Annotated in this window: 218 protein-coding genes, 4 tRNA genes, 2 pseudogenes and 1 riboswitch (2 of these 225 only partly in view); of the genes and pseudogenes, 93 read left to right on the top strand and 131 right to left on the bottom strand. The window is 73.2% G+C overall.

Annotation, left to right across the window (positions count from 1 at the left end; genetic code table 11):
- Positions 1 to 711, top strand: partial view of an ROK family transcriptional regulator gene (locus AC3CCI_RS11650; protein WP_488627296.1) — the 3' portion only. It extends 480 nt beyond the left edge of the window; the window shows 711 of its 1,191 coding nt (coding positions 481-1,191); its start codon lies off the left edge, out of view; it ends in the stop codon at positions 709 to 711.
- A gap of 88 nt (positions 712 to 799) precedes the next feature.
- Complete coding sequence (locus AC3CCI_RS11645) at positions 800 to 1,537, top strand: YqaJ viral recombinase family protein (protein WP_488627295.1); 738 nt, start codon at positions 800 to 802, stop codon at positions 1,535 to 1,537.
- On the opposite strand, the gene AC3CCI_RS11640 is transcribed toward AC3CCI_RS11645, so the two are convergent.
- Positions 1,519 to 2,205: a Pr6Pr family membrane protein gene (locus AC3CCI_RS11640; RefSeq protein WP_488627294.1), complete on the bottom strand. Its 687-nt coding sequence runs from the start codon at positions 2,203 to 2,205 to the stop codon at positions 1,519 to 1,521. The genes AC3CCI_RS11645 and AC3CCI_RS11640 overlap by 19 nt on opposite strands.
- Positions 2,206 to 2,364: 159 nt before the next feature.
- On the opposite strand from AC3CCI_RS11640, the gene AC3CCI_RS11635 reads away from it, so the two are divergent.
- Complete coding sequence (locus tag AC3CCI_RS11635) at positions 2,365 to 3,318, top strand: NADP-dependent oxidoreductase (RefSeq protein ID WP_488627293.1); 954 nt, start codon at positions 2,365 to 2,367, stop codon at positions 3,316 to 3,318.
- A gap of 37 nt (positions 3,319 to 3,355) precedes the next feature.
- On the opposite strand, the gene AC3CCI_RS11630 is transcribed toward AC3CCI_RS11635, so the two are convergent.
- From AC3CCI_RS11630 to AC3CCI_RS11605, 6 genes are all read right to left on the bottom strand, one after another.
- On the bottom strand, positions 3,356 to 3,895 hold the full coding sequence (locus AC3CCI_RS11630; RefSeq protein WP_488627292.1) for a GNAT family N-acetyltransferase: 540 nt from the start codon (positions 3,893 to 3,895) through the stop codon (positions 3,356 to 3,358).
- 135 nt (positions 3,896 to 4,030) lie between these two features.
- A complete protein-coding gene (gene rplA, locus AC3CCI_RS11625; protein ID WP_354593215.1) occupies positions 4,031 to 4,720 on the bottom strand; it encodes a 50S ribosomal protein L1 in 690 nt (229 codons plus the stop codon).
- Between the two features lie 100 nt (positions 4,721 to 4,820).
- On the bottom strand, positions 4,821 to 5,252 hold the full coding sequence (rplK, locus tag AC3CCI_RS11620) for a 50S ribosomal protein L11 (protein WP_354593216.1): 432 nt from the start codon (positions 5,250 to 5,252) through the stop codon (positions 4,821 to 4,823).
- Positions 5,253 to 5,366: 114 nt separating this feature from the next.
- Entirely contained in the window at positions 5,367 to 6,461 is a 1,095-nt protein-coding gene (nusG, locus tag AC3CCI_RS11615) for a transcription termination/antitermination protein NusG (RefSeq protein WP_354593217.1), read from the bottom strand.
- Positions 6,462 to 6,559: 98 nt separating this feature from the next.
- Positions 6,560 to 6,841, bottom strand: a complete 282-nt coding sequence (gene secE / locus AC3CCI_RS11610; protein WP_194594379.1) for a preprotein translocase subunit SecE — start codon at positions 6,839 to 6,841, stop codon at positions 6,560 to 6,562.
- Positions 6,842 to 6,925: 84 nt separating this feature from the next.
- A tRNA-Trp gene (locus tag AC3CCI_RS11605) sits at positions 6,926 to 6,998 on the bottom strand.
- A gap of 246 nt (positions 6,999 to 7,244) precedes the next feature.
- Here AC3CCI_RS11605 and AC3CCI_RS11600 point away from each other — a divergent pair.
- From AC3CCI_RS11600 to AC3CCI_RS11580, 5 genes are all read left to right on the top strand, one after another.
- Entirely contained in the window at positions 7,245 to 8,447 is a 1,203-nt protein-coding gene (locus AC3CCI_RS11600; RefSeq protein ID WP_488627291.1) for a pyridoxal phosphate-dependent aminotransferase, read from the top strand.
- 119 nt (positions 8,448 to 8,566) lie between these two features.
- Positions 8,567 to 9,487, top strand: a complete 921-nt coding sequence (locus AC3CCI_RS11595) for an ABC transporter ATP-binding protein (RefSeq protein ID WP_354593219.1) — start codon at positions 8,567 to 8,569, stop codon at positions 9,485 to 9,487.
- Positions 9,484 to 10,293, top strand: coding sequence for an ABC transporter permease (locus tag AC3CCI_RS11590; protein WP_354593220.1), 810 nt, complete (start codon positions 9,484 to 9,486; stop codon positions 10,291 to 10,293). Before AC3CCI_RS11595 ends, AC3CCI_RS11590 begins: the two co-directional genes overlap by 4 nt.
- A gap of 41 nt (positions 10,294 to 10,334) precedes the next feature.
- Positions 10,335 to 11,570, top strand: a complete 1,236-nt coding sequence (locus AC3CCI_RS11585) for a sensor histidine kinase (RefSeq protein ID WP_488627290.1) — start codon at positions 10,335 to 10,337, stop codon at positions 11,568 to 11,570.
- Between the two features lie 128 nt (positions 11,571 to 11,698).
- Positions 11,699 to 12,328: a response regulator gene (locus AC3CCI_RS11580; protein WP_488628685.1), complete on the top strand. Its 630-nt coding sequence runs from the start codon at positions 11,699 to 11,701 to the stop codon at positions 12,326 to 12,328.
- Between the two features lie 33 nt (positions 12,329 to 12,361).
- Here AC3CCI_RS11580 and AC3CCI_RS11575 read toward each other — a convergent pair whose 3' ends face one another.
- From AC3CCI_RS11575 to AC3CCI_RS11565, 3 genes are read right to left on the bottom strand one after another with little or no spacing between them, the layout of a single operon-like run.
- The gene (locus AC3CCI_RS11575; protein WP_488627289.1) at positions 12,362 to 13,453 is read right to left on the bottom strand and encodes a UDP-N-acetylmuramate dehydrogenase; all 1,092 of its coding nucleotides are present in this window, start codon (positions 13,451 to 13,453) and stop codon (positions 12,362 to 12,364) included.
- Positions 13,450 to 13,881, bottom strand: a complete 432-nt coding sequence (locus AC3CCI_RS11570; RefSeq protein WP_354593224.1) for a MaoC/PaaZ C-terminal domain-containing protein — start codon at positions 13,879 to 13,881, stop codon at positions 13,450 to 13,452. The genes AC3CCI_RS11575 and AC3CCI_RS11570 overlap by 4 nt, the downstream gene beginning before the upstream one ends.
- On the bottom strand, positions 13,878 to 14,336 hold the full coding sequence (locus AC3CCI_RS11565) for an FAS1-like dehydratase domain-containing protein (RefSeq protein ID WP_488627288.1): 459 nt from the start codon (positions 14,334 to 14,336) through the stop codon (positions 13,878 to 13,880). Before AC3CCI_RS11565 ends, AC3CCI_RS11570 begins: the two co-directional genes overlap by 4 nt.
- Positions 14,337 to 14,551: 215 nt before the next feature.
- Here AC3CCI_RS11565 and AC3CCI_RS11560 point away from each other — a divergent pair.
- Together AC3CCI_RS11560 and AC3CCI_RS11555 are read left to right on the top strand one after the other, a co-directional pair.
- A pseudogene (locus AC3CCI_RS11560) lies at positions 14,552 to 14,767 on the top strand (DUF3072 domain-containing protein); the annotation flags it as partial.
- A 310-nt stretch (positions 14,768 to 15,077) separates the two neighbouring features.
- Positions 15,078 to 15,980 carry a UbiA family prenyltransferase gene (locus AC3CCI_RS11555; protein ID WP_488627287.1) on the top strand — a complete coding sequence of 301 codons (903 nt, stop codon included), beginning with the start codon at positions 15,078 to 15,080 and terminating at the stop codon, positions 15,978 to 15,980.
- Between the two features lie 33 nt (positions 15,981 to 16,013).
- Here the strand turns inward: AC3CCI_RS11555 and AC3CCI_RS11550 are convergent, their stop codons facing one another.
- The 5 genes from AC3CCI_RS11550 to AC3CCI_RS11530 all read right to left on the bottom strand — a co-directional run bounded on the left by AC3CCI_RS11550 (position 16,014) and on the right by AC3CCI_RS11530 (position 19,524).
- On the bottom strand, positions 16,014 to 17,228 hold the full coding sequence (locus AC3CCI_RS11550) for an FAD-dependent oxidoreductase (RefSeq protein ID WP_488627286.1): 1,215 nt from the start codon (positions 17,226 to 17,228) through the stop codon (positions 16,014 to 16,016).
- Positions 17,215 to 18,012 carry a methyltransferase domain-containing protein gene (locus tag AC3CCI_RS11545; protein WP_488627285.1) on the bottom strand — a complete coding sequence of 266 codons (798 nt, stop codon included), beginning with the start codon at positions 18,010 to 18,012 and terminating at the stop codon, positions 17,215 to 17,217. Before AC3CCI_RS11545 ends, AC3CCI_RS11550 begins: the two co-directional genes overlap by 14 nt.
- Positions 18,009 to 19,181, bottom strand: coding sequence for a type III polyketide synthase (locus AC3CCI_RS11540; protein ID WP_488627284.1), 1,173 nt, complete (start codon positions 19,179 to 19,181; stop codon positions 18,009 to 18,011). The genes AC3CCI_RS11545 and AC3CCI_RS11540 overlap by 4 nt, the downstream gene beginning before the upstream one ends.
- 145 nt (positions 19,182 to 19,326) lie before the next feature.
- Positions 19,327 to 19,400: transfer RNA gene (locus AC3CCI_RS11535), tRNA-Met, on the bottom strand.
- A 52-nt stretch (positions 19,401 to 19,452) separates the two neighbouring features.
- A tRNA-Thr gene (locus tag AC3CCI_RS11530) sits at positions 19,453 to 19,524 on the bottom strand.
- Positions 19,525 to 19,650: 126 nt separating this feature from the next.
- On the opposite strand from AC3CCI_RS11530, the gene AC3CCI_RS11525 reads away from it, so the two are divergent.
- The gene (locus AC3CCI_RS11525) at positions 19,651 to 20,187 is read left to right on the top strand and encodes a 2'-5' RNA ligase family protein (RefSeq protein WP_488627283.1); all 537 of its coding nucleotides are present in this window, start codon (positions 19,651 to 19,653) and stop codon (positions 20,185 to 20,187) included.
- Positions 20,188 to 20,224: 37 nt separating this feature from the next.
- Here AC3CCI_RS11525 and AC3CCI_RS11520 read toward each other — a convergent pair whose 3' ends face one another.
- Positions 20,225 to 21,223: an aldo/keto reductase gene (locus AC3CCI_RS11520; RefSeq protein ID WP_354593231.1), complete on the bottom strand. Its 999-nt coding sequence runs from the start codon at positions 21,221 to 21,223 to the stop codon at positions 20,225 to 20,227.
- A gap of 75 nt (positions 21,224 to 21,298) precedes the next feature.
- On the opposite strand from AC3CCI_RS11520, the gene AC3CCI_RS11515 reads away from it, so the two are divergent.
- Complete coding sequence (locus tag AC3CCI_RS11515) at positions 21,299 to 23,023, top strand: glycoside hydrolase family 13 protein (RefSeq protein WP_488627282.1); 1,725 nt, start codon at positions 21,299 to 21,301, stop codon at positions 23,021 to 23,023.
- 104 nt (positions 23,024 to 23,127) lie between these two features.
- Here the strand turns inward: AC3CCI_RS11515 and AC3CCI_RS11510 are convergent, their stop codons facing one another.
- The 8 genes from AC3CCI_RS11510 to ubiE form a co-directional block, all read right to left on the bottom strand.
- Positions 23,128 to 24,273 carry a M23 family metallopeptidase gene (locus AC3CCI_RS11510; RefSeq protein ID WP_488627281.1) on the bottom strand — a complete coding sequence of 382 codons (1,146 nt, stop codon included), beginning with the start codon at positions 24,271 to 24,273 and terminating at the stop codon, positions 23,128 to 23,130.
- A 279-nt stretch (positions 24,274 to 24,552) separates the two neighbouring features.
- A complete protein-coding gene (locus tag AC3CCI_RS11505) occupies positions 24,553 to 25,365 on the bottom strand; it encodes an inositol monophosphatase family protein (protein ID WP_354593234.1) in 813 nt (270 codons plus the stop codon).
- Positions 25,366 to 25,442: 77 nt separating this feature from the next.
- Positions 25,443 to 25,524: transfer RNA gene (locus AC3CCI_RS11500), tRNA-Tyr, on the bottom strand.
- A gap of 121 nt (positions 25,525 to 25,645) precedes the next feature.
- Positions 25,646 to 27,112 carry a cardiolipin synthase gene (gene cls, locus AC3CCI_RS11495; protein WP_354593235.1) on the bottom strand — a complete coding sequence of 489 codons (1,467 nt, stop codon included), beginning with the start codon at positions 27,110 to 27,112 and terminating at the stop codon, positions 25,646 to 25,648.
- Positions 27,113 to 27,145: 33 nt separating this feature from the next.
- Positions 27,146 to 27,634, bottom strand: coding sequence for a YajQ family cyclic di-GMP-binding protein (locus AC3CCI_RS11490; RefSeq protein WP_354593236.1), 489 nt, complete (start codon positions 27,632 to 27,634; stop codon positions 27,146 to 27,148).
- A gap of 111 nt (positions 27,635 to 27,745) precedes the next feature.
- Positions 27,746 to 29,128: an FAD-dependent oxidoreductase gene (locus AC3CCI_RS11485; protein ID WP_354593237.1), complete on the bottom strand. Its 1,383-nt coding sequence runs from the start codon at positions 29,126 to 29,128 to the stop codon at positions 27,746 to 27,748.
- Between the two features lie 91 nt (positions 29,129 to 29,219).
- Positions 29,220 to 30,359 carry a polyprenyl synthetase family protein gene (locus tag AC3CCI_RS11480; RefSeq protein ID WP_354593238.1) on the bottom strand — a complete coding sequence of 380 codons (1,140 nt, stop codon included), beginning with the start codon at positions 30,357 to 30,359 and terminating at the stop codon, positions 29,220 to 29,222.
- The gene (gene ubiE, locus AC3CCI_RS11475) at positions 30,356 to 31,096 is read right to left on the bottom strand and encodes a bifunctional demethylmenaquinone methyltransferase/2-methoxy-6-polyprenyl-1,4-benzoquinol methylase UbiE (RefSeq protein WP_488627280.1); all 741 of its coding nucleotides are present in this window, start codon (positions 31,094 to 31,096) and stop codon (positions 30,356 to 30,358) included. Before ubiE ends, AC3CCI_RS11480 begins: the two co-directional genes overlap by 4 nt.
- Before the next feature lie 52 nt (positions 31,097 to 31,148).
- Between ubiE and AC3CCI_RS11470 the strand changes: the two genes are divergently transcribed.
- Positions 31,149 to 32,381, top strand: coding sequence for an isochorismate synthase (locus AC3CCI_RS11470; RefSeq protein ID WP_488627279.1), 1,233 nt, complete (start codon positions 31,149 to 31,151; stop codon positions 32,379 to 32,381).
- Positions 32,378 to 33,781 carry an MFS transporter gene (locus tag AC3CCI_RS11465; RefSeq protein WP_488627278.1) on the top strand — a complete coding sequence of 468 codons (1,404 nt, stop codon included), beginning with the start codon at positions 32,378 to 32,380 and terminating at the stop codon, positions 33,779 to 33,781. Before AC3CCI_RS11470 ends, AC3CCI_RS11465 begins: the two co-directional genes overlap by 4 nt.
- Before the next feature lie 24 nt (positions 33,782 to 33,805).
- Here AC3CCI_RS11465 and AC3CCI_RS11460 read toward each other — a convergent pair whose 3' ends face one another.
- From AC3CCI_RS11460 to AC3CCI_RS11450, 3 genes are read right to left on the bottom strand one after another with little or no spacing between them, the layout of a single operon-like run.
- Positions 33,806 to 34,657 carry a PPK2 family polyphosphate kinase gene (locus AC3CCI_RS11460; RefSeq protein WP_488627277.1) on the bottom strand — a complete coding sequence of 284 codons (852 nt, stop codon included), beginning with the start codon at positions 34,655 to 34,657 and terminating at the stop codon, positions 33,806 to 33,808.
- A 53-nt stretch (positions 34,658 to 34,710) separates the two neighbouring features.
- Positions 34,711 to 36,465: a 2-succinyl-5-enolpyruvyl-6-hydroxy-3-cyclohexene-1-carboxylic-acid synthase gene (gene menD / locus AC3CCI_RS11455; RefSeq protein WP_488627276.1), complete on the bottom strand. Its 1,755-nt coding sequence runs from the start codon at positions 36,463 to 36,465 to the stop codon at positions 34,711 to 34,713.
- On the bottom strand, positions 36,466 to 36,825 hold the full coding sequence (locus AC3CCI_RS11450) for a PLD nuclease N-terminal domain-containing protein (protein WP_354593244.1): 360 nt from the start codon (positions 36,823 to 36,825) through the stop codon (positions 36,466 to 36,468). It abuts the gene before it with no gap.
- A gap of 177 nt (positions 36,826 to 37,002) precedes the next feature.
- Between AC3CCI_RS11450 and AC3CCI_RS11445 the strand changes: the two genes are divergently transcribed.
- Positions 37,003 to 37,278 (top strand): DUF4229 domain-containing protein, encoded by a 276-nt coding sequence (locus AC3CCI_RS11445; RefSeq protein WP_354593245.1) that lies wholly within the window; start codon positions 37,003 to 37,005, stop codon positions 37,276 to 37,278.
- A gap of 18 nt (positions 37,279 to 37,296) precedes the next feature.
- Here AC3CCI_RS11445 and AC3CCI_RS11440 read toward each other — a convergent pair whose 3' ends face one another.
- From AC3CCI_RS11440 to AC3CCI_RS11425, 4 genes are read right to left on the bottom strand one after another with little or no spacing between them, the layout of a single operon-like run.
- The gene (locus AC3CCI_RS11440; protein WP_488627275.1) at positions 37,297 to 38,253 is read right to left on the bottom strand and encodes a 1,4-dihydroxy-2-naphthoate polyprenyltransferase; all 957 of its coding nucleotides are present in this window, start codon (positions 38,251 to 38,253) and stop codon (positions 37,297 to 37,299) included.
- Positions 38,254 to 38,280: 27 nt separating this feature from the next.
- Positions 38,281 to 39,453: an AMP-binding protein gene (locus tag AC3CCI_RS11435; protein WP_488627274.1), complete on the bottom strand. Its 1,173-nt coding sequence runs from the start codon at positions 39,451 to 39,453 to the stop codon at positions 38,281 to 38,283.
- Between the two features lie 14 nt (positions 39,454 to 39,467).
- Entirely contained in the window at positions 39,468 to 40,376 is a 909-nt protein-coding gene (locus AC3CCI_RS11430; RefSeq protein ID WP_488627273.1) for a 1,4-dihydroxy-2-naphthoyl-CoA synthase, read from the bottom strand.
- Between the two features lie 27 nt (positions 40,377 to 40,403).
- On the bottom strand, positions 40,404 to 40,814 hold the full coding sequence (locus AC3CCI_RS11425) for a hypothetical protein (protein WP_488627272.1): 411 nt from the start codon (positions 40,812 to 40,814) through the stop codon (positions 40,404 to 40,406).
- Positions 40,815 to 40,856: 42 nt separating this feature from the next.
- On the opposite strand from AC3CCI_RS11425, the gene AC3CCI_RS11420 reads away from it, so the two are divergent.
- Complete coding sequence (locus tag AC3CCI_RS11420) at positions 40,857 to 41,882, top strand: o-succinylbenzoate synthase (RefSeq protein WP_354593249.1); 1,026 nt, start codon at positions 40,857 to 40,859, stop codon at positions 41,880 to 41,882.
- Positions 41,883 to 41,918: 36 nt separating this feature from the next.
- On the opposite strand, the gene ccsB is transcribed toward AC3CCI_RS11420, so the two are convergent.
- From ccsB to AC3CCI_RS11395, 5 genes are read right to left on the bottom strand one after another with little or no spacing between them, the layout of a single operon-like run.
- Positions 41,919 to 42,929 carry a c-type cytochrome biogenesis protein CcsB gene (gene ccsB / locus AC3CCI_RS11415; RefSeq protein ID WP_488627271.1) on the bottom strand — a complete coding sequence of 337 codons (1,011 nt, stop codon included), beginning with the start codon at positions 42,927 to 42,929 and terminating at the stop codon, positions 41,919 to 41,921.
- A 2-nt stretch (positions 42,930 to 42,931) separates the two neighbouring features.
- Entirely contained in the window at positions 42,932 to 44,749 is a 1,818-nt protein-coding gene (gene resB, locus AC3CCI_RS11410) for a cytochrome c biogenesis protein ResB (protein WP_488627270.1), read from the bottom strand.
- The gene (locus tag AC3CCI_RS11405) at positions 44,733 to 45,497 is read right to left on the bottom strand and encodes a cytochrome c biogenesis CcdA family protein (RefSeq protein WP_488627269.1); all 765 of its coding nucleotides are present in this window, start codon (positions 45,495 to 45,497) and stop codon (positions 44,733 to 44,735) included. Before AC3CCI_RS11405 ends, resB begins: the two co-directional genes overlap by 17 nt.
- Positions 45,498 to 46,124, bottom strand: a complete 627-nt coding sequence (locus AC3CCI_RS11400; protein WP_354593253.1) for a TlpA disulfide reductase family protein — start codon at positions 46,122 to 46,124, stop codon at positions 45,498 to 45,500.
- Positions 46,121 to 46,768, bottom strand: a complete 648-nt coding sequence (locus tag AC3CCI_RS11395; protein WP_354593254.1) for a histidine phosphatase family protein — start codon at positions 46,766 to 46,768, stop codon at positions 46,121 to 46,123. Before AC3CCI_RS11395 ends, AC3CCI_RS11400 begins: the two co-directional genes overlap by 4 nt.
- A gap of 108 nt (positions 46,769 to 46,876) precedes the next feature.
- Here AC3CCI_RS11395 and aspS point away from each other — a divergent pair, with 108 nt between their 5' ends.
- Entirely contained in the window at positions 46,877 to 48,211 is a 1,335-nt protein-coding gene (gene aspS, locus AC3CCI_RS11390) for an aspartate--tRNA(Asn) ligase (protein WP_354593255.1), read from the top strand.
- 85 nt (positions 48,212 to 48,296) lie between these two features.
- Here the strand turns inward: aspS and AC3CCI_RS11385 are convergent, their stop codons facing one another.
- The 4 genes from AC3CCI_RS11385 to AC3CCI_RS11370 form a co-directional block, all read right to left on the bottom strand.
- Entirely contained in the window at positions 48,297 to 48,563 is a 267-nt protein-coding gene (locus AC3CCI_RS11385) for a glutaredoxin family protein (RefSeq protein WP_488627268.1), read from the bottom strand.
- Positions 48,564 to 48,653: 90 nt separating this feature from the next.
- Entirely contained in the window at positions 48,654 to 48,752 is a 99-nt protein-coding gene (locus AC3CCI_RS11380; protein WP_003792170.1) for a 30S ribosomal protein bS22, read from the bottom strand.
- Between the two features lie 106 nt (positions 48,753 to 48,858).
- Complete coding sequence (locus AC3CCI_RS11375; protein ID WP_354593257.1) at positions 48,859 to 49,053, bottom strand: helix-turn-helix domain-containing protein; 195 nt, start codon at positions 49,051 to 49,053, stop codon at positions 48,859 to 48,861.
- A gap of 115 nt (positions 49,054 to 49,168) precedes the next feature.
- Positions 49,169 to 49,705, bottom strand: coding sequence for an ArsR/SmtB family transcription factor (locus AC3CCI_RS11370; RefSeq protein WP_354593258.1), 537 nt, complete (start codon positions 49,703 to 49,705; stop codon positions 49,169 to 49,171).
- Positions 49,706 to 49,759: 54 nt separating this feature from the next.
- Here AC3CCI_RS11370 and AC3CCI_RS11365 point away from each other — a divergent pair, with 54 nt between their 5' ends.
- Both AC3CCI_RS11365 and AC3CCI_RS11360 read left to right on the top strand, forming a co-directional pair.
- Entirely contained in the window at positions 49,760 to 51,217 is a 1,458-nt protein-coding gene (locus tag AC3CCI_RS11365; protein WP_488627267.1) for a TrkH family potassium uptake protein, read from the top strand.
- A complete protein-coding gene (locus AC3CCI_RS11360; protein ID WP_488627266.1) occupies positions 51,210 to 51,881 on the top strand; it encodes a potassium channel family protein in 672 nt (223 codons plus the stop codon). The genes AC3CCI_RS11365 and AC3CCI_RS11360 overlap by 8 nt, the downstream gene beginning before the upstream one ends.
- 59 nt (positions 51,882 to 51,940) lie before the next feature.
- Here the strand turns inward: AC3CCI_RS11360 and proC are convergent, their stop codons facing one another.
- Positions 51,941 to 52,792: a pyrroline-5-carboxylate reductase gene (gene proC, locus AC3CCI_RS11355; RefSeq protein ID WP_488627265.1), complete on the bottom strand. Its 852-nt coding sequence runs from the start codon at positions 52,790 to 52,792 to the stop codon at positions 51,941 to 51,943.
- 46 nt (positions 52,793 to 52,838) lie between these two features.
- Between proC and AC3CCI_RS11350 the strand changes: the two genes are divergently transcribed.
- The gene (locus AC3CCI_RS11350) at positions 52,839 to 53,801 is read left to right on the top strand and encodes a cation diffusion facilitator family transporter (RefSeq protein ID WP_488627264.1); all 963 of its coding nucleotides are present in this window, start codon (positions 52,839 to 52,841) and stop codon (positions 53,799 to 53,801) included.
- A 91-nt stretch (positions 53,802 to 53,892) separates the two neighbouring features.
- Here AC3CCI_RS11350 and AC3CCI_RS11345 read toward each other — a convergent pair whose 3' ends face one another.
- On the bottom strand, positions 53,893 to 54,324 hold the full coding sequence (locus AC3CCI_RS11345) for a nucleoside deaminase (RefSeq protein WP_354593319.1): 432 nt from the start codon (positions 54,322 to 54,324) through the stop codon (positions 53,893 to 53,895).
- Between the two features lie 93 nt (positions 54,325 to 54,417).
- Between AC3CCI_RS11345 and upp the strand changes: the two genes are divergently transcribed.
- The 5 genes from upp (at position 54,418) to AC3CCI_RS11320 (ending at position 59,982) form a co-directional block, all read left to right on the top strand.
- A complete protein-coding gene (gene upp / locus AC3CCI_RS11340) occupies positions 54,418 to 55,050 on the top strand; it encodes a uracil phosphoribosyltransferase (RefSeq protein ID WP_354593262.1) in 633 nt (210 codons plus the stop codon).
- 500 nt (positions 55,051 to 55,550) lie between these two features.
- On the top strand, positions 55,551 to 56,312 hold the full coding sequence (locus tag AC3CCI_RS11335; protein WP_488627263.1) for a winged helix-turn-helix domain-containing protein: 762 nt from the start codon (positions 55,551 to 55,553) through the stop codon (positions 56,310 to 56,312).
- A gap of 345 nt (positions 56,313 to 56,657) precedes the next feature.
- Positions 56,658 to 57,110, top strand: a complete 453-nt coding sequence (locus AC3CCI_RS11330) for a MarR family winged helix-turn-helix transcriptional regulator (RefSeq protein ID WP_354593264.1) — start codon at positions 56,658 to 56,660, stop codon at positions 57,108 to 57,110.
- The gene (locus tag AC3CCI_RS11325; RefSeq protein ID WP_488627262.1) at positions 57,107 to 58,480 is read left to right on the top strand and encodes a cryptochrome/photolyase family protein; all 1,374 of its coding nucleotides are present in this window, start codon (positions 57,107 to 57,109) and stop codon (positions 58,478 to 58,480) included. Before AC3CCI_RS11330 ends, AC3CCI_RS11325 begins: the two co-directional genes overlap by 4 nt.
- A gap of 71 nt (positions 58,481 to 58,551) precedes the next feature.
- On the top strand, positions 58,552 to 59,982 hold the full coding sequence (locus AC3CCI_RS11320) for a serine hydrolase domain-containing protein (protein WP_488627261.1): 1,431 nt from the start codon (positions 58,552 to 58,554) through the stop codon (positions 59,980 to 59,982).
- Positions 59,983 to 60,044: 62 nt separating this feature from the next.
- Here the strand turns inward: AC3CCI_RS11320 and AC3CCI_RS11315 are convergent, their stop codons facing one another.
- Positions 60,045 to 60,977, bottom strand: coding sequence for a carbohydrate kinase family protein (locus AC3CCI_RS11315; protein ID WP_488627260.1), 933 nt, complete (start codon positions 60,975 to 60,977; stop codon positions 60,045 to 60,047).
- A gap of 103 nt (positions 60,978 to 61,080) precedes the next feature.
- The gene (locus AC3CCI_RS11310; RefSeq protein WP_488627259.1) at positions 61,081 to 61,530 is read right to left on the bottom strand and encodes a DoxX family protein; all 450 of its coding nucleotides are present in this window, start codon (positions 61,528 to 61,530) and stop codon (positions 61,081 to 61,083) included.
- A gap of 276 nt (positions 61,531 to 61,806) precedes the next feature.
- Between AC3CCI_RS11310 and AC3CCI_RS11305 the strand changes: the two genes are divergently transcribed.
- Complete coding sequence (locus AC3CCI_RS11305; RefSeq protein ID WP_354593269.1) at positions 61,807 to 62,592, top strand: NAD-dependent epimerase/dehydratase family protein; 786 nt, start codon at positions 61,807 to 61,809, stop codon at positions 62,590 to 62,592.
- 52 nt (positions 62,593 to 62,644) lie between these two features.
- A complete protein-coding gene (locus AC3CCI_RS11300) occupies positions 62,645 to 63,088 on the top strand; it encodes a GNAT family N-acetyltransferase (RefSeq protein ID WP_488627258.1) in 444 nt (147 codons plus the stop codon).
- A gap of 31 nt (positions 63,089 to 63,119) precedes the next feature.
- Here the strand turns inward: AC3CCI_RS11300 and AC3CCI_RS11295 are convergent, their stop codons facing one another.
- The gene (locus tag AC3CCI_RS11295) at positions 63,120 to 63,590 is read right to left on the bottom strand and encodes an Lrp/AsnC family transcriptional regulator (protein ID WP_488627257.1); all 471 of its coding nucleotides are present in this window, start codon (positions 63,588 to 63,590) and stop codon (positions 63,120 to 63,122) included.
- 167 nt (positions 63,591 to 63,757) lie between these two features.
- Between AC3CCI_RS11295 and ald the strand changes: the two genes are divergently transcribed.
- From ald to AC3CCI_RS11280, 3 genes are all read left to right on the top strand, one after another.
- Positions 63,758 to 64,867, top strand: a complete 1,110-nt coding sequence (gene ald / locus AC3CCI_RS11290) for an alanine dehydrogenase (protein ID WP_488627256.1) — start codon at positions 63,758 to 63,760, stop codon at positions 64,865 to 64,867.
- Between the two features lie 110 nt (positions 64,868 to 64,977).
- The gene (locus AC3CCI_RS11285; RefSeq protein ID WP_354593273.1) at positions 64,978 to 65,541 is read left to right on the top strand and encodes a TetR/AcrR family transcriptional regulator; all 564 of its coding nucleotides are present in this window, start codon (positions 64,978 to 64,980) and stop codon (positions 65,539 to 65,541) included.
- 97 nt (positions 65,542 to 65,638) lie between these two features.
- Positions 65,639 to 66,436 (top strand): dienelactone hydrolase family protein, encoded by a 798-nt coding sequence (locus tag AC3CCI_RS11280; protein ID WP_488627255.1) that lies wholly within the window; start codon positions 65,639 to 65,641, stop codon positions 66,434 to 66,436.
- Between the two features lie 230 nt (positions 66,437 to 66,666).
- Here AC3CCI_RS11280 and ribH read toward each other — a convergent pair whose 3' ends face one another.
- From ribH to AC3CCI_RS11240, 8 genes and pseudogenes are all read right to left on the bottom strand, one after another.
- Positions 66,667 to 67,167, bottom strand: a complete 501-nt coding sequence (gene ribH, locus AC3CCI_RS11275) for a 6,7-dimethyl-8-ribityllumazine synthase (RefSeq protein WP_354593275.1) — start codon at positions 67,165 to 67,167, stop codon at positions 66,667 to 66,669.
- Positions 67,168 to 67,217: 50 nt separating this feature from the next.
- Positions 67,218 to 67,871: pseudogene (gene ribB / locus AC3CCI_RS11270) on the bottom strand (3,4-dihydroxy-2-butanone-4-phosphate synthase); the annotation flags it as partial.
- 2 nt (positions 67,872 to 67,873) lie between these two features.
- Entirely contained in the window at positions 67,874 to 68,584 is a 711-nt protein-coding gene (locus AC3CCI_RS11265; RefSeq protein WP_488627254.1) for a riboflavin synthase, read from the bottom strand.
- Positions 68,585 to 68,766: 182 nt separating this feature from the next.
- Positions 68,767 to 68,903: riboswitch (FMN riboswitch) on the bottom strand.
- A gap of 226 nt (positions 68,904 to 69,129) precedes the next feature.
- Positions 69,130 to 69,822 carry a pentapeptide repeat-containing protein gene (locus AC3CCI_RS11260; RefSeq protein ID WP_488627253.1) on the bottom strand — a complete coding sequence of 231 codons (693 nt, stop codon included), beginning with the start codon at positions 69,820 to 69,822 and terminating at the stop codon, positions 69,130 to 69,132.
- A gap of 75 nt (positions 69,823 to 69,897) precedes the next feature.
- The gene (locus tag AC3CCI_RS11255; protein ID WP_488627252.1) at positions 69,898 to 71,322 is read right to left on the bottom strand and encodes an L-serine ammonia-lyase; all 1,425 of its coding nucleotides are present in this window, start codon (positions 71,320 to 71,322) and stop codon (positions 69,898 to 69,900) included.
- A gap of 70 nt (positions 71,323 to 71,392) precedes the next feature.
- Positions 71,393 to 71,908 (bottom strand): MarR family winged helix-turn-helix transcriptional regulator, encoded by a 516-nt coding sequence (locus tag AC3CCI_RS11250; RefSeq protein ID WP_488627251.1) that lies wholly within the window; start codon positions 71,906 to 71,908, stop codon positions 71,393 to 71,395.
- A 71-nt stretch (positions 71,909 to 71,979) separates the two neighbouring features.
- The gene (locus AC3CCI_RS11245; protein ID WP_488627250.1) at positions 71,980 to 72,594 is read right to left on the bottom strand and encodes a thermonuclease family protein; all 615 of its coding nucleotides are present in this window, start codon (positions 72,592 to 72,594) and stop codon (positions 71,980 to 71,982) included.
- On the bottom strand, positions 72,591 to 73,958 hold the full coding sequence (locus AC3CCI_RS11240) for an MFS transporter (protein WP_488627249.1): 1,368 nt from the start codon (positions 73,956 to 73,958) through the stop codon (positions 72,591 to 72,593). The genes AC3CCI_RS11245 and AC3CCI_RS11240 overlap by 4 nt, the downstream gene beginning before the upstream one ends.
- Positions 73,959 to 74,127: 169 nt before the next feature.
- On the opposite strand from AC3CCI_RS11240, the gene AC3CCI_RS11235 reads away from it, so the two are divergent.
- The 12 genes from AC3CCI_RS11235 (at position 74,128) to AC3CCI_RS11180 (ending at position 84,108) form a co-directional block, all read left to right on the top strand.
- Positions 74,128 to 74,265 (top strand): hypothetical protein, encoded by a 138-nt coding sequence (locus AC3CCI_RS11235; RefSeq protein ID WP_199738651.1) that lies wholly within the window; start codon positions 74,128 to 74,130, stop codon positions 74,263 to 74,265.
- A 162-nt stretch (positions 74,266 to 74,427) separates the two neighbouring features.
- Positions 74,428 to 76,440, top strand: a complete 2,013-nt coding sequence (locus AC3CCI_RS11230) for a carboxypeptidase regulatory-like domain-containing protein (RefSeq protein WP_488627248.1) — start codon at positions 74,428 to 74,430, stop codon at positions 76,438 to 76,440.
- 168 nt (positions 76,441 to 76,608) lie between these two features.
- Complete coding sequence (locus tag AC3CCI_RS11225; protein WP_488627247.1) at positions 76,609 to 77,595, top strand: aldo/keto reductase; 987 nt, start codon at positions 76,609 to 76,611, stop codon at positions 77,593 to 77,595.
- Between the two features lie 134 nt (positions 77,596 to 77,729).
- Positions 77,730 to 78,008, top strand: coding sequence for an acylphosphatase (locus AC3CCI_RS11220; RefSeq protein ID WP_488627246.1), 279 nt, complete (start codon positions 77,730 to 77,732; stop codon positions 78,006 to 78,008).
- Positions 78,009 to 78,232: 224 nt separating this feature from the next.
- Positions 78,233 to 78,751: a methylated-DNA--[protein]-cysteine S-methyltransferase gene (locus AC3CCI_RS11215; RefSeq protein WP_488627245.1), complete on the top strand. Its 519-nt coding sequence runs from the start codon at positions 78,233 to 78,235 to the stop codon at positions 78,749 to 78,751.
- A gap of 1 nt (position 78,752) precedes the next feature.
- Positions 78,753 to 79,328, top strand: coding sequence for an RNA polymerase sigma factor (locus AC3CCI_RS11210; RefSeq protein ID WP_488627244.1), 576 nt, complete (start codon positions 78,753 to 78,755; stop codon positions 79,326 to 79,328).
- Positions 79,325 to 79,948, top strand: coding sequence for a methylated-DNA--[protein]-cysteine S-methyltransferase (locus AC3CCI_RS11205; RefSeq protein WP_354593287.1), 624 nt, complete (start codon positions 79,325 to 79,327; stop codon positions 79,946 to 79,948). The genes AC3CCI_RS11210 and AC3CCI_RS11205 overlap by 4 nt, the downstream gene beginning before the upstream one ends.
- Before the next feature lie 71 nt (positions 79,949 to 80,019).
- The gene (locus tag AC3CCI_RS11200; RefSeq protein WP_354593320.1) at positions 80,020 to 80,664 is read left to right on the top strand and encodes a DNA-3-methyladenine glycosylase I; all 645 of its coding nucleotides are present in this window, start codon (positions 80,020 to 80,022) and stop codon (positions 80,662 to 80,664) included.
- Between the two features lie 23 nt (positions 80,665 to 80,687).
- A complete protein-coding gene (locus AC3CCI_RS11195; protein WP_488627243.1) occupies positions 80,688 to 81,593 on the top strand; it encodes a DNA-3-methyladenine glycosylase family protein in 906 nt (301 codons plus the stop codon).
- A 44-nt stretch (positions 81,594 to 81,637) separates the two neighbouring features.
- Positions 81,638 to 82,315 (top strand): hypothetical protein, encoded by a 678-nt coding sequence (locus AC3CCI_RS11190; RefSeq protein ID WP_488627242.1) that lies wholly within the window; start codon positions 81,638 to 81,640, stop codon positions 82,313 to 82,315.
- Between the two features lie 72 nt (positions 82,316 to 82,387).
- Positions 82,388 to 82,717: a hypothetical protein gene (locus AC3CCI_RS11185; RefSeq protein WP_488627241.1), complete on the top strand. Its 330-nt coding sequence runs from the start codon at positions 82,388 to 82,390 to the stop codon at positions 82,715 to 82,717.
- Positions 82,718 to 82,821: 104 nt separating this feature from the next.
- Entirely contained in the window at positions 82,822 to 84,108 is a 1,287-nt protein-coding gene (locus tag AC3CCI_RS11180; protein WP_488627240.1) for a M18 family aminopeptidase, read from the top strand.
- Positions 84,109 to 84,223: 115 nt separating this feature from the next.
- On the opposite strand, the gene AC3CCI_RS11175 is transcribed toward AC3CCI_RS11180, so the two are convergent.
- Positions 84,224 to 84,841: an RBBP9/YdeN family alpha/beta hydrolase gene (locus AC3CCI_RS11175; protein ID WP_488627239.1), complete on the bottom strand. Its 618-nt coding sequence runs from the start codon at positions 84,839 to 84,841 to the stop codon at positions 84,224 to 84,226.
- 48 nt (positions 84,842 to 84,889) lie between these two features.
- Here AC3CCI_RS11175 and AC3CCI_RS11170 point away from each other — a divergent pair, with 48 nt between their 5' ends.
- Positions 84,890 to 85,450 (top strand): DUF1990 domain-containing protein, encoded by a 561-nt coding sequence (locus tag AC3CCI_RS11170; protein ID WP_488627238.1) that lies wholly within the window; start codon positions 84,890 to 84,892, stop codon positions 85,448 to 85,450.
- Between the two features lie 85 nt (positions 85,451 to 85,535).
- On the opposite strand, the gene AC3CCI_RS11165 is transcribed toward AC3CCI_RS11170, so the two are convergent.
- Positions 85,536 to 86,246 carry an SRPBCC family protein gene (locus tag AC3CCI_RS11165; RefSeq protein ID WP_488627237.1) on the bottom strand — a complete coding sequence of 237 codons (711 nt, stop codon included), beginning with the start codon at positions 86,244 to 86,246 and terminating at the stop codon, positions 85,536 to 85,538.
- 181 nt (positions 86,247 to 86,427) lie between these two features.
- On the opposite strand from AC3CCI_RS11165, the gene AC3CCI_RS11160 reads away from it, so the two are divergent.
- Entirely contained in the window at positions 86,428 to 87,537 is a 1,110-nt protein-coding gene (locus AC3CCI_RS11160) for an alpha/beta fold hydrolase (RefSeq protein ID WP_488627236.1), read from the top strand.
- Between the two features lie 76 nt (positions 87,538 to 87,613).
- Here AC3CCI_RS11160 and AC3CCI_RS11155 read toward each other — a convergent pair whose 3' ends face one another.
- The 3 genes from AC3CCI_RS11155 to AC3CCI_RS11145 form a co-directional block, all read right to left on the bottom strand.
- Positions 87,614 to 88,909: an Nramp family divalent metal transporter gene (locus AC3CCI_RS11155; RefSeq protein ID WP_488627235.1), complete on the bottom strand. Its 1,296-nt coding sequence runs from the start codon at positions 88,907 to 88,909 to the stop codon at positions 87,614 to 87,616.
- Between the two features lie 175 nt (positions 88,910 to 89,084).
- Positions 89,085 to 89,801: a hypothetical protein gene (locus AC3CCI_RS11150; RefSeq protein ID WP_488627234.1), complete on the bottom strand. Its 717-nt coding sequence runs from the start codon at positions 89,799 to 89,801 to the stop codon at positions 89,085 to 89,087.
- A gap of 111 nt (positions 89,802 to 89,912) precedes the next feature.
- Positions 89,913 to 91,526 carry a CvpA family protein gene (locus AC3CCI_RS11145; RefSeq protein ID WP_488627233.1) on the bottom strand — a complete coding sequence of 538 codons (1,614 nt, stop codon included), beginning with the start codon at positions 91,524 to 91,526 and terminating at the stop codon, positions 89,913 to 89,915.
- Between the two features lie 167 nt (positions 91,527 to 91,693).
- Here AC3CCI_RS11145 and AC3CCI_RS11140 point away from each other — a divergent pair, with 167 nt between their 5' ends.
- From AC3CCI_RS11140 to AC3CCI_RS11125, 4 genes are all read left to right on the top strand, one after another.
- On the top strand, positions 91,694 to 92,617 hold the full coding sequence (locus AC3CCI_RS11140; protein ID WP_488627232.1) for an HpcH/HpaI aldolase/citrate lyase family protein: 924 nt from the start codon (positions 91,694 to 91,696) through the stop codon (positions 92,615 to 92,617).
- A 163-nt stretch (positions 92,618 to 92,780) separates the two neighbouring features.
- Positions 92,781 to 93,455, top strand: a complete 675-nt coding sequence (locus AC3CCI_RS11135) for a PadR family transcriptional regulator (RefSeq protein ID WP_488627231.1) — start codon at positions 92,781 to 92,783, stop codon at positions 93,453 to 93,455.
- 176 nt (positions 93,456 to 93,631) lie between these two features.
- Positions 93,632 to 94,507, top strand: coding sequence for a DNA/RNA non-specific endonuclease (locus tag AC3CCI_RS11130; protein ID WP_488627230.1), 876 nt, complete (start codon positions 93,632 to 93,634; stop codon positions 94,505 to 94,507).
- Positions 94,508 to 94,563: 56 nt separating this feature from the next.
- Positions 94,564 to 95,604, top strand: a complete 1,041-nt coding sequence (locus AC3CCI_RS11125; protein WP_488627229.1) for a hypothetical protein — start codon at positions 94,564 to 94,566, stop codon at positions 95,602 to 95,604.
- A 67-nt stretch (positions 95,605 to 95,671) separates the two neighbouring features.
- Here AC3CCI_RS11125 and AC3CCI_RS11120 read toward each other — a convergent pair whose 3' ends face one another.
- Positions 95,672 to 96,031: a hypothetical protein gene (locus AC3CCI_RS11120; RefSeq protein WP_056046678.1), complete on the bottom strand. Its 360-nt coding sequence runs from the start codon at positions 96,029 to 96,031 to the stop codon at positions 95,672 to 95,674.
- Between the two features lie 251 nt (positions 96,032 to 96,282).
- Here AC3CCI_RS11120 and AC3CCI_RS11115 point away from each other — a divergent pair, with 251 nt between their 5' ends.
- Positions 96,283 to 97,020: a S1 family peptidase gene (locus AC3CCI_RS11115; RefSeq protein WP_354594725.1), complete on the top strand. Its 738-nt coding sequence runs from the start codon at positions 96,283 to 96,285 to the stop codon at positions 97,018 to 97,020.
- Positions 97,021 to 97,240: 220 nt separating this feature from the next.
- Here AC3CCI_RS11115 and AC3CCI_RS11110 read toward each other — a convergent pair whose 3' ends face one another.
- From AC3CCI_RS11110 to AC3CCI_RS11100, 3 genes are all read right to left on the bottom strand, one after another.
- On the bottom strand, positions 97,241 to 97,762 hold the full coding sequence (locus tag AC3CCI_RS11110) for a GNAT family N-acetyltransferase (protein ID WP_488627228.1): 522 nt from the start codon (positions 97,760 to 97,762) through the stop codon (positions 97,241 to 97,243).
- 52 nt (positions 97,763 to 97,814) lie between these two features.
- Positions 97,815 to 99,170 carry a M23 family metallopeptidase gene (locus AC3CCI_RS11105; RefSeq protein ID WP_488627227.1) on the bottom strand — a complete coding sequence of 452 codons (1,356 nt, stop codon included), beginning with the start codon at positions 99,168 to 99,170 and terminating at the stop codon, positions 97,815 to 97,817.
- 313 nt (positions 99,171 to 99,483) lie between these two features.
- Positions 99,484 to 99,924, bottom strand: coding sequence for a MarR family winged helix-turn-helix transcriptional regulator (locus AC3CCI_RS11100; RefSeq protein ID WP_488627226.1), 441 nt, complete (start codon positions 99,922 to 99,924; stop codon positions 99,484 to 99,486).
- Between the two features lie 111 nt (positions 99,925 to 100,035).
- Between AC3CCI_RS11100 and AC3CCI_RS11095 the strand changes: the two genes are divergently transcribed.
- Positions 100,036 to 101,196 carry a hypothetical protein gene (locus tag AC3CCI_RS11095; protein ID WP_488627225.1) on the top strand — a complete coding sequence of 387 codons (1,161 nt, stop codon included), beginning with the start codon at positions 100,036 to 100,038 and terminating at the stop codon, positions 101,194 to 101,196.
- A 115-nt stretch (positions 101,197 to 101,311) separates the two neighbouring features.
- Positions 101,312 to 102,589 carry an FAD-binding protein gene (locus AC3CCI_RS11090; RefSeq protein WP_488627224.1) on the top strand — a complete coding sequence of 426 codons (1,278 nt, stop codon included), beginning with the start codon at positions 101,312 to 101,314 and terminating at the stop codon, positions 102,587 to 102,589.
- A gap of 61 nt (positions 102,590 to 102,650) precedes the next feature.
- Here the strand turns inward: AC3CCI_RS11090 and AC3CCI_RS11085 are convergent, their stop codons facing one another.
- The 3 genes from AC3CCI_RS11085 to AC3CCI_RS11075 form a co-directional block, all read right to left on the bottom strand.
- Positions 102,651 to 103,319 carry a histidine phosphatase family protein gene (locus AC3CCI_RS11085; protein ID WP_488627223.1) on the bottom strand — a complete coding sequence of 223 codons (669 nt, stop codon included), beginning with the start codon at positions 103,317 to 103,319 and terminating at the stop codon, positions 102,651 to 102,653.
- Between the two features lie 112 nt (positions 103,320 to 103,431).
- Positions 103,432 to 104,151 carry a nucleoside/nucleotide kinase family protein gene (locus AC3CCI_RS11080; protein WP_488627222.1) on the bottom strand — a complete coding sequence of 240 codons (720 nt, stop codon included), beginning with the start codon at positions 104,149 to 104,151 and terminating at the stop codon, positions 103,432 to 103,434.
- Positions 104,148 to 104,882: a DedA family protein gene (locus AC3CCI_RS11075; RefSeq protein ID WP_354594733.1), complete on the bottom strand. Its 735-nt coding sequence runs from the start codon at positions 104,880 to 104,882 to the stop codon at positions 104,148 to 104,150. The genes AC3CCI_RS11080 and AC3CCI_RS11075 overlap by 4 nt, the downstream gene beginning before the upstream one ends.
- A 164-nt stretch (positions 104,883 to 105,046) precedes the next feature.
- Between AC3CCI_RS11075 and AC3CCI_RS11070 the strand changes: the two genes are divergently transcribed.
- The 4 genes from AC3CCI_RS11070 (at position 105,047) to AC3CCI_RS11055 (ending at position 110,561) form a co-directional block, all read left to right on the top strand.
- Positions 105,047 to 106,009 carry an ABC transporter ATP-binding protein gene (locus AC3CCI_RS11070; RefSeq protein WP_488627221.1) on the top strand — a complete coding sequence of 321 codons (963 nt, stop codon included), beginning with the start codon at positions 105,047 to 105,049 and terminating at the stop codon, positions 106,007 to 106,009.
- Entirely contained in the window at positions 106,006 to 106,884 is an 879-nt protein-coding gene (locus AC3CCI_RS11065) for an ABC transporter permease subunit (RefSeq protein ID WP_354594735.1), read from the top strand. Before AC3CCI_RS11070 ends, AC3CCI_RS11065 begins: the two co-directional genes overlap by 4 nt.
- A 122-nt stretch (positions 106,885 to 107,006) precedes the next feature.
- Entirely contained in the window at positions 107,007 to 108,536 is a 1,530-nt protein-coding gene (locus AC3CCI_RS11060) for an MDR family MFS transporter (RefSeq protein WP_488627220.1), read from the top strand.
- A 555-nt stretch (positions 108,537 to 109,091) separates the two neighbouring features.
- Positions 109,092 to 110,561, top strand: coding sequence for an MFS transporter (locus tag AC3CCI_RS11055; protein ID WP_488627219.1), 1,470 nt, complete (start codon positions 109,092 to 109,094; stop codon positions 110,559 to 110,561).
- Positions 110,562 to 110,760: 199 nt separating this feature from the next.
- Here the strand turns inward: AC3CCI_RS11055 and AC3CCI_RS11050 are convergent, their stop codons facing one another.
- Both AC3CCI_RS11050 and AC3CCI_RS11045 read right to left on the bottom strand, forming a co-directional pair.
- Positions 110,761 to 111,726, bottom strand: a complete 966-nt coding sequence (locus AC3CCI_RS11050; RefSeq protein WP_488627218.1) for a hypothetical protein — start codon at positions 111,724 to 111,726, stop codon at positions 110,761 to 110,763.
- A 257-nt stretch (positions 111,727 to 111,983) separates the two neighbouring features.
- Positions 111,984 to 112,736, bottom strand: a complete 753-nt coding sequence (locus AC3CCI_RS11045; protein WP_488627217.1) for an NAD(P)H-hydrate epimerase — start codon at positions 112,734 to 112,736, stop codon at positions 111,984 to 111,986.
- 716 nt (positions 112,737 to 113,452) lie between these two features.
- On the opposite strand from AC3CCI_RS11045, the gene AC3CCI_RS11040 reads away from it, so the two are divergent.
- A complete protein-coding gene (locus tag AC3CCI_RS11040; RefSeq protein WP_488627216.1) occupies positions 113,453 to 114,250 on the top strand; it encodes an alpha/beta fold hydrolase in 798 nt (265 codons plus the stop codon).
- A gap of 229 nt (positions 114,251 to 114,479) precedes the next feature.
- Positions 114,480 to 116,036: an FAD-dependent oxidoreductase gene (locus AC3CCI_RS11035; RefSeq protein ID WP_488627215.1), complete on the top strand. Its 1,557-nt coding sequence runs from the start codon at positions 114,480 to 114,482 to the stop codon at positions 116,034 to 116,036.
- Here the strand turns inward: AC3CCI_RS11035 and AC3CCI_RS11030 are convergent.
- Positions 115,967 to 116,731, bottom strand: a complete 765-nt coding sequence (locus AC3CCI_RS11030) for a Pr6Pr family membrane protein (protein WP_488627214.1) — start codon at positions 116,729 to 116,731, stop codon at positions 115,967 to 115,969. The two genes, AC3CCI_RS11035 and AC3CCI_RS11030, sit on opposite strands and share 70 nt — an antisense overlap.
- 166 nt (positions 116,732 to 116,897) lie before the next feature.
- A complete protein-coding gene (locus AC3CCI_RS11025; protein ID WP_354594743.1) occupies positions 116,898 to 117,737 on the bottom strand; it encodes an aldo/keto reductase in 840 nt (279 codons plus the stop codon).
- 332 nt (positions 117,738 to 118,069) lie between these two features.
- Between AC3CCI_RS11025 and AC3CCI_RS11020 the strand changes: the two genes are divergently transcribed.
- Complete coding sequence (locus AC3CCI_RS11020; RefSeq protein WP_354594744.1) at positions 118,070 to 118,348, top strand: hypothetical protein; 279 nt, start codon at positions 118,070 to 118,072, stop codon at positions 118,346 to 118,348.
- Positions 118,349 to 118,532: 184 nt separating this feature from the next.
- On the opposite strand, the gene AC3CCI_RS11015 is transcribed toward AC3CCI_RS11020, so the two are convergent.
- The 4 genes from AC3CCI_RS11015 to AC3CCI_RS11000 form a co-directional block, all read right to left on the bottom strand.
- Positions 118,533 to 119,201: an endonuclease/exonuclease/phosphatase family protein gene (locus AC3CCI_RS11015; protein WP_488628684.1), complete on the bottom strand. Its 669-nt coding sequence runs from the start codon at positions 119,199 to 119,201 to the stop codon at positions 118,533 to 118,535.
- Positions 119,202 to 119,336: 135 nt separating this feature from the next.
- Positions 119,337 to 121,031 (bottom strand): Ig-like domain-containing protein, encoded by a 1,695-nt coding sequence (locus AC3CCI_RS11010; RefSeq protein WP_488627213.1) that lies wholly within the window; start codon positions 121,029 to 121,031, stop codon positions 119,337 to 119,339.
- Positions 121,032 to 121,608: 577 nt separating this feature from the next.
- Complete coding sequence (locus AC3CCI_RS11005) at positions 121,609 to 124,791, bottom strand: S8 family serine peptidase (protein WP_488627212.1); 3,183 nt, start codon at positions 124,789 to 124,791, stop codon at positions 121,609 to 121,611.
- A gap of 250 nt (positions 124,792 to 125,041) precedes the next feature.
- Positions 125,042 to 126,166, bottom strand: coding sequence for a helix-turn-helix transcriptional regulator (locus AC3CCI_RS11000; RefSeq protein WP_488627211.1), 1,125 nt, complete (start codon positions 126,164 to 126,166; stop codon positions 125,042 to 125,044).
- Positions 126,167 to 126,236: 70 nt separating this feature from the next.
- Here AC3CCI_RS11000 and AC3CCI_RS10995 point away from each other — a divergent pair, with 70 nt between their 5' ends.
- The gene (locus AC3CCI_RS10995) at positions 126,237 to 127,649 is read left to right on the top strand and encodes a mannosyltransferase family protein (protein WP_488627210.1); all 1,413 of its coding nucleotides are present in this window, start codon (positions 126,237 to 126,239) and stop codon (positions 127,647 to 127,649) included.
- A gap of 140 nt (positions 127,650 to 127,789) precedes the next feature.
- Here AC3CCI_RS10995 and AC3CCI_RS10990 read toward each other — a convergent pair whose 3' ends face one another.
- The 8 genes from AC3CCI_RS10990 to chvE all read right to left on the bottom strand — a co-directional run bounded on the left by AC3CCI_RS10990 (position 127,790) and on the right by chvE (position 138,795).
- Positions 127,790 to 128,803: an LLM class flavin-dependent oxidoreductase gene (locus tag AC3CCI_RS10990; RefSeq protein ID WP_354594750.1), complete on the bottom strand. Its 1,014-nt coding sequence runs from the start codon at positions 128,801 to 128,803 to the stop codon at positions 127,790 to 127,792.
- 130 nt (positions 128,804 to 128,933) lie between these two features.
- Positions 128,934 to 130,463: an L-arabinose isomerase gene (araA, locus tag AC3CCI_RS10985; RefSeq protein ID WP_354594751.1), complete on the bottom strand. Its 1,530-nt coding sequence runs from the start codon at positions 130,461 to 130,463 to the stop codon at positions 128,934 to 128,936.
- Positions 130,460 to 131,173, bottom strand: coding sequence for an L-ribulose-5-phosphate 4-epimerase (locus tag AC3CCI_RS10980; RefSeq protein ID WP_354594752.1), 714 nt, complete (start codon positions 131,171 to 131,173; stop codon positions 130,460 to 130,462). Before AC3CCI_RS10980 ends, araA begins: the two co-directional genes overlap by 4 nt.
- On the bottom strand, positions 131,170 to 132,978 hold the full coding sequence (araB, locus tag AC3CCI_RS10975) for a ribulokinase (protein ID WP_488627209.1): 1,809 nt from the start codon (positions 132,976 to 132,978) through the stop codon (positions 131,170 to 131,172). The genes AC3CCI_RS10980 and araB overlap by 4 nt, the downstream gene beginning before the upstream one ends.
- A gap of 605 nt (positions 132,979 to 133,583) precedes the next feature.
- A complete protein-coding gene (locus AC3CCI_RS10970; RefSeq protein WP_488627208.1) occupies positions 133,584 to 134,573 on the bottom strand; it encodes a LacI family DNA-binding transcriptional regulator in 990 nt (329 codons plus the stop codon).
- Positions 134,574 to 134,732: 159 nt separating this feature from the next.
- On the bottom strand, positions 134,733 to 136,001 hold the full coding sequence (gene mmsB / locus AC3CCI_RS10965; protein ID WP_354594755.1) for a multiple monosaccharide ABC transporter permease: 1,269 nt from the start codon (positions 135,999 to 136,001) through the stop codon (positions 134,733 to 134,735).
- A complete protein-coding gene (gene mmsA, locus AC3CCI_RS10960) occupies positions 135,988 to 137,538 on the bottom strand; it encodes a multiple monosaccharide ABC transporter ATP-binding protein (RefSeq protein WP_488627207.1) in 1,551 nt (516 codons plus the stop codon). The genes mmsB and mmsA overlap by 14 nt, the downstream gene beginning before the upstream one ends.
- 102 nt (positions 137,539 to 137,640) lie before the next feature.
- The gene (chvE, locus tag AC3CCI_RS10955; RefSeq protein ID WP_488627206.1) at positions 137,641 to 138,795 is read right to left on the bottom strand and encodes a multiple monosaccharide ABC transporter substrate-binding protein; all 1,155 of its coding nucleotides are present in this window, start codon (positions 138,793 to 138,795) and stop codon (positions 137,641 to 137,643) included.
- A 466-nt stretch (positions 138,796 to 139,261) separates the two neighbouring features.
- On the opposite strand from chvE, the gene AC3CCI_RS10950 reads away from it, so the two are divergent.
- Positions 139,262 to 139,579, top strand: a complete 318-nt coding sequence (locus AC3CCI_RS10950) for a hypothetical protein (RefSeq protein ID WP_488627205.1) — start codon at positions 139,262 to 139,264, stop codon at positions 139,577 to 139,579.
- Positions 139,580 to 139,676: 97 nt separating this feature from the next.
- On the opposite strand, the gene AC3CCI_RS10945 is transcribed toward AC3CCI_RS10950, so the two are convergent.
- From AC3CCI_RS10945 to AC3CCI_RS10935, 3 genes are all read right to left on the bottom strand, one after another.
- Positions 139,677 to 140,723, bottom strand: coding sequence for an aldose 1-epimerase family protein (locus tag AC3CCI_RS10945; protein ID WP_488627204.1), 1,047 nt, complete (start codon positions 140,721 to 140,723; stop codon positions 139,677 to 139,679).
- Positions 140,716 to 141,972, bottom strand: a complete 1,257-nt coding sequence (locus AC3CCI_RS10940; RefSeq protein WP_488627203.1) for an FAD-binding protein — start codon at positions 141,970 to 141,972, stop codon at positions 140,716 to 140,718. The genes AC3CCI_RS10945 and AC3CCI_RS10940 overlap by 8 nt, the downstream gene beginning before the upstream one ends.
- A 66-nt stretch (positions 141,973 to 142,038) precedes the next feature.
- Positions 142,039 to 143,100 (bottom strand): LLM class flavin-dependent oxidoreductase, encoded by a 1,062-nt coding sequence (locus AC3CCI_RS10935; protein ID WP_488627202.1) that lies wholly within the window; start codon positions 143,098 to 143,100, stop codon positions 142,039 to 142,041.
- Positions 143,101 to 143,319: 219 nt separating this feature from the next.
- Here AC3CCI_RS10935 and AC3CCI_RS10930 point away from each other — a divergent pair, with 219 nt between their 5' ends.
- Positions 143,320 to 143,799 (top strand): hypothetical protein, encoded by a 480-nt coding sequence (locus tag AC3CCI_RS10930; RefSeq protein ID WP_488627201.1) that lies wholly within the window; start codon positions 143,320 to 143,322, stop codon positions 143,797 to 143,799.
- Positions 143,800 to 143,860: 61 nt separating this feature from the next.
- Here the strand turns inward: AC3CCI_RS10930 and AC3CCI_RS10925 are convergent, their stop codons facing one another.
- The 4 genes from AC3CCI_RS10925 to AC3CCI_RS10910 all read right to left on the bottom strand — a co-directional run bounded on the left by AC3CCI_RS10925 (position 143,861) and on the right by AC3CCI_RS10910 (position 148,397).
- The gene (locus tag AC3CCI_RS10925) at positions 143,861 to 145,363 is read right to left on the bottom strand and encodes an NtaA/DmoA family FMN-dependent monooxygenase (RefSeq protein WP_488627200.1); all 1,503 of its coding nucleotides are present in this window, start codon (positions 145,361 to 145,363) and stop codon (positions 143,861 to 143,863) included.
- Between the two features lie 177 nt (positions 145,364 to 145,540).
- Positions 145,541 to 146,176: a hypothetical protein gene (locus AC3CCI_RS10920; protein WP_354594763.1), complete on the bottom strand. Its 636-nt coding sequence runs from the start codon at positions 146,174 to 146,176 to the stop codon at positions 145,541 to 145,543.
- Positions 146,177 to 146,300: 124 nt separating this feature from the next.
- Positions 146,301 to 147,248: an aldo/keto reductase gene (locus AC3CCI_RS10915; protein WP_354594764.1), complete on the bottom strand. Its 948-nt coding sequence runs from the start codon at positions 147,246 to 147,248 to the stop codon at positions 146,301 to 146,303.
- A 174-nt stretch (positions 147,249 to 147,422) separates the two neighbouring features.
- Positions 147,423 to 148,397: a D-isomer specific 2-hydroxyacid dehydrogenase family protein gene (locus AC3CCI_RS10910; RefSeq protein WP_488627199.1), complete on the bottom strand. Its 975-nt coding sequence runs from the start codon at positions 148,395 to 148,397 to the stop codon at positions 147,423 to 147,425.
- 560 nt (positions 148,398 to 148,957) lie between these two features.
- On the opposite strand from AC3CCI_RS10910, the gene AC3CCI_RS10905 reads away from it, so the two are divergent.
- Positions 148,958 to 150,016 carry a magnesium and cobalt transport protein CorA gene (locus AC3CCI_RS10905; RefSeq protein ID WP_354594865.1) on the top strand — a complete coding sequence of 353 codons (1,059 nt, stop codon included), beginning with the start codon at positions 148,958 to 148,960 and terminating at the stop codon, positions 150,014 to 150,016.
- A 111-nt stretch (positions 150,017 to 150,127) separates the two neighbouring features.
- Here the strand turns inward: AC3CCI_RS10905 and AC3CCI_RS10900 are convergent, their stop codons facing one another.
- The 3 genes from AC3CCI_RS10900 to AC3CCI_RS10890 form a co-directional block, all read right to left on the bottom strand.
- Positions 150,128 to 150,568: an OsmC family peroxiredoxin gene (locus AC3CCI_RS10900; protein ID WP_354594766.1), complete on the bottom strand. Its 441-nt coding sequence runs from the start codon at positions 150,566 to 150,568 to the stop codon at positions 150,128 to 150,130.
- A gap of 66 nt (positions 150,569 to 150,634) precedes the next feature.
- Positions 150,635 to 151,159, bottom strand: a complete 525-nt coding sequence (locus AC3CCI_RS10895; protein ID WP_354594767.1) for a MarR family winged helix-turn-helix transcriptional regulator — start codon at positions 151,157 to 151,159, stop codon at positions 150,635 to 150,637.
- An 85-nt stretch (positions 151,160 to 151,244) separates the two neighbouring features.
- Positions 151,245 to 151,799 carry a CGNR zinc finger domain-containing protein gene (locus tag AC3CCI_RS10890; protein ID WP_488627198.1) on the bottom strand — a complete coding sequence of 185 codons (555 nt, stop codon included), beginning with the start codon at positions 151,797 to 151,799 and terminating at the stop codon, positions 151,245 to 151,247.
- A 92-nt stretch (positions 151,800 to 151,891) separates the two neighbouring features.
- Here AC3CCI_RS10890 and AC3CCI_RS10885 point away from each other — a divergent pair, with 92 nt between their 5' ends.
- The 3 genes from AC3CCI_RS10885 (at position 151,892) to AC3CCI_RS10875 (ending at position 155,228) form a co-directional block, all read left to right on the top strand.
- Positions 151,892 to 152,923 carry an EamA family transporter gene (locus AC3CCI_RS10885; RefSeq protein WP_488627197.1) on the top strand — a complete coding sequence of 344 codons (1,032 nt, stop codon included), beginning with the start codon at positions 151,892 to 151,894 and terminating at the stop codon, positions 152,921 to 152,923.
- Positions 152,923 to 153,606, top strand: coding sequence for a hypothetical protein (locus AC3CCI_RS10880; protein ID WP_488627196.1), 684 nt, complete (start codon positions 152,923 to 152,925; stop codon positions 153,604 to 153,606). Before AC3CCI_RS10885 ends, AC3CCI_RS10880 begins: the two co-directional genes overlap by 1 nt.
- 68 nt (positions 153,607 to 153,674) lie before the next feature.
- The gene (locus AC3CCI_RS10875; RefSeq protein WP_488627195.1) at positions 153,675 to 155,228 is read left to right on the top strand and encodes a serine hydrolase domain-containing protein; all 1,554 of its coding nucleotides are present in this window, start codon (positions 153,675 to 153,677) and stop codon (positions 155,226 to 155,228) included.
- 207 nt (positions 155,229 to 155,435) lie between these two features.
- Here AC3CCI_RS10875 and AC3CCI_RS10870 read toward each other — a convergent pair whose 3' ends face one another.
- Positions 155,436 to 156,005, bottom strand: coding sequence for a manganese efflux pump MntP (locus AC3CCI_RS10870; RefSeq protein ID WP_354594772.1), 570 nt, complete (start codon positions 156,003 to 156,005; stop codon positions 155,436 to 155,438).
- Positions 156,006 to 156,617: 612 nt separating this feature from the next.
- Entirely contained in the window at positions 156,618 to 157,547 is a 930-nt protein-coding gene (locus AC3CCI_RS10865) for an acetamidase/formamidase family protein (protein WP_354594773.1), read from the bottom strand.
- A gap of 345 nt (positions 157,548 to 157,892) precedes the next feature.
- Here AC3CCI_RS10865 and AC3CCI_RS10860 point away from each other — a divergent pair, with 345 nt between their 5' ends.
- Both AC3CCI_RS10860 and AC3CCI_RS10855 read left to right on the top strand, forming a co-directional pair.
- A complete protein-coding gene (locus AC3CCI_RS10860; RefSeq protein WP_488627194.1) occupies positions 157,893 to 158,447 on the top strand; it encodes an ArsR/SmtB family transcription factor in 555 nt (184 codons plus the stop codon).
- Positions 158,444 to 159,733, top strand: coding sequence for an MFS transporter (locus AC3CCI_RS10855; RefSeq protein ID WP_488627193.1), 1,290 nt, complete (start codon positions 158,444 to 158,446; stop codon positions 159,731 to 159,733). The genes AC3CCI_RS10860 and AC3CCI_RS10855 overlap by 4 nt, the downstream gene beginning before the upstream one ends.
- 75 nt (positions 159,734 to 159,808) lie before the next feature.
- Here AC3CCI_RS10855 and AC3CCI_RS10850 read toward each other — a convergent pair whose 3' ends face one another.
- From AC3CCI_RS10850 to AC3CCI_RS10825, 6 genes are all read right to left on the bottom strand, one after another.
- Positions 159,809 to 161,110: a Y-family DNA polymerase gene (locus AC3CCI_RS10850; RefSeq protein ID WP_488627192.1), complete on the bottom strand. Its 1,302-nt coding sequence runs from the start codon at positions 161,108 to 161,110 to the stop codon at positions 159,809 to 159,811.
- On the bottom strand, positions 161,103 to 161,534 hold the full coding sequence (locus tag AC3CCI_RS10845; protein ID WP_194594501.1) for a LexA family protein: 432 nt from the start codon (positions 161,532 to 161,534) through the stop codon (positions 161,103 to 161,105). The genes AC3CCI_RS10850 and AC3CCI_RS10845 overlap by 8 nt, the downstream gene beginning before the upstream one ends.
- A gap of 156 nt (positions 161,535 to 161,690) precedes the next feature.
- Entirely contained in the window at positions 161,691 to 162,158 is a 468-nt protein-coding gene (locus tag AC3CCI_RS10840; protein WP_354594777.1) for a MarR family winged helix-turn-helix transcriptional regulator, read from the bottom strand.
- A gap of 47 nt (positions 162,159 to 162,205) precedes the next feature.
- Complete coding sequence (locus AC3CCI_RS10835) at positions 162,206 to 163,447, bottom strand: FAD-dependent monooxygenase (protein WP_354594778.1); 1,242 nt, start codon at positions 163,445 to 163,447, stop codon at positions 162,206 to 162,208.
- Positions 163,448 to 163,599: 152 nt separating this feature from the next.
- Complete coding sequence (locus AC3CCI_RS10830; RefSeq protein ID WP_488627191.1) at positions 163,600 to 164,832, bottom strand: DUF2254 domain-containing protein; 1,233 nt, start codon at positions 164,830 to 164,832, stop codon at positions 163,600 to 163,602.
- A 98-nt stretch (positions 164,833 to 164,930) separates the two neighbouring features.
- Complete coding sequence (locus tag AC3CCI_RS10825) at positions 164,931 to 165,533, bottom strand: TetR/AcrR family transcriptional regulator (protein ID WP_488627190.1); 603 nt, start codon at positions 165,531 to 165,533, stop codon at positions 164,931 to 164,933.
- Positions 165,534 to 165,594: 61 nt separating this feature from the next.
- On the opposite strand from AC3CCI_RS10825, the gene AC3CCI_RS10820 reads away from it, so the two are divergent.
- The 4 genes from AC3CCI_RS10820 to sigK all read left to right on the top strand — a co-directional run bounded on the left by AC3CCI_RS10820 (position 165,595) and on the right by sigK (position 168,693).
- Complete coding sequence (locus tag AC3CCI_RS10820) at positions 165,595 to 166,245, top strand: NAD(P)-dependent oxidoreductase (protein WP_488627189.1); 651 nt, start codon at positions 165,595 to 165,597, stop codon at positions 166,243 to 166,245.
- Between the two features lie 122 nt (positions 166,246 to 166,367).
- Positions 166,368 to 166,604, top strand: a complete 237-nt coding sequence (locus tag AC3CCI_RS10815) for a hypothetical protein (RefSeq protein WP_354594782.1) — start codon at positions 166,368 to 166,370, stop codon at positions 166,602 to 166,604.
- A gap of 213 nt (positions 166,605 to 166,817) precedes the next feature.
- Positions 166,818 to 167,528 (top strand): hypothetical protein, encoded by a 711-nt coding sequence (locus tag AC3CCI_RS10810; RefSeq protein WP_354594783.1) that lies wholly within the window; start codon positions 166,818 to 166,820, stop codon positions 167,526 to 167,528.
- A 574-nt stretch (positions 167,529 to 168,102) separates the two neighbouring features.
- Positions 168,103 to 168,693 (top strand): ECF RNA polymerase sigma factor SigK, encoded by a 591-nt coding sequence (gene sigK, locus AC3CCI_RS10805; RefSeq protein WP_488627188.1) that lies wholly within the window; start codon positions 168,103 to 168,105, stop codon positions 168,691 to 168,693.
- Between the two features lie 58 nt (positions 168,694 to 168,751).
- Here the strand turns inward: sigK and AC3CCI_RS10800 are convergent, their stop codons facing one another.
- The 8 genes from AC3CCI_RS10800 to AC3CCI_RS10765 all read right to left on the bottom strand — a co-directional run bounded on the left by AC3CCI_RS10800 (position 168,752) and on the right by AC3CCI_RS10765 (position 178,599).
- Positions 168,752 to 169,441: a response regulator transcription factor gene (locus tag AC3CCI_RS10800; protein WP_488627187.1), complete on the bottom strand. Its 690-nt coding sequence runs from the start codon at positions 169,439 to 169,441 to the stop codon at positions 168,752 to 168,754.
- Complete coding sequence (locus tag AC3CCI_RS10795) at positions 169,438 to 171,951, bottom strand: DUF4118 domain-containing protein (protein WP_488627186.1); 2,514 nt, start codon at positions 171,949 to 171,951, stop codon at positions 169,438 to 169,440. The genes AC3CCI_RS10800 and AC3CCI_RS10795 overlap by 4 nt, the downstream gene beginning before the upstream one ends.
- A 4-nt stretch (positions 171,952 to 171,955) precedes the next feature.
- Positions 171,956 to 172,561 carry a potassium-transporting ATPase subunit KdpC gene (gene kdpC, locus AC3CCI_RS10790; RefSeq protein WP_354594787.1) on the bottom strand — a complete coding sequence of 202 codons (606 nt, stop codon included), beginning with the start codon at positions 172,559 to 172,561 and terminating at the stop codon, positions 171,956 to 171,958.
- Between the two features lie 30 nt (positions 172,562 to 172,591).
- Positions 172,592 to 174,745, bottom strand: a complete 2,154-nt coding sequence (kdpB, locus tag AC3CCI_RS10785; RefSeq protein ID WP_488627185.1) for a potassium-transporting ATPase subunit KdpB — start codon at positions 174,743 to 174,745, stop codon at positions 172,592 to 172,594.
- Positions 174,746 to 174,747: 2 nt separating this feature from the next.
- Positions 174,748 to 176,421: a potassium-transporting ATPase subunit KdpA gene (kdpA, locus tag AC3CCI_RS10780; protein WP_488627184.1), complete on the bottom strand. Its 1,674-nt coding sequence runs from the start codon at positions 176,419 to 176,421 to the stop codon at positions 174,748 to 174,750.
- Positions 176,421 to 176,510, bottom strand: coding sequence for a potassium-transporting ATPase subunit F (locus tag AC3CCI_RS10775; RefSeq protein WP_354594790.1), 90 nt, complete (start codon positions 176,508 to 176,510; stop codon positions 176,421 to 176,423). Before AC3CCI_RS10775 ends, kdpA begins: the two co-directional genes overlap by 1 nt.
- A 275-nt stretch (positions 176,511 to 176,785) precedes the next feature.
- A complete protein-coding gene (locus tag AC3CCI_RS10770; protein WP_488627183.1) occupies positions 176,786 to 178,156 on the bottom strand; it encodes an LCP family protein in 1,371 nt (456 codons plus the stop codon).
- Between the two features lie 113 nt (positions 178,157 to 178,269).
- Entirely contained in the window at positions 178,270 to 178,599 is a 330-nt protein-coding gene (locus AC3CCI_RS10765; RefSeq protein ID WP_488627182.1) for a hypothetical protein, read from the bottom strand.
- 154 nt (positions 178,600 to 178,753) lie between these two features.
- Here AC3CCI_RS10765 and AC3CCI_RS10760 point away from each other — a divergent pair, with 154 nt between their 5' ends.
- Positions 178,754 to 179,038 carry a hypothetical protein gene (locus tag AC3CCI_RS10760; protein WP_194594512.1) on the top strand — a complete coding sequence of 95 codons (285 nt, stop codon included), beginning with the start codon at positions 178,754 to 178,756 and terminating at the stop codon, positions 179,036 to 179,038.
- 57 nt (positions 179,039 to 179,095) lie between these two features.
- Here the strand turns inward: AC3CCI_RS10760 and AC3CCI_RS10755 are convergent, their stop codons facing one another.
- From AC3CCI_RS10755 to AC3CCI_RS10740, 4 genes are read right to left on the bottom strand one after another with little or no spacing between them, the layout of a single operon-like run.
- On the bottom strand, positions 179,096 to 179,932 hold the full coding sequence (locus AC3CCI_RS10755) for a glycosyltransferase family 2 protein (RefSeq protein ID WP_488627181.1): 837 nt from the start codon (positions 179,930 to 179,932) through the stop codon (positions 179,096 to 179,098).
- A complete protein-coding gene (locus AC3CCI_RS10750) occupies positions 179,929 to 181,050 on the bottom strand; it encodes a glycosyltransferase (protein ID WP_488627180.1) in 1,122 nt (373 codons plus the stop codon). Before AC3CCI_RS10750 ends, AC3CCI_RS10755 begins: the two co-directional genes overlap by 4 nt.
- Positions 181,047 to 182,300 carry a glycosyltransferase gene (locus tag AC3CCI_RS10745; protein ID WP_488627179.1) on the bottom strand — a complete coding sequence of 418 codons (1,254 nt, stop codon included), beginning with the start codon at positions 182,298 to 182,300 and terminating at the stop codon, positions 181,047 to 181,049. The genes AC3CCI_RS10750 and AC3CCI_RS10745 overlap by 4 nt, the downstream gene beginning before the upstream one ends.
- Positions 182,297 to 183,547 (bottom strand): glycosyltransferase, encoded by a 1,251-nt coding sequence (locus AC3CCI_RS10740; RefSeq protein WP_488627178.1) that lies wholly within the window; start codon positions 183,545 to 183,547, stop codon positions 182,297 to 182,299. The genes AC3CCI_RS10745 and AC3CCI_RS10740 overlap by 4 nt, the downstream gene beginning before the upstream one ends.
- A 213-nt stretch (positions 183,548 to 183,760) precedes the next feature.
- Here AC3CCI_RS10740 and AC3CCI_RS10735 point away from each other — a divergent pair, with 213 nt between their 5' ends.
- The 6 genes from AC3CCI_RS10735 (at position 183,761) to AC3CCI_RS10710 (ending at position 189,525) form a co-directional block, all read left to right on the top strand.
- Positions 183,761 to 184,723 (top strand): WcbI family polysaccharide biosynthesis putative acetyltransferase, encoded by a 963-nt coding sequence (locus tag AC3CCI_RS10735; RefSeq protein ID WP_488627177.1) that lies wholly within the window; start codon positions 183,761 to 183,763, stop codon positions 184,721 to 184,723.
- Complete coding sequence (locus AC3CCI_RS10730) at positions 184,720 to 186,030, top strand: hypothetical protein (RefSeq protein ID WP_488627176.1); 1,311 nt, start codon at positions 184,720 to 184,722, stop codon at positions 186,028 to 186,030. Before AC3CCI_RS10735 ends, AC3CCI_RS10730 begins: the two co-directional genes overlap by 4 nt.
- Positions 186,027 to 187,601 carry a glycosyltransferase family 2 protein gene (locus AC3CCI_RS10725; protein ID WP_488627175.1) on the top strand — a complete coding sequence of 525 codons (1,575 nt, stop codon included), beginning with the start codon at positions 186,027 to 186,029 and terminating at the stop codon, positions 187,599 to 187,601. The genes AC3CCI_RS10730 and AC3CCI_RS10725 overlap by 4 nt, the downstream gene beginning before the upstream one ends.
- Before the next feature lie 170 nt (positions 187,602 to 187,771).
- Positions 187,772 to 188,437 carry a DUF805 domain-containing protein gene (locus tag AC3CCI_RS10720; RefSeq protein WP_488627174.1) on the top strand — a complete coding sequence of 222 codons (666 nt, stop codon included), beginning with the start codon at positions 187,772 to 187,774 and terminating at the stop codon, positions 188,435 to 188,437.
- Between the two features lie 156 nt (positions 188,438 to 188,593).
- Positions 188,594 to 189,190, top strand: a complete 597-nt coding sequence (locus tag AC3CCI_RS10715) for a hypothetical protein (RefSeq protein ID WP_488627173.1) — start codon at positions 188,594 to 188,596, stop codon at positions 189,188 to 189,190.
- Positions 189,187 to 189,525 (top strand): hypothetical protein, encoded by a 339-nt coding sequence (locus tag AC3CCI_RS10710; protein WP_488627172.1) that lies wholly within the window; start codon positions 189,187 to 189,189, stop codon positions 189,523 to 189,525. The genes AC3CCI_RS10715 and AC3CCI_RS10710 overlap by 4 nt, the downstream gene beginning before the upstream one ends.
- 75 nt (positions 189,526 to 189,600) lie before the next feature.
- Here the strand turns inward: AC3CCI_RS10710 and AC3CCI_RS10705 are convergent, their stop codons facing one another.
- The 8 genes from AC3CCI_RS10705 to AC3CCI_RS10670 form a co-directional block, all read right to left on the bottom strand.
- A complete protein-coding gene (locus AC3CCI_RS10705) occupies positions 189,601 to 190,419 on the bottom strand; it encodes an acyl-CoA thioester hydrolase/BAAT C-terminal domain-containing protein (protein ID WP_488627171.1) in 819 nt (272 codons plus the stop codon).
- Positions 190,420 to 190,457: 38 nt separating this feature from the next.
- Complete coding sequence (locus AC3CCI_RS10700; RefSeq protein ID WP_488627170.1) at positions 190,458 to 191,408, bottom strand: alpha/beta fold hydrolase; 951 nt, start codon at positions 191,406 to 191,408, stop codon at positions 190,458 to 190,460.
- An 812-nt stretch (positions 191,409 to 192,220) separates the two neighbouring features.
- A complete protein-coding gene (locus AC3CCI_RS10695) occupies positions 192,221 to 192,913 on the bottom strand; it encodes a DUF6518 family protein (RefSeq protein WP_488627169.1) in 693 nt (230 codons plus the stop codon).
- A gap of 139 nt (positions 192,914 to 193,052) precedes the next feature.
- Positions 193,053 to 193,721: an ATP-binding cassette domain-containing protein gene (locus AC3CCI_RS10690; RefSeq protein WP_488627168.1), complete on the bottom strand. Its 669-nt coding sequence runs from the start codon at positions 193,719 to 193,721 to the stop codon at positions 193,053 to 193,055.
- The gene (locus AC3CCI_RS10685; protein ID WP_488627167.1) at positions 193,714 to 194,553 is read right to left on the bottom strand and encodes an ABC transporter ATP-binding protein; all 840 of its coding nucleotides are present in this window, start codon (positions 194,551 to 194,553) and stop codon (positions 193,714 to 193,716) included. Before AC3CCI_RS10685 ends, AC3CCI_RS10690 begins: the two co-directional genes overlap by 8 nt.
- Positions 194,550 to 197,720: an FtsX-like permease family protein gene (locus tag AC3CCI_RS10680; RefSeq protein ID WP_488627166.1), complete on the bottom strand. Its 3,171-nt coding sequence runs from the start codon at positions 197,718 to 197,720 to the stop codon at positions 194,550 to 194,552. The genes AC3CCI_RS10685 and AC3CCI_RS10680 overlap by 4 nt, the downstream gene beginning before the upstream one ends.
- A gap of 184 nt (positions 197,721 to 197,904) precedes the next feature.
- On the bottom strand, positions 197,905 to 198,564 hold the full coding sequence (locus tag AC3CCI_RS10675; RefSeq protein ID WP_488627165.1) for a DUF4232 domain-containing protein: 660 nt from the start codon (positions 198,562 to 198,564) through the stop codon (positions 197,905 to 197,907).
- Positions 198,565 to 198,705: 141 nt separating this feature from the next.
- Positions 198,706 to 198,882, bottom strand: coding sequence for a CsbD family protein (locus AC3CCI_RS10670; RefSeq protein ID WP_354594812.1), 177 nt, complete (start codon positions 198,880 to 198,882; stop codon positions 198,706 to 198,708).
- Between the two features lie 160 nt (positions 198,883 to 199,042).
- Between AC3CCI_RS10670 and AC3CCI_RS10665 the strand changes: the two genes are divergently transcribed.
- The 3 genes from AC3CCI_RS10665 to AC3CCI_RS10655 all read left to right on the top strand — a co-directional run bounded on the left by AC3CCI_RS10665 (position 199,043) and on the right by AC3CCI_RS10655 (position 201,310).
- The gene (locus AC3CCI_RS10665) at positions 199,043 to 199,270 is read left to right on the top strand and encodes a hypothetical protein (RefSeq protein ID WP_488627164.1); all 228 of its coding nucleotides are present in this window, start codon (positions 199,043 to 199,045) and stop codon (positions 199,268 to 199,270) included.
- Positions 199,271 to 199,379: 109 nt separating this feature from the next.
- The gene (locus AC3CCI_RS10660; protein ID WP_488627163.1) at positions 199,380 to 200,546 is read left to right on the top strand and encodes a LysM peptidoglycan-binding domain-containing protein; all 1,167 of its coding nucleotides are present in this window, start codon (positions 199,380 to 199,382) and stop codon (positions 200,544 to 200,546) included.
- A 38-nt stretch (positions 200,547 to 200,584) separates the two neighbouring features.
- A complete protein-coding gene (locus AC3CCI_RS10655; protein ID WP_354594815.1) occupies positions 200,585 to 201,310 on the top strand; it encodes an esterase/lipase family protein in 726 nt (241 codons plus the stop codon).
- Positions 201,311 to 201,404: 94 nt separating this feature from the next.
- Here AC3CCI_RS10655 and AC3CCI_RS10650 read toward each other — a convergent pair whose 3' ends face one another.
- Complete coding sequence (locus AC3CCI_RS10650) at positions 201,405 to 203,111, bottom strand: RecQ family ATP-dependent DNA helicase (protein WP_488627162.1); 1,707 nt, start codon at positions 203,109 to 203,111, stop codon at positions 201,405 to 201,407.
- Positions 203,112 to 203,318: 207 nt separating this feature from the next.
- Here AC3CCI_RS10650 and AC3CCI_RS10645 point away from each other — a divergent pair, with 207 nt between their 5' ends.
- Together AC3CCI_RS10645 and AC3CCI_RS10640 are read left to right on the top strand one after the other, a co-directional pair.
- Positions 203,319 to 203,516: a hypothetical protein gene (locus tag AC3CCI_RS10645; RefSeq protein ID WP_354594817.1), complete on the top strand. Its 198-nt coding sequence runs from the start codon at positions 203,319 to 203,321 to the stop codon at positions 203,514 to 203,516.
- Between the two features lie 61 nt (positions 203,517 to 203,577).
- Positions 203,578 to 203,844, top strand: a complete 267-nt coding sequence (locus AC3CCI_RS10640) for a hypothetical protein (protein ID WP_488627161.1) — start codon at positions 203,578 to 203,580, stop codon at positions 203,842 to 203,844.
- 199 nt (positions 203,845 to 204,043) lie between these two features.
- Here AC3CCI_RS10640 and AC3CCI_RS10635 read toward each other — a convergent pair whose 3' ends face one another.
- On the bottom strand, positions 204,044 to 205,168 hold the full coding sequence (locus AC3CCI_RS10635; protein WP_354594819.1) for an AI-2E family transporter: 1,125 nt from the start codon (positions 205,166 to 205,168) through the stop codon (positions 204,044 to 204,046).
- A 172-nt stretch (positions 205,169 to 205,340) separates the two neighbouring features.
- On the opposite strand from AC3CCI_RS10635, the gene AC3CCI_RS10630 reads away from it, so the two are divergent.
- A complete protein-coding gene (locus AC3CCI_RS10630) occupies positions 205,341 to 206,294 on the top strand; it encodes a manganese catalase family protein (protein WP_488627160.1) in 954 nt (317 codons plus the stop codon).
- A 78-nt stretch (positions 206,295 to 206,372) separates the two neighbouring features.
- Here the strand turns inward: AC3CCI_RS10630 and AC3CCI_RS10625 are convergent, their stop codons facing one another.
- From AC3CCI_RS10625 to AC3CCI_RS10615, 3 genes are read right to left on the bottom strand one after another with little or no spacing between them, the layout of a single operon-like run.
- Positions 206,373 to 206,972: a DUF3618 domain-containing protein gene (locus AC3CCI_RS10625; protein ID WP_354594821.1), complete on the bottom strand. Its 600-nt coding sequence runs from the start codon at positions 206,970 to 206,972 to the stop codon at positions 206,373 to 206,375.
- Positions 206,969 to 207,403, bottom strand: coding sequence for a phage holin family protein (locus AC3CCI_RS10620; RefSeq protein WP_488627159.1), 435 nt, complete (start codon positions 207,401 to 207,403; stop codon positions 206,969 to 206,971). The genes AC3CCI_RS10625 and AC3CCI_RS10620 overlap by 4 nt, the downstream gene beginning before the upstream one ends.
- Positions 207,400 to 208,362 (bottom strand): hypothetical protein, encoded by a 963-nt coding sequence (locus tag AC3CCI_RS10615; RefSeq protein WP_488627158.1) that lies wholly within the window; start codon positions 208,360 to 208,362, stop codon positions 207,400 to 207,402. Before AC3CCI_RS10615 ends, AC3CCI_RS10620 begins: the two co-directional genes overlap by 4 nt.
- A gap of 468 nt (positions 208,363 to 208,830) precedes the next feature.
- Between AC3CCI_RS10615 and AC3CCI_RS10610 the strand changes: the two genes are divergently transcribed.
- The 3 genes from AC3CCI_RS10610 to AC3CCI_RS10600 are packed head-to-tail and all read left to right on the top strand — an operon-like array spanning position 208,831 to position 210,704.
- A complete protein-coding gene (locus tag AC3CCI_RS10610; protein ID WP_488627157.1) occupies positions 208,831 to 209,691 on the top strand; it encodes a DUF2382 domain-containing protein in 861 nt (286 codons plus the stop codon).
- On the top strand, positions 209,688 to 210,140 hold the full coding sequence (locus AC3CCI_RS10605; RefSeq protein ID WP_488627156.1) for a DUF2382 domain-containing protein: 453 nt from the start codon (positions 209,688 to 209,690) through the stop codon (positions 210,138 to 210,140). The genes AC3CCI_RS10610 and AC3CCI_RS10605 overlap by 4 nt, the downstream gene beginning before the upstream one ends.
- A 27-nt stretch (positions 210,141 to 210,167) precedes the next feature.
- Positions 210,168 to 210,704 (top strand): hypothetical protein, encoded by a 537-nt coding sequence (locus tag AC3CCI_RS10600; RefSeq protein ID WP_488627155.1) that lies wholly within the window; start codon positions 210,168 to 210,170, stop codon positions 210,702 to 210,704.
- Between the two features lie 250 nt (positions 210,705 to 210,954).
- Here the strand turns inward: AC3CCI_RS10600 and AC3CCI_RS10595 are convergent, their stop codons facing one another.
- Together AC3CCI_RS10595 and AC3CCI_RS10590 are read right to left on the bottom strand one after the other, a co-directional pair.
- Positions 210,955 to 211,110 carry a hypothetical protein gene (locus AC3CCI_RS10595; RefSeq protein ID WP_354594827.1) on the bottom strand — a complete coding sequence of 52 codons (156 nt, stop codon included), beginning with the start codon at positions 211,108 to 211,110 and terminating at the stop codon, positions 210,955 to 210,957.
- Positions 211,111 to 211,119: 9 nt separating this feature from the next.
- Positions 211,120 to 211,572: a VOC family protein gene (locus AC3CCI_RS10590; protein ID WP_354594828.1), complete on the bottom strand. Its 453-nt coding sequence runs from the start codon at positions 211,570 to 211,572 to the stop codon at positions 211,120 to 211,122.
- Between the two features lie 138 nt (positions 211,573 to 211,710).
- On the opposite strand from AC3CCI_RS10590, the gene AC3CCI_RS10585 reads away from it, so the two are divergent.
- Together AC3CCI_RS10585 and AC3CCI_RS10580 are read left to right on the top strand one after the other, a co-directional pair.
- Entirely contained in the window at positions 211,711 to 212,394 is a 684-nt protein-coding gene (locus AC3CCI_RS10585) for a GAF and ANTAR domain-containing protein (protein WP_354594829.1), read from the top strand.
- Between the two features lie 43 nt (positions 212,395 to 212,437).
- Positions 212,438 to 213,151 (top strand): ANTAR domain-containing protein, encoded by a 714-nt coding sequence (locus tag AC3CCI_RS10580; RefSeq protein WP_354594830.1) that lies wholly within the window; start codon positions 212,438 to 212,440, stop codon positions 213,149 to 213,151.
- Between the two features lie 344 nt (positions 213,152 to 213,495).
- On the opposite strand, the gene AC3CCI_RS10575 is transcribed toward AC3CCI_RS10580, so the two are convergent.
- Positions 213,496 to 215,091, bottom strand: a complete 1,596-nt coding sequence (locus tag AC3CCI_RS10575) for an exonuclease domain-containing protein (RefSeq protein WP_354594831.1) — start codon at positions 215,089 to 215,091, stop codon at positions 213,496 to 213,498.
- Positions 215,092 to 215,293: 202 nt separating this feature from the next.
- On the opposite strand from AC3CCI_RS10575, the gene AC3CCI_RS10570 reads away from it, so the two are divergent.
- The 4 genes from AC3CCI_RS10570 to AC3CCI_RS10555 all read left to right on the top strand — a co-directional run bounded on the left by AC3CCI_RS10570 (position 215,294) and on the right by AC3CCI_RS10555 (position 219,363).
- The gene (locus AC3CCI_RS10570) at positions 215,294 to 215,854 is read left to right on the top strand and encodes an MOSC domain-containing protein (protein WP_488627154.1); all 561 of its coding nucleotides are present in this window, start codon (positions 215,294 to 215,296) and stop codon (positions 215,852 to 215,854) included.
- Between the two features lie 98 nt (positions 215,855 to 215,952).
- A complete protein-coding gene (locus AC3CCI_RS10565; protein ID WP_056259078.1) occupies positions 215,953 to 216,309 on the top strand; it encodes a PRC-barrel domain-containing protein in 357 nt (118 codons plus the stop codon).
- Between the two features lie 324 nt (positions 216,310 to 216,633).
- Complete coding sequence (locus AC3CCI_RS10560; RefSeq protein WP_488627153.1) at positions 216,634 to 218,142, top strand: MFS transporter; 1,509 nt, start codon at positions 216,634 to 216,636, stop codon at positions 218,140 to 218,142.
- Positions 218,143 to 218,184: 42 nt separating this feature from the next.
- Positions 218,185 to 219,363, top strand: coding sequence for an acyltransferase family protein (locus tag AC3CCI_RS10555; RefSeq protein WP_354594834.1), 1,179 nt, complete (start codon positions 218,185 to 218,187; stop codon positions 219,361 to 219,363).
- Between the two features lie 77 nt (positions 219,364 to 219,440).
- Here the strand turns inward: AC3CCI_RS10555 and epsC are convergent, their stop codons facing one another.
- The 4 genes from epsC to AC3CCI_RS10535 all read right to left on the bottom strand — a co-directional run.
- Entirely contained in the window at positions 219,441 to 219,992 is a 552-nt protein-coding gene (epsC, locus tag AC3CCI_RS10550) for a serine O-acetyltransferase EpsC (protein ID WP_354594835.1), read from the bottom strand.
- A gap of 1 nt (position 219,993) precedes the next feature.
- The gene (gene cysK / locus AC3CCI_RS10545; protein WP_488627152.1) at positions 219,994 to 220,932 is read right to left on the bottom strand and encodes a cysteine synthase A; all 939 of its coding nucleotides are present in this window, start codon (positions 220,930 to 220,932) and stop codon (positions 219,994 to 219,996) included.
- A 255-nt stretch (positions 220,933 to 221,187) separates the two neighbouring features.
- Positions 221,188 to 222,084, bottom strand: coding sequence for a hypothetical protein (locus tag AC3CCI_RS10540; RefSeq protein ID WP_488627151.1), 897 nt, complete (start codon positions 222,082 to 222,084; stop codon positions 221,188 to 221,190).
- A gap of 346 nt (positions 222,085 to 222,430) precedes the next feature.
- A protein-coding gene (locus tag AC3CCI_RS10535; RefSeq protein WP_488627150.1) for an FAD-binding oxidoreductase crosses the window boundary here: on the bottom strand, positions 222,431 to 222,690 show its 3' portion. Its footprint extends 1,438 nt past the window's final position; only the last 260 of its 1,698 coding nucleotides appear in the window; its start codon lies off the right edge, out of view; its stop codon occupies positions 222,431 to 222,433.

Raw genomic sequence — 222,690 nt, 5'->3', positions numbered from 1 at the left:
CCCGTCAACCCGCCGATCATGCCCGGCTGGGACGGCTTCGACGTGCCGGGCTGGGTGCGCCGCCACCTCGACGTGCCGGTCCTCGTCGACAACGACGTCAACATCATGGCCCTCGGCGAACGCAGCCACGCGTGGCCCGGCACCGACCACTTCCTCTTCGTGAAGGTCGCGACCGGCATCGGCTCGGGCATCATCTCGGGCGGGCGCCTGCAGCGCGGGGCGCAGGGCATCGCGGGTGACATCGGCCACGTGCAGATCCCCCGCGGGGCCGGGGTCGTCTGCCACTGCGGCAACGTCGGCTGCCTCGAGGCCGTCGCCTCCGGCCCGGCCCTCGCCGCGTCGCTGCGGGCCCTGGGCCACGACTGCGAGGGCGGCCGCCAGGTCGTCGAGCTCGTCCGGGCGGGCAACCTCGACGCCGTGCAGGCCGTGCGTCAGGCCGGTCGCGACCTCGGCGAGGTGCTGACCGCCTGCGTCAACATGATCAACCCGTCGGTCATCGCGATCGGCGGCTCGATGGCCCAGGCCGGCGAGCACCTCCTGGCCGGCGTCCGCGAGGTCGTCTACCAGCGGTCGATGCCGCTGGCGACCGAGCACCTGAGCATCGTCCCGTCGCGGGCGGGCGACCGGGCCGGCCTCATGGGGGCGAGCATGCTCGCCATCCACCACGCGCTCTCCCCCGCCGCCATCGACGAGCTCGCCGCCGCCGTCTGACCGGCCGCGCCCGGCTCGTGCCCCTCGTCCGCGACACGGGGAGGCGCGGGTGTCGTCCTCGCGCCCGTCACGAGGGACAATGGTCACCATGACCGTCGTCCAACCCATGCTCGCCCTGTGGGACGACGACGAGCCGACGACCCCCGCCGCGCCTCCTGCCCACCTGTCGCGCGTGCTGGCCGACTCGTCCGATCGCATCGCCTGGCTGCGGGCCCGCAGCCAGGGCATCACGGCGACCGACGTCGCCCGACTGTCGAGCCCCCGGGCCGTGCAGGCCGTCGTGCTCGACAAGCTCTACGGCAACGGCTTCGGCGGCAACGCCTACACCGACCACGGCCGGGCCCGCGAGCCCGAGATCGCGCGGTGGGTGCTGCAGCGACACGGCATCGAGGCGAGCCAGAAGCTGTTCCACGCGTCCGGCGAGCGACGGCACCTGGCCACGCCCGACGGCGTGACCGTCCGCGCCGACGGCACCGTCGAGCTGTGCGAGATCAAGACCACGAAGAAGGCCTGGTCGTCGATCCCCCGGTCGTACCTGCGCCAGGTCGCCTGGCAGCAGTACGTGCTGGGGGCCGAGCGCACGCTCGTGGTGTGGGAGCAACACGCGGACTTCGTGCCCGTCCACGGCGACCCGCAGTGCCGCTGGGTCGAACGCGACGAGGACGAGATCCACCGCCTGGTGGCCCTTGCCGACCAAGTGCTCGACACGCTCGCCCGGCAGGCCCCCGTCGACCCGTTCGCCCCGGGCGGCCGGTCGTCGGCACCGCCGCCGCCGTTCGACGCCTACGAGGCGTACGAACCGCCGCCCTACGACCCGCTGCGCTGAGGACCGCTGCGCCGAGGGCCGCTGCGCTGAGGATCGGCGCGACGGGGCGCCTGCCGGTCGGGGTCGAGCAGGCGGAGCCGTGAGGCCGCGACGACGAGGGCGCCGATCGCACCGACCGCGACGGTGATGCCGACGCACCAGAGGGCGACGCCGCCGCCGCCGAGCGTCGCGACGTCGAGGAACGGGTACGGGACGAAATCGGCGCCGCGCGCGAGCACGACCACCACCCAGACCAGCGGGAACGCCAGGAACTGCCACACCCGCCGCCACGGCTGGCGGTCGCGGTCGGCGAAGACGATCCAGTCGAGCACGGCGTAGAGCGGGATCACCCGGTGGTAGACGTCGCTCACCCAGGGCACCGTGTACGGGTCGGTCGAGGGGAGCCCGGCGAGCACCAGGTTGAAGACCAGGCCGGTCAGGGCGATGTACGTCGTGGCCCCGGCCCGCAGGGCGACCGTCCAGCGCGGTGGCCTCGCCCGCCGCAGCACCGTGAAGGCCCCGACGAGCAGGGCGACCAGCACGATCAGGTTGCTCTGCACGGTGAAGTAGCCGAAGAAGTCGACGAACCGGTACCCGGGGTCGCGCAGGCTGCTCTCCCACTGGGTGACGACCGCCACCAGGACGGCCACGGCCGCCGCGACGCGCAGGACGGCGACCGATGCTCTCATGAGCACACCGTACCCATCGTTTCCCGGTCGGTGACACCCGCGAAACACGGGTGACTCATGCGTCCCGTTGACTGGCGTCACCACAGCGCCGGAGCCACGGCGCACACGAGCCGACAGGGGCCCCCGATGGACAGGACGATGCACACGACGATGCGTGCCATGGTGATCGAACGGACCGGCGGCCCCGAGCAGCTCGTCGCCGCCGACGTGCCCTACCCGCAGCGCGTGAACGCCGAGGTGCTCGTGCGCGTCGTCGCGGCCGGCGTCAACCGGTTCGACCTCGAGACCCGCGCCGGCCGCGGCGACAGCGGCGCCATCCCGACCTTCCCGGCCGTGCTCGGCCACGACTTCAGCGGCGTCGTCGTCGAGACGCCGTACGCGGCCCATCCGCTCCGCCCCGGCGACGCCGTCTACGGCATGGCCCCGTGCCCGAGGTCCGGCGGCAGCTACGCCGAGTACATCAGCGTCCCGTCGCTGTCGGTGGCCCGGAAGCCCACGACGTTGTCGCACGTCGAGGCGGCGGCCGTGCCCCTCGCGGCGTTGACGGCGTGGGGCATGGTCGTCGACGTCGCCAAGGCCCACGAGGGGCAGCGCCTGCTGATCAACGCCGGGGCCGGCGGCGTCGGGCACTTCGCCGTGCAGTTCGCCTCGTACTTCGGCGCGCACGTCGTCGCGACGGGCTCACAGGCGAACTCGGCCTGGTTGCGAGAGCTCGGGGCGGCCGAGGTGGTCGACTACGGCGCCGCCGACGTCGACCGGAGCATCCGCCAGGTCGACGCCGTCATCGACCTGCTCGACGACGACGCCGAGGCCGACCGTGCCCTGCGGCTGCTGCGGCCCGGTGGTCTCGCCGTCCACGCCCCGCTGGCCTCCGGCGCCGCCTTCGCCGAGAAGGCGGCCCGAGCCGGCATACGCTCGACCGGCTTCGCGGTCTCACCGGACGGCGCGACGCTGGCGATCATCTCCCGCCTGCTCGACTCGGGAGACGTGCGCGTCTACGTCGACGAGGTCTACGACCTGGCCGACGCGTGCGAGGCCCACACGCGCCTCGAGCGGTCGCACACCCGCGGCAAGCTCGTCCTGCGCGTCGCCGACGACACCGAGGCCGCCTGACCCGCCTCGTCGACGCCGGCGGGCGCGGGCGGTGCGCCTAGAGACGCCGTTCGAGGACGAAGTCCTGCTGCAGGTCGTCACCGAGGGCGAAGGTCTTCGTGCCGACGCGCCCGAGCCCGTGCTTGGCGTAGAAGCGCAGCGCCCGCTCGTTCTGCTGGTTGACGCCGAGCCACACCGAGGAGGCGCCGGTCGCGCGGGCTGCCTCGATGGTCGCGGCCATCAGCGTCGACGCCGTTCCCGTGCCGTGACCCTGCGGCATGACGTAGAACTTGCTCAGCTCCACCGTGGGCCGCGACGCGACGACGGCCGAGACGTCGGCGTCGTCGGGGTCGCCCGTGACCATCATGCTGTAGCCGAGGGCGGCACCCCTGGCCGTCGGGTCCACGGCGAGCAGGACGATCCGCGAGTCGTCGGCGAGGTAGCGCGTGAACGCGTCCTCGGACAGCACGGTGGTGACCACCCTCGCGATGTCGGCGAGGTCGGACCCGGGCGGGCAGGCCAGGGGGAACGTCACCGCGGCGACCTCGGCGAGCAGGGCGGCGTCGGACGGGGTGGCGGGGCGCACGGTGACGGTCATCTGCCCATGGTGCCCCACCCGCGCCTCCTCACCCGACCGCATGGCGCCGCCTCGCCGCACGGTGGCACGACGAAGGCCGCCCCACCCGAGGGTGGGACGGCCTGCGTGCGACGGTTCGTCGAGGGTCGGTGCGACCTAGAAGACGTTGATGTCGAGGGGGATGCCGGGACCGAAGGTCGTCGACAGCGTGCCCTTGGTGATGTAGCGGCCCTTGGACGAGGACGGCTTGAGGCGGACGACCTCGTCGAGCGCGGCGTCGAGGTTCGAGTTCAGCTGCTCTTCGGTGAAGCCGGCCTTGCCGATCACGAAGTGGACGTTCGCGTGCTTGTCGACACGGAACTCGATCTTGCCGCCCTTGATGTCGTTGACGGCCTGGGCGACGTTGGGGGTCACGGTGCCGGTCTTGGGGTTGGGCATGAGGCCACGGGGGCCGAGCACCTTGCCGAGACGACCGACCTTGCCCATGAGCTCGGGGGTCGAGACGGCCGAGTCGAACGACGTGTAGCCGCCGGCGACCTTCTCGATGAGCTCGTCGCCACCGACCTCGTCGGCACCGGCCGCGATGGCGGCCTCGGCCGCGGCACCCGTCGCGAAGACGATGACGCGGGCGGTCTTGCCCGTGCCGTGCGGCAGGATGACGGTGCCGCGCACCATCTGGTCGGCCTTGCGGGGGTCGACGCCGAGCTTCAGCGCGACCTCGACGGTCGAGTCGAACTTCTTCGAACCGGTCTCACGAGCGACGGCGACGGCCTCGCTGGTGCTGTAGAACTTGCCTGCCTCGATCTTCTCGGCAGCGGCGCGGTACGCCTTGGACTTCTGAGCCATGTTGGACCTCTTCGTACTGGGGACGTGGTAGCGAGCCTGGCCGGCTCTCCCACTGGTGTCAGGGGCGTGCAGGCGGGTCGCCTGCACGGAGGGGTGCTGCTTAGGCGTCGACCGTGATGCCCATGGAGCGGGCGGTCCCGGCGATGATCTTCGCCGCGGCGTCGATGTCGTTGGCGTTCAGGTCGGCCTGCTTGGTCGTGGCGATCTCGCGGACCTGGTCCATGGTCAGCTTGCCGACCTTGGCGGTGTGCGGGGTCGACGAGCCCTTGGCGACGCCGGCTGCCTTCTTGATGAGCTCGGCGGCGGGCGGGGTCTTGAGGACGAACGTGAACGAACGGTCTTCGTACACGGTGATCTCGACGGGCACGACGTTGCCGCGCTGCGACTCGGTGGCCGCGTTGTACGCCTTGCAGAACTCCATGATGTTCACGCCGTGCTGACCCAGGGCCGGGCCGATGGGCGGGGCGGGGTTCGCGGCGCCGGCGTTGATCTGAAGCTTGATCAGACCCGTGACCTTCTTTTTCGGTGCCATTGTTCTTTTCCTTCTTCTGGGGTTCGAGCCGGTCGCGGTCGCGACCTGCTCTCCCGGTGGCCCGCGGCGCGGACTCCGGTGATCTGATGACCTGGGGGTGCTGGCGTCTGCCTGCTAGAGCTTCGTGACCTGGTCGAAGCTGAGTTCGACCGGCGTCTCGCGCTCGAACAGCGAGACCAGCACGGTGAGCTTGCCGCTCTCGGGCTTGATCTCGTTGATCGTACCGGGAAGTCCGGCGAACGACCCCTCTTTGATCGTGATCGTCTCGCCGATCTCGAAGTCGACCTCGGCGGGGATGACGCGCTGGGCCTGCTTGCCGCCCTTGGCGCCACCCTTGGCCGGGGCCGGGGTGGTGTCGACCTGGACGAGGCTCTTAAGCATGTTGAAGGCCTCTTCGAAGCGCAACGGCGTGGGGTTGTGGGCGTTGCCCACGAAGCCCGTGACGCCGGGGGTGTGACGGACGACCGACCAGCTGTCCTCGTTGAGGTCGAGGCGGACGAGCACGTAGCCCGGGATGCGCACGCGGGTGACGAGCTTGCGCTGACCGTTCTTGATCTCGACGACGTCCTCCATCGGGACCTCGACCTGGTAGATGTAGTCCTCCATGGTCATGGAGACCATGCGGTTCTCGATGTTCTGCTTCACGCGTCGCTCGAAGCCGGCGTACGAGTGGATGACGTACCACTTGCCGGGCTTGCCGCGCAGTTCGTAGCGGAAGGCCTCGTACGGGTCGACCTCGGCCGGCTCGTCGTCCTCGACCTCGGTGGCCGACACGTCGACGTCGACGTCGTCGTGCGCGATCTCGGCGTCGGCGTCCTGGACGGACTGCTCGGCCTCGGCGACGACGGCGTTCGCCGCGGTGGCGTCGCCCTCGTCGGCGGCCTGCTCGGCCTCGGAGTCGGCCTCGTCGTCGGTCGCCTCGACGGCGGCCTCGGCCTCGGCCGCGTCGTCGATGTCGAGCGCGTCGTCGACGATCGCGTCGGCCTCGGGGTCGCGCGCCTCGGCGAGCGTGTCGAGCAGGCCGTCGAGGTCGCTCGTGTCGGTCGAGCCGGCGTCGCCCTCGTCGACGATCGACAGGGCCTCGGTCTCGGCGGGCTCGACGGCGTCCTCGTCGGCGGCCAGCGTGCCGCCCTCTTGGGCCTCTTCGACCTCGGAGGACTGCTCGGCAGCGGTGGCGAGGTCGATGTCGTCGCGCTCGTTGTCAGGCAATGGTTCTTCTTTCGATCGGGGTTGTCGGGTGCTCGTGCCCGGTGGCACGGGCCCCGGGTCGCACGTGGTGCTCGGGATGTCGCGACGGCGGCTCGACGTCAGCTGCCGGTCGGACCGTTGCCGAAGACGTACCCGACGCCGGTGCCGAACACCAGGTCGAGCAGCGAGACGAGGGCCATCATGATGACCACGAAGACCAGCACGACGCCCGTGTAGCTGAACAGCTCTTTGCGGGTCGGGGTGACGACCTTCTTGAGCTCGGCGATCACCTGGCGGATGAACAGCGCGATGCGGGCGAACGGGCTGCGACGCGTCGCGCTGTCGCTCTTCGCCTTGTCGACGACGTCCTCACTGGGGACGTCAACGTCTTTTCTCGCCACTGTTCCGACCTTCCGAGCTCGACCCGTGGGCCTGTGTCCGTATCTGCGTGTGATCACCGTGTCATGAGGAACACAGCCGGGCTGCAGGGCGGACAGGACTCGAACCTGCAACCTGCGGTTTTGGAGACCGCTGCTCTACCAATTGAGCCACCGCCCTATGGGATCGACGCCCTCCAGATGACCTCTCGGTCGGCCCCCCGGGGAGCCTGCCCCTCACCGCCCGGTCGTTGGTGAACCGGATTGCAGAGGCGCGCTGAAGCTTGGCGCATTCGATCGCCTCGTCAAGTGTAGGCGAAGCGACGGGCGGGTGCAAAGCCGGTCCGGCCCACGACGGTCCGACCCGGTCGGTCACGGCCCCTCGCGACCTGTCCCGCGCGGACCCTCCCCCGCTAGGCTTGCCCGCGTGACCCCGACCGTGCGCCGCCTCTCGTCCCGTATCTCGTCGATCGCCGAATCGGCCACGCTGGCCGTCGACGCGAAGGCCAAGTCGCTGTTGGCCGAGGGCCGCCCGATCATCAGCTACGGCCCCGGCGAACCGAACTTCCCCACCCCCGACCACATCGTCGAGGCGGCCGTCGTCGCCGCCCGCGACCCGCGCAACCACCGGTACTCGGCCGCGGCCGGTCTGCTCGAGCTGCGCGAGGCGATCGTCGAGAAGACCCTGCGCGACAGCGGCACGACGGTCACGACCTCGCAGGTCGTCGTCACCAACGGCGGCAAGCAGGCCGTCTACCAGGCCTTCCAGGCCCTGCTCGACGACGGCGACGAGGTGCTGCTGCCCGCGCCGTACTGGACGACCTACCCCGAGGCCGTCGCCCTCGCCGGCGGCGTGACGGTCGAGGTCTTCGCCGGTGCCGACCAGGGCTACAAGGTCACGGTCGAGCAGCTCGAGTCCGCGCGCACCGAACGCACCAAGGTGTTGCTCTTCTGCTCGCCGTCGAACCCGACCGGTGCCGTCTACTCCCCCGACGAGGTCGAGGCGATCGGCCGGTGGGCCCTCGAGGCCGGCGTCTGGGTGATCACCGACGAGATCTACCAGGACCTCACCTACGACGGAGTCACGGCGACGTCGATCACCGCGGCCGTGCCCGAGCTGGCCGACCAGGCGATCCTCGTGAACGGCGTCGCGAAGACCTACGCCATGACCGGCTGGCGCGTCGGGTGGATGGTCGGCCCCGCCGACGTGATCAAGGGTGCCGCGAACCTGCAGTCGCACCTCACCTCGAACGTCTCGAACGTGTCGCAGCGCGCCGCCCTGGCCGCCCTCACGGGCCCGCAGGACGACGTCGAGGCGATGCGCGTCGCCTTCGACGCCCGCCGCGGCACGATCGTGCGCGAGCTCAACCGCATCGAGGGCGTCGTCACGCCGACCCCCGAAGGAGCGTTCTACGTCTACCCCGACGTGCAGGGGCTGCTCGGCCGCGAGTGGGGCGGCGTCACGCCGACCACGTCCCTCGAGCTCGCCGACCTCATCCTCGAGCAGGCCGACGTCGCGACCGTGCCGGGCGAGGCCTTCGGCCCGAGCGGTTACCTCCGCCTGTCGTACGCGCTGGGTGACGACGAACTCCTCGAGGGCGTGCAGCGCCTCCAGCGCCTGTTCTCGTGACCGCGAGCCGCCCGCTCGTCCGCTCCCGCGCCTCCTGAGGGCCGGGTCCACCGATCGGTGGACCCCGCGTCGACCGGTCGGGCCTGGTGCGCGGCGCCCCCGCGGCGCACGCTGGTCCCATGACACCGGAGCCCGTCGTGCGAGTGCGCGACCTCACCAAGTCCTACGGCACCGCCAGGGCCCTGCACGGCCTCTCGTTCGACGTCGCCCCGGGCGAGACGCTCGGGTTGCTCGGGCCGAACGGCGCCGGCAAGTCGACCACGATCGAGATCCTCGAGGGCTACCGCGACCGGTCCGGCGGCGAGGTGTCGGTGCTGGGCGTCGACCCGCGGCACGGCGGCCTCGACTGGAAGGCACGGCTCGGCATCGTGCTGCAGACCTCCGGCGAGCAGGGCACGGCCACGGTGCGCGAGCAGGTCGCCCACTTCGCCGGCTTCTACCCGGCCCCGCGCGACGTCGACGAGGTGATCGCGGCCGTCGGCCTCGAGGCGCAGGCGGGTGCGCGCATCCGCTCGTTGTCCGGCGGGCAGCGGCGTCGCGTCGACGTCGCGCTGGGCGTCGTCGGCGGCCCCGAGCTGCTCTTCCTCGACGAGCCGACCACGGGCTTCGACCCCGAGGCGAGGCGTCGGTTCTGGCAGCTGATCCGGTCGCTCTCGGCCGACGGCACGAGCATCGTCCTCACCACGCACTACCTCGACGAGGCCGCCCAGCTGAGCGACCGCGTCGCCGTCGTCGCCCGGGGCCGGCTCGTCGCCGAGGGGCGACCCGACGAGCTCGGGGACGAGGAGGCGCGCACGCCCCGCGTCACCTGGGTCGACGAGCACGGACGACACGACGTCCGCACCTCCGAACCGGGCGCCGTCGTCGCCCGCCTGCACGCCGAGCTCGGCGAGCCCCGCTCGCTCGAGGTGATCAGGCCGTCGCTCGAGGACGTGTACCTGGGGCTCGTCGCCGCCGCCGAGCGGGAGGCGGACGGGGCGCCGGGCGCGACCGCCGCCGATGACGGGCACCGCGCCTCCTCGTCCGAGGTGACCTCGTGAGGACGCTGGCGCTCGGGTTGAGCCGGACCCGCTACGAGGTGCGGGGGTACTTCCGCGCCGGAGACACGGTCTTCTTCACGTTCTTGTTCCCCGTGGTCATGCTGGCGATCTTCTCGACGGCGTTCAGCGCGTCGGGCTCGTTCGGCACGCGGCCGGACGGCACCGAGGTGGGGGCCGCCGCGTTCTACCTGCCGGGCATGATCGCCGCGGGCATCCTCTTGTCGGGCGTGCAGAACCTGGCCGTCGACATCGCCCTCGAGCGGGGTGACGGCACCCTGAAGCGGCTCGCGGGCACCCCGCTGCCGGTCGGGTCGTACTTCGTCGGCAAGTTCGGGCAGGTGCTCGTGACGAGCCTGCTGCAGGTGGGCCTGCTCGTGCTGGTGGCCCGCGTCCTGTTCGGGGTGCCGCTGCCGACCCAGGCGGGCTCGTGGCTGACGCTCGCCTGGGTGTACCTGCTCGGCATCGCGACGTCGGCCCTGGTCGGCATCGCCCTGTCCCGCCTCCCCCGCAGCGGCAAGAGCGCCACGGCCGTCATCGTGCCGATCACCCTGGTGCTGCAGTTCGTCTCGGGGGTGTACCTGCCCTTCACCCAGCTGCCGGACTGGCTGCAGGCCGTGGCCTCGGTCTTCCCGCTCAAGTGGCTCGCCCAGGGCATGCGCAGCGTCTTCCTGCCCGACACCTTCTCGGCCGCCGAGGCCGGCGGCTCGTGGGACCTGCCGGGCGTGGCCCTGTGGCTGGCGGTCTGGCTCGTCGCCGGGGCCGTCGCGTCGCTGCTGACCTTCCGCTGGATCAGGAAGGACTCGTGAGCCGTCCGGCACGACCGGTGCCGGCCGCTAACGTGGGCGACATGAGCGGCATGAGCGGTGTCGGCGCGTCCCGCGACCGGGCCGAGGCGGAGTGGTCGGCCTCGTCGGGCACCGCGATCTCGATGCGCTGGTGGGACGCCGGACTGACGGCCACGGTCGTCGTGTCGGCGGTCCTGGCCACGACGTCGTCGACCGGCCGGACCACGGCGTCGTTCGTCGGCATCGGGTTGCTGCTGCTCGCCTGGTTCGGGCTCGCCCGACCGGTGGTGCGTCGCAACGACGGCCTGCTCTCGGTGCCGGCCGTGTCCGCCGCGGCGGCCCTCGTCGTGGTCGGCGGCGTCGCCGTCGCGGCCACGCCGGAGCTCGCGGTCGTCCAGGCCTTCCTCATGCCGCTGCTCTGGACCCTGTTGCCCGCTCCACGGTCGGCGATCGTGGCCAACGTGGCCCTCTGCCTCGCGATCTCGGTCGGCTTCGTCGTGAGCATCGGGTGGTCGACCGAGGCCGTCTCGACGGCCGCCACCAGCGAGGGCCTCTCGCTCGTCTTCAGCATCGCGCTCGGGCTCTGGATCACGACGATCGCCCGCGTCGGCGCCGTGCGCGGTCGTCTGCTCGACGAGCTGCGCGAGGCCCAGGCCGAGCTCGCGGTCCGGCACCGCGACGCCGGCACGAGCGCGGAGCGCGAGCGCCTGGCCCGCGAGATCCACGACACGATCGCCCAGAGCCTGACCGGGGTCGTGATGCTCGCCCAGCAGACCCGGGGCACGCTGGCCGCCGGCGACGTCGCGACGACCCTCGACCGGCTCGACGTCATCGAGACGGCCGCGCGCGAGGCGCTCACCGAGGCCCGGACCCTCGTCGCCGCGACCGCGTCGTCGGGCCCGGCCGCCACGGACGTCTCGGCGGCCCTGCAGCGCCTCGGCGAGCGGTTCGGACGCGAGAGCGGCATCGTCGTGACGGTCGACGCCGACGAGGTCGAGCTGCCGCGCGACCTGCAGGTCGTCGTCGTCCGCTGCGCCCAGGAGGCGCTGGCCAACGTGCGCAAGCACAGTGCGTCCCCGACGGCGCGGGTGACCCTCACGGCCGCGGGCCGGACGGCCGTGCTGGTCGTGGCCGACGACGGCGCCGGGTTCGACCCCGCGACACCGTCGACCGGCTTCGGCCTCGACGGGCTGCGCGAGCGACTGGGCCTGTCGGGAGGTCGGCTCGAGATCGCATCGGGCGACGACGGCACGGTCGTCACCGCCCGCGTCCCCCTGGCCGGGGCGGCGGCCGCGTGAGCGGGCCGACCCCGGACGACGGAACCGGCGGGACCGCCGCGACCGCAGGGACCGCCGGGACCGCCGCCGAGGGCACGCGGGCGGCCGTTGCCGGGCCGTCACGGGACGGGGCGACCGTCCACCGCACCCTGGTCGCCGACGACCACCCGATCGTGCGGCAGGGCATCGCCGCCCTGCTCGCGTCGACCGACGACTTCGTCGTCGTCGGCCAGGCGAGCGACGGACACGAGGCCGTCGCCCTGGCGGACTCCCTCGGACCCGACCTGATCGTGATGGACCTCCGCATGCCCGGGCTCGACGGGGTGGGTGCGACCGAGGCCGTCCTGGCACGACACCCGTCGACCCGCGTCGTGGTGCTCACCACCTACGAGTCGGACGACGGCATCCTCCGGGCGATCGAGGTCGGGGCCAGCGGCTACCTGCTCAAGGCCTCACCGGAGGACGAGCTGCTGGCCGGCCTCCGGGCCGTCGCCGCCGGGCAGGTCGCCCTGGCTCCCGCGATGGCGACCCGACTCGTGGGCCGGGCACGGGCCGGCGTCGACGCCCTGCCTCGCACCAGCCCGCTGAGCCCGCGCGAGACCGAGGTGCTCGCCCTCGTGGCCGAGGGGTGCTCGAACCGCGAGATCGGGCGACGACTGTTCGTGGGCGAGGCGACCGTCAAGACGCACCTGCTGCACGTCTTCGAGAAGCTCGGCGTGCGCGACCGGACGCGCGCGGTCACGCTGGCGCTCGAGCGCGGCCTCCTGCCGCGGGGCTGACCGCGCCGAGCCCGACGGACCGGCTCGGCCGACCTAGAGGGAGAGCCCGAGCAGGACGGGCTCGGGGTGCAACAGCACGCCGAACTCGGACTGCACCCGTTGCTGCACGTAGCGCGCGAGCTCGGCGACCTCGTCACCCGTCGCACCGCCCCGGTTGGTCAGCGCCAGCGTGTGCTTGCTCGAGATCGCGGCCCGCGAGCCGGGCAGGCGGAAGCCCTTCGCGACGCCCGCGTGCTCGATCAGCCAGGCGGCGCTGAGCTTGACCTCGGCCGGGGCCCGCGGGGCGGGGGCGGCCGGTTCTTCGCCGAGGGGCACGACGCGTCGCTCGGGCTCGGGGCCGGTCGGCCACCGCGGGGCGTCCGGCGGCAGGCTCGACGCGTCGGCGCGCGAGACGACCGGGTTGGTGAAGAACGAACCGCTGGACGCGGTGTCGCGGTCGTCGGGGTCGAGGACCATGCCCTTGGCGGCGCGCAGGGCGAGGACGCTCGAGCGCACGTCGCCGACCGAGACCCGAGCCCCGAGCTCGACGCCGAGGGCCTTCGCGAGCTGCGGGTACGCGACCTGCTCGCTCGCGCCTCCGTCGTCGACCAGCGCGAACTCGACCGCGGTCACGACGCCGCGGCGACCCTTCTTGAACACGCTCGTCCGGTAGCCGAGGTCGAGGTTCGCGGCGGGGATGCGGACGAAGTCGCCCGAGTCGTCGTCGAGGAAGTCCACCGCGACGAGGGTCGACGCCACCTCTTGCCCGTAGGCGCCGATGTTCTGGATCGGCGAGGCCCCGGTCGAGCCCGGGATGCCGCTGAGGGCCTCGAGCCCCGACCAGCCCTGGTCGACCGTGTGGGCCACGAGGTCGTCCCACGGTTCGCCGGCGGCGACCCGGAGGTGCACGCGGTCGTCATCCGAGTCGACGCGCTCGACGCCGCGCGTGGCGACGCGCACGACCGTGCCCTCGAAGGGCTCGTCGGAGGCGACGGTGTTCGACCCGCCGCCCAGCACGAACCAGGGGTCGTCGCCCAGTGACGCCTCGCGGAAGGCGGCCAGCAGGTCGTCGGTCGTCGTCGCCTCGACCAGGCGGGCGGGTTCACCACCCACCTGCATCGTCGTGAGCTCGGCGAAGGTCGTCACGCCAGGGTCACCACGACCTGCGCCTTGCCGAGCACCGCCCGGCCGGCGGATGTGACGGTCAGGTCGACGCGGGCCGTGCCGGCCTCGTCGTCGACCACGCCGACCTTCGCGGTGACGACGATCTCGGCACCGGCGGCCGGGTCGACCACCACGGGCCGCGTGAAGCGCACCTGGTAGTCGGACACCCAGCCGAGCACGCCGGCGTCGTCCCCGGCGCCCTCGAGCCACTCGACGACCGGTTGCACGGCCGTGCCCATCGTCAGCATGCCGTGGGCGAGCACGCCCGGCAGGCCGACGTCGGCCGCGACGTCGTCGCGGTAGTGGATGGGGTTGAAGTCGCCCGACGCACCCGCGTACCGCACGAGCGAGTCGCGCGTCAGGGGGTAGGTCTTCTCGGCGACGACCTGGCCGACCTCGAGCGCGCTCACGCGGCGGCCCCCTCGTCGCCACGGACGACGAGCGTCGAGACGGCCGTGACGACGTGCCGCCCGTCGGCGTCGCGCATCTCGGACGACGCGGTCACCATCGCGTTGCCGCCGAGCGTCTTGACGCCGGTGACCGTCAGGGTCGCGGTGAGCTCGTCGCCCGCCACGATCGGACGGCTCAGCGAGAAGCGCTGTTCGCCGTGCACGACACGGGAGAAGTCGATGCCCGCGTCGGGCTCGGCGAGCAGCTGCGCGAGCGTCGCCTCCTGCACCACGACGGCGAAGGTCGGCGGCGCCACGACGTCGGCGTGGCCTGCCGCGCGGGCGGCATCGACGTCGAACGACAGCGGGCTCGTCGAGCCGGTCGCGCGCGCGAATTCGCGCACCTTCTCTCGACCCACCAGGTAGGGCGGGACCGGCGGGAAGACCCGCCCTTGCAGCTCTGGGTTCACGGACACGCCGTCGAGTCTAACCAGCGGGGTACGCCCCCCGGCCCGGTGTCGGGGGCACGGCGTACGGTCACGGCATGAGCGACGCGAACATCGACCCCGACATCACGCCCGTCGACCCGGCAGCGGCCGAGTCCCACCAGACGACCACCACCGAGCAGACCGAGACCGAGACCGACCAGGCCGCCACGGCGCGCGACGAGAACGCGCACCCGGCACACGGCGAGACCCTCGGCGGCGCCCGCCCCGACGCCGGCAGCACGGCCTCGAAAGACCCCGACGACTGGGTGACCGGCGACGAGCCGATCACCGGCCCGCAGAAGAGCTACCTCGACACGCTGGCCCGCGAGGCCGGCGAAGAGCTGCCCGCCGACATGACCAAGGCCGAGGCCAGCGAGCACATCGACCGCCTGCAGCAGAAGACGGGCCGCGGGGCCTGACCCCGCCCGCCCCGAGGGCGCCCGGGCCGATCTGCGAAGAACGGGCCGGGCGCCCTTCCCCTGCCCCGCCGTCGGACGTACACTCCAGGCACGTCTGGGATGGTAACTCGACGTGGGCACCCTCCTCCGGCGCGTGCCGGTACTGATCCACCTGCACCTCGAGCGCCGAGGGTGCGACGGGGTGCATCCGAGTCCTCCCCCGACTCGGGTGCACCTCTTCACGTCGGGCGACGTGCCACGCACCGCACGCTCCGTCCAGGTCCGCCCCCCTCGCGCCCTCCGCCGGGCGACGCCCGTCTAGGGTGAGCGGATGACCTCTGCCGGGCACCGCGGCCACCCTCCCGCCGCGGGCCGGCGCGGCGGGGCCGTCTCGACGGCACTCGCCCTGCTCGGGTCGACCCACCCCGGGCCGACGATCGTGGTGACCCTCCTCGCCGTCGTGCTGGGCGCCTCCTCGGGGTTGCCGCTCGGACGGCTCGTGCTGCTCGCCCTGGCCGTGCTGCTCGGGCAGGCGTCGATCGGCTTCGCGAACGACTGGCTCGACGCCGGACGCGACCGGGCCGTCGGCCGCACCGACAAGCCGGTCGCCCAGGGACGCGTGAGCGTGTCGGCCGTGCGGGCCGCCGCCGTCGTCTGCGGGCTGTCGATGCTCGTGCCCTCGTACGCCCTGGGCTCCGCGGCGGGCACGGCACACCTCGTGCTCGTGGCCTCGGGTTGGGCGTACGACCTCGGCCTCAAGCGCACGGCGCTCTCGGTGGCGCCGTTCGTCGTCAGCTTCGGCCTGTTGCCCGCCGTCGCGACCCTCGCCGCCGCCCCGCCGGCCGCACCCGCCGCGTGGGCCGTGGCGGTCGGCGCCGTGTTCGGCGTCGCCATCCACTTCACGAACGTGCTGCCCGATCTCGACGACGACGCCCGCACCGGCATCTCGGGCCTGCCCCACCGACTGGGGCGCACCGTCTCGGGCGTCGTCGCCTTCGTCGCCCTCGCCGTCGCCGCCGTCCTGCTGCTAGGCGGCCAGCTCGCGGGCGACTCCTCGACGCCCGGGCTCGTGGCCGCGGTCGTCGGCACCGGCGTGACCCTGGCGATCGCGGTCGCCGGGGTGCGCCTCGTGCGGGCGGGGCGCGTCGACCGCACCCTGTTCCGCCTGATCATGGCGGCGGCGGTCCTGCTCGTCGTGCAGCTCGCGCTGAGCGGCGGGACGATCGTCACCTGAGGCCCGATCGGCCGGGACGCGGGGCGACGGGCGTCAGGCCCAGCGCATCGCGTAGACCGAGGCGAGAACGTGCCGCGTGGGGGCGCGGAGGACCGCTCCGAGCGCCAGGTCGCGGGCCCGGGCGGCTCCCGCACCGACCGGACGACCGAGCGCGGTGTTCCACTCGGCCTGACGGGCGGCGCGGAGGGCGGCCCTCGCCCGCCCGGCCTCGAACCGACCGAACGCCGCCGGGTCGAGCACCCGACCGCCCCGTCGACGCAGCGCCGCCGCGAGCACGGTCTCGAGGGCCGCGCCGTCGAGCCAGCCGAGGTTCATCCCCTGCCCGCCGATCGGGCTGATCTCGTGGGCGGCGTCGCCGATCAGCACCACGCGGCCGACGACGGTGCGCGTCGCCAGGCGCCTCCGCACGCCGAACGCGCTGGTCATCGTCGTGGTCGCCGGATCGACGTCGGCCCCCGTGCGGTGCGAGACCAGGGCGGCGAGGTGCTCGGCGGTCGGGGCGGTCGGGTTCGGGGCGGTCGCGGTCGGTGCCGCCTGCGTCGGCGCCCGTCGCCCGACCGCCTCGGGCACCGTGCCGACGTGGACGACGAACCGTCGACGACCACCCGGCAACGGGAACGACTCGACGACGCCGGCCCGCTCGAGGTGGACGACGGCGTCGGGTCCGTGCCCCGTCGAGTCGGCGACGTCGCCCATGACGTACCGATCGGGCAGGTCGCGCGCCCGGCTGTCGACCCCGACCGCCGCGCGGACCGCGCTGCGCGTGCCGTCGGCACCGACGACGAACCGGGCGGCGGCGACCACGGGGCCCGCGTCGTCGACACCGTGGACCACCACGTCGTCGTCCCGCTGCTCGAGCCCGACGAACCGGACGCCACGGCGGAGGGCGTCGTCGCGGCGATCGGCCAACCCCCGACGCAGCACGGCCTCGGTCGCGTCCTGGGGCACCGCCGCGACGAACGGCCACCGCCCGGAGGCCCGGTCGAAGGGCACGGCACCGATCGTCCGCGGCCCGCTGGTCGCGATGCCCCTCCGGATGCGGACGGCCCGGGCGAGCAGGTCGTCCGCGAGGCCGAGTCGGTCGAAGAGGTCGATCGAGGGCGGATGCACCCCGAGGGCGCGCGACCGGGCAGGGTCCTCGACCCGCGCCTCCCAGACGACGGCGTCGAGGCCACGGTCCGCCAGGGCCGCGGCGAGCATCACCCCGACCGGGCCACCACCCACGATCAGGACGTCATGCGTCCGCACGGCCACCTCCTCGGGCCGGCGTCGGGGTGCCGCGGCCCGCACCCGGCTCGTGGACGAGCATCAGCCGGTAGGGCCGCTGTCGGACGACCCGCCAACCGTCGGGCGCGACGGCCGCGAGCTCGAGTGCGGTGAAGCTGCGGCGGATCGAGAGCAACCCGTCGACGTGCACGAACGACCGACGGCGCCACGGGCGGGTCGCGGCCCGGTACGCGAGGTAGGCCCCGCGTGCGCGCTCGATGTCGGCGTGCACCACGAGGCGGGTCGCCAGGCGCGTGCTGTCGGTCAGCACGGCGGTGCGGGCCTCGTCGTCGAGGTGGTGCAGCACGTGGTTCGACACCACGACGTCGAAGGTCTCGCCGTCGGCGACCAGCTCGCCGCTCGCCGCCCGTCGGAACTCGACCCCGGGGGGCGTGGGGCGCGACACCGAGAACGCGTGGGCGCGGGCGTCGGGGTCGACGGCGACGACCTCGAGGGCGAGGCCGTCTCGTCGTGCCCACCCGGCCAGGGCGCGCGCGAGGTCGCCGCCGCCCGCTCCGAGGTCGAGCAGACGGGTGGTCCGGTCGGTCGTCAGCATCGGACGCAGGCGGCGACGGTAGACCCGCCGCCACCCGGCGACGAGCCCGTTGACGACCGGGAACGCCCGGTACGTCGCGGTCAGCAGCGCCGGGTCGCAGTCCGGGTCGTCCATCAGTTCGACGAGGTCGACTCCGCGCCGCGACAGGTCGGGCCACCGGGGAGGCCGGTCGTCGAGTGCCGGGACCGAGGAGGCGCGGGTCGGGCTCACGAGACCGTGCGTCGCGTCATCAGCGCGGTCTCGACGGTCAGCCCGGGGCCGAACGCCATGGCGCCGACCCGCTGCGCCGAGGGGGACGACGCGTCGACGCCCATGAGGGCCGGGTCCGGGCCGTCCGTCGCCGTGGTGCCCGGGCCGGCCAGGAGGTCGCGCAGGATGAACAGCACGGTGGCGCTCGACATGTTGCCGTAGTCGCGCAGGACGTCGCGTGAGGGGGCGAGCTGGCGGTCGCTGAGGCCGAGCTGCTGCTGCACGCGGTCGAGGATGCTGCGGCCGCCCGGGTGCACCGCCCAGAGGTCGACGTCGCCGACGCCGACGCCCCCGGCCGTGAACAGCGGCGCCAGGGCGGAGTCGATGTGCAGCTCGATGATCTGCGGCACGTAGCTGCTCAGCACCATGTCGAACCCGAGGTCGCCGATGGTCCAGGCCATGTCGGTCTCGCCCACGGGCGTCAGGACCGTCTCGAGCACGTCGAGGTCGAGCACGACGCTGCCCGCCGGTGCGGGGCGCGCCGTGACGACGGCCGCGGCGGCTCCGTCGGCGAACACGGACGAGGCGACGATCGAGTCGGGGTCGTCCGAGCTGCGCAGGTGCAGCGTGCAGAGCTCTGCGCAGACGACGAGCACGACCGCGTCCGGGTCGGCCAGGCAGAAGTCCCGGGCCGCGGCGAGGGCCGGGAAGGCTCCGTAGCAGCCCATGAAGCCGAGGTGGTGGCGACGCGTCGACGGTGAGAGCCCCAACCCCCGCACCAGCAGGTAGTCCGGACCGGGTGCGAAGAACCCGGTGCACGAGACGCTGACGACGTGCGTCACGTCGTCGGGCCCGAGGTCGGGGGCACCGGCGAGCGCGGCACGGGCGGCACCGAGGAAGAGGTCGGGCGACCGGTCGACGTAGACCTGGTTGCGCGTGCCCGTGCCGGGGCGGAGGATCTCGTTCGTCGCCGCGTCGTAGAACGTCGCCTCGCCCTCGCGGGGTCGCCGGTCGAGCTCGTCGACCACGGTGTGCCGCGTCTCGATGGCCGAGGCCCCGAACGCCGCCCCCACGATCCGCTGCCCGAGGCGCCCGAGCCCCGGCTGCGTCGCGAAGATCTCGCGGACGTCGTCCTGACGGATGATGGTCGGGGGCACGGCGGTGCCGATGCTGCGGATGCTCACGGCCATGCCTCATCGTAGGCCCGGCGGCGCGGCCGCGGGCACCGCGGGCGGAGTCGACGGCGGGGCGGACGCCGAGACCGTGGACGCCGCCAGACGGGATCGGGGCCGGGGACGACGAAGGCCCGAACTCGTGAGAGATCCGGGCCTGCGGTAGCGAGGGCGGGACTTGAACCCGCGACACCACGATTATGAGCCGTGTGCTCTAACCAACTGAGCTACCCCGCCGCAAGCTGCGGGCCCTGCCGGCATCACACCGGGACGGGACCGAGACAGCCAGAGCCCCGAGTCAGGATTGAACTGACGACCCCTTCCTTACCATGGAAGTGCTCTACCACTGAGCTATCGGGGCGTGACCACCGGGCGAGCGACCGGGGTCGCTGCCGATTGGCACCAGACAAGGGTAGCAGAGCGAAAGGGGTGCTGACGCCACGTGACGCCCCGGCCCGTCGCCCCCCGTCCGGGCCAGGATCGACGGGTGCACAGCATCGAACTCCTGCTCGACCGGGCCTCGGACGCGGCCGTCCGCGACGAGTGGCGCATCCTGTCCGAGGCGGGTCTCCCGTCGCAGGGCGACCACGCCGGCACGTCGAACGCGCCGCACGTCACGCTGGTGGCCCGACCCGGCCTCGACCCCGCCGCCGACCCGCGCCTCCTGCCCCTGACGGCGGCGCTGCCGCTGCCCGCCGAACTCGGCGGGCTCCTGCTGTTCGGCGGTCCTCCGCGCGGACTCGTGCTGGTGCGCCAGGTCGTCGTGACGCGCGAACTGCTCCTGCTGCACGCCGACGTGCACGAGACCCTGGGAGGCGCGGGTGACGTCCCGCACACCACCCCCGGCCGGTGGACGCCCCACGTCACGCTCGCCTCGCGCCTGACGCCCGACCAGGTGGCGCGGGCCGTCGACGCGCTGGCCGCGGCGGACGTGCCCCCGACCCGCTCGGTGGGCCTGTCGTCGCTGCGTCGGTGGGACCCCGGCACGAAGACCGTCGTGCCGCTCGGCCCCCCGCCCGCCTAGTCGGGCGGACCAGGCCGCGCCGGCGTCGGGACCGGCGTCAGGCGACGGGGCGCGAGGCCGCCTCGAGCGACGCCAGGTCGCCCTCGGTCAGCTCGATCCGGGCCGCGTCGAGCAGGCCCTCGAGCTGACGCGGGGTGCGGGCGCTGCCCAGCGCCCCGACGACGTTGTCGCGCGAGGCCAACCAGGCCACCGCCACGGCGCCGGGCTCGACCTCGAGCCGCTCGGCGATCTCGACGACGACCTCGAGGGTGCCCTGGTTCTGCGGCGTCACGTAGCTCAGCGCCCTGCTGCCCCGGGGGGAGTCGCCCCGGCCCGCCTCGTGACGGTACTTGCCCGTCAGGAACCCGCTGGCGAGCGAGGAGTGCGGCAGCACGGCGAGGCCGTAGTGGTCGACGATGGCCGCCACGTCGCCCTCGTACTCTCCGCGGCGCACGAGGTTGTAGGCCACCTGGACCACCCGGAACGGGTGCAGGCCGTCGCGGGCGGCGATCTCGAGGGCCTGCCGGAGGCGCGCCCCGGTGTAGTTGGACGCGCCGGCACAGAGGATCTTGCCCTCGTCGACGAGCTCGCTGAGCGCACCGACCGTCTCGTCGAGCGGGGTCTCGTCGTCGTCGAAGTGCGTGAAGTAGAAGTCGACGTGGTCGGTGCGCAGCCGCCGGAGCGAGGCCTCGACCGCGGCGCGGATGCTGGTGCGCGACAGACCGGGCGCGTCGGGGTGCTGTCCGCACTTCGTGCTCAGCACGACCCGGTCGCGGTTGCCCGGACGGGCGAGCCAGCGACCGATGATCGCCTCGGACTCGCCCCCCGAGTTGCCCGGCAGCCAGGCCGAGTAGACGTCGGCCGTGTCGACGACCCGCCCGCCGTCGTCGGCGAACAGGTCGAGCACCTCGAGCGCGGTGGGGGCCCCGACCGTCCAACCGAAGACGTTCGTCCCGAGCGCGAGCGGGAACGGCCGGGTGCCGGCGGGCAGGTCGGCCGTCACGAGGTCGGTCGCAGGGTTCAGGGTCGTGCCAATCGTGTTCGCGGGTGCTCGCACGCGTGGTGCGCGCGCGTGGGCTCTGAGCAGAACCGTAGCCGATGGCACACCGGGGGCCTGCCGTATCGTGGCCACATGTCCTCACGAGAACCGGCCGAGACCGACACGCTGACCCCGACCGCCCCGCTCGAGGGCACCTCGACGACCTCCGGCCCGGGCGCGGAGTGGTGGCGCACCGCCGTCATCTACCAGGTCTACCCCCGGTCCTTCGCCGACGACGACGGCGACGGCGTCGGCGACCTGCCCGGCATCACCTCGCGTCTCGACGCCCTCGCCGACCTCGGCGTCGACGCCGTCTGGCTCTCGCCCTTCTACACGTCCCCCCAACGCGACGCGGGCTACGACGTGGCCGACTACCGCGACGTCGACCCGCTCTTCGGCACGCTGGCGGACTTCGACGCCCTCCGGGCACGGGCGACCGAGCTGGGGCTCCGGGTCATCGTCGACGTCGTGCCGAACCACACCTCGAGCGACCACGCCTGGTTCCGCGAGGCCCTGGCCGCCGCCCCCGGCTCCCCCGCCCGCGGTCGCTACCTCTTCCGCGACGGCCGCGGACCCGACGGCGAGCTGCCGCCGAACAACTGGCAGTCGATCTTCGGCGGCCCCGCCTGGTCGCGCGTGACCGAGGCCGACGGGCAGCCGGGCCAGTGGTACCTGCACCTGTTCGACTCGTCGCAGCCCGACCTCGACTGGACGAACCGCGTCGTCCGCGACGAGTTCGTCGACGTCCTCCGCTTCTGGCTCGACCGCGGCGTCGACGGGTTCCGGGTCGACGTCGCCCACGGCATGATCAAGGCCGAGGGCCTGCCCGACTACACCCCGCCCGCGGACTCGGGCAGCATGGGCGGCGGCCAGGGCGACACCGCCCCGCCGCCCTACTGGGGACAGGAGGGCGTGCACGAGATCTACCGCGAGTGGAACACCGTGCTCGCCGAGTACCCGGGCGACCGGGTGCTCGTGGCCGAGGCCTGGGTGGAACCCCTCTCACGCCTCGCGGACTGGGTCCGCCCCGACGAGATGCAGCAGGCCTTCAACTTCGCCTACCTCGAGACCGGCTGGTCGGCCCCCGCGGTCCGAGAGGTCGTCGACGCGTCCCTCGCCACGTTCTCGAGCGTCGGCGCACCCAGCACGTGGGTGCTGAGCAACCACGACGTCGTCCGGCACGCCAGTCGGCTGGCACTCACCGCCGAGAACCCCCAGGGGCACGGCATCGGGCCGAAGAGCGAGGGGCTGCCCGTCCCCGAGCTCGGGCTGGCCCGGGCGCGGGCCGCGTCGGCGCTCATGCTGGCGCTGCCCGGCAGCGCCTACCTCTACCAGGGCGAGGAACTCGGCCTGCCCGAGGCCGTCGACCTGCCCGACGAGTCCCGACAGGACCCCACCTGGTTCCGCACCGGCGGCGAGCGCTACGGTCGCGACGGCTGCCGCGTGCCGCTGCCCTGGTCGGCCGACGAGCCGGCCTTCGGGTTCAACGCGACCGGCGCCTCCTGGTTGCCCCAGCCCGCCGACTGGTCGACCTACGCCCGCGACGAACAGCGCGGCGTCGCCGGGTCGACGCTCGAGCTCTACACGCGGGCCCTGCGACTGCGGGCCGAACACGACCTCGGGGCCGGGTCGATGACCTGGCTCGACGGCTTCGGGCCCGACGTCGTGGCGTTCCGCAGCCAGGGCGTCACCGTCATCGCGAACATGGGTGACGTCGCGGTCGAGCTGCCCGTCGCGGACGTGCTGCTGGCGACCGTCGTCGTCGACGGCCCCGCCCTGCCGCCCAACGCCACCGTCTGGCTCGCGACGTCGTCGTAGCCCCCGGCCGCCGCGACGTCGACTCGCGCCGAGACGAGGAGAGCCCCACCGGTCGTGCCGGTGGGGCTCTCCTCGTGGCGTCGGCGCCGGACGGCGACGACGGGTCAGTTCGTGTTGGCCTGCAGCCAGGGGTACGGGTCGACGGGGACGCCACCGATGACGATCTCGAAGTGCAGGTGGGCCCCGGTGCTGTTGCCCGTGCTGCCGACCTTGCCGATGATGGTGCCGACCGTGACGGTCTGGCCCTCGGTGACCTCGACCGAGCCCGTCTGCATGTGCGCGTAGACGCTCGTGACCTTCTGGCCGTTGACGACGTGCTCGATCCAGACGTTGTTGCCCAGGGCGCCGGAGGGGCCGCCGACCTTGCTGACGACGCCGTCGGCGATCGACTGGATCGGCGAACCGGCACCGGGGACGAAGTCGAGCCCCTGGTGGAAGGTCGAGCAGAAGCCGCAGTTCGCGACCTGGCGGGCACCGAAGCCGCTGCTGATCGGCACGCCGGTCTGGAAGGGCCACTGGACGGTGCCGTCGACGTCGTTCGAGAAGGTGCTGGCACTGGTCGACGCGTACTCGGTGACGGCCTTCATCTCGGTGACCGAGTACCCGTCGCGCGAGACGCCGGCGTCGGCGTCGGCGGCCGTCGAGGCGGTCGCCGTGTAGCTCTGCGAGTCGGTGGCCTTCTTGGCGGCCGTCTGGGTCGGGGTGTCGACGAAGAACGCATTGGCGGGCACGGAGGTGGCCACCAGCATCGACCCCGCGAAGAGCATGGCGCCCACGACGGTGACGCGCTTCGTGGTCTTCCGGAAGGTCGCTCCGGCGGTGCGGGGTGCACGGCCGGCGGAGCCAGGGCCCGGGGTCGGGCGGACGGCCCGGGCGGCACGCGGACGCCGCGTGGCGGTCGGGCGTGCGGTGGACTCGGCGGCCCGGCGGGCGGCACGACGCGGCGAGAGGGGCTCGGAGGTGGCAGCCCCGCCGGTGGTGACAGCGACGGGCTCCGCCTCGACGACGGACTCGGTCGCGACCGACGGCGCGACGGACTCGGCGACGACCGTCGGGGCGGCGGGCACGGCGGCCGCGGCACGGCGCTCGGCCTCGCGGGCCTCCCGACGGGTCAGGTACACGGGAGCGGCGGGCACGGGGGTCTCGGTCGGAACGGCACGCGTCGACACGGCGGCCACGAGGTCGTCGGTGGCGCGACGCGACGGGGTTCCGTCGCCGTCGGGCTCGGCGATCTGCTGGTACTTCGTCACGGGTGATGGGTCCTCGGGGTGCTCGGGATCAGACGGTGGGTGCACCGTCGTCTTCACGGCCGTTGCCGGTGATCTGCGGCTGCCACGCGACGCTCGTCATCGGGAGGACGGGCGCCGACAGGCTCATCACGCGATGATCACGGATCAGTAACGACCTCACAAGGGTAGCCGGTCGGTGAACGGATGGCTACCCGCGTTCGGGTACCAGGGTGGCGACTGCCAGGTGGTACTCAGTATTTCACTCGGGTCACGGGCGCCGACGGGCGTCTCGCTCCGGGGTCAGATGCCCGCCTCGACGACCAGGGCGGCGAGCTCGACGGCGATGGACGGGGCCGCGACGAAGGTCAGCGACTCGCTGGGTGCCTGGCCGACCTCGCCGCGGACGACCGCCCCTGCCTCGGCTGCCACGAGCGCCCCGGCGGCGTGGTCCCAGGGCTTCAGCCCGCGCTCGACGTAGGCGTCGACCCGGCCGGCCGCCACGGCGCACAGGTCGAGCGAGGCCGCCCCGAGGCGCCTCAGGTCGCGGACGCGCCCGACGACCCGGACCAGCGCCTCCGCGTGCTCCACCCGACGGGCCGCGTCGTACGAGAAGCCCGTGGCGAGCATCGTCTGCTCGAGCGACGCCGGCTCGGCCACCGCGAGGCGCCTGCCGTCGAGCCACGCGCCTCCGTCGACCGACGCCGTGAACGTCTCGCCCGACGTCGGGTTGACGACGACCCCGGCGAGCGCGCGCCAGGTGAGCGGGTCGGGGCCGCCCTCGACGACCGCGATGCTGACGGCCCACTGCGGGATGCCGTAGACGAAGTTGACGGTGCCGTCGATCGGGTCGACGACCCAGGTGAGACCGGTGGTCGACGCGTCGGGGGCCCCTTCTTCGCCGAAGAAGCCGTCGCCGGGCCGCAGGACGGCCAGGCGGTCTCGTACGAAGGACTCGACCTCACGGTCGGTGTGGGTGACGACGTCGACCGTGCTGCTCTTGGTCTCGGCGACCTCGACTCCCTCGGCTCGACGACGGGCCGCGAGGTCGGCGGCGTCACGGGCGACCGAGACCGCGATCTCGAGCAACTCGGCGGGGGACGGGACGACGGGCACGGGGCCTCCTGGAGGGTCAGGTGCCCGGAAACGCAAGAACGGACTCGACGAGCGAGTCCGTTCTTGAGGGGCAACCGTGGCAAGTGAGGGATTCGAACCCCCGAAGGCTACGCCGGCTGATTTACAGTCAGATCCCTTTGGCCGCTTGGGTAACTTGCCATGCACGCCCAGCCCGTGTGATCACCGACCGGAGGCGCCAGACAAATATACAGCCTCTCGGGCCTCCGCTCGACCACACCCACCCGCCCGCCCCGCAGGACGGTTCGCGACGGCCGGTCGGCTACTGCACGGCGGAGGTGAGGCGGGCGACGTTGTCGAGCACCTTCGAGCGGAAGGGGCGGGCGAGCCAGTCGTCGAGGAAGAGCTCGCGGCTCGACTCGCGGTAGGACTGCTCGACCTCGCGCAGCCGCGAGACGAACTCGCGCCCCCGCACCATGATCGAGATCTCGAGGTTGAGGCTGAACGACCGCATGTCCATGTTGCTCGAGCCGATGACGGCGACCTCGTCGTCGATCGAGAAGTGCTTGGCGTGCAGCACGGTCGGCGAGCGGTAGAGGAAGATGCGGACCCCCGAGCGCAGCAGTGCCTCGTAGTACGAGCGCTGAGCGTGGTAGACGACGGGTTGGTCGCCGATCTCGCTGACGAAGAGCTGCACCTCGAGGCCACGCTGGGCCGCCGTCGTGATCGCGTAGAGCATGGACTCGTCGGGCACGAAGTACGGGCTGGTGACGATGATGCGTTCTTGGGCGCTGTAGAGCAACGAGTTGAAGAGCCTCAGGTTGTTCTCGCCGTCGAAGCCCGGCCCGCTCGGCACCACCTGGCAGTCGATCGTGTCGAGCCGGTCGGCGGTGTGGACGGGGTCGGTCTCACGCAGCAGCAGCTCGTCGGTCTCGCTGTACCAGTCCGTGACGAACAGCGCGTTGATGCCGGCGACGATCGGCCCCTCGAACCGGACCATGAAGTCCTTCCATTCGAGACCACGTCGCTTGTTCTTGCGCTTCTGGTAGCTCTTGTCGACCATGTTCTGCGACCCGGTGAACGCGACGCGCCCGTCGATGACGAGCAGCTTGCGGTGGTTGCGCAGGTCGGGCCGCTGATACTTGCCGCGCAGGGGCAGCACGGGCAGCATGAGCTGCCACTCGACGCCCATCGCGTCCAGCCTCCGCCGCGCCTTGCGGTACCCCGGGTACCCCCGGCTGGCGATGTGGTCCATCAGCAGGCGCACCGTGACGCCCCGGCGTCGGGCGTTCTCGAGCGCCAGGAAGAACGGCTCGGTCGTGCGGTCGAGGCTCGTGATGTAGAACTCGGCGTGGACGTAGCGGTGCGCCCCGTCGACCGCCTCGACCATGGCCGCCATCGACTCGTCGTAGTCGGTGTGCATCCGGCCGGTGTTGCCGCCCACGAGTGGCATCGCGCCGAGGGTGCGGTTGAGTTCGACCACCGAGTCGAGCCAGGCCGGCCACGGGTGGTCGCGCTTGACGCGCTCCATGCCCTCGGTGGTCTCGATGATGTACTTGTTGATCTCGCTCTGCTTCTCGCGGCGCCGTGCGGGCAGCTTGGTGCTGCCGATCAGCAGGAACAGCACGAAGCCGACGTAGGGGATCAAGAAGATCGCGAGCAGCCACGCGGTCGCCGTCTGCGGCCGACGGTTGATCGGCACGTAGACGATGGCGAACACGCGGATCGCGATGTCGAGGACGATGCCGAGCACGGCGATCGTCGGCGCCACCCAGGTGGGTTCGACCATGGAGGGTACCTCGGCCCCGCTCTCGCCGCGCGGCTAGCGGAAGTTCACGAACTGGAGGTCGACGTCGAGGTCGGCCGCCTTCAGCAGTGCCATGGTCGCCTGCAGGTCGTCGCGGCTCTTCGACTGGACGCGCAACTCGTCGCCCTGGATCTGGCTCTTGACGCTCTTGGGCCCCTCGTCGCGGATGATCTTGCCGATCTTCTTGGCGGCGTCCTGCTCGATGCCCTGCTTGAGCGAGGCCTCGATGCGGTACTCCTTGCCGCTGGGGAAGGGCTCGCCCACGTCGAGGTGCTTCAGGCTGATGCTGCGCTTGATGAACTTCGACTCGAGCACGTCGAGCACGGCCTTGACGCGCTCTTCGGTGCTGGCCTTGAGCAGCAGCTTCTCGCCGCTCCAGTCGACCGAGGCGCCCACGCCCTTGAAGTCGTAGCGCTGCTCGATCTCTTTCTGGGCCTGGTGGAGGGCGTTGTCGGCCTCCATCTTGTCGACCTTGCTGACCACGTCGAAGGAACTGTCTGCCATGCCGACCAGCTTACCGACGACCACCGAGCTCGGTGACGCCAGCGCGCCTCCTCGGTCTCGTCGTCGGGAGGACGACCGGCCGAGGAGGCGCGCCGACGGTGGTCGAGGACGTCAGGCCGGCGTCGACTCCGCCTCGACGGCCCGCGACACGCGGACCATCTCGTCGCGCTCGACGACCTTGACCCGCGCCCGCTCGTGTTCGTGCGACGCGCCGAGGCCGATCTCGTGCTCGTCGAGCCGGTGCCAGCCCTCGAGGTCGGTGTACTCGACGCCCCGCGACTCGAGCAGGGCCGGGACGGCCTCGTCGGACGGGTCCTCGGGCTGCCACCAGCTGGCCTGGTCGTTGATGAGGTGCTTGACGGTCTCCATCGCGTCGCTCTTGGTGTGCCCGATGAGGCCCACCGGCCCGCGCTTGATCCACCCCGTGGCGTAGACGCCGGGGACGATCTGGTTGTCGTCGTCCATGACCTGGCCCTCGTGGTTCGGGATCACGCCTCGACGCTCGTCGAACGGGATGCCGTCGAGCGGCGAGCCGAAGTAGCCGACGGCCCGGTAGATCGCCTGGATCGGCACGTCGCGCAGCTCGCCGGTGCCCTCGACGCCGCCCTGCCCGTCGGGACGGGTGCGTTCGTAGCGGAAGGCCGCCACGCGTCCCTCGGCGTCGCCGACGACCTCGACGGGCTTGGCGTAGAAGTGCAGGTGGAGGCGGCGGGAGGCCGTGCCGACCTCGCGCTGACGCCACTGGTTCAGCACCTTGTCGATGACGAAGACCTGCTTGTTCGTCGCGATGGCGGTCTTCGAGGCCTCGTCGTGGTCGAAGTCCTCGTCGTAGACGATCATGTCGACGTCGCGCACCTCGCCGAGCTCGCGCAGCTCGAGCGGGGTGAACTTCACCTGGGCCGGACCGCGGCGGCCGAAGACGTGGACGTCGGTGATCGACGACTGCTTGAGCCCCTCGTAGACGTTGTCCGGGATCTCGGTCGGCAGCAGGTCGTCCGCGTGCTTGGCGAGGATGCGCGAGACGTCGAGGGCGACGTTGCCGACGCCGACGACGGCGACCGAGGTCGCGTCGAGCGGCCAGGTGCGGGGGAAGTCGGGGTGGCCGTCGAACCAGCTGACGAAGTCGGCGGCACCGTAGCTGCCCTCGAGGTCGATGCCCGGGATGTCGAGGTCGGCGTCCTTGATCGCACCCGTCGAGAAGATCACCGCGTTGTAGTGCTTGCGCAGGTCGTCGAGGCCGATGTCGACGCCGTAGCGGACGTTGCCGAAGACGCGGATGTCGCCGCTGTCGAGCACGTCGCGGAGGGCGTTGACGATGCCCTTGATGCGCGGGTGGTCGGGCGCCACGCCGTAGCGCACCAGGCCGTAGGGGGCCGGCAGCTGCTCGAACAGGTCGATGGAGACGTCGAAGGCCTTCTCGGCCTTGGCCAGGATGTCGGCGGCGTAGATGCCGGCCGGGCCGGCGCCGACGATGGCCAGTCGCAAGGTGGTCACGGTTGCTCCCTAGGTCTGGGGTGGCTCGGCGGGGCCGGCCGGTTGGACGATGGTGCTCGGGGTCGAGCGGGACGAGGAGGCGCGGCGCCGGTCAGGCCGACCGCTCGACCACGCGGTCGGCGAAGCGGGTGAGCGCCTTCTTGACCGGGCCGTCGGGCAGGGGCGAGAGCGCCTCGAGCGCCTCGCGGGCCCACCGGTGCGCCTCGACGCGGGTGCGTTCGGTGACGTCGTGCTCTCGGACGCGCCGCACGAGGTCGGCGAAGTCGGCGTCGAGGTGTGACGTCTCGTGGGCGAGGTCTGCCGCCGGCACCCCGTCGGCCGTCGGCTCGCGGTCGGACCGCTGGGCCGCCGCCCGCGTCGCGTCGACGATGCGGTCGATCTCGTTCAGCAGCGACGACGCCTCGAGGTCGGTCCTGGCCAGCTCGCGGAGGTACAGGACGGGCAGGGTGACGACGCCCGCGCGCAGGTCGGTGCCGGCCTTCTTGCCGGTCTCGGCGGGCTGGTCGGAGAGGTCGATGACGTCGTCGATCAACTGGAACGCGATGCCGATCTTCTCGCCGAACTCGGCGACGGGGGCCAGGTACTCGCGCGGGGCCCCGCTGAACATCACGCCGGCACGGGCGGCCGTCGAGATCAGCGACCCCGTCTTGTCGGCGAGCACGTCGAGGTAGTGCACGATCGGGTCGTCGCCGTCGCGGGGACCGACGGTCTCGTGCAGCTGACCGAGGCACAGGCGCTCGAAGGTCTCGGCCTGCAGCAGGATCGCCTCTTGGCCGAGCCCCGAGACGATCGTGCTGGCCCGGGCGAACAGCAGGTCGCCCGCCAGGATGGCGACGTTGTTGCCCCACACGGTCTGGGCGCTGGGGACGCCACGACGCATCTGCGCCTCGTCCATGACGTCGTCGTGGTAGAGCGAGGCGAGATGGGTGATCTCGGTGGCCTGGGCCGAGGCCACGATGCCCGGCGTCGCCCCGTCGCCCAACTGGGCGATGAGCAGCGTCAGCGTGGGCCGGACGCGCTTGCCGCCCGCCGCGAGCAGGTACCGCGTGGTGGCGTCGGCGATGTCGTCGGCGAAGGCGATCTCGCGCAGCAGTCCTTCTTCGACGAGCTCGAGCCCGTCGTCGACGGCCGCCACGAAGCGGCGCTCGGTCGGCGTGGCGAACAGCTTCTCGCCGAGGCCGAGCGACCGGCCCAACGAGTTGCGCTGCGCGGGAGGCGCCCCCGCGTTCACGAGGTGGCCCGCTTCGAACGCGAGGAGGCGCGCACGGCACCCTGCGCCGGCTTGCGTCCGCGGTGCAGGGCGACGATGCCCAGGCTGAGGTCGCGGTGGGCGACCCGGGTGAAGCCCGCGCCGCGGATCCACTGGCTGAGCACCTGCTGCTCCGGCCACTGCTCGATCGACTCGGCGAGGTACGAGTAGGCCGGGCCGTTGCTGCTGGTGAGCTTGGCGATGAGCGGCATGCCGTACTTGAGGTACGCGCGGTAGGCCACCCGCAGCAGACCGAACGGGGGCGTCGAGAACTCGCAGACGACGAGTCGGCCGCCGGGCTTGAGCACCCGGTTCATCTCGGCGAGGGCCACCTTCGGCCGGTTGACGTTGCGCAGGCCGAACGAGATGGTGACGGCGTCGAAGGTGTCGTCGTCGAACGGCAGCGACTCGGCGTTGCCCTCGACGAACTCGAGCTCGGGGTGGCGTTCGCGGCCGACCTCGACCATGCCCTTCGAGAAGTCGAGCGCGACGACCTCGGCGCCGCGCTGGGCGATGGCCGCCGAGCTCGTGCCGGTGCCCGCCGCGATGTCGAGCACCTTGTCGGCCGGGCCCGCGCCGATCGCCTTGACGGTGGCGATGCGCCACAGCACCGCGTTGCCCGCCGAGAGCACGTCGTTCGTGCGGTCGTAGTGGCGCGCGACGCCGTCGAACATCGAGGCGACCTCGTCGGGTTGCTTGTTCATGTCGGCCTTGGTCACGATGGTCGATCCTACCGTCTAGCACTGGGGGTGTCCCGAGTAGGGTCGACGGGTGAACTCCCCCGCGTTCAGCGCTCCGTCCCTCGCCGTCCGCACCACCAGCATCGACCACATCAGCCCCCTCCTCGACGTCGTCGACCGGGCCCGTCCCTTGGTCTTCGTCCGCGGCGGCGCGGGCATGGCGGGCATCGGCGAGGCCCTGCGACTCGAGTTCTCCGGCCCCCACCGCATGACCGAGGCGGCCGACGCCTGGCGTGCCGTCGCCGCCGCGGCCACCGTCGACGACGAGGTGGGCGTCCCGGGCTCCGGGCTGGTCGCCTTCGGCTCGTTCGCCTTCGACGACGAATCCGCCGAGAAGAGCGTCCTGATCGTCCCCCGCATCGTGATCGGGCGTCGTGACGGCGTCGCGTGGATCACGCGGGTCGACGGGGCCGAGCTGCCCGCCGGGAAGCCGGTCGGCGCCTCCGTCCGGCTCTCCCTGGTCGACGGGGCCCTCGGCGCCGACGACTACGCACGGGCCGTGGCCGGGGCGGTGCGCGCCATCGACGACGGTCGCGTCAGCAAGGTCGTCCTCGCACGCGACCTCGTCGGCACCCTCCCGGCCGAGGCCGACCTCCGCCTCGTCGCGGCCACCCTGTTGACCGCCTACCCCGACTGCTACGCCTTCGCGGTCGACGGCTTGATCGGAGCCAGCCCCGAGACGCTCGTCAAGTCCGAACGCGGCGTGGTGTCGGCCCGCGTGCTCGCGGGCAGCGCCGCCCGGGGCGTCGACGCGGTGACCGACGAGCACGCCGCGCTGGCCCTCGCGACGTCGCCCAAAGACCTGGACGAGCACGCGTTCGCGCTCCGCAGCCTGCTGCTGTCGCTCGGGCCCCACGCCCGCGACGTGGTGACCGGCGAACAGCCGTTCACCCTGCGGCTGCCCAACCTCTGGCACCTCGCCAGCGACGTGCGCGGCCGCCTCACCGACGGCTCGAGCTCGCTCGACCTCATCGCGTCGCTGCACCCGACGGCGGCCGTGGCCGGCACCCCGACGACGGAGGCGCTGGCCCTGATCCGAGAACTCGAACCGTTCGACCGCGGTCGCTACGCCGGGCCGGTCGGCTGGGTGGGCGCCGACGGCGACGGCGAGTGGGCGATCGCCCTCCGCTGCGCGCAGGTCGACCCGGACGGCTCCGTGCGGGCGTTCGCCGGCGCCGGCGTCGTCGCCGAGTCGGTGCCCGAGCGCGAGGTGGCCGAGACCGCCATGAAGTTCCGCCCCGTGGTCGACGCCTTCAGCCGATGACCGCCCCGGCGACGTCGTGGTCGCGCCCGGTCGCCCTCGTCGTGGCGGCGGCCTTCTTCATGGAGAACCTCGACGCGACGATCCTGTCGACGGCCACCGCGACGATCGCCGACGACTTCGGCGTGCAGCCCGCGCAGCTCGGGCTGGCCGTCACGGGCTACCTCGTCGCGGTCGCGGCGTTCATCCCGTTGGGGGCCTGGCTCGCCGAGCGCTGGGGTGCCCGCCCGGTGTTCCTCGGCGCGGTCGTGCTCTTCACGCTCGCCTCGGTGGCCTGTGCGGCGAGCACCGACCTCGTCACCCTGACCACGTCGCGTGTGGTGCAGGGCTTCGCCGGCAGCATGATGGTGCCCATCGGGCGGCTGATCGTGCTGCGCAGCACCGAGAAGTCCGAACTGATCCGGGCCATCGCGTACCTCACCTGGCCCGCGCTCGTCGCCCCGGTCGTCGCCCCGCTGATCGGCGGCCTGCTGACCGAGCACCTCGGCTGGCAGTGGGTGTTCCTCGTCAACGTGCCGGTCGGCGTGGCCCTGCTCGTGGCGGCCTGGCGGGTCGTCCCCTCCCCCGAGGTCGGCGACCGCCAACCGCTCGACCTGGTCGGCCTGACGCTCGTCGCCGGGTCGATCGTGTCGCTCGTGCTCGCCTTCGAGCTGCTCGGCGAACCCACGACGCTCGTGCCCGGCGCGCTGCTCGCCGCCGCCGCGGTCGTGCTCGGCGCCGGCGCGGTGCGGTGGTTCCGTCGGGCGGCGCACCCCCTGCTCGACCTCGCGGCGTTCCGCATCGGGTCGTTCCGCGTGACGAACCTCAGCGGCTCGCTCTACCGGGCCGTGGTCAACGGCATCCCGTTCGTCGTGCCGCTGCTGCTGCAGGACGGCTTCGGCTGGTCGCCCGTCGAGGCCGGCCTGATGCTCATGTGGGTCTTCGTCGGCAACCTCGCGGTCAAGCCCTTCACGACCCCGCTGCTGCACCGTTTCCGCATCGTGCCGATCGTCGTCGTCGCGACCGTCGCCCTCGCGGCGACCTTCGTCGCGACCGCCCTGGTCCGGCCCGACACGTCACCGGTGGTCGTGGCGGGCGTGCTGCTGCTGAGCGGCGTCTTCCGGTCGGTCGGCTTCACGGCCTACAACACGTTGCAGTTCGCCGACGTCCCGGCACCGATGATCGGCCCCGCCAACGCGATCGCCTCGATCACGAGCCAGCTCGCCGTCGGGCTCGGCGTCGCCGCCACCGCCCTCGCCGTCCGCGTGGCCGACGTCGTCGCCTCGGCCGACGGACGGGCGTCCGCGGCGACCGGGTACCAGGCCGCGCTGATCGTGCTGGCCGCGCTGGCCCTGCTCAGCGTCGTCGAGGGGCTCCGGCTGCCCAGGGGGACGGGCGACGCGGTGCGGACCCGCGCCTCCTAGGCCCGCCCGCGGTCGGGCGTCGCCCTACGACGTCGCGAGCTTGGTCTTCTCGAGCTCGACGTCGAACTGCGCGGCCGGCCACTCGAGGCCGCGCGACGAGAGCGCGTCGACGAGCAGCTTCTGGACGGCCACCCGGGCGTACCACTTGCGGTCGGCGGGGACGACGAACCACGGCGCGGTCTCGGTCGAGGTCCGGCGGATCGCCGTCTCGTAGGCCTCCTGGTAGTCGTCCCAGACGAGGCGCTCCTCGAGGTCGCCGGGGTTGTACTTCCAGTGCTTCTCGGGGCGGTCGAGGCGGTCGCCGAGGCGCTCCTTCTGCTCGGCGGACGAGATGTGCAGCATGACCTTGACCAGCGTCGTGCCGTTCGCGACGAGCTCGTCCTCGAAGGCCACGATGTCGAGGTAGCGCTGCTCGATCTCCTCCGGCGGGGCGAGGCGCCGCACCTTGCCGATCAGGACGTCCTCGTAGTGCGACCGGTCGAAGACGCCGATCATGCCGGGGCCGGGCAGCTCGCGTCGCACCCGCCAGAGGAAGTCGTGCGCGAGCTCGTCGGGCGTCGGCGCCTTGAACGCGTGGTGCGCCACTCCCTGCGGGTCGACCGCCCCGACGACGTGCCGCACGATGCCCCCCTTGCCGGCCGTGTCGGTCGCCTGGAGGACGAGCAGGACGTTGCCCGTGCTGCCTCCGCTGCGGCTCTGGGCGAACAGCTTCTCCTGCAGCTCGCCGAGGGTCTCGCGCCCCGACTCGAGCACCTGCTGCGAATACGACTTGTCGCCCGTGAAGCCGGGGGTCGACGAGGTGTCGACGTCGGCGAGGACGAAGCCCTCGCCTGCTCGGAGGGACTGGGAGGGCGGGGTCGTCCACGTCTTGGCCATGCCCCCGACCCTACGACCGGGCACGGAGAACCGCCCCGTCGTGGGGCGGACGGTCAGCGAGCGAGCGGCACCTCGACCAGCACCGGGCCGTCGTACCGGGCCACGAGCGCGCGGTCGAGTTCAGCCCGGGTGGCCGCCTCGACGTGCCGCCAGCCGTACGCGCGGGCGAGCGAGGGCAGGTCGACGTCGTGCGGGGTGAACTGCACGCGCGTCATGGCCTCGGCCGAGGCCGTCGACGCCACCTCGAGCCCGTCGAAGATCGTGCCGCCGCCGTCGTTGCCGACGACCACCTGCAGCCGCGGCCGCGTCTCGCCGAGGCCCGCCAGCAACGAACCGACGTCGTGCAGCAGGGTCAGGTCTCCGACGAGGACGCGCGTCGTGCCCGCGGCGGGATCGTCGCGCTGACTGGCGAGGGCGATGCCGGTCGCGGTGGCGATCGTGCCGTCGATGCCCGCCAGGCCCCGGTTGGCGTGGACGGGGATCTTCTTGCCCGGCACGACCTGGTCGAGTTCGCGGATCAGCCGCGACGCCCCGAGCACGAGCCGGTCGTGCGGCCAGCTCACCCGCCAGAGGGCCTCGGCCAGGGCGCGACGCGTGACCGGCCTCCGCAGCAGCTGCACCTCTCGACGGAGGAACTCCGCGCGCTCGGCGGCCTCGGTGCGGTCGACCGACCCGTCGTCGTCGGCGCCGACCTCGGCCCGCCCGCCGTCGGCCCCGTCCGCGACCTCGGCCGCGGCCTCGAGCAGTCGGCGTCCCGTGTGCACCCAGCGACCGACCCAGGCCCGGTGGGCGGGGTCGTCCGCCGAACCGGCCGCCGAGGAGGCGCGGGTCACCTCGACGGCCTCGACGACGCGTGCCGAGCGACTCGGGTCGTAGGCCTCGGCCCCGGCTGCGCGGACGACGACGACCTCGACGCCGTCACGCGTGAGCAGGGCGGGGACCTGACGACTGAGCGTCGGGTGCCCGAACACGACCACGCGGCGGACGCGACCGCCGAAGTCGGGGTCGTCGAGGAGCGCGCGGTAGGACGACACGAGGTGTGGGCCGAACCGTGCGCCGCTGGACACCTCGGCCACGAGCGGGGCACCGAGCGACCGTGCCAGCGACTCGGCGTCCGGGCCGGCCGCGTGGCCGGCGACGACCAGGGTCGCGGGCTCGACGTCGACCTCGACCGGGGTCGGCGCCGCCGGCGGCGGAGGCCGGACGGGCTCGGGCCGGGCGGGAGGCAGGGTCTGCTCGCCCGACGAGAGGGGCTCGCGGAACGCCACGTTGACCTGGACGGGCCCCCGTGACCGCGCGAGCGCGCCGTGCGAGTCGCCGCCCAGGGCCTCGGCCACCGCGTCGCGGGCCAGGGCCCGGACGGCCTCGTGGTCGACCGGACCGGTGCGGGGCGCCTCGACGTCCCGCACCCAGCCGACGGCCGTCGCGAACAGGCCCGGCTGGACGGTGGTCTGGTTCGACCCGATGCCGCGCATCTCGACCGGACGGTCGGCACTGAGCACGATCAACGGCACGCCAGAGTGGTGGGCCTCGAGGACGGCGGGGTGGAGGTTGGCCACGGCGGTGCCCGACGTGGTGACGACGACGCTCGGCACACCCGTCTCGGCGGCGAGGCCGAGGGCGAGGAATCCACCCGACCGCTCGTCGATGCGGACGTGGAGCGTCAGGCGTCCCGCAGCCTCGAACTCGGCCGCCGCCAGGGCGAGCGCCTGGCTGCGCGACCCGGGGCTGAGGACGACGTCGCGGACGCCCGCGTCGACCAGGGCCCCGAGCAGCGACAGGGCGTACTCGGTCGAGGGGCTGGCCACTTACTGCTTGCCGGTCTTGTCGTCGTTGTCGAGGTCGAGCAGCTCTTGCTCGAGTCGACGGATGCGCTCGTCGGTCGTCTCGCGGTCGAGATCGCTCGTCGTGCGCCAGGTGGTGCCCGAGAACTCGGGGTCGTCGTCGGGTGCGACGGTGCGCTGCGCCGCCGGACGACCGCTCTTGCGGGCCCGGCCGAGCACGAACCACAGCACGGCCCCGATGACGGGCAGCACGACGATGATGACGGCCCAGAGGGGCTTGTTCAGAGCCCGGAACCGCGAGGCGTCGGCGAACAGGCAGTCGATGAGCGCGAAGATGACGAACGCCGCCGCGGCGACGATGCCCACGATGAAGAGCCTGACCATGAGCTGATCCTAGGTCTCGATCCGGTGCAACGCCTGATGGTGGCGCGGCCGTTGCCGAGCTGTGACGTGGGGTGCGCAGCGACGCCGCACCGCGCCTCCCGGGCGGGGGACGCCGGGCCGGTGCCGGGTGCCCGCCGCGCGGCGGGCGCACACCCGACGGACCGTAGACTCCTCGTCGTGAAACCCTGGCTCAAGTACTCGATCGTCCGCCTCGGCCTGTTCGCGGTCGTGCTGGGCGTCCTGCTCGTGCTGCGGTTCGACCCGTTGTGGGCGACGCTGATCGCCGCGGTGGTCGGCTTCTGCGTCTCGTACCTGTTCTTCGCCCCGCTGCGGCGACGCGTCGCACTCGACCTCGCCGAGCGTCGATCGCGCCCGGCCCGTCTCGACGACGACTCGGCCGCCGAGGACGAGGCCATCGCCGACGACGAGGCCGACACGGGACGCAACCGCTAGGACGACCCGGCGCGGGCGCTAGAAGAAGAGCGCGGCCGACAGCGCCAGGGCCCAGACCAGGGCCGACAGCGACGACAGCTGCAGGGCGAGGATCAGTTCACGGGGCGTCCTGCCCGTGACGCCGATGACCGCTGCCGGCACGGCGACGATCAACGTGAAGTAGACGTAGGGCGCGTGCAGGTAGAGGAACGCGAAGTACACCAGGATGATGAACGGCAGCAGCAGGAACAGCGCGTACAGCGCCCGGGCCACCGGGTCGCCCACGACGACCGCGAGGGTGCGCTTGCCGGCCGCCGTGTCTTGCGGGATGTCGCGCACGTTGTTGATCATCAGCACGGCGCAGGCGAAGAGTCCGGCCGCGATGCTCGCCACCCAGGCGTCGAAGGGGAACTCGCGCAGCTGCACGAAGGTCGTGCCCACGGTGGCGACGAGCCCGAAGAAGACGAAGACGAACAGCTCGCCGAGGGCGTTGTAGCCGTAGGGCCGCTTGCCCCCCGTGTAGAACCACGCGGCGACCACGGCCGCGGCACCCACCGCGAGCAGCCACCAGATCTGCGTGATCACGACGACGACGACGCCGGCCACGGCCGCGAGTGCGAAGAAGGCCAGGGCGACCCGCAGCACGGTCTTCGGCCGGACGCTGCCCGACCCGGTCAGGCGCGACGGACCCACGCGGAAGTCGTCGGTGCCCCGGATGCCGTCGGAATAGTCGTTCGAGTAGTTGACGCCGATCTGCAAGAAGACGGCGACCGCCAGGCAGAGCAGCGCGAGGGTGAGGTCCCAGCCTCCGTTCGCTCGGGCGACGCCGGTGCCGAGGGCGACCGGCGCGATGCCGAGGGGCAGGGTGCGCAGCCGGGCGCCACCGATCCAGTCGCGGGCGGTCACCCGGCGCACCGGCTGCCTGCCGGGTCGTCCACCGGGTCGGCCGCCGGGACGGCCCTTGCGCTGGGGGGTCGAGGTCTTCGTCTTCGCCACGACCCGAGTCTAGTTCGCAGCGGGCTATCAGCTTGCCGCGAGGCCGGCCACCAACCGCGTCAGCCCGACGCGGTCCGGCTTGCCGCTGGCCAACGAGGGCAGCGTCTCGACGCGCACGATGCGGTCGGGTGCCGCGGCACGACCCGCGACGGACGCCACGATCGCGCGCAGCGCCGACAGCTCGTCGTCCGCCGGCGGCCCGAGGGGGGACGACGCAGGAGGCGCGGCGTCGGTCACCACGACGGGCACCTCGCCCCACCGGGCGTGCGTCGCACGGACGACGACGGCGTCGCTCCACCCCGGCTGCTCGCGCACGACCCGCTCGACCACGCCCAGCGACACCTTCTCGCCCCCCGAGACGATCACGTCGTCCAACCGTCCGGTCACGGTGAGGACGCCGTCGGAGACCGTGCCCGCGTCGCCCGTGCGGTACCAGCGACGGCCGTCACGGGTGACGAAGGCGGACGCGGTCCGCTCGGGGTCGTCGAGGTACCCCTCGGCGAGCGACGGTCCGCCCAGTTCGACCTGCCCGTCGACGACCTCGACGTGCGTCCGACCGACCGGCACGCCGTCGTAGACGCACCCCCCGCTCGTCTCGCTCGACCCGTACGTGCGCACGACCGTCACGCCGACCCGACGGGCCCGTTCGACGAGGGCGACCGGCGTGGCCTGCCCGCCGACGAGCACGGCGTCGAACCGGCGCAGCACGTCGGCGACGGCCGGGTCGGCCTCGGCCGCGTCGAGGGCGACCGCGAGCTGTGCGGGCACGAGCGACGAGTACCGCACGGGGTGCTCGAGACCGGCAGCGGCCTCGACGAAGGCCCGGACGTCGAAGTGCCCGGGGGCGAGCAGGGCGGGTTCGGTGCCCGCGGTGATCGACCGGACCAGCACGTTGAGGCCTGCGACGTAGTGCGCCGGGAGGGCCAGCACCCACCGGCCCGGCCCGGCCAGCGCGCCGTCGGCCGCGGCGGCTCCCGCGAGCACCGCGTCGGACGACAGGGCGACGCGCTTCGGGCGACCACTCGACCCGCTGGTCTCGACGACGAGCGACACGGCCTGCGGCACCACGCGCGGCAGGTCGGCGGGCACGTGGTCGTCGATCCGGGGAGCGACGGCCGGGCCGCCCTCGAGCGCGACCCGGAGCGCGTCGAGCACGGCACCGGGGTCACGGGCGTCGACGGCGACCAGGGGGCGGGTCACGAGCCGCGCCTCCGTCAGTACTGCCAGGGGAAGGGCGACCAGTCGGGCGCGCGCTTCTCGAGGAACGAGTCACGACCCTCGACGGCCTCGTCGGTGCCGTAGGCGAGACGGGTCGCCTCGCCCGCGAACACCTGCTGGCCGACGATGCCGTCGTCGGTGGCGTTGAAGGCGAACTTCAGCATGCGGATGGCCGTCGGCGACTTCGTGAGGACGGTGCGCGCCATGCCGAGCGCCTCGCGTTCGAGGTCGGCGTGCGGCACGACGCGGTTGACGGCGCCCATCTCGTAGGCGCGGTCGGCGCTGTACTCCTCGGCGAGGAAGAACACCTCGCGCGCGAACTTCTGGCCGATCTGCTTCGCGAAGTAGGCGCTGCCGTAGCCGGCGTCGAACGAGCCGACGTCGGCGTCGGTCTGCTTGAAGCGGCCGTGCTCGCGGCTGGCGATCGTCAGGTCGCAGACGACGTGCAACGAGTGCCCGCCCCCGGCCGCCCAACCGGGCACCACGGCGATGACGACCTTGGGCATGAAGCGGATCAGCCTCTGCACCTCGAGGATGTGCAGACGACCCGCGGACGCCGGGTCGGGCACGTTCGCCCGGTCGCCCTCGGCCTTGTAACCGTCGCGACCCCGGATGCGCTGGTCGCCCCCGCTGCAGAAGGCCCAGCCGCCGTCCTTCTCGCTGGGGCCGTTGCCGGTCATCAGGACGACGCCGATGCGGCTGTCCATGCGGGCGTGGTCGAGCACGCGGTACAACTCGTCGACGGTGTGCGGCCGGAAGGCGTTGCGCACCTCGGGTCGGTCGAAGGCCACCCGGGCCACCCGGCCGTCGAGGCTGTGGTGGTACGTGACGTCGGTCAGGGCGTCGAAGCCGTCGACCCCCCGCCACTCGGTCGGATCGAACAGGTCGGACACCTCGGAAGCCATGCCGCCAGCCTACCGACGGGGGTCGGGTCAGACCGTCGAGACGAACTGCCCGATCAGCCGGACGAGCACGAACGGGTTGGCCAGCACGCTGAGCAGCAGCGCCGCCACGCCCCACCAGCGACCGCGGCGCATGGCGACGGCGATCAGCGCCACGACGCCGACGACGATCGAGGCCAGCAGCGTGACGAGCGCGAGCACGGCCGCCGGCCCGACGACGTCGACCGCGAGCAGGCCCAGCGCGAGGCCGTCGAGGGCGAGCAGCACGAGGGCGAGCACGAAGGTGACGACGCCCAACCGGCGGCTGCGGGGCGGCGTGGCCGCCTCGTCGTGACCGGGGCCGTCGAACACCCCGAGGCCGTCGACGTCGGGCCCGGCGGCGGCGACGCCGTCGGCTGGGCGCACGGGCTCTCGGGCGGGCTCGGGTTCGCGGTCGACCATGACGCACGACCTTACCGGGGCCGCCGGTGCGACACTGAGCGGATGCCGACCGCCGACCACCCCCCGCTCGCCGCAGCCACGCCGTCCGCCCTGCCTCCCCTGGCCGAACTGGTCGACGGGGCCCACGTCGTGCGCCTGCCCCTGCGCACGCGCTTCCGCGGGCTCGACGAGCGCGAGGCCCTGCTGGTCGAGGGCCCGTCCGGCTGGACCGAGTTCAGCCCCTTCGTCGAGTACGGCCCTGGCGAGGCCGCCGCCTGGCTCGCGGCCACGATCGACTTCGGCTGGGGTCGGCTGCCGTCGACGGGCACCCACCGGGTGGCCGTCAACGCGACCCTGCCCGCCGTCGAGGCCGACCGCGTGCCCGAGGTGCTCTCGCGGTACCGCGGCTGCCGCACGGTGAAGGTGAAGGTGGCCGAACGCGGTCAGACGCTCGCCGACGACGTCGCCCGCGTCGCCGCGGCACGCGAATGGGTCGGGCCCGACGGCCGCGTGCGTGTCGACGCCAACGGCGGCTGGACGGTCCGAGAGGCCGAGGAGGCGCTGGTCGGCCTGGCCCCGTTCGACCTGGAGTACGCGGAACAGCCCTGCGCCACCGTCCCCGAGCTCGCCGAGCTGCGACGTCGCGTCGCCGGCCTCGGCATCCCCGTCGCCGCGGACGAGAGCGTCCGGAAGGCCGACGACCCGCTGGCCGTGGCCCGGGCCGGTGCCGCGGACCTGCTCGTCGTCAAGGCCCAGCCCCTCGGCGGGATCACCGCCGCCCTGGCGATCGTCGCCGCGGCGGGACTGCCGGTCGTCGTCTCGAGCGCCATCGACACGTCGGTCGGACTCAGCATGGGGGCACACCTCGCCGCCTCCGTGCCCCACCTGCACCACGACTGCGGTCTGGGGACGGCCGCGCTGCTCGGGGCGGACGTCACCCGCGAACCGCTGCTGCCGGTCGACGGTGCCGTCGAGGTGCGCCGGGTCGACGTCGACGTCGACCTGCTGCGCCGTCACGCCGTGGACGACGACCGACGCGAGGCGTGGCTGGGTCGGCTGCGCGCCTCCTACGCCGTCCTCGCCGGCTGACGCCGGGTCAGGACGCGAGCCCGCCGCGCGGGCCGGTCACAGGCCCGAGTAGGCGTGCAGGCCCTTGAAGAAGACGTTGACGACCGAGAAGTTGAACATCACTGCGGCGAAGCCGATGATCGACAACCACGACGAGCGCGCTCCTCGCCACCCGCGGGTCGCCCGCGCGTGGATGTACCCGGCGTAGAGCACCCAGATGATGAAGGTCCAGACCTCTTTGGTGTCCCAGCCCCAGTAACGACCCCAGGCCCGCTCGGCCCAGATGGCGCCAGCGATGAGGGTGAAGGTCCAGAGGACGAAGCCGACCAGGGCGATGCGGTAGGCGAGGTCCTCGAGTCGCTCGGCCCCGGGCAGGGTGTCCATGAAGCGCAGGCCCGCGAGCTTGGCCTGTTCGCGCTTCGTCTGCACGAGCTGGGCGGCCGACAGCCCGGCGGCGATGGCGAAGAACGCCGTGCCGAGGATGGCGACGAAGACGTGGATGACCAACCAGGCCGACTGCAGCGCCGGCGGCAGCGGCGAGACGGCCACGTAGTAGTTCACCGTGCCGATCGCCAGGAGCACGAGGTTCAGGCCCATGACGTACGCGCCGAGGAACCGCAGGTTCACCACGAACTGCACGGCGAGGTAGACCCCGACGATGATGGCCGTGCCGGTGAGCGAGAATTCGAACATGTTGGCCCACGGCACGCGGCCGGCGGCGAGTCCGCGCAGGACGACCGAGGCGACGTGCACGACGAAGCCGAGCAGCATCATCGCGATGGCGACGCGTTCGAAGCTCGAGGCCTTGGCCGGGGCGCCCGTCGGAGCCGCGGTCGACGCACCCGATCCGCCGGAGGGACGGTCCAGGACGACGGTGCTGCCGCCGGCGGCCGATCGCGAGACGGTGGCCGTCGCGAGTGCCTCGGCCTTCGCGGCACGGGCCGCCGCCTGCTGGGCGTCACCGGACCGCTTCGCCAGGTCGAGGGCGAAGGCCACGAACGAGATCGTGTAGATGGCCATCGCCGAGTAGACGGCGACGAGCGAGTAGTAGGCGAGGTCGGCGGTCACGATCAGATCTTACGTCCGCGGTCGCCCGCGCCGGGGCCGGGTTTCTCGACGTCGTGACGGGCCGGGTCGTCGGCCACCTCGCGGGCGACGTCGGCCGGGACGCCGAGGCCGCCGAGGTGCGCCTTCGCGATCTCGCCGACGGCACGTCCGAGCGTGGGGTCCTCGCCGCGGGCGAGGCCGGCGTACTCGAGGCGGACGCCCCCGTCGGTCTCGGTCGCCTTGACCCAGACCCGCCGGCGGGGCACGAAGAGGGCGGTCAGCAGGCCCGCGAACGACAGGCCCGCGAAGAGCAGCACCCAGACCTGCGACGGGTCGTGGTGGATGTCGAACGAGGCGAAGCGCTTGACGCCGTCGAACGTGATGGTGCCGAGGCCGTCGGGGATCGTCGCGGTCTCGCCGGGCGTCAGCTGGATCGCCTTCTCCTGCGCGTCGTCGTCGGTGCCGGCCAGGGGCGTGAGCCCGTCGGTGGTCAGCGTGTAGACCGAGGTCGGCACGCCCTGGTCGAGGCCGAGGTCGCCCGAGTAGACGTTGAGGCTGAGCACGGGGTTGGTCGTGTCGGGGTCGTCCGACGACAGGGCTCCCGTGCCGAGGTCGACGGCCGAGGGGTAGAAAAACCCGATCATGCCGAGCTGCTCGGGCAGGGCGTCGGGCACCTTGATGACCCCGAGCGACGTCAGGTTGGTGTCCTGCGGCAGGAAGGGCACGGTGTCGCGGAAGGCGACGTTGCCCTCTCCGTCGCGGACGGTGACGTCGACCGCGTAGCCGTTGCCCAGCAGGTAGACGTTCGAACCGCCTATCGAGAGCGGCGAGTTGACCTTGATCTGCGTCTTCTCGGCGTCACCGCCCCGGGTCTCGGCGGTGACGTCGGCCGTGAAGTCGGTGGCCATTCCGGCCGCGCCGTCGGTGTCGGGCGCGTACTCCGTCGAGAACCGGTCGAGCGCGATGGAGAACGGCGACAGCTGCGACTCGTCGAACCAGCGCCCCGGGTTGAACGAGTCGTACGAGCCGAGCACGTTCGAGAAGGTCTGGCCCTCGACGACGACGCGCTGACCCGAGTAGCCGAAGCCGCCGCCGATGCCGACGGTCAGCAGCACGCCCACCAGCGCCGAGTGGAACACCAGGTTGCCGGTCTCGCGCAGGTAACCGCGCTCGGCGCTGACCGAGTCGCCGAAGACCTGGGTGCGGTAGCCGGCGCGCCTCAGCTGTGCACGGGCGGCCTCGACCGCACGGGCGGCCGTGATCGAGGCGTCACCCGCGCCTCCTGCGCCCTCGAGGGTGACCGAGCGGTAGCCGGCCAGGCGCGACAGGCGTGCCGGGGTCTTCGGCGGACGCGCGCGGAGCGCCTCGAAGTGGTGCCGGGTCCGGGGGATGATGCAGCCGATCAGCGAGATGAACAGCAGCAGGTAGACGGCCGAGAACCACGGCGACGAGTACGTGTCGAACACCCCGAGCTTGTCGAGCACCGGGAAGAGGTCGGGGTGGTCGGTGCGGTACTGCACGACGCCGTTGGGGTCGGAGGTGCGCTGGGGCACGAGCGACCCGGGGATCGCCGCGACGGCCAGCAGCATGAGCAGGAACAGCGCGGTCTTCATGCTGGTCAGCTGACGCCAGAAGAAGCGCAGGTAGCCGATCGGGCCGAGCTTGGGCTGCGTGATGCCCGACCCCTCGGTCGACGCGGGCCGGACCGAGTCGATGTGGTCGCTCGGACGCAGCGGGTCGCCGGCGACGTCGGTCGTGTCGACGTCGACCGGGTCGGCGTCGGCCGCGGACGAGGAGGCGCGGGTCGCGTCGCCCGCGCCACGGTCAGACGATCGTGCCATAGCTCGCGATCACCGCCCCGACGTGCGACATGAGGCTGGACCAGAGGCCCGTGACCATGAGCAGACCGATGAGCACGAGCAGTGACCCTCCGACGATGTTGACGACGCGGATGTGCCGCTTGACGAACGAGATGGACCGTGAGGCCCAGCCGAAGCCGAGCGCGACGAGCAGGAAGGGCACGCCGAGGCCGATGCAGTAGAACGCACCGAGCAGGACGCCCTGCCAGGCCGAGCCCGAGCCGAGCGCCAGCACCTGGACGGCCGCGAGGGTCGGACCGATGCAGGGCGTCCAGCCGATGCCGAAGACGACGCCGAGCAGCGGTGCCCCCGCCAGGCCCGTCCGCGGCAGGAACCCGGGCTTCAGGGTGCGCTGCAGGAACGTGAACTGCCCGATGAACACGAGACCGAGCAGGACGACCACGACGCCCATGGCCCGGGTGACGATCTCACGCCACTGGATGAGCCAGAACCCCGCCGAGGCGAAGGCCAGCGACGTGCCGACGAAGACGACCGAGAACCCCAGGACGAACAGGACGACGCCGAGCACGAGCCGTCGGCGGTCTCGCCGCTTGGCCCGCGCCTCCGTCGCCCCCGTCGTCAGACCGCCGACGTAGCCGAGGTAGCCGGGGACGAGCGGCAGCACGCAGGGCGACAGGAACGAGATGAGACCCGCCAACAACGCCACCGGCAGGCCGACCGCGAGCTGACCGCCCACGACCGCGTCGAAGAAGGGATTGCCCTGGTACACCTAGGACGTCTCGGCGAGGGTGTCGGAGATCAGGGTGTCGAGGATGCCCGGCCCGTCGAGGCCGCCGAGGATGCGGGCGGCGATCCGCCCCTGCCGGTCGAGGACGATCGTCGTCGGGACGGCGTTGGGGGCGATCGTGCCGGCCAGGGCGAGTTGGACGGCGCCGTCGTTGGCGTCGACGACCGAGGGGTAGGTGACGTCGAACGTGCGGGCGAAGGCGAGGGAGGTGTCCGCCTGGTCGCGCACGTTGACGCCGAGGAACTCGACGCCCTTGTCGGCGTAGGCCTGGTTCAGCTTCTCGAGCTCGGGGGCCTCGAGGCGGCAGGGCGGGCAGGCGGCGTACCAGAAGTTGAGGACGACGACCTCGCCCTCGTGGTCGGACCGCGAGACGGTCTCGCCCGCGTCGGTCTCGGCGGTGAACTCGACCGGGTCGGCGCGGTCGTCGGGGGCGATCTCGGTGACGGTGCCGTTGCCCGAGATGTAGTTCTCGGTCGTGCCGTTGCCGTACTGCTTCGCGAGGTCGTCGGCCGTGCTCGAGCAGCCCGTGGCGACGAGGGCCACGACGGCCGTCAGGGCGGCCGCGCGGGCGACGAGTCGGGCGCGGGTCGGGCGGATGGTCTGGCTCACACTGCTCCCAGGTCGACGGCGGACGCGTTCAAGTGTGCAGCGGGTTCCTGGTAGCCGACCTCGACGAAGCCCCCGGCGCGACGCTCGAGCGTGGTGACGCTCGACAGGGTGCACCGACGGCGTCGCGGGTCGTGGAACAACCGGGCGCCGGTGACGCTGCGGTGGACCATCCAGATCGGCAGCTGGTGGCTGACCAGGACGACGTCGCCGTCGTCGACGCTCGACCAGGCCTCGTCGACGGCCGACAGCATGCGGGCGGCGATGCTGACGTAGGCCTCGCCCCAGCTGGGCTTCAGGGGGTTGACGATCCAGGGCCACTCGGCGGGCACCTTGAGCTGCCTGGCGATGCTGAAGTCGCTGCGCCGGCCCTCGTACTTGTTGGTCGGCTCGACGAGTCGCTCGTCGACCTGCACCTCGAGGCCGAAGGCCGACGCCCAGGGGGCCGCGCTCTCTCGGGTGCGTTGCAGCGGAGAGGCGAAGAGGGCCCGGACCGGGACGCCCTGCTCTCGGAAGGCCTCGGCGGACGCGGCCGCCATCCGGTGGCCGAGGTCGCTGAGACCGAACCCGTCGAGCCGGCCGTAGAGCACGTGCTCGGGGTTGTGCACCTCACCGTGCCGGACGAGGTGGATCTGCTGCGCGGGCATGGAGACGAGTCTAGGTCGGCCGTCGCTGCACAACTCCCCCACGGAAACCTCCAAGCTCCGGCGCCCCGGGGCCGCTGACGCGGGGCGCGGCCTGTAAACTCGGGCCTCGTGATCGAACGCACCCTCATCAAAGACCTGTCCGCGCTGCCCGACGGACCCGTGACCGTGACCGGCTGGGTCGAGACGGTGCGCGATCAGAAGAAGGTGCAGTTCGTCGTCCTGCGGGACGAGACCGGTGCCCTGCAGCTGGTCCGACCCCGCACCGCCGCCGACGTGCTCGCCGCCGCGGGCGAGACGGACGACGTCGCCGACGCCATCTCGTCCCTCTCGCAGGGCAGCTTCGTCACGGTCACCGGCGAGCTGAAGCACGACGAGCGCGTCAAGCTCGGTGGCATAGAGGTCAAGGTCGAGACCCTCGTCATCGACTCCCTGGCCGACCCCGAGACCCCCATCGCCGCCGACAGCGGCATCGACAAGCGCCTCGACTGGCGCTTCCTCGACCTGCGCGTGCCCCGCAACGCCTTGATCTTCCGGGTGCAGACGACCTTCGAGCACGCCCTGCGCACTTGGTGGATCGAGCGCGACTACGTCGAGATCCACACCCCGAAGCTGATGGCGACCCCGAGCGAGTCGAACGCCGAACTGTTCAAGGTCGACTACTTCGACGGTGTCGCCTACCTGGCGCAGAGCCCGCAGTTCTTCAAGCAGATGGCCCAGTCGGCCGGCTTCGGCAAGATCTTCGAGATCGCCCCGGTGTTCCGTGCCGACCCGTCGTTCACCTCACGGCACGCGACCGAGTTCACGGGCGTCGACGCCGAGATCAGCTACGTCGAGAGCCACGAGGACGTCATGCAGATGCAAGAGCAGCTGTTGGCCTTCGCGTTCCAGGCCGTGGCCGACAAGCACGGCGCCGAGATCAAGGAGCTCTTCGACGTCGACGTCGTCGTGCCGACCGTGCCCTTCCCGCGCATCCCGCTGGCCGAGGCCAAGCGCATCGTGGCCGAGCGCGGCTACGAGGTGCCCCGTGCCGACGCCGACATGGACCCCGAGGGCGAGCGCCGGATCGCCGAGTACGTCGCCGAGGAGTACGGCCACGACTTCGTGTACCTGACCGACTACGACGCGTCGATCCGCCCGTTCTACCACATGCGTCACGACGACGACCCGCAGCTCACCAAGAGCTACGACCTGATCTACCGCGGCACCGAGATCACCACGGGCGCCCAGCGCGAGCACCGCATCGAGGTGCTCGAGCAGCAGATCCGCGAGAAGGGCATGAAGCCCGAAGAGCTCTCGAGCTACCTCGACTTCTTCCGCTTCGGCGCCCCGTCGCACGGTGGCTTCGGCATGGGTCTCGCCCGCGTGCTGATGCTCATGCTGCACCAGGCGAACCTGCGCGAGGTGACCTTCCTCTTCCGTGGCCCCACGCGCCTCCAGCCGTAGCGAAGACCCCACGGCGACGCCCCGACGAGTCCGGCTCGTCGGGGCGTCGCCGTGTCCACCGGGGGCCCGCCGCCGGGGATGCCCGTCAGAGGAAGGCGCTGCGGAGTGCCGTCCGCAGGCGGTCGGGCTCGACTCGCCAGATGGTGTGCACCCGGCCGTCGAGCAGGACGACGGGGATCTCTTCGGCGTACTCGGCGGTGAGCGCGGCGTCATCGAGGATGTTCTTCTCGTCGACGGGAAGCGCAGCATCGGCGAACTCGGCCTCGGCCAGCACCTCGGCGAGCGCGGACCGGGCGTCGTCGCAGAGGTGGCAGCCCGGCTTGGTCAACAGGGTGATTCGCGGTTCGGCCATGCCCACAAGGGTAGCGACGGCCGCGGCTGCCCCGGGCACGACGAAGGCCCCCGGCGACCGGTGGTCGGCGGGGGCCTTCGTGTACAGCGGCTACTTCTTGTTGCGACGCTGGTGACGAGTCTTGCGAAGCAGCTTGCGGTGCTTCTTCTTCGCCATGCGCTTGCGACGCTTCTTGATGACAGAACCCATAGAGGACCTCACTGATTTCTGGATTGGACCGACCGGGTCCGAAACAGAACCGCGGAAAAATGCCTCGGGTCAGTCTACTAGGACGGCCCGAGAAAGTCGAAGTGGGTCAGCCGACGTCGGCGACGCCGGTCCGCAGCACGGCCACGACGGCCGATTCGGGCACGCGGAAGGACCGTCCGAAACGGATGGCCGGCAGCTCGCCCGAGTGCACCATGCGGTACACCGTCATCTTCGACACGCGCATCATGTCGGCCACCTCGGCGACCGTCAGGAACCGCACATCCGAGAGATCCTGCGACATGACCCTGCCTCGACTCGGGCCCCGTGCCGGGGCTGTGGGGCAGACGGGTGTTTCCCGTGTGCCTGGGGGCAACTCTAGGGGCGCGTGTGACTCGGTGTAAAGGAACGGTCGGGCTCTACGGCCCCGTGCGCCCGAGGCGCTTGCGCACCGGGTCGATCACGCGCTCGTCGAGGGCACCGAGTGCGCTCTGTGCGTCGTGCAGGGCCGAGGAGGCGCGGTGCTGGGCCCCGGCCACGTAGCGGCCCAGCGTGCTGCCGACGTCTTCGGCGTCGGGCAGGCTCTCGGCCGCCCTCCGCAGCGGGGCGGGCACGGTGGCCCCGGCCCACGCCGCGAACGGCGTGCTGGTCAGCGCGTCCGAGACCAGGGAGTCGACGCTGACGAACGGGATCAGCCAGTCCTCGACGGCCTCGAGCGGCCCCGGCTCGACCGAGTAGTACCGGTGCTGACCTTCTTCGCGGACGGTGACCAGGCCGGCCTCGCGCAGCACGCGGAGGTGCTTCGAGACCGTGGGCTGGCTGATGCCGAGCGAGGTGACCATCTCGCCCACGCTGATGTCGGCGTTGGCGGAGTCGGTCGACGTCGAGGCGTCGAGCAGCACCTTCAGGAGGTCTCGGCGGGTGGCGTCGGCGATCACGGCGAAGATGTCCGGCATGCAGCCAGCGTAGTGACCCGGCGCGGGCACGGCCTCGGGCACCGCCGGGATAGCATGACCGGCGTGACTCGCGCCCCCGTCGCCGGTCGACGCCGCCCCTCGGACCCCGGCCGCTCGCCCTGGCGCAGACTCAGCGACGCGATCGACGACATCGGTCGCAAGTCGCCCGCGCGCTTCGCCATCCTCATCTTCACCGGCCTGATCGTCGTCTTCACGCTGGTGTTCTCGCTGCCCGTCTCGTCCGCCGACCGGACGGTGACGCCCCTGGCCGACTCCGTCTTCACGGCCGTCTCGGTGATCTGCGTCACCGGCCTCGCGACCGTCGACATGGCGACGCACTGGTCCCTGTTCGGCCACGTCGTCATCTTCGTCGGCGTGCAGATCGGCGCGATCGGGGTGCTCACCCTGGCCTCGATCATGGGTCTCGTGGTGTCCCGCAAGCTCGGCCTGCGGGCGCGGCTCATGGCGGCCGGAGACCAGAACCCCCTGCGGGTGCACGCGGGCCCGGTGCCCGAGGGGCAGGCCGTCCGGCTCGGCGAGATCGGCGGGTTGCTGACCACCGTGGCGCTCAGCTCGTTCGTCATCCAGCTGGCCATCGCCCTGCTGATGATCCCCCGCATGCTGATCGACGGCATCCCCGTCGGCGACGCCGTGCTCGACAGCTTCTACTACTCGGCGATGGCCTTCACCAACACCGGGTTCACCCCCAACGCCGACGGCCTGGCCGCGTTCGAGAACGACTACTGGTTCCTCAGCCTGATCATGATCGGGGTGTTCCTCGGCAGCATCGGGTTCCCCGTGATCTACGCACTGGCCCGGAACCCCCGCAACCCCCGCCGCTGGTCGGTGCACGTGAAGCTGACCCTGCTGACGACGGCGATCCTGATCGTGTTCGGCATGGTGCTGTACATCGTCCTCGAGTTCGACAACCCGAAGACGTTCGGCGGCATCGAAGCCGGCCCGACGGTGTTCCAGTCGCTGTTCCTCAGCATGATGACGAGGTCGGGCGGCTTCTCGACGATCCAGATCTCCGACCTCAACGGGTCGTCGCTGCTCGTCACCGACATGCTCATGTTCATCGGCGGCGGCTCCGCCTCGACGGCCGGTGGCATCAAGGTGACCACGCTCGCCGTGCTGTTCCTCGCGGCGTTCGCCGAGGCGCGCGGTCAGCGGTCGATGGAGGCCTTCGGCCGCCGCATCCCCAGCGACGTGCTGCGCCTGGCCGTCAGCGTCGTGCTCTGGGGTGCCACGATCGTGGCCGTGTCGAGCATCCTGATCATGCACATCACGAAAGAGCCCCTCGACCACGTCCTGTTCGAGTCCATCTCGGCGTTCGCCACCTCGGGCCTCAGCACGGGCCTCACCGAACGCCTCCCCGACTCGGCGAAGTACATCCTGGCCGTCACGATGTGGATGGGCCGCGTTGGTACAGTGACACTCTCCGTCGCCCTGGCCGCCAGCCAGCGACGCCAGCTGTTCACGAGAGCCGAGGAGCGACCGATCGTTGGTTGACAAGATCAAGCACGACGCCCCCGTGCTCGTCATCGGCCTCGGGCGCTTCGGCGCCGCGACCGCCGGGCAGCTCGAGCGTCAGGACCGCGACGTCCTGGCCGTCGACACCGACGCCGGCCTCGTGCAGAAGTGGGCCGACCGCGTGACGCACGCGGTCCAGGCCGACGCCCGCAGCATCGACGCCCTCAAGCAGATCGGCGCACAGGACTTCTCGATCGCCGTCGTCGCGGTCGGCTCGTCCATCGAGGCGAGCGTCCTGATCACCGCGAACCTCGTCGACCTGAAGGTGCCCCAGATCTGGGCGAAGGCCATCAGCCAGTCGCACGGCAAGATCCTGGCCCGCATCGGCGCCAACCACGTCATCTACCCCGAGCGCGAGGCCGGCGAGCGCGTCGCGCACCTCGTCTCGGGCCGGATGCTCGACTACATCGAGTTCGACGACGCCTTCGCCATCGTCAAGATGTACCCGCCGAAGCCCTTCCGCGGCGCCTCGTTGGCCGCCTCGAACATCCGGACGAAGTACGGCATCACGATCGTCGGCGTCAAGAGCCCCGGAGGCGCGTTCGTCGAGGCCACGCCCGAGACCGTCATCAGCAACCACGACCTGATCATCGTGTCGGGCGACAGCCGCGCGATCGAGCGCTTCGCCGCCCTCGAGGGCTGACCGCGGCCCGACGAGCGGCGGTGCCGACGGGTCGGCGGCCCCGGGCGGTGCCCGGCGGGTCAGCGCCCTTCGGCGATCTCGCGGTTGCGGGCGAGGGCGGCCTGCGTGGCCCGCTCGAACAGCTCGAGCAGGCCACCGTCGGCGAGCTCGGCGACGGCGCGCTCGGTCGTGCCGCCGGGGCTCGTCACGCGGCGGCGCAGTTCGGCCGGCGCGGTCTCGGCCGGGAGGACGTCGCTCGCGGCGAGCAGCTCGCTCGCGCCGCGGAACGTGCCCTGGACCATCGTGGCAGCCTGCGCGCGGGTGAAGCCCAACGCGACCGCCGCCTCCTGCAGTCGCTCGATCAGGTAGAAGACGTAGGCGGGGCCCGAACCCGAGATCGTGCTGAGCGCGTCGATCTGCGACTCGGGGACGACCACGACGTCGCCGACGACGGCGAAGAGCGACCGGGCGAGCTCGAGGTCGGCGTCGGTCGACCGTGACCCGGCGCTGAGCCCGGTGACGCCGAGCCCGACGTGCGACGGGGTGTTCGGCATGGAGCGCAGCACCGAGACGGAGTCGGGCAGGGCGGCCTCCATGGTGGCGGTCGTGACGCCCGCGGCGAGGCTCACCACGACGGTGCCCGCGTCGAGCACCGGGCCGATCTCGCGCAGCAGGTCGACCACCATGTGCGGCTTGACGCCGATCAGCACGAGCCGGGCACCCACGACGGCCGAGGCGTTCGCGCTCGGGTCGGTCTCGGTCGCGAGCGAGGTGACGGCACCGTGCCGCAGGGCCCGGGCCTTGACCTCGGTGCGGTTCGTCACCCGCACGCCCCCGTCGACGGTGACCTCGGGGCGCAGCAACCCCTGCAGGATGGCGCCGCCCATCGAGCCGGCTCCGAGAATCGCTGTGGTGGGGAGGGTGGTGACCATCCGGCCATCCTAGGATCGACCAGGACCACACGAGGGGATCGAACCGATGAGCAGTCACGGCGGCAACAAGGCGATCATCGCCGCACTCAGCGCGAACCTGGGCATCGCGGTGACGAAGTTCATCGCGTGGGCCTTCTCGGGCTCGTCGTCGATGCTCGCCGAGGGCGTCCACTCGCTCGCCGACTCGGGCAACCAGTTGCTGCTGTTGCTCGGCGGCCGGAAGGCGAAGAAGGCGGCGGACGCCGAACACCCCTTCGGCCACGGCCGGGAGCGCTACGTCTACGCGTTCGTCGTGTCGATCATCCTGTTCAGCGTCGGCGGGGTCTTCTCCCTCTACGAGGGCGTCGAGAAGCTGCGCGAGCCGCACCCGCTCGACGTGCCGTGGCTGCCCGTGCTCGTGGTGGCGATCTCGCTCACGCTCGAGGGCTTCTCGTTGCGCACGGCGATCCGCGAGTCGCGTCCGAGCAAGGGCCAGCAGAGCTGGGCGTCGTTCATCCGCCGGGCCAAGGCGCCCGAGCTGCCCGTCGTGCTGCTCGAGGACGCCGCGGCGCTGCTCGGCCTGTCGTTCGCCATGATCGGCGTCGTCCTGACCTGGATCACCGGCGACGGCGTGTACGACGCGATCGGCACGATCGCCATCGGCCTGCTGCTCGTGGCGGTGGCGGTGGTCCTCGGCATCGAGACCAAGAGCCTGCTCGTCGGCGAGGGCGCCTCGGCCGACGACGTGCGGAAGATCCGCGACGCGATCACGGGCGGCCCCGAGGTCGAGTCGATCATCCACATGAAGACGCTGTACCTCGGCCCTGACGAGCTGCTCGTCGGCGTCAAGGTCGCGATGCCCGGCCGGACCGTGCTCGCCGACGTGGCGAGCGGCATCAACGCCATCGAGGCGCGCATCCGCGAGGCCGTGCCGATCGCCCGCGTCATCTACGTCGAGCCCGACGTGTGGGTCAAGCCCGGCCAGGTCGACCCGCCCACCGACGCGATCGTCATCCGCGCCGCCGACTGAGGACCGAGGAGGCGCGGGTCACCCACCAGGGTCAGCGCGGTACGGCGCGGCGCGGTGCGGTGCGGTGCGGCGCGGCGCGGCGCGGCGCTCTTCAGCGACGCTCGGCGAAGAACGCGTCGAGCTGCGCCCGGCACTCGGCCTCGCGCACCCCGGCGTAGACCTCGGCGCGGTGCGGCAGCCTGCGGTCGCGGACGATGTCGTAGACGCTGCCCGCGCCTCCTGCCTTCTCGTCCCAGGCGCCGTAGACGAGCCGCGGCACGCGCGCGGCGAGCAGCGCGCCGGCGCACATCGGGCACGGTTCGAGCGTGACCACCAGGGTCGTGCCGGTGAGGTGCCAGTCGCCCGTGTGCCGGGCCGCGGCCCGCAGGGCGATCACCTCGGCGTGGGCCGTCGGGTCCTGACGCAGTTCGCGCTCGTTGCGTCCGGTGGCGATCACCACGCCGTCGACGTCGACGACCACGGCACCGACCGGGACGTCGGCCGAGACCCGACAGGCGTCGGCCTCGGCGAGGGCGAGCGACATCCAGTCGTCGAACTCGGGCGGGACGGCGATCACGGGGCCTCGGCGGGGTCTCGGCGGCTCGCGGAACCGGTCGACTCCGCTACCGTTGAGCCTATGCGAGTGCACGTAGCGGACCACCCCCTCATCACCCACAAGCTGACCGTGCTCCGCGACAAGAGCACGCCCTCACCCACCTTCCGGGCGCTGACCGAAGAGCTCGTCACGCTGCTGGCCTACGAGGCCACGCGCGACGTGCGCACCAGCCCCGTCGACATCGAGACCCCGGTCGGCCCGACCACCGGGCTCGAGATCAGCCAGCCGCGGCCGCTCGTCGTGCCCATCCTGCGGGCGGGGCTCGGCATGCTCGAGGGAATGACCAAGCTCGTCCCCACGGCCGAGGTGGGGTTCCTCGGCATGGTGCGTGACGAAGAGACCCTGCAGCCGACGACGTACGCCGAGCGCCTGCCCGACGACCTCTCGAACCGCCAGTGCTTCGTGCTCGACCCCATGCTCGCCACCGGCGGGTCGCTCATCGCGGCCATCGACTACCTGCTCGACCGCGGGGCCGTCGACGTCACGGCGGTCTGCATCCTCGCCGCCCCCGAGGGCCTCGCGGCCGTCGAAGAGGCCATGGCGGGTCGTGACGTCCACGTCGTGCTCGGCGCCGTCGACGAGAGGCTCAACGAGCAGGGCTACATCGTGCCCGGGCTCGGCGACGCGGGCGACCGCCTGTACGGTCTCGCCTGACGCGACCCGCCTGCACGACCCGCACCGCGCCTCCTGGACGTCAGGAGGCGCGGTTCGTCGTCCCGGGGCTCGTCACGACACCCGGGGGCGGGCCTCGCTTGACATCGGGACGCGCGGTGTAACAAGATCGACCCCATGACCAACAGTGTGCTCACCCCGACCTCTCGTGAGGCCCTCGGGAGCGCCGGCATGATGATGCCGATGCACGCTGTCATGTGTCGAATGTGTGCCTGATCCGGCCACACACCTCGCCGAGTCGAAGCTGCTGACACCGCCAGCTGAGCTCGCGGCCCCACCCGGTCGCTGAGCCACCGACTCCCGGATGCTCCGCGTCGTCACCCCCGACGCGCATCCCGAACGGTGCACCGCACCGACTGCTCGTGACGTACGGCACCATCGCCGGCGGGATCGAGCACCGACACACATCGAGCAGCCCCTCGGCATCCCGGCGACCCGTCGGCCCGAGCGGCGGCCGCCGTCACGCTAGGACCCCGCCTGTCATGTCCCTCATCCTCGACCGCCCCGTCACCGCCACCCGAACCGTCTCCGCCGCGCGACCCGCCACGCCGGCTCCCGTCCGCGAGGTGGCCCCGATCCGGTCCGCCGCCGTTCCGACCGCCACCGCCGCCTCCCCGGCACCTCGGCCCCGCGCCGTGCCCGAGGGCACCGAGGCCCGCGGCTTCGTCCTCTACGTGGGGCTCGACGAGCTCAAGGCCGCGGCCGACGGCACGTCGCTCGGCGACGTGGTCTCGCAGATCAAGGAACTCGTCGCCCGCATCGCCCCGGCCGCCGAGACCCACGCCGCCGTCGCCCTGGCACCCGAGGGCGCCGGCGGACGCGACGTCGAGGTCGTGCGCCTCGCCCTGCAGGACCCTGCCGCCCTCGCGAAGCGCCGGCAGGTCACCGAGGACGACGAACCCGGCGCACGCGGCGGCGTGGTGGTCGACATCTCGCGCAAGCGCCTGCTGCTCGACGGCGACGTGGCCCCCCTGACCTACAAGGAGTTCGAGCTGCTGCAGTACCTCGTCCTGCGCGAGGGCCGCACCATCGAGCGCGCCGAACTGATCGCGAGCCTGTGGGCCGACGGCGACGACGAGGTGCCGAACGAGCGCACCATCGACGTGCACGTCCGCCGCCTCCGGTCGAAGCTCGGCACCTTCGAGGACATCGTCCGCACCGTCCGCGGCGTCGGCTACCGGTTCGACCGGCACGCCGACGTGTCGATCCGGCACGCGTCCACGCCGTCGCCCGACGTCTTCTGAGCCACCCACGCCCGCCGGAACCCGGTCGGTGCCCGGGGCGTCCGGGCGGGTGCGGTGGCGGGACCCGGTCGTCCCCCGGAGTTCTCAGGAATTGCTCGGGTTCGACCCTGGACCGCCGTTACCGATCCGTTATAGATTGTGTCCCGCCGACGTCGTTTGCTGTGGCGGCCGAGGCGGAATGTGATTGCAGGACACTCTTGGTGCAAGGGAAGAGGGCCGGTCGCCGTCGGGCGACCGGCCCTCTGTCGTCCGCCCCGACGCCCGACCCGGGCGTGGTGGCGTCCGGTGTCGGCCCGACGTCGGTGGCCTTTCGTAGACTCGTCCTCGACGAACGTGAGGGACGACATGAGTGAGACATCGATGGCCGTGGGTGCCTGGGAGGCCCTCTTCAGGGCCCAGGTCAGCGTCATGCGCGAACTGACCGACTGCTTCCCGACCAGCGAGATCTCGTTCAACGAGTACGACGTGCTGTTCAACCTCTCGAACCAGCCCGACCGACGCGCCCGCATCCGCGACCTGACGCGCCACCTGCTCCTCACACAGCCGAGCATCAGCCGCCTCGTCGACCGGCTCGCGTCGAAGGGCATCGTCGAGAAGGCCTCCGACCCGGGCGACGGGCGCGGCATCATCGTGGCCATGACCGACGAGGGCTACGACCTCTACCGTCGCACGGCCGTCAGTCACGCCGCGGCGATCCGACGCCGCGTGGGCGGCGCCCTCGACGACGACGAACTCGCGTCCCTCGCCGACCTCTGCACGAAGCTGCGGCTCGGCACCCCGATCGAGGCGAGCGCATGACGTCACCCTCGATCGTCTGGCTGCGCGACGACCTCCGCCTCGCCGACAACCCGGCCCTGACCGCTGCCGTCGAGCGCGGCGAGCCCGTCGTCGTGCTCTTCCTGCTCGACGACGAGACCGAGGGCATCCGCCCCCTGGGCGCGGCGTCGCGGTGGTGGCTGCACCACAGCCTCTCCGCCCTCGCCGCCTCGCTGGGCGAGATCGGCGGCCGGCTCACGCTGCGCCGCGGCCCGCAGGCCCGCGAGCTGCCCCGCCTCGTCGACGAGGTCGGCGCCGGTGCCGTCTTCTGGAACCGCCGCTACGGCCTGGCCGCACGCGACGCCGACGCCGACCTCAAGTCGTCGTTGCGTGACCGCGGCCTCGACGTCCGCAGCTTCCAGGCCAACCTGATGTTCGAACCGTGGACGATCCAGACCGGGCAGGGCCAGCCCTTCAAGGTCTTCACGCCGTTCTGGCGAGCCTGCCTCGACCGCCCGGAGCCTCGCCACCCCGAGGCCGCGCCCGACGAGCTGCGCGGGCCTCGCACGGCACCCGACAGCGACGACCTCGACTCGTGGGGCCTGCTGCCCACGACGCCCGACTGGGCCGGCGGCCTGCGCGAGGCGTGGACCCCGGGTGAGGCGTCCGCCCTCGACACCCTCGAGCGCTTCGCGACGGGCCACCTCGCCGACTACGGCCTGCGTGACGAACCGGCCCAAGAGGCCACCAGCCACCTCTCGCCGCACCTCCGCTTCGGCGAGGTCAGTCCTTTCCAGGTGTGGCACCGCATGCGCGGCGACCTCGCACCCGACGCCCGCGAACAGGCCTCCGGGTTCTTGCGCGAGCTGGTCTGGCGCGAGTTCAACCACACCGTCCTCTTCGCGAACCCGCACCTGGCCACCGAGAACTACCGGCCCGAGTTCGACGAGTTCCCGTGGCACGAGCTCGAGCCGGGCGAGCTCGAGGCCTGGCAGCAGGGCACGACGGGCATCCCCCTGGTCGACGCCGGCATGCGCGAGCTCTGGACGACCGGCTACATGCACAACCGCGTCCGCATGGTCACGGCGAGCTTCCTCGTGAAGAACCTGCTGGCCGACTGGCGCGTCGGTGAGCAGTGGTTCTGGGACACCCTGGTCGACGCCGACGAGGCCAACAACCCCGCCAACTGGCAGTGGACGGCGGGCTCGGGAGCCGACGCCGCGCCGTACTTCCGGGTGTTCAACCCCGTGCTGCAGGCCGACAAGTTCGACAAGCACCGCGACTACGTGCGGCGCTGGGTGCCCGAGGTCGACGACGACTCGTACCCCGAGCCCATGGTCGACCTCAAGGCCTCCCGACGTGCCGCGCTCGACGCCTACGAGTCGATGCGACGACGCACGCGGTCCGACTGACGGCCGCCCCGGCCCGTTCCACCCTGCTCTGCTCCGCCCTGCTCTGCTCTGCCCCCGAGAGGACCACCCCCGTGACGACGACCCTCGAGCCCACCGGCTCCGCGTCCCCGACGGGGATCGACGCCGTGTTCGCCGCCCGCCCGTCCGACCGCCGGGGGCCGAGCGCCGTCTGGGCGACCTTCGACCGCACGGGCACCACGCACCAGGGCTCTCAGGGCGAGATCGCCCCGGGCACCGCACCCGGCGTCGACACCGCCTACCGCATCGCCTCGTGCACGAAGAGCTTCACGGCCACGGCCCTGCTCGCCCTCCGCGACGCCGGGCTCGTCTCGCTCGACGCGCCGATCACCGACTTCGTGCCGGCCTTCGCCGAGGTGAGCCTGCCCACGTCGGACTCGCCGGTGCCGACGTTGCGCATGCTGCTGACCATGTCGGCCGGCTTCCCCACCGACGACCCGTGGGGTGACCGGCAAGAATCCCTCACCGACGACGAGCTCGACGCGGTCCTGCGGGCCGGGTTGACCTTCGACAGCGTGCCCGGCACGACCTTCGCGTACTCGAACCTCGGCTTCGCCCTGGTCGGGCGGGCGATCGCCGTCGTCGCCGGGCGCCCGTACCGCGAGGTCGTCGAGTCGACGATCCTCGAGCCCCTCGGGCTGTCCGCCACGGGATTCGAGGCGACCGTGCCGGCGCCCGGTGGCGTCGCGACCGGCCATCGCCGCGCCTCCGACGGGGGCGAGCCCCTGCCGTTCTCGGGCCCCGGTGCCTTCTCGCCCATCGGCGGGCTCTTCAGCACGGTCACCGACCTCACCCGCTGGGCGCGGTGGCTCGGCTCGGCCTTCGACCCCGAGGGCCGGGGCGACCTCGACGGCATCCTGTCACGCGCCTCCCGTCGCGAGATGCAGCAGGTCCAGCGGTTCGTGCCCGCGCGGGCCGGGCACCCGGGCGGCTACGGCTTCGGACTGTTCGTCGAGCACTACCCCGACCACGGCCCCGTGGTGTCGCACAGCGGGGGCTACCCCGGCTTCTCGGCCCACATGCGCTGGCAGACGGCGACCGGCCTCGGCGCCGTCGGCTTCGAGAACGCGACCTACTCGAGGGTCTCGGAGCCGATCGGCCTCGCCCTCGACGGGATCATGGCCGACCGGCCGGAGGCCCGGGTCGTCGTGCGCCCCTGGCCCGAGACGACGGCCGCCCGCGACGCGGTCGAAGCCGTCGTCCGTGGCGGAGCCGTGCCCGAGGGGCTCTTCAGCGAGAACGTCGACCTCGACGTCCCGCTCGACCGTCGACGCGCCTCCTGGGCCGCCCTCGTCGAGTCCGTGGGCGGCTGGGACGACTCGGGCGAGGGCGACCCGCTGCCGCCCGACGAGTCGACGACACCGTCGCACCTCGTGTGGCGTCGACGCGGGGCCCGGGGCACCGTGCGGTTCGAGATCCGGCTGACGCCCGAGCGTCCGCCCCGGGTGCAGACCGTCTCCGTCACGGGCGAGAGCCCGCGCTAGGCGGGCGTCGCACCGAACGGGTGGGGTCGCCCGGGGTCACGCGGGCGGCCTGCCGCCCGGGGTCACGCGGGCGGCCTGCCCCCCGCGACGCCCGCCGCCCTCGCCGCCGCCCGTGCTCCGCTGCGACCGGCGACGCCGAGGCTGCGCGACGTCGACCACGCGGCGATGAACCCGGCCGAGAAGGCGTCGACCAGGCCGACGGAGTCCACCCAGCGCGTGGCCACCCCGTCGATCGTGACGGGCGGCAGCCCCTGCGTCGCCACCGTCGCTCCCCCGTCGTCGGCGACGACGGCGACCACGCCGAACCGTGCGGCCAACGCCTCGGCCGACCCGGCCGGCTGGTCGAGGCCCGTGAGCTCGCGGGCGGTCTCACGGGACGGGAAGAACAGGTCGGCCCCCTCGACCGCGGCGAGGAACGCGGGTGGCCCGAACCGGTGGACCACGGAGGCGCTCCCCGGCGAGACCGAGACGAGCGCGCCGACCTCGCGTGCCCGACCCAACAGCCGACGCAGGGCGACCGGGCTGCGCGACTGGGCGACCGTGTACCCGGTGAAGTGCACGAGGCCGGCCGCGGCCACGAGGTCGTCCGGCACGTCGTCCGGGCCGAACGAGGCGCCGGCGCCCCGGTCGGTGAACATGGTGCGCGACGACCCGTCGACCGTGATGACGACCGTGCCGGTGGGGTCGTGAGCGTCGTACGTCAACCGGGCCGAGACCCCGGCGTTCGCGAGCGACTGGGCGTGTCGTTGCAGGTCGGCGGTGCCCACCCGGCCGACGAACGACACGTCGACGCCCAACGAGCCGAGCCACGCGGCCGTGTTGGCGGCCGAGCCCCCCGCCCGGTGGCGGATCGTCGCGGCGGTCTCGGTCCCCGCCGGGTCGGCCGTGCGCGGCGTGACGATGATGTCGTCGAGCACGTCACCGAAGACCAGGACGGGCGAACCGGGGCGGGGTCGTGGGTCGGGGGGACGGCGGCGGTCGTGGGCGAGGGGCATCGCCGTCCAGCCGACCACGGATCACGTGCCCGGTCGGGACGAGGAGGCGCAAATCACCCCCGCGAGCACGTCACGATCACCCGTCCCGCCCGGGTGGACCCCGTCAGGCGGGGACGGGCTGCGAGGTCGGGGCCTCGCGCCGAGCGCGCCGACCGCGGACGACCAGCGCGTCGAGGGCGACTCGACCGGGGCCGGTCAGCACGATCGCGACCGAGGCCACGGCGAGGACGAGCACGTACTCGATGCCGCCCGTCGTCGACAGGAAGCCGTTCGGCAGGTGGACGGCGACGAGGGCGACGACCGCCGTGACCGCCAGGAGGGCCGCGGCGACCCGGGTGGCGAAGCCGACGACGAGGGCGACCCCGGCGGCGAGCTCGGTGACGGCCGCGACCGGCGCGGCGACGTCGGCGAACGGGATGCCCATGCCGCCGAAGGCACCCTGTGTCGCGGCGAGGCCGTCGACCGCGAGCTTCTGCCACCCGTGCACGACGAAGACCACCCCCAGGACGACGCGCAACAGGAGGATCGCGAGGGACGAGAGGGCTGACGACACGGTGTGCCTTTCGATCGGGGGCAGGGTCGGGGCACGTCGTCGGGCCTGGGGTCACGGTACGAGGTGACGCGTCACCGACCCCGGCCGTGGAGCGCCCTGCCAGGGCATCGCCAGAGCCCTGCCAGGCTCGGGTGGGGCATCCGGGGGACGCGGGGACGAGTCGCGAGGGCCCATCGGCGGACCCGGCACGTGCCCCGGTCGCCCGCGTCGGTGGCCACCGGCAGGATGGGGGCACGAGGTGCCCGGCGGACGGGCCGACGACGAGAGGCGGCACACATGGCGACCATCGCGATCACGGGGGGCTCGGGGCGCATCGCGACCTGGGTCCGCCCCCTGCTGCTCGAGGCCGGCCACGACCTGAGGCTGCTCGACGTGGTGCCGCCCCCTGACGACCTCCGCGGGCACGAGACCTTCGAGCACGTCGGCGTGACCGACCTCGAGTCGCTCACGGTGGCCTTCGACGGCGTCGACCTCGTGGTCCACCTCGCCTCGCACGCCGCCGAGCGCACCTGGCACGAGATCCGCGACCTCAACGTCGAGAGCGCCTACGTCGTCCACGAGGCCGCCCGACGTGCCGGCGTGACCCGCGTCTTCGCGGCCAGCTCGGTGCACGCCGTCGGGTTCGAACCGGGTTCGAGGGCCGCCGACCACGACGTGCCGGCTCCCCGCCCGGACTCGTTCTACGGCGTCAGCAAGGTGCTGCTCGAGGCCGTCGGCAGCCTCTACGCCGACCGCTTCGGCTCGACCGTCGTCTCGGCCCGCATCATGACGTGCGAGGTCGAGCCGCACGACGTCCGCAGCCTCGGCACGTGGTTGTCGCCGGCCGACGCGGCCCGCCTGATGCTCGCCACCCTGACGACCGCCCCGGTCGGGCACCACGTCGTCTGGGGCGTCAGCCGCAACACCCGACGCGTCGTGTCGCTCGCGGCCGGCGAGGCCGTCGGATTCCACCCCGAGGACGACGCCGAGGCCTTCGCCGACCGCTTCGCGGGCCAGGTGCAGCCACCCGACGCGCCGGTGGGTGGTGTGTTCACGACCCTGCCGCTCGGTGAGTCCTCGTGACGACGGCAGGGCAGGGCCGGGGCCGCACCGGCGGGGCCGGTAGCGTGGCACCGTGACCGCCAGCCTGCACTCGTCGTCCGTCGCCGAGATCGACCCCGTCGTCCTCTACGCGATCCTGCGCCTCCGGGTCGACGTCTTCGTGGTCGAACAGGACTGCCCGTACCCCGAGCTCGACGGGCGCGACCTCGAACCGACCACGCGCCTCCTCTGGTCCGCCGACGACGACGGCCTCGTCACGGCGACGCTGCGCGTGCTGCACGACGGCGACGACCGACGCATCGGACGCGTCGCGACCGCGGCGGCGGCCCGGGGACGCGGTCTCGCCGCCGACCTCATGCGCGCGGCCGTCGCCTCGTGCGAGGGGCGGCTCGTGCGCCTCGACGCTCAGGCCCACCTCTCGGGCTGGTACGCCCGCTTCGGCTTCGTGGTCGACGGCGACGAGTTCGTCGAGGACGGCATCCCGCACCTGCCGATGACGCTCGCCGGCACGCACTGACCACCTGACGGGGCGTCCCTTCGACGACCGCTCAGACGGACGGGCCGGGGTGGTGGTGCTCGAAGACCAGACTCGTGCGGGTCGAGGCGACCGCAGGGTGCGCCGACAGGTGGTCGAGCACGAACTCGCGGACGTCGTTCGTGTCGCGCACGGCCAGGTGGATGATGAAGTCCTCCGAGCCGCCGAGGAAGAACAGCTGCACCACCTGGGGCAGCGCCCGGATCTCCGCCGAGAAGGCGGCGATCCGCTGACGGGCCGACGAGAGGATCGTCACGCTGATGAGGGCCTGCAGGTCGAGGCCCAGCGCGGACAGGTCGATCTCGGCCCCGAAGCCCGTGACGACCCCGCGCTCGACGAGCGACCGGACGCGTGCCAGGCAGGTCGACGGTGCGATGCCCACCCGCGCGGCGAGGGTGGCGTTCGGGGTGCGGCTGTCGGCGACCAGCAGGCGCACGAGCTGCCGGTCCACCTCGTCGAGCCGAAGGTCGTTCGTCGGAGCCATCTGTTCTCCCGTCATCGACGTCGATCGTGCGGCTGGATGCCGTCCGTACAGAATATCGTGCGGAATGCTTGGCAGCCGACGACGTGGAACAGCACACTGACGTCAGTTCGGCGAACACAGGCGTGCACCGGCCGCCGTCGTCGAGGTCACCGTCGAGAGGACGAACCATGCGCGTCGGCATCCCCACCGAGATCAAGAACAACGAGAACCGCGTCGCGGCGACCCCTGCCGGGGTCCACGAGTTCTCCCGCCGGGGGCACGACGTGCTCGTGCAGTCGGGGGCGGGCCTCGGCTCGGGCTTCTCGGACGACGCCTTCGCGGCGGCGGGTGCGACCGTCGTCGACGACGCCGCCACGGTCTGGGGCGAGGCGGACCTGCTGATGAAGGTCAAGGAGCCGATCGCGGTCGAGTACCCCCTCCTGCGCGCCGACCAGACCCTCTTCACGTACCTGCACCTCGCGGCGTCGCCCGACTGCACCGAGGCGGTGCTCGCGTCGGGCACCACGGCGATCGCGTACGAGACGGTGCAGCGGGACGACCGCAGCCTGCCGCTGCTGTCACCGATGAGCGAGGTCGCCGGCCGGCTCTCGACGATGGTCGGCGCCTACCACCTCATGCGGCCCGTCGGCGGCACGGGCGTGCTGCTCGGCGGCGTGCCCGGCACCCCCAAGGCGAAGGTCGTCGTGATCGGCGGCGGGGTCGCCGGCGAGCACGCCGCCGCGAACGCGCTCGGCCTCGGCGCCGACGTGACCGTCGTCGACGTGTCGCTGCCGCGCCTCCGCGCCCTCGAGGTGCAGTTCGGCGGACGCCTGCAGACCCGGGCCTCGACGGCCTACGAGATCGGGGCCCAGGTCGCGGACGCCGACCTCGTCGTCGGGTCGGTGCTGATCCCGGGGGCCCAGGCCCCCAAGCTCGTCACCGACGAGATGGTGGCCTCGATGCGCCCCGGGTCGGTGCTCGTCGACATCGCCATCGACCAGGGCGGCTGCTTCGAGGGCTCGCACGCGACCACGCACGACGACCCGACCTTCGCCGTCCACGACAGCGTGTACTACTGCGTCGCGAACATGCCGGGGGCCGTGCCGCAGACCTCGACCCGGGCCCTGACCAACGCGACCATGCCGTACGCCCTCGCGCTGGCCGATCGCGGATGGCGCGACGCCGTCGCGGCCGACGTGTCGCTCGAGCGGGGCGTCAACGCCGTCGCGGGTCGCATCACGAACGCCGGCGTCGCCGCCGCGGCGGGTGTCGAGGTCGCGGACGCGCGAGCGCTCTGAGCGGGCCGTCCCCGCCCCCGGGGGACGTCGAGCGAACCGGACGGTCCGGTAAGCGAAGTCCTCGCGACGAACCAGGTGGTTCGGTGGACACCTGCCCCTATGCTCTGGGCATGGCTCGACGACCCACCCCGCCGCGGGAACGACTGCTCGAAGCGGCACGTGCGGAGTTCGCGGCCCGAGGCCTCGCCGGAGCCAGGGTCGACACGATCGCGCGCGACGCCGAGGCGAGCAAGGAGCGGCTGTACGCCCACTTCTCGACCAAGCGCGACCTCTTCGACGCGGCCCTCGGCGAGAGCATCGGTCGCTGGGTCGCGGTGGTCCCGTTCGACGCCCACGACCTGCCGGGGTGGGCGAGCGCCCTCTACGACCACCTGGCTTCGAACCCCGACGACGCCCGGTTGCTGCTCTGGGGGCAGATCGAAGGCGTCGCCCTGCCGAGCCCCGGCGTGCTCGACCACGGCCAGCTCGAGGCGCGCCGCGACTCGGTGAAGGCCGCCCAGGACGCGGGTGACATCTCGTCGGGCTGGGACGCCGACGAGCTGCTGACCATGGTCTTCGGCGTGGTCCTCGCGTGGTTCGTCACCCCCGAGGCGACGAACCTGCACACCGGCCCGCAGCAGCGCCGGTGCGACGTCGTCCGCCAGGCCGTCGCCCGCATCGTCGACCCGGGCTGAGGACGACGGGTGCCGTCCGGCGCCGTGCGACCCGGCGTCGTCAGGCGCCGTGCGACCGGCCCGGCGTCGTCCGACCCGTCGGGAGTAGCGTCCCGGTGTGACCACGACCGAACCCAGCCCCGAGCTCTCCCCCGACCTGCAGCGCGTCCTCGACAGCGTGCCCGACCCGGGCGGCGTCACGACGTCGGACGAGGTGTACGCGGCGACCGACGTCGACCTCGAGGGGTTCCTCGCGAAGCCCGCCCGCGCCTCCTCGTCCGACCTCGTGCCCGGCGTCCTCGTCCTGCACGACTGGATGGGCGTCATCGACCACGTCGAGGTGCGCGCGCAGATGCTCGCACGACTCGGCTACGTCGCCCTCGCCGGTGACGTCTACGGCCAGGGCGTGCGGCCCTCCCCCGAGGAGGCCGCCGGTGAGGCTGGCAAGTACTACGGGGACGTGCCGCTCTTCCGTTCGCGGTTGCTCGCGAACCTCGAGCGGCTTCGGGCCGAGCCCGGGGTCGACCCGTCGCGGATCGCCGTGATGGGCTACTGCTTCGGCGGTTCGGGGGCCCTCGAGTTGGCCCGCGCGGGTGCCGACGTCGCCGGGGTCGTGTCGTTCCACGGCGGACTCGGCACCGGCATGCCGGCCGAGAAGGGGGCCGTCACGGCGCCGTTGCTCGTCATGACGGGCGCGGCCGACCCGGTCGTCCCCGACGAGGCGGTGGTCGCGTTCGAGGACGAGATGCGGGCCGCCGAGGCACCCGACTGGCAGGTGCTCAGCTACAGCGGCGTCATGCACGCCTTCGCGGTGCCGGGCACCGACGCACCCGACCACGGCGCCCGGTACGACGCCCGCGCCGACCGGCGCTCGTGGCAGCAGCTCGAGGCGTTCCTCGCCGAGGTCTTCGCCTAGCCGCTCGCCTCGCCGCGCCCCGCCTCGCCTGCGGATCGTCCCGGGCGGGCACGACGCGACACGAAGGCATTCGCGCGCCGCTCACCTCCGCTGGTGAGCGGAGCGTCGTCGTCCGTTCGACCGCTCCGGCCCGCTCAGAGCGGTCGCGGGGGTCGCGGAAGGCACACGAGGAGGCGCGGCCCGGCGCACCCGAGGAGGCGCGGCTCGAGGGGACCCGCGCCTCGCAGGACCTAGAAGCCGGCGACCCGCGCGGTGCCGGCGCGCTCGACCTCGCGCAGCCGGACGGCCGTGGTGATCGCCGCGTGGGCGGCCTCGGCTCCCTTGTCCTCCTTCGAGCCGGGCAGGCCGGCCCGGTCGAGGCCCTGCTGCTCGTCGTCGAGGGTGAGCACGCCGAAGCCGACCGGCTTGCCGGTGTCGAGGGTGACCCGCAGCAGGCCCGAGGTGGCCGCGTCGGACACGTACTCGAAGTGGGGCGTGCCGCCGCGGATGATCACGCCGAGCGCCACCACGGCGTCGGCCCCGGCCTCGAGGGCGGCCTTCGCCACCACGGGCAGCTCGAAGCTGCCGGGGACACGGACGACCGTGGCCGTGGCGCCGAGGCGCTCGACGGTCGCCAGTGCACCGGCCAGCAGGCCGTCGGTGATGGTCTCGTGCCAGGTGCCGGCGACGATCGTCACGCGGACTCCCGTGCCGTCGACGTCGGGTTCGGTGGGGGCTCCTGCTCCGCTCATGCGGGGTCTCCTTCGAGGGTGGTGTGGGTGTGGTCGTGGGGTCCGGCGGTCGGCGCGTCCAGGTCGCGGTCGCCCAGCCAGGTGACGAGGTCGGCGATGGTGACGACGGGCACGCCCTCGCGGGCTCCGAAGTCGAGCAGGGCCGGCAGGCGCATCATCTCGCCGTCGTCGCCGACGATCTCGCTGATGACGGCGACCGGTCGCAGACCCGCGGCCTTCATCAGGTCGACGGACGCCTCGGTGTGTCCGTCACGTTCGCGGACGCCGCCGGCCCGGGCCCGCAACGGGAGGATGTGCCCCGGGCGGTGCAGGTCGTCACGGACGCTGGTCGCGGACGCGAGGGTGCGCAGCGTCGTCGCCCGGTCGGAGGCGCTGATGCCGGTCGTCACGCCGACCGCCGCGTCGACGCTCACCGTGTAGGCCGTGCCGCGGGCGTCCTCGTTGCGGGCGACCATGGGCGGCAGGTCGAGCCGGTCGGCGATCTCGTCCGTCATCGGCGCACAGACGAACCCCGACGACACCCGCACCGTCCAGGCGAGCCACTCGGGCGAGGCGAGCTCGGCCGACAGCACGACGTCGCCCTCGTTCTCGCGGGACTCGTCGTCGACCACCACGACCGGTCGGCCGCGTCGGAGGTGCTCCAGGGCCAGCTCGATCGGTGCGGGGCGCGAGGCGGGCCGCGCCTCCTCGGAGGGCGTCGTCACCGTCACGGCCGGTCCGCCGCCGCGGCGGACGCGTCGGGTTCGTCGACCCCGTCGCTCCGGTCGTCCGCCGGGCTCGAGGCGACGTCGCCCGGGTCGGCCGAGCCCAGGGCGTCGAGCCGCAGCATCCGTCGCACGTGCCGGGCGAGGACGTCGGTCTCGACGTTGACCCGGTCGCCGACGGCCTTGCCGCCGAGGGTCGTCACGGCGAGGGTCTCGGGGATCAGGCTGACCTCGAACCACCCCGGGGCCTCACCGGGCTCGCTGATCGCGCTGACCGTGAGGCTGACGCCGTCCAGGGTGACCGACCCCTTGTCGACCAGCAGGGGCGCGAGGTCGTCGGCGAGGTCGAACCGCACGCGTCGCCACGCGTCGCCCTGCTCGATCTCGACGACCGTGGCCGTGCCGTCGACGTGGCCCTGCACGATGTGGCCACCGAGCCGGTCACCGACGCGGGCGGCACGCTCGAGGTTGACGGGCGTGCCCGGTCCGAACGAGCCCACGGTGCTCATGGCGAGGGTCTGACGCATCACGTCCGCCGTGAACGCGTCGCCCTGCTGAGCGACCACGGTCAGGCAGACCCCGCTGACCGAGATCGAGTCGCCGTGCGCGGCGTCCACCAGGACGGCCGGGCCGTGCACGGTCAGGCGGACGCTGTCGCCCTGGTCGTCGACCCGCTCGACGCGTCCGAGTTCTTCGACGAGGCCGGTGAACATCAGCGCACCGCCGTGGCCGTCGTGCCGTGCGGGCGTCGTGCCCCCACGGGTCGCGTGCGGGGCGCGGTCGCTGCCTGCGTCGTCATGTCGTCCTCCGGTCTGCCTGGCTCTGCCGAGGGCTCTCCGGGGGTGCGCGACGCGAGGGTCGGCATCGGCCAGGGGTCCGCGGACGGACGACCGGGCCCGCGCACCTCTCATCCGGACTATGACCGTCGGTACCGGAGTTCCACCGGTTCAACCGGGCCCCCACCTCTCGGTGACGACACGGGTCGCGGACTGTGACCGCCGGCTCAGATTTTCACTGACCCCGGAGCGCGTTGCTCTGTCGGCGACGATAGCACCGCCGCGCGGGCCGCCGCCGTCGTGTTCGGCGACGGCGTAGCGCGGCGGGACGCGGACGACGCCACGAGATGGGCACGCCGCCACGAGATGACGTGGCGCTGTGCCCACATCGTGGCGTCGTGCCCACATCGTGGTGCTGTGCCCACATCGTGGCGCGGTGCCCACCCCGCGCGACGGTTCCCACCCGAAGGCACGGCACCGGCTCAGCCGACGACGAGCCCGAGGTGCGCCGCCATCGTCGGGGCGAACGCGGCCAGCTGCAGGTCGTCGATGGTCGCGCCCCGCAACCCCTCGAAGCCGTCGATGCGCGAGAAGTCGCTCGTGCGCAGGTCGGTGTGCGACAGGGAGGCGCGGGTCACGTCGAGCGTGCCGACGCGGCAGTCGACGAGCGCGACCCGCAGGGCCTGCACCCCGCCGAGGTCGAGCTCGCCGATCGTGCACCCCTCGATCACGACGTCGGTGAGTCGTGCCGACCGCAGGTTGAGGTAGTCGATCTTGCCGCCGACCACGAGCACCGAGCGCAGCTCGGCGTCGAACAGCTCGGCCGACCCCCACCGCGGCCGTTCGACCCGGACGTCTCGCCAGGTGCTGCGCGACGCGGCGAGCTCGGGCGCGAACGAGTCGGTGAGCACCGACTCGACGAACCGGGCGCCACGGAGGCGGGCCGACCCCAACCGGGGCGACTCGAAGACGCACTCGGTGAACTCGGCCCCCTCGAAGTCGCGGTCCGTGAGGTCGGCGTCGACGTACCGCTCGAGCTCTCGACCGTCGTGCGGCCCGAGCAGGTCGGTGCCGAGGTCGACGAGGCCCTGCGGGTCGACGGGGTCGAGCCGCGGGGCGTCGGTGCCACCCGGGGTCGCGGGGCGGGACGACGAGGGGCGGCGCGGCGGGGTCATGCGACGAGGCTAGCGGCGGCCCCCGACACGACCCGCGCCTCCTCGGACGGGCCCCGGCCCCTCAGCCGCCCGCCCTCAGCACTCGATGACGTTGACGGCGAGGCCGGCGCGGCTGGTCTCTTTGTAGCTGTCCTTCATGTCGCGGCCGGTCTGGCGCATGGTCTCGATGACGGTGTCGAGGCTGACCACGTGGCTGCCGTCGCCCAGCAGGGCCATGCGGGTCGCGGCGACCGCCGTGCCCGCCGCGATGGCGTTGCGCTCGATGCAGGGCACCTGCACGAACCCGCCGACGGGGTCGCAGGTGAGGCCGAGGTGGTGCTCCATGGCGATCTCGGCGGCGTTCTCGACCTGGCGCGGCGTGCCGCCGAGCAGGGCCGTCAGGGCGCCGGCCGCCATCGACGCCGCCGAGCCGACCTCGCCCTGGCAGCCGGCCTCGGCGCCCGAGATCGACGCGTTGCGCTTGTAGAGCGATCCGATCGCCGAGGCGGTCAGCAGGTAGGTGCGGGCGAGCTCGTCGTCGGTGGCGCCGTGGAACCTCATCGCGTAGTAGGCCACGGCCGGGATGATGCCCGCGGCGCCGTTGGTCGGTGCCGTGACGACGCGTCCGCCGCCGGCGTTCTCTTCGTTCACGGCCATGGCGTAGGCCTGCAGCCACTGCGCGGGCAGGTCGGAGGCCAGCAGCGAGGAGGCGCGGCCCCGGTCGAGCGCGGAGCCCCCGAGCGCGAAGGCGGTCGCCCGTTCGTCTTGCTGGCGCAGCATGGTGGCGAACTGGCGGGCGCGTCGCGGCACCTTCATCCAGCCCGGCAGGACGCCCGTGGCCTCGAGCCCCGCGTCGACGCAGGCGCGCATGGCCGACCAGCGGTCGTCGAGGCCCGCCGCGGCCGCGGCCTCGCCGTGCAGGGCGACCTCGTTGCGCCAGGCGAGCTCGGCTATCGAGACGCCCTCGGCGTCGCAGAGGCGCAGCAGGTCGTCGGCGTCGGTGAAGGCGAAGGGCGCCTCGGCGGTGGGCACGGCCTGCTCGTCGTCGCCGTCGCGCACGACGAAGCCGCCGCCGACCGAGAAGTAGACCTCGCGGGCGAGGCTCGCACCGGCGACGTCGAAGGCCTCGACGCTCATCGCGTTGGGGTGCCGGGGCATCCGGGTCAGCGGCGCCATGCGCAGGTCGTTGGGTGCGAAGGCGATCTGGTGCCGCCCGAGCAGCCGCAGGCCGCCGCCCTGCTCGACCGCCTGCTGCATGCCCGAGACGACCTGCGGGTCGCAGGTCTCGGGCTGCATGCCCGCGAGCCCGGCGAGCACGGCCGAGGGGGTGCCGTGGCCGAGGCCGGTCGCGGCGAGCGAGCCGTAGAGCACGGCCTCGACCCGGACCACGTCGTCGAGGCGGCCCGCGGAGTCGACGCCGAGCAGGAACTCACGGGCGGCCCGCATGGGCCCGACCGTGTGCGAGCTCGACGGGCCGATGCCGATCGAGAAGAGATCGAGAGCCGAGACGTGGTCGGTCACGTGCCACCTGCCTTCCGGGTACGCGACCACGGTACCCGCTGCCCCCGACGGTCAGGAGGCGCGGGCCGCCTCAGTTGGGACGCCCCACCTCGCGTGCCCGCTCGGCCATCGCGGTCGACATGCCCTCGAGGAACCGCCGCACGGTCTCGAGCTCGGCCTCGTCGAACCCGGACATCACGCGGTCGCTCATCACCCCGAGCGGCCCGAAGAAGGCCCCGGCGACCTCGCGGGCGCGGTCGGAGTACCGCACGAGCACCCGGCGGCGGTCGGCGTCGTCGCGGTCGCGCTGCACGTGGCCGACCCTCTCGAGCCGGTCGATCACGCCGGTGGCCGCACCCGAGGTGACGCCGAGCAGTTCGCCGAGCCCCCCGGCCGTCACGGGGTCGCCGTCGCGTTCGGCCTGCATGACGTGCAGCAGCGCCTCGAGGTCGATGTGGCCGAGGCCGTGCTGCGCGGCGAACGCCTGGGCGACCTTCTGCGACTCGGTGGTCAGGCGCTGCATGTGGGTGACGATCTCGTCGGCCTGCGGCGAGCGCGTCGGACGGTCGGTCTCGGCCGTGGCAGCCGGTTCGGTCGGGGTGGGCATGGGACCTCCTGCCCGACGATTCTGGTCGACGCGCCTGTGATCCGCCGTGATCCGCCGTGATCCGCGCCGTGTCAGCCGCAGGCGCCCCAGAGCCCGGCGCGCGACGCCTCGGCCGACGCCTCGGCTCCGACGAACCGGTCGCGGTAGCGGTACGCGTCGTCGTAGGTGTCCTCGCGGCCGTACCCGCCGGCGACGAGTCGCTCGTTGAGCATCGTCCCGTCGGGCGACCAGACGTACCGCAGCAGGCGGTCGTAGCGGTCGGCGTCGCCCTGCGAGGCGTCGGCCTCGAGCCAGACGGTCGACCCCTCGGGCAGGGCCGACGTCGTGAACGAACTCGCCTCGGGGCCGAAGCAGTCGACCGGGGCGTCGGGCTTCACCGTCTCGGGGGTGTCGACGCCGATCAGGCGGATGCGCTCGCGCTCCCCCGCCACCGTGACCACGACCGTGTCGCCGTCGACGACCCGGTCGACCACGGCCTCCACGCTGCCGACCGGGACGCTCGTGGGCACGGGGGCCGCACCCGCGCCTCCTGCGCCTCCGTCACCGGCGCCGCCCCCCGACCCACCGCCGAGGAGGCGCGGGAACGCCACGAGGACGGCCCCCGCCACCAGCACCACGACGAGCCAGGCCAGCCGCCTCGGGGTGAGGCGGCGACGGGCCGGACGTCCGGGTCGACGCGCGCTCACTCGGCGAGCCGCGTGCCGCGGAGCTCGGGCAGCAGGGTCGCGGCCACGGCCCCCACGACGAAGACCGCACCGAACACGACGAACAGGGTGGGCGGGCCGCCGAGGGCGATCAGCGGCGGCACCGACAGCGGGGCCGCGATCGAGGCGATCCGGCCCACCCCCGCGGCCCAGCCCGCCCCCGTGCCCCGCAACGCCGTCGGGTAGAGCTCGGGCGTCACGGCGTAGAGCGCGCCCCACGCGCCGAGGTTGAAGAACGACAGGGCCATCCCCGCGACGAGGATCTGCGCGACGCTGCCGCTGACCGCCCCGAAACCGAAGAACGAGGCCGCCACGGCCGATCCGAGCAGGAACGTCGCGAGGGTGCCCCGACGGCCCCAGCGCTCGATCAGCCAGGCCGAGGCCACGTAGCCCGGCAGCTGCGCCAGCGTGATGACCAGGACGTACTCGAACGACCGCACGAGCGGGAACCCGGCGGCCACGAGCAGCGAGGGCAGCCAGACGAAGGCTCCGTAGTACGAGAAGTTGGTCATGAACCAGACCACCCAGATCGCGACCGTTCGACGCGTCATGCCGGCACCGAACAGCCGACCGACGGAGGCGCGGGCCGGCTCGTCGACGACCCGCGCCTCCTCGGCGGTGGCGGTCGGGGCGGTCGGGGCGGCGACGCCGGCGGCCTCCTCGAAGGCGCGGACGGTGCGCTCGGCCTCGTCGTGGCGCCCCTGCGACTCGAGGAACCGGACGGACTCGGGCATCCTGAGCCGCACGAAGACGGCGTAGAGCGCCGGCGCCGCGCCGATCAGCAGCGCCCAGCGCCAGCCGTCGTCGCTCGTCGGGATCACGAGGTAGCCGACGAGCGCGGCGGCGATCGACCCCACGGCCCAGAACGCCTCGAGCAGCACGACCACGCGGCCGCGGATGCGCCGCGGCGAGAACTCGCTGACCAGGGTCGACGCCACCGGCAGCTCGGACCCGAGCCCGAGGCCGACCACGAACCGCAGCACGAGCAGCACGGCGACCGACCACGACAGGGCCGAGAGGCCCGTGGCGAGGCCGTAGAGCAGCAGGGTCAGGGCGAAGACCGTCTTGCGACCCAGCCGGTCGGCCAACGAGCCGCCGAGTGCCGCACCGATCGCCATGCCCGCGAAGCCGGCCGAGGCGACCCACGCGAGCTGACCGGCCTGGTCGCTCCACACGGTCATGAGCTGGGCGATGACGAACGAGAGCAGTCCGACGTCGAGCGCGTCGAGTGCCCAGCCGATGCCCGAGCCGGCGAGCAGGCGGCGGTGCTTCGAGGTGAACGGCAGCTCGTCGAGGCGCTCGCTGCGCGTCGGGGCGACCGGGGTCGAGGTGGGGACGGGGGTCATCGGGGGCCTGTCGTCTCGGCGGGTCGTCGGGGTCGGGCGGGGGTGGGGGCCGTGCGGGCCCCAGGGCAGTGTAGGAGCCGTGAAGATCGACGCCGCTACAGACACCGGGCCCGCCGCACCGTAGCCTCGGACGGACCGGATCATCTCGGTCCGCGACGGAGGCACCACCATGGCAGAGAAATCAGCGAAAAAAGGCACCGCGAAGGTGGCCGTGCGCTCCTTGAAGGAGAAGCGCGCCGACAAGAAGGCCAAGGGAGCGACGGGCAGCCACTCGGAAGACATCGTCTCGAACGTCAAGAAGCGCTGACGCACGACGTCCCCGAAGGGGCGCCGCCCTCGACGCCGGTCCGACCGGTCGCGAGGCGGCGCCCCTTCGTCGTCTGACGGACGGGGTGTGACAGCAGGCCTACAGCTGACATAACCTCGGAGTCGTGGCCCGCGTCAGGGGCGGGCCCGGAGGGACGACGACATGGTCAACGAGCGCATCAGGGCGTGGGCGGCGACGGGGGTGACGGTCGTCGTGGCCGGCGCCCTGGCACTCGGAGGCGCGACGAGCGCGTCCGCCGCCGGTCCGGGAACGGTCGGCTGGGCCGACTTCACCGTCGACGGGACGGCTCGTGCCTACGCCGGCACCATGACCCTGCCGGGCGACTTCCCGCAGGCGACCTTCACGTCGACCTCGCGCCAGGCGACGATCCCCAGCGGGTCGAGCACCTGGCAGGGCACGGGCACGCCCGTCGGTGCGGAGTACGACTCGAGCCGCGGCCGCCCGTACCTCAACCTGCGCCCCGCGCAGGACTCCCCCACAGCCGCCGCCGCGTCGGTCACGACCTACACCTTCGACCGGGCCACCCCCGCGAGCGACTGGTCGTTCGTCCTGGGCGACGTCGACGCCGACCAGGTGACCGTGTCGGCCACCGGGGCCGACGGTGCGGCCGTGCCGGCGAGCGCCCTCGGGTTCCAGAGCACCTACAACTACTGCCGCACCGCCGGTGGCCCCTCGTGCGACGCGGCGAACCTGCGCGACGTGCCCTCGTGGAACGCCTCCACGGGCGTCCTGACCGGCAACGCGGCCTCGGCCGACACCGAGGGCGCCGCCGCCTGGTTCAGCCCGACCGTGCCGCTGACGACGCTGACCTTCACCTACCAGCAGCGGGCCGGGTTCCCGGTGTACCAGACCTGGTTCGTCACCAAGACGTTCACGGCGAGCGGGGCCGTGACCGACGACGGTGCGCCCGTCGCGGGCGCCCTCGTCACCGTCACGGACTCCGACACGGGCGAGGTCGTCGGGTTGCCGGTCCGCACCGACGCCGACGGGGGCTACGACGTCCCCGGCCTCGTCAGCGGCACGCCGTACGAGGTCTCGGTCGAGACGCCGGACGGGGCCGACCCGCTCGACGCCCTGCCTGCGACCATCGCCGGCGACGACCTCCCCGGGCTCGACTTCGCCTTCACGGGCGCGACCGCGATCCCGGCCACCGCACCGTTGGCCGTGAGCGTCGTCGAGGCCGACGGGACCACCCCGGTCGCGGGGCGCGAGGTCGGCCTGCGGGTGAACGGCACGGGCGACCTGATCGCCGTCGCCACCACGGCCGCCGACGGCACCCTGGCCTTCCCCGGTCTCGACCCCGCCCTGACGTACGACGTCGTCGACCTCGTCCGCGGCATCGCGTTCGGACCCGTGACGACCGCCACGGGCGCCGTCATCACCCTGCCGGCGACGGTCGAGATCACCACGAGCATCGTCGAGCCCGACGGCTCGGCCCCGGCCGAGGGCTCGATCGTCGACATCGTGCCGGTCGGCGAGACCACGCCCGTCGCCAGCGTCGAGACCGACGCGGCCGGTGGCTTCACCGCCGGCGGCCTCGTCCCCGGCGAGGAGTACGACGTCGTCCTGAACGAGGACGTCGACTCGGCCGTCACCATCACCGCCCCCGAGACGAGCGGCACCATCCCGCCGCTGCAGATCGAGGCCCCGGCGTCCGTGTCGGTCGAGGGCACCGTCGTGGCCTCGGACGGGACGCCCGCCGCCGGGCTCGAGCTGTCGTTGGTCGAGGCCGACGCCACCGACCCCGAGCCCGTCGCCACCCCGACGACCGACGCCGCGGGCGTGTACCGGGCCGACGACCTCGTCCCCGGCACGACCTACGACGTCGTCGCGGACGGCGAGACCATCGGGTCGTTCACGGCGCCGTTCGCGGACGGGACCGTCCCGACGATCACCCTCGCCGCGCCTCCCGTGGTGACGCCGGTCCCCGACCCCGAGCCGACCCCGGACCCGACCGTCACGCCGGCTCCCGTCGTGCCGGCGGCCGGTGACCCGGGCACGGGCGGCACGGGCACCGGCGGTTCGGGCCGACCGCTCGCCTACACGGGCAGCGAGCCGGGCCTGCCGCTCCGCATCGCGGCAGCCGCCCTGGCCCTCGGCCTCGCGCTCGTCACCGGCTCGGCCGTCACCCGTCGCCGGGCGGGGCGCCGCTGACCGCGGCGGCCCCCGGGGCCTGACCCCGTGAGGCAGAGGAGGCGCGGTGTCCGTTCGACGGGCACCGCGCCTCCTGCGATCCGTGGGCCCGTCGACCCGGGGCGGGCGGTCGTGGTCGCCTCGACGCGGCCTGGGTCGTCGGCCGACGCGAGGGAGTTGGCTCGGGCCATGAAGAACACCACACTCGGCCAGGTCGACGGCGGACTCGACGTCGGCCGCCTCGGCCTCGGCCTCATGGGCATGTCCGCCTTCTACATCGGCAACAGCACCGACGACGACGAGTCGGTGCGCGTCATCCACCGCGCGCTCGACGTGGGCGTCACCCTGCTCGACACCGCCGACATGTACGGCCCGCACACGAACGAGCAGCTGCTCGGCCGGGCGCTCAAGGGGCGACGCGACCAGGCCGTCGTCGCCACGAAGTTCGGCAACGTCACCGACCCCGAGGCCCGCGCGGAGCGTGCCGTCGACGGCCGACCCGAGTACGTGCGCCGCTCGGTCGACGGCTCCCTGCAGCGCCTCGGCATCGACCACATCGACCTCTACTACCAGCACCGGGTCGACCCGCAGGTGCCGATCGAGGAGACCGTCGGCGCGATGGGCGAGCTCGTCACCGCCGGCAAGGTGCGGTACCTCGGGCTGTCCGAGGCCGCACCCGAGACGATCCGCCGCGCTCACGCCACGCACCCGATCACCGCCCTGCAGACCGAGTGGTCGCTGTGGAGCCGCGAGCCCGAGGGCGAGATCCTGCCGACCGTCCGCGAACTCGGCATCGGCTTCGTGCCCTACTCGCCGCTCGGCCGGGGGTTCCTCACCGGCACCATCCGCTCGGTCGACGAACTCGCCGAGGACGACTTCCGTCGGTTCGCGCCGCGGTTCTCGGGTGACAACCTGCAGGCCAACGTCCGCATCGTGCAGCAGGTCGACGAGGTCGCCCGGGCCGTCGGTGCCACGCCCGGCCAGGTCGCGCTCGCCTGGCTGCTCGCCAAGGGCGAGGGCATCGTCCCGATCCCCGGCACCAAGCGCCGCGCCTACCTCGACGAGAACGTCGCGGCCGACGACGTCGTGCTCGACGCCGAGCAGGTGCACCAGCTCGACGACGTGACGGCACCCCAGGGTGCCCGCTACGCCGACATGTCGACGGTCGACAAGTAGGTCGCCGGCACCACACCGTCGAGTGGACGGGACACCGCGGCAGGTCGTGGCGTCCCGTCCACTCGGCGGTCCGGGGGCGATCTCGGGACGGAACGGGTGGGGCCGGACCGAGGAGGCGCGGGTACGGTCGAGCGATGGACGACGTGATCAGACGCCGGGCCCTCGTGCACGGCTCGGTGCAGGGCGTGGGTTTCCGCTTCTCGACCGAGGGCGAGGCGGACCGGCTCGAGGTCGGCGGGTTCGTCCGCAACCGGCCCGACGGGACCGTCGAGGTGGAGGTCGAGGGGCGACCCGACCGCGTGGCGCTGCTGCTCGAGTGGCTGCGCGAGGGACCCCGCGGGGCGCGGGTCGACCGCGTCGACGTGAGCGAGGTCGAGCCGGTGGGCGAGAGCGCGTTCGAGACGCGTCGCTGAAGCCGTGACGCCGCGCGGGGCGGTCGGCGACACCGGGGACGGACGAGACCCGGCCCGGACGCTCGCACACACCCGACAGTGTGGAGTGCCCGGACCGGGCGTTCCAGGGTAACCGCTCGACGGGCCGGTCGGATCACCCGGACCGGTTCGGTCGGTCACCTCACATCTGCCTGGCTGGTGGCGTCTACGGGGTGGGTACCATCGCCGAGAGCCAGGAGGGCACCGTGAGCGTCCACACCACCGTCGACACCCCCGTCGGCTCGCTGACCGTCGTGGGCGGCGAGACGGGGCTCGTCGGCGTCTACTTCGCCGAGCACCGCCACCTGCCCGACCCGTCGGGTTTCGGACCGGTCTCGCACCGTGGCGTCGGGCTGAGCGACTTCGCCGAGGTCCGTCGCCAGCTGGGCGAGTACTTCGCCGGCGCACGCCGCACGTTCGACCTGCCGCTGGCCCCTCGCGGCAACGACTTCCAGCGGCGGGTCTGGGCGCTGCTGCGGGACATCCCGTACGGAGCGACCCGCAGCTACGGGCAGCTCGCCACCTCGCTCGGCAGCGTGGGGCTGGCCCGGGCGGTCGGCGCCGCCAACGGGCTGAACCCGCTGAGCATCGTCGTGCCCTGCCACCGCGTGGTCGGGTCGGGCGGGGAGCTCGTCGGCTACGCCGGCGGCCTCGACCGCAAGCGGTTCCTGCTCGGGCTCGAGGCCGAGCAGCCGTCGGGCCCCGAGACCGGTCGGCTGTTCTGACGTGGAACCCTTCGAGCGCGTCGTCGCCCGGCACGATCGCACCGTGTGGCGCGTCTGCCGGGCCGTCCTCGACGAGCACGACGCCGACGACGCCTGGAGCGAGACGTTCGTCGCGGCGCTCGTCGCCTACCCGTCGCTGCCCCCGACGACGAACCTCGAGGCGTGGCTGGTGACCGTCGCGCACCGCAAGGCGATCGACGTGCTGCGGGCGCGGGAGCGGCACCCGAGACCGGTCGGGACGGTGCCCGAACCGCCGCCCGCGCCTCCTCACGACGAGGCGTTCGCGCGGACGGACGAACTCGACGCGGCGCTCCGCGGCCTGCCGCCGGGGCAGCGACGCGCGGTCGTCTACCACCACCTCGTGGGGCTCTCGCACCGCGAGGTCGCCGAGGTGGCCGGCATCAGCGCCGACGCGGCGCGCCGCGCCTCCGCGGACGGGATCGCCGCCCTGCGACGCCTGCTCCGCGACCCGGACGCGGCGCCGCCCGCCGGAGCGTCGCCCGCCGCAGGTCGGGGTCGTGTCGCGACCCGCACCTCCACCCCGACCCCGACCCCCGAGCCGAAGGGCGTCCGATGACCGCCACCCCTGCCGACGCCGACGCGACGCGCGACCTGCTCGCCGGCCTCGACCCGGCCGACGGCCACCTCGCCGCCCTGCACGCACGCTTCGCGGCGTCCGCGCTCGACGCCGGGGCGGTCGACGTCGCCTACCGGACCCTCGACTCGCCGGTGGGGCGGCTGCTCGTCTGCGCGACCGACGTCGGGGTGCTGCGGGTGGCCTTCGAGCTCGAGGGCCACGACGCGGTGCTCGACCGCCTGGCCGCGACCGTCAGCCCGCGGGTCGTCGAGGCGCCGTCCCGGCTCGACGACGCGGCACGAGAGCTCGACGAGTACTTCCGCGGCGAGCGCCGATCCTTCGACCTGCCGCTCGACCGCCGGCTGTCGAAGGGGTTCCAGCTGACCGTGCTCGAGCACCTGCCCGACATCGGCTACGGCTCGACGGCGAGCTACGCCGCCGTGGCCCTCGCGTCGGGCAGCCCCCGGGCGGTGCGGGCCGTCGGCACGGCCTGCGCGACCAACCCTCTCCCCGTCGTGGTGCCCTGCCACCGGGTGGTGCGGAGCGACGGGACGGCGGGCAACTACCGTGGGGGCATGGCGGCGAAGCAGACCCTGATCGACCTCGAGGCGCACGCGTGAGCGACGTCGCGGGCCGGAGCGCCCCGGACGCCGGCACCGGCACCGCTCCCGGCCTCGCGGGCACCGGGGTCGTGGTCGGCGACGACGGCCTGGCCCGCCCGGTCTGGGCCTCGACCGACCCGCTGCTCCGCGACTACTACGACACCGAGTGGGGCCTGCCGGTCCGGGACGAGCGGGGACTGTTCGAGCGACTGAGCCTCGAGGCGTTCCAGTCGGGGTTGTCGTGGGCGACGATCCTGCGCAAGCGTCCGGCGTTCCGCGCGGCCTTCGCCGACTTCGACCCCGAGGTCGTCGCGCGCTTCGACGACGACGACCGGGCCCGGCTGATGGCCGACGCAGGCATCGTGCGCAACCGTCTCAAGGTCGACGCGACGATCCGCAACGCGCGGGCGACGCTCGACCTGCGGGCGGAGGGCGGTCTCGTCGACCTCGTCTGGTCGTTCCGGCCCGCCGAGACGCCCCGGCCCCGCACGATGGCCGAGGTGCCGACGACCTCCGCCGAGTCGATCGCGCTGTCGAAGGCGCTCAAGGCGAAGGGGTTCACCTTCGTGGGGCCGACCACCATGCACGCCCTCATGGAAGCCGCCGGCATCGTCGACACCCACCTCGTCGACAGCCACCGCCGCGGGTCGTCCGGGGTGTGGGGTGACGACGGTCGGCCCGTGGCGGCCGGCGGCGCTGCGGTGGCCGGCGGCGGCCGGGCGGCCGGGTCGTGACGGACTCACCCGAGGCGGTTCCGGTGCGCGGCGCGACGGCCTCGCGGTTCACCCTCGAACCCGTCGGCGCCTGGGACCACCGGCACGCCGTGGGGTTGCTGGCCGCGCACAGCGTGCCGGGGGCCGAGGCCACCGACGTCGGTGCGGCGACGCACGCGCGACTGGTCGAGCTGGGCTCGGGGGCCGAGCGCGCCTCCCACCGGCTGGACCTGTCGCTCGCGTCGACCGGGGTCGACGTCGCGGTGACCGGGCCCGACGGCGTGGTGCCGACGGAGGCGACGGTCGCCGAGGCCGGACGCGTCGTCCGCGCCTGGCTCGACCTCGACACCGACCTCGACGACGTCGAACGGGGCTTCGCCGGTGACCCGGTGCTCGGGCCGCTCGTCGCGGGGCGGCCGGGCATCCGCGTGACGGGCAACCCCGACGGGTTCGAGACGGCCGTGATGACCGTGCTCGGGCAGCAGGTCTCGCTCGCCGCGGCCCGCACCTTCACCGGCAGGCTCGTCGCGGCCCACGGCGATCCGGTCGCGGGGACGGGCCTCACGCGGTTCCCCCGGGCCGACCGGCTGGCGGCCGTCGACGTCGACGAGCTGCGGGCCGCGGTCGGGGTGACGAACAGCCGGGCGCGGACGATCCACGCCCTGGCCGAGGTCGTCGCCGACGGGCTCGTGATCGCGCCCGACGTCGACCACGCCGACGCCCGTCGACGCCTGCTCGCCGTGCCCGGCATAGGCCCGTGGACGGTCGAGTACCTCGCGGTGCGCGCCCTCGGCGACCGCGACGCCTGGCCCGCGGGCGACCTCGTGCTGCGTCGCGTGATGGGCGGACTCACGACGAAGCAGGCCGAGGCCGCCGGAGCGGCGTGGTCGCCCTGGCGCGCCTACGCGCTGTTCCACCTCTGGGCCGCGGTGCTGCCGACCGCGTCGTGAGGCGCCCAGCGCCGCCGATGCGACGGATCGTCGATGCTTGCCCCGTGGACGTCGACGGCACCCTCGAGCGCGTCACCGCGCATCGCGACGCGGAGGAGTTCGAGGAGGCGCGGGTCCTGTTGCGAGCGCTGGCCGAGCAGGCGCCGAGGGACCTGGTCGTCCGCATGGCCCTGGCCGACTTCGCCCGCGCCGAGGGCCACGTGGACCGGGCGGCCCGCTGGGGCATCGTGATCGACGGGTACACGACGGCGCACGAACGTCGGGTGTTCTGGCGGGTGCTGACCGGGATCACCACCGTCGACCGTCTCCGCACGTACCTGAGGCTCCGACCCGGCAGCGACCTGCCGCGGGACCTCACAGCGATCCTGCCCCCGCACCTCGGGGGCACCCACGTCGACGGGTCCTACCGAAAGCGCTGGGACGACGACGGATGGCAGTTGTCGGGACCCGTCGACGAGATGCTCCTGCCGCTCTGGACGACGTCCGTCCTGCCAGGTGTGTCGGCCGTGCTCTGGAGGGGGCGGCTGGACGCCCCGTCGACGCTGACGGCCGTGGTGTCGACGATCGTCGTGGTCGCGAGCATCGTGGCCCTCGTCGCCTGGATCGTCCACGGCGTCCGCTCGCGGACGATCGTCTTCCCGTCGATCGCCTCGCTCCTGCTCGTGGCCGGTCTCGTCTTCGCGGTGGGCGCGGTGTCGGGATGGGACGGTCGCCCTGCATGACGCGGGCGTCGGAGGGGCGACGCGCCTAGCGTCGGAGGCCCCGTCACGATCCCGGCCAGGAGAGGCACGACCATGACCAGCGACAGCACCCCCGACGACCAGGCCGCGGTCGAGGCCGCAGCCGTCGAGACGCACCGAGCGACCCACGGCACGGGCCCGACCGACACCCAGGGCGAGCCCGCCGGCGCTGGCGACGCGACGCCCGACGGTGACGTCACCCAGCCGCTCGGTGGCAGCCACTCGGGCGAGGACGGCTACGTCGCCGTCAGCCCCGGGGGCGTCTCGGGCGAGCAGGACGCCGCCCTCACGCTCGACGACGAGGACCCGCACTCGGCCGACCCCGAGGCGAACGCCCACCGGGGCGACATCGGGGCGAACCGCGGCGGCAGCGGCGGCCGCTGACCTCGCCGAGACCCCGGGAAGTCGCCGAGACCCCCGGGCGCGCGCCGGGGTCTCGGCGACCTCGTGGGGTCTCGGCAGCCACGGGGTGGTGCATGCTGGTGGGGATGACCGACACGCGCCCCCACCTCGACGACTTCGCCCGCTTCATCCAGGCCTCGCCCTCGTCCTTCCACGCCGCGGCCGAGGCCGCCCGTCGGCTCGACGAGGCCGGGTTCACCGCCCTCGACGAGACCGCCGAGTGGCCCGACGGCCCGGGTCGCCGCTACGTCGTGCGCGACGGCGCGGTCATCGCCTGGATCGAACCGGCCACGGCGACGGCCACGACGCCGTTCCGCGTGGTCGGGGCGCACACCGACTCCCCCGGCTTCAAGCTGAAGCCCAAGCCGACCACCGGCACCCGGGGCTGGCTGCAGGCAGGCGTCGAGGTCTACGGCGGGCCGCTGTTCAACTCGTGGCTCGACCGCGACCTCGAGTTCGCGGGTCGGCTGATCACCCGCGGGGGCGAGACGCATCTCGTGCGCACCGGTCCGCTGCTGCGCTTCCCGCAGCTGGCCGTCCACCTCGACCGCGGGGTCAACGCCGAGGGCTTGAAGCTCGACCCCCAGCGCCACCTGGACCCCGTGGTCGGGGCGGGGCCGCTCGACGAGGCCGACGTCCTCGGCCACCTCGCCGGCCTGGCCGGGCTGACGGGAGCCGACGTGACCGGGTACGACGTGGTCGTGGCCGACACCGCGCCTCCTGCCGTCCTCGGGTTGAACGGCGAGCTGTTCGCCGCCGGTCGCATGGACAACCTGTCGTCCACCCACGCGGGTCTCGTCGCCCTGATCGAGACGGCGACGTCGGGCGTCGAGCTCGACCACGTCGCCGTGTTCGCGGCGTTCGACCACGAGGAGGTCGGTTCGGCCACGCCGTCGGGTGCCGCCGGGCCGCTGCTCGAGGACGTGCTCGCGCGGGTCTCGGCCGGTCTCGGCGCGACGACCACCGACCACCGCCGCGCCCTCGCCGGCTCGTGGTGCCTGAGTGCCGACGCCGGGCACGCGGTCCACCCGAACTACCCCGAGCGCCACGACCCGGTCAACCAGCCGGTGGTCAACCGCGGGCCGCTGCTCAAGATCAACGCGAACCAGCGCTACGCGACCGACGGTCTCGGGGCGGCCGAGTGGTCACGAGCCTGCGCGCAGGCCGGCGTGCCGTTCCAGGAGTTCGTGTCGAACAACTCGGTGCCCTGCGGCTCGACGATCGGGCCGATCACGGCGACGCGGCTCGGCATCCGCACGATCGACGTCGGCATCCCGCTGCTCGGCATGCACTCGGCCCGCGAGCTCTGCGGCGCCGACGACCCGGCCTACCTGTCGCGCGCCGCCGCGGCGTTCCTCGCGCCGGACGCGTAGCCCGGCGCCCGGCGCCCGCCGCCCGGCGCCCGGCGCCCGGCGCCCGGCGCCCGGCGCCCGGCGCCCGGCGCGTAGCCGCAGCGCCCGGACGCGCCGCGGACGACGCGGCGCGGCCTCAGCCGAACGCCTCCGCCGCAGATGACCCGAGCGCCCAGGCCAGCACGGCCGGCCACTCGCCGTAGCCCGAGTCGGGGGTGAGGTGACCGCCCCGGGGCACGACGACGACCGGGGCGTCGACCCGCGCCTCCCAGGTGTCCACCGGGCCGAGGGGCAGCCACTCGTCGTCGTCCCCGGCGACGACGACCGACTCGGCGGCCCCGCCCGGTGAGAGCAGGCGCCCGTCGAAGAGGTCGCCGGCCACGAACGCGTGGATCGGCTGCCCGGCGATCAGCTCGGGCGACGGAGGCGCGACGAGCGCGACCCGGTCGGCCCGCGGAGGCGCGTCCCCGGCCTGCAGCCTCAACCAGAGCAGGCACGACAGGCTGTGGCACAGCACCGTCACCGGTCGGCCCGCCGGCAGGGCGGCGAGTTCGCGCCGCACCGCGGCCTCCCACGCGGCGGGCGTGGGCTCGTCGGCGTCGGGCAGCTGCGGGTAGCGCACCGCGTGCCCACGGGCCTCGAGCTCGGCGGCGAGTCGGTGCTGCCAGTGGTCCTCGGGCCGGTGGTTCTGCCAGCCGTGCAGGATCAGGTAGGCCGCGGGAGGGGTGGGCGTCGGGGCGGTCGCGTCGGTCACGCTCCGATCATGCCCCGACGGCTGCCCCTCACATGGCAGGGTCGACCCATGACGTCACAGCCGCACGGGTCACGATCGAGCCGCTCGCCCCGGGCGCGGTTCGGCGACGGCTACGCGTTCGACGGTGAGCCGACCCTCGACGGTCCGCCGCCCCCCGGGTTCCACGTCACGACCCGCAGCCGGGTGATCGGCCACGGCCGGGCCACCTTCGAGGCCGCGGGGGACGCCGTGCTGCTCTGGCAGGTGCACCGCGGCTCGGGCTTCGTGCCCCTCGAGGTGCCCGACCGCGTGACCGTCGGCGCGACGAGCGTGTGGGGCGTCACCTTCGGCCCGCTGCACCCGACCGTCGCGTGCCGGGTGTTCGCCGTCGTGCGGTCCGAGACCGAGATCGGCTTCGGCCACGCCGCCCTGGTCGGCCACCCGCAGCGCGGCTGGGAGAGCTACCGCGTGCGCCACCACGACGACGACCGCGTCACGCTCGACATCCGCGTCGTCTGGCGACCCGCCGCCTGGTGGATGCGGGCCGCCGGGCCTGCGTCGACCCTCGCCCTGTCGCTCGTCCTGCGCCGAAACCTGCGCGCCCTCGACGACGTGCTGGCGTCCGCCTGACGACGGCGCCCCTGCCGCCCGGCCGCCCGGCCGCCCGGCCGTTCGACCGCCCTGCGTCCCGGCCGCCCGGCCGAGGAGGCGCGGCTCACCCGAACAGGCCGTCGAGCCACCCCTGCCAGGCCCGTTCCGTCGCCGCACCGTCGGCTGCCTCGGCGAGGTCGTGGACGCTGACGCTCACCCCGGCACCCCAGGCCCCACGCCCGAAGACGCGGACCAGCGCGGTGCCCGTCCGGAGGCCCGCGAAGGACGCCGTGCGGTACGACAGGCCGGCGGCGACGGGTCCCACACCGGGCAGGTCGACGACGACGGCGTCCCCGACCTCGACGTCGTCGGCCAGGTCGAGCGCCCGCAGCACCCGCTCGAACGAGCCCGGCCCGGCCGACGATCCGGGGGCGTCGACGCTCGTGAACGTCGCCGCGCGACCCGGGAACCACGCGACGTACTCGGCGAGGGTGTGCAGGTAGAAGTCGGTGTGGGCCTCGACCCCCGGCAGCTGTCCGACGTCGAAGACGCTCGAGTGCCGGTAGGTCAGGTGGGTGGAGCCGCCGGTCTCGTCGGCGTCCGAGAGGGCGAAGTCGAGCTCGTTGAACCATCCGCCCTCGCCCTCGGTGCGGTTGGCGTAGTGGCGACCCGGCTGCCAGGCCGTGACGACGGCACCCGGCCCCGCCGCGCCTCCTTCTCGGGGTTCCACCTCGCCGGGCCAGAGCCACCCGGCGGTGCCGGTGGTGACGGCCTCGAAGACCACGGCGGGAGGCGCGGCGAGGGTGACGGTGCGGACGACGTCGGCTGCGGGCACGGTGACTCTTCTCTCGTCGAGGGTGGCAGGTCGAGGGTGGCAGGTCGAGGGTGGCAGGTCGAGGGTGGCGGGTCGCCGGACGCGAAGGCGTCGCGCGCGACCTGCTCCGGTCAGCCTGGCACCGACGGACGACACCACGCCACCGCTCCGGGCGAAGGGCGCGCCGTGCCAGACTGATCCGATGAGCCCTCGACGTCGCCCCACCGGCTCCGCCCGCCGCGCGGCCGCCCGCGACGCCGCCCGGGCCTCCGACGTCGACACCAGGGTCACCGTCCGTCGGGTCGAGCGAGGCGACCTCTACGTGCGGGTCAACACCATCGGCGAGACCGGTGAACGGCCGTTCGTCCTGGTGCCGGGCATCGGCGTCTCGTCCGACTACTTCGAGCGCCTCGCCCCGAACCTCAACGAGTTCGGCCCCGTGCACGCCCTCGACCTGCCGGGCTTCGCCGGGGTGCCGCACCCGGGTCACGCCCTGACCATCCGCGAGTACGCCGACCTGGTCGGCACCGCCGTCGACGAGCTGGGGCTCGACGACCCGGTCGTCGTCGGGCACTCGATGGGCACCCAGATCGTGGTCGACCTCGCCTCTCGCCGGCCCGACCTCACGACCGTCGTGCTCATCGGCCCCGTCATCGACCCGGCCCACCGCAACGTCCTCTCACAGGGCGTGCGGTTCGCGCGGGCGGCCTGGCACGAACCCGGGCGCGTCAAGTTCCTGGCCCTCAGCGCCTACGTCCTCTGCGGGGTGCGGTGGTTCTCGCGCATCCTGCCGAAGATGATGACGTACCCGATCGAGCAGCACCTGCCGGCGATCACCGCCGACACCCTGGTGATCCGCGGCGAGCACGACGCCGTCGCCCCGCGGGAGTGGGTGCGCCGGGTCGGCGAGCTGCTGCCGTCGTCGCGCCTGTGGGAGATGCCCGGCGCCGCCCACTCGGTCATGCACGCCCACGCCGAAGAGGTCGCCAAGCTCTGCGTCGAGCACGCCCAGCAGCCGATCCGCCACGACGAGAGCGACGAGCTCCACCACTACGTCGACGCGGGCGACGGTGACGAGAGCGACGACTTCAGCCCGAGTCCGGCCGATCTCGTCAAGGCCGTCGGGGCCCGGTTGCGCTCGACCATCGCGACCATGCGCGGCGACGACGAGGCCCTCGCGAAGGCGAAGACCGACCACGCCGAGTCGATGCAGGCGGCGTTCGACCGTCGGCAGGCCGAGAAGGCCGCCGCCGGCGACGACCCCGACGACGGTCCGCACATCGAACCCACCACCGACGACGCCCGAGGCTGAGCGGGCCGCCGGACGAGACCGGGGCGCGCCCCGCAGCCGACGGCGCAGGAGGCGCGGGTCGCGGCGACCGCGCCCGTCACGCCCCCGAGACGGTCAGCCCGATCAGCACGAGGTTGAGCGCGACGACGACCACCACGGCCGCCCACCCCGCGACCCGCGTGCCGACCGCGTTCACGCCCGTGCCCATGAGCGCGCGGTCGCTGGTCGCGACGACGAGCGGCACGAGGGCGAAGGCGATGCCGAAGCTCAGCACGACCTGGCTCAGCACGAGCAGCCAGGTCGGGCTGATGCCCGTCGCGAGCAGCACGAGTGCGGGGATCAGCGTGACGACCCGGCGCACCGTGAGCGGCACCTGCACGTGCAGCAGGCCCTTCATGATCTCGGCACCGGCCATCGCCCCGATCGACGTCGACGCCAGGCCGGAGGCGAGCAGACCGACCGCGAACAGGACGCCGACGACCGGCCCGAGCGCGGCGGCGATGGCCCGTTGCGCCCCCGGGATCGTGTCGGTGCCGTCCTGCCCGGCCAGGGTCGACGCCGCGAGCACGAGCATGGCGACGTTGACGCCACCGGCGACCAGCAGGGCCAGGACGACGTCCCACCGCGTGGCCCTCAGCACGCGCGCCCGGTCGGCCCCCTCGGCGACCACGCCGTGGTGGTCGCGCGTGAGGGCGGAGTGCAGGTAGACCGCGTGCGGCATGACCGTCGCGCCGAGCATCGAGGCGGCGAGCAGCACGGCGGTGCTGTCCTCGAAGCGGGGGACGAGACCGGCGAGCATGCCCCCGGCCGAGGGCGGGGCGAAGAGCAATCCGGCGCAGAAGCCGAGCGTCAGCACGGCGAGCAGGCCGATGACGACGGTCTGGAACACCCGTCCGCCGCGGTACCTCGTCAGCATGAGCAGGCCCAACGAGACCAGCCCGGTGAGGAGGCCGCCGACGACGAGGGGCACGCCGAAGAGCAGCTGCAGGGCGAGGGCCCCGCCGATGATCTCGGCGACGTCGGTCGCGGCCGCCACGAGCTCTGCCTGCCCCCAGTAGGCGAGGCGGAGGGGCCGACGACGGAGGCGCGTGCCCATCACTTCGGGCAGCGAGCGCCCCGTGACGATGCCGAGCTTGGCCGACAGGTACTGGACGAGCACGGCGATGGCGTTGGCCAGCACGAGCACCCAGAGCAGCGTGTACTGGTACGCGGCGCCCGCGGTGAGGTTGGCCGCGACGTTGCCGGGGTCGACGTAGGCGATGGCCGCCACGAACGCCGGCCCGAGCAGGGTGCCCCGCGGCCGGGCGTGCACCACCGGCTGGTGGTCACCGTCGATCGCCCGGTCGATGCGCGGCCGGTCGGGGTCGGCACGGTGGGCGTCGGTCGAGCTCATGCCTCGACCCTAGCAAGGTTTCGGTTGACCGAAACTTGCTTGTGGACGAGGCTCAATCCTGGCTGGTGCCGAAAAACCCGGTTTCGAACCATGAACCCAGAAGGAATTGGGTTCATGGTTCGAAACCGGGTTCGAGGCCGATCCGTCAGGTAGCGGATCGAGCCGCGGAGGAGCGCTACTCCGTGGCGGCGGTGATCTTCGCGACGCCGACGAGCATCTCGTCCTGGACGGCGTCCGTGTCGAAGGTCTGGTTCAGCAGCTCGGCGGCGTCGGGGCTGACGTGCACCGTCGTGCCCTCGAGCACGGCGTCGCCGTCGACGACCTCGAGGGGCTTGAGCGTGCCGCCCCAGAGGTTGAACAGGTAGGCGTCCTCGGCCACGACCTCGCCGTTCGCCGTCACGGTGCCGAACAGCTTCGACTCACCCGGGTCGATGCGGAAGTCGGTCAGCTGGACGACGGTGTCGCCGGCGGTCAGCGACAGGCCCGAGCCGTCGTGGTCGATCTCGCCCTGGACGTACGGGCGCACCGAACTGTCGGGGCCGTAGTAGTCGACGTGGCCGCCCGTGATCGGGAACGAGAACGTCCCGTCGGTGAAGGTCGCCGTGCCGACGACGCCGGGGGTGAGGCCGAGCGAGGTGAGCGCGGCGACGAACGACGAGTCGACCGCGACCTGGGTGTCGACGCCGTTCGACAGGTCGGCGATGGAGGCCGCGGGCAGCAGGCTCTCGCCCGGGCCGGGCTCGCGGGTCTGGTTGACGGGGTGGGTCGGGGCGGTGTTGTTGCTCTCGGAGTCCGAGGTCGAGGCGCAGGCCGCGAGCGAGAACGCCAGGGCTCCGGTGGCGATGACGCCGAGGACGCCTCGGCCGAGGGACGAACGGGTGGGGGTGCGCATGAGTGGTCCTTGTCTGTGCTGCCCGGTGGGGTTGATCGGTGTTCGACGCCCGGGCGGCGTCGGATGGGGCGAGGGCGAGGGGTGGGCCGACCGGCCCGCCCCTCGCGGGGCTCACTCGTCTTCTGCGTAGAAGCGGTCGACCTTGCGGTGGTAACGCTGCCCCAGCACGCCACCGAGGACGGCGCCGCCGAAGCTCAGCACGACGACCGCCCCGAGGCCGATCAGGCCGGCGACGGACGAGGACTGCAGGTCGTCCATCGAGGGGACGAACGGGTTCGGCGACGACGAGTCGCCGCTCTGCGTGCCGACGACGCCCACGACCACGGCGAGGACGATCGTGATCACGACGCCCCAGAGCCAGGTCGTGAGCCCTTGCTTGAAGCCGCTGAAGCGGGCGATGCGCGAGGCCGTGTACCCGCCGATCAGGTAGCCGAAGAAGATGATCGCGAGCACGACGATGCCCGAGGTCAGCGCCAGGGCGTCCGCGTTGTCGGTGGTGAAGGTGCGCAGGTCGGCCATGGCGGTCGACCCCGACGCGACGCCACCCCAGGCCGCGAGGACGCCGCCGAAGATGGTGATCATGACGAGGCCGAAGCCGGTCGCGGCGAACCAGCCGAGCAGGCCGGCGCCGAAGCGGATGCCGCCGAACTCCTCCTTCTGCTGCGCGAGGAGCTCGCGGCGCACCGACACGTGGTCGATGCCGGAGTCCTTGACGAGGGGGTAGGCGTGGGAGCCGGTGTCGCGACCGGCGGCGGCACCCGCGGCCGCGCCTCCTGCAGCGGCGGCGGTGGGGGCCACGACCGTCGGGGCGTCCTGTCCGAACGAGGGCTGACGGTCGGCTGCGGCCCGGTCGACGGCGTCGCGCTCGGCGTCCGAGCGGTCGTCGACCCAGGGCTCGTGCCCGGACGAGGAGGCGCCGGTCGCCGCGGTCGCGGACGCCGCGGTGGCCGTGTCGTCGCCCCGGTCGCCCGTGGCGGGGTCTCCGGCGCGTGCGGCCTCGGCGGCCCGCAGCGCCTCGTCGTCGTGCAACGGACGGCGGTTGCCGTCGGACGACGCGGACCAGGCACGCGGCGCGGGCTCGGACGGTGCCACCATCGGGATCGCCTCGGTGGGGCGGTCGGTCGACGACGCGTCCCGGTCGGTCGACGACGCGTCCCGGTCGGTCGACGACGCGTCCCGGTCGGACTCCGAGAGGACCTCGGTGTCGACCCGGTCGGAGTCGCGACGATCGGTGTCGTCGGACGGCGCGGCACCGTCCGAGGGCCCGGTGCGGTCGGGGGCCGTGTCGCCGGGGACGTACTCGGCCGGGACCGAGTCGGGCAGCGCCTCCTCGTCCGACGTCGTCCGGGTGTCGTGCGCCTCCGCGACCACGGGGCGGTCGTCGGCGTCGGCGACGGACGCCTGCTGCGTCGGGGCGTCGGAACCGAAGTCGACGGCGGGCTGCTGCTGCGTCGGGGCGTCCGAGCCGAAGTCGACGGCGGGCTGCTGCTGCGTCGGGGCGTCCGAGCCGAAGTCGACGGCGGGCTGCTGCTGCGTCGGGGCGTCCGAGCCGAAGTCGACGGCCGGGGGCTGCTGGGTGGGCACCTGCGAGCCGTAGGGCGCCTCGCCCTGGTCGGCCCGGTCGGCCTCGTCGGGGCGTCCGGCGTCGTTCGAGTCGTCGTCGTGCCGGGGATCGCGTCCCTCGTGGTCGGGGCGGTCGCGCCGCGGATCGTTCGCGTCGGTCATGGCTCACTCCTGTCGGTGGGGTCGTTCCCTGGATCTGTGATCCTCCTGAACGTTACGCCCGAACGGCACCGCGGGCCGGGAGCCCCCGCCCGGGCCGGGAGGACTCGCAGGCCCGGGCGAGCCGGTAGCGTGGACGGGACCGCCGAGCGACGAAGGACGACGACGTCATGACCGACACCAGCCAGACCCCCTCCGACCCGACCTCGACCGACGCCGGATCGGCCGGGGCCGCCTCGACCACGCGCCGGGCCCCGGGGGCCGGCCGCACCCGACCGAACCCCGACATCGCCCGGTCGTGGCTGCTCGTGCCCGGCACGGCACCCGACCGTTTCGACTCGGCCCGGACCTCGCGTGCCGACCAGATCGTGCTCGACATCGAGGACGCGGTCGACCCCGCCCGCAAGCCCGCCGCCCGCGACGACGTCGTCTCCTGGCTCACCGGCGGTGGCGAGGCGTGGGTGCGCATCAACGACCGGTCGACCGACTTCTGGTCCGACGACGTCGACGCCCTCATGGGCCTGCCCGGGTTGCACGGCGTCATGCTCGCGAAGACCGAGGCACCGGAGCACGTGACCGAGACCTTCGACCGCCTCGGAGGCGCGGTGCCGGTGCTCGCGCTGGTCGAGTCGGCCCTCGGCATCGAAGAGAGCCCCGCCATCGCCAAGGCCCGCGGCGCCTTCCGCCTCGCGTTCGGCAGCGGCGACTACCGCCGCGACACCGGCACGAGCGCCGACGACCTGGCCATGGCCTACCCCCGCTCGCGCCTCGTCGTGGCCAGCCGCATCGGCGGCCTGCCCGGCCCGATCGACGGCCCGACGGTCGGCAGCAGCCACCCCGTGCTGCGCGAACAGTCGTCGGTGGCCGTCGCCCTCGGCCTCACCGGCAAGCTCTGCCTCGACGTCGAGCAGCTGCCGGTGATCAACGAGGTCATCAGCCCCACGCCGTCCGACGTCGCCTGGGCACAGGACTTCCTCGCCGACTTCGAGGGCCGCGGCCGCGTCATCCGCGACGGCAGCGACCTGCCGCGCCTGGGCCGTGCCCAGAAGATCGAGAAGCTCGCGTCGGCGTTCGGGGTGCAGCCCGCGAGCTGACCCGCACGAGGACGACAGGAGGCGCACCCCACCAGGGGTGCGCCTCCTTTTTTGTCGAGATCTCCCGTCAGGGGTTGACTCGCGATAGTCAACGACATATCTTTGACACATCGCGACAGGACGTCGCGATCTCGACTTCTCCCCGACCCGAAAGGAGTACCCCATGGGTACCGACTTCACCCCCGAGAACCACGGCGACCCCCGTCGCCACCACCACGACTCCCCCGACGCCCGTCGCGATCCCTTCGGCCGCGGCGAGGGTCACGGCCGCTTCGGCCGCCCGTTCGGCCGCGGCTTCCGCCCGGGCCCCGGCTTCGGCGGCTTCGGCCCCGGTTTCGGCCCCGGGGGCCCGGGCTTCGGCCCCGGCGGATTCGGCCCGGGCCGCGGCGGACGCGGACGCGCCCGACGCGGCGACGTGCGACTGGCGATCCTGTCGCTGCTCGCCGACGCCCCCTCGAACGGCTACGGCCTGATCAAGGCGATCGCCGAACGCACCGACGGCACGTGGAAGCCCAGCCCCGGCTCGGTCTACCCCACGCTGCAGCAACTCGTCGACGAAGAGCTCATCTCGAGCGACGAGGCCGCCACGAAGAGCGTCTTCACGTTGACCGAGGCGGGTCGCGCCTACGTGGCCGAGCACGCCGACGAGATCGAGAAGGCGTGGGCCGCCACAGCCGACGACGCCAGCGACACCGACCGCGAGTTCCAGACCAGCCTCATGAAGCTGATGGGCGTCGTCAAGCAGTTCCACCACGACGGCAGCGAGGCCCAGCGGGCCGCCGCCACCGCCAAGCTCGACGAGACCCGACGCGCGCTGTACGCGATCCTGGCCGACTGAGGCCCGGCCAGCCTCGGCTCGGTCGCCGACTCGGGCACCCCGGGAGGCGCGGTGCGGGAATCCCCCGCGCCGCGCCTCCTGCGCGTGTTCGCGCCGGCGCCTCGCCGACCGGGCCGGATGTCGGAGGCCGTGGGCATGATGGCCCCACGAGCACGACGACCCCGCCGGAGGCGCCCATGAGCACCGCAGACGACCCCACCACCGCGACCACTCCCGACCGCTCGGGCTACGACCCGTCGTTCCTCACGGTCGACGTGCCCCTGCCGGCCGTCCACACGACCGTGCGCGAGCTGCCGTACGTCCACTTCACGGTGCTGCTCGACCCGGCCCGGCGCCTGGCCGCCCTGACGGCGGTCAACATCGACGGGGCGAGCCTGCTCGATCTCGGCCGCGGCGACGACTGGCACGTCGACGACCGCGTGCCCGACGACGAGCAGACCGGCCCCGACGTCTACGCCTCGAACGACCTCGACCGGGGGCACCTGGTGCGTCGTCGCGACCCGGTCTGGGGCGACCCGTCCGTCGCCGCGGCGGCGAACGTCGACACCTTCAGCTTCACGAACGCCGCCCCGCAGGCCGCCGAGTTCAACCAGTCGAAAGAGCTCTGGCTCGGGCTCGAAGACCAGGTGCTGCAGTACGCCTCGACGCACCGGCAGCGTCTGACCGTCTTCACGGCGCCCGTGCTGCTCGACGACGACGCTCCGTACCGCGGGGTCAGGCTGCCCCGCCGGTTCTTCAAGGTCGCGGCGTGGACGACGTCCGACGGTGGGTCGCTGCGCACGGCGGCCTACCTGCTCGACCAGTCGCCCGAACTCGAGGGCGTCGACCTCGAGGCGGCGTTCGCCCGGGCCCACGAGCTGGGCGACCCGCCCCCGCTCGGGCCGTACCGCACCTACCAGGTGCCCGTCCGCGACATCGCCGAGATGACCGGGTTCGACCTGGCCCAGCTCGCCGAGGCCGACACCCTGCAGCCGGTGCCGACCATCGAGCCACCGGACGGCATCCGCGCCGGCTGGGTCCCGCTCACGTCGGTCGACCAGCTCTCGTTCTGAGGGCGGGGCCTCTCGCCCAGGCGGTTCGCATCGAGTCGTGCCACCATTCTCGGGCCATGGCACCGAACGACCGAGACCCCGTCGACCCCGCCGAGCCCTCCGACGAGGGGTCGGGCGACGCCGTGCCCGGCGACGCCACGTCCCGCGACCTCGAGCCGCGCGATCCGGGGCCGGTCCTGCCTCCCGAGATGCCGCGCAGCCTGACGATCCTGCGCGACGAGGACGCACCTCCGGTCCGCGCCGCCCCGTGGCGCGAGGTGCAGGTCGCCTTCGTCGTGCCGCTCACCTCGACCGACGCCGCCGCCGACGTCCGGCACCTGCTCGACGAACCCGAGCTGCACTTCTCGCCGGGCCTGCGTCGTGGAACCCTCGCGCTGCTGCCCCGTCGCTCGGCCCTGCTGCGGGTCGTGCTCGAGTGGGAGTGGTCGGTCGAGGCCGCCTCGTTCGCCGTCAACTCGTTCGAGCCCGAACCCTTCACGCCGGACGAGCGTGACGCCCTCGAGGCCTGGTCGCGCGCGACGGCCCGACGCCTGCACCTCTTCGGGGGCGCACTCGCGCGTGCCGTCGCCCGGGTCGACCACGACGTCGTCCGGGGCATCGACACGAGTTCGCCCGAGTCGTCCCTGGCCGGTGCGGCGGCCGCGGCCCGGGCCGCGCGAGCAGGCGTCGAGGGCACCGGGGCGGGCTCAGCCGTCGACGGTGCGTCCCGGCCGACCGACCTGGCGACGGCGGGCCCGGCGGCCACGACGCTGCGGACCGCCACCCTCGGGACGAGGCTCGCCTCACCGGCGCCCGGTGCGGCCCACCCGGTGGTCGACGTCACGCTGCCTGACGCGAGCGACCCCGGCTGGGAGGTGTTCGTCGACGCCGACAGCCGACAGACCCTGGGGTACCGCCGCACCCTCGACGTCGACGGCAGCGCGTACGCCTTCAGCTACCTCGTGGCGGACGACGTCGACGACGTCACGCCCGGCGACCTCGTCGACTGGCACGACCAGCACATCCAGCGCCAGCTGCTGGTCGAGGACGCCCGCCAGGCCTACGTGCACGTGCTCGCCGGGCTCGAGCCGCCGGTCTCGGTGCAGTACACGGTCTGACCGGCGCGCGCCGCGCCTCCTCGGCCGTCCCGAGGGGCCGGGCCGACGAGCCGGGCGGACGGAGGGGTCAGGGCGCGACGTCGACGATGGCGACGAAACGGGTGCCGACGCCGTCGACCTCGGCCCGGACGACGCCCGGCTCGGGCTCGGGCAGCTCGTCGGCGCCGTGGTCGTCGCAGCTGAGGTAGGTGTACTCGGGCCACCACTTCTTCGGCCGGGCCGCCTCGTGGTAACCGCAGACGACGCACTCGAGCTCGACCCAGACGGGCTTGCCCGTGCGGTTGGCGCGGGACTGCACCAGCCACGCCGGCGGGGTCCGCTCGATGGCGACCAGCTCGTCGACCGTCATCTTGGGCGGCAGTCCGTGGCGCTTCGCCATCTCGAGCGGGATGTCCAGCCGCAGGGCGGCGTCTCGTCGCGTGATCACCCGCACACGCTACCCGTCAGCCCGCATCCGCCGCGAGCACCCGCCCTGTTGCCACGCGCAACACCGACCGTCAAGTCGGCCAGAGTGCCGACTTGCCCCCGAACGGGGGCCAGGCGGAGGCTCGAGCCAGGCGGCACGTGCCCGACCCACCCGGTCGGGCGATCACCGGGCCGCCCGTCCCGACGGCTCGGGCAGCAGCACCGCCCGACGGGGACCACCCGACACGCACCACACGAACGAAGGGGAACACCATGAAGAGAGCCGTCGCCGTCGCACTGACCACCGCGGCCCTGGCCGTCGGGTCGCTCGGGGTCTCGACCTCGGCCGTGGCCGCGGGGCCCGTCGACACCATCCGGTCGACGGACGTCGTCGGAGGCGAGAAGGCGCCCACGACGCCGTGGGCCGTCCAGCTGGTCTTCCAGACCGGGGGCACCGCGAGCTACGCCTGCACGGGCGAGCAGCTCAACGCCAGCTGGGTGCTGACCGCGCGCCACTGCATCGACGGCGTCACCTCGATGCAGGTGTACCACTCCAACAGCACGACGAACCCGGGCACCGCGATCGCCGTCGACCGCGTCGCCGCGGCACCGTCGGGTGACATCGCACTCGTCCACCTCAGCCAGTCGAAGGCCCTCGGCAGCTACCCCTCGGTGAACCTGGGGTTCCAGGCGACCTCGTCCGGCAGCGGGACGATCATGGGCTACGGCCTGCGGGCGAACTCGGTCCGGTCCGACGGCCTGTACCAGGCGACGGTCGGCCTGACCGGCCGCAGCACCGACGCCTACGGCGGGACCGCCCAGCACCTGAACGGCACGACCGGCGCGGCGAACCACGGCGACTCGGGCGGCCCGCTGATCGTGGGCGGCCAGATCGTGGCCGTCTGCTCGACCGGCGACGAGGCCGACCCGGGCGCGAACACGCGAGCGGGCTCGAACTACGCGGTGCTGTCGCAGAGCGCGAGCTGGATCCGCTCGACGGCCGGCCTCTAGTCCGGAGGCGGGCGGGTCCGGCCACCACGGGGGCTCACCGGCGCCCGGCGACGAGGGACCCTACCGTGACACGAGCGGAGGAGGCGCGCACCGACCACGCGGCCGGGGCGCGCCTCCTGCGTCGTGGCGACCCGCGCCTCCTCGGTGCGTCGGCGGCGGCGGGCAGGCGCCCGCGGCGGTCCCACCCGGCCGCCGTCGCCCGACGGGCGGCGCCGACCCGTCAGGCGATCGGCTTCTCGAAGCAGATGGACTGCGGGATGGTCGTGACGTAGGGCTCGTACGTCGGGATGCGCGTGAAACCGATCTTCTCGTACAGGGCGACGGCGTCCGGCTGCCGGTCGCCGGTCTGCAGGACGAGCCGACGGGCGCCGCCCTCGCGCGCGATCGACTCGACCTCGGCCATCAGCAGCCGACCGATGCCCCGCCCGCGCTGGCCGTCGGCGACGATCACGCGCTTGACCTCCCACTCGCCGTCGCGGTCCTGCACGAGGGCGTGGCCGACCGGGGTGCCGCCGTCGACGTCGTCGGCGACGACCAGCACGGTGCCCAACACGTTCGAGGGGTGGACGGTGAGGGCGGCGTTCCGCGCCTCGACGACGGCGACGGGCTCCACCACGTCGCGGTGGTAGCGGACGGTCATCTCGGCGTCCATCGCGTCGCGCAGGGCGACGGCCCGCGGGTCGTCGAAGGCGACGCGTTCGAGGTGGAGCGGGGGCAGGGTGTGGTGGGCGGCGTTCGTCACCAGACGATTCTGCCCCTTCGCGGGCGGGCGGTCCGCCTCGGCGGGCTCCGACCTAGAGGCCGACGCCTCGGGCGGCCATGAACGGCACGGGGTTCGTCGAGGCGCCGTTGACGCGCGTCTCGAAGTGCAGGTGGCAGCCGGTCGAGTTGCCCGTCGAGCCGACGAGCGCGATGAGCTGACCCGCGACGACGCTCTGGCCGCGCGACACCTTGATGCCGCCGTTGACGATGTGGCCGTAGGCGGTCGAGACGCCGCCGCCGTGGCTGATCTGGACGTAGTTGCCGTAGCCGCCCGTCAGGCCGGCGAACGTGACCGTGCCCGACGTCGCGGCGTAGATGGGGCTGTTGCAACCGGGCGCGAGGTCGATGCCGTCGTGCATGCGGTAGACGCCCGTCACGGGGTTGACGCGCATGCCGTAGCCGCTCGACATGTAGCCGGCGCTGGGACGCACCCAGCCCGAACCGGTGGAGGCACCGCCACCGGACGAGCCACCGCCAGAGGGCGCCGGAGCCGGTGCGGGGGTGCTCGGTCGGGCTGCCGCCGCCGCCGCGGCCGCCACGGCACGCTGCTGACGGAGCACCTCGGCCTGGCGGGCGGCCTCGGCGGCCTCGGCCGCCTTGCGCGCCTCCTCGGCCTGACGCGCGACCTCGACGCCCGTGGCGTAGTCGGCCTCGGTCTGCAGGCTCTGGTCCTGCAGCACGGCGAGCTGGCCCTGGAGGCGCGACTCGTTCTCTTGCTGGGCGGCCACCGCGGACGCGGCGGCGTCGGACGCGGCCTGGGCCTCGTCCATCGAGACCTGTGCGGCGCCCTGCAGCTTCACGAGCGCGTCCGAGGCGACCTTGGCCTGGTCGGACAGCGACTGCGCGACGTTGCGGTCGGTCACCGCCTGCTGGCGGATGCCGTCGGTCTGCTCGGTGAGCTTGCTCATCGCCCCGAGGCGGTAGAGCAGGTCGCCCGCCTGCTCGGTGTCGCCCACCAGCTGGGACGAGACGTCGCCACCACCCGTGCGGGCGAGCTGCGCCGAGACCTGCCCGGCCCGCTGCTCGCTGGCGTCGGCGACGGCGCCCTTCTCGTCGGCCTGCGCCTGGAGCTCGGAGAGCTTGGCGGCCCCGGCGTCGGCGTCGGCCTGTGCCTTCTCGAACGCGATGCCGAGACGTTCGGCCTCGGCCTGGGCGTCGGCGGCGTCGCTCGCCAGCTGGTCGAGCAGGCCCTGGATGCGGCTGACCTCGGCGGCCTTGACCGACTCGTTCGACCGGGCCGCCTGGACGTCCTCCCACGAGGGGTAGCTGACGGCCTGCGCGGTCGAGGCCCCGAGCACCGAACCCGACACGACCAGCGACAGGCTGAGCAGCACCGTCGCGGCGGCGGCGATGCCTCGTCGGCGGGGCGGGGTCACGGGCGAAGTCACGGAGGGGGCACCTATCTGTGGTCGGTCCTGGCCCGCAGGACGCGTCGGATCGACGGTCGTCGGGGGTGGGGAACCCGATCAGCCTACGGGCGGAACCGGGAAGGGTAAACCCGCACCTCAAGGTTTCTCGTCATCGGCATGTCCCCAGTCAGGGGTTCACATGCGATCGCACGACATGACGTCAGTCACACGAGTCACACGATCTGTACCCCGAAAACCAGGAGGCGCGGTGCGGCGGACCCCGCGGGTCGCGGCGACGGGTGTCGCGTCGCGCGCCCCCGGAGCCCTGCCGGGCCCGATCGTGGGCGACGGGTCAGTCGACGAAGGCCGAGTTCAGCCGGTGCAACGCCGCGGCGAGCGCGTCGACCTCGGCGGCCGTCCAGCCGGCGAGTCGATCGGCCAGGGCGGACCGGTTCGCGTCGACGGACCGGGCCAGCAGGTCACGCCCGCGGTCCGTCAGGGCGAGGGCCTGGCCCCGCCGTCCCTCGCCGCCGGCCGCCTCCCCGGGTTCGACCAGCCCGAATTCGACCAGCCCGCCGAGCTGACGCGACACGGTCGACCGGTTGAGGCCGAAGTCCGCGGCGATGTCGGTGGCCCGGCACCCCGGGTTCGCGGCGATGAAGGTGACGAGCGAGTGCTCGACGAACGACAGGGGAGCACTCTTGTGCCGCGCACGGGCGACGGCCCGTCGCGACACCGTCTCGAGCTCGGAGTACACGGTGTCGATGCCCTGCTGCCCCCGCTGGTCCGTCACGCGCCCAGCCTAGCCACGGGTGATCGGGAACAGCGGAGCGGCGTTTTGTGTTGCATAATGCAACTGTACGACCGATCGGGCAACGGCGCCCCCCCGACCACGAGGAGCACCGTGACGACCACCGACCTGACCCTGCACCGACCCGACGACCGGGTCCGCCCCGACGACGAGGGGCGACGCGACGAGGCGTCGCGCCCCGACCCGCGCCTCCACCGCGGCCACCAGCACGTGGGTCCGACCGTCGCGCGCCGTCCGCGCGCCGACGCCGCGGCCTGGCGCTCCCTGGCCCTGCACGTGCTCATCCCGCTCTTCCTCGCGACGGGGATGGCCCTGGCCTACCTCGGAGCCTTCGGCCACCCGGCCCCGCACCACGTCCCCGTCGCGGTCGTGGGCTCCTCGGCGCAGAGCGAGGTCTTCGCCCAGCAGCTGAACGACGCCGACCCCGACGCACTCGACGTCCGCACGGTGGCGGACCCGGCCGCCGCCCGGGCACTGATCACCAGCCGCGAGATCTCGGGGGCGTTCGAGGTGGGCGCCACGGACGCGACGCTGTACGTCTCGTCCGCGGCCTCCGACACGACCGCGAACGTCCTGCAGAAGGTCTTCGGACCGGTGGCGTACCGGCTCGGCCTGCCCCTGCAGGTCGACGACGTCGTGCCGAGCGGCGGGGGCGACCCCACGGGCCAGGGGCTGTTCTTCCTGCTCGTCGCCCTGAGCGTCGGTGCGTACGCGAGTGCCGCGGCCATCTCGGCGGCGAGCGCCCGGCTGGGCCTCGGCTCGCGCCTCCTCGCCGGCGTCGTGACCGCGGCCGTCGTCGCGGCCGTCGGCACGGTCGTCGTCGGTCCGGTCTACCGGATCGTCACCACCGGGCTGTGGGGCGTGGCCCTCGTCAGCTGGCTGTACGTCACGGCGATCGTCGTGATCGGCATCGGCCTGCACCCCCTGCTGCGCCACTGGACGACGCCCGCGCTGACGATGCTCTTCGTCATGCTGAACTTCACCAGCTCGGGCGGGGTCTTCTCGTCGCAGCTCGTGCCGCCGTTCTTCGGTGCCCTCGGCGCCTTCTGGAACGGCTCGGCCTGGCTGCGCGCCACCCAGTCGATCGTGTACTTCCCGGGGCAGGGCTGGGGGCGGGCCGGCCTGACGCTCGCCCTCTGGCTGGCCGTGGGCGTCGGCCTCGCCGGGCTCACGCACCTCTGGAGCGTCCGTCGCACCCGGCTCGCGGACGAGCGCGTCACGGTGCGCGAGGACGAAGAGGGCATCGCGGCCTGAGCCGGCCGCCGGAGGGTCCTCACGAGGAGGCGCGGTGGGCGACGATCGCGCACCGCGCCTCCTCGGGTCGTCGCGGCCCGGCCGACCCGGCCGGAGCTCGTGCGAGACTCGACCGGTGACGACGACGCACGAGACCCTCCGGCCGCCCCGACGCGACGAGCGCAACTGGGCGGACAGCTTCAGCTACGGCGCGACCGAGGTCGTGACGCCGACGTCGCTCGACGAGCTCCGCGGACTCGTCGCCGAGGCCCCCCGCATCCGGGCGCTCGGCACGCGTCACTCGTTCAGCGACGTCGCCGACGGCCGCGGCCTGCTGGTCTCGACGACGGCCCTGCCCTCCGACCCGGTGATCTCCGACGACGGTCGCAGCGTCACGGTCGGTGCGGGCACGAACTACGCCGTCGTCGCCCGCCACCTCGACCGCCACGGGCTCGCGCTGCTCAACATGGGGTCGCTGCCGCACATCTCGGTGGGCGGGGCGATCGCGACCGGCACGCACGGCTCGGGTCTCGGCCTCGGCAGCCTGGCGAGCGCGGTCTCGGCGCTCGAGATCGTCGGACCGGACGGGTCGCTGCGCACCGTCCGTCGGGGGGAGCCGCCGTTCGACGGCAGCGTCGTGGCGCTCGGCGCCCTCGGTGTCGTCGTGCGGGTGACGCTCGACGTGCAGCCCGGGTTCCGGATGCGCCAGGACACGTACGTCGACCTGCCCTGGACCAGCGTCGACGACCACCTGCTCGACGTGTTCGGCGCGGGCTACAGCGTCAGCTTCTTCCACGAGTTCGACCACCGCATCCGCGAGGTCCTGGTGAAGTCACGCGTGCCCGACGGCCTCGCGGACGTCTCGATGCCCCGCGAGCTCTGGGGTGCCCGTCCGGCCCCCGTCGACGAGCACGCCGAGGTGACCGGCACGAAGTCGACGCCGATGGACGGCAGCGTCGGCTCGTGGGCGGACCGGTTGCCGCACTTCCGCATCGACGCGACGCCGTCGGTGGGCTCCGAGCTGCAGAGCGAACACTTCGTCGCGCTCGAGGACGGGCCGGCCGCCCTCCGCGCCGTGCAGCGACTGGGCGACACCCTGCGTCCGCACCTCCACACCTGCGAGACCCGCACGGTCGCGGGCGATCCGCTCTGGCTGAGCCCGACGCCCCGCGACAGCCTCGCGATCGCCTTCACCTGGAAGAAGCACCCGGCCGAGGTCGGCGCCCTGATCCCCCGCGTCGAGGAGGCGCTGGCCCCGTTCACCCCGCGGCCGCACTGGGGCAAGCTGTCGGCCCTGCCTCCGGCGTCGATCCGGGCGGCCTACCCGCGCCTGGACGACTTCGCCGCGCTCGTGCGCGAGGTCGACCCCGACGGCAAGTTCTCGGGCCCCGCGCTCGAACGTCTGCTCGCCTAGCCGGTCGTCGAGGTCGCGTCCGTGGCCTCGGACCGCTGCTCGCCGACGACGACGGAGGCGGTCAGTACGACTCGCCCGTGGGGTCGGGGGCGTCGAGGTCGAGCAGCTCAGCGCCGCCGACGGGCAGGCCCTGCCACGTCTGCAGACGCCAGCCGCGGTCGAGCGTGCCCTCGAGCGTGACGACGCCCGTGTTCTCGAGCAGGTGCCGACGGATGAACTCGTCGTCGGCGTTGACGGCCCGCGAGCCGACCCAGGCACGGATGGCCGCACCGTGGCTGACGGCGGCGACCGTCTCGTGCCCGTCGCGCTCGCCCGCCGCGACGAGCTCGGCGAGGGCGGAGTCGTACCGTGCGAAGAACTCGTGCCCGTCCTCGGAGCCGGGCACCCGGGCGTCGAGGTCGCCCGACGTCCAGGAGAACACGCGACCGACGTAGGCCGTGACCGCGTCGGTGTCGCTCCGGCCCTCGAGGTCGCCCGCCCTAACCTCGCGCAGCCCGTCGAGCACCACGGGGGCGAGCCCCCGGGCGTCGGCGAAGGGCGCAGCCGTGAGCTGCGTGCGGACGAGCGTGCTGACGGCGAGGGCGCCGATCGTCTCGTCGGCGAGGGCGGCGGGGAGCGCCTCCGCCTGGCGCCGCCCGAGGTCGGTGAGCCCGACCCCCGGGGCGACGGTGCCGAGCTTCCCCTCGACGTTGTCGGGCGTCTGACCGTGGCGGATCAACAACAAGCGCATGATCGTCCACCCTACGGTGGGCCTCCGACACCGCCGCCCCGGGGCGGAGGCGCGAGGCGGGCGACGACGGGCGATCGGGCTGGGCGGGACCGGCGGGCGGCGGGCGGCGGGGTCAGGCGTCGGGCCAGAGGCTGCCCGCGTCGACGACGGCGTCGGCCCGGCCCCGGGTGGAGCGGACCAGCCGGGCGGCGACCTCGTCCGGTCCGGCCGCCCAGGCCTCGGCCGCCTCGGGCGTCATGCCGAACCGGACGTGACGCGCGACCAGCCACCGTCGCCGGAGCGCGGCCGGGGTGTCGACGAACCACACCTCGTCGAACGCCGACCTCACGTCGGGCCACGGGGCGAGCTCGGCCAACAGGTAGTTGCCCTCGCTGACCACGACCTCGACGCGCGCGTCGACCTCGATCGCGCCCCCGATCGACTCCTCGACCCCGCGGACGTACTCGGGTGCCCAGACCGTCGACCGGCTCGTCCGCAGACGGTGCAGCAGGGCCAGGTAGCCCTCGGCGTCGAATGTGTCGATCGCCCCCTTGCGGTCGAGGCGGCCGAGCCGGGCCAACGTCGCACCGGCCAGGTGGAAGCCGTCCATCGGCACGACGACGGCCCGCACGCCCACGCGCGAGAGCCCCTCGACGACGGCCGCGGCAGCCGTGCTCTTGCCGCCACCCGGTTCGCCCGCGACGCCGATCAGGGTGCGGACGGGCGTCGGAGCCGGCCCGGAGGACGACGCGCGGTGCGGCGAGGAGCCGAGCCGCGCCTCCTGCGCTCTGGCGTGGACCGCGAGGGCGCGGGCGACGAGGTCGTCGACCGAGCCGAGCGGGGTCGCCGTCACTCGGGGCGGCCGGCCGAGCCGGGCACGGCGCCCGGGTCGTCGCCGACGTCGGCCGTGCGCAGTTCGGTGAGGGCGGCCTCGCGGCGCGACCGACGCCAGGCCAGCAGGGCGTGGAGGGCGATCGGCACCACCGAGAGCGCGACGAGCACGACGGCGAGCACGTCGATGTGGTCGCGGATGAACGGGATGCCGCCGAGCAACGACCCGAGGACGGTCATGCCCACGGCCCAGAGGAACGCCCCCGTGACGTTGAAGAGGAGGAACTTCGGGTACCGGTAGCCCGCCGTGCCGGCCGCGAGGGGGACGTACGTGCGGACGATCGGGACGAACCGCCCGAGGATCAGGCTCGTGCCCCCGTACTTCGCGAAGAACGCCTCGGCGCGCTCGAGGTAGGCGGTCTTGAGGATGCGGGCGTCGTCCGTGAAGAGGCGGCGGCCGAAGCGGTTGCCGAGGAGGTACCCGACCTGGTCGCCCAGCACCGCGGCGACGAAGGCGCACAGCGCGATCACCCAGACCTGCAGGCCCAGCGCCTCGTGCAGCACGCCCGCCGTGAAGAGGAGGGAGTCCCCCGGCAGGAAGGGGAAGAGCACGCCCGACTCGACGAACACCATCAACGAGATGCCGGCGAGCGCCCAGGGTCCGAGGGCAGGCAGCAACTCGTCCGGGTTGAACAGGACGAACCCCCCGCCGGTGGAGGCGGGCAGGGCGGCGAGCAGGGCGTCGGCGATCATGAGGGACGACCCTAACGGGTCGACCCTGCGGCGCGGCGTCCGCCGAGCGGACCAGGCCGTCATCCGGCGGTCTCGGCCGGGCGGGGGATGCCCCCGCGCACGCCACGCACCTAGCCTGGGGCGATGCGGACACCCCCCAGCATGCCGACGACAGGACGCACGCGATGATCGAAGCCCGGAACCTCACCAAGATCTACGGAGACAAGCGCGCACTCGACGACGCCACCTTCACGGTCCGCCCCGGCCTGGTCACCGGGTTCCTCGGCCCGAACGGCGCCGGCAAGTCGACCACCATGCGCATGATCGTGGGCCTCGACCGACCCACCCGCGGCAGCGTGACGGTCAACGGCAAGCGCTTCGCCGACCACGCGGCCCCGCTGCACGAGGTCGGCGTCCTGCTCGACGCCAAGGCCGTGCACACGGGCCGCAGCGCCCACGACCACCTGCTGGCCATGGGTGCCACGCACGGCATCGGCAAGAAGCGCGTGGCCGAGGTGATCGCCCTGACCGGCCTCGAGTCGGTGGCGAAGAAGCGGGTCGGCGGCTTCTCGCTCGGCATGGGTCAGCGCCTCGGCATCGCCGCAGCGTTGCTCGGCGACCCCGCCACCGTGATCCTCGACGAGCCCGTCAACGGCCTCGACCCCGAGGGCGTCGTCTGGGTGCGCACCCTGGCCCGCTTCCTCGCGAGCGAGGGCCGCACGGTCTTCCTCTCGTCGCACCTCATGAGCGAGATGGCGCAGACCGCCGACCACCTCATCGTCCTCGGGCGGGGCAAGGTGCTCGCCGACTCCCCCGTCGCGGACGTCATCTCGCAGGCCTCGGGCGACGCCGTCCGCGTCCGCAGCCCGCACGCCGACCACCTCGTCTCGCTGCTGCGGGGCCCCGACGTCGCCGTCACGGCCGTCGAGCCCGGCGTGGTCGAGCTGCGCGGCGTCACCGCCGAGCGGGTCGGCGACCTCGCCGCCTCGTCGGGCGTCGTGCTGCACGAACTCACCCCCCTCGTCCGCTCGCTCGAGGACGCGTACATGACCCTCACGCAGGACTCCGTCGAGTACCACGCAGGAGGCGCGGCGTCGGGCAGCCACGTCGCCCCCGACACGCAGACCCCCCAGGGAGCGACCCGATGACCGCCACGACACCCACCCGCCACCTCGACCGGCCCGCACCTCCCGCCTCCAGACTCTCCTTCGGGGGCGTGCTGCGCAGCGAGTGGATCAAGCTCCGCACCCTCCGGTCGACGTGGTGGTGCCTGGCCGTCATGGTGGCCGTCATCGTGGCCTTCGGCGCCCTGTTCTCGACCAGCGCCGGCTTCTTCGCCCTCGACGGCGCGACGCGTGAACAGCAGCAGGCCGTGGTGGCGCAGTCGGTCACGGTCGGCGTCGTCTTCGGTCAGCTGGTCGCCTCGATCCTCGGGGCTCTCGTCATCACGGGCGAGTTCGGCACCGGCATGATCCGCTCGACCTTCACGGCCGTTCCCCGCCGCGGTGCCGCCCTGGTCGCCAAGTTGATCGTCGTCGCCGTGACCCTGTTCGTCGTGTCATTCATCGGGCTCGTGGTGTCGCTCCTCGTCAACAGCGCGATCCTGCCGCTGCACGACATCTCGGTCGACTTCGCCGACGTCGCACTCTGGAAGACCGTCCTGGGTGCCGCCGTCTCCGTCGCGGCCATCGGCATGATGGCCCTCGCCCTGGGCGCCATCATCCGCAACGGCGCGGGCGCCATCGCCTCCGCCGTCGGCATCGTGTTCGTCCTGCCGATCGTGCTGCAGCTCTTCATGACGGCCAACGACTCGGTGTGGCTCTACAACCTGAACGAGATCATCCCGCCGAACGCCAGCGCTCGCCTCTACGACTACGTCGTGGACGGGCGGTCCGCGACCATGCTGCCCGTGCCCGAGGGCGCCTGGGCACTCGAGCCCTGGACGGCCCTGCTCGTCCTGGCCGGTTGGGTCGTCGTGCTCTTCGCCGTGGCCTTCGCACTCGTGAAGCGACGCGACGTCTGACCGACCCGCACCGCGCCTCCTCGGGGTGACGGCGCGGCGATCGTGACGGATCGGGAAGAACCGGACCGTCTCGTACGTTCAGCCGCACAGGCACACCCGCCGTCACCTCCGAGGAGCCCCATTTGAGCAACGACCTCTCGCCCGCGCCGACCACCGTCCCGGGCGCGTCACCGACCTCGACGTCGAACGCCCACGGAGCCGACGCCTCGGGCGCCGACGGCGGCCAGGCCGCGACCGACGCCCGCAACAAGCTCGTCATCGGGTTGCTGCTCGTGTCGGCGTTCGTGGTCATCCTCAACGAGACGATCATGGGCGTCGCGCTGCCCAGCCTGACGCGCGACCTCGGCATCACGGTCACGGCGGGCCAGTGGTTGACCACGGGCTTCATGCTCACCATGGCCGTGGTCATCCCGATCACGGGGTTCCTGCTGCAGCGCTTCAACACCCGACCCGTGTTCATCACGGCCATGAGCCTGTTCAGCCTCGGCACGGCCATCTCGGCCGTCGCACCGGGCTTCGGCGTGCTGCTGCTCGGCCGCGTCGTCCAGGCCTCGGGCACGGCCATCATGATGCCGCTGCTCATGACGACCGTGCTCACCCTCGTGCCGCCGGCGACCCGGGGCCGCACGATGGGCAACATCTCGATCGTCATCTCGGTCGCGCCGGCCATCGGGCCGACGATCTCGGGAGTCATCCTGAGCGTGCTCGAGTGGCGCTTCATGTTCATCCTCGTGCTGCCGATCGCGCTGGCCGCCCTCGCCCTCGGCGCGGCCCGCGTCAAGAACGTCACCACGCCGAAGAAGGTGCCGCTCGACGTCACCTCGGTGATCCTCTCGGCCTTCGCCTTCGGCGGGATCGTCTTCGGGCTCAGCTCGATCGGCGAGGGCGCGGAGGCGGCCGTCCCCGCATGGGTCCCCCTGGCCGTCGGCGTCCTGGCGCTGGTCGCCTTCGTGCTGCGCCAGCGGTCGCTGCAGCGTCGTGACCGCGCTCTGCTCGACCTGCGGACCTTCCGCTCGCGCACCTTCACCATCTCGGCCTCGGTGCTCGGCGTCGGCATGATCGCCCTCTTCGGCACGCTGATCGTGCTGCCGATCTACCTGCAGAACGTGCACGGCCTCGACCCGCTCGCCACCGGCCTGCTGCTGCTGCCCGGCGGTCTCGTGCAGGGCTTGCTCTCACCCGTCGTCGGCCGCCTGTTCGACCGCTACGGGCCGACCGTCCTGCTCGTGCCCGGCACGACGCTCGTCAGCGCGGTGCTGTGGTTCATGTCGACGGTGTCCGAGTCGACGCCCATCCCGATGGTGCTGGCGGCGCACGTCGCCCTCAGCATCGGCCTGGCGTTCATGTTCACGCCGCTGTTCACCTCGGGCCTCGGCTCGCTGCCGTCGAACCTCTACTCGCACGGCAGCGCGATCGTCGGCACGGTGCAGCAGCTCGCCGGCGCCGCGGGAACGGCCGTGTTCGTCACCGTGATGACGCTCGCCGCCACCGCCGCCGCCAGCCAGTCGGGCGTCGGCGTCGCGGCGACGGGAGCGGGCGTCCGCGCGGCCTTCCTCGTCGGGGCGATCATCTCGGTGTTCGCCGTCGTCGGGTCGTTCTTCGTCCGCCGCCCACCCGTGGTCGAGGGCGCCGAGCCGGTCGTCGCCCACTGACGCCGGGGCGCCGAGTCGGTCGTCGCCCGCTGTCGGCGGGGCGGCCGAGTCGGTCATCGCCCGCTGACGACGGGGCGCCTGTGCCGGACCCGGCGCCCGTCCACCCGTAACGGCGCCGGTGCACGTGCCCACACCCGCGCCCGGCGCGAACACCCACCCGGAGCCCCCACCGGTCGGCAACTCCTGACTCGTGACGGGCGTCGGCCTCGTGTCGCCGCCGTCACGGTCCGTGCCGCCCTGTGGTCCTGCGTTCCCGACGTGCGCCTCCGTCCGACGATCAGCCGTCGGCGCGGCTGCGCGGCGACCTGCCTGCCGACCTGGATGTGCGGCGAATTCCTGACCGGTGCGGCGCGCCGACTGGCGACTGCCCCGCGGTCGGCCCGTCTCTCCTCGGAAGCCCTGCGTTGCCGACGGGCACCGGCCCGAGGCGGACGGTGCCGGGCTCCGGGCACGCTCGCGGACAGGAACGTCGCGCGCGAGTAGCGTCCGTGCACGTGCAGATCGTGCACAGTTGCACACCTCGCACCCGTCGTCGCATCACCGGGAGGCCGACCCATGACCAGCACACCCGCCACCTCGTCCGGAGCGACCAGGAGCCTGGTACCCGCCCGCATGGACCGGCTCCCCTGGACGCGGTTCCACTGGTCGATCGTCGTCGGTCTCGGCTTCTCCTGGGTGCTCGACGGGCTCGAGATCCAGATCGTGGCGTCGGCCGGATTCCAGGCCGACCTGGGCCTGACCGCGGCGGAGGTCGGCCTGCTGGGAACGATCTACCTCGTCGGCCAGGTGTTCGGCGCGCTGATCTTCGGGCGCATGGCGGACAGCCTGGGGCGCAAGAAGCTCTTCATCCTGACGCTCGCGATCTACCTCGTGGCGAGTGCCATCGCCGGCCTGGCGCCGAACTTCGCGTTCTTGGCCGTGTTCCGATTCTTCGCCGGTGCGGGCATCGGCGGCGAGTACGCCGCGATCAACTCGGCGATCGACGAACTCATCCCCTCGAAGTACCGCGGCCGCGTCGACATCGCGATCAACGGCACCTACTGGGGCGGGGCGGCCCTCGGCGCCACCGCCAACATCTTCCTGTTGAACCCCGACCTCTTCGCCGAGAACGTCGGCTGGCGCATCGGGTTCTTCATCGGGCCGGTGCTCGGGCTCGCCATCATCTACCTGCGGCGACACATCCCCGAGAGCCCCCGGTGGCTGATGACCCACGGTCGCGAGCAGGAGGCCGAGGCCACGGTCGACGGCATCGAGGCTCGCGTCGAGCGCGACAAGGGCACCGATCACCTCTCGCCGGTGTCGGACGACCAGGCCATCGAGGTGGTGGCGGCGGGACGCATCAGCTTCGGGACGATCATCCGCACCCTGGTGCGTGACTACCCCAAACGGACCTTCGTCGGCGCCGCGATGATGATCACCCAGTCGTTCCTCTACAACGCGATCTTCTTCACGTACGCGCTGGTGCTGCAGAACTTCTACGGCACGAGCCCCAGCAGCACCCAGTACTTCTTCCTGATCTTCGCCGTGGGCAATCTGCTCGGCCCGCTCGTGCTCGGTCCCCTGTTCGACAGTTGGGGACGGCGCCAGATGATCTTCCTGACGTACGCCGTGTCGGCAGTCGTCCTCGCCGTGTCCGCCGTCCTATTCCAGGCGGACGTCTTGAACGCGGCGACCCAGACCGCCTTCTGGAGCGTCTCGTTCTTCTTCGCGTCGGCAGGAGCGTCATCTGCCTACCTGACGGTCAGTGAGATCTTCCCGCTCGAACTGCGCAGTCAGGTGATCGGGTACTTCTTCGCCCTCGGCCAGATCGTCGGGGCCGTCGCGCCCAGCCTGTACGGAGCACTCATCGGCGACGGGAGCGACCGGGGCCCGTTGACCGGCGGGTACTTCCTCGGGGCGGGGGTCATGCTCGTCGGCGGCGTCATCGCCCTTCTCTTCGGCGTGGACGCGGCACGCAAGTCGCTCGAGACCATCACGACTCCCCTCTCGGTCGTGCCACCGTCGAAGCAGTCCCCCCGGGGCTGACTTCGGCGTCCCGGCGTTCCGGGTCGCCGAGGTGGGCCGGCACCCACCTGCCGATGATGCGGCCGTGGTGTCATCGGTCCGTGCCCGGCGGTCGGGTGCAGCCCGTACCGCCGACACGTCACACCGTCAGCACTTCGCGCCATCAGCTCCCCACCGCCCGCACTCGCCCCGCCGAGACCCCGCGCGTCCGTCCATTCGGTCAGCACACGACCGTCGGCAACTCCTGCCCGATGCCCTGCCGCGGCATGGCGAGGCGCCAGCGCCTGCGCCCCCGGGGCCCGAGCACCCGCGGCAACGAGGAGTTGCCGACTTCCGCCACGGGCCTGGCGCCACCCGCCATGTGGATGAGGGCGTCGACGGCATCCGCAGTCGATCGCCACCGGTCCCTGACCATGCGGGCGCTGGCCCGGAACGGAATCCGGCCGCTCCGGGCGATGTCGGAGTCCTTGGCCCGGTCCTTCTCGAACCGATCGGCGTGGTGGGCCCGCCCATCGGTCTCGAGGCCGATGATTCCGTCGACCACCATGTCGATGACCTTGTTCGTTCCCTTGATGGGCACCTGTCGCACGACGTGGTGCCCGGCACGTCGGAATCTCGTGCCGGCGACGCTCTCGAGGATGCTTTCCGCGCCTCCTTCGCTCCAGGCCGCGAGCCCGGCGGCGTCCGCTCGGAGACGGGACAGCACCTCGGCCGCGTCGTCGTCGTCCGAGACGATGCCCGCCTCGCGGGCCCAGTCGACGAGCAGGACGGCGTCCTCGAACGAGTCGGCGTCGATGACCGCACGGGCGAGGGCGTCACGAGGATCGACCGCCCAGGTCGAGCCCCGGTCGCTCAGGTCGAGCGAGTCCCACACGACCCTCGCTCCGCGGCGTCGCCGGAGGCGTGACGCCGTCTGGGGCACCGACACGGTGACGGGCGGCCGACGCCACGACCAGGCCCCGAGCAAGTGCAGAGCGGATGCTCCCGTGAGCCGACCGCCGACAGCCACCGCCACGTGGCGAGGGTCGCCCTTCGGCCAGGTCGAGTACCACCCCCGCCTGGGTCTGCTGACGCTGCCTGACCGGACGGCGCTGGTCAGGTGACGGTCGGTGGCCCCGTGCGCGACCAGGTCGCGTTTGTGCAGGAGTCCCCCGGCAGAGGCGACGAGTTCGGCGATCGTGGTCATGGGATGCGACAGTGTCGGAGATGTCGACGAGATCGCGGAGGCGGCGCCTCCGTTGTGCACGGAGTTGGACCGTTCGCCCCTCGGGAGGAGACGTCGGCGTCCCGGTCGCCACGTCGACGGCGACGTGATGCGTCGCCCTGTCGCCAACTCCCCTCCGTCGCCCGGGTGCTGCCGTGGTCGTGGTGGCCGGCCCGCGGGCGTCGACCGCGGTCAGGAGTTGCCGTCGCGGTCGGAGTGGCGGGACGGAGTGACAAGGGTCAGGGAGCGCACAGCGCCGGCCTGAGTCGTGACAGGTCTGGCCCGATGCCGATGTCCACGAGCACCAGGCGACCCGCGAGACGCGACGCCGGGGCGACGAGCAGCCCGACCTTGCACCCGCCGAAGGTCACGGTGACGTCCGCGGCGAGCACGACGAGCGGGTCGGGGACGGCTCCGTCGTCCACGCCGATCCCGCTCGGCACGTCCACGGCGACCACGACCGGCGAATCCGAAGAACGGGTACCGATACCGGCACCGGCACCGGTACCGGTACCGGCACCGAGCATGGCCGTCACGACGCGGAGGGCGTCGCCCCGCAAGCCGGGCCCGTCAGAGCCCGTCCCGACGAGACCGTCGAGCACCACGTCGTACCCGGGGAGCATCTCGGAGACGACCGCCTGGTCGCTCCAGGATGGGACGTCGCCGAGGACGGCTCCAGCCCCGAGCGCGGCGGCCAATGCCTCCTCGTGCATGCGCGTCCCCACGGGCACCACGGTCACGACGCCCCCCGACGGCACGAGTTCGCGAGCGAGGGACTCCCCCGCGTAGAGGGCGTCGGCCCCGTTGTTGCCGCTGCCCACGAGCAGCAGCACGCGGGCGGCACGGACCCCACGGCGAGCACGAGAAGCGTGCAGCACCTCCCGGACGACACCTGCCAGCCCGTCGGCTGCCCGTTGCATGAGCGGTTCGCCCGCTTCGAGATGAGGACGTTCCGCCTGGCGGATCTGCGCGGCCGTCCATGCGTCCATCATGACCCCAGCCTGCCCCGGTCACCCGTCGGCCGACCAGACGTCGCCTCGCTCGGGCGCAGCTGAGCCGAGCCGCTGCCAGGGCAAACCGTCCCAGAAATCGGTTGAGGGTGGATCGGGGGTGCCACCGGGTTGACAATTCCACCGCCACGACCCAGCCCGTGCCGCCGATGCTGGTCGACACGGCCGATCGTGGACACGGCGGAGGAATTGCCGACGGTCGGCGCCGCCGAGGGCCGATGGGTGCCACCGGGTCGACAATTCCACCGCCACGACCCAGCCCGTGCCGCCGATGCTGGTCGACCCGGCCGATCGTGAACACGGCGCAGGACTTGCCGACGGTCGGCGCCGCCGAGGGGGGAGGGCAGGCAGAGGAGGTCAGCACGCACACGCGCAGGCAGCTCGGCCCGCTCACGAACAGGCGTGCAGGCACGGGTCGACCAGCTGACAGACAGAGAGGCCGGCAGGCTGAGCCCGAGGCAGGCAGGCAGGAAGGCACACAGGCAGGCAGACAGGCGGGCAGGCAGGCGCACAGACAGGCAGACAGGCAGACAGGCAGACACACAGACAGGCAGGCAGACACGCAGACAGGCAGGCAGACACGCAGACGGGCAAGCGTGCAGGGCGTGCAGGCCGGACGAGCAGAACGCGCAGAACGTGCGCAGCGAGCACTACGACCACAACCCGCGCCGACCACCGGGCACTGCCAGACTGGCCGGATGCGCGCGAGCACCCCGAACCCCGTCGACGGCACCGAGATCGCCTACGAGGTGGACGGCGACGGCCCTCCCCTGGTGCTCGTGCACGGTTCGGGCCTCTCGCGCGGCACCTGGCGCGGCCTCGGCTACCTGCGCGACCTGCAGCGCGACTTCACCGTGGTCGCCCTCGACATGCGGGGCCACGGCAAGAGCGGCAAGCCCCACGACGCGGGGTCGTACTCGATGGAGCTCCACCGCGGCGACGTCGCCGCCGTCCTCGACGCGACGGGGCTCGAGCCGGCGCACTACGTCGGCTATTCGTTCGGCGCGCGCATCGGCCTGTCGATGGCGGCGAACGAGCCCGGCAGGCTCCGCACGCTGACCACGATCGGTGGCAGTTGGGCTCCGATGAACGGCAACATCGGTGCGACCTTCACGCCCGACTGGCACGACGCGCTCACGACCGGCGGCATGGCCCGCTTCGTCGACCGTTGGGGTGAGACGATCGGCCGCCCCATCGACCCCGAGACGCGTCTCGCCTTCATGCAGGACGACCCGGCCGCCCTGGCCGCGTTCTTCACAGCCGCCGAGACGGGTGGCGGCCTGACCGTGGCGCAGCTCGACTCGGTCGAGGTCCCGACGCTCCTGCTCGCGGGCACGCGTGACGTCGACCGTCACCGCGAGTCGCAAGAGGCCGCGCGGCGCATGCCCGCCGCCGTCTTCTACTCGCTCGTCGGCCAGGACCACGCGTCGTCCCTCCTGCCCGTCGACCAGGTGACCGACCTGCTGCGCACGTTCCTCGAGACCGTCGACGCCTGACGGCCGTCGACACGGCCAGGAGGCGCGGCGGGCCCTGGGAGGCGCGACTCGCGACCCGGGCGTCCCCGGCAGGCGCGACCCACCGCTCCGGGAGGCCCGACCGACGACCACTGATGACCCCGGGAGGCGCGACCCACGACCGCGGGACCCCCCGGAGGCGCGGCTCCAGGCCCGGTACCCCGCCGAGACGCGAGCGGACGCCCGCCCCGGCTGCGAGAATGGGCGCACCATGGGCATCAGTCGACGAGCGTTCTTGACGGGTTCGGTCTCGGGGGCCGCGGTCCTCGTGCTGACCGCCTGCACGACGGGTGCGCCGACGCCCACCGGCAGTCCGTCGCCGACCGGTGCCGCGCCGACCCCGACGACCAGCCCGTCCGCCGCTGCGCCGGGGACGATCGCCCCCGCCGCCTTCCGTCGCAGTTCGTGGGGCGACGACCCCTACGCGCTCGGGGCGACGAGCCATCTCACCCCGGGCACGACCGACGCGGATCGCCGCCTGCTCGGCACCCCGATCGACGACCGGCTCTTCTTCGCCGGTGAGGCGGTGGCCGCCTCGATGGGCGGCACGGTCTACGGGGCCCGTCAGTCGGGCTTCGACGTGGCCGCCCAGGTCGCCGAGGTCGCCGCGACCGACGAGCGCATCGCCGTCATCGGGGCCGGCATCGCCGGGGCGACGGCCGCACGTTCGCTGGTCGAGCGGGGTTACGACGTCGTCGTCGTCGAGGCCAGGGGCAGGGTCGGCGGCCGGGTGCACAGCGTCCGCGACGACGACTGGCCCTTCCCGGTCGAGCTCGGCGTGGGTCTGCTCGAGGGCTCGGGGGCGGTCGCGCTCGAGGCCGCGCTCGCGCTGGCCCGGGTCCGCACCCGCCCCCTCGACGACACCCTCGAGGTCCGCACGTCCGACGGCACGGTCGACTCGGCGGGCGACGCCGTCGACCGGCTCGACCGGGCGGCGTCCTGGGCCTCCGCCCGAGCCGGCTCGAGCGACACCGGCACCGGCACCGGCACCACCACCGGGGCCGACGCCGACGCCGCCACGAGCGTCACCGACGCCCTAGCGGGGTCCGGGGCCGACCAGGTCTCCTTCGTCCCCGGCCCCGACGGCGTCTCGGACGCCGACCGGCTCGCGCTCGTCCTCGACGACCTGCTGCCCGCCCGGTGGGGCGCGGGGGCCGACGACCTCGCCGCCGCCGCGCTCGGCGACGCCCCCTCGGCCGACCTGCTGCCCACCGGCGCGACGCTCGTCACGGGCGGCCTCTCCGGCTTCGTCGCCGGTCTGCTCGACGGGCTCGACGTGCTGCGCGACAGCAACGTGGTGCGTCTGCAGTACGGCGACCAGGGCGTGGGGCTCCGCTTCGCCACCGGAGAGTCGCTCTCGGTGGACCGCGCCGTGTCGACGATCCCTCTCGGCGTGCTCAAGTCCGGGGTCCCCGAGTTCTCGCCCGAGCTGCCGTCCACGCACGCCGACGCGATCGAGGCCCTCGGCGTCGGCACCCGCGAGGTGCTCTGGCTGCGCTTCGACGAGGCCTTCTGGTCGACGCAGGCGACCGTCTGGGCCGTGCTCGACGACGAGGCGCCCTACCGGCTCTTCGTGAACCTCCTGCCGGCCACCGGTGCTCCGCTGCTGCTCGCCCTGACGGGCGGCGAGGCGGCCTCGGCCGTCGCCGACCTCGACGACGACGACGCCGTGGCCGCCGCGATGCGCAGCCTCGCGCCCTACCTCGACCTCGTGGCCGAGGGGTCGCCGGCGCCCACCGACGAACCGTCGGCCGACCCGACGGCCTGACCCGCGCCTCCTCGTCGCGTGACCGCAGGAGGCGCGGTGCGCGTCGACGACTCCGGCTCGCGGCCCCGCGACCTTCGGGCGTGCGGCCGCACGTGGCTCAGGGCGACGAGGGCGACGATCACCCCGACGATCGTCCCCAGCGCGATGCCGTTGTAGAGGACGAACTCACCCGGCCAGGTCACCTGGGCCGGATCGAGGAAGAAGTACGGGTACCAGCCGACGTCGGCGCCACGGACGATCGTGAAGACGCCCCAGAGCAGCGGGAAGACCAGGACGACCGAGACCACGCGCCAGCGCACCCGGGGCCGGTCGGGGGCGAGCACCCAGTCCACGAGCACGAAGGTCGGGATCACGAAGTGCAGCAGCTGGCTCGACCACGGCACCTCGATGCGGTAGTCGTGGCTCGCCGACTCGGCGACGATGATGCCGAACACGATGCCCGACACGATCACGTAGGTGCTGACCAGGGCGTGGACGGCGGCGAACCAGCCGGGTTCCGGTCGACCGACGAGCAGGAGCGCCCCCGCGGTCGCGAGGACGACCACGTTGGCCATGTTGCTCTGCTGCGTGAAGTAGCTGAAGTAGTTGATCGAGCTGAAGGTGCTGAAACCGAGGACGTAGACGAAGTCGGCGACGAGCGCGACCACGCCGACGGCGGCCGCGAGCAGGCGTAGGACGCCGACAGTCCGTCGCACCGTGTCACGCCCTCCGGGTCCGGTCGTGTTCTGGGGGAACGTCGATCGTACTAGCCCTCGACGGAGGCCCCGACGCGACGAGGCCGGGCGGACGCGTCGTGACGACGTGTCGGCCCGGCCTCGATGCCCGATGCCGCCGTGACGCGACACCGTGCCGATCAGGGGATCAGCTGGGGATGTAGTTGAACTCGTCCGGGTTCGGGCCGGTGCGCTCGTCCTTGTTCAGGGCGGTGATCGCGGCGACGTCGGCGTCCGTCAGCTCGAAGTCGAACAGGTCGAAGTTCTCCTCGACGCGCGAACGGGTGACCGACTTCGGGAAGACGATGTCGCCCCGCTGGATGTGCCAGCGCAACGTCACCTGGGCGGTCGTCTTGCCGACGCGCTCGGCGATCTCGGTGATGGTCTCGTCCTTCAGCACGCCGCCCTGGGCGATGGGCGACCAGGCCTCGGTGTGGATGCCCTTCGAGACGCCGAACTCGCGGAGGGCGTCCTGGGTGAGGTACGGGTGCACCTCGATCTGGTTGACGACCGGCACGACCGAACCCTCGTCGAGGATGCGCTCGAGGTGCGCCTGCTGGAAGTTCGAGACGCCGATCGACTTGGCCCGTCCGCTGGCGTGGATCTCTTCCATGGCCTTCCAGGTCTCGACGTAGTCGACGTCGATGCCGGGCAGCGGCCAGTGGATGAGGAAGAGGTCGACGTAGTCCTGCTTGAGGGCGTCGAGCGTGCCGTCGAACGCCTTCAGCGCGTCGTCACGCTTATGGAAGCCGTTGTTGAGCTTCGAGGTGACGAAGATCTCGCCGCGGTCGATGCCGCTCTCGGCGATGGCCTCGCCGACGCCCGCCTCGTTGCCGTACATCTCGGCGGTGTCGATGTGGCGGTAGCCGACCTCGAAGGCGGTGAGGGTGGCGTCCTTCGTCTCGGCCGGGTCGACCTGGTAGACGCCGAACCCGAGCTGGGGGATCTGGATTCCGTTGTTCAGGGTGATGGTGGGGATCGTGGTCATGTGTAGAGCCAACCACCGACCCCCGCCGAGCCTTCCGAGGAAGCCCTGGCGCATGTACCCCGGGCGTGTTACAGTCATGAGTCGCTTGGGCCCCTCTTCTCACAGGGTCCCCGTGCGGTGACGACCGAGTCCACACCGGTTCACTGCCCGAAAAGCCTCGCGAGACGACCTCGCCGGATGCGCACGACGACCACCGATCGTCGTTGCCCTACTTCTCCGGCCGCCGTCTCCGCAGGCCCGACCACCGCCTCCTGGCGGACCACGACCGCCCACCCGGCGGGTCGTCCCACGGATTCTGTCGCAGCACAGAGCACACATCGAAATCGAGCATCATGAACGACATCATCAGCATCACCGGCACGGTCACGACCGTGCCCACCCTGACCACCGCCCGTCTCGTCGAGTTCGTCGTCGTCGACGACCGCGGCACCGAGTTCGCCGTCCGCGCCTGGCGCGACGACGTGGCGGCCGCGGTCCGCCCCGGCGCGACGGTCACCGTCCACGGTGCCGCCGGCTGGGTCATCCCGGGCCGCAGCTGGCGTCACGAGCCGAGCCGCACCATCGTGCAGGCCTCGACCGTCGAGACGCGCGAACTGGCCCTCGCGGCCTAGGCCGTCCCGGCGCCCGAGGCGCGACGACCTGCAGGAGGCGCGGTGGGGCTCACGGCCGCACCGCGCCTCCTGCGGTCTCCGCCCTCCGACGACGACGGGCCCGGCCACCGAGAGGTGACCGGGCCCGTCGTCGCGTCACGGGAGGACCGGGAGCATCGGCGCGGAGGCGTCGGGGACCGGCCCGTCAGAGCCCCTGGGCGCGCACCAGGATGGGACGGTGGTCGCTGACGCCGGCGGGCAACGTGACGACGTCCTCGATCTTGAGGTCGTAGCTCGTGGCGAAGTCGAAGTGGCCCTTGACGTACTTGTAGCCGAGGTAGGTCGGGGTCGAGCTGCGCGTCAGCACGAAGCCGTCCCGCTCGATGTGCCTGCGCAGACCTCCGTGGAACCACGGGTAGTTGAAGTCGCCCACCATCAGCATCGGCACGCCCGGCGCGAGCGAGCGCATGAGGCGGTGCGCCGACTCGACCTGCTTCTTCCGCAGGGCGTTGGTGGCCGTCAGCGGAGCCGCGTGGAACGATCCGATCAGGACGTCGCGCCCGCTCTGCCGGTCGGCCAGGTGCATGGCCAGCAGACGCTCGTGCGCCGGCGACATGACCCGGTCGTGCATCGACTTCTTGAGCGCGTACACGTTCGTGCCCAGCAGCTCGAAGCGCGAACGTCGGTAGTAGGCCGCGAGCCCCAACCGGTTGTTCTGCGTCGACGCCGCGAGGGCGAAGTCGCCGAACTCGTCGGGGATGTCCTTCGTGTCGGCCTCCTGCAGGCACAGCACGTCGGCGTCGTTCTCCTCGGCGAGCGATCGGATCTCGCCCTTGGCGGTGTGCTCGCGCAGGTTGTAGCTGACGACGCGCATGGTGTGTCCGTTGTGTTCATCCACGAGTAGCGAACCTAGTCCACGAGTGTTTCGAGCATGTGCAGGTTGGACGAACGGGGGGTGCCGGGTGCGGCGGACGTCGCGTCCGCCGCACCCGGCACCCCCCGTCGTCGGCTACGCGTCGTGGTTCGAGCGGTCGGCACCGGTCGCCGTCGCGGCGCGAGCCGCCCGACGACGCGTGCCGACGACGAGCGCGGCTCCCAGCAGGGTCAGCAGGGCGGCCAGGCCGACCGGGCCGGCCAGCTCGGCGCCGGTGAAGGCGAGACCGGTCGTGGTGCCGCGAGGCGTGGACGCGACCGGCGTGGTCGGGCCGGCCGCGGGGGCGGCGACGGCGGCCGGCGTCGACGGCGAGGCCGTCGGCGTCGTGGGCGTGCTCGCAGCTGCGGGGACCCGGGCGAACCAGGCGTTCGAGGCCGTCACGGCCTGACCGGACTCGATGCCGCGCGCCGTCACGGTGCCGACGTCGTGGTGGTCGACGCTGCCGGCCTGGACGCCGCCGAGTGCCGCGGTGCAGTCGAACGAGGCGCCGACCGCGAGCGGTCCGGCCCAGGTCACGCCCGACGCCGGGCCGCCGAGCGGCGAGAAGTCACAGCTGAGGTCGGTGACGGTGCCGTTCGCGACGACGGCGTCCGAGACGGTCACGTCGGCGAGCGCGTCGGCTCCGGAGTTGGTCACCTGGTAGGCGAGGGAGGCGGTGCCGTCGGCGCCGAGGAGGACCGCGGTCTCGGCGGTGTCGGCCGCGTGTCCGGCGTCGTCGTCCTTGGTGATGGACACGGCGGACGCGGGCACGTCACCGCTGCCCTGACCACCGGCCGAGGCCTGCGTCTTCGACGCGCTGACGCGGCTGTCCTCCGCCACGCCCGCACGGACGGTCGAGCCCGTCGCGACGTTCGTGAAGGTCTGGGGTGCGGTGGCGGTGCCCGTCGGGGCGGGAAGGCTCACGGCCACGGAGGTGCGGTACTGGGCGGTGTCCGCCTCGGGGCCCCACGTGGCCGTGTAACCGGCCGACGTGCAGTCGAACGTGAGCGGCGTGACGACGACGGGTGCGGCGAGGGTGCCGTCGGCCTTGGTGCGGATCTCGGTGAACGCCGCGGTGTCGCAGTCGAAGGCCCACGTCTGGCCGGCGGGGACGGAGTCGCTGACGGTGGCGGAGTCGAACGGCCCCATGGGCGTGTTGACGCTCCAGACGAGGAAGTCCTCGGCGGTCAGCCGCCCCTGGTCGGCGCCGGTGTAGGTGCCGAACTTCGTGACGACGTCCGAACCACGGAGCGTGCCCGTGGGGGTGACGACCGTGGTGAAGGTCGCGCCGTCGTTCGTGGTCGAGGTGAAGGGAGTGGGCTCACCCGACGGCGTGGTCGACGACTCGAAGTCGGAGCGGACGAAGGCCGAGCCCTTCGTGTTGAGGTGGTCCTCGGCGTAGGCCGTCATGGTGAAGGTGACGACGAACGGCTCGGTCCGCTGGACCGTGGCCTCGGCCACGACCTGGTCGGTCGCCGGGTCACGGAGGGCGAAACCGGTGGGCAGGTTCTTGAGGTGGTCGCTGAGGGTCAACGTGAAGGTGTCACCCTCCATGGTGCCGTTGGGCACCTGCCAGGCGATCTCGGTCGTCAGCTGCTGACCCTGACGGGGGTTGGTCGGGGAGACGGTCACGTCGGTGACGGCACCGGTGACCTCCTTGGCCTGGGCGGAGGTCGCAGGCCCGGTGAGGGCGGCGGTTCCGGCCAGGGCCAGCACGGCGAGCAGGGCGGCGGACAGGCGCAGGGCCCTCCGCCCGCGACGGGGAGACCCCGCGAGGGTGAGCGAGTGCATGGTGGTGCCTTTTTCGGGTAGGTCAGACGCGCGCCTCGACCTGCTCCCCCTGCGCCGTGTTCGGGTACGGCGCAGGGGTCGGGTGAACAGGGATCGTCACGTCTCGGGTGCCCCCAAACTAGGGCCGGGTTGCTGACAGTGTCCACCATTCGGGGGACAGATCACCCGGATGGGCGTGCGGGCGACGCCGGCGGTCCCCCGAGCCACCCGCTCCGGGGGACACGGCGACCCGGTGCCGACGCGCGGGCGGGGCGGCGACTCCCTCAGCCCACGGCCGGCTGGCGACGGGCAACTCCTGACGAGTGCACGGGCCCGAGGCGCGAACCGGGGCGCCCCGGACGGCGCGGCGGCACCGGACAGGACTTGCCAGCCAAGCCGGCCTGCGACGGGCAACTCCTGACGAGTGCGCGGGCCCGGGACGCGAACCGGGGCGCCCCGGACGGCGCGGCGGCACCGGGCAGGAATTGCCCCCAGGTCGAGGCGGAGACGGGCGGGGACGCGAGGAGGCGGTGGCCGCCTCCCGTGGGGAAGGTGACCACCGCCTCCTGGCCGTCAGGCCGTCAGGCCGTCGGCGCTGCTACCAGCGCCACGGGAACCACCCGTGGAAGAGGTCGCCGAGGGCGTTCCAGATCCACTGGAGGACGTCGCCGAGGCTCCAGCCGCCCCCCGGGTTGCCGGGCTGGCCCGGGCCGGGGCCCGGGTCGGTGGGCACCTCGGGCGCTTCGCCGGACGCGACCGTGAGGTAGGTCACCTGCCCGGTGTCGCCGTAGACGACGCGGCCGAGGTAGGTCTGCTCGTAGGCCAGGTCGGTCCACGACGCGGTGAGCGTCGCGGTCTCGCCGAGTCCGGCCGAGAGCGTCGCCGGGTCGACCGTGAGGCCTCCGACGGCCGCCGCGGGGTCGAGCAGGTACGACGTGAGCGTGTAGTCGAGCGCTCCCGACCCCGAGTAGAAGTCGACGAGCAGCACGTACTCGCCGGCCGCGGGGGCGTCGAGGTCGATCTGCTCGTCCGCCGAGCCCGTCGCCGAGACGGCCGCGAGCTGGTCGGGCGCACCGTCGGCGTCGGCCGTGTAGAGCAGCAGGTCGAGGTCGGCGGTGTCGTCGGCGCTGTCGAGCACGAAGCGCGCGTGGGTGGTGCCCTCGGCGATCGTGACCGGCGTCTCGGCCGCGGCGGCTCCCGCCGTGCCCGACCCGGTCGTCACCTGACCGGCGACGAGCCCCTCGGTGGTCAGCGGCAGCTCGAGCGCGTCGCCCGCGGTCACGTCGAACGCGGTCTCACCCGTGGCGCCCTCGCCGGCCACCTCGGCCGGTGCCTGCAGCCGGACGGGTCGGACCGCCAGGGGGCTGCGGACGTCGTGCTCCCCGTCGCTCCAGGTCAGGTACCCCGTCGCGAACTCGTCGAGCGCGGCCGTGGTGCGGGTGAAGGTGACCGTGTAGTCCTGCGTCTCGCCCGCCGCGGCGAACGTCAGGGTCGAGGGCTCGACGGTCGCGGTGACCCCGTCCATCTCGATCGGGGCGACCGTGTAGGTGCCCGCCTCGGTCGAGGTGACGCTGCGGGTGACCTGGGCGGTGCCGGCCAGCGAACCGACGCTGATCGACGGCAGGTTGAGCGACGAGTCGGTCCCCTCGACGGTGTCGATCGAGTCGACGTAGGCCTGCCAGTCGGCGGGGCCGTTCTCGTAGACCAGGCCGGGGTCGAGGAACGCGGTCGGATCGACGTGGCCGGCCCCCTGGGCGAAGACGTCCTGGCTGGGGGCGCCGTCCTCGCCGACGAGGTCGTAGGCGGTCGTCATCATGGCGGACTTGACCTCGTCGGGGGTCCAGTCCGGGTGCACGCCCTTCGAGAGGTACAGCGCCGCGAGGCCCGCGATGTGCGGGGACGACATCGAGGTGCCGGAGAGGAACTCGTACGTGCCGGGCTCGCCCTGCGCGTTGGCACCGTCGGCGAGGATCGCCACGCCGGGCGCCGAGATGTCGGGCTTCAGCAGGTTGCCGCCGTCGGCGGTCACCGGACCACGCGACGAGAAGCCGGCGATCTGCGGGGTCGCGGGCTCGGGCAGCGCACCCGGGTTGCCGTCGAGCAGCGTGACGGTCGCGCCTTCGGTGTCGGCGTACGCGTGGATCGCGGCGTAGTCGTCGGCGTTGAGGTGGACGGTGGGCACGGCGTGCTCGTCGAGGTCGACCGAGCTGCTCGTCGGGTTGACGAGCACCATGCCGATGCCGCCGGCGCGCTCGACCTCGGCCGACTTGGCCGTGCGGTCGTAGACGCCGCGGTCGCAGAGCACGATCGTGCCGGCGGCCTTGGCGGGGTCGAGGGTGTCGGGCGCACACAGCGTCACGGCGGTGGCGTCGGCACCGGCCGCGGCGACCGCGGTCGACGAGACGAAGTCGCCCGTGAGGCCGTCCTCGCCCGTCGGCACGGTGATCGAGCCGCCGAGGTAGTTCGTAACGTCGGCGGTCTGCACCGTCGCGCTGTAGCTGGGGATGGTCGACGCGGCGACGGTGGTGATCCACGGTGCGGCGTTGTCGGCCGTCGTGGGGGTCGGGCCGTCGTTGCCGGCCGAGGCCGCGACGAAGACGCCGGCCGAGGCCGCGCCGAGGAACGCCTGGTCGGTGGCCGAGAAGGTGCTCGTGGCACCGCCGCCGCCGATCGAGTAGTTGATGACGTCGACGCCGTCGGTGACCGCGGCCTCGATGGCGGCGATCAGGTCGAGCGTGGCGCACCCGTCGTCGTCGGTGCCGACGCGGTCGGGACCGTCCCAGCAGACCTTGTAGGCCGCGATCTTCGCGGCCGGGGCGACGCCCGACACGGTGCCGAACGAGCGGTCGCCGATGGTCGCCTCGACGTCGGCGTTGCCCGCGGCGGTCGAGGCGGTGTGCGACCCGTGGCCGTTGCCGTCACGGGGCGAGAGGTACTCGCCCTGCTCCTCGGTGCCGATGTTGCCGACCCCGAAGCCGTCGACGAAGTACCGGGCGCCGATCAGCTTGGTGTTGCAGTCGCTCGCGTCGAACTGGACGCCGGTCTGGCAGACGCCGGTGAAGGTGCCGCCGTCGCCCTTGGCGAAGACGGTCGCGTCGCCCTCGAGGTGCGGTTCGGCGTCGCTCGCGGAGCCCAGCGGGTCGCCGGCGAACGAGGCGTTGCCCGCCGCGATGCCCGAGTCGATGATGCCGACCACGACGCCCTCGCCGGCCTTGTCGCGCCCCCCGACGGCGTCCCAGACGCCGCCGTTCCCATCGGCGTCGCCCAGCCCGAGGAACTCGGTCGAGGGCGTCGCCTGCAGCTTCAGCAGTTCGTTCTTCGACACGGCGGCGACCGCCGGGTCGCTCGCGAGCTTCGCGGCCTGGGCGGCCGTGAGGTCGGCGGCGAAGGCGTTGGTGGTGATGGCGTAGCTCGCCTCGACCGTGGCTCCCGCCGCGGCGGCGACGTCCTGCTGGACGTCCTCGAGGTGCGCGGCGTAGTCCTGCACGGGCGCGCTCTGCGCGTCGAGGTGGCTGCCCTGGGGCACGGCCGTGCGGGCGAGCCCGGCCTTGCCGCCCTCGTAGGTCGCGGCGGCCGGCTCGCGCAGGGTGACGACGTACTTGCCGTCGGCGAACTGGCTGTCGCCCACGACCGCGGGACCGTCGGCGGCGAAGGAGGCGGTGGTCGGCACCGCGACGAGGCCCGCGGCGACGACGCCGGTGGCCAGGATCGCGGCGAAGCCGCCGCGGAGGCGGCTGCGGGGAGGTGCGGACGGCCTGCGTCGGCCGGATGGTGTGATCACGGATCGCCTTTCGATGCACGCCGCTCGGAGCGTGCTGTCGGGGGTGCGCCGCGGCCCCGGGCCACGGTCGATCCATAAGAACTACCTGTGAATGCGCGTGACCCTCTAGTGGGGGTCATGGCCGAAACCGGCCAGTGACCTCCATCGGCCACAGAGTTCACACGAGGAGGCGCGGGCGGGGCACCGAGCCCGTCCTCCCTTGGGGGGACGCACGCCCCTGCGCCGGCCCGACCGGGGTCGTTCCGACGGCTCAGACCCAGCCGCGCCGGGCCGCCTCGACCCCGGCGTGGAACCGGTTGCTCGCCCCGAGCTCGTCGAAGAGGGCGTGCAACCGCCGACGCAGGGTGCGGGACGAGATGCCGAGCTGCGCCGCGATGACCTCGTCGGTCGCCCCGGCGGCCACGAGGGCGAGCAGGTCGCGCTCGGCGGGGGTCGGGGGTCGGGACGCGAGGCGCGCCTCCTCGTCCCGCGTGGGGGATCCGCCCACGGTGGACGACGCGGGATCGGGCCAGGGGGCGGACGTGGGCGTCGACGCCGCGAGTCGGGCCGCCACCTCGGCCCAGTCGACGGCGGGCCCGCCCGCCCCGGAAGCACCGGGCACCGGCAGGGCGCTGCGCCAGCGGGCCTCGAACAGGTCGTAGAGGGCGGCGACGAGCGGCTCGGACTCGGTCACCAGGGCCTCGGGCCGGTCGGGGTCGTGACCGATCGACACGAGGGCGACCCGACGGTCGGCGACGGCCAGCTTGACGGGCAGGTCGTGGGTGATGCGGGCCTCCTCGCCGTCGGCCCCGAGGCGGTGCACGCCCTGCCAGCTGCCGTCGGCCGAGATGCTCGCCACCGTGTAGACGGCCCGCCAGCGCACCCCGCGCCCGAGGGCGACCCGCTGGGTGGACTCGTTGGACGCGACCACGTAGGGCGGCCGGTCGAAGGCGACGAAGTCGGTGGTGGCGCGGTGCTCGAGCCGCGAGTACCAGTCGCCCACGGCGGCGTGACCGACGACGACCCGGGTCAGCTGGTCGGCGTCGTGCGGGCGCCTGCCCTCGTCGAAAAGCTCGCCCAGCTCGGGCACGGCCGCCCGCACCTCGACGAGCTCGTCGGCGCGCGCCGCGACCACGGCCGGCAGGGCCACCCGCGGGTCGACCGCGCCGTACCCCTCGCCACCCGCCGTCCGCTGGACGAGACCGAGCGAACGGAGGCGCTCCAGGGCGGCCAGGGCCGTCGCCTCGTCGAGGTGCTCGGCCCGTGCCACGGCCCCGGGCGTCGGCCCGGCCGCCGCCCCGTCGGCGTCCGCCACCCCGGCCCCGGCGACGACGTGCCGGTAGACCGCGACCGCGACGTCGTCGATGCCGAGCGCGGAGAAGGACGGAAGGGGCACGGGACGATCTTGCCCCGTCCCAGCCGACTCTTGGTAGCGTCGTCCAGATGACCGGACACGGGGCGGGGCGGTGAGCCGCGAGGCGATCGCGTCGCCGGCGGCGACGTCGCTGCGGCGACCCGCCTTCACGGTCGACCTGGCGGGCCGCGTCTCGGGCAGCTGGCGCAGCCTGATGGTGGTCTACCTCGCGTCCCGGCTGTTCTCGACCAGCGTGCTCTTCGCCGTCTACGAGATCGGGAAGCTGGCCGGGGCGACCTTCATCACCCCCGGCAGCGATCGCAGCTACCTCGACTTCACCTCGTCGTGGGACGCGGACCGCTACCGCACCATCGCGCTGCACGGCTACCCCTCGACCCTGCCGACCGACGCGGCGGGCGAGGTGCTGCCGAACGAGTGGGCGTTCCTGCCGGTCTTCCCGTACCTCTGCCATCTGCTGATGGTCGCGACGGGCATGGACTTCACCGTCGCCGCTCCCCTGCTGGCCACCGTGTTCGGGGCGGGGGCCGTCGTCGTGCTGTACCGCCTGCTCGTCACGAAGGTCGGCCACACCGGCGCGGTCTGGGCCGTGCTGCTGTTCTGCTTCGGGCCGATGGCGTTCGTCCTGTCGATCGGCTACGCGGAGAGCCTGTTCCTGCTGCTGATGTTCGGCGGCCTGTACGCCATGCAGCGGCGGCGGTACCCGCTCGTGGCGGCGGCCGGCATCGCGGCCTCGTTCGTACGGCCCGGGGCGCTCGCCCTCGCGTTGGCGCTCGGCGTCCACCTGATCGTGCGCTGGCACACCGAGCGAGAGCGACCCGCCGGCGGATCGTCGGGGGCTGCCGCCGACGCGGTGGACGACGCGGCGACGCGGGCAGGCGACGCCGCCGGGTCGCGACGGGTCGCCGGGGTCGACACCGCGCCTCCTGCGCTCGTGACCGCCGCCCGGACGGTGGGCCGACGGGCCTGGGCCGGGTTGCGCGAGTTCGTCGTCGGCGGCCGCATGCCGACCCGCGAGCTGACGACGATCGTCGTGGCGGGGCTCGCGATGGCGGCGGCGGGCCTGGCCTGGCCGGTGGTCGCGCACGTGGTCACGGGTCAGTCGGACGCCTACCTCGAGACCGAGATGGCCTGGTGGGTCGACTACGTCGGTCGGCCGGCGTTCGTACCGCTGACGCCGTGGTTCTTGCTGGCCGGCCGCTGGCTCGGCATCGCGGGCATCGTGCTCGTGCTGGCCATCGTCGGGTCGTTCACGTTCTGGATGACCCGCCGCTCGACGCTGCGCCTCGGCCACGAGGTCGTCGCGTTCGTCGCCGGCTTCTTCGCCTACCTGGTCGCGGTCTTCCTGCCGCAGCAGAGCCTGTTCCGGCTGCTGATGCCGCTCAGCCCGGTGCTCGGCACGCCCGCGATCTCGACGCGTCCGTGGCTGCGCCGCACCCTGCTGCTCGGCGGGGCGGCGCTGCAGCCCGTGGCCGTCGTCTTCGTGTTCCTCTTCACCGCGCCGTAGCGACCGCGGCGTCGCCGCCGGCTGTCACGACGAACACACCGCCGAATGGACACGACACCGTCGCATTCCTCGGTGTCTCGTCCACTCGGCGGTGTCCGGTGGGCGGGGCGCAACGCGTCCGGCCCGGAGGCACCGGCGCGCTACGCGGCGGCCGGTGCCAGCTGCATCGCGTCCGCGAGCAGGGCGACGGACCGGAGGCGCGCGTCCAGCGACGAGGACGAGTGCGCGACGATCAGCTCGTCGGCCTGGGCGGTCCGGGCGAACTGCTCCATGTACTCCCGGGCGTCGCCGGGCGTGCCGACGGCGGTGTAGGTCGTCATGGTCTGGACGTGCTGGCCGACCGGGGTGCGCAGCAGGTGGTCGAGCTCGTCGTCGCCGAACTCGCGGGTGGGGTCGATCTGGCCGCTCTGGCGCAGCAGCATCAGCAGGCGCTGGCGCTTGACCTGGGCGAACTGCACGTCGGCCTCGTCGGCGTCGTCGGTGACGATCGCGTTCACGGCGGCGAGCACGTAGGGCTCGCTCAGCTGGGCCGACGGCTGGAACTCGCGGCGGTAGGCCGAGACGGCGTCGATCAGGTCGCCGGGGGCGAAGTGCGACGCGAAGGCGTAGGGCAGGCCGAGGGCCGCGGCGAGCTTGGCCCCGAAGAGGGACGAGCCGAGGATGTACAGCGGCACGTTCGTGCCGGCACCGGGGACGGCCTGGACCCCGGCGACGCGGGACTCGCCGGCCAGGAAGGCCTGGAGTTCGACGACGTCCTGGGGGAACCGCTCGGACGACGACGGGTCGCGGCGCATGGCGCGGAAGGTGGCCTGGTCGCTGCCGGGGGCGCGACCGAGACCGAGGTCGATGCGGCCCGGGTGCAGCGTCTCGAGGGTGCCGAACTGCTCGGCGATGGCGAGCGGCGAGTGGTTCGGCAGCATGACGCCGCCCGAGCCCAGTCGGATCGTCGAGGTCTGGCTGGCGATGTGGGCGATCAGCACCGACGTCGCGCTCGACGCGATGGACGCCATGTTGTGGTGCTCGGCGTACCAGACCCGCCGGTACCCGCTCGCCTCGGCCTGCTGCGCCAGGGCCACCGAGGCCGCGAAGCTCTCGCGCACGGTCTGACCGGGTGCGACGGGGGCGAGGTCGAGGATGGAGAGGGGGATGCTCATGCGGGGGTGAACAACGACGGGCGTCGTCGTATGCCCGCGAGGACGACGAGTGGTCCCGGACCGTCCTCCGCCGGGGGGCGAGGGACGATGCGGGACCACTCGGTGCGGGCCGCGCGACGCGCGCCCGGGCCTAGAGGCCGCGGGCGAGGCGGTGGTAGGCGGCGTTCCAGGCGACCTCGTGGCGGAAGTCGCGGATGCGGGTGTCCTCGTCGATGACGAGCAGCTCGGTCTCGACGATGCGGGCCAGGTCTTCGAAGGCCTCGAGCCCGACGGCGGTCGACATCACCGTGTGGTGCGCCGCGCCGGCGGTCAGCCAGGCCTCGGCCGACACCGCGAACGACGGACGGGGCTTCCACACCGCGCGCCCCACGGGCAGGTTCGGGAGGTCTTCGTCGGGGTCGACGACGTCGACCACGTTGACCGTCAGGCGGAAGCGGTCGCGCACGTCGCTCATCGCGACGACGACGGCCGGGCCGGGGTCGGCCGAGAAGACCAGGCGCACCGGGTCGTCCTTGCCGCCGATGCCGAGCGCGTGCACCTCGAGCGACGCGCGACCCGACGTCAGCGACGGGCTGACCTCGAGCATGTGCGCCCCGAGGATCTTCTCCTCGCCGGGCACGAGGTGGTAGGTGTAGTCCTCCATCAAGGAGGCGCCACCCGGCAACCCGGCGCCCATCACGGCGGCCGCACGCACGAGCACCGAGGTCTTCCAGTCGCCCTCGGCGCCGAAGCCGTAGCCCTCGGCCATGAGGCGCTGCACCGCGAGGCCGGGCAGCTGCTTGAGCGCGCCCAGGTCTTCGAAGTTCGTCGTGAAGGCGTGGAACCCGCCCGCCTCGAGGAACGACCGCAGGCCGATCTCGATCGCGGCGCCGTCGCGCAACGACTGGTGACGCGCGCCACCGGCCCGCAGCTCGGGCACGACGTCGTACTCGGCCTCGTACACGGCGACCAGGTCGTCGATCGCCGACTCGGACGCCGCCGCGACCGCCTCGGCCAGCTCGTTGACGCCCCAGGTGTTGACCTGCACGCCGAAGGCGAGCTCGGCCTCGGTCTTGTCGCCCTCGGTCACGCCGACGAAGCGCATGTTGTCGCCGAAGCGGGCCAGCTTGAGGGACCGCATGGCCGAGGCACCCGCGGCGGCGCGCATCCACGTGCCGACCTGCTGCTGGACGCGCGGGTCGCTGACGTGGCCGACGACCGTCTTGCGCGGCACGCCGAGGCGGGTCTGCATGTAGCCGAACTCGCGGTCGCCGTGGGCGGCCTGGTTGAGGTTCATGAAGTCGAAGTCGATGTCGGCCCACGGCAGGGCGACGTTCGCCTGCGTGTGCAGGTGCAGCAGCGGCTTGCGCAGGGCGTCGAGGCCGCCGATCCACATCTTGGCCGGGCTGAACGTGTGCATCCAGGCCGTGACGCCGACGACCGAGTCGTCGAGGTTCGCCTCGAGCATCGTGCGGCGGATGGCGTCGGCGTCGGTCAGCACGGGCTTCCAGACGAGCCGCACGGGCACGTCGGAGGCCGCGGCGAGCTCGTCGGCGATGGCGCGCGACTGGTCGGCGACCTGCTTCAGGGTCTCTTCGCCGTAGAGGCCCTGGCTGCCGGTGAGGAACCAGACCTCCTTCGAGGCGAGGAAGGCGGTCGGGTCGAGGGTGTCGTTCGTCATTTCAGTTCTCCTGCGGGCGCTTGGCCGTAGACGTTCTGGTACCGGTCGAAGAGGGCGTCGATGCTCTCTGCCGGGATGGGGAGGGGTTCGCCGAGCTGGCGGGTGATGTGGACGGTGCGGGCGACGTCCTCGGTCATCACGGCGGCCTTGACCGCGTCGCGGGCGTCCTTGCCGATCGTGAAGACGCCGTGGTTCTGCATCAGCACGGCGCGGCTGCGGTGGCCCTCGAGCGTCGCGACGATGCCGCGGCCGATCGAGTCGTCGCCGATGATGGCGAACGGACCGACGGGGATCTCGCCGCCGAACTCGTCGGCCATGGCCGTGATCACGCACGGGATCGCCTCGCCGCGGGCGGCCCAGGCGGTGGCGTAGGTCGAGTGCGTGTGGACGACTCCCCCGACGTGCGGCATGGTCCGGTACACGTAGGCGTGTGCCGCGGTGTCGCTCGACGGGCTGCGGTCGCTGCCCGGGGTGCCCTCGACCACGGTGCCGTCGAGGCGGCAGAGGATCTGGTTCTCGGCGGTGAGGTCGTCGTACAGCACGCCGCTCGGCTTGATGACGAAGAGGTCGGTGCCGGGCACGCGACCCGAGACGTTGCCGCCCGTCCAGACGACCAGTCCGTACCGCACGAGCTCGGCGTGCAGGGTCGCCACGTCTTCGCGGGTGGCGTCGATGGCCGCCTGCGTCGAGCGGTCGATCCAGCCGGTCATGCGGTCACCTGCGACTCGGTCGAGGCGGAGGCGGTGGCGTCCTGCTCGACTGCGTCCGCGCCTCCTGCGTCGACGGCGGGGGCCGAGGAGGCGCGGGTCGCCTCACGACGCATCGCCCGCAGGCGGTGCATCACGTCGTTGCCGCCCCGACCGAACCAGTCGTGCAACAGGAGGTACTCGGCGTAGAGGGCGTCGTAGGCGTCGGCGTTCGCCTCGTCGGGCGTGTAGGTGGCGCGGTCGACGCTGCCCATGGCCTCGGCCGCCGAGCGGATGTCGGGGTAGGCGCCGGCGGCGACGGCCGCGTGGATGGCGGAACCGAGGGCGGGGCCCTGCTCGCTCGTGATCGTCGAGATCGGCAGGCGCAGCACGTCGCTGTAGGTCTGCATCAGGTGGGCGTTCTTGAGCAGACCGCCCGCGGCGATGAACTCGGTGACGGGCACACCCGACTCTTCGAAGGCCTGGACGATGCGGCGGGTGCCGAAGGCCGTCGCCTCGAGCAGGGCGCGGTAGCCCTCTTCGGGCGTCGTGCTGAGCGTCTGACCGACGATGACGCCGCTCAGCTCGTGGTCGACGAGCACCGAGCGGTTGCCGCTGTGCCAGTCGAGGGCCACGAGGCCGTGGGCGCCGACGGGCTGTTCGTAGGCGAGGTCGGTGAGGTGCTGGTGGACGCTCTTGCCCGCGGCCGCGGCGGCCTCGACGGCCGACTGCGGCACCTGGTTCTTGACGTACCAGGCGAAGACGTCGCCGACGCCGGACTGCCCGGCCTCGTAGCCGTAGAGGCCGTCGACGATGCCGCCGTCGACCACGCCGCACATGCCGGGCACCTCGGCGAGCCGGTCGCCGTTCATCACGTGGCACGTGCTCGTGCCCATGATCGCGACCATCTGGCCGGGCTGGGTCGCCTTCGCGGCCGGGGCGGTGACGTGCGCGTCGACGTTGCCGACGGCGACGGCGATGCCCTCGGGCAGCCCCGTCCAGCCGGCCGCCTCGGCGGTCAACGTGCCCGCGACGTCGCCCAGGGCGCCGATCTCGTGCACGACCTTGCTCTCGGCGAAGTCGGCGAAGTCGGGGTTGAGCGCCGCGAGGAACTCGCGGCTGGGGTACTCGCCGTCCTGGTAGATGCCCTTGTAGCCGGCGGTGCAGGCGTTGCGGACGTACCGGCCGCTGAGCTGCCAGACGATCCAGTCGGCGGCCTCGACCCAGTGCTCGGTCGCGGCGTAGACCTCGGGGTCCTCTTCGAGCAGCTGCAGGCCCTTGGCGAACTCCCACTCGCTCGAGATGAGCCCGCCGTAGCGCGGCAGCCAGGTCTCGCCGCGCTCGGCGGCGAGCTCGTTGATGCGGTCCGCCTGCCCCTGGGCCGCGTGGTGGCGCCAGAGCTTGACGAAGGCGTGCGGGCGGTCGGCGAAGCGCTCGAGCTCGTTGAGCGGCGTGCCGTCGGCGGTGGTCGGCACCATGGTGCAGGCCGTGAAGTCGGTGCCGATGCCGACGACGGCCGACGGGTCGACGCCCGACGAGCGCAGGGCCTCGGGCACGGCGTTCTTCAGCACGTCGACGTAGTCCGACGGCACCTGCAGGGCCCAGTCGGCGGGCAGGCGCTCGCCCGTGCCGGGCAGCGTGCGGTCGACGACGGCGTGCGGGTACTCGAACGTGGCGCTGGCCAGTTCGGCGCCGTCGCGCACGCGCACGACGACCGCACGGCCGCTCAGCGTGCCGTAGTCGACGCCGACGACGTACGAGTCGGCCGAGGTGCCGGCGGGGTCGGGAACCCCGGGCGACGAGTCGGAGGGGATGGCGGTCTCGGCCATGGAACGTCCTTGTCCTGATGCGAAAGTGAGCGCTCACATTCTCACATGCGAGGGCTCGCGCGTGCAATCTCGTGAGGCGCGGGTCGGGTCGATCGGCCACCGTGCCCGGGGCCGGGCCCGCCCCCCGCGAGCGGCGCTCGACGATTTGCCTAGGCAGAGGTTCTGCGCCGGACGCGGGGGCCACACGGGCAGGCCGGACCGGGGCCGGGCCCGACCACCCCGAGCGGCGCTCGACGTTCCGCCTAGGCAGAGGTTCCGCGCCGGACGCGGGGGCCACACGGGCAGGCCGGACCGGGGCCGGGCCCGACCACCCCGAGCGGCGCTCAACGATTTGCCTAGGCAGAGGTTCTGCGCCGGACGAGGGGGCCACACGGGCAGGCCGGACCGGGGCCGGGCCCGACCACCCCGAGCGGCGCTCAACGTTCCGCCTAGGCAGAGGTTCCGCGCCGGACGAGGGGGCCACACGGGCAGGCCGGACCGGGGCCGGGCCCGACCACCCCGAGCGGCGCTCGACGATCCGCCTAGGCAGAGGTTCTGCGCCGGACGAGGGGGGTCACCCGGGCAGGCCGGGCCGCGGGCGCGGGTCAGTGGGCGCGGGCACCGGGTCAGCGCGTAGGGGCAGCCGTCGAGCGGCGAACCACGAGCTCGGGGCCGAGCGCCGCGACGGGCGCGTCGTCGCCCGCGAGCACCGCCTCGACGGTGGTCATGAGCCGACGGCCGAGGGCCTCGAAGTCCTGGCGCACGGTCGTCAGCGGCGGCACGAAGTGCTCGGCCTCGGGGATGTCGTCGAACCCGACGATGCTGACGTCGCGGGGCACGACGAGCCCGGCGTCGACGTACGCGTGCACCACGCCGAGCGCCATCTGGTCGTTGCCGCAGAACACGGCGGTCACGTCGTCGCGCCGGGCGAGCTCGCGGCCGATGCGATGACCGGACCCCGGCGTCCAGTCACCCCGACACAGCAGGCTCGAGTCGACCCCGAGCCGGGCGCACGCCTCGCGCCATCCCCGCTCGCGGTCGCGTCCGTCCATCCACCCGTCGGGCCCCGCGACGTGGGCGATGCGTCGGTGCCCGAGCGCCGCCAGGTGCTCGACGGCGGCCTCGGCCCCGGCGGCCTGGTCGAACGACACCGTGTGGTGGCCGTCCTCGGCCTCGCTGTCGGCGGTCACGAGCGGCACCGAGACGTCGGAGCGCCGCAGCACCTCGAGGGCCTCGGAGTCGGGGGCGATCAGCACGATGGCGGCGACGTTCTGCCCGACCAGCGAGTCGAGGGCCTGACGCATGCCCTGCCGGTCGTCGACGTCGAGCGTGGCCATCGAGACCTGGTAGCCGGCGCGGCGGGCGGCACCGTTGAAGCCGTGCATGGTGCTCGACGGACCGTAGAAGGGGAACCCCGTGCTGATGACGCCGAGCGACCGGGTCTTGCGGCTGGCCAGGGCCCTCGCCGTGAGGCTCGGCCGGTAGTTCAGGTCGTCGATCGCGGCGTCGACCTTGGCCTTCGTGGCGGGCCGGACCGTCGGGTCGCCGTTGACGACCCGCGACACGGTCTGGTGCGAGACGCCGGCCGCGGCCGCGACGTCGAAGAGGGTTGCCACGAGTTGATCCTATTTCGGTTCGGTTTGCGGACGACGGTGTCCTGCGCGGCCGACCCGCGCCTCCTGCGGTCCGACCGGGTGCCCGCCCGGGGGCGGAGAGACGAGGAGGCGCGGCTCCCGTCACCGGGAACCGCGCCTCGTCGACGGGTGTCGCGTTCGTTACTTGCCGGACGAGGCGGCGCGACGCTTGTTGAAGACGTCGAACGCGACCGCGGCGAGCAGCACGAGGCCCTTGATGAGGGACTGGTACTCGGTGCCGACGCCGAGGATCGACAGGCCGTTGTTCAGGATGCCGATGATCAGACCACCGATGATGGCGCCCGTGACCGTGCCGATGCCGCCGGTGACGGCGGCGCCACCGATGAACACGGCCGCGATGGCGTCGAGTTCGAACCCGGTGCCGGCGCTGGACGCGGCGAGGTTGAGCTGGCTGGTGAAGACGATTCCGGCCAGCGCCGAGATGACGCCCATGTTGACGAACAGCAGGAAGGTCACGCGCTTGGTCTTGACGCCCGAGAGCTCGGCGGCGTGGACGTTGCCACCGATCGCGTAGACGTGACGACCGAAGACCGAGTTCTTCATGACGGTCGAGTACACGACCACGAGCACGGCGAGGATGACCAGCACGATCGGGGTGCCCGAGTAGCTCGCGAGCAGGAACCCGACGTACATGACGAGCGCGACGGTGAAGACGAGCTTGGTGACGAACCACAGGAACGGCTCGTCCTCGAGCTGGTACTTGCGACGGGTCGCACGACCGCGCAGTCCGGTGCCGATCAGGGCGATCGAGGCGACGGCGCCGAGGATCAGCGTCAGGGGCTCGTAACCGGTGGTGCCGAAGGCCGGCAGGAAGCCCGAGCCGATGTTGCGGAACCCCTGGGGGAACGACGAGATCTGGGTGCTCTGCAGGGCGATCTGGGCGGCACCGCGGAAGGCGAGCATGCCGGCCAGGGTGACGATGAACGCCGGGATGCCGAAGTAGGCGATCCAGAACCCCTGCCAGGCACCGACCAGCGCGCCGAGCACGAGGCAGAGGACGACGGCCAGCGGCCAGGGAAGGCCCCACTGCGTGATCATCACGCCGGCCATGGCACCGGTGAAGGCGACGACCGAGCCGACCGAGAGGTCGATGTGGCCGGCGATGATGACCATCACCATGCCGATGGCCAGGATCAGGATGTAGCTGTTCTGGACGACCAGGTTCGACACGTTGATCGGTGCGAGCGTGATGCCGTTCGTGGTGATCTGGAAGAACAGCACGATCACGATCAGCGCGATGAACAGGCCGATCTGACGCAGCTGGCCGCCGAGGTACGAGACCGCGCTGACGATCGGGTTGCCCCCGGAGCCGGACTGCGGCTGACGGGACGTGGGCGACCCGCCGGTGGGCTTCGGGTCGGTGGCCTGGGTGGGGCTAGGCGCGCTCATTGACGGGGCTCTCTCGTTCGAGGGTCATGTACTTCAGGAGGAACTCGGGGGTCGCCTCGGCGATCGGCACGTCGGCCGTGATGCGCCCCTCCGAGAGGGTGTAGATGCGGTCGCAGATGCCGAGCAGCTCGGGCAGCTCGGACGAGATGACGATCACGCCCTTGCCCGCGTCCGCGAGCTGGTTGATGATCGTGTAGATCTCGTACTTGGCACCCACGTCGATGCCGCGGGTGGGTTCGTCGAGGATCAGCACGTCGGGGTCGGCGTACATCCACTTCGACAGCACGACCTTCTGCTGGTTGCCGCCCGAGAGCTTGCCCGTCACGGCGGCCACGGTCGGCGCTTTGATGTTCATGCTCTTGCGGAAGCGCTCGGCGACGGTGCTCTCTTCGGACCGGTTGACGAAGCCCCAGTTCGCGAGCTTGCCGAGGGCCGAGCCCGACACGTTGCGGGTGATGTCGTCGATCAGGTTCAGGCCGTACTTCTTGCGGTCCTCGGTGGCGTAGGCGATGCCGGCCGCGATGGCCTTGCTGACCGTCGAGGTGTCGACCTCCTGGCCGCGCTTGTAGACGGTGCCCGAGATGCCGGTGCCGTAGCTCTTGCCGAAGACGCTCATCGCGAGCTCGGTGCGTCCGGCACCCATCAGCCCGGCGATGCCGACGATCTCGCCGGCCTTCACGCTGAGGTGGGCCTGGTGGATGATCTCGCGGGTCGCGTCGAGCGGGTGGTGGACGGTCCAGTCCTCGATGCGCAGCAGCTCTTCGCCGACCGTCGACTCGTGGGCCGGGTACCGGCTCTCCAGGTCACGGCCGACCATGCCCTTGATGATGCGGTCCTCGGAAACCTCGTCGGCGTGCATGTCGAGGGTCTCGATGGTCTTGCCGTCTCGGATGATCGTGACCTTGTCGGCGATCGCCTTGATCTCGTTCAACTTGTGGCTGATGATGATCGACGTGATGCCCTGACCCTGCAGGCTCTTGATCAGGTCGAGCAGGTGGGCCGAGTCGTCGTCGTTCAGGGCGGCCGTCGGCTCGTCGAGGATGAGGATCTTCACGCGCTTCGACAGCGCCTTCGCGATCTCGACCAGCTGCTGCTTGCCGACTCCGATGTCGACGACCTTCGTGATCGGGTTGTCGCGCAGCCCGACGCGGGCCAGCAGGCCGGCGGCGTCGAGGTTGGTCTTGTTCCAGTCGATGAACCCGCCCTTGGCCTGCTCGTTGCCGAGGAAGATGTTCTCGGCGATCGACAGGAACGGGCTGAGGGCCAGCTCTTGGTGGATGATGACGACGCCCGCGGCCTCGGAGTCGTTGATGTTCTTGAAGTCGACGGGCTGGCCGTCGAGCAGGATCTGGCCGTCGAACGAGCCGCTCGGGTAGACCCCGGAGAGCACCTTCATGAGCGTCGACTTGCCGGCGCCGTTCTCGCCGCAGATGGCGTGGACCTGGCCGCGCTCGACCTCGAGCGTGACGTCCTGCAGGGCCTTGACGCCGGGGAACGTCTTGGTGATCTCCCGCATCTCGAGGATCGTGTTCGCCACGTGTTCCTTCTTCCGTGTGTCGGGTGGGTGCTGCTGGGGAGCAGAGGAACGAGGAGGCGCTGGTCGGCGACCGGCGCCTCCTCGGTTCTCGGGGGGAGGGACCTACTTGAGGTCGGCCTCGGTGTAGTAGCCGCTGTCGATCAGGACCTCTTTGTAGTTGTCCTTCGTGACGATGGTGGGCTGGAAGAGGTACGTCGGGACGACCTTCTCGCCGTTGTCGTACGTCTTGTCGTCGTTCGTCTCGGGCGTCTTGCCGGTCAGCAGGTCGTCGGCCATCACGACGGACTGGTCGGCGAGCTGACGGGTGTCCTTGTAGATGGTCGAGTACTGCTGGCCCTCGATGATCGACTTGACCGACGCGGCCTCGGCGTCCTGGCCGGTGATGATCGGCAGGGCGTCACTCGAGTAGCCGGCACCCTCGAGCGCCGAGATGATGCCGATCGAGATGCCGTCGTAGGGCGAGAGGACGCCGTCGAGCTTGGTGCCGCTCGAGTAGGTCGAGGCGATCAGGTTCTGCATGCGCGCCTTGGCGGTGGCGGGGTCCCACTGCTGCGTCGCGGCCTGCGTGAACTGGTCCTGGCCAGAGCCGATGGTCAGCGAACCGTCCTCGATGTAGGGCTTGAGGGTGTCCATCGCGCCGCTGAAGAAGAAGTTGGCGTTGTTGTCGTCGGGGCTGCCGGCGAAGACCTCGATGGTCTTGGGCGAGGCGCCGTCGACCTTCTTGCCGTCCGCGTCGACGAGGCCGAGACCGGTCAGGAGGCTGGTGCCCTGGTCGACGCCGACCTTGTAGTTGTCGAACGAGACGTAGTAGTCGACGTTCTTGTTGCCGGTCAGCAGGCGGTCGTACGAGATGACCTTGATGCCGGCCTTGGCGGCCGAGTCGAGCTGGTCGCTGAGCGAGCCGCCGTCGATCGAGGCGACGATGAGCACCTTGGCGCCCTTGGTGATCATGTTGCTGATCTGCTGGACCTGCTGGGGGATCTTGTTGTCGGCGTACTCGAGGTCGACCTTGTAGCCCTTGTCCTCGAGGGCGCTCTTGACGGCGTCGCCGTCCTTGATCCAGCGCTCGGACACCTTGGTGGGCATCGCGACGCCGACCAGCGCGCCGGCGTTGTCGCCGCTGCTGCTGCCGCCGGCGTCACCGCCGCGTCCGCCGGCACCGCCGGAGCAGGCGGCCAGGGAGAATGCCATGCCGACGGCGACGATGCCGACGAGGAGCTTTTTCTTCACGGTTGTTCCATTCGTGTCAGGTGTCATCTCGACGGCGTCGTCGATGACGGGTGGTGGTGCTGTGGAGGGATCACTGTGGTGCAGGCACGCGACGACTCGGGAGGTCGGGGACGTGCCGGGCCGACGGGTGCGCGAGGCGTGCCCGTCGGGGCCGAGGGGACGTCAGGCCGGGGCGGCCGCGAGGAGGCGCGGGGCGGGCGACGTGCGGACGCCGGGCCGAGCGGCCGGGCGGGGTGCGGTGCTGTTCACGGTTGACCTCTTCGTCAGGAAACGTGTGGCGGGGGCGTCACGGAGTGGTGCGTGATGGTCCGTCGCGAGGACGGTCGAGCGCTGACCTGAGAATGTGAGCGCTCACATCGGGTGGTGCGGGGCAATACTGAACGAGGTCCAGGTGCTTGTCAAGTCGATGCGCCGTCGGCGTGTCGCGGCAGGATTTACACGTTCGCCACACGCCGTTCACGCGCATGAGCGGTCGTCACGTCACAGTGTGGCCATGATCACCGCGACCGCGACCGTCCACACGGCGCACGACGCCGCCGGCCTGTTCTGGTTGTCGCGTCGCCTGCTGGCCGAGCACCGGGCCGCCCGGTTCGACGTGGGCCAGTACCTGGTGCAGCTCGCCGACGCGGGCACCGTGCTGCTGACCGAGCTGCCCGACGCGCTGCGCTTCGACGTCGTCGTGCGCGACGAACTCGCGGCCCGCCGGACCCGGCGAGCCCTCGAGGCCGCCCTCGAGCGGTGCCTGCCCGGCACGGTCTCGGCGATGACGTGGCAGACCGCGGCCCTCGCGGCGGGCGCCGAGGTCGCCTGAGCCGTCCGCACCGCGTGTCGTGCACGGCACCGCGTCTAGACGGGGTGCGGTGCACGAAACGCGGTGCGGAGCGGGTGGGGCGGGCCGGGTGCCGCGGCTAGAAGGCCGTGATGGTCCAGCTCGCGGTGTGCGCCTCGCCGGGGGCGAGCAGCACGAGGTCGTCCCCCGAGTTGAACGCGTCGGGCGGACAGGTCATCGGCTCGACGGCCAGGCCCACGCGGTCGTTCTCGGGTTCGGGCCGGTCGGCGGTGTGCACCTGCACCCAGGGCAGCTCGCGGCCCCACGACATGGTGACGCCGTGGCCGTCACGCGCGGTGACCGTGGCGGCGACCCGCGCCTCCCGGGCCTCGGCTGACGCGCCGGCGCCGCCGCCGAAGGCGAGGTCGGTGAAGGCGTGGTCGACGAAGAGGTCGCCGATCGCGTGCCCCTCGCGGAAGTCGAAGCCCTCGCGGTCGCCCACCGGGCGGGTGCCGACGGGCACGAGGCGGTCGTCGGTGACCTCGAGGTAGCTCGCGGCGGGCAGGTCGAGGGTCCAGTCGTCGACGCGGCCGTCGCCGGCGACGAGGTACGGGTGCGGGGCCGTGCCGTAGGGCGCCGTGCCCTCGCCCACGTTGCGGGCCGTGACGGTCGTGGTCAGGCCGTCGTCACCCAGCTCGTAGACCACGGTGAGCGCGAGCCGCCAGGGGTAGCCGTCGCTCGGCACGAGGACGAACGAGGCCGACGCCCGGGCGGCCTGGGCCTGGTCGAAGCTCCAGTCGGCCCAGTGCACGAGGCCGTGCAGGGCGTGCCCGCGCTCGACCTCGTTGAGGGCCAGCTGGTGCTCGACCCCGTCGCGCTCGTAGCGTCCGTCCGTCACGCGGTTCGGCCAGGGGGCCAGCAGGGCGCCCCGGAAGCCGGGCCGGACCCGGTCCGCGGCGAACGGCACGACGAGGTCGCGGCCCTCGAAGGTCAGGGCACGCAACGTGGCCCCCACCGCGGCCAGCTCGGCGCGGTAGCCGTCCCGCTCGAGCACGACCTGGGCACCCGAGACCGGGACGGGCGAGGTGGCGAGGGTCGCCGTGGGCGGTGCCCCCGGCGCGGGCTCGACCACGGGCGGGGTGGTGCCGGGCACGGGGACGTCGGCGACGGGGGTGGGTTCAGACATGGGCGGGCTCTCCGAGGACGGACGCGGACAGGAACGCGTTGCGGAAGCGACCCTCGGGGTCGACCGACTCGACGTGGGCGGCGAAGTCGCCGAGGCGCGGGTGCACCCGGCGCAGCTCGGCGTGCGACGCGGTCGACACCTTGCCCCAGTGCGGGCGCGCGTCGAAGGCGCCCAGCACGCCCTCGATCGCGGGCAGGGCGGCGAGCACGTCGGCGGGCCGACGGTGCCAGGTGAAGTGGAAGGCGACGCTCTGACGGCCGCTGCTCGGGCTGATCCACGCGTCGTCGGGAGCGATGGTGCGGATCTCGCTGACCATCAGCACGTCGGCGAAGGTGTGGGCGATGCCCCGCAGCCCCTCGATCGCGGCCGCGGCGTGCTCGGCCGGCACGAGGTACTCGCTCTGGATCTCCTCGCCGGCGCTCGGCGTGAAGTCGAAGCGGAAGTGCGGCAGGCGTTCGAGCCACGGGCCGGCCACGCCGCCCTGCTGCGTCACGGCCGCGGTCTCGGCCCCGGGGATCATGTGCGTGGTCGCGTCGGCCCGCACGGCCCCCAGGTCGCGCAGGTCGAGCCCGACCTCGTCGCCGACGCGGTGCTTCGACCAGACCTGGTCGACCCCGTCTCCGTCGTAGCGCGTGAAGAAGCTCAGGCTGTAGGCGCTGGCCAGCACGGCGTCGAGGTGCTCGAGGGCGGCCTCCCAGGGCAGCCCCTCGACGATCGTCTGCTCGACGTCGAAGGTCGGCACGGTGTCGAGTTCGAGGGCGGTGACGACGCCCACCGCGCCGAGCGAGACCACGGAGGCGCCGAACGCGTCGTCACCACGGCGCACGGTCTCGAGGCTGCCGTCGGCCCGCACGAGCTCGACGGCGCGGACGCCGGCCGAGAGGGCGGGGTTGCGGACGCCCGAGCCGTGGGTGCCGGTCTGGACCGCGCCGGCCACCGAGATGTGCGGCAGCGAGGCCAGGTTGTGCAGGGCGAGGCCACGGCGCTGCAGTTCGCCGGCGAGCGCGGCGTGCGTCGTCCCCGCCCCGACCCGGACGGAGCCGGCGGCGGTGTCCACCTCGACCGGGGTGGCGAGCGCGTCGAGCGACACGAGGGTGCCGTCGGTGTCGGCGACGCGGTTGAACGAGTGGCGAGACCCGAGGGCCTTCACCCGACGACTGCCGGTGACGACGTCACGCAGTTCTTCGATGCTCGTGGGGCGACGCAGGTCGGTCGTCGAGTACTCGACGTTGGCGGCCCAGTTCTGCATGGAGACTCCTTCGGCTCGGGGTGCTCCGTCGAGTCTAGGCGCGCCGCCGCGATGCCGTGTGAGCGCTCACTTCGCCTGCCACCCGAGCAGCGGTCCGAGTCGCTCGGCGGCGTCGGTGAGCACCTGCGTGCACTCGGCGAGGTCGAAGTCGAACGGCAGCTCGACGATGAGGTCGTCGACCTCGCGCATCGCGGCGTTCTCGCGCAGCTGCTCGGCGATCCACTCGGACGGGCCGACCAGGTCGCGGTCGAACATCATGCCGCGGGGCCCGTGCGCCACGGTGGTGCGGTCGCGACGCGAGGACGCGTAGGCCTCGTACGCCGCACGCTGCCCGGCGGTGGCCGTGTCGGTGGGCAGCACGACCGCGCCCTTGGCGACCCGCGCCTCCTGACCCGCCGGGTGGGCCGCGCGGAAGGCGCGGATCTGCTCGAGCTGCGACGCGGCGAAGCGGGTCGGCTCGACCGGACCGGGCGCACCGGCGAAGCTGACGTTGCTGATCAGCATGCCGAGCCCCTGCCGGCCGGCCCACTCGGCCGACCGCGGACTGCCCGCGCCGTACCAGACGCGGTCGGCGAGTCCGGGGCTCTGCGGCTGCACCCGGCCCGTGTAGACCTCGATGCCCTCGGTGCCCTCGAACGCGCTGACCTGCTCGCCCCGCACGAGCGAGAGGAACTTCTCGACCCGGGCGTACGAGAAGTCCTGGTGGTCGACCGCGTCGCCGTAGAGGTGCGGGCCGACCTCGTCGTAGCCGCGAGGCTCGCCCACGCTCACCCCGAGCTGCAGCCGACCGCGCGAGAGCACGTCGACGGTCGCCCAGTCCTCGGCGAGGCGGAAGGGGTTCTCCCAGCCGAGCGGCATGACGGCCGTCCCGAGGGTGAGCCGTGAGGTGCGCTGCGCCGCCGCCGAGAGGAAGGCGACCGGCGACGAGATGCCGAACTGCAGGTGCCGCGTGCGGGTCCAGCCACCGTCGAGCCCCAGCGCCTCGGCACGCTCGAACAGCTCGAGCCCCTGCTCGAGGCCGGCCGTCGGGTCGGCGCCCTCGAAGGCGCCGATGGTGAGGAACCCGAGGCGGCGCAGCGGTCTCGGGGCGACGGACGGCGAGGACGGCGACGAGGAGGCGGTGGTCACCCGTCGAGCCTAGCCAGACGACGTCGGGTCCCCCGTCGCGTCCCCCGTCCCCCGTCTCGCGTCCCCCGGACTGGGGACCGGCCCACCCCCGTACTGGGTGGCCGTGCCCCGTTGTCCCCCGGCCCCGGGTGGGGTTCGCTGGACGGAGCCGTTCGAGAGCCACGCGTCGACGACGACACGACCACGGACGACACCACGACTTCAGGGGACACCACCACGATGGACACCGCAGAGCCCGACACCGGACGCCCGGGCACGACCGACCCGTCGGACGCCGCCACCACGTTCGACGCGGCCGCCACGCCCGGCACCCGGCCGGCCACCGCGACCCGGGCGGTCCGCGTCCGCCCCGAGCGCGTCACGCGGGTCCGACGACCCGCCACCTTCGTCCTGTCGTGGCTCGACGTGCCGAACGACGGCACGGACCCCGGCCTGCCCCTGGGCACCTGCCTCGTGCTGCGCACGGTCGGCCGCTCGGCGCGCGACGTGCTCGTCGACCTGCCCGGCGGACCCGTCCGCGGCCGCGACCGGCTGCGCCCGGGCGCGATGCTCGGCATCGCGACCCCGGTCGAGCTCGACGCCCTCGTCGCGCTCGGCACCGTGTTCGTCGAGTGGTCGGACGGCCGCGGCGGCAGCCGCACCACCTGGCTGCGCGTGCCGCCGGTGCCCGCGCGCTACCGAAGCCCCGCCCCCCGCTGACCCGGCCGCACCGCGCCTCCTGACACCACCGCGTCTCGCGTCGGCACCGCGCCTCCCCGGGTCAGCGTCGGTAGGCCGCCGCCGGGTGCGTCCCGGGCAGGCGGGGCCCGCCGCCCGTCAGCCGCTCGCGCAGCGTCTCGCCCGGCACGTACGCCTCGCGGAGCCGACCACGGCGCCGCAGCTCGGGCACGACGAGCTCGACGAAGTCGGTCAGCGTGTCGAACGAGTGGTACTGGCGCAGGTTGATGCCGTCGATGCCCTCGTCGTCGAGCCAGCGCTCGATCTCGTCGGCCACGACCGTCGGCGTGCCCGCGACGAAGAACGTGCCGCCCCAGGCCTCGTCGACCGAGTCGATCAGCTGGCCCACCGTGATGTCGAGGGGCAGCGCGGCCGCGCCCGGGTGGTCGAGCCGTCCCTCGGCCTCGAGCGCCTCGCGGACGCTGCGGTCACGCGGGTGCGACGGCGCGTCGAACGGGATGCTGCGGTGGACCAGCTTGCCCTGCTCGCTCGCGAACGACCGGTAGAGCGCGAGCTTGTCGGCGACGACCTCGTCGGTCTCGCCCGTGACGACGCCCGCCTGCACGATGAACGAGACGTCGTCGGCGGAGCGCCCGGCCAGGACGGCGGCCTCGCGGGTGGCGGCCCCCACCGCCTTGACGGCCGGACCGCCGGTGAACACCACCTCGGCGTTGCGGGCCGCCTGCTCGACGCCCTTCGGCGAGGCCGTCGCGAGGAAGAGCACGGGCGTCCGCTGCGGCGACGGCTCGCTGAGGTGCGGGCCGGCGACGCGGAAGTGCTCGCCCACGTGGTCGATGGCGTGCACCTTCGACGGGTCGGTGTAGACGCCCGAGCCGGGGGCCAGACCGTCGGCGGTGGGGTCGGCGACGACCGCGTCGTCCTCCCACGAGCCCTCCCACAGCTTGTAGAGCACGTCGAGGTACTCGGCGGCTCGGGCGTAGCGCTCGGCCTTCGGGATCTCGGCGTCGAGGCCGAAGTTGCGCGCGGCGTTCGGCAGGTACGACGTCACGACGTTCCAACCGACGCGGCCCCCCGTGAGGTGGTCGAGCGTCGACATGCGCCGGGCGAACGCGAAGGGCGGCTCGTAGCTGGTCGAGAACGTGATGCCGAAGCCGAGGTGCTCGGTGACCGCGGCCATCGCCGGCACGACCATCATGGGGTCGCCGTTCGGCGCCTGGATGCCCTCGAGCAGGGCCGGCGCCGGGCTGTCCCCGAACACGTCGTACGCACCCAGCACGTCGGCGAGGAAGATCGCGTCGAAGCCGCCCCGCTCGGCCAGGCGCGCCAGCTCGAGCCAGTAGGCGAGGTCCTTGTACTCGCTGCGGTGGTTGTGCGGCAGCCGCCAGAGGCCGTGCGTGATGTGGCCGACGCAGTTCATCTCGAACAGGTTGAGGATCAGCCGCTTCTTCGGAGCGGGGGCGTCGGCGGTGGCGGCGGCGGACGGGTCGGTGGTGGCCGGGTCGGACGCGGCCGGGTCGGCGGACGGGTCGGATGTGGCCGGGTGGGTGGCGGACGGGTCGGACGCGGGGGTGCCTGCGGTGCTCACGCGTCCTACTGTGCCGCACCGCGCCTCCTCGTCCACCGGGCGGCGACGCCGTGTTGCGCATGGTCTGGGCTCTTCGCACCGCGTTTCGTGCACCGCACCCCGCCTAGTCGCGGTGCGGTGCACGAAACGCGGTGCGGGGCGGGGCGAGCGGTGCGTGGCGAGGCGTGCGGTGCGGCGTCAGCCCTCGCGGATCGTCGTCGTCACGTCGACGAGGCTCGGATCGGCGGGCGCCGAGCCGAAGCCGAAGCGGACGGGCGGGTCGAGCGGCGCGAGCGCCCCGAGCGGCCGACCGTCGAACCGGGCGTCGACCGCGACGACGCGGCGGGCGAGCGTGACTCCGTAGTACTCGCGACGTCCGCCGCCGGCCGTGCCCGCGGTGCGGGCCCCGGGCACGAGCAGGCGCGCCACCGGGTCGATCAGCGTGAGCCAGCCGGGCCGGGTCGCGAACGCCGCCGGAACGAGGCGCAGCAACCAGCCGAGCGGCGACACGGGCCCGATCTCGAGCGACAGGTCGAGCACGTCGTCACCCGAGGCGTCGGGCCCGGCCGACACCCGCAGCGTCCGGTCGACGCCGCGCCACGAGACCGGCTGCACCCGCACCTCGTCGAACGTGTACGTCGACGAGACGTAGTCCGCCACCGCCTGCGACGGAGCGAGCAGTGTGCGGTGGCCGTCGGCGGCCTCGACCATCACGTCGACGAACCGCCCGAGCGGCGAGCGGTTCCAGAGCCCGACGACGACCCGCGTGCCGGAGGTCGTGCCGAAGCCGGCGATGCGTCCGTGGAACCTCTGGTCGGGGGCCGCGCTGTTCATCGTTCGACCGTACGCCGACGGCGCTGCACGCACCGCGCCTCCCGAGGGCCCGTCGGTCGCGCCGCCGGGGCGGGACCGTGCGGAGACCACCCCGGGAGGCGCGGGTCGAGTGACCGGGTCGGCTCTACTCGGGCACCCGGGCCGAGACGGTCTCGAGGGCGGCGAGCTCGTCGGCACCGAGGGCCACGCTCGCGCTCGCCAGCAGGGCCGGCAGCTGCTCGAGGGTGCGGGCGCTGGCGATGGGGGCGACGACGCGCGGCTGCGCCTGCAGCCAGGCGAGGGCGATGGTCGCGATCTCGACCGAGTGGGCGCTCGCGATGTCGCGGAGGGCCGCCACGACCTCGAGTCCCTCGTCGCTGAAGTAGCCCTCGACGTTGCCGCTGCGAGCACCGGCGATGTCGTCGCGGGTCTGGTACTTGCCGGTCAGGAACCCGGCGGCCAGCGAGAAGTACGGCGTGACGCCGAGCTGGTTCAGCGCGGCGAGCGGTGCCAGGTCGCGCTCGTAGGCCCCGCGGGTGACGAGGTTGTAGTGCGGCTGCAGCGCGACCGGCGCCGCGAAGCCCTCGCGGCGGGCGATCTCGATCCACTCGGTGATGCGCTCTGGCGAGAAGTTCGAGATGCCGACGTGCCGCACCTTGCCGGCCTTCTGCAGCGCGTCGAAGGCGCCGAGGGTCTCCGCGAGGTCGTCACCGGTGTCGAAGTGGGCCCAGTACAGGTCGATGTGATCGGTCTGCAGGCGGGTCAGCGAGGCGTCGGCGGCCGCGGCCACGTTGGCGGCGCTCAGCCCCGGGAACTCGGGGTGCTGGCTGACCTTGGTGCCGATGACGAGCTGGTCGCGACGGGCGGCGCCGCCCTGCGCGAGCCAGGTGCCGATCACGGTCTCGGACTCGCCGCCCGAGTTGCCGTCGGCCCAGGCCGAGTACACGTCGGCCGTGTCGACGAAGTTGCCGCCTCCGGCGACGAACGCGTCGAGCACCGAGTGCGACTCGGCCTCGTCGCTGGTCCAGCCGAAGGTGTTGCCGCCGAGGGCGAGGGGGAAGACGTCGAGGTCGGATGTTCCGATGAGGGGCATGCGGGGGTTCCTTTCGCGGACGTCGCGCCGGGTCGGCGTGGCGACTACCCAGGTCTAACGCGTCGGGTGCGACTTCGTTCCCAGCCTCGCACCGTGACGACGCCGTCGAGTGGACGCGGCACCGCCGCACGTCACGGCGTCGTGTCCACTCGGCGGTGTCCTGGAAGGAGCGGCTCAGTAGCCCTGCTCGACGTCGACGACGCCCTCGGGCTCGCCGCCCTCGGCGAGCGCCCGCACGTTGGCCTCGACCCGGGCCTGGAACAACGGCTCGGTCATGGCGTTGGTGTTGGCCTGGTGCGGGGTGATCAGGGCCCGGGGCTCGGCCCACAGCGGGTGGCCGTCGGGCAGCGGCTCGGGGTCGACGACGTCGAGCCCGGCGGCCCCGATGTGCCCCTCGGCGAGCGCGGTCACCAGCGCGTCGGTGTCGACCAGGGGGCCACGGGCGATGTTGACCAGCACGGCGGTGGCCTTCATGGCGGCGAACTCGTCGGCGCCGAGCAGGCTGCGGGTGCCGCCGGTCAGGGCGGCGGCGACCACGACGACGTCGCTGGTGGGCAGCACCTCGGCCAGGCGGTCGACGGTGATCGTGCGGTGGGCGCCGGGCACGGCCTCGTCGGTGCGACGGACCATCGTCACCTCGACGTCGAACGGCTGCAGCAGGCGCAGCAGCTCGGTGCCGATGCCGCCGGCCCCGACGATCGTCACGCTCGACCCGTTCAACGAGATGCCGCGCTGCTCGCGCTCCCACGAGGAGGCGCGGGCCCGGATCTGCAGGGACCGCAGGGTGGCGAGCGTCAGGGCCAGGGCGTGTTCGGCCACGGGTGCGCTGTAAGCGCCCTTGGCACTGGTGAAGACGAGGCCGTCGCGGGCGGTGGCCTGCATGGTCTCTACGTAGGCGTCGACGCCGGCGCTCGGCAGCTGCACGAGGCGGACCGCCGGGTGCTGCTCGATCGCGGCGCGCAGCTCGTCCTGGTCGACGCGACCGCCGACGACGATCATCTCGGTCTCGCCGCCGAGCTCGACCAGGTGCGCGTCGGTCGCCTCGACGGCGCGCCCGGCGGGGCCCACGCCCCACGTGTCGCCCGACGACCCCTCGGAGTCGGCGGTGGCGGAGGCGGCGGGCAGGACGGTGACGGCGACGGTGCTCATCGCTCCACCGTATCGATCGGGTCACGAAGACGACTCAGGCTCGTGTCCTGCTCGCCCGGGTGGCAGAGTGGCGCCGTCTGCCGGTCGCGAACCCGATCGTGGACGCGGGAGGCACGGGTCAACGGCGACGCGCGCCTCCTCCTCTCCGGCTCCGGCCGCCCGGTCGCCCCCGGGTGCCCGCGGGGGTACGCTGTCCCACGGCCCACCAGGGCCCACGGCCCGTCCGGGCCCGGCGGCAGCACCACGGAAGGCAGGTGAGCGGCGATGGCTGGTGACAGTACTGGCGCCCCGCGGCATCCCTCCGTGGTCGCGCCGTCCACCCCGCTCGTCTGAGCGACGGGGTCGACCGACCACGAGTGACGCCCACGGGCACCGACGTCTCCCGTCGACGCGCGTCGTCGGCGATCCGCGCCTCCGGGTGTCGCGTCGCCGCCCGTGTGCGTCGCCTCCGGCCCGCACCGCCCGCCCGTCGTCCACGCGACCGTCGTGACCACCATCCGACCCGACGTCGGCGTCCGACCACGACGCCGACGCACCACGAACGGCAGGGAGCGCAGACCATGGCACTCATCGACAACGGCATCTACGTCGCGGGCCACCGCACCGACAGCCCGGCGAACCTCGACGAGACCTTCGAGCTGCTGCACGAGCACCAGGGCATGGCGTGGATCGGCCTCTACCGGGCCGACCCCGACGAGGTGCGGTCGATCGCGCAGGAGTTCGACCTGCACCCGCTGGCCGTCGAGGACGCCCTCAAGGGCCACCAGCGCGCCAAGCTCGAGCGGTTCGGCGAGACGCTGTTCGTCGTGTTGCGCTCGGCCCGGTACCTGGACGCCACCGAGACGGTCGAGTTCGGCGAGGTGCACGTCTTCGTCGGGCCGGGCTTCGTCATCACGATCCGGCACGCCGAGAACCCCGACCTCGGCCGGGTGCGCCGGCGCCTCGAGTCGAGCCCGGACCTCCTCGCCCTCGGGCCCGAGGCCGTGCTCTACGCCGTGCTCGACCAGGTGGTCGACGGCTACGGACCAGTCGTCGCGGGCATCGAGAAGGACATCGACGAGATCGAGGACGAGCTCTTCGGCGGCGACCCCGAGGTGTCGCGGCGCATCTACGAGCTGCTGCGCGAGGTGATCAGCTTCCAGCGGGCGACGAGCCCGCTGCGCGGCATGCTCGAGAACCTGCTGCGCGGGTCGGACAAGTACGGCGTCGACGTCGAGCTGCAGCGGTCGCTGCGCGACGTGCTCGACCACGTGCTGCGGATCGGCGAGCGGGCCGACACCTTCAGGGCCCTGCTCGAGAACGCCCTCACGGTGCACTCGACGCTGGTGACCCAGGCGCAGAACGACGAGATGCGTCGGTTGTCCGAGGCGGGGCTCGCCCAGAACGAGGAGACCCGGCGACTGTCGGAGGTCGGCCTGCAGCAGAACGGCGAGGTCAAGAAGATCTCGGGCTGGGCGGCGATCCTGTTCGCGCCCACCCTGGTCGGCGGCGTCTACGGCATGAACTTCGACCACATGCCCGAGCTGCACTGGCAGTTCGGCTACCCGATGGCGGTCGCCGCGATGGTCGCGGTGGGCGCGAGCATCTGGGGCGTGTTCAAGTGGAAGAAGTGGCTCTGACGGCGTGATGCGCCGGCCCGCGGGGGCCGGGACGCAGAGGACGCAGGAGGCGCGGGTCGGGTGACCCGCGCCCCCTGCGTCCTCGAGGTGGTGCGGTGCTGCGGCTCGGGCCTACGCCTCGAGCGCGGCGTCGAGGGTGATGTCGACGCCCGTGAGGGCCTTCGAGACCGGGCAGGTCTCCTTGGCGTTCTGGGCGGCCTCGAGGAAGGCTGCCTCGTCGATGCCCGAGACCTCGCCGCGGACGGTGAGGGCGATGCCGGTGAGCTTGAAGCCGCCGGCCGAGTCCGGGCCGAGCGAGACGTCGGCCTTGACGTCGAGGGCCTCGACGGTGCCGCCGGCCTGGCCGAGGACGGCCGAGAACTGCATGGCGTAGCAGGCCGAGTGGGCGGCGGCGAGCAGCTCTTCGGGGCTGGTGGCGCCGTTGGCGTCGTCGGCGGCGCGCTTCGGGAACGAGACGTCGTAGGTGCCGAGCTTCGAGCTCGAGAGCTCGACCTGGCCCTCACCGGTCTCGAGGCTGCCGTTCCAGGCGGTGCGTGAGGTGCGAGTGGGCATGGAGTGCTCTCTTTCGTGGGGTCGGCGCCGAGGGGCGCCGGACGGGGTGGAGGGGGATGTGGTGGGTCAGTGGAGCTGGTCTACGGGGGCGGGCGCGTGGTCGGCCGACGCGACGGCGGCGGTCACGGCGGCGGTGTTGGCCCGGACGGCGGCGGCGAGCGCGGCGATGTCGGCCCGCAGCGCCTGGAGGTCGGTCAGTTCGAGGCCGGTCGCGCCGCAGATCTGGTCGGCGAAGCCGGCGGCCTGCTCGCGGAGGGCGGTGCCGGCGTCGGTCAGGGCGACGTCGACCGTGCGCTCGTCGGCCGCCGACCGGGTGCGCGTCAGCAGCCCGTGGGCCTCGAGCCGCTTGAGCAAGGGCGACAGGGTGCCCGACTCGAGCTGCAGCTGTCGACCGAGCTCGGTGACGGTGGTCGGCCCGCCCTGCCAGAGCACGAGCAGCACGAGGTACTGCGGGTAGGTCAGGCCGAGCGGGGTGAGCAGGTCGCGGTACCGGGCCGTGACGGCGCGCGAGGCGTTGTAGAGCGCGAAGCAGATCTGCTCGTCGAGCACGGGCGTGGGGCCCGGGGTCGTCGTCGCGGCTGCGGTGGTCATGTCGAGGACTGTAGCATGTCGCACGCGATTGAGTTGTGCGCAACTCGTTTCGCGGACATCGGGCTGATCACCGAGACGCACCGCGTCAGTCGGCGTCGGCCCGGCGCTCGCGGAAGGCGATCATGTTGACCCGGTTGCCGCAGCGCACGCTGCAGAACCGCTTCGACCCGTTCCGCGACAGGTCGACGAAGACCCCCTCGCAGTCGTCCGCGGCGCAGGCCCGGAGCCGACCCGTCTCGTCGGTGCGGATCACGTCGACGAGGGCCAGCGCCGACTCGACGCGGATGCGGTCGGCGAGGGGCGCGTCGTCGCTCGTGGCGTGCAGGTGCCAGTCGAGCGCGTCGTGCCGCACGAGACGGGGCGACGACACGCTGTCGGCGAGCATGCGGTTGACCTCACCGGCCAGCAGGTCGCGCCCGAGCGTCCAGATGCGCCGCAGCTCGGCCCGCACCCCCTGCACCGCGGCCAGCTCGGCGTCGTCGCGGTCGAAGCGTCCGGAGAAGGCGAACGCGTCGAGCAGGGTCGTGAGCTCGGCACGGGTCGAGAGCTCGTCGTCGCCGGAACGACTGGCGCCGGCACCCGTGTTGACCAGGGCGACGTTGAACTCGAGGACGTCTTCGGTGTCAGGGGCGAAATGCAAGTTGACTCCTTGTTCTGGGCGGTCGTACGCTCACGACAGAGACGGCGCGTCACCACCCATTGTGCATGACGGCCCTGACAGAAGGACACCCCGTGAGCACTGGTGCGATCACGACCACGACGCCGACGACCCCCGTCGCCACGGGCCGCCCGGCCTCGACCACCGCAGGGCTGCTCGTCGCCCTGGTCGCAGCGGCCTCGTTCGGCTTCTCGGGCCCCTTCGTGAAGCCGCTGCTCGAGTCGGGCTGGAGCCCCGTGGCCGCGGTCACCGTCCGTGCCCTGATCGGCGGGGTGGTGCTCGCCCCCGTGGCGACGTTCGCCCTCCGGGGTCGGCTCGGTCCGATCTGGCGGGCCCGGTGGCGGGTGCTCGGCATGGCCGTGGTCGGCGTCGCCGGCACGCAGGTCTTCTACTTCGCCGCGGTCGTCCGCATCCCGGTCGGCACGGCGATCCTGGTCGAGTACCTCGCCCCGCTGCTGCTCGTCGGGGTGGCGTGGGCGACCACGCGGCGCGTGCCGCAGGTCGTCGTGCTCGTGGGCTCCGTGATCGCCTTCGCGGGCCTCCTGCTCGTGGTCGCGCCGAGCGGCGGCGTGGCGCTCGACCCCGTCGGGCTGGCCCTCGCGGGGGCGGCCATGGTCTGCTGTGCGGCGTACTTCGTGATCGCCGCCCGCCCGAGCGGCGACCTGCCGCCGGTCGCCCTCGCGGCGTCGGGCCTGCTGGTCGGCTCGGGGTTGCTCGGGCTGCTCGGACTCACCGGTCTCGTGCCGTTCACCACGTCGGCGGCGGACGTGCCCCTCTTCGACGCGGTCGTGCCGTGGTGGGTGCCGATGCTCGTCGTCGGCGTCGTCGCCACCGCGCTCGCGTACGCCACGAGCATCACGGCCAGCAGCATGCTCGGCTCGCGCCTGGCGTCGTTCGTCGGCCTGCTCGAGGTCGCGGCGGCCGCCCTGTACGCCTGGCTGCTGCTCGACGAGGCCCTCACCCCGCTGCAGCTCGGCGGTGGCCTGCTGATCGTCGTCGGCATCGGGTTCGTCCGGGCCGAGCGCACCCGCGAGGCGGAGGTCGTGGGCGACGCGGTGGTGGTGGACGCGGCGGTCACCGACGGCCGTGGTGCGACCATGGGGTGATGGACTCCGTCGAGAACGCCGACCTGCACGCCCTGCCCCGCCCGCGGACGGCCCGCGAGATCGCCGCGACGTTCGGTCGCCCCGTCTTCACGTTCGTCGACCAGCCACGCCTCGGTCTCACCCAGCCCGGCACGATCTCGCACGACGACGTGCTGCACACCGTCGCCCTGAACTACGTGTTCGTCGCCGACCCGTCCGACCCCGACGCCGCGTCGAACCTGGTCGAGGGGGTCGCCGAGATCGACACCCACGTCGCGAACGCCCTCGCAGCCGGACGACCGGACTGGTTCGTGGACGGGCTCCGGGCGTTCCGGCACCCGCTGCTCTGGGAGGCGGTGGTCACCATGGTCGCGCCCGCCGACCCGGCGCCGCCGGCCGTGCCCGCCACGGTGGCCGACCACCTCGCCCGGCACGTCGACCACGTGCTGGTCAACACCGCCGAGGGACGGAGCACCCGATCCGACGGCGCCGCGCCCGTCCTGGACGCCCCCGTGGCGGTCCACCACGCGCGGCCGGGAGCGGTGCTCGTCGTCGACGACGTCGAACGCGACGCCGTGCTGATCGACACCGACCCCGACGTCGTGGGCTGGGGCGCCGAGGTCGACGGCTCGATCGTGCTCGTGGTCGTGCCACGGGACCGGGTGCCGCTGCTCGACCTGCGGTTGACGTCCCTGTCGGGCTGACCCGCGCCTCCCGGGCGGGAACGTCGGGGGGCCATGGCACGGGCGGAGGACGGGCATAGGGTCGGGGGGTGACCTCGACGACGCTGCCGCGCAGCACGCCCTCCGCCCAGGCCGTCGACGCGGAGGGAGTCTCCGCCTTCGTCGACGCCCTCGAGTCCACCGCCGGAGTCGAGCCGCACAGCATCGTGCTGCTGCGCCACGGCCGGGTCGTCGCCGAGGGCTGGTGGGCCCCGTACTCGGCGGACCGCGTGCACCTGCTCTACTCGCTGAGCAAGAGCTTCACCTCGTCGGCGGTGGGCTTCGCCGTGGCCGAGGGCCTGATGGGCCTCGACGACACCGTGCTCAGCCACTTCCCCGAGCTCGACGCCGAGGTGACCGACCCGCGCAGCCGGTCGATGCGCGTCCGGCACGTGCTGGCGATGGCCAGCGGGCACCGGGCCGAGACGCTCGACCGGGCGCTCGAGATCGACCCCGTCGACGTGGTCCGCGGTTTCCTGCTCACCCCGCCCGACGACGAGCCCGGCACCGTCTTCGCCTACAACCAGCCCTGCACCTTCAGCGTGGGCGCCGTCGTGCAGCGGGTCACCGGGCAGTCCCTCACCGAGTACCTCCGCCCCCGACTGCTCGACCCGCTCGGCATCGGCGAGGTCGGCTGGCAGCGCGACGAGTCGGGCCGCGAGCTCGGCTACAGCGGACTCCACGCCACCACCCACGCGATCGCCGCCCTCGGGCAGCTGTACCTGCAGCAGGGCGAGTGGGACGGAGTGCAGCTGCTGCCGCGCGAGTGGGTCGCCGAGGCCACCCGCCCGCACGTCTCGAACGCCGGTGAGTCGAACCCCGACTGGGCCCAGGGTTACGGGTTCCAGTTCTGGATCGCCCGCCACGGCTACCGCGGCGACGGCGCCTACGGCCAGTTCGCCGTCGTGCTGCCCGAACACGACGTCGTGCTCGCACTCACCGGCCAGTCGCTCGACATGCAGGCCGTGCTCGACGCCGCCTGGACGCACCTGCTGCCCGCCTTCACGACGGACGCGTCACGGGTCGACGGCGGCGTCGATGTCGACGCCGGCGTCGACGGGCCGACGGCGGCCGACGCCGCCCTGGCGACCCGCCTCGCCGGCCTGACGCTGCCCGGGGTGGCCGGTCCGACCGAGCACGACGCCGCCCCGGTCCGACCGACGGCCGAGGAGGCGCGGGTCGGCGACCAGGACTCCCCCGGCACCGAGCGGCTCGTGTCGTTCACCGCGGCCGACGGCAACGACCAGCCCGGCCTGACCGTGGTCGAACTGCGTGCCTCGCCCGACGCCGCGACCACGCTCACCCTCGTCGAGGGCGACGACCGCCTGGTGGCCCGGGTCGAGGCCGAGGACTGGGTCGTCACCGACGACACGAGCACGGGGACCGGCGCCGGGTCCGGGACCGGCTCCGGAGGCGCCACCACCTCGGTCGCCACGAGCGCGACGCGGTCGGCCGACCTGCTGCACGTCGACCTCGTCTTCGTCGAGACGCCGCACCGCCTGCACCTGACGCTCGACGAGTCGGACGCCACCTTCACCGCCCTGTGGGAGACCCAGCCGCTGCACGCTCCCGCGCTGGCGCAGCTGCGGATGCCACGGAGCTGACGCACCCGCGGATGCCACCCGACCGACGCACCTGCGGACGCCGCGCGACCGACGCAGCTGCCGAAGGCACGCGACCGGCCCGGCCCGCGCCTCCTGCGGGGTCGTGTGGCCACGTACGACGGTGAACCCCTTTCGCGAAGACGAACCCCGATCTCTCGGGGTTCGTCTTCGCGTCCGGGGTTCGTCGGTGATCCGGCGCGAGGCGGCTCAGCCGAGGACGCCCGTGTGCTCGAGCACGATGTTCACGCCGATCAGGATGAGGATCACACCGCCGGCGATCTCGGCCGGCTTGCCGAACTTCGCGCCCACCCGGCGACCGACGAGCACGCCGACGAAGGTCAGCACGGCCGTCGTCACGCCGATCAGCAGGATCGCCCAGCCGATCGAGACGGGCAGGAACGCCAGCGTCACGCCGACCGCGAGCGCGTCGATGCTCGTCGCGATCGCGAGCACCGTCAGTTCGCGCAGGTTCAACCGGTCGGTGTCCTTCTCGTCGTCCTCGTGCGACGAGAACGCCTCGTAGAGCATCTTGCCGCCGATCAGGGCGAGCAGGCCGAACGCGACCCAGTGGTCGAAAGGGGCGATGTACTGCGCGAAGGTCGAGCCCAGCAGCCAGCCCAGCAGCGGCATGAGCGCCTGGAACGCTCCGAACGTGACGGCGATGACGAGCGCGTGCCGCGGGTTGAAGCGCGTCATGTGCAGGCCCTTGCCGAGGGCGACGGCGAAGGCGTCGGCGGAGACGCCGAGCGCGATGAGGAAGAGGGCCCAGAACGACATGGGGGCAGCGCCTTTCGAGACGGTCGGGTGGAGACGCCGTCGTCTCGGAACCTGACGATCCTGCCATGCCGAGCGCACCTCCTGGACCGGAAAAGTGCTGATCAGAGGTATTCGGCGAGCCGAATCCGGGGTGTCGGCGGGCCGTCGCGCCGGGCGTCGCGACCCGAACCGCCGCGACCCCCTGCATCGGCGCTCGACGATCTGCCTAGGCAGGGGGTTGACGCCGGTCGCGGGGGTGCGGCACGGGAACGCCCCGGCCACCCCCTGCACCGGCGCCCGACGATCTGCCTAGGCAGGGGGTCGGCGCCGGACGCGAGGGTGCGGCACGGGAACGCCCCGGCCACCCCCTGCATCGGCGCTCGACGATCTGCCTAGGCAGGGGGTCAGCGCCGGACGCGAGGGTGCGGCACGGGGAACGCCTCGGCCACCCCCTACATCGGCGCTCGACGATCTGCCTAGGCAGGGGGTCAGCGCCGGTCGCGGGGGTGCGGCACGGGGAACGCCTCGGCCACCCCCCGCATCGGCGCTCGACGATTTGCCTAGGCAGGGGGTCGGCGCCGATCGCGGGGGTGTGGGCACGACGCGCGGCGCGGGCAGGAGGCGCGGCGCCGGTCAGGCGGGGACGAGCACGTCGCGGGGCAGCACGGCGTGGACGCCCCAGGTGCGGTTCGCGACCTGCGTGACCCGCAGGTCGACGACCGTGCTCGCGAAGGCCAGCGCCGTGGCCGCGTCGAGCGAGTACAGCTGCTGCATCCACTCGACCATCGCGGCGAGCGCGTCACCGCTGGCGACGTTGAGGTCGGCGTCGAAGCCGAAGGTGATGCGGGCCTGGGGGGTCTCGGCGTGGATCGTCGAGAGCGGGCGGTCGGTGGCCAGGCCGACCCGCGCCTCCGTCGTCATGCCGGTCTCGATGGCGGTGCCGCCGACCTCGCCGTCGCCCTGGGCCGCGTGGCCGTCGCCGAGGTAGAGCAGGGCGTCGTCGACGGCGACGGGCAACCAGAGGGTGGTGCCCGCGACGAGGTCGCGGCAGTCGATGTTTCCCCCCACGGAGGCGCGGGGCGGGATGGTCGAGTGCTCGCCGGCCTCGGCGGGGGCGAGCCCCATGACGCCGAGGAACGGCGCGATCGGGCGGCGGAGGCCCCGGCTCTCCGTGGCTGTGCCGGCCTCGCGGTCGATGCTCCAGAGCAACCAGGCGGCGTCGGCGTCGACCAGGCCGAGGTGGCGGGTGATCGGGGTGTCGGCGGCTGCGGCGACCGTGAAGCCCCAGTCGTCCGGCGTGAGCGAGAGCAGGTCGAGCTGCAGCATGTCGCCCGGGCGGGCCCCGCGGACGGCGATCGGCCCGGTCAGGGCGTGGCCGCGTCGGGTCGGGAAGAGGTACGGGGTCACCTCGCCGGGCACGGTCTGCGGCTCGAGGTGTCCCGACGCGTCGAGCGAGCGGACGACGACCGTGTCGCCGGGGTCGATCGTCAGCACGGGCGCGTGGTCGCGCGAGAAGACCTCGGCGGCGGTGTCGGTGCGGGGGTCGAGGCGGTGGGTCGTCATGGTCCGAGCGTAGGCGGCCCACTCCACCCGCCGGGGAAGACACCCGGCGCGGACGCCGCCCGCCGGGGACGCGACCCGCCCAGGGTCGATCGGTACGATGGAGGCCCGTCGTGCCGACATCCCGCCGCACCCGATCACAGAGAGACCGACGCCGCCATGGTCCTGTTCTTCCACGTCCTCATCATCGCCATCACCGTCGTCGGCGCCGGGCTGATCACGGCCGCGTTCGTGGGGCTCGCCACCTCGAAGTGATCCGGGCCGCAGCGCCGACCGGCGTCGCCCGGGTCGGCCTCGACCCCCAAAGACCCGTTTGACGGTCGCCTGCGCGGCTTGCACGATGGCGGCATGTCCGCACTCGACGACCTCCGCGCCACGGCCCACCCGATCCGCCTGCGCCTGCTCTCGCTGCTGACCGGAGTGGCGATGAGCGCCGCCGAGGCCGGTCGCGAACTCGGGCTGTCACAGGCGACCGCGAGTTACCACCTGCGCGTGCTGGAACGGGTGGGACTGGTCGAGGTCACCGAGGTCGTCCGCATCCGGGGCGGCGAGGCGAAGCGCTACCGGCACCTGTCGTCGGCTCGACCGTTCGCGGTCGTGCCCGCCACGACCTCCGGCTCCGGCGCCGGCGACGACTCGGACGACGGCGCCGCCGCCGACGAACGCGCCCGCTACGTCCAGGCCCTCGCCGACGAACTGTCGCGTCGCTCACCCCGGCGCACGACCGGGCCGCAGGTCTCGACCGACGCCGAGCTGTGGGTCGACGCTGAGACCTGGCACCGCGTGGTCCGTCACGTCGGCCATGCCTCGGCCTTGCTGCACGCCGCCGCGCGACGACCGCGTACGCCCGGGACGAGCCCGGTGTCGATGACCGCCGCGCTGTTCCCGATGAAGCGACCGTGACCCGGGACGCAGGAGGCGCCTCCACGGCCCGCGAGGCCGCTCACGACCGTCGCGGCCCCCTCGCGCACCGGGAGTTCCGCTGGCTGCTGTCGGCCCGGACGACCGGGGTGCTCGGCAATGCCGTCGCCCCGATCGCCCTCGCGTTCGCCGTGCTCGACCTGACGGGGTCCGCGGCGGACCTCGGGCTCGTGGTCGCGGCACGCTCGGTGGCCAACGTCGCCGTGCTGCTCGCCGGCGGAGTGCTCGCCGACCGCGTGCGGCGCGACGTCGTGCTGGTCGGGACGTCGGTGGCGGCGGCCGCGACGCAAGCCGTCGTCGCGGCGCTGGTCGTCACAGGGACGGCGACGATCCCCCTGCTCGTGCTGCTCGGCGTGGTGAACGGGGCGGTGGCCGCCGTCAGCCTGCCCGCCGCGGCGGCCCTCGTGCCCGAGACGGTGCCCCCCGACCTGCTGCGACCGGCGAACGCCCTGCTGCGGCTGGGACTGAACGGCGGCAGCGTCGTCGGCGCCTCGGCCGGCGCGGGCATCGTCGCGGTGGTCGGGCCCGGGTGGGGTCTGGCGATCGACGCGGCGGGCTTCGCCCTGGCGGGGGTGCTGTACTCGCGGTTGCGGCTCCCGGCCGGGCAGCGACCGGGCGCGGGCACGGGCGCGTCGGTCGGGTCGGGCTCGTCGGTGGTCGGCGACCTGCGAGAGGGCTGGCACGAGTTCACCCGTCGGTCGTGGGTGTGGATCGTCGTGGTGCAGTTCGCGGTGCTGAACGCCGCCTTCGTCGGGGCGACGACGGTGCTCGGCCCGGTCGTGGCCGACGGGTCGTTCGGACGGGCGGCCTGGGGGCTGGTCGTCGCGGCCCAGACCGTCGGCCTCGGCGCCGGGGCCGTCGTCGCCATGCGATGGCGGCCGCGGCGCGGTCTCGCCGTGGGCGTCGGACTCATGGTCGTGACGGCGGTGCCGGTGGCCACGCTCGGGCTGGCCCCCGTGGTGCCCGCGCTGGTGGTGGCTTTCCTGCTGGGCGGCATCGCCCTCGAGATCTTCGCCATCTCGTGGGACCAGTCGCTGCAGTCCCACGTGCCCCGCGCCTCCTTGGCTCGCGTGTACTCGTTCGACATGGTCGGTTCGTTCGTCGCCGTGCCGCTCGGCGAGGTCTTCGCCGGCCCGGCGTCGCAGCTGTTCGGCACGCGACCGACGCTGCTCGTCTGCGCCGCGGTCATCGTCGTGGCGACGACGGCAGCCGTGTCGACGCCGAGCGTGCGCGCCCTGACGACCGAGGAGGCGCGGCGGACGACCTAGGGACCAGGCGCGTTCGACACGTCCTCCCCCGCGGCGCCCGACCGGACCATGACGTCGCGTGGCCGCGCGTCCGCCCTACCGGGCCTTCACCGTCGCCAGCTCGTCCCAGTGGGTGGTCGCGCGGGGCGAGACCATGTCGCGCTTCATCGACCAGCCGCGGCGGTGGCGGAGGCCTGCGACGCCGAGGCCGAGGGTGTCTTCGCCGAACTTGCCGGCGATGCGGTCGATGACCGCGCCGTAGGCCGGCGGTGTGGCGTCGCCGTCGCCGAAGACGTCGAGGCTGGCGTGCTCGTCGCGCGGGGTGAGCTCCATGAGGGTGACCCCGGCCCGGACGTAGCGCTTGCCGGCTTCGAGCTGTGGGCCGAGGGCGGCGATGGCCGAGCGGTACAACAGGGCGGCGTCGTCGGTGGGCTCGGGGAACGCCACCGACACCGAGTGGTTCGTGTGGGCGGCGCTGTCGGAGAAGGGCGACGTGGCCGTGAAGCAGCGCATCAGGCGCGTCAGCGAGCCCTGCTTCCGCAACCGCGCCGCGGCCCGCTGCGTGTAGACGGACAGCACCTCTTCGAGCTCGGTCACCGTCGTGATCGGCACCGCGAAGGACCGCGAGTGGTAGATCTGCTCGCGCTCGGGCTGCACCTGCTCGATCGGCAGGCAGTCGACCCCGCGCAGCTCGTGCACCACCCGGGCCTGCACGACGCCGAAGCGCGTGCGGATGCGGGCGGCGTCGGCGTCACGCAGGTCGGCCGCCGTGTGGACGCCGAGGGGCGCGAGCTTCTTCGCCGTCCGGCGGCCGATGCCCCAGACGTCGCCGACGTCGACGCTCGCCAGGATGGCGGTCTGCCGGTCGGGCGCGTAGCTGCCCAGGTGGCAGACGCCGGCCAGGGCGGCGTTCTGCTTCGAGCCGCGGTTGGCGAGCTTCGCCAGGGTCTTGGTCGGTGCGATGCCGATGCTGACCGGGAGGCCGATCAGCTTGCGCATCGCGCGTCGGATCTCGCGGGCCTGGGCGATCGTCTCGTCGAGCGTGCCGGTCAGCTCGATGAACGACTCGTCGATCGAGTAGACCTCTTGGTCGCTCGTGTACCGGCTCAGGATCTCGGCCGACCGCGCCGACATGTCGCCGTAGAGCTCGTAGTTGCTCGAGACCGCGACGACGCCCTGCATCGCCGCGATCGGGGCGATGCTGTGCCAGGGCGCCGCCATGTCGACGTTCAGGGCCTTCGCTTCTTGCGAGCGCGCGATGACGCAGCCGTCGTTGTTCGACAGCACGACCACCGGCTTGCCCTCGAGCGAGGGGTCGAACACGCGCTCGCACGAGACGTAGAAGTTGTTGGCGTCGACGATCGCGATGCTGCGCTCGGACGTCGTGGACCTAGACACGGTGCAGGCACCTCGTCACGACGCCCCAGATCGTGGCCTCGTCGAGCTCGGAGAGCACGATCTCGGGGTAGGCCGGGTTCTCGGGGCTCAGCACCATCTGCCCCTGCCGGTACGACAGGCGCTTGACCGTCAGCTCGGCGTTGACGACGGCGACGACCACGTTGCCGTCGTGGGCGTCGAGCCCGCGGTCGACGACGAGCTCGTCGCCGTCGAAGATGCCTGCACCGGTCATGCTGTCGCCGCTCACCCGCACGAGGAACGTCGCGGTCGGGTCGCGCATCAGGTGGCGGTTGAGGTCGACCGGCCCGTTGTAGTACCCCTGGGCAGGCGACGGGAAGCCGGCGTGCACGGCCTCGGAGGCCTGCTGCGGCAGCAGGTGGTCGGGCCGTTCGTCGCCGCCGACGGGACCGACGACCACGGTCACGGCGCGACCACGCCGTCGGTGGCGGGCTCGGCGGAGCCCGAGGGGTCGCCGAGGAGGCGCGCGCCGGTTCGCGCGGTCGGCTGCCGGTGGTCTCTCATCACGCCTCCCACCGAGGACGCTACGTCACGCCACCGACATCGTCGGAGCCGGAACGGCTCACCGGGTGTGCGGGGGCCCGTCGGGACCGGCGACCGGGAGCACGGCTGCCAACCGCCCGAGCATCGAACCGACGAGCTCGAGCGTGACGTCGTCGTACTCGTCGAGTGCCGCCTCGAGGGCGGCCGCCGAGGGATCGAGGAAGACCGCCGCACGCTGCCGGGCCACCTCCGTGGTGCGGAGCGTGACGACACGGCGGTCGTCGCTCTCCCGACTCCGCGAGACGAGCCCCCGCGCCTCGAGCCTGTTGACGAGGGCGTTGGTCGCACCCGACGTGAGGCCCACGCGCGTCGAGAGTCGACCCGGTGAGAGCGCGGCTCCTTCGTGCTCGGCCCAGAGGATCTCGCCCAGGGCCGTGCCGTCCACCGTCGGAAGGTCCATCCGACGGGCGAGCTGACGGGTCGACTCCTGATAGCTGAGGGCGTAGTGCCGGAGCGCCTCGAGCAGGTGCCGTCTCGCGGTCGTCATGCTCGATCCTCTCATCGACGGGCGGCAGGCCGCGGCCCCGTCGGGCCTCAGGCCCGCAGGTGCGGGTAGTCCGCCAGGACCGGGACGTGCTTCTCGCTCGTCAGCAGGTTCGCCTGGAAGAACTTCCGGACCGGACTCGACGCCGCGACGCGGTGCGACACCCGGACCGCCGTCCGTCCCACGCCCGTCGAGGGGTGGAGCGCTCGGGCCCCGCCGCGCGGCAGGCCCTGGGCGCTGTCGGCGTAGCGGCGCAAGTGCCGTTCGTAGCTCGCGAAGGCCCGCTCGGGCTCGTCGGGGGTCGCCGCCAGCTCGCCCGCGAGGACGTGCGCGCCGACCAGCGACAGCGTCGTGCCCATGCCCGTCGGGCCCGACCCCCAGGCGGCGTCGCCGACGAGCGCGACCCGCCCCCTGCTCCAGGTCGACATGACGACCTGCTCCATCCGCTGCGTGTAGAACTCGTCGGGGCGCGCCGAGAAACCGTCGAGGATGCGCCCGGTCTGCCAGCCGGCACCTCGGAATCGTGCCCGGAGCAGGTGCAACTGGGCGTCGACGGGCAGGTTCTCGAAGCCCATGGGCTCGGACGCGAACGACATGCTCGCGCGGATCGTGCCCTCGTCGTCGGGCCTGACGGAGGCGACGCGCCCCCGCGTGCCCGTGAACCAGTCCCAGGTGTCGACGTCGTCGGGGTGCCGGTCGAGGGTGCCGTAGGTGATGCTGACGCCGAAGTCGCGCAGCTCGGTCTCGTCGGAGAAGAGGAGGCGCCGGGTGCGTGAGCTGCGCCCCTCGGCGACCAGCAGGAGGTCGAAGCGCTCCCGGGTGCCGCCGTCGAAGGTGACGTCCACGCCGGTCGCGTCCTGGTCGACGCCGCTCACGAAGTCGCCGTGGCGGCGCTCCACTTCGGCCGGGACGACGTCGACGAGGATGCCCGCGAGGCGGCCGCGCAGGATCTCGACCTCCGCGGTCGGGCCGTCCTGCCCCTCCTCGCGGGGGAACACGGCGTAGGGGCGTCCACCCTCGTCGACAAAGCGGGTCCCCTCCTCGCCGGTGAGGTTCGCGAGGACGACCTCCTCGACGCCCATGCGCGTCAGGATCTCGCGACCGAGGCCGCGCACGTCGATGTTCTGGCCCGTCTCGCGAGGGGTGGCGGACCTCTCGAGCAGGACGACGTCGAAGCCCGACTTCGCCAAACCCCAGGCGAGTGCGGGACCGGCGATGCTCGCGCCGGTGACGAGGACGCGAGGAGCGCGACGTGGGGTGGGACGCGGGGTGGGACGTCGGGTCGTGGACATGGGATGCCTTCCGTCGGTGGTGCCGTCCCGCCAACCTACCCCTTTAACTTCACCATGAAGTCACTTCACAGTGAATGAGGACTCGGTCAGCTCGTCACCGGCCACTCGTCGATGATCGGCGGGCAGGTCACCACCCGCCGGGCCGGTGGTGCTCAGCTCGCGAGCGCACCCCGGACGGCCGTCTCGTGCTCGGCCAGTCGGCCGGTCCGGGCGGGGCCCGCGGCGTCGTCGAGGCGCGCGATGAGGCGGAGCGCCGCCGCGAGCACGGCGGGCTGGTCGAGCGCGTAGGTGCGGACGGTGTCGAACAGCGAGTCGACGAGCTCGTCCACCGACGGCCACGAGACCAGGACGACCGGGGTGCCGTCGTCGCCGAGCAGGGCGGTGACCGGCTCGCCGCGGCGCCACAGCGGCACGAGCACCCCGGCCGACATGTCGAGCGCGCTGACGGCCGTGTACGGGTCGTTGCTGCCCGACGCCAGCCCGCGCACGGCGATCTCGACGAGCTGCTGCAGGGCGAAGGCGACGTCCTGGTGCGGCGTCCGGGCGGTGCCGAGCGTAACGGTGCGCCGGAGCTCACGGGCGGTGTCGGACCCCGGGGAGGCGCTGGTCACGACGAGCGGGTCGCCCACGATCACGTACCGGCCGGGCATCGCGACGACCTCGACCACGAGGCCGGCACGGACGGCCACGCGGCGGAGCGCCTCCCACGCGACCGTCTGCACGTAGCCGTCGGCGTCGGCCCGGACGACCGCGCCGTCGGCCGGGACGGAACCGTCGCTCGCGAGGCCGGCCCGCGCCTCCTGGTCGACGTCGTCGGAGGGGCTCGTCGGGTAGACGAGCGCGGCCACGGCCCGGAGGTCGTCGAGCACCCTCGCCTGCAACGAGGTGATCTGCACCGACCCCGCGATGTGGTGGATGAAGAAGACCAGCACGCCGACGTCGAACACGCTCAGCAGCACCGCGACGTGGACGGCGATCACGGGCACGAAGGCGCTCGTGTCGTCGACCTCGGTGTGGACGGTGCGCATCACGACGATGCAGTAGAGGAAGGTCGAGGTGAAGGTGGCCAGCACGAACTGGTTGGCGCGATCGGCCATGAAGTTGCGGACCAGGCGGGGGCCGTAGGTCGACGAGGTCGTCGCGAGCACCGAGATCGTGATCGAGAACGACGTGCCGGCCACCGTCAGCATCGAGGTGCCGATGCCCGACAGCAGCGACCGACCCCCGGAGGCGCTGAGGGCACCCAGCAGCGGCAGGCCCTCGGTCAGCGACGTCGGCAGGGTGCGATCGACGGTCACGAGGGCCTCGGCCAGCACGATCGCCACGAGGCCGAACACCGCGGGCAAGAACCAGAAGGACTCCCGCACGCGGGTCAACGACAGCATGCCGCCGAGCGTAGACGGTGCCCCACGCTGCGACCCGCCCGGCCGCGCCCGCCCGGCCCGGCCCGGTCGGACGGCGCGGTCGGTCGGTCGGGGCGGGGTCAGCGGGCGGTCACCACGCGTCGCCCCAGCTCGGAGTCGAGCATGGTGTCCATGGCCGCGTCCACGAGGCGGTCGCCGGCCGAGCGATCGAGGCGACCGGAGGCGACGAGCGCCGCGATGCCCTGCATGGTCGCGGCGAAGAGCATCTTGAAGAGGTCGCGGGACTCGTCGGCGGCCCCGTCGGACACCGCAGGGCCGACGGCCGCGTCGAGCGTCGCGAAGAGGGTGGCGGCCGCCTCGCGCACGGTGCCCGGTTCGTCGGTCGTCTTCGCCTGGAACATGAGGTCCATCAGGGCGGCGTCGTCGACGGCGAAGTCGACGTAGGCGTGGGCGACGCGACGGAAGCGGTCCCTCAGCCCTCCTCCCCTGTCGAGAGCACGCCGGACGTCGGCGGTGAGCCTCTGGAAGCCGACCTCGGCGAGGGCGTCGAGGAGCGCCTGCCGGTGGACGAAGTGGCTCCGCGGCGCGCCGTGGCTCACCCCGGCCCGGCGCGCCAGGTCGCGGAGCGAGAGCCCGTCCACACCCGATTCGCGCACGACCGCGGCCGCCTCGTCCAGCAGGACGGCCCGGAGGTTCCCGTGATGGAAGGGCCGCTGCGTCATGAACCCATCCTAGACAGGAATAGTCATTGCCTATTTAGTAGACATCGCCTAGTTTGGTGCCATGACGAATCGACGTTCCCTCCTGGTCTTCGGCGGCACGGGCCAGACCGGCCAGCACTTCACACGACTGGCGCTCGACGCCGGGCACCGGCTGCGCGTCCTGGCCCGCACGCCCGCGAAGGTCACCATCCAGCATGACGACCTCGAGGTCGTGCAGGGCGCACTCGACGACGACCTCGACCTCGATGCCCTGCTCGACGGCGTCGACGCCGTGGTGATGATGCTCGGCGACGTCGCCGCGCAACGCGAGCGTCAGGTGAACACGGCGTTCGTCCGCGAGCTCGTCCCGGCCATGCGCCGCAGCGGCACCCGGCGACTGCTCTACCAGGCGGGCGGCCTGAGCGCGGCACCGGGCAAGCGACTCGCACTGCCGCTGCGGCTCGTCCGCAGCACGATCGCCCGGGGGTACGTCGGTCAGCACGAGGACAACGAGGCCGTCATGCGCTACCTGGACCAGCAGGCCCGAGACCTCGACTGGGTGGTCCACCGCGCCGGCATCGGCTCGGACGGCCCGTCGAAGGGAGAGCTGCACCGCTCGGCCTCGGTCATCAGCATCGGGACCTTCGTCGACTGTGCGACGTACGACCTGCGCCTGCTGTTCGACGACGCGGCGGTCCACACCTGCGACGGCAGCAGGTACCGCCGACGCTGATCCACCGCGAGCATCCCGCTCTTCGGTGCCTACGTCGGGTCGGCCGAGTCGGTCTGCTTCGCCCGCGACGTCTGACCCGTCGGGTCCGTCGATGCCGTCGGGCCTCGGGCTAGGGTTCGCACATGTCGACGCACAGCAACGAGCGGACCTACCTCCTCTGCGCCGCGGGCTTCGTCGTCGGCCTCGTCCTGCTGATCGTCCTCGACGGGTCGGCGGTCGTCTTCGCCTCCCTTCCCCTCGGCCTGTCGATCGGCATCGCCCTCCGGACCTGGTGGACTGCCCACGGCTGGAACCCGGGCATCACCGTCGTGGAGGACCGCCCTGACGACGAGACGCCCGACGGGCGCGACCAGAGCTGACCGGAGGAGGCGCGGTGCGGGTCCTCGAGACCGGCACCGCGCCTCCTGCGCGTGCGCCCCGCGTGGGCCTGTCGGGTGGGCCTGTGGGGTTGGCCCTCGTTCGGGGGTGAAGATCACGAGCGGATAACGAACCCGGGGTGCGACCCATCGTTCCGGGCCACGGCGGCGAACCCTGTACATCCCCACCGGGACCAACAGACAAGGAGCTTCACCATGAACGCCTTCACTCGCAAGCGCATCACGAAAGCCGCCTTCGGCATCGCCGCCTCGGGCGCCCTGATCTTCTCCCTCGCCGCCTGCTCGTCCAACTCGGGCACCGCGACCGACACCTCCTCGACCTCGACCTCCGCGTCGGCCGAGCCCACCGCCGAGGCCACCCCCCTGGCCACGATCGCCGACCTCAGCAACGGCGTCGACACCCAGGTCACCGTCGACGCGTCCTTCGTCGAAGCCCTCACCTCGCTCGGCCTCACCCCCGGCGTCGTCGGCTCGGCCACCTTCGACTCGGCCACGGGCACGTTCGCGTTCCCCATCACCGGCGGCAACGTCGACTACTACGACCCCAACGGTGACGTCCGCCCCTACGTCCAGGGCGAGATCGACCACGACGGCTCCGGCCTGTCGCTCACCGCCGGCGACACCGTCGTCGAACTCACCGACTTCCGCATCGACCCGGGCGAGAGCAAGCTCTACGGCACCGTCACCGCCAACGGCCAGGTCGCCGCCGAAGACGCCTACCTCTTCAACCTCTGGGGCGGCACCTTGAAGCCCATCCAGATGGAAGGCACCAACGCCGTCCTCGAGGGCACCACCGTCCACATCAGCCCCGACGCCGCAGCCCTGCTGAACCAGACCTTCAACACCGACGCCGTCCAGGACGAGATGCTCGTCGGCGTCGCGAAGATCACCGCCGCCACGGAGTAGTACCCGTCTGGCCGGCTCCGCCGGCCTGGCCCCCGGTTCACACCCTGCCCGCAGAGTGTGAACCCGGAACCCGGGTCGTCTCCGTGACGACGCACCGGCCCCGCCCCGCCCGGCGGGGCCGGCGATCCCGGTGGACCCCGCCTCGTGCCCCGCACGAGGCGGGGTTTTCCCGTTCCCCCCACGCGCCGTCGCGGAAACCCACGCCCCACGCAGCCATGAACCCGGTTTCGAACGACGAACCCCGTTCCTTTCGGGTTCATCGTTCGAAACCGGGTTCATCGCACGTCCCCACGCTCGCCCGCATCCCGTTTCCGGCACCTGGCGCCCGGCACCCCACACCCCGTACCCGGTGACCCGAACCCCGTTCACGAAGACGAACCCCGAGAAAACGGGGTTCGACCTCGTGAACGGGGTTCTCGGTGAGGGTCACGACCGGAGGCGGAGGCGAGAACGGCGGCAGATCCGCGCCCTGTCCCCCGTTCTGGGGGCGACCACTTCGATTCAGACGCATACAGTCCAGGCAGTGCCGTCGGGGGCACGCCACCCGACCGCCGATCCACCTGGACGTCACTCCATGCCTCTCGCACCTCCGCTGCCCCCGGGTACCGAACGCTCCGACGACGACCTGCTCACCCTCGTCGCGGAGGGCGACCGCGACGCGTTCGCCCTCTTCTACGACCGCACGGCACCCCGCGTCGCTGGTCTGGTCCAGCGGGTCCTGGTCGACCCGGCGCAGTCCGAGGAGGTCACGCAGGAGGTCTTCCTGGAGGCCTGGCAGACTGCCCCCCGCTTCGACCGGGCACGCGGCAGGGCCACGTCGTGGTTGCTGACCATGGCACACCGCCGCGCCGTCGACCGGGTGCGCGCCTCCCAGTCCACCCGGGACAGGGACCTCCTCGTGGGCATCAGGGAGTTCGACGCCGACCGCGACGACGTCGCCGAGACCGCCGAGACCCGGGTCGAACTCGACCGCGTGACGAGAGCCATGCACGCCCTGACGGACCTGCAGCGACAAGCCCTCGAGTCGGTGTACTTCGGGGGGCTCACCCAGGGCGAGGCCGCACGCGACGCCGGCGTGGCGATCGGGACGATGAAGACCCGCATCCGCGGCGCCCTCGTCTCGCTCCGACGAGTGCTCGCCGAGACCGAGGCCGAGGTCGCCTGACAGACGGGGGGCGAGCCGGTCCCCGACGGCGCGTGGGCGACGGACCGCCGACCGTGGGTCAGCTGCCCGGGTCGTCGGGCACGAAACGGTAACCCATGCCCTGGACGGTCTGCAGGTAGCGGGGGCGGGCGGGCACGGCCTCGAGCTTCTTCCGCAGCTGAGACACGTAGAGGCGGAGGTAACCCCCGTCGCTGCTGTGCGCAGGGCCCCAGATGCGGGTGAGGATGTCCTCCCGGGTCACGAGCCGGCCGGGGTTCCGGACGAGGATCTCGAGGATGCGCCACTCGGTCGGCGTCAGCCGGACGGCCTCGTCCGGCTCGCGGACGACGCTCTTGGCGACGAATTCGACGCGGATGCCGCCGAACGTCTCGGCCGGCTGGTCCGGCGTCGGCGACGTCCGACGGGTCAACGCCCGGAGACGCGCCAGGAGCTCGTCCATGGCGAACGGCTTGGTGATGTAGTCGTCGGCGCCGGCGTCGAGCGCCTCGACCTTGTCGGCGGCGCCGGCACGGCCCGAGACGACGAGCACGGGGACGTTCGACCATCCGCGGAGCCCCTCGATGACCTCGAGGCCGCCGACCAGGGGCATGCCGAGGTCGAGCATCACGACGTCCGGGTGCTCGTCGACGGCGGCACGGAGGGCCTCGGCCCCGTCGCCCGCCGTCGCGACGTCGTAGCCCACGGCGCCCAGGGTGAGAGTGAGCGCCCGGACGATCTGGGGGTCGTCGTCGGCGACGAGGATCTTCACGCGGACGCCCCTCCGGTCCGCACGCCGACCACGGGCAGTGCCACGACCACGGTGAGACCGCCTCCCGGGGTCTCCTCGGCGGTGAGGTGGCCACCCATCCCCTCGGTGAACCCCTTGGCGATGGCGAGCCCCAGGCCGAGGCCCGCCGTGTTGTCGGTGTCGCCCAGGCGTTGGAAGGGGACGAAGACGAGGTCGAGGCGGTCGGGGCTGATGCCCGGCCCCCGGTCGGCCACCCGGATCTCGACCACGGGGCCGAAGGTGCTGGCGGTGAGACGGACGGGCACGTCGGCGGGGGCGTACTCGACGGCGTTGTCGAGGAGGTTGACCAGGACGCGTTGCAAGAGGACCGGGTCCGCGGCGACCGGCGGCACCTCGCCGGCGATCTCGACGTCGAGTCGCCCCGGTCCGGGCTGCAGCTCGTCCACGGCGGCGAAGAGGACGTCACCGACGTCGAGCGCCTGACACGAGACCGCCAGGGCGCCGGCCTGCACGCGACTGACGTCGAGGAGGTTGGTGACCAGGCTCGAGAGCGCGTCGAGGCTCTCGCGGGCCGTCGTCAGCAGCTCGTCACGATCGCGGTCGTCCCAGACGACGTCGGTCTGCTGGAGGCCGGTGACCGCGGCGGTGGCCGAGGCCAGGGGGCGTCGCAGGTCGTGTCCCACGGCCGCGAGCAGGGCGGTCCGCACCTGGTCGACCTGGGCCATGGGTCGGGCGGAGTCGGCCGTCGCGGTGAGCGCCCGGTGTTCGAGGGCGGTCTCGACCTGGGCCGCGATGACGGTCAGGAGGCGCCGTTCGGAGGCGGCGACGGGCGGCCCGACCATCTCGAGGCGCGCCCCGTCGCCCGCCGGGACGACCGTCGTCTCACCGTCACCGGCGGACGAGCCGTCCGACGGTCCCACGGTGTCGACGACGTCGCCGTCCCGACCGACCACGCTGACGGACCGGAGGCGGAACGCCTCCCTCGTGCGGGACAGGAGGGCGTGCAGGGCGTCCTGCCCGCGGATGACGCCCCCGGCGACGGTCGCGAGCAGCTCGGACTCCGCGAGCGCCCGCGCGGCGGAACGGGACCTCCGGGCGGCCTGGTCCACCACGTAGCTGACGAGCAGGGCGATGACGACGTACAGGACGAGGGTCAGCAGGTGCAGGGGCCGGCCGACGGTGATGCTGTCGTAGGGCTCGACGAAGAAGTAGTCCAGCGTCACCCCCGAGAGCACGGCCGCGAAGAGGGCCGGCCAGATCCCGCCGACGAGGGCGACCACGACGACGAGCAGCTGGTAGACGAGCACGTCGCTCGTGAGCGACTCGTCGCTGCGGGACATCACGAGCAGCCACGTCACCAGCGGACCCAGCACGACGGCGAGGGCGGCGCCCAGCAGCCGACGCCGCAGCGTCAGGGCGCCTCCTGCCCGGGGCAGGGTGAAGCGGCCCCCGGCGGCGGAGTGGGTCACGATGTGCACGTCGATGTCACCCGACTCGCGGACGACCGTGGCGCCGATCCCCGGGCCGGTCAGGGCCGCGGCGACGCGGCTCCGACGACTGACCCCGATCACGAGCTGGGAGGCGTTCATCGCCTTCGCGAACTGGACCAGGGCGACGGGCACGTCGCCCCCGACGACCTCGTGGTGGGTGCCTCCGAGCTTCTCGGTCAGGGCGCGCTGCGCGGAGAGGGCACCCGGGTGAGCGTCGCGGAGGCCGTCCTGGGCGATGACGTGCACGGTGACGAGTTCTCCCCCGGACGACCGGGCGGCGATGCGGGCACCACGACGGATGAGGGTCTCGCCCTCCGGTCCGCCGGTGAGGGCGACCACGACCCGTTCGCGCGCCTCCCACTTGCTGTCGATGCCGTGCTCGACCCGGTAGGCCTTGAGGGCGCTGTCGACCTCGTCGGCCAGCCACAGCAGGGCCAGCTCGCGCAACGCCGTGAGGTTGCCCAGGCGGAAGTAGTTCGACAGGGCGGCGTCGATGCGGGCCGCCGGGTAGACGTTCCCCTCGGCGAGACGGTCGCGCAGCGCCTGGGGGGCGAGGTCGACGACCTCGATCTGGTCGGCGCTCCGGAGCATGCTGTCCGGGACGGTCTCGCGCTGGGCGGCCCCGGTGATCTTCTCCACCACGTCGTTGAGCGACTCGATGTGTTGCACGTTGACGGTCGAGACGACGTCGATGCCCGCGTCGAGGAGGACCTGGACGTCCTGCCACCGTTTCTGCCGGACGGAGCCCGGCGCGTTGGTGTGGGCGAGCTCGTCGACGAGAGCGAGGTCGGGCCGCCTCGCGAGGACGGCGTCCACGTCCATCTCGGTCAGCTCGACGCCGCGGTGCAGGGTCGTCGTCCGCGGGACGATCTCGAGGTCGCCGAGCAGGGACGCCGTCGCCACGCGGCCGTGCGTCTCGACGACGGCGACGACGACGTCCTTGCCCTCGCGGGCGAGCCGTGCTCCCTCTTCGAGCATCGTGTAGGTCTTGCCGACGCCGGGGGCGGCGCCGAGCAGCACCCGGAGCCGCCCCCGTCTCACGGCCTCAGCGTCCCGTCTCGGCCAGGGCCGCGTTGAGCTCGAGCACGTTCACGGTGGGCTCGCCCAGGTAGCCGAGGTCACGGCCCTGGGTGTGCGCCTCCACGAGCGCCTCGACCCGGGCGACCGGGAGGTCTCGTGCCGCGGCGACGCGCTCGACCTGGATGCGCGCGTACTCGGGGCTGATGTGCGGGTCGAGCCCCGACGCGGACGCCGTCAGCGCGTCGACGGGGACGTCCTCCGGGTCGACGCCGTCGCTCTCGGCGATCGCGGCACGGCGTTCGTCGATCGCGGCGACGAGGTCGTCGTTCTCGGGTCCGAGGTTGCTGCCGCTCGACGCCGAGGCGTCGTAGCCGTCTCCGGCTGCGGAGGGCCGTGACTGGAACCACTCGGGCAGGGCGGCACCGTCGGCGTCGGTGAAGGACTGCCCGATGAGCGACGAGCCCACGACCTGCCCGTCGACGCTCACGGCGGAGCCGTCGGCCTCGCCGCGGAGGGCGAGCTGGCCGATCCCGGTGACGACCGCCGTGTAGGCCACGCCGAGGACGACGGTGAAGACGAGCATCGCGCGGAGGGCGACGCCGTACTGACGGAGGAGGGTGCGTGTGTTCATGGTCTCTTTCTCGCTTCCTGGTCGTCCGGCCTAGAAGCCGGGGATGACGCTGACGACGAGGTCGATGATCTTGATGCCGACGAAGGGGGCGACGACGCCGCCGAGTCCGTAGACGAGGAGGTTGCGCGACAGGATCGACGACGCCGAGGCCGCCCGGTACCTGACGCCCCGGAGGGCGAGCGGGATGAGCACGACGATGACGAGCGCGTTGAAGACGATCGCCGAGAGGATCGCCGACGCGGGCGAGCTCAGCTGCATGACGTTCAGCAGCCCCAGCCCCGGGAACACCCCGGCGAACATCGCGGGGATGATGGCGAAGTACTTCGCGACGTCGTTCGCGATCGAGAAGGTCGTCAACGCGCCGCGCGTGATGAGCAGCTGCTTGCCGATCCGGACGATGTCGATCAACTTGGTCGGATCGCTGTCGAGGTCGACCATGTTGCCGGCCTCCTTGGCGGCCGAGGTGCCCGTGTTCATGGCCACGCCCACGTCGGCCTGGGCGAGCGCCGGCGCGTCGTTCGTGCCGTCGCCGGTCATCGCGACGAGCGCGCCTCCTTCTTGCTCGCGGCGGATGAGGGCGAGCTTGTCCTCGGGGGTGGCCTCGGCGAGGTAGTCGTCGACGCCGGCCTCGGCCGCGATCGCCTTGGCGGTCAGCGGGTTGTCGCCGGTGATCATGACCGTGCGGATGCCCATGCTGCGCAGTTCGGCGAAGCGTTCGCGCAGACCGGTCTTGACGACGTCCTTCAAGTACACGACGCCGAGGACGCGGGCGTCGGCGGACGTGGTCTTGATCGCGACGACCAAGGGGGTCCCTCCGGCGTTCGAGATCTCGTCGATGCGGGTCTGCAGTTCGTCGTGCTCGGTGCTGGCGAGACGACGGTCCTCCTCGACCCAGGCGATGAGGGAGTTGCCGGCGCCCTTGCGGATCTGCGTGCCGTCGGGCAGGTCGAGTCCGCTCATGCGCGTCTGGGCGGTGAAGGGCACGACCTCGCCGTGCTGACCCTCGGCGTCGTGCCAGCCCGTCGTCAGGGCGAGGTCGACGATGGACTTGCCCTCGGGGGTCGGGTCGCTGAGCGACGACCGGGCGGCCGCGTCGACGAGTTCCGCCCGGACGACGCCCTCGAGGGGCGTGAACTCGGCCGCCTGCCGGTTGCCGTAGGTGATGGTGCCGGTCTTGTCGAGCAGCAGCGTCGTCACGTCGCCGGCGGCCTCGACCGCGCGCCCCGACATGGCGAGCACGTTGCGCTGCACGAGGCGGTCCATGCCGGCGATTCCGATGGCGCTCAACAGGGCTCCGATGGTGGTCGGGATCAGGCAGACGAGCAGGGCGATGAGCACCGGGATGCTCACCGACGCGTCGCTGTAGGCCGCGATGGGGTTCAGCGTCAGCGTCACGACGACGAAGACGATCGACAGGCTGGCGAGCAGGATGTTCAGGGCGATCTCGTTCGGCGTCTTCTGCCGGGCCGCACCCTCGACGAGGCGGATCATGCGGTCGACGAACGTCTCGCCCGGCTTGCTCGTGATGCGCACCACCACCCGGTCGGAGAGCACTCGGGTGCCGCCGGTGACGGCGCTGCGGTCGCCGCCCGACTCGCGGATCACCGGGGCGGACTCGCCGGTGATGGCCGACTCGTCGACGCTGGCGATGCCCCAGACGATGTCGCCGTCGCCCGGGATCAACTCGCCGGCGGTCACGACGACCGTGTCGCCGAGCGTGAGGTCGGCCGACGAGACGGACTCCAGGGAGGCGCGCTCGGCACCCGCGTCGGACGTCGCGTCGTACGACGCCACGCGCTGGGCGGTGGTGCTGGTGCGGGTGGCCTTGAGGGTCTCGGCCTGCGCCTTGCCGCGGCCCTCGGCGACGGACTCGGCGAGGTTGGCGAAGACGACGGTGAGCCAGAGCCAGATCGCGATGGCCCAGGTGAAGGAGCCGGGGACGGGCGAGCCGCCCGAGGTCTCGGGACCGGTGAAGAGGCCGGCGATCGCGAGGATCGTCGTGTAGGCGGCGCCGACCTCGACGATGAACATGACGGGGTTGTGCCACATCTCGCGCGGGTCGAGCTTGCGGAGGGCGCCGGGCAGGGCCGCGACGAGCTGGGCTGCGCCGAACGCGCCGCCTCGGTTCGTCGGGGCGTGGTCGCCCTCGTGGTCGGTGGTGGGTGTGTCGGTGACGACGGACATGGTTACTGCAGCCCTTCAGCGAGCGGTCCCAGTGCGAGGACGGGGAAGTAGGTCAGCGCGGTGATGATCACCGAGACGCCGGTGAGCAGGCCCACGAACTGCGGGCGGTGGGTGGGCAGGGTGCCGGCGGTGGCGGGGACCTTGTCCTGAGCGGCGAACGAGCCGGCGAGGGCGAGCACGAGCACGATCGGCACGAACCGGCCGAGCAGCATCGCGACGCCGAGGGTGGTGTTGAACCACGGGGTGTTCGCGGTCAGTCCCGCGAAGGCGGAGCCGTTGTTGTTGGCGGCGGAGGTGAAGGCGTAGAGCACCTCGCCGAAGCCGTGGAGGCCCGGGTTCCAGATCGACGTGCCCTCGACGTCGGCGCGCACCGCGGGGATCGCGAAGCTCAGCGCGGTGAAGGCCAGCACGATCGTCGGCGTGACCAGGATGTACAGGCTGGCGAGCTTGATCTCGCGCGGCCCGATCTTCTTGCCGAGGTACTCGGGGGTGCGCCCCACGAGCAGGCCCGCGATGAACACGGTGATCACGGCGAGGACGAGCATCCCGTAGAGACCGGACCCGACACCGCCGGGGGCGATCTCGCCGAGCATCATGTTCAGCATCGCCATCATGCCGCCGAGGGCGGTGTACGAGTCGTGCATCGAGTTGACGGCACCCGTCGACGTCAGGGTCGAGGTGGAACCGAAGAGGGTCGATCCCCAGATGCCGAACCGCGCCTCCTTGCCCTCCATCGCGCCGCCGGCGAGCTGGGTCGCCGTGCCGGCGCCCCGCAGCTCGAACCACGTCATGGCGCTGAGGGAGACCGCGAAGATCGTCGTCATGACGGCGGCGATGGCGACGCCCTGCTTCGTCGAGCCGACCATGCGGCCGAAGGTGCGGGGCAGCGAGAACGGGATGACGAGCATGAGCAGGACCTGGAAGACGTTCGTCCAGGGGGTCGGGTTCTCGAACGGGTGCGCGCTGTTCGCGTTGAAGAAGCCACCGCCGTTCGTGCCGAGCAGCTTGATCGCCTCCTGCGAGGCCGTGGGCCCGCCGGGGATCGTCGCGGTGCCACCGGTGAGGGTCGTGACGTCGGTGAAGCCCGCGACGTTCTGGATGACGCCTCCGGCGAGGAGGACGACGGCCGCGATGACGGCGAGCGGAAGGAGCAGCCGCGTGATCGACCGGGTCAGGTCGACCCAGAAGTTGCCGAGCGTGCCGCTCTTCGCCCGGGCGAGCCCGCGGATCAGGGCGACGGCCACGGCGATGCCGACGGCCGCCGAGACGAAGTTCTGGACGACGAGGCCGAGGACCTGCACGGCGTAGCCCATCGTCACGTCGGGCGAGTACGACTGCCAGTTGGTGTTGGCCACGAACGAGGCGGCGGTGTTGAACGAGAGCCCCTCGGGGACGGCCGGGAAGCCCAGCGAGTACGGCAGGAACGCCTGGAGGCGCTGGATCGTGTAGACGAGGAGGACCCCGACGAGCGAGAAGGTCAGGACGCCGCGCAGGTAGGCGGGCCAGGTCTGCTCGGACGCGGGATCGACCCCGACGAGCCGGTAGAAGCCGCGTTCGACGCGGGCGTCCCTCGCGGTCGTGAAGATGCGGGCCATGTGGTCGCCGAGCGGCCGGTACACGACGACCAGCACGACGACGACCGTGAGGATCTGGAGGACGCCGGACAACGCGTCCATCAGAACTCCTCGGGCTTCACGAGCGCGTACACGAGGTACGCCAGGGCGGCCACGGCGAGGACGGCGGCCCCGATGCTGAAGACGATCACAGCTTCTCGACCCCCTTCGCGACGAGGGACACCACTGCGAACACAGCGATGACGGCGAGCACGTACACGATGTCGAGCACTACGACTCCAAGAGGAAGGACGATCGGCGGGCCGAGCGGCCCGGTGCCCCTCATGGGCACAGCGAGTCAGTAGACACCCCGGTGGGGGCCGTCCCGGCGCTCCTCACGACTTCCTCACGCTCGACGCGCCGATCCTCACGGACACCACACGGGTGCCCGCCCCGAGGTCGTCGAGCGGCGGTCGAGCGGCGACCGTCAGTCGCGCTTGGCGCAGGTGACCTGGTCGGCGGACTGGCCGGTCACGCTGTCGGGCAGCGCGGCCGCGGTCGGGGCCGGCGTGCCGGTCGCCGTGTCACCGGACGCGGCGCCGGTCGGCGTCGTGGGCTCGTCGGTCGGTTCGTCGGTCGGCGTCGCCGACGGGCTGCTCGGGGCCGACGACGCCGGTGCGTCGGGGTCGAGCACCGCCGAGCGGCCCAGGCTGTCGGCCGACAGGGTCAGCGGCAGGTTGCGCTGCAGGGCGTCGTTCAGCACCGCCGCCGGACCCTCGTCGGGGATCACCTTGTTGCGGTTCCACGGGGCGTCGACCGCCGGGTACTGCACGAACACCATGTTCGACAGCCCGACCGTGTTGACGGCGAGACCGAGCTTGGCCAGCGTCGCCGCGTCGGCCAGCGTGTCGCTGAGGGTCATGTTCGCGAACGCGACCCGGGCGATCGCCAGCACCTTTGTCGGGTCGGTCAGGGTGCCCGCCGACACGGTCTGCCTCGCCAGCGCCGACAGGAAGGTCTGCTGGTTGCTGATGCGCCCGAGGTCGCTGGCGTCGCCGACCCCGTGCCGCGAGCGCAGGAACGACCCGGCCTCGGCGCCGGTCAGGTTGACGGTGCCCGCCTCGAGGTCGAGGGCCGGTACGACGTCGTCGTCCTTGATGGGCGTCGCGAGGCACACGTCGACGCCGCCCACCGCGTCGGCCATGGCCACCACGCCGTCGAACTTGATGGCCCCCGCGTAGTCCACCTGGACGCCGGTGAGCTCCGAGATCGTCCGGGCGACGCAGGAGAGGCCGTTCTGCTCGCCGCCGCGCCGCAACGCCTCGTTGAGCGGTGCCGCGTCCGTCGCCGGCGTCACGCTGCCGTCGTCGCCCTCGCACGCGGGGATGGGCACGATCAGGTCGCGGGGGAAGCTCACGACGGCCATGTTGGTGTGGTCCTCGGAGATGTGGACGAGCAGGTTCGCGTCGTTGTTGCCGACGCCGCTGCTGGCCTGCAGGTTGGCCGGGTCGTCGAAGCCGGCGCCCTGGCCCTCGCGGGTGTCGGTGGCGATGAGCAGCAGGTTGACCTCGCCGGTCTGCGCCGTCAGCTGCGGCACGGGGGTCGCCGTCGACCCGTCGGGGCCGGTCAGCGAGACGGTCGGTGCCGCGGTCTGCAGCACCTGCCAGGTCGCGATGGCCGCGACGGACGTGGTGCTCACCAGCACGACGGCCAGCGCCGCGGCCGTCACCTTCGCGGCGAAGGCCACGGGGTGCCCCCGGCGGAGGCGACCGTGGCGGGCGATGCCGCCGGCCCGCACCGCGCCTCCGTCGTCGGGGGCGTCGTCGAGCGCGGGGCCCCGTCGTGCGTCGTCCGCCATCGTCACTCCCTCGGTGGGCGGTGGCCCGGCCGGCCCCCGTCGTCAAGCATCCTAGGAGGCGCGGGCCGCGAGGACCCGGAGGTCGCGTCGCCGGCGACCCCGGTCGGGTGCGCTCAGCCGGCCTCGCCGAGGGTGACGGGTGCGACCGCGGGCAGCACGTCCTCGGTCCAGTCGACCCGCAGCGACCCGGACCCCGACCAGCCCCGCAGCTCGGCACCGACCGTGTCGCGGAACGTCTCGGCCTCGGCACGGTCGCCCACGACGACGTCGAGGCGCAGCCGGGCGAGCTGCTCGGTGACCCGGACGGGCAGGCCCCAGGCCTGCAGCACGAGCACCTCGGACGCGGCGCTCAGCGCCGGGAAGTGCCGCCGGAGCTTCTGCTCGACGACGTGCAGCACGGCCACCTCGTCGGTGGGGTGGATCACTCCGGTCAGCGAGATCATGTCTGATGGTCCGCCCGGCAGGTTACGGGAGTGTGGCCACGCGCTGTGAAAGCACCTCGGGCACGTCTCGCCCCCACCCACGGCTGTCCCCCGGTCGGTCCCCCGTCGCCGGGGTCGTGTTGGCAGATCGACGTGGGGTGGGCATGATCGTCCCATGGCGAAAAAGCTCAAGACGGCCCACCGCGACCTCGTCGAGGCGCTCGACCACCACCGCAAGGTCATGCAAGAGAAACCGTTGTCGAGCAAGCGCGCCGGGCGGGCCACCGCCAAGCTGCGACTCGCCGTGTCGGCGTACTCCGCCGTCGTCGCCGACAAGACGGGCCAGCCCGACCCGTTCGTCGACTACGACGCCCTCGATCCGGCCACGGTCGCGTCGCTCGCCGCCGAACGCGACGCGATCGCCCACAAGAAGTCGTCGGACCAGGGCAAGCTCGACTGACGCGACGGCGGGTGCGTCCGCACCGTCAGCGCTGACCTACGGGTGCGTCCCGCACGGTCAGCGCGGGACGCCCGGCCCGTCGACGAGGGCCCAGCCCCCGTCGTCGGTGCGGCGCACGGCACCCTCGCGCTCGAAGGCCTCGAGCCAACCGCCCATGGGCCACTCGCCCCACCGCTCGGCGAACAGCCCTCCGTTGCGGACGACGTCGGGCAGGTGCCGCCACGGCGGCGACGAGGTCGGATGGTGCTGGTGGTACGCGTGGGCGCCGCCGACCCAGACGAGCGGCACGTCGAACGAGCGGGCCGTGTAGGCGAAGTCGGTGTCCTCGCCGCCGTAGCCCTCGTAGCGCTCGTCGAAGCCGCCGATCCTCGCCCACGTGGCCGGTGTGACGGCGAACGACAGCGACCAGAACAGCGGGTAGTCGTCGGCCCCGGCGACCACCGTCGAGCCCGCGGGAGGCGCGGGTCGCGCCGCGTGCGGCGCCGTCGCCTCGTCGAGGCCCTCACCCGTGCCGAGCACGAAGCCCTCGGGCAGGTAGGTGACCGGACCGCTCAGCAGCGCGCCGGGGTGCGCGTCGGCGGCGCGCTCGTAGAGGGGGAAGAGGTCGTCGCCCGGCACGCAGTCGGCGTCGAGGAAGACCAGCAGGGTCGCGCCGCGTCCGATCGCCGTGTCGGCCCCGCGGTTGCGGCCGGCGGCGAGGCGGAGCCCCTCGGGGCCCGGGGGCACGTGCAGCGTGGTGACCCCGGCGAGGGCCGGGACGTCGGGGGCCGGCGTCTCGTCGAGCCAGACCACCACGTGGCCGGCGTCGGGGGCGACCCGGCGGACGAAGCGGATCTGGTTGGCGACGTGCTTCATGCGGGTGGCCGAGGCGAGGGTCACGACGACGACGGTCATGAGAGGGCTCCGGCCAGGGCGTCGGCGTGGGCGACGGGGTCGCCGGCGGGTCGTGCCGCGTCGCGCCCGGCGACCTCGGTGACGACGGCCGCCGCCCGGGCGGCCGCACCGTCCACCTGCCACGTCGACCAGTCGGGGCGCAGCCCGCGGGCGCGCTCGATCAGGGCCGGCCACTCGTCGTCGGCGGGCCACGACGACGCGACGACGGCGAGCCCGGCGCGGTCGAGCGCCTGGGCGGTGGTGAGCTGTTCGTCGAACGGACGGCTCTGCGGCACGACGACGGCCCGGGCCCCGAGGGCGGCGAGGTCGGCGACGGTGTTCTGTCCGGCCCAGGTCACGATCACCTCGGCCGTGGCCATCTCGGCCCGGGGGTCGTCGACCCACCGGTCCAGCCCCAGGGTCGACCAGGTCGTGCCGGGAGTCGCGCGGGCGGCCCGGGCGAGCGACGCCGCGAGGTCGTCGTGGTCGCTGCCGCCGGCGCCGCCGACGAAGAGCACGCTGCCGGGCACCACCGACGACGACGGATCTGCCGCCTCGGCCCCGCGCCCGTCCTGCCGCGAGATGCCGCCCACCCAGCGCACCTTCGAGGCGACGCGGTCGAGTGCGGTCGAGTCGTGCGAGCCGGCGGGCCAGGGCGCGATCACGCGCGAGGCGGCGTCGTAGGCCAGGCGGTGCGGTTCGTCGGTCCGGTCGCCAGGCTGCGACACGACGACGACCTCGACGCCGAGCAGACGGGAGAACACCGTCACCTCGACCGAGACGTCGACGACCATCGCGTCGAAGGGTCGGCCGTCGGCGGCGGCACCGGCGACGGCAGCCGCGATGCGGCCGAGGCGGGCGGTGTGGCCGGGGTGGGCGACGGGGGCCCAGTGCAGCAGGCCGCCCACGGTCGGCGAGGCGTCGGCGGGATGACGCACCACCCCGTCGGCGCCCGTGGTCGGCGCGTCGTCGCGCTCGAGCTCGACCCAGGTCGTGTCGTCCGGCAGGTCGGCCGGGGCCCCGAGCGAGCTGAAGACCACGACGTCCGCGTCGAGGTGGGGTCGGACGGCCGAGAACCGGGTGCGGTGGCCGGCACCGTGGTGGTGCACGTACCAGCCGACCAGCGGGCGGGCGGTCACGCCGTCACCACGCGTCGGCCCGATCCCACCGGCCGGACGGTGGACAGTCCGCCGGCGAGGGACGAGGAGGCGCGCTGCCGGCCCCCGACGGTCGTCGCGTCCGTCGGCACCCCGGCCGGTGCCACGACCCCGGGCACCCGGACGTCCGAGGCCACGACGTCGGCGTACAGGCCCTCGAGCACGGCCGCGCGGGCCCGGAGCGAGAACCGGTCGACGGCGTCCTGCCGCACCGTGCGGCGGGCGGCGGCGTCCGTCCCGACGCGGCGCAGGAGGTCGTCGGCGGCACGGGCCATGCCGTCGAGGTCGCCGGCGGGGACGAGGGCGGCCCCGACCGAGCCCGCCACGACCTCGGGGACTCCCCCGACGGCGAACGAGACGACCGGCGTGCCGGTGACCAGCGCCTCCGCGATGACGAGGCCGAAGGGCTCCTCCCACACGGGCGTGACGAGGGCGCAGCCGCTGTGGCCGACGAGGGCCGCCAGCTCGGGCTGGCGCAGTTCGCCGACGTAGTGGGCGGTGACGCCGAGGTGCGGTGCGACCTCGGTCTCGAAGTAGTCGACGTCGCCGATGCGGCCGGCGATGACGAGTCGTCGTCCGGCGCGACGGGCGACCTCGAGGGCCAGGTGCAGGCCCTTCTCGGGGACGATGCGCCCCGACCAGACGAGGTCGTCGCCGCCCGGGCCGAAGCCCCAGCGGTCGGTGTCGACCCCGTTCGGCAGCACGGTCGCCTCGACGCCCTCGGTCGCCCAGGCCGCCGCGGTGTGGCCGCTGACGGCGACGAAGCGGCTGCGCGGCCCGTCGGACGAGCGGTGCGCGGCGAGCATGTCGGGCAGCGTCGGCGTGTGCAGGGTGCTGACCATCGGCACCCCGATGCGGTCGGCCCGGGCGAGCGGGACGCCGTGCAGGCTGTGGTTGTCGACCAGGTCGTAGTCGTCGGCGTGGTCGGCGACGTACTGCAGGGCCCGCTCGAGGGCGGGCAGGGCCCGCTCGAGGTACCCGGCCGGGTAGGTCGTGTCGGTCGCCTCGGCGGGGTCGTCGAAGACCACGGCGGGCAGCACGAACTCGGGCGGGCTCTGGTCGAGGTGGTCCGAGCCCTCGGTCGCGATCAGGGTCACGCGGTGGCCGCGCTCGCGCAGGGTGCGCACCTGGTGGTGGACGCTCGACTCGAGGCCGCCGGCGAACGGTTCGCGGATCGGGTAGCGCAGCGGCGCCACCACGACGATGCGCAGGGGCCGGGAGGCGCGGGTCACGCCGTCACCGCCGCGACCGTCGCGAGGGCGCGCTCGTACACCGCGAGGTGCGCGGCCGCCACGTCGTGCCGCTGCTGCCGTCGCAGCCGGCGGTGGCGTCGTCGCAGCTCGACCCGGTGAGCCGTGCCGCGGCGCGAGGCCGGGACGCGGGTCGGGTCGTCGTGGGCGTCGGCGGTCTCGTCGAGGGCCCGCGGGCTGACCAGGGCGATCACGGCGGCCGCCAGCGAGGCGGGGTCGCCGAGGTCGAACGACGCGGTCGCCCCGGCTTCGGGGTGCTGCGAGGCGGCGTGGCCGACGCGGGGCGCGGCGACCGGCACGGCGAGGTCCCAGCACAGTTCGACCCAGCCCGAGTGGGTGCCGTGGCGGTAGGGCAGCACCGAGACGTCGAGGTCGGCGAGCGAGCGCTCGAGTGCGGCGTCGTCGAGGCGGGGGTGCTCGACGAGGGTCGCCCCGGGGCCCGCGGCCCGGACGAGCTCGCGCACGCGCGCCGCCTGCTCAGGGTCTCGCACCCGCTCGTTCAGGTCGACCCGCGCCTCCACGGGGGCACCGGTGGCGCGCAGGGCCGCGACCGCGGCGAGCAGGGTGCGGACGGTCTCGTCGCCCGCGACGTTCGGCCGCAGGTCGCGCAGGTGGACGCCGACGACGATCTCGTCGCCCGGGGTGCCGACGGGCAGGTCGACGTCGGAGGCGTCGTCGAGCCCGGGGTCGACGATGGCCGGGTGGGCGATGACGGTGGGGCGGCGACCCCAGCGGGCCTCGACCTCGTCGGCCGCCGCGTCCGTCAGGGTGATCAGTTCGTCGGCGGCGGGCACGAGCACGTCGAGGTGCTCGAGGTGGGGCGCCTGGTCGACGAGCTGCGGGTTGGTCAGGTCGTGCACCGTGTACACGAGCGGCAGGCGCAGCTCGCGGAGGGCCTCGACGACGGCGACGAGGTGCCCGGTCGGGTACGACTCCGTGCCGAAGTGGACGTGCAGCAGGTCGACCTCGTCGGCGTGCGCCCGCAACCAGTCGGCGTCGAGCACGACCGGAGGCCACCAGCGGGTCGGCTCGGCGGGGTCGGGCAGCGGGTCGTCGAGGTGGACGACGCGGCCCGCGACGTCGCCGGGGTCGAGCAGCGAGCGGACGTAGGGGTGGCCGGCGGGCACCGAGGCGACCCGGATCGGACCGGCGTGCGACGAGGCGACGCGGGGCCGCTCGGCGGCTGCCGCGGCCGTGGTCGACGGCGGCGTCGGGGCGTCGTGGGTCATCGGAGCCTCCTCGGCGTGATCAGGTCGCCCGCCGCGGCCCGACCCCGGCGCGCGGGGCCTGGACCGGAGGGACGACGAGCACCCGCGGCGATGCGGCGGGGTGTGCCGGGGCTGGCGGCGGGAAAGGATGACGCGACCGGGGAAGTCGCTGTTGACTCAACATAGGCCCGCGCGACCCCCTTTGTCCGTTCCGAGTCCGGGCCGGAGGGAAGCATGTCCGAACAGCGAACCGAACCCGACGGCCGCACCCGCCACTACGGCGACTTCTACGGCCTGAGCGAGCCGGAGGGCGACGGCGCGATCGCCCTCGTGGTGGGCAACTGCCAGGCCGAGTCGCTGCGGATCTTCCTCGACGGGGCGGGGCTCACGGCGGTGCGGACGCCCCCGGTCCACGAGCTGACGGCCGCCGACCTGCCGCAGCTCGCCCGGTGGCTCGGCCGCGCCGGCCTGCTCGTCTCGCAGCCGGTGCGCGACGACTACCACGGCCTGCCGCTCGGCACGTCCCAGCTGGCCGCGATGCTGCCCCGGGAGGCGCGGGTCGTCCGGGTGCCGGTCGTCCGGTTCGCGGGCCTCTACCCGGCGCACGTCATCGTCCGCCCGCCGAGCGACGTCTCGCTCGTGCCGCCCGTGGTCGAGTACCACGACGTCCGGCTGATCGCCGAGGCCGCCGGGCGGCCCCTCGCCGCCGACGCCCTGACCCCGGCCGTCGTGCGGTCGGTCGCCGAGCTGTCGCTGGCCGAGCTGCGGAAGCGCGAGGCGGCCCACGACACGGTCGTCGCGTCGGACCTGTTCGAGGTCGGCCCCGGCACGGGTGGGCCGGGCGACGACGGAACGGGCACGCCCCGCTTCGACCAGATGCGCACGCTGAACCACCCGGGCAACCCGGTCTGGACCGCCCTGGCCACGCGCGTGCGGGAGCGGCTCGGCCTGCCCGAGCACGTCGTCGACCCGGGCCGACCGGTGCTGTCGAGCGTCCACGCCCCCCGCGAGCAGGCCGTGATCGATGCCTGGGGCCTCGACGACGAGCCGACGGACCACTGGGTCGTCGGCGGCGAGCGCGTCGACGCCGACGAGGTCCGGCGGGCGCACCTCGCCTGGTACGCCGAGCACCCGGACGCGGTCGAGGCCGCCCTGGCCCGGCACGCCGACACGTTCGCCCTGTGGGGTGCGGCGTGAGCGTGGGGTCCGGCACGGGCGGCACGGGGCTCGGAGTCGGGCGTCCGCTGACCCACGACGTCGCCGGGGACCGCCACTCGGCCCGGTCGGCCGCGACCGGCGGCGCGGCGGCCACCCTCGACCTCGCCGAGCTGCCCGTCATCGTCACCCACGACGATCCGCAGCACGGGGTCTCGGCCTACGCGGCACGGATCGCCGCGACTGTCGAGGCGCGCACCGGTCGGCACCTCGCCCTCGACGTCGCCGACCTGCTCGACGTCGCCGAGCCGCACGACGGCCCCGACGCCGGGTCGGCCACCCAGGTCGACCCGTACCTGCTCGACCCCGAGCTGCTGACGACCACGGCCCTGCCCCCGGTCGTCGGCGGCACACCGGCCGACCCGGCGCCCGTGGACGTCGTCGTGCCGCGGGCCCACCTGCAGTTCACGGACCGCCTCTGGGGGCCGTCGCCCGCGGCGGCCGCCGACGTCGTCGAGCACCTGGCCGACGGCACCGCCCTGACCGTGACCCTGCACGACCTGCCGCAACCGTCCGACGGCGAGCGCAACCTGAGGAGGCGCGGCGAGGCCTACGCCCGCGTGGTCGCCGTCGCCCGGGGCGTCGTCGTCAACAGCGAGCACGAGCGCGCCCTGCTGCGCGAGACGATCGGCTTCGAGGGCCCGGTCGAGGTGATCCCCCTGCCCGTCGACCCGCATCCGCTGCCCGCCGGTCGGCCCGAACCGGACGGCGACGTCGCGGTCGTCGGGTTCTTCTACCCCGGCAAGGGGCACGCCGAGGTCGTCGCGGCCGTGGCGGGACTCGCGGCTGGTCGGCCCGCGGCCGAGGCCGGGCGGGTGGGCGACGACGCGACGCGACCGGTCGCGGACGTGACCGGCGTCGTGGCGCTCGGCCGCGCCTCCCCGGGTCACGAGGGCGAGCTCCGGCAGCTCGTCGACGAGGCCGCCGCACTGGGCGTGCCCTTCGGCGCGACCGGTTACCTCGACGACGCGACCCTCCTCGACCGGGCCCGCCGCGCGTCGGTGCCCGTGGCGGCGCACCAGCACGTCTCGGCCTCCGGGTCGATCGCGACCTGGGTCGCGGCCGGGCGGCGCCCGCTCGTGCCCGACACGCGCTACTCCCGCGAGATGGCGACGCTGAGACCCGGCACGCTCACGCTCTACCCCGAGGGCGGGCTCGCGGCGGCGATCGCCGCGGCCCTGGGCGACCCCGCGTCGACCTGGCTCGACGAGGACGCCGTCACCCGGCCGGGGCTCGACGAGGTCGCCGACGCGTACGCCGCGTGGTGGACCGACGGGGTGCGCTGGTGAGCCGCGACGCCGGGTCGTCGGCGTCCGGGGTGACCGGCACCGCGCCTCCTGCGGGCGGGCGGTCCGTGGTCGGCAACTCGTGGGACGCGCTCGACGGCGTGTGGCCCGAGCTGCCGCCGCTCGTGTCGGTGATCGTGGTGCACTACCGCCAGCAGGCGGAGCTCGATCGGACGCTCGCGGCACTGGCACGACAGAGCTACCCCGCCGACCGGCTCGAGGTGATCGTGGTCGACGACGGGTCGCCGACGGCTCCCACCGTGCCCGACGGGGTGCGCCTGATCGTGCAGGAGGACCGCGGCTTCCGCCTGTCGGCCGCCCGCAACGTCGGCGTCGCCGCGTCGTCGGGGTCCGTGCTCTGCTTCGTCGACGCCGACACGTCGCCCGAGCCGGACTACGTGCTGCGCCTCACCCGACTGCCCGCGCTCGCTCCCGAGGCCGTCACGGTCGGTCAGCGGAAGCACGCGGACTTCGCCGGGGTGCTCGGCGACGGGGGCGGCCGGGGTGCCGGTGCCGGTGCCGGTGCGGGTGCCGGTGCCGCCGTGCCGGTGTCGGAGCCGGTCGAGGTGGCCGGGCCGGCGCACGAGCTCGAGCAGCCGCGCTGGCTGCGGCAGGCCTACGGCTGGTCGGCCGACCTGTTGCACGCGGACGACCGCTCGTACCGCCACCTGATCGGCGCCGTCACCTGCTGCACGCGCTGGTTCTTCGACGAGGTCGGCGGCTTCGACGAGTCGTTCACGAGCTACGGCGGCGAGGACTGGGAGTGGGCCCACCGGGCCTGGCTCGCCGGCGCCGTGTTCGCCCACGTGTCCGGCGCGGTGGCGTGGCACGACGGACCGGACTGGGCGGGGCGCGGGGTGGGTGGCGACGGCGGCACCGACTCGGAGTCGTCGCCGACCGCGCGGGCTGCTCGCGAGGCCGAGGAGGCACGGCGCCAGGCCGAGAAGAACGTCGAGACCCTGCGCCTCGCCGACCTGATCGCGGTGCGCGGCTCTCGCGGCGTCGGGGTGCGCAGTCGGGCCGTCGACGTGTGCGTCGAGCTGGTGGCGTCGGCCGGGACTCCGCTGTCGACGGGTGCGGCGTTCGTCTCCGTGGACAGCGTGTTGGCCTCCGCACCGGACGTGACCGTCGTGGTGCCGGACGACGTCGCGTCGGCGTTCACGGCCGACGCCCGGGTGCTCGGTCGGTCGACGGACGCCGCCGAGGCCGCACTCGCCGAGGCCCGGGTGGTCGTGACGGTCGACGGTCCCGTGCGGGTGCTGCCCCCGGTCGACACCGGCGGCTCGGACGACGCCCCGGCACGGTCCCTGGCCGCGGCGGTCGGGCTCGGCGACGACGTCGCGCGTGACCTCCGCGCGGCGACCGACGCGGTCGGCGTCGGGTCGCTCGGCACCGTCGAGCTGCTCGGCCCGTCGGACCGCGTGCTCGTCACGGTCGAGTCGCGTCGGGCCCGTCTCCGAGCGCGCCGCTGGGGGGCGGGCGTCGCGTTCGTCTCGCACCGCGCCTCCGTGGACTGGCTGACCCCCGTGGTGGGCGAGCCCAGCGTCGCCGCCTACCTCGGCGGCTGGGGCTGACCCCTCGGGCGCCGCCGCTCGACCCGTCCAGCGACGAGTGGTCCCGAATCGTCCTTCGTCCGCCGACGGAGGACAATTCACGACCACTCGATCAACGCTCGGGGGGGGGGGGGCGGGCAGGTCGATAGGGTGACAGGGTCGCGGTGGGCGGCACGGACGAGGGGGATCTCATGACCGATCGGAACGACGGGGCGGACCAGCGGGGCGGGGCGGTGTCGCCGGACGGGCAGGCGACTCCTCCGCCGTACGGCCAGCAGCCGACGTACGGCCAGCAGCCGACGCACGGCCAGCCGACCCCTCCGCCCTACGGCCAGCAGCCGTACGGTGACCAGCCGCCCGGCGGCCAGTACCCGCCGTACGCCCAGCCACCCCAGGGCCCGCCCTACGGCTCGGGCGGGGTGGTTCCCCTCTGGGCTCCGCTGTACGGCGCGGGTCCGGTCGACGCGGTCAAGCGGTTCTTCCGGAAGTACGCCGACTTCTCGGGACGGGCGAGCCGCAGCGAGTACTGGTGGGTGGTCCTGGCGAACGGCGTGCTGTTCTTCGCCCTCAGCATCGTCGGCTTCGCCGCGGGCTACCCCGGCAGCACCACCGACGTCGACGGCACGATGAACCCGGGGCCGGGTTTCATCCCGTTCGGAATCGTGCTCGCGATCTTGTTCTTCGGGACGTTCGTGCCGTTCCTGTCACTCGGCGTCCGTCGACTGCACGACGTCGACCTCAGCGGCTGGCTGCTGCTCATCAGCCTCGTCCCCTACCTCGGCGGGTTCGTCATCTTCATCTTGTCGTTGCTCGGTCCGAAGCCGCGCGGTGCTCGCTTCGACCGTCCGACGGCCTGACGGCACCTCGCCGCATCACGCGCCGGCGACTCAGGCGAGCAGCGCCTCGACCTGCTCGACGACGAGGTCTCACGGGACCTGGAGGGGCTGTCGCATCGAGCCCCGACAGCACGACCGCCGTGACGCCGACGGTCGCGCCACGGTAGTTTCGCGAGCATGAGCGCTCCCGACGCCCGCCGACCCGACGACCGACGTGCCCTCGTGCAGCCCGAGCTGCGCCCCGGCGAGCGCCTGCTCTGGTCGGGCGGGCCGGACGAGGCCGTGACGTTCGGCCGCAACGACCTCTTCCTCGTGCCCTTCAGCCTGCTCTGGTGCGGGTTCGCGATCTTCTGGGAGGTCTCGGTGCTCCGCGAGGGCGCCTCCGTGTTCTTCGTCCTGTTCGGCGGCGTCTTCGTCGCGATCGGGCTCTTCTTCGTCGTCGGCCGGTTCCTGCTGAAGCGGGCGCGGAAGGCGAAGACGGGTTACGCCGTCACCGACCAGCGGTCGTTCCTCGTGGTCGGGTCGACCGTCCACCAGGCGCCCGCGAAGCAGCAGAAGACCGAGGTGTCGTGGTCGCGCGACCGCACGCACGTCAGCGTCGACTGGACCGACTCGACCACCGGCGCCACCCCGTTCGGCGCGCGGCAGCGCGGTCTCACCAACTCGGGTCTCGACGGCGTCATGTCTCCCCTGCCGATGACCTTCGTCGACGTGCGCGACGGCGAGGCGCTGCTGCGCGCCCTCGACGAGGCGGGCCGTCCGGAGGCGCGGTGAGGGCCTCCGACGGAGCCCGACGTCCCCGAGGCGCGGACTCGGGAGAGCCCCGCCGCAGCCAGGCCTGGCGGGACCTCGTCGACCGGGTGCTCGTCGAGCTGAACGCCCTCGACCCGTACGGGCTCGAGCCCGGCACCGAGGGCGGCGCCCCGAGGGACGAGTACGAGCTCGAGGCCGTCCCGATGGTCGGCCGTCTCGTGAGGTCCGGCGCGATCAGCGCCGACGAGGTCGACGCGATCTGGACGAGGTGGTTCGGCGAGACGCTGAGCGGGCGCACCGACCGGGCCCGGTTCGAGGCCTTCCTCGCCCGGCTGGACGACCTGAGCCCTGCCTGATCTGGCACGAACCGGATCAGCGGGCGGGCGACATCTGCTGCTGGGCGGGCGACCGGAGTTCGTCGAGGGTGTCGCTCAGCGTGCCGATGCGAGCAGCGTGGTGATCGCCGTCCAGGCCCGGGCGCCGAGCTCGCGATCCGCGGCCTCGGTGCCACCGCGGCGCATGGTCGTGCCTCCTCGCACCACCGACTCCCCCGGCAGCACCGCCCGATGTCCGGCATCCGCCCCCGCGACCATGACGGTCTCGACCCCGTGCTCCGCCCGTCGGCGCCTGACGTTCTCGGCGTGCACCGTGCTCGGCCAGACCTCGTCGTCGCCGCCCGCGACCAGGACGACGCGCGCGATGCGCTCGACCTCGATCGTCGCCGGTCCCACCCGGTCGGCGAACGTCAGCCGGGACCGTTCGTGGACGGGCGAGAACCGCGGAGGCGCCTCGGTCGGCCAGCCGTCCGGGTCGATCGGCACGAACGGCAGGGGCACCCCGCCCCACGTCCAGTGCGAACGTTCGGCACCCGTCCGGTCGTAGCCGGCCCAGACGACGTCCGACGGGGCGAAGGCGACCACTCCCGCCACCCCGGGGGCCCGGGCCGCGGTGGCCAGCGCCGCCTCGGCCCCGAAGGACGTGCCGACGATCCAGACCCGGTCGCACTCGCCGGCCAGGGCGTCCAGGCGGTCCGTGAAGGTCTCGAGCGGCACCTCCCACGGCCCGGCGCTCTGCCCGTCACCACCGAACCAGCGGACGGACTCGGCCAGGCAACCGTGGCCGGCGAACAGCCGGGCGCGCTCGTCGTCGATCCGCCCGCTCGACCCCGCCAGCACGAGGACGCCGTCGCCGGAGTGCCGCGTCGGCAGCCACCGCACGCCCTCGGGCCGGACGAGGTCGACGCGCCGCACACCGTGTCCGGGTCCGGCGGCTCCTGCGTGCACGACCGTCACAGCCGCGCGAACCCGTCCAGCGCGGCGCCGAGCGCCTCGACCTGGCGGGGGCCGCCGTGCCCCTCGTCCTCGACGACGGTCAGGGTGCTGGCCGGCCAGGCCCGGTGCAACCGCCACGGCGTGACGGCCGGACCGCTCACGTCACGGCGACCGTGCACGAGGGCGGCGGGGATGTGCGTGATCCGAGGCAGCCGGGACACGATCGCGCGCTCACCCGCCAGGAACCCGTCGTTGCTCCAGTAGTGGGTGACGAGCGTGGCGAACGCCTCCCGCCGCTCCGGGCCCAGGTGGCCCCGCCCGCGCGAGTCGGGGTCGTCGAGGCTGACGTGGACGCCCTCCCACCGGTCCCAGCTCGCCGCGGCGGCCTCACGATCGGCCACGTCGTCGGACGCCAGCCGTCTCGCGTACGCGTCGACCGGTCTCTCGTCGACGCGCCTCCTGCTGTCGTGGTCGAAGACGGCCCACTCCTCGGGGAAGAGCCGCCCGACCCCCTCGGTGATCCAGTCGACCTCGTCGCGGCTCGTGGTCGTGACCGCCATCAGCGCCAGGGCGCGGACGCGGTCGGGGTGCTCCTCGGCGTAGGCGAGCGCGAGCGTCGTGCCCCACGACACGCCGCCGACGACCCAGGTCTCGATGCCGAGCCGGTCACGGACCTCCTCGAGGTCGGCCACCAACCGCTGTGTCGTGTGCCGCCCCAAGCCGGTCAGGTCGTCCACGACGTTCGGGGTGCTCCGGCCCGAACCGCGCTGGTCGACGCCGACCAGCCGGTAGGCCCGCGGGTCGAACGCGCGTCGGTAGCCGCCCCGGCCGAGCGAACCACCGGGCCCGCCGTGCAACCAGAGGGCGGGGACGCCGTCGGGACGGCCGGACTCCTCGACGTACAGGGAGGCACCGTCCTCCGTCTCGAGGAAGCCCGTCCGGTACGGGTCGTGCGCGGGGTGGGTCATGCGGCCACCGTAGTCAGGAACCCGCCGCGAGCGTGGCGAGCCCCGCGCAGCCCTGTGCGGCAGCGACTCGTGCACCCGGAGCGGAGACCCGAGCGGGCAATTCCTGCTTCCCGTCGCGGGCGGGGCCGTCCCACGCCGACCTCGGCACCCGGCCGCGGCACCAGCCCGGAATTGCCGACGCCCGCACCAGCCTCGACACCCGGCACCCCACCCCGCCACCCTCCTCGGACGCCCCGCCGAGCTCGACGCGACGCACGGCACCCGCCCACGCACCGCCCGCCCTGTCGGACCCCACCCCCGAGCGGGCAATTCCTGGTTCTCGACGCGGGCAGGGCCGCACCACACCGACCTCGGCACCCGGCGCAGCACCAGCCCTGAATTGCCGACACCCGCACCAGCCTCGGCACCCGCCACCCTCCTCGGGCGCCCCACCGAGCTCGACGCGACGCACGGCACCCGCCCGCACTCCGTCCGCCCTGTCGGACCCCACCCCCGAGCGGGCAACTCCTTGTTCTCGACGCGAGCGGGGCCGCCCCACGCCGATCTCGGCACCCGGCCGCGGCACCAGCCCTGAATTGCCGACGCGGACGCGGACGGCAAGGCCGGGACCGACAGCGACGGCGACGGCGACGGCGACGGCGACGGTGACCGCGACCGCGACCGCGACGGCGACGGCGACCGCGTCAGTGACGGCGTCGGCGACAGTGACGGCGACGGCGACGGCGACCGCGTCAGCGACGGCGTCGGCGACAGCGACAGCGACGGCGACGGCGACAGCGACGGCAACAGCGCGGGCGGGACGCGGCGGAGGGTCACATCAGCAGGAGAGGCAGGGCCGCGTAGGCGACGACGAGCACGACCGACAGGACGACGACCGACCCGGCCGCGACGACGGGGACCCACGGGGGTGCGGACCTCCGGGTGCCGACCGTGCCCCCGACGAGGAACGCCGCGCCGAGCACCATCTGCAGCACCCACCAGACGTCCTGCAGGCCCTGGCCGAGGACCACGAGCCCGTAGAGCCCCTCGCCGACGAGCACCGTCGACAGGGGCGCGACCGCGAGGGTCCGCCAGGTGGGCGACGACGAACGGACGAGGGCGGCGCTGACGCCGATGACCGGGCCCACGAGCAGTCCGATGACCGTGAACTCGTTCTGGAAGGGCTCGTCGTAGTAGAAGCCCCGCCACCCCGACACCATGCGGTAGCCCTCGACGAGCAGCACGAAGGCGACGGCCCCGAGCACGGCCGACAGGGCGGGGCGGCTGCGCACGGCCCAGACCATCGCGAAGACGAGGATCGACCAGCCACCGGACGAGTTCGCGAACCCCCCGATCCACTGCGGCAGGAAGGTCTGTGCCGGGCTCGTGAGACCACCGAGCACGAGGGCTGCGGCCGCCACGACGGCCGTGCGGCCCGCGGCGCGAGCGACGATGGCGGCCACCGACGGGGTGGGCACGGCTCCGGGGGACGGACGGGTGGGAGGGGCGAGTCGGGTCTCGGTCACGGTGGGTCTCCTTCGACGGGGTGCCAGCGTACGAACGGGCGGCCGCGCGCCGCGTCCTCCCCCGGTCGCGGGCCGTGCCCCGGGAGGATGACGCCCGACCCGACCGACGCCCGACGCCCGACCCCGACCGACGCCGGCCTCACCCGACGTCGAGCACGACGGCACCCGGTCGCGCGGGGCCACCCGGGGCACCGACCGACAGGACGCACGCCCCCTCGGCCCGGGCGTCGTCGACCACCGACCAGACCACCCCGGCGCTGGCCGGGTCCAACTCGCTCGTCGGGTCGTCGAGGCAGAGCACCGAGGGCCGCGTCACGAGGGCCCGCGCCACGGCGACCCGCTGCTGCTGCCCGCCCGAGAGCTGCTCGAGCAGGTTGTGCCGACTCGCCTCGGGGACGCCGAGCCGCCCGAGCAGCGCGTCGACCTCCGACCAGTCGCCCAGCCGGGCCCGCCCGCGGTCCGGTCGAGCGAGCAACGGCACCGCCACGTTCTCGGCGGCCGTGAGCGACCCGAGCAGTTCGTGCTGACGGGTCACCGAACCGACCGTCGGGTCGGCCGCACCGAACGACACCCGCCCGGACACCGGGTGCTCGAGCCCGGCGACGACGCGCAGCACCGCGGACGGCACGCCGTCCGGCTCGCCGCGCAGCTCGGCCGCGCCACCCGCCGGCACGACGAGGTCGAGGGGCGCCGAGGGCGAGCCGTCGGGCCGACGCACCACGAGACCGACGAGACGCAGCCCGGGCGAGGCGACCCGCGCCTCCTCGTCCCGTCCCCCGCCGCCGGCCACGGCCTCACCCTCAGCCACGGACGCCGCCCTCGTCGTCGGTCACGCGACGCACCCGCAGCTCGCCCGGTGCGACCTCGTCGACCGACACGAGCGCCCCGTCGGGCCAGTCGGCGCGCAGGCCCTGTGGCAGCTGCAGCGAGCCGTCCGTGCCGAGGACCGACCAGCGCCCCTCGGCGGTGGCCTCCTCGCCGACGCGACCGTCGCGCAGGTGCACCATGCGCTGCATGCGGGCGGCGACGGCGTCGTCGTGCGTCACGACGAGCACGGCGGTGCCCGCGGCGTCCGCCGTGTCGACCAGCAGGTCGAGCAGGGCGTCGCGGGCCGTCTCGCCCAGGCGGCTGGTCGGCTCGTCGGCGAGCAGCAGGCGGGGCCGGGGCGCGAGGGCGACGGCGAGGGCCACGACCTGCTGCTCGGTCGGGGTCAACCGGCCCACGGGGCGTCGGTCGCCCAGCACGCCGCCCGCGCGCAGCACCCGGCGCCCCACCCGGACGGCCTCCCGCGAGCCGCCGACCGCCCGGTCGAGGTTGCCCGCGGCGTCCTCGTGGGCCAGCAGGTTCGCCGGCGCGCCCTGCATCATCAGCCCGAGGGTGCCCCGGCGCAGGCGTCGCACGTCGGCGGGCCGGGCGGTCGCGAGATCGGTGCCGAACACCTCGGCACGCCCCGCCGACGGCCTCGTCACCCCGGCCACGATCGAGAGCAGCGTCGACTTGCCCGACCCGGACGGCCCGAGCACGGCGACGCGCTGGGCGGCGGGCACGACGAGGTCGACCCCACGCAGGGCGGCGACGTCGGTGCCGGCCTCGCGGTAGACGTGCACGAGGCCCTGGCAGAACAGGGCGAGGTCGCTCATCGGGGGCCCACCGTCCGGTCGGCCGCCCGGGCCTCGAGCCGGGTCGCGACGCCGACGATGCCGGCGAGCAGGGCGAGCGTCCCGACGCCGAGGGCCAGCAGGGGCCAGGCCGACGGGGCCAGGTCGGGCGGCGGCGTCCGGCCGGCCCCGACGACGAGGGGCAGCCCGGGCACGGTCAGCAGGTAGGCCAGGAGGCCGGCACCGACGCCGAGCACGACCCCGGCCGCCGGGGGCAGGAACGCTTCGAGCAGCGCGACCCGACGCAGGCGCCCGGGCGTGATGCCGGCCGTCGCGAGGGCCCGTCGGTCCTCGCGCCGCCCGGTTGCGGACACCGCCCGCAGCGCCGCGGTGGCGGCGAGGGTGAGCAGCAGCGCCGCGACCGCCACCACGAGCGTGGCCGAGGAGGCGCGGGTCGTCTCCGAGCGCCGGTACCCGTCGGCCACCGTGGCGAGCGACCGGGAGGCGACCACCTCGACGCCCCGACGGGACAGGTCGTCGACGACCCGCGCCTCCTCGGCTGCGCTCATCGGGGCGAGCCACACCTCGTGGCTCGCCTCGGAGCGGGCGGGGTCGGTCACCCGGTCGAGCACGCCGAGGTCGACGAGCACGCCCTCGCCGCCGACCCGCGGCAGGACGCGCGCCTCGCCGACCCGGGCGAGGGCGCGTTCGCTGAGGTCGGGTCCGAGCCCGACGACGCCGTCGCGGACGCCGGCCAGCGGGGTCACCGGGGTGCCCCGGGCGACGAGGGCGGGGATCGGCTCGGGGGTGTCGAGCGGCGCGATCGACGCCGTGCCCGCCCCCTGTTCGTCGATCAGGACGAGCGCGAGGCCCCGACCGTCCGAGAGGTCGGCCAGGGTCGCCCGTGCGGGCCGCTGCGGGTCGACGCCGTCGCCGATGCGGTCGCGCCAGCGGTCGGCCGAGACCCACCCCGCGAGCTCGTCGGCGGGCTGGCGGTCGGTCGAGAGCGAGGTGACGGTCAGCCGCAGGCCGAAGGGGGGCGTCGTCGCCCGCGAGCTCGTCGCCCCGAACCAGACCACGCGGCACCCGTCCGCGCACGGGAACCGGCCGGGGACGCTCGTCAGGGTGCCGTCGCGGGGCTCGCCGAGGTCGACCGTGTGCCAGCCGTCGTCGGCCTGCACGACCAGGCGCACCGACACGTCGGCGAGGTCGGTCGTGAAGTCCTCGGCCGAGAAGCCCTCGGGCACGGTCGTGGCGACGTCGGCCAGGTCGACCGAGACGCTCGTCCCCGTGAGGGTCAGTGCCTCGCCGCCCCGGGGTGCGAGGGCCCGGGCGAGCCGGTCCGCGTCGCCGAGGTCGCTCCAGGCGGGCGACCAGGCCGAGACCGCCCCGAGACGCGACGCGTCGACGGCGACGAGCCGCCCGACGCCCTGGCCGCGGGTGTAGACGTCGGCCGCCATCGCCCGGCGACCGTCGGGGTCGGCCGCCCGGACCGCGTCGACGAACGGCACGTCGGAGGGCACGCTGACCGTCAGGGCGGTCGAGGCCCCCACGGAGGCGCGGGCCCGGTCCACCTGCAGGCGGTCGGCGGTCACGGCCACCTGGGTCGACCACGAGGCGAGGGCGACGCCGACGCAGACGAGCACCGCCGCCGTGAGGACCGACGGGGTCCGACCGAGCCGACGGGCGACGAGCAGGGACGACAGCGACCGGGGCGGACGTCGGGTCGACCGCCCGACGGCGAGGGCGGCGACCCGGAGGGCGACGACGCCGACCAGCACGGCGACGAGTCCCGGTGCGAGCAGGGCCAGGCCGGGGCCGGTCACCTCGCCCTGGGTGACGGCGGCCACGAGCACGGTCACGGTCACGAGCGCGAGCCCGGACTGCACGACGACCGCGAGGCGGCCGAGGCGGCGGGGCTCGGCGGTGCGGGCGAGCAGCTGGTCGAGCGGCACGACGGCCGAGCGGACGCTCGCGGCGACGAGGGCGACGACCGAACCGACGAGGGCCAGCGCGGCCGAGGCGACGACGACGGGATGGGTCGGCTCGACGGGGACCGACGGTCCGAGGGCCGACCGGACGACGGCCGCCGCGATGGCCCATCCCGCCGACCCGCCCGCCACGCCGCCGACGACCACGGCCAGCACGGGCTCCGTGAAGACGACGGCGAGCCACCGCCCGCGGGTGGCCCCGCGCAGGCGCGCGAGTCCCCATTCGGCCGACCGCACCCTGGCGAGCCGTTGCACCACCAGCGCCACCGCGAACCAGGCCAGGGCGAGCGCTTGCAGGGCCGTCACGGCGGCCAGCACGGTCGCCGCGTCGCCCTGCCGCCCGACCCGGTCGAGCACGCCGGGCAGGCCGGTGCGCAGCTCGACGTCGGACTCGGCCCCCGCCGTCCCGAGGGCCGACTCACGGGCCGTCGCGACGTCCGTCAGGGCGGTGTCGACGTCGTCCAGGGCCAGGGGGCCGCTCAGCACGAGCGCCCCGTAGGCCTTCGACGTCAGCAGCAGCGCGTCGAACCCGTCCGACGACACGACGAGGTCGTCTGTCGTGGGCACGTCGACGCTGACCGCGCGCGAGGGCGCGGCGAAGAACCGACCGTCGCCCTGCCGGGGGTCGTACCGGCCGACGACCGTCGCCTCGACGACGGAGCTGCCGGTGTCGAGGTCGAGCAGGTCACCGGTGGCGACGCCCTCGATCGTCGACGGCACCATCACCTCCGCCGCCGCGGCAGGGCAACGTCCGTCGACGGGGACGACGTCCCCGCAGTCGTTGCCGTAGAGGCCCGCGACCCGAGCGCTGCCGGTGACGTCGGGGTCGGCCGGCGAGATCCAGGTCGTGTCGCCGCCGCTCTCGGCCGCCGTCACGGGGGCCCGCCACAGCGAGGCCCCGCCGGCGTCGTGCGCGGTGTCGACCGACTGCACCACCGAGCGGACGTCGGACGCGGCGACGAGCATCCGCCCCGGCTCGACGTCGGCGATGCTCACGACCGCGGTGTCGTCGAGGTGTGACCGCCCCGTCGCGTCGGCGAGTCCCACCTGCTCGACGGCCCGCAGCAGCAGGGGGGCGAGCACCGACACGAGCACGGCGAGCGCCGAGAGCAGCACGAGCGAGACCGCCCCGGCGGGCCGGCGGCGGACGCTGGTCAGCCAGGCGGGCCGGACGCGGGCGGGCCGCGCGCCGTCGTCGCCGCGCCGGGTGTGGTCCACGTGCTCGGCCCGCCCGCCAGGGGGGCGCACGCGATCGGTGCGCCCACGGGCACGATGCGCCATCGCACCTCCTCGTGCCGGTCGTCTGTGCAGACAGTAGCGCCGATCGACCGCCCGGACGGGCACTCGACGCGACGCGACGCGAGTCGGCGTCGGGGCGGCCGGGCCGTCCGGCCGGGTCCGGTCAGAAGGTGGCGAGCGCGCTGACCGTCATCTGCTGCACGGCCGGGTTCGAGCAGGCGTCGAAGCTGGAGCCCGAGGCGCCCACGAAGATCGACTCGAGCGACCCGGGCGGGTAGATGCGGAACCCGTCGGTCGCCTGGGGCGAGCACTCGTCGGCCGGGTAGTTCGCGGCCTGGGCGATCTGCACGATCGTCTGCACCTCACCACCGGGGGCGAGGGTGTGGCTCTCGTGCGGGGTCGACCGGTCGAGCGCCGCCGAGGCGCCGATCTGCGTCCCGTTCCCGTCGCCGACGAACGAGACGCCCGGCCAGCCCTGCAGGGTGCACGAGCGCTGCCCACCGTTCGTCAGGATGATCGCGACGCCGTAGCTGCCGGCTGCGCCCCCGCCCCCGTCGGCGATCTCGGCGGTGAGCTCGTCCACGGTGCACCTCGACGAGGCCGCGCCCGTGGCGCCGTCGCCGAGGTCGCCTCCACCGCCCGACGCACCGTCCGGCCCCGGGGTCGCCGTCGGCGTGGACGTGCTCGACGGCGAGGCCGTGACGGTCACGGTGGGGGTGGTCGCCGCCTCCGTGTCGCCGGGTGACGAACAACCCGAGAGCACGACGGCGGCGGACGCCGCGAGGGCGGCGACGGTGACCAGGGACGAGACGGAACGCTTCATGCCTCCACCGAAGCACCGCCGATGAAAACGTGCACACTCTGCACGAATCCCTCGAGTCGGCCGGGGCGTCGTCCCCCGGTGGCGCGACGAAGGGCCCGGCATCCGTGGATGCCGGGCCCTTCGTGGATCGATGCAGAGGGGTCAGTTCCCGCCCAGGTCGTCCTTGGCCTTCTCGGTCTCGAGACGCTCCTCGCTCATGTGCTGGTCCTTGTGGCCCTGCTTCGTGAGCTCCTCGTCGTCCGTGCGCTTGCCGACGGCCTCTTCGGCCTTGCCGGCTGCCTTCTGGACGAAATCTTTTGCCTTGTCTCCGACGGACATGCCGTACCTCCTGGTTGTGGTCGACCGGAAGGGCCCGGTACCAGGCACACGGTAGGCCGCACGCCTCGACCGGGTCGATGTTCACAGGCTGTTCCGGGTCGCGGCCCCATCCTGTGTGCCCCGCCCGACGGCGACAGGCGCTGCGCGTAGCGTCCACGACATGGACACCACCCCCCAGACCAGCCCCATCATGGACGGCAGCGACGACGCCACGAACGCCGAGCGGCTCGCCGGCCTGCAGCAGCAGGTCGACAGCGACCTGGCGGGCGCGACCGACGACGAGAAGGCGGAGCACCTGCGGGTCCGCATGGCCGAGACGGACGTCCAGGACGAGCCCGACGCCCATCGACCGGACGCCCCCGCCGCCGAGGTCGACCCCGGCCGCTGACCCGGCCGCCGACCTGACGGCCGGCCGGTCGGCCGGTCGGCCCGGGTCGAGACCGATCGATCTCGACCCGGCCGACGGCACCCCCTAGGATCATCGCCAGGGGGGCACCATGGCACGGCACACACCAGGGGCGGACGACGACGACGGTCTGACGCCCGGGCACGAGTTGTTCGCTCCACCTCCGCCGCCGGAGGACTCGACGACGGCCTCCGAGTCGAGCACCGACGCCGACACCGGGCCCCGACTCGTCGCCTGGTCCCACCGCGACGCCCGCACCGACGACGAGGGCCTGTCGGCGGTCGACGGGGCCGACGGGACCGACGGCGACGACGGGGACGACACCGCACGCTCCGGGCGCCGGCGGTTCGCCGTCGTCGGGGCCGTCGTCGCGGGCGCCGCCCTCGTCTCCGTCGTCGTGAGCGCCGTCCTGTTCACGACCGGTTCGTCCCCGTTCGCGGCCGGCTCCCCCACCGACGCACCCCGCCCGACCACGGTCGCCCGGACGTCGACGCCCAGCGCCAGCGCGTCCCCGCCCCCGTCCCCCCTGCCGACCGCCTCGTCGACGCCCTCGCCCCGCGCCGCGACCCCACCGCCGCAGGACGCGTCCGTGCCCGCCCCGTTCGTCACCCCGGTCGCGGCCGGCACCGTGGTCGCCGAGGCCGACGTCGCATCGCCCAAGGGCAGCGTCCACTTCCACTACCGCGTCGTGGCCGTCGGCGACGACACGTACTCGGCCGAACTGACGGACGCCACGTCGAGCCTGCCGGTCCCGGTGACCGCCGCGTTCTTCGAGATCGCCCCCTCGGTGGGCGACGGCATCACCTACGGCGGCGACGGCGTCGTCGGCATCTCCGGCCCGACCTCGACGCCGACCTCGGCGTCGGGCGGCTTCGGGTCCCTCAGCCAGCCCTCGTACCTCTCGACCCTCGTCGTCTACTCGGCCAGCACCTCCTCGGACGTCCCCGTCGAGCTCGCGACCGGCAAGGTCCTCGCGGTCGCGCCCGTCGCCTGGTCGGTGCCCCCGCGCCAGACGAACATCGCCCCGGTCGACTCGGGTGCGACGACCTTCGCCACGGGCACGCTCGAGGCGACGACGGCTCGCGGGGCCCCCAAGCGCTACACCGTGGCGCCCGACGACCTGATCGACGTCGTGGCCCGGCGCTTCGGCATCTCGGTCTCGGCCCTGCTCTACATGAACCAGGGGCTGCAGGTCATCGACGACGAGCAACACCTGTTCGCGGGCACGACGCTCGTGCTCGACCCCGACAGCATCTGACCCGGCGCACCGGCGACCCCGACGCCTAAGGTCGAGGGATGCCCTCGATCGACCCCCGGCGGCTCGTCCGTCACGCCGTCTGGTGGCTCGAGGACTACGCCTACGCCGCCGTCTGGCAGGTGCGGGCCGTGACGAGCCCCCGCGACCCCGAGCGCTACCTGGGCGGTGCCGGTCGACCGGTGCTGGTGATCCCCGGCGTCTGGGAGACCTGGTCGTTCCTCCGACCGATGATCGAACGCCTGCACGCCGAGGGGCACCCCGTCCACGTGCTCGACGACCTGCGGTGGAACAGCCGACCGGTCGAGGCCACGGCCCGGGACGTCGCGGCCTACCTCGCGACGCACGGACTCGGCGACGTCGTCATCGTCGCCCACAGCAAGGGCGGCCTCATCGGCAAGTACGTCATGGCCCTGCTCGACGAGACGCGTCGCGTGCGGTCGATGGTCGCCGTGTGCTCGCCGTTCTCGGGCTCGCGGTACGCCACCTGGCTGGTGCTGCCCGCCCTCCGGGCCTTCTCGCCGCGCGACGCGACGACGATGCTGCTGGGCCGAGACGCGTCGGTCAACGGACGCATCACCTCGGTCTACGGCGAGTTCGACCCGCACATCCCCGAGGGCAGCGAACTGCCCGGCGCCGTGAACGTCCGGCTGCACGCCGGCGGCCACTTCCGCGTGCTGGCCCACCCCCGCACGATCGCCACCGTGCTGGCGGCGGCCGCCGAGCCCGACGAGACGGCCCGACCCGACGACGCCGGCCCCGCCTGACGCCTGCCCCGCCTGACGTCGGCCCCGCCCGACGCCGGCCCCGCCTGACCTCGGCCCCGGCCGCCGCCGCCCCCGACCGACGGCTCGCTGCAGGTCAGGCCGGCGTCAGCAGCTCGTGGGCCAGCACGTCCGCGACGGCCAGCACCTTGTAGCCCTCGCTCTCGAAGAACACCGTCATGCGGTCGTCGTCCGTGCTCATCACCGTGCCCGCGCCCCAGGTCGCGTGCGTGACGCGGGCCCCGTTCGCGAACGCGGGAGGCGCGGTGTCGGTGCGGTCGTCCTGCCCACCCTCGCGCGCCTCCTCGGTGGGCTCGGCCGCCCGGCAGCCGTCGCAGTTGCCGCAGCGCTCGGGCGAGTCCTCGCCGAAGTAGCCGAGCAGGAAGTGCCGGCGGCAACCGGGCGCCTCGGCGAAGGTGCGCATCATCTCGATGCGGGAGTGCTCGACGCGCTCCCGGGTCTCGGCCACCCGACGTGCGGCCTCGGCCGCCGCCTTCGCGTCGAACGAGTCGACGGGCTCGAACCCCTTCGACGACTCGGTCAGCGTCCCCGCCTCGAGCAACAGGTCGATCAGGCGCGAGACCGTCCGGGCCCCGAGCGAGAGCTGGTCGGCGACCTCCGACCGCCGCACCGGCCGGCCCGCCGCCGAGAGCGCCGTGAACACGCCGCGCAGGTCGGCCCGCCCCGGCAGCCCCGAGGCGAAGAACGACCGCAGCGACAGGTCTTCCGGGCGGTAGTGCAGCGTCGCGGAGGCCGGGTCGCCGTCACGCCCCGCACGGCCGATCTCCTGGTAGTACGAGTCGAGCGAGTCGGGCACGTCGGCGTGCACGACGAAGCGCACGTCGGGCTTGTCGATGCCCATGCCGAAGGCGCTCGTCGCCACGACCACGTCGACCTCGCCCGCGTGGAACCGCTCGTGCAGCTCACCGCGTTCGGCGGAGCGCTGGCCGCCGTGGTAGCCGACGACCGTGCGGTCGGGGCACCGCTCGGCGATGGCGCGGGCGTAGTCCTCGGTCGCCCTGCGCCTGGCGACGTAGACGATGCCGGGGGTGGTCAGGGCCGCGACCTGGTCGACGACGGCGCGGGCCTTCTCGTCGTCGTCCTCGTGCCGGACGACCTCGAGCGAGAGGTTCGGCCGGTCGAAGCCGTGGCTCAGCACGAGGGGGTCGTCGAGCCGCAGGCGCTCGACGATCTCGTCGCGCACGGGGCCGGAACCGGTCGCGGTCAGCGCCAGCACCGTGGGCCCGCCGAGGCGTTCGACGACCTCGCCGAGGTGCAGGTAGTCGGGCCGGAAGTCGTGGCCCCACGACGAGACGCAGTGCGCCTCGTCGACGACGAACAGGGCGACGCCGGCGTCGCGCAGGCGCTCGACGGTCTCGTCGCGGGCGAGCTGCTCCGGGGCGAGGAACACGTAGGTGACCTCCCGCTCGGCCAGTCGTCGCCAGCCCTCGTCGTTCTCGGCGTCGGTGTGGCCCGAGTTGATCGCGACGGCGGGCGGGGCGTCGGGTCGTCCGACCAGGCCGGCGACCTGGTCGGCCTGCAGCGCGATGAGCGGCGACACGACGACGGTCGGACCGTCGAGCACCGCGCCCGCGACCTGGTAGATCGCGGACTTGCCGAAGCCGGTGGGCATGACCGCGAGGGTGTCCCGCCCCGCGACCACCGCCTCCAGGGCCTCGAGCTGGGCGGGGTGGAGGTCGTCCCAGCCGAACAGGTCGGCTGCGGCACGGACGACGTCGTCGGTGCCGACCGTGGCGTCGGCGCGGCGGTCGATGTGGTCGGTGGGGTGCGTGGTGGCGCTCATGTGGTCCTCGGTCCTGGTGGGGCAGGTCTCCATCCCAGGCACGCGTCGGGCGACACGCGCGGCGCTGACAGGCGATGCCCGGCCCTCGCGTACCCCGGCCCCGTCGGGCCGCGCATGTTACCCCTCGGCCACCCGACCCACCCGGCCGGGGTCGCCGTCACCGACGCCTCCAGGCGGACGCGACCCCCGCGGCGTAGCGTCCGACCCATGAGCGACGAGAAGCAGACCGAACCCGTCATGGACGGCGCCACCGAGGCGACCGACCACGAGAAGCTGAGCGGCCTGATCGAACAGGTCGAGGCCGACCACGGCGACGAGGGGGCCGCCTCGATGGCGGACCACCTCCGCGACCGCGTGGACGAGACCGCCCAGGCGGACGAGAGCCCCGCCGACGCCGAGGAGTGAGCCGGGCGGCTCCGTCGCGAGGCGGAGCCGCCCGCTGGCGGCCGTGGCCTAGCGTGGGACGATGACCTACGGCCCCGGCTTCGGCTTCTCGTTGATCGACGTCCTCTACCCCGTGCTCGTCCTGGTGGTCGTCGCCCTCGTGATCACGCTGGGGGTGCTGCTGATCCGCACCCTGCTCTGGGTGATCCGGGCCCTGTCGGCGATCACGCGCGAGCGCGAGCTGCGCATCGACCTGCTCCTCGCCGACGACGGGACGGCCGGGCCCACCGGTCCCGCCACGCCGCCCGCGGAGGGCGGCCCCGTCGGCCCCGTCGGCCCCACCGCCTGACGCCCGGGAGGCGCGGGTGCGGTCCGCCTCTTCACCTGGCGCCCCGAGGTCGCTACAGTCGTCTCAGGCCCAGACCCCGCCTCCCCGCCCGGCCCGTCGTCGACCGCACGTCGACGGCCGCCGTGGCACCGGGGGTCCGGCGACCTGAACCCGCCGGGCTCCCGCCCGGGCGGGTCACCCCGCTCGGACCACCTCGTGGTCAGACGCGCTGTTGTCGCGGCACCACGACGCGCTCGAAGACGACCACGCCGGCCGTCGCGATCGGGATCGCGACGAGGGCGCCCAGGATGCCGCCCAGCGCCCCGCCGCCGAACGCCGCCACGATCACGAGGGCGCCGGGCACGGCCACGGCCTTCGACATCACCCGGGGGGTCAGCACGTAGGCCTCGACCTGGGCGTAGACGAGCAGCACGACGCCCACGACGATCGCGGTCACCGGCGAGACCGTGATCGTCGCGGCGATGATGATCGAGTAGGCGACCACCGTGCCGACCACCGGGATGAGGGCTCCCAAGAACGCCAGCGTCGCGAACAGCACGGGCACGGGCCCCCCGGCGATCTCGAGCACGACGAAGACGAAGACGGCGTTGATCGCCGCGAGCGCCACCTGCCCCGCGACGTAGCGGCCGACCGACAGGAAGATCTCGTCCGCGATGCTCATCACGTTCTCGCGGTGGCTCCGCGGCACGGCGCGGCTGAGCGAGCGCAGCATCTGCGGGAGCGTGACGGCGAAGTAGAGCGTCAGGATGGCGACCACGATGACGGCGGTGATGCCGTTGGTGATGCCCCGCCCGACGGCCAGCAGCCCGCCGCCCAGCGCGAGCAGCTGGTCGGGGTCGAGCAGGTACGACGTCACGGCCCCGACGGCGTCGTCGATGTCCAGGTCGAAGCCGATCGTCTCGACCGCCTGTTGCACCCAGGGCTGACGCGAGAGGTCCTGCAGCGCGGCCGGGGCGGTCCGCACCACGTCACCGATCTGCTCGATCAGCCGCGGCACGACCGCGGCGACGATGCCGACGACCACCCCGACGACCAGCACGACCGCGACGACGACGCCGACCCACCGGGGGGCGCCCGCGCGGGCCAGGCGACGGACGACGGGTTCGAAGGCCAGGGCCAGGAAGAACGCGAGGCCGATGTAGACGAGGATCGTCGACAGGGCCATCAGGGCCACGATGATGCCGACGCCCAACCCGCCGCCCAGGGTCGCGATCAGGCCGAACCGGAAGGCGCCGGGGCGCTGCATCGGGCTGGGCGGGGCGTCGGCCCGGGGGGCCGTTCCGGCCGAGCGACGCACGAGACGGGCGCGGGGTGACGAGGGCATCAGCCCATCCTGGCGTGCCGGGCGCGCCGAGGGCCGACCCGTCCGGGAGGCGCGCTGCAGACAGAGGGGTACACGACAGCTGGCAAGGTCGTCAACCCGTCACCGGACCCCCCGGACGGGGCGCACGCTGAGGGAGACGGCATCGCGTCGCCAGAACACCCGAGGAGGCTCCATGTACTTCCACGCACAGACCTGGATCAACGAGATCGCCGACGGCGAGCCCGACCCCGCGGCCGCCAACGCCCTGCAAGAGGGGCTCGGTGGGCAGTTCGGCGAGATGCGCACCATGATGCAGTACCTCTTCCAGGCCATGAACTTCCGCGGCCCGGCCGCCAAGCCCTACCGCGACCTGATCCAGGGCGTCGGCACCGAGGAGATCAGCCACGTCGAACTGATCGGGACGACGATCTCGCGCCTGGTCGACGGCAGTCCCGAGTACAGCGGCAAGCTGACCGACCCGCTCGACACCCCCGGTGCCGGCGGGGCGACGCCTCTGAACGTCGCCCTCGACACCGGCAACATCCACCACTACCTGGTCGGCGCCCAGGGCGCGCTGCCGGTCGACTCGGTCGGCAACCCGTGGAGCGGCAGCTACGTCTACAACTCGGGCAACCTGCCGCTCGACCTGCTCTACAACGTCATGCTCGAGTCGACGGGTCGCCTGCAGAAGTGCCGCATCTACGAGATGACCGACAACCCGGTCGCCCGGGGCACCCTCGCCTACCTGATCGTCCGCGACCAGGCGCACGAGAACGCCTACGCCAAGGCCCTCGAGTCGCTCGGCGTCAACTGGAACAAGCTGCTGCCGATCCCGAAGACGAACGCGGAGAGGTTCCCCGAGGTGAAGAAGCTGCTCGACCTCGGCCTGCAGAGCAAGCAGTACAGCTTCGACCTCGACGGCAAGAGCGAGGCGAGCAAGATCTTCCGCGGCCCCTCGCCCTCGAACGACGGCACCGAGCTGACGGCCACCGAGCAGGCCCCCCAGGGCGTGCCGTCGACCATCAGCCCGGAGCGTCTCGAGGAGTTCTCCCCCGGCCTCGACACCGACCTGCTCGAGCTGATCCAGGCCACCGCCGACCTCGAGCTGCAGGAGATCGAGTCGTACTACGGACCCACCGCGAGCTGAGCCGGTCGGTCACGACGAAGGCCCGCCCCGACGAGAGTCGGGGCGGGCCTTCGTGCGTCCTGTCGACGCGTGCGGGGATCAGGCCCCCTGCACGGCGTCCTTCGACTGCTGTGCACTGTCCTTCACGTCGCCCGCGGCGCTCGTGGCGTCGTCCTTGACGGTCGACGCGGCGTCCTGCGCCGTGCCCTTGACGGAGGCGAACGCGTCCTGTGCGGGCTCCTTCAGGTTCGACGCCACGTCCTGGGCGGCGCCCTTGACCGAGTCGAGCGCGGGGCCCGCCTTGTCCTTGGCGTCCGAGACGAGCTCCTTCTCCTTGTCCGAGGCCGGGATCAACGACGAGACGAGCCACCCGGCACCGAACGCGATCAGGCCCACGGCGAGCGGGTTGCCCTTGGCCTTCCGCACGGCGGCCGACGACGCGTCCGACACGGTGCCCGCGGCGTCGTGCCCGGCACCCGAGGTGCCCGAGGCCGCGTCGTGGGCCGCGCCCATGACGGACTCCTTGACGCCCGAGAAGCGGCTCTTGACCTTCTCGGTCTGGCGGTGGGCGATGCTCGACGGGTTCACCTTGTCGGCGAGTGCGTCGACGTCGTAGCTGAGGCCGGCGCGCGTGCGCTCGATCTCGGCGCGGATCTCTTCGGGCGTCCGGCTGCTGCCGTTCTGGTCGGTGGTGCTCATGCGGTGCCTCCAGGCGTCACGGTCTCGGGGATCTTCTTGAGGGAGTCGACCGTCTTCGGTGCCCCCTTGATGCTCTTCAGTTCCTTCCGCCCGCGCAGGAACAGCACGAGGGCGGCGATCGCGTAGACGACCGCGACGATCAACGACGACCAGCCGAGGCCGACCAGCGCACCGAGGCCCCACATGGCGGCCAACGACACGAACAGCAGGGCGAACAGCGCGGTCAGCCCGGCGCCGCCGAACATCCCCGCGCCCTTGCCGGCCTTCTTCGCCGACTCGGTCAGCTCGGCCTTGGCGAGCTCGACCTCCTGGCGGAAGAGCGTCGAGATGTCGCCGGTCACGCCGGTCAGCAGGTCGCCGAGCGACGTCGAGGCGGCCTTCTCCTCCGGAGAGGGCGGCGTGGACACCGGTTCGCGGAACGGGTCGCTCACGCGCGCGTCCCCGGGGTGACGGGCCACGTGGTGGGCACGCTGGTGTCCGGCGTCGGCGTGCCGAAGCCAGGGACGTCGCCCTCGGTGACGACGTCGTACTCGCCGGCCACGGGGCCGACGTCACCGACGAGACGGTTCGGCGCGGTGACGGACGCGGGAGGCGCGGGTCGGCTCGCCGCGCCTCCTGCGTTCTCGGTCGTGGCGGCGTGCTCGTCCTTCGCGTCGGCGGTCAGCGCCTTGACGACGCGGCCGGCGAGCAGGCCCGAGACCGCGGCGATCGCGATGAAGGTGCCGGGCTTGCGGGCGGCGTACGAGCGCACGTCGTCGAGCAGCGTGCCGGGGTCGCGGCCCTCGAGCCACCCGGCGACGCCGTGGGCGCGGTCGGAGAGGGTGCGGACGAGCTCGCCCGCGACGCCGCCGTCGGCGTCGTCGGCCATCGAGCCGAGCTGCTCGCCGACCTGGCGGAGGCCCGCGGCGGCTTTCTCCTGCTGGGCTCCGGCCTGCTCCTTGAGCTCGCCGGTGGCCTGGCCGAAGAGCTGCTTGGCCTGGCCGGTGGCCTCGGAGGCGACCTTCGACGCCTGCTCCTTGGCCGTCCCGGCCACGTCGGACGCCGCGGTCCTCGCGTCGTCGGCGACGCCGGCGGCCTCGTCCTTCGCGGCCCCGGCCTTCGCCCTCGCGGCATCCGCCGCACCGGAGCCGGTGCCGTCGTCGGCGCTGGCCCGGTCGTGGGCGGGGTGCTCCTCGACGACCGGTGCCGCCGTCGCGCTGAAGTCGTGGGCGGTCGCCCCGGGGTCGGTGGCGTCGGCGTACGCGCCGACCTGCTCGCCCAGGTCGGTCACCGCGTCGTCACGGCGCAGGTGGTCGTGGCCCGAGGCGACGCCGGGCTGCGGCTGCCCCTCGGTGGCGCGGTCGTAGACCGGGGTGGACGGGTCTCCGTCGTGGCGCTTGTCGTCGCTCATGTCGTGCCTCTCGGATCGTCGGCGGCCGTCGGGATGACGGCCGTGATCGGGGTCGGACCTGTCACTCTGTCCCCCTCCCGGGGGACGCAGGCCGTACTTGGTGAGAACACCTCAGGGGGTTGACTTCTGCGACCGGCGGGGTCACGTACGCACGGTCCGCGGGGGCGCGCGGTGGCCCCGCACCGTCCGCCCACACGGTCGACGGACGTCCGATCCGACACGGTCGGCATCCGGAGGCGCGGCGTACGTTCCACGAGGACCCGACGGTGGCCGTCGCGCCACCCGTCCGACCGAGAGATCATCCAGCCCGCGAGCGTCCTCCCCGACCTCCTCCCCCCACGCACGTCATCCGTCGTCCCCCGAAGGACGACGCCCACGTCGACGTGCGCCGGTCGTCCTCTGCGACGACCGGTCGGCACCACCCTGAGCCCGGGCGCCCCGCCCGGTCCTCGACCCGTGAGGAACACCATGATCAGCACCACCCAGCTCGACGCCCTGCTCGCAGGCGGCGGCGACGTCGTCGACCAGGACGGCAAGAAGATCGGCGGCATCGGCCAGGTCTACCTCGACGACCAGGGCGGTCAGCCCGCCTGGGTCACCGTCAAGACCGGCCTGTTCGGCACGGGCGAGTCCTTCGCCCCCCTGGCCGACGCCACCGTCCACGGCGACGACGTCCACGTGCCCGTCACGAAGGCCATGGTCAAGGACGCGCCGCACAGCGACGACTCCGACGGCCACCTCTCGCCCGACCAGGAGGCCGACCTGTTCCGCTACTACCACCTCGACGGTGGTGGGGTCGAGGCGCCCCTTTTCGACCAGGACGCCGACACGAACGCGGTCGACCTCGACGCCGGCACGAGCGGCACCTCGGCGGACTCGGTCACCGGGACCGAGACCGTCGCCGGAGCGGGCCACGACACGTCGGGCCCCGACACGGACGACGCCATGACCCGCTCGGAGGAACGACTGCACGTCGGCACCGAGACCACCGAGGCGGGCCGCGCGCGGCTGCGCAAGTACGTCGTGTCCGAGCAGGTCACCCGGACGGTCCCGGTCAGCCACGACGAGGTGCGCGTCACGCGTGAGCCCATCACCGACGAGAACGTCGGCGACGCCCTCTCGGGCGGCGAACTGACCGAGGAGGAGCACGAGGTCACCCTGACGGCCGACCACGTCGTGACCGACAAGGAGACCGTCCCCGTCGAGCGCGTCCGGCTCGGCACCGAGACCGTCACCGAGCAGCAGCAGGTCACCGAGGACGTCGCCCACGAGGAGATCGAGCTCGACGGCGACGACGCCACGACCGACGGCACCGCCCCGCGCCGATGACCACCGGCACCGTCGGCCCGGTCGACCCGCCGTCGGCCACCGGCCGGTCCGCCCGGGTCGACGGGTCGGCGGTGCCCGCCGAGGCGAGCGTGCTGCTCTCCGCGGAACGCGCGCGCCTCGCGACGGTCGCCGTCCCGGTCGGCCGGGTGCGCCTCCGGAAGGTCGTCGTCTCGCACGAGGAGACGATCACCGTGACCGTCCGCCGGGAGGAGCTGCAGGTCGTCCACGAGGACCTCCCGCCGGGCGGGGCCACGCCGACCCGGGCGACCGCGACGCCTCTCGACCTCGTCCTGCACGAGGAACGCCCCGTCGTCTCCCTCGTCGTCGTCCCCGTCGAACGGGTCCGCGTGACCGTCGACCGGGTCGTCGAGGACGTCGACGTCACCACCACCCTCCGGCACGAGCGCGTCGACGTGTCGCGCGAGCCGGCCACCCGACCACCCGTCTGACCGAACCACCACCCCGAGGAGAACACCATGGCAGGACGCAACACCGTCATCCGCAGCATGCACGACCTCGGCCTCGCCGCCTGGTTCGGCGGTGGCCTCATGGGCGCCGTCGGCCTCAACGGCGCCGCCGCCGGCGCGAAGGACCCCGTCGAACGCCTCACCCTCTCGTCGCTCGGCTGGGCGAAGTGGGCCCCCGTGCAGGTCGCGGCGATCGTCGTCCACGGCATCGGTGGCGTCGGACTGATCGTCTCGAACAAGGGCCGCCTCGCGAGCCAGCAGGAGGGGCGGGTCAACACGGGCGTCAAGCTCGCGGTGACCGTCGCCGCGGCCGGCACCACGCTGTGGTCGGGCCTCGCCGGTGCCCGCATGGCCGAGCACGCCTCGGAGGGGGCCGAGGGCACGACCGAGCCCGGCTCGAGCTCGTCGCAGACCCTGGCGAGCGCGCAGCGCCAGCAGAAGGTGCTGCAGTGGGTGACCCCCGTGCTGACGGGCGTGCTCATCGTGCTCGGTGCCCAGCAAGGCGAACAGCAGCGACCCCTCGCGGGCCTGCTGAACCGTCGCTGACGCCGCCGCACGCGCCCGTCCCGTCCCGTCCCGTCGTCGAGAGGAAACATCATGAGCGACACCAGCACCACACCCCCGACCAGCCCGCCCGCACCGGACGAGGTCGACCCCGACCACGGCACGGGCCCCCAGGGCGAACCCGTCGAGAACCCCTCGGGCTGAGCCCCCGCGGCCCGGGGACACGACATCCCGCCCACGGTTCGACCGTGGGCGGGATGTCGTCCGTCGTGGGGGGCCGGAGCCCGGGCGCCTAGCTCTCGGCGCCGTCCGAGACCTCGCTGTCGTCGCTCTCCTCGGAGTCGTCGACGAGGCCCTGCTTCGACCCGTCGGCGAGGCCTTCGGTGTACTCCTTGTCGTCCTCGGTGATGTCGGTCGAGCCGTCCGGGATTCCGTTGTCGTTGGTCATGCCCGCACGCTACGCCCTGCCGTCGGGGTGGGGCGCGGCGAGCTCGAGGTTGACGTCGTCGGGGTCCTGCAGAGACAGGATCACGAGCCCGAAGGCGGGCAGCGGCGTCACCTCGCCGTGCTCGACGCCGAGCTCGTCCAACCGACGGGCGGCCTCGTGCAGGTCGTCGACCGAGCCGACCGAGAAGCTCAGGTGGTCGAGACCGACGCGGTCGGGGTCGAAGCGGTCCCCGGCCGGGGCGACGGGCCGCAGGCCGAGCGTCTGACCGGCGAAGGTGAACGAGCAACCGCCGTAGGTGCGCTGCGGGTCGTCGTGGATCGTCGGGTCGTCGATCTGGTCGCTGAAGTCGCTGCCGGGAGGCATGCCGAAGAGCCGCTGGTAGAAGGCCTTGCTGCGGTGGATGTCGGTCACGGTGAGGCGGACGTGCGAGAAGCCGCGGGGCGTGACGATGGCGTCGGTCATGGGGCCATCCAACGCCCGACCCTGGCGGTCCCGACCGACTAGAGTCGACGCCGACGGCCCTTCGGGGCCCCCGAGTGGAGGAACCCGTGCACCAGTCTCCGCCGCGTTCGGTGACGCCTGTCCACCGAGGGGTCCTCGGTGGCTGACGCCGCCGCCGTCCGGGCCGCCGCGGCCTCGCTCGCCCGTGCGACCTCACCGGGCAGCGACCTCTGCGCCCCTTTCCGCGACACGTTCGGCGTCACCGGCGCGGCGGTGTCCACCCTGGGCGGCCCCCTCGGCACGGGCACGGTCTGTTCGAGCGACGCCGAGTCGTCGCGCCGGGACGAGATCCAGTTCGACCTGGGCGAAGGGCCGTGCTGGCAGGCCCACGGCACGAACCGGCCCGTGGTCGAGCCCGACCTCGTGACGGCCCCGCCGTCGGCGTGGCCGGCAGCCGCCGTGGCCCTGACCGAGGCCGGTGTCACGAGCGTCGCCGCCTTCCCGCTGTCGTACGGCCGACTCGACCTCGGGGCCGTCGACCTCTACAGCGACGAGCGTCGCGACCTGACCGACGACGAGGTCGACCAGGCGACGACGCTCGCCTGCATCGCGGGCCGCAGCGTCCTCACCCGGGCCCTGGACGCCCTCGAGGCCGGCGACGACAGCCTCTTCCCGACGACCTTCCCCCGCGAGGTGCACCAGGCGTCGGGGATGGTCATGGTCCAGCTCGGCGTGAGCGTCGACGAAGCCCTGCTCGTCATCCGTGGACACGCCTGGTCGAGCGGTCGCGCACTCCGCGAGATCGCCAGCGAGATCGTCCTCCGTCGGCTGGACTTCTCCTGAGGTCCGCCGACGGTCGTCGTCCACACGGCCTAGGCTGACGCCCGTGACCGACCGCGACAGAGAGACCCAGCTCCTGCAGACGTTCGTCACGCTCGCCGACTCGCTCGTGACCGGTTTCGACACCATCGACGTCCTCCAGATGCTGGTCGAACGGACCACGACCCTCTTCGACGCGGCGGACGCCGGCATCATCCTCGTCGGCTCGACCGGCGAGCTCGAGGTGATCGCCTCGACGAACGAGCGCAGCAAACTGGTCGGGCTGTTGCAACTGCGCGCCGGCGAGGGGCCCTGCGTCGAGTCGTACACGACCGGGTCGGTCGTCTCGGTGCCCGACCTCGGCGACATCGACGAGCGCTGGCCGGTCTTCGCCGACCTGGCGCGCGACTCGGGCTACGGTTCGGTCCACGCCATCCCCCTGCGCCTCCGCGACGAGACCCTCGGCTCGCTCAACCTCTTCCGCGACACGACCGGCCTCCTGAACGCCGACGACGCCACGGCCGCCCAGGCCCTCGCCGACGTGGCGACCATCAGCATCCTGCAAGAACGTGCTCTCCGCGAGATCGACTCGACCCGCGACCAGCTGCAACGGGCGCTCGACAGCCGCGTCGTGATCGAGCAGGCCAAGGGCGTCGTGTCGTACACGCAGTCGGTCGACATGGACGAGGCGTTCCAGCGCATCCGCCGGCACGCCCGCGACAACCGGCGCCCGCTCGTCGAGGTGGCGTCCGAGATCGTGGCCCGACGCCTCACCGTCTGAGCGCCTCCGGACGCTCGGGTGCTCGGGCGTTCGCACCCTCGTTCGCCTGGCGTGCCCGATCGGCCCGTTAGGCGTGGTGCGCGCAGGCGCGTACCGTCGGAGTCGGCAGCCCCAGACCCCGGTCGCCCGTCTCCCGCACCTCGCGGGACGACAGACCGGAGCCCCGTGCACCCTCGACCCTCGACCCCCGTGCCCCACGCCTCGCTCGACGGGACGGCCGATTTGCCGCCCGGGTGGCCGTCACTCGACATCGACGACCATCTCGAGGACGACCCCGCACTGTGACCCGCCGCCCCGGCCCCGGGCCGGCCGGTGCCGTCGCGACCCCGTCGCCCGGACCCGGGTCAGGCCGCGGTGCGTGACCGGCGCGAGCGGGCGAGCACGAACGGCAGCTGGGTCTCGTCGACGACCGGCACCCCGTACGACAACGCCTTGCGCACCTTGCCCGAGGTGCAGGCGACGTCGGCCGCCACCACCAGGGACGTCTCGGTCGTGACCGCCGGCCAGACGACGAGTCCCGCCCGTTCGAGCGACCGGACCAGCACGTCGCGACCCTGGCTCAGCGGCCCCGTCAGGGCGACGCGGGCCCCGGGTGCCAGCGGGCCGACGTCGGGCCGCGCGAGGGTCGGTGCCCGGGTCTCGACCGCCGCGCCGAGCGATTCGTCGAGCCCCTCGATGACGTCGAACTCGTCGAACTCGTCGTCGTCGGCCGGTCGTGGTGCCCGTTCGAGCACCGACGGCACGAGGGCGGCGTCGCGGCGGTGCGGGGCGATGCCGAGCATCTCGGCCACCGCGTCGACCTGCCGCCGCTCGTCGTCCGTCAGGACGTCGTGCGCCCACACGGTCGACACGAGCGAGGCGAAATAGCGGTCGTGCAGCACCTCGCGCGTCGGCTCGTCGAGCTCGAGCTCGACGGCGAGCGTGGTCAGGTTGTCGGCTTCGTCCCTCGACAGGTACCCGTCGGACAACGCCTTGTCGAGCATCGCCGCGTACTGGTTCTGCCGGCGGTCGAGGTCGAGCTGCGGCAGCAGCTCGGTGGCCCGTTCGAGGAACCTCGGCTCGGCGGGCGCCGGTCCGACGTCCAGGCCGAAGACGTCCCGGTCGAGGTCGAGGTCCACCGGGCCCGTGAGGTGCGCGCTGCCCGTGGGGCTCACGGGCGGCAGGGCCGTCGGCGTGGCGGGCGGCACGGCGAGCGAAGCGGTCAGCACCGCGCCCGCCCAGGGGGTGGGGGCGAGCTCGGGCGTGCGGGCGACGCGGCGCCGGGACCGCCAGGCCGCGCGGCCGGGGCCGTGGCCTCCGTCGTCGGCACCGCCCGCGCCTCCTGCGAACCGGGGGTGCGGTGTCGTCCGCGGGGTCTCGGCCGTCGGCCACTGCTGCAGGGCGGCGTACCGGCCCCACTCGCACCACCACGACGACTGGGCGCCGCCCATGCGCAGGTACGCCGACAGCAGGCGGGCCGTGGCGGTGGCGTCGGCCAGCGACTCGTGGGCGTCCGTGAGGTCGACGTCGATCGCCGCGCAGCAGTCGGCGAGGGTCCGGCCGGCACCCGGCAGGTAGGTGGGGGCGAGCTTCATCGTGCAGAGGGCACCCGCCCCGTCGGGCCCGAGCGGCGACTCGAGCCCGAGCCGCGCGAACTCGGCGGCGAGGAACTGCGCCTCGAACCGCGCGTTGTGCGCCACCACGACGCGACCGCGCAGGCGGTCGCACAGGTCGTCGACGATGTGCTCGAACCGGGGCGCACCGCGCACGTCCGCGCTGCGCAGGCCGTGCACGTGGATGGGTCCGAGGTCGCGCGACGGGTCGACGACGGTCTCGAAGGTCGCCTCGACCTCGCCGTCGGCGTCCAGGTGCACGATGCCGATCTCGATGACGCGGTGGTGCCGTCCGGGCCAGAGCCCGGTCGTCTCGACGTCGATGACCGCGTAGCCGCCGTGAGCCATGCCACCCCTTTCGTCGGGCCGAGCCTGGCAGGTTGCCCGATGGGCATCCAGCCCGCATCCGGGTGACACCCGTCAGGGGGCGGGGCCGCGGCGGGGTCGCGGTCGCCGCCGCGCACCCGACGGGCGCGGACCCGGGAGGCGCGGACCCGGGAGGCGCGGGTCGCGTCGCCCCGCCCGTCGCGTCGTCCGCCACGATGGAGGCATGACCGACACCCACGCCTCCGTCACCGCCGTCTGCCGCGTCTCCGCCCTCCTGCCCGACTCGGGCACGATCGGCGTCACCGCCATCGACAAGCGTCCCGTGGACGGGCCGGTGCACGTCCGGCCGCTGGGCCTGCGGGCCGACGTGCAGGCCGACCGCAAGCACCACGGCGGGCCCGACCAGGCGGTCTACGCGTTCGCCGACGAGGACGCGGCCCACTTCGCCGACCTCCTCGGCCGCGAGGTCACCCCGGGGCTCTTCGGCGAGAACCTGCGGACCTCGGGCGTCGACGTCACCGGTGCCGTGGTCGGTGAACGGTGGGCCGTCGGCGAGTCCCTCGTGCTCGAGGTGACGAAGCCCCGCATCCCGTGCGCCACGTTCGCCCGGCGGCTCGGCGAGCCGCAGTGGGTCAAGCGGTTCATGGCCGAGGGGCGTCCCGGCGCCTACCTCAAGGTCGTCCGCTCGGGCCCGGTCGAGGCGGGCGACCGCGTCGTCGTGCTGTCGAGGCCCGACGACGGCGTCACGATCGGCGACGTGTTCGCCGGACGCGCGTCCGCCTGAGGCCGCACCCCGGGCGCCGCGCGCGGGCGCGGGCGGCCCTCCCCTACTAGCGTCGGAGGCGACGGGCCGGGACGCGGCCCCCGCCAGAGGAGGCACCCATGTTCGAAGCCGAGAACATCCGCGACTGGATCGGCATGCCGGTCGTCGACCCCGAGGGCGACAAGGTCGGCTCGCTCGAGAGCATCTACTTCGACACCGCCGCCGACCAGCCGGCCTTCGCGACGGTGACGGCCGGGCTGCTCGGTCGCTCGCGCCTGGTCTTCGTCCCCCTGCAGGGCGCCGTCGTCACCCCGAAGCACCTCAAGGTGCAGTTCGAGAAGAAGCTCGTCAAGGACGCCCCGTCGATCGAGACCGACGGCGAACTCGAGGCGTCGCGCGAGCCCGCCGTGTTCGAGCACTACGGCCTCGTCTACCAGACCGGCGCCGGCGGCGAGCGCCGCCTCGGTCGCCGCTGACCCCGACGCCGTCGTCCCCCGAAGGGCCCCGCCACGTCGGCGGGGCCCTTCGGCGTCGTCGGCAGGGCGGTGGGGCACGGGAGGCACGAGGGCCGAGCACGCCGGTGCGCACTCGCGTGCAGAACGTGCAAAAATCAGGAGGCGCCGGTCGGTGACCAGCGCCTCCTGCGTCCCGCACCCGCCCCGCCGTCGCCGTCGTGCGCGTCGGCCCCGTGCCGTCCGGCCTCCCGCCCCCACCGGCGCCTGCCGTCCCCCCTCTCCCCTTCGCCCCGTCTCTCCTCGCCTCGCCTCCCCGGCCCGTGCCGCCGCCCGAAAGGCCACACCATGTCCCACGCCTCCGCCCCGACCGGCGCCGCGTCGCCCGCCACCCCGGCGGGCGGCCCCGGCCAGCCCGCCGGCGTGCCCCGCCACGCCTGGTACGCGCTCGTCGCGTTGCTGCTCGGCATGTTCATCGCCCTGCTCGACACGACCATCGTCAACGTCGCCCTGCCGACGATCCGCACGACCCTCGACGCCTCGGAGTCGACCCTCTCGTGGATCATCTCGGGTTACGCCCTGGCGTTCGGCCTGGCGCTGATCCCCGCCGGTCGCATCGGCGACCGCATCGGCCACAAGTGGGTCTACTTCGTCGGCGTGCTGCTCTTCACGGCGGCGTCGCTCGCCTGCGGCCTCGCCCAGGACGACACCCAGCTCGTGGTCTTCCGCATCGTGCAGGGCCTGGCCGGCGGCATCTTCGTGCCCGCGGTCACGGCCTTCATCCAGCTGCTCTTCCCCGGTCGGTCGCGCGGCAAGGCGTTCGCCATCATGGGCGCCGTCATCGGCGTCTCGTCGGCCCTCGGCCCCATCATCGGCGGCCTGATCATCCAGGCGTTCGGTGACGAGAACGGCTGGCGTCTCGTGTTCTACGTCAACCTGCCGTTCGGCGTCATCACCCTGATCGCCGCGGCCGTCCTGCTGCCGAAGCGTGACGAGTCGGTGCCCCGACCCGATCGAGGGCTCGACTGGATCGGGCTCGTGCTGGTCTCGGGCGCGTTCGTCGCCCTGCTCGTGCCGCTGATCCAGGGGCAGGACGAGGGCTGGCCGCTCTGGACCTACGTGACCATCGCCGCGGGCGTGGTGCTGCTGGCCCTCTTCGGCCTGTGGGAGGTCGCCTACACGAAGCGCGGCAAGACGCCCCTCGTGCCGCCGAAGCTCTTCGCCCACCCGTCGTTCACCGGTGGCGTCGTGCTCGCGCTCGTCTACTTCGCGGCGTTCACCAGCATCTTCTTCACGATCTCGCTGCTCTGGCAGTCGGGGCTCGGCCACAGCGCCCTGGCCTCGGGTGCCGTGGCGATCCCGTTCGCGATCGGCAGCATCATCAGCTCGTCGCAGAGCAACCGCCTCGCCGCCCGACTCGGCCGCGGCGTGCTGATCCTCGGCACCGCGCTCGTCACGGTCGGCCTGACCTGGATGTGGCTCGTGCTCGTGACGGTCGACGCCGCCGACCTGACGAACTGGATGCTGCTCGTGCCGCTGCTGCTGGCCGGCCTCGGCAACGGCTTCTTCATCGCGCCGAACGTGCAGTTCATCGTGGCGACCGTCGACCGGCAGGACGCCGGCTCGGCCAGCGCCGTCATCTCGGCGATCCAGCGCATCGGTTCGGCCGTGGGCATCGCGATCATCGGCAGCGTGCTGTTCGGCACCCTGACGATCTCGGGTCGCACCCCGGCCGACGTCGCCACCGGCTTCACCGACGCCGCCGCCCACGCGATGCTCGTCAGCGCGATCTTCGCCCTGGCGTCGTTCGCGCTGGTGTTCGCGTTGCCGCGCCGCGTGCCGCAGCAGCGCGGGTAGCCCGTTCGGGCGGCGCCAAGGAAGTTGAGGCAAACTGCAACGATGCCCTCAGCCCTGCCGACCACGGAGCCGACCGAGCAGCCCGTCTCGACCACGCGCCGCGACCGGGTCCTGCCGCTCGACGGCCTGCGCACGGTGGCCATCGCCCTCGTCGTGCTGTACCACCTGCACGTGCCCGGCTTCGGCAGCGGCTTCGTGGGCGTCAACGTCTTCTTCGTCCTCTCGGGCTACCTGATCACCACCCTGCTGCTGCGCGAGCACGCGTCGACCGGCCGCATCCGGCTCGGTCGGTTCTGGGTCCGTCGCCTGCTGCGGCTCTACCCGACGCTGCTCGCCGTCGTGGTGGTCGGGGTCGCGGTGTGGTGGCTGATCGGTGACTACCAGGGGTCGACCCTCGGCCCGGTCGGTGCCGCCCTCATTGCCCTGACGTACACCGGCAACCTCGCCCGCGCCTTCTTCGACACCTCGCAGGGCGTCTTCGCGCCGATGTGGAGCCTCTCGATGGAAGAGCAGTTCTACCTCGTCTGGCCGCCCGTCCTCGTGCTGCTGCTCGCCGTCGCCGCGCGCCGGAAGGCCCTCGTCGCCGGCCTGTCGGCCGTGATCGTCGCGTCCGCCGTCGCCACCTGGTTCCTCTACGACCGCCCGTCCGGAGGCGCGACCCCCGACATCTACTTCAGCCCGGTCCTCAACGTGGCACCGTTGCTGATGGGCTGCGTCCTCGCCGTCGTGCTGCGGTCCGAGCGCGTCCGCAGCGCCCTGGCCGGTCGATGGGGAGCCCTCGCCACCTGGCTCGGCGTCGCCGGCGTCGCCGGGTCGCTCGTCCTCATCGGCTCGGGCTGGCAGCAGAGCGTCCTCACCTTCGCCGTGGCCCTGCCCGCCGTCGGGCTGGCCTCGATGCTGCTGATCGGTGGACTCGTCACGGCGCCCTCCCCCGTCGCCTGGGTGCTCTCGCTCGCACCCGTCGCCTGGTTCGGACGCGCGATCTCGTACCCGCTCTACCTCTGGCACGTCGTGTTCATCGCCCTCGTCACGCCGGTCGTCGACGGCACCCTCGGCATCGTCCTCGTGCTCGCGGCCGCCATCGGCACGTCGGTGCTCTCGCACCACTTCGTCGAGAAGCCGGCCCTGAAGCTCAAGGGACGCTTCGAGCCCCGTGAGCCGCGCCGCGCCTCCTCGACGTCTCCGTCGTCGGACCGCGAGCCCGAACTCACCAACGCCTGACCTCCCGGGGCTCCGTGGCCCCGCAGGTCGGCGCCGGCGCGGGGGCCTGCCGAGGCGGGATCGGTCCGGGGTGCCCGTCAGACGGAGCGCGGCCGGGACACCGCGGGCACGCCCACGGCCACCGACCCGGGCGGGACGTCCTTCGTGACGACCGCGTTGGCCCCGACGACGCTGCCGCTGCCCACGGTGACGCCGCCGAGCACGGCGGCCCCGGCGCCGATCATCACCCCGTCACCGATGGTGGGGTGCCGGCGGCCGAGCGCGCCTCCTCGTCCCTTGCCGCCGAGCGTCACGCCGTGGAAGATCGTGCAGTCGTCGCCGACCACCGCGGTCTCGCCGATGACGACGCCCATGCCGTGGTCGATGAACAACCGGGCGCCGAGGCGTGCTCCCGGGTGGATCTCGACGCCGGTCAGCGACCGCACGGCCTGCGAGAGCAGCCGCGCCGCGAACCGCGAGCCGAGGAGGCGCGGCGCCGGCCCCGCACGCCACAGTCGCGAGGTCACGCGGTGCGCCCACACGGCGTGCAGGCCCGAGTAGACCAGGGCGGTCTCGAGGCGCCCCCGGGCCGCCGGGTCGCGCCTCGTGACGGTGTCGAGGTCCTCCCGCAGGCGGGCGACCAGGCGCACCTCAGGCGTCCGCGAGGTCCTGGAAGAGCACCGTCGACAGATAGCGCTCGCCCGTGTCGCAGACGATCGCGACGATGCGCTTGCCGGCGTTCTCGGGCCGCTTCGCGATCTCGAGCGCCGCGTGGACGATGGCACCCGACGAGATGCCCGAGAGGATGCCCTCCTTCGTGGCGAGGTCGCGGGCGACGCGCAGGGCGTCGTCGAGCTGCACGGGGAACACCTCGTCGATCTGCGAACGGTCGAGCACGTCAGGCACGAAGTTCGCCCCGATGCCCTGGATCTTGTGGGGCCCGGCCTTGCCCTCGCTGAGCAGGGGCGAGTCGGCGGGCTCGACGGCCACGACCGTCACGCCGGGGACCTGCTCGTGCAGCACCTGACCGACGCCCGTGATCGTGCCGCCGGTGCCGACGCCCGCGACGAAGAAGTCGATCGCGCCGTCGGTGTCGCGCAGGATCTCGGGCGCGGTCGTCCGGCGGTGGATCTCGGCGTTCGCCTGCGTCTCGAACTGCTGCGCCCAGATCGCGTTCTCGGTCTCGGCCGCGATCTGCTTCGCCCGCTCGACGGCGCCCTTCATTCCCTCGGGGCCGGGGGTCAGCACGATCTCGGCGCCGTAGGCCTTCATGACGGTGCGGCGTTCGACGCTCATCGTCTCGGGCATCGTGACGATCACCCGGTAGCCGCGGGCCGCGCCGACGAGGGCCAGCGAGATGCCGGTGTTGCCGCTCGACCCCTCGACGATCGTGCCGCCGGGCTTCAGGTCGCCCGAGGCCTCGGCCGCGTCGACGATGGCGACGCCCAGCCGGTCCTTGACGCTGGCGCCGGGGTTGTAGAACTCGAGCTTGGCCAGCACCTCGGCCCCGCCCTCGACGGGCAGCGAGTTGAGCTTGACGAGCGGGGTGTTGCCGAAGGCCGAGGTGATGTCGGCGTGGATTCCGGGCATGCGCGGGTCTCTTCCGTGAGCGGGTTCTGTGCGGACGAATCGACCCTCATCCTATGCAGCCACGCTGCGCCGCCCCCCTGTGTGTCGCCCGACGACGCCCGCCCCGCCCGCCGCGCCCGCCCGCCCGCCGTCCGCCCACCCGCCGTCCGGCGTCCGCCGTCCGCCGCCCGCCCGCCGACCCGCCACGAAGTAAACAATCCGCCACGCAATCCCGTGGCGGCGTGTTTACCTCGTGGCGGCGCACGCGACACGTGATCAGCGGCGGGCCCGCAGGGGAACGCCGATGTCCTGCAGGATGCGGGCGAGCGGCGCGCGGTCCCGCACGTCGTCGGCGTCGCACCGGCCGATGCGGGCCACCTGCCCGGTGCGCAACAATCGCCGCTCCCTGGCCTTCTCCGCCTTCACCACCTCCGACGGTGCCAGCCCGCCCCGGACCGCCTCGTGGTCGTACTTGACCTTGCCGTCGAACTCGAGGACGGACCCGCCGAACACGAAGTCGCAGCGACCCGCCAGCCCCTGCTCGTCGAAGAACTCGACCTGCATGAGAGGTGCGGGTGCCCCGAGTTCGTGCACCGCGACCCGACACAGGGACTCGCCACCGTTCTCGGGCCACGGCGACGCGAACGCGACGACCCGTCGAGCGCCCTCGAGCCCGCGCACCCCCGTCGCGTCCTCGAGGCGCGAGGCGAACTCGCGGCGGGCGGGGACGACCGCGGCCTCCACCCGAGCCCGGTGCCGTTCGGAGTCGGCGGGCGTGCGCGAGGCACGTCGGGCGAAGCACCCCGCCCGGTCGGCCGCCCGGCGCAGGACGGCGTCGGCGCAGAGCACCCCGTCGGCGAAGGGGCGAGCGCGCGCGACGTCGAGAGCCGTCCGGGACTCCGAGGTGGTCCGGATGCCGTCCACGTCGACGACGTCCGCTTCGTCGACCGGCCCAGGGTGTCTGACCACGCGTCCACCCGTCCGGACCCGGTCCCGAGCCGGGTCGAGGACGTGCACGCGCGTCCCCGCGCCGTGCACGGAGGGCAGCTCGTGGACGGCGGCGGCCGACTCGTGCGACACGACCGTGTCGGGCGGAAGCCCCGCCAGGACGGCACGGACCCGCACCAGATGGCGATCGCGCGCGGAGAGCCTCAGCCAGTCGTCCGTCGTCACGTAGGCACCGGGGTGCACCCGGACCGCCAGACCTCGCCGGGTGTCTCGCCGGAGGGCCTCCGCCTCTCGGCTGTGGGTTCCGTGTGTCGACACGAAGGTGATCGCGGGCTGGGGTCGGGGCGGCATGGCCTCGATGGTGCCGGGTCGGTCGACGACGCCTGGGCGCCCCGCGGCAGCCTGTGCAGAACTCGTCCCCTCGGGCGCCGGTGGACGACACGTCCTCTGCCGTCCCATCCCGCCACCCCGCCACGAACTAAACAACCCGCCACACGATTGCGTGGCGGGGTGTTTAGTTCGTGGCGGGGTGGCCCGGCAGCGGCGGCGGCGCAGGAGGCGCGGCGGCGGGCTACGCGCCGGTCACCTTGCCGGGGTTGAAGACGCGTCCCGGGTCGGCCGAGTCGAACAGCCCCTGCATGACGGCCACGCCCTCGGCCGAGACGTCCTGGGCGAGCCAGGGCTGGTGCTCGAGTCCGACGCCGTGGTGGTGGGACACGGTGGCGCCGGTGTCGATGAACGCCTGCTGGATGGCGTGCTTGACCACGTCGTACTCGGCCTCGGCGTCGGCGCCGTGCTCGAAGGCGAAGGTGAAGTAGAGGCACGCGCCCG

The organism is Frigoribacterium sp. CF331, assembly GCF_057787905.1.
This window is presented reverse-complemented; position numbering and strand designations above follow the sequence as displayed.

What these genes read in the sequence shown, in the direction of transcription:
- AC3CCI_RS11335 (WP_488627263.1), top strand. Translation starts at nt 55,551, where the DNA reads ATGTCCCTCATCCTCGACCGCCCCGTCACCGCCACCCGAACCGTCTCC.
- AC3CCI_RS11010 (WP_488627213.1), bottom strand. Translation starts at nt 121,031, where the DNA reads ATGCACTCGCTCACCCTCGCGGGGTCTCCCCGTCGCGGGCGGAGGGCC.
- AC3CCI_RS10605 (WP_488627156.1), top strand. Translation starts at nt 209,688, where the DNA reads ATGACCACCGGCACCGTCGGCCCGGTCGACCCGCCGTCGGCCACCGGC.
- AC3CCI_RS10895 (WP_354594767.1), bottom strand. Translation starts at nt 151,159, where the DNA reads ATGACCACCGCAGCCGCGACGACGACCCCGGGCCCCACGCCCGTGCTC.
- AC3CCI_RS11015 (WP_488628684.1), bottom strand. Translation starts at nt 119,201, where the DNA reads ATGCGCGTCGTCAGCTACAACCTGCGCGAGCACACCGCCAAGGGCGAG.
- AC3CCI_RS10825 (WP_488627190.1), bottom strand. Translation starts at nt 165,533, where the DNA reads ATGACGCAGCGGCCCTTCCATCACGGGAACCTCCGGGCCGTCCTGCTG.
- AC3CCI_RS11220 (WP_488627246.1), top strand. Translation starts at nt 77,730, where the DNA reads ATGGACGACGTGATCAGACGCCGGGCCCTCGTGCACGGCTCGGTGCAG.
- AC3CCI_RS11040 (WP_488627216.1), top strand. Translation starts at nt 113,453, where the DNA reads ATGCGCGCGAGCACCCCGAACCCCGTCGACGGCACCGAGATCGCCTAC.
- AC3CCI_RS10990 (WP_354594750.1), bottom strand. Translation starts at nt 128,803, where the DNA reads ATGAGCATCCCCCTCTCCATCCTCGACCTCGCCCCCGTCGCACCCGGT.
- AC3CCI_RS11240 (WP_488627249.1), bottom strand. Translation starts at nt 73,958, where the DNA reads ATGACCCCCGTCCCCACCTCGACCCCGGTCGCCCCGACGCGCAGCGAG.
- AC3CCI_RS11230 (WP_488627248.1), top strand. Translation starts at nt 74,428, where the DNA reads ATGGTCAACGAGCGCATCAGGGCGTGGGCGGCGACGGGGGTGACGGTC.
- AC3CCI_RS11385 (WP_488627268.1), bottom strand. Translation starts at nt 48,563, where the DNA reads ATGGCCGAACCGCGAATCACCCTGTTGACCAAGCCGGGCTGCCACCTC.
- AC3CCI_RS10625 (WP_354594821.1), bottom strand. Translation starts at nt 206,972, where the DNA reads ATGAGCACCACCGACCAGAACGGCAGCAGCCGGACGCCCGAAGAGATC.
- AC3CCI_RS10575 (WP_354594831.1), bottom strand. Translation starts at nt 215,091, where the DNA reads ATGGCTCACGGCGGCTACGCGGTCATCGACGTCGAGACGACCGGGCTC.
- AC3CCI_RS11345 (WP_354593319.1), bottom strand. Translation starts at nt 54,324, where the DNA reads ATGTCGCTCGCCCTCGCCGAGGCCGACGCCTGTCGGGTCTCGGCCGAC.
- AC3CCI_RS11020 (WP_354594744.1), top strand. Translation starts at nt 118,070, where the DNA reads ATGAACGACATCATCAGCATCACCGGCACGGTCACGACCGTGCCCACC.
- AC3CCI_RS11260 (WP_488627253.1), bottom strand. Translation starts at nt 69,822, where the DNA reads ATGACCCCGCCGCGCCGCCCCTCGTCGTCCCGCCCCGCGACCCCGGGT.
- rplA (WP_354593215.1), bottom strand. Translation starts at nt 4,720, where the DNA reads ATGGCTCAGAAGTCCAAGGCGTACCGCGCCGCTGCCGAGAAGATCGAG.
- sigK (WP_488627188.1), top strand. Translation starts at nt 168,103, where the DNA reads ATGCCTCTCGCACCTCCGCTGCCCCCGGGTACCGAACGCTCCGACGAC.
- AC3CCI_RS11055 (WP_488627219.1), top strand. Translation starts at nt 109,092, where the DNA reads ATGACCAGCACACCCGCCACCTCGTCCGGAGCGACCAGGAGCCTGGTA.
- AC3CCI_RS11450 (WP_354593244.1), bottom strand. Translation starts at nt 36,825, where the DNA reads ATGGTCAGGCTCTTCATCGTGGGCATCGTCGCCGCGGCGGCGTTCGTC.
- AC3CCI_RS10865 (WP_354594773.1), bottom strand. Translation starts at nt 157,547, where the DNA reads ATGACGACCCACCGCCTCGACCCCCGCACCGACACCGCCGCCGAGGTC.
- AC3CCI_RS11555 (WP_488627287.1), top strand. Translation starts at nt 15,078, where the DNA reads ATGACCTCTGCCGGGCACCGCGGCCACCCTCCCGCCGCGGGCCGGCGC.
- AC3CCI_RS11395 (WP_354593254.1), bottom strand. Translation starts at nt 46,768, where the DNA reads ATGCCCGCGCAGCAGATCCACCTCGTCCGGCACGGTGAGGTGCACAAC.
- cysK (WP_488627152.1), bottom strand. Translation starts at nt 220,932, where the DNA reads ATGCCCGGAATCCACGCCGACATCACCTCGGCCTTCGGCAACACCCCG.
- AC3CCI_RS11420 (WP_354593249.1), top strand. Translation starts at nt 40,857, where the DNA reads ATGCCGACCGCCGACCACCCCCCGCTCGCCGCAGCCACGCCGTCCGCC.
- ribH (WP_354593275.1), bottom strand. Translation starts at nt 67,167, where the DNA reads ATGAGCGGAGCAGGAGCCCCCACCGAACCCGACGTCGACGGCACGGGA.
- AC3CCI_RS10570 (WP_488627154.1), top strand. Translation starts at nt 215,294, where the DNA reads ATGACCGACACCCACGCCTCCGTCACCGCCGTCTGCCGCGTCTCCGCC.
- AC3CCI_RS10905 (WP_354594865.1), top strand. Translation starts at nt 148,958, where the DNA reads ATGGCACTCATCGACAACGGCATCTACGTCGCGGGCCACCGCACCGAC.
- AC3CCI_RS11465 (WP_488627278.1), top strand. Translation starts at nt 32,378, where the DNA reads ATGACCGCCCCGGCGACGTCGTGGTCGCGCCCGGTCGCCCTCGTCGTG.
- AC3CCI_RS11325 (WP_488627262.1), top strand. Translation starts at nt 57,107, where the DNA reads ATGACGTCACCCTCGATCGTCTGGCTGCGCGACGACCTCCGCCTCGCC.
- AC3CCI_RS10610 (WP_488627157.1), top strand. Translation starts at nt 208,831, where the DNA reads ATGATCAGCACCACCCAGCTCGACGCCCTGCTCGCAGGCGGCGGCGAC.
- AC3CCI_RS10915 (WP_354594764.1), bottom strand. Translation starts at nt 147,248, where the DNA reads ATGCCCCTCATCGGAACATCCGACCTCGACGTCTTCCCCCTCGCCCTC.
- AC3CCI_RS11205 (WP_354593287.1), top strand. Translation starts at nt 79,325, where the DNA reads ATGACCGCCACCCCTGCCGACGCCGACGCGACGCGCGACCTGCTCGCC.
- AC3CCI_RS11425 (WP_488627272.1), bottom strand. Translation starts at nt 40,814, where the DNA reads ATGGTCGACCGCGAACCCGAGCCCGCCCGAGAGCCCGTGCGCCCAGCC.
- AC3CCI_RS10630 (WP_488627160.1), top strand. Translation starts at nt 205,341, where the DNA reads ATGTACTTCCACGCACAGACCTGGATCAACGAGATCGCCGACGGCGAG.
- AC3CCI_RS10765 (WP_488627182.1), bottom strand. Translation starts at nt 178,599, where the DNA reads ATGATCTCGCTGACCGGAGTGATCCACCCCACCGACGAGGTGGCCGTG.
- AC3CCI_RS10645 (WP_354594817.1), top strand. Translation starts at nt 203,319, where the DNA reads ATGAGCGACGAGAAGCAGACCGAACCCGTCATGGACGGCGCCACCGAG.
- AC3CCI_RS11160 (WP_488627236.1), top strand. Translation starts at nt 86,428, where the DNA reads ATGAGCCCTCGACGTCGCCCCACCGGCTCCGCCCGCCGCGCGGCCGCC.
- AC3CCI_RS11645 (WP_488627295.1), top strand. Translation starts at nt 800, where the DNA reads ATGACCGTCGTCCAACCCATGCTCGCCCTGTGGGACGACGACGAGCCG.
- AC3CCI_RS10565 (WP_056259078.1), top strand. Translation starts at nt 215,953, where the DNA reads ATGTTCGAAGCCGAGAACATCCGCGACTGGATCGGCATGCCGGTCGTC.
- AC3CCI_RS10600 (WP_488627155.1), top strand. Translation starts at nt 210,168, where the DNA reads ATGGCAGGACGCAACACCGTCATCCGCAGCATGCACGACCTCGGCCTC.
- AC3CCI_RS11305 (WP_354593269.1), top strand. Translation starts at nt 61,807, where the DNA reads ATGGCGACCATCGCGATCACGGGGGGCTCGGGGCGCATCGCGACCTGG.
- AC3CCI_RS10900 (WP_354594766.1), bottom strand. Translation starts at nt 150,568, where the DNA reads ATGCCCACTCGCACCTCACGCACCGCCTGGAACGGCAGCCTCGAGACC.
- AC3CCI_RS11075 (WP_354594733.1), bottom strand. Translation starts at nt 104,882, where the DNA reads ATGATCGCCGACGCCCTGCTCGCCGCCCTGCCCGCCTCCACCGGCGGG.
- AC3CCI_RS10815 (WP_354594782.1), top strand. Translation starts at nt 166,368, where the DNA reads ATGTCGACGCACAGCAACGAGCGGACCTACCTCCTCTGCGCCGCGGGC.
- ald (WP_488627256.1), top strand. Translation starts at nt 63,758, where the DNA reads ATGCGCGTCGGCATCCCCACCGAGATCAAGAACAACGAGAACCGCGTC.
- AC3CCI_RS10665 (WP_488627164.1), top strand. Translation starts at nt 199,043, where the DNA reads ATGGACACCACCCCCCAGACCAGCCCCATCATGGACGGCAGCGACGAC.
- AC3CCI_RS11515 (WP_488627282.1), top strand. Translation starts at nt 21,299, where the DNA reads ATGTCCTCACGAGAACCGGCCGAGACCGACACGCTGACCCCGACCGCC.
- AC3CCI_RS10715 (WP_488627173.1), top strand. Translation starts at nt 188,594, where the DNA reads ATGAGCGCTCCCGACGCCCGCCGACCCGACGACCGACGTGCCCTCGTG.
- AC3CCI_RS11045 (WP_488627217.1), bottom strand. Translation starts at nt 112,736, where the DNA reads ATGATGGACGCATGGACGGCCGCGCAGATCCGCCAGGCGGAACGTCCT.
- AC3CCI_RS11170 (WP_488627238.1), top strand. Translation starts at nt 84,890, where the DNA reads ATGACGTCACAGCCGCACGGGTCACGATCGAGCCGCTCGCCCCGGGCG.
- AC3CCI_RS11265 (WP_488627254.1), bottom strand. Translation starts at nt 68,584, where the DNA reads ATGTTCACCGGCCTCGTCGAAGAACTCGGACGCGTCGAGCGGGTCGAC.
- AC3CCI_RS11035 (WP_488627215.1), top strand. Translation starts at nt 114,480, where the DNA reads ATGGGCATCAGTCGACGAGCGTTCTTGACGGGTTCGGTCTCGGGGGCC.
- AC3CCI_RS11630 (WP_488627292.1), bottom strand. Translation starts at nt 3,895, where the DNA reads ATGACCGTCACCGTGCGCCCCGCCACCCCGTCCGACGCCGCCCTGCTC.
- kdpC (WP_354594787.1), bottom strand. Translation starts at nt 172,561, where the DNA reads ATGAACACACGCACCCTCCTCCGTCAGTACGGCGTCGCCCTCCGCGCG.
- AC3CCI_RS10980 (WP_354594752.1), bottom strand. Translation starts at nt 131,173, where the DNA reads ATGACCGGCTGGATCGACCGCTCGACGCAGGCGGCCATCGACGCCACC.
- proC (WP_488627265.1), bottom strand. Translation starts at nt 52,792, where the DNA reads ATGGTCACCACCCTCCCCACCACAGCGATTCTCGGAGCCGGCTCGATG.
- AC3CCI_RS10670 (WP_354594812.1), bottom strand. Translation starts at nt 198,882, where the DNA reads ATGTCCGTCGGAGACAAGGCAAAAGATTTCGTCCAGAAGGCAGCCGGC.
- AC3CCI_RS10560 (WP_488627153.1), top strand. Translation starts at nt 216,634, where the DNA reads ATGTCCCACGCCTCCGCCCCGACCGGCGCCGCGTCGCCCGCCACCCCG.
- kdpB (WP_488627185.1), bottom strand. Translation starts at nt 174,745, where the DNA reads ATGTCCGTCGTCACCGACACACCCACCACCGACCACGAGGGCGACCAC.
- AC3CCI_RS11585 (WP_488627290.1), top strand. Translation starts at nt 10,335, where the DNA reads ATGAGCGGCATGAGCGGTGTCGGCGCGTCCCGCGACCGGGCCGAGGCG.
- AC3CCI_RS10950 (WP_488627205.1), top strand. Translation starts at nt 139,262, where the DNA reads ATGATCACCGCGACCGCGACCGTCCACACGGCGCACGACGCCGCCGGC.
- AC3CCI_RS10760 (WP_194594512.1), top strand. Translation starts at nt 178,754, where the DNA reads ATGGCGAAAAAGCTCAAGACGGCCCACCGCGACCTCGTCGAGGCGCTC.
- AC3CCI_RS10770 (WP_488627183.1), bottom strand. Translation starts at nt 178,156, where the DNA reads ATGGCGGACGACGCACGACGGGGCCCCGCGCTCGACGACGCCCCCGAC.
- AC3CCI_RS10945 (WP_488627204.1), bottom strand. Translation starts at nt 140,723, where the DNA reads ATGTCTGAACCCACCCCCGTCGCCGACGTCCCCGTGCCCGGCACCACC.
- AC3CCI_RS11130 (WP_488627230.1), top strand. Translation starts at nt 93,632, where the DNA reads ATGAGCACCGCAGACGACCCCACCACCGCGACCACTCCCGACCGCTCG.
- AC3CCI_RS10910 (WP_488627199.1), bottom strand. Translation starts at nt 148,397, where the DNA reads ATGAGCACCGTCGCCGTCACCGTCCTGCCCGCCGCCTCCGCCACCGCC.
- AC3CCI_RS10860 (WP_488627194.1), top strand. Translation starts at nt 157,893, where the DNA reads ATGTCCGCACTCGACGACCTCCGCGCCACGGCCCACCCGATCCGCCTG.
- AC3CCI_RS10650 (WP_488627162.1), bottom strand. Translation starts at nt 203,111, where the DNA reads ATGAGCGCCACCACGCACCCCACCGACCACATCGACCGCCGCGCCGAC.
- AC3CCI_RS11140 (WP_488627232.1), top strand. Translation starts at nt 91,694, where the DNA reads ATGACCGACACCAGCCAGACCCCCTCCGACCCGACCTCGACCGACGCC.
- araB (WP_488627209.1), bottom strand. Translation starts at nt 132,978, where the DNA reads ATGGCCGAGACCGCCATCCCCTCCGACTCGTCGCCCGGGGTTCCCGAC.
- AC3CCI_RS11025 (WP_354594743.1), bottom strand. Translation starts at nt 117,737, where the DNA reads ATGACCACGATCCCCACCATCACCCTGAACAACGGAATCCAGATCCCC.
- AC3CCI_RS11065 (WP_354594735.1), top strand. Translation starts at nt 106,006, where the DNA reads ATGACCGCCACGACACCCACCCGCCACCTCGACCGGCCCGCACCTCCC.
- AC3CCI_RS10595 (WP_354594827.1), bottom strand. Translation starts at nt 211,110, where the DNA reads ATGACCAACGACAACGGAATCCCGGACGGCTCGACCGACATCACCGAG.
- AC3CCI_RS10820 (WP_488627189.1), top strand. Translation starts at nt 165,595, where the DNA reads ATGACGAATCGACGTTCCCTCCTGGTCTTCGGCGGCACGGGCCAGACC.
- araA (WP_354594751.1), bottom strand. Translation starts at nt 130,463, where the DNA reads ATGACGAACGACACCCTCGACCCGACCGCCTTCCTCGCCTCGAAGGAG.
- AC3CCI_RS10810 (WP_354594783.1), top strand. Translation starts at nt 166,818, where the DNA reads ATGAACGCCTTCACTCGCAAGCGCATCACGAAAGCCGCCTTCGGCATC.
- AC3CCI_RS11375 (WP_354593257.1), bottom strand. Translation starts at nt 49,053, where the DNA reads ATGTCGCAGGATCTCTCGGATGTGCGGTTCCTGACGGTCGCCGAGGTG.
- AC3CCI_RS11540 (WP_488627284.1), bottom strand. Translation starts at nt 19,181, where the DNA reads ATGGCCGTGAGCATCCGCAGCATCGGCACCGCCGTGCCCCCGACCATC.
- AC3CCI_RS10685 (WP_488627167.1), bottom strand. Translation starts at nt 194,553, where the DNA reads ATGAGCGACCTCGCCCTGTTCTGCCAGGGCCTCGTGCACGTCTACCGC.
- AC3CCI_RS11070 (WP_488627221.1), top strand. Translation starts at nt 105,047, where the DNA reads ATGATCGAAGCCCGGAACCTCACCAAGATCTACGGAGACAAGCGCGCA.
- AC3CCI_RS10635 (WP_354594819.1), bottom strand. Translation starts at nt 205,168, where the DNA reads ATGCCCTCGTCACCCCGCGCCCGTCTCGTGCGTCGCTCGGCCGGAACG.
- AC3CCI_RS10655 (WP_354594815.1), top strand. Translation starts at nt 200,585, where the DNA reads ATGCCCTCGATCGACCCCCGGCGGCTCGTCCGTCACGCCGTCTGGTGG.
- AC3CCI_RS11370 (WP_354593258.1), bottom strand. Translation starts at nt 49,705, where the DNA reads ATGCCGGACATCTTCGCCGTGATCGCCGACGCCACCCGCCGAGACCTC.
- upp (WP_354593262.1), top strand. Translation starts at nt 54,418, where the DNA reads ATGCGAGTGCACGTAGCGGACCACCCCCTCATCACCCACAAGCTGACC.
- AC3CCI_RS10735 (WP_488627177.1), top strand. Translation starts at nt 183,761, where the DNA reads ATGTCCGAACAGCGAACCGAACCCGACGGCCGCACCCGCCACTACGGC.
- resB (WP_488627270.1), bottom strand. Translation starts at nt 44,749, where the DNA reads ATGGCACGATCGTCTGACCGTGGCGCGGGCGACGCGACCCGCGCCTCC.
- kdpA (WP_488627184.1), bottom strand. Translation starts at nt 176,421, where the DNA reads ATGGACGCGTTGTCCGGCGTCCTCCAGATCCTCACGGTCGTCGTCGTG.
- AC3CCI_RS11225 (WP_488627247.1), top strand. Translation starts at nt 76,609, where the DNA reads ATGAAGAACACCACACTCGGCCAGGTCGACGGCGGACTCGACGTCGGC.
- AC3CCI_RS10660 (WP_488627163.1), top strand. Translation starts at nt 199,380, where the DNA reads ATGGCACGGCACACACCAGGGGCGGACGACGACGACGGTCTGACGCCC.
- AC3CCI_RS11285 (WP_354593273.1), top strand. Translation starts at nt 64,978, where the DNA reads ATGGCTCGACGACCCACCCCGCCGCGGGAACGACTGCTCGAAGCGGCA.
- AC3CCI_RS10880 (WP_488627196.1), top strand. Translation starts at nt 152,923, where the DNA reads ATGGACTCCGTCGAGAACGCCGACCTGCACGCCCTGCCCCGCCCGCGG.
- AC3CCI_RS11635 (WP_488627293.1), top strand. Translation starts at nt 2,365, where the DNA reads ATGGTGATCGAACGGACCGGCGGCCCCGAGCAGCTCGTCGCCGCCGAC.
- AC3CCI_RS10930 (WP_488627201.1), top strand. Translation starts at nt 143,320, where the DNA reads ATGGACACCGCAGAGCCCGACACCGGACGCCCGGGCACGACCGACCCG.
- AC3CCI_RS10720 (WP_488627174.1), top strand. Translation starts at nt 187,772, where the DNA reads ATGACCGATCGGAACGACGGGGCGGACCAGCGGGGCGGGGCGGTGTCG.
- AC3CCI_RS10615 (WP_488627158.1), bottom strand. Translation starts at nt 208,362, where the DNA reads ATGAGCGACGACAAGCGCCACGACGGAGACCCGTCCACCCCGGTCTAC.
- mmsB (WP_354594755.1), bottom strand. Translation starts at nt 136,001, where the DNA reads ATGAGCGCGCCTAGCCCCACCCAGGCCACCGACCCGAAGCCCACCGGC.
- chvE (WP_488627206.1), bottom strand. Translation starts at nt 138,795, where the DNA reads ATGACACCTGACACGAATGGAACAACCGTGAAGAAAAAGCTCCTCGTC.
- AC3CCI_RS11365 (WP_488627267.1), top strand. Translation starts at nt 49,760, where the DNA reads ATGACCGGCGTGACTCGCGCCCCCGTCGCCGGTCGACGCCGCCCCTCG.
- AC3CCI_RS11315 (WP_488627260.1), bottom strand. Translation starts at nt 60,977, where the DNA reads ATGCCCCTCGCCCACGACCGCCGCCGTCCCCCCGACCCACGACCCCGC.
- rplK (WP_354593216.1), bottom strand. Translation starts at nt 5,252, where the DNA reads ATGGCACCGAAAAAGAAGGTCACGGGTCTGATCAAGCTTCAGATCAAC.
- AC3CCI_RS11235 (WP_199738651.1), top strand. Translation starts at nt 74,128, where the DNA reads ATGGCAGAGAAATCAGCGAAAAAAGGCACCGCGAAGGTGGCCGTGCGC.
- AC3CCI_RS11595 (WP_354593219.1), top strand. Translation starts at nt 8,567, where the DNA reads ATGACACCGGAGCCCGTCGTGCGAGTGCGCGACCTCACCAAGTCCTAC.
- AC3CCI_RS10740 (WP_488627178.1), bottom strand. Translation starts at nt 183,547, where the DNA reads ATGACCCACGACGCCCCGACGCCGCCGTCGACCACGGCCGCGGCAGCC.
- AC3CCI_RS10640 (WP_488627161.1), top strand. Translation starts at nt 203,578, where the DNA reads ATGACCTACGGCCCCGGCTTCGGCTTCTCGTTGATCGACGTCCTCTAC.
- AC3CCI_RS10590 (WP_354594828.1), bottom strand. Translation starts at nt 211,572, where the DNA reads ATGACCGACGCCATCGTCACGCCCCGCGGCTTCTCGCACGTCCGCCTC.
- AC3CCI_RS11115 (WP_354594725.1), top strand. Translation starts at nt 96,283, where the DNA reads ATGAAGAGAGCCGTCGCCGTCGCACTGACCACCGCGGCCCTGGCCGTC.
- AC3CCI_RS10835 (WP_354594778.1), bottom strand. Translation starts at nt 163,447, where the DNA reads ATGTCCACGACCCGACGTCCCACCCCGCGTCCCACCCCACGTCGCGCT.
- AC3CCI_RS11185 (WP_488627241.1), top strand. Translation starts at nt 82,388, where the DNA reads ATGACCAGCGACAGCACCCCCGACGACCAGGCCGCGGTCGAGGCCGCA.
- cls (WP_354593235.1), bottom strand. Translation starts at nt 27,112, where the DNA reads ATGGTCGAACCCACCTGGGTGGCGCCGACGATCGCCGTGCTCGGCATC.
- AC3CCI_RS11135 (WP_488627231.1), top strand. Translation starts at nt 92,781, where the DNA reads ATGGGTACCGACTTCACCCCCGAGAACCACGGCGACCCCCGTCGCCAC.
- AC3CCI_RS11180 (WP_488627240.1), top strand. Translation starts at nt 82,822, where the DNA reads ATGACCGACACGCGCCCCCACCTCGACGACTTCGCCCGCTTCATCCAG.
- AC3CCI_RS10755 (WP_488627181.1), bottom strand. Translation starts at nt 179,932, where the DNA reads ATGACCGTCGTCGTCGTGACCCTCGCCTCGGCCACCCGCATGAAGCAC.
- AC3CCI_RS11295 (WP_488627257.1), bottom strand. Translation starts at nt 63,590, where the DNA reads ATGGCTCCGACGAACGACCTTCGGCTCGACGAGGTGGACCGGCAGCTC.
- AC3CCI_RS11380 (WP_003792170.1), bottom strand. Translation starts at nt 48,752, where the DNA reads ATGGGTTCTGTCATCAAGAAGCGTCGCAAGCGCATGGCGAAGAAGAAG.
- AC3CCI_RS11330 (WP_354593264.1), top strand. Translation starts at nt 56,658, where the DNA reads ATGAGTGAGACATCGATGGCCGTGGGTGCCTGGGAGGCCCTCTTCAGG.
- AC3CCI_RS11145 (WP_488627233.1), bottom strand. Translation starts at nt 91,526, where the DNA reads ATGACCGACGCGAACGATCCGCGGCGCGACCGCCCCGACCACGAGGGA.
- AC3CCI_RS10555 (WP_354594834.1), top strand. Translation starts at nt 218,185, where the DNA reads ATGCCCTCAGCCCTGCCGACCACGGAGCCGACCGAGCAGCCCGTCTCG.
- AC3CCI_RS11050 (WP_488627218.1), bottom strand. Translation starts at nt 111,726, where the DNA reads ATGACCACGATCGCCGAACTCGTCGCCTCTGCCGGGGGACTCCTGCAC.
- AC3CCI_RS11490 (WP_354593236.1), bottom strand. Translation starts at nt 27,634, where the DNA reads ATGGCAGACAGTTCCTTCGACGTGGTCAGCAAGGTCGACAAGATGGAG.
- AC3CCI_RS10675 (WP_488627165.1), bottom strand. Translation starts at nt 198,564, where the DNA reads ATGAAGCGTTCCGTCTCGTCCCTGGTCACCGTCGCCGCCCTCGCGGCG.
- AC3CCI_RS10830 (WP_488627191.1), bottom strand. Translation starts at nt 164,832, where the DNA reads ATGCTGTCGTTGACCCGCGTGCGGGAGTCCTTCTGGTTCTTGCCCGCG.
- AC3CCI_RS11125 (WP_488627229.1), top strand. Translation starts at nt 94,564, where the DNA reads ATGGCACCGAACGACCGAGACCCCGTCGACCCCGCCGAGCCCTCCGAC.
- AC3CCI_RS11460 (WP_488627277.1), bottom strand. Translation starts at nt 34,657, where the DNA reads ATGGCCAAGACGTGGACGACCCCGCCCTCCCAGTCCCTCCGAGCAGGC.
- AC3CCI_RS10840 (WP_354594777.1), bottom strand. Translation starts at nt 162,158, where the DNA reads ATGACGACCGCGAGACGGCACCTGCTCGAGGCGCTCCGGCACTACGCC.
- AC3CCI_RS11350 (WP_488627264.1), top strand. Translation starts at nt 52,839, where the DNA reads ATGAGCAGTCACGGCGGCAACAAGGCGATCATCGCCGCACTCAGCGCG.
- AC3CCI_RS11085 (WP_488627223.1), bottom strand. Translation starts at nt 103,319, where the DNA reads ATGCGCTTGTTGTTGATCCGCCACGGTCAGACGCCCGACAACGTCGAG.
- AC3CCI_RS10920 (WP_354594763.1), bottom strand. Translation starts at nt 146,176, where the DNA reads ATGAACAGCGCGGCCCCCGACCAGAGGTTCCACGGACGCATCGCCGGC.
- AC3CCI_RS10700 (WP_488627170.1), bottom strand. Translation starts at nt 191,408, where the DNA reads ATGACCCACCCCGCGCACGACCCGTACCGGACGGGCTTCCTCGAGACG.
- AC3CCI_RS10940 (WP_488627203.1), bottom strand. Translation starts at nt 141,972, where the DNA reads ATGCAGAACTGGGCCGCCAACGTCGAGTACTCGACGACCGACCTGCGT.
- AC3CCI_RS10870 (WP_354594772.1), bottom strand. Translation starts at nt 156,005, where the DNA reads ATGTCGTTCTGGGCCCTCTTCCTCATCGCGCTCGGCGTCTCCGCCGAC.
- AC3CCI_RS11250 (WP_488627251.1), bottom strand. Translation starts at nt 71,908, where the DNA reads ATGCCCACCCCGACCGAACCGGCTGCCACGGCCGAGACCGACCGTCCG.
- AC3CCI_RS11430 (WP_488627273.1), bottom strand. Translation starts at nt 40,376, where the DNA reads ATGGCTTCCGAGGTGTCCGACCTGTTCGATCCGACCGAGTGGCGGGGG.
- AC3CCI_RS11150 (WP_488627234.1), bottom strand. Translation starts at nt 89,801, where the DNA reads ATGCGCACCCCCACCCGTTCGTCCCTCGGCCGAGGCGTCCTCGGCGTC.
- AC3CCI_RS11155 (WP_488627235.1), bottom strand. Translation starts at nt 88,909, where the DNA reads ATGAGCTCGACCGACGCCCACCGTGCCGACCCCGACCGGCCGCGCATC.
- AC3CCI_RS11640 (WP_488627294.1), bottom strand. Translation starts at nt 2,205, where the DNA reads ATGAGAGCATCGGTCGCCGTCCTGCGCGTCGCGGCGGCCGTGGCCGTC.